The 230686-nt window shown below is 70.5% G+C and carries 195 protein-coding genes and 2 tRNA genes (2 of these 197 cut by a window edge); 72 read left to right on the top strand and 125 right to left on the bottom strand.

All coding sequences use genetic code 11. The features are described 5' to 3' along the window. Positions 1–1242 carry the 3' portion of an alpha-amylase family glycosyl hydrolase gene (locus ABC271_RS14575; RefSeq protein WP_412925553.1) on the top strand. Its footprint begins 48 nt before the window's first position, so 1242 of the gene's 1290 nt are visible here — the last part of the coding sequence; its start codon lies beyond the left edge, outside the window; it ends in the stop codon at positions 1240–1242. 155 nt (positions 1243–1397) lie between these two features. On the opposite strand, the gene ABC271_RS14580 is transcribed toward ABC271_RS14575, so the two are convergent. After that, on the bottom strand, positions 1398–2048 hold the full coding sequence (locus ABC271_RS14580) for a response regulator (RefSeq protein WP_412925554.1): 651 nt from the start codon (positions 2046–2048) through the stop codon (positions 1398–1400). Beyond that, on the bottom strand, positions 2045–3709 hold the full coding sequence (locus tag ABC271_RS14585; protein WP_412925555.1) for a sensor histidine kinase: 1665 nt from the start codon (positions 3707–3709) through the stop codon (positions 2045–2047). The genes ABC271_RS14580 and ABC271_RS14585 overlap by 4 nt, the downstream gene beginning before the upstream one ends. A gap of 157 nt (positions 3710–3866) precedes the next feature. Between ABC271_RS14585 and ABC271_RS14590 the strand changes: the two genes are divergently transcribed. Continuing rightward, entirely contained in the window at positions 3867–5393 is a 1527-nt protein-coding gene (locus ABC271_RS14590; RefSeq protein ID WP_412925556.1) for a CitMHS family transporter, read from the top strand. Between the two features lie 160 nt (positions 5394–5553). Here the strand turns inward: ABC271_RS14590 and ABC271_RS14595 are convergent, their stop codons facing one another. Then, a complete protein-coding gene (locus tag ABC271_RS14595; protein WP_412925557.1) occupies positions 5554–7305 on the bottom strand; it encodes an amylo-alpha-1,6-glucosidase in 1752 nt (583 codons plus the stop codon). A gap of 177 nt (positions 7306–7482) precedes the next feature. Between ABC271_RS14595 and ABC271_RS14600 the strand changes: the two genes are divergently transcribed. The 5 genes from ABC271_RS14600 to ABC271_RS14620 all read left to right on the top strand — a co-directional run bounded on the left by ABC271_RS14600 (position 7483) and on the right by ABC271_RS14620 (position 13613). Next, positions 7483–8505, top strand: a complete 1023-nt coding sequence (locus tag ABC271_RS14600; RefSeq protein WP_412925558.1) for a LacI family DNA-binding transcriptional regulator — start codon at positions 7483–7485, stop codon at positions 8503–8505. A gap of 46 nt (positions 8506–8551) precedes the next feature. Next, positions 8552–9814, top strand: coding sequence for a sugar ABC transporter substrate-binding protein (locus tag ABC271_RS14605; RefSeq protein WP_412925559.1), 1263 nt, complete (start codon positions 8552–8554; stop codon positions 9812–9814). 65 nt (positions 9815–9879) lie between these two features. Further along, on the top strand, positions 9880–10851 hold the full coding sequence (locus tag ABC271_RS14610) for a carbohydrate ABC transporter permease (RefSeq protein WP_412925560.1): 972 nt from the start codon (positions 9880–9882) through the stop codon (positions 10849–10851). After that, positions 10848–11666 carry a carbohydrate ABC transporter permease gene (locus ABC271_RS14615; RefSeq protein ID WP_412925561.1) on the top strand — a complete coding sequence of 273 codons (819 nt, stop codon included), beginning with the start codon at positions 10848–10850 and terminating at the stop codon, positions 11664–11666. Before ABC271_RS14610 ends, ABC271_RS14615 begins: the two co-directional genes overlap by 4 nt. A gap of 3 nt (positions 11667–11669) precedes the next feature. Further along, a complete protein-coding gene (locus ABC271_RS14620; protein ID WP_412925562.1) occupies positions 11670–13613 on the top strand; it encodes a glycoside hydrolase family 127 protein in 1944 nt (647 codons plus the stop codon). Positions 13614–13873: 260 nt separating this feature from the next. On the opposite strand, the gene ABC271_RS14625 is transcribed toward ABC271_RS14620, so the two are convergent. From ABC271_RS14625 to ABC271_RS14655, 7 genes are all read right to left on the bottom strand, one after another. Continuing rightward, the gene (locus ABC271_RS14625; protein WP_412925563.1) at positions 13874–18415 is read right to left on the bottom strand and encodes a family 43 glycosylhydrolase; all 4542 of its coding nucleotides are present in this window, start codon (positions 18413–18415) and stop codon (positions 13874–13876) included. 336 nt (positions 18416–18751) lie between these two features. Next, the gene (locus ABC271_RS14630) at positions 18752–19765 is read right to left on the bottom strand and encodes a LacI family DNA-binding transcriptional regulator (RefSeq protein WP_412925564.1); all 1014 of its coding nucleotides are present in this window, start codon (positions 19763–19765) and stop codon (positions 18752–18754) included. After that, the gene (locus ABC271_RS14635; RefSeq protein WP_412925565.1) at positions 19758–21293 is read right to left on the bottom strand and encodes a sugar ABC transporter ATP-binding protein; all 1536 of its coding nucleotides are present in this window, start codon (positions 21291–21293) and stop codon (positions 19758–19760) included. Before ABC271_RS14635 ends, ABC271_RS14630 begins: the two co-directional genes overlap by 8 nt. Before the next feature lie 54 nt (positions 21294–21347). After that, entirely contained in the window at positions 21348–22358 is a 1011-nt protein-coding gene (locus ABC271_RS14640; RefSeq protein WP_412925566.1) for an ABC transporter permease subunit, read from the bottom strand. Then, a complete protein-coding gene (locus tag ABC271_RS14645) occupies positions 22358–23401 on the bottom strand; it encodes an ABC transporter permease (protein WP_412925567.1) in 1044 nt (347 codons plus the stop codon). The genes ABC271_RS14640 and ABC271_RS14645 overlap by 1 nt, the downstream gene beginning before the upstream one ends. Then, positions 23398–24948, bottom strand: coding sequence for a sugar ABC transporter ATP-binding protein (locus ABC271_RS14650; RefSeq protein ID WP_412925568.1), 1551 nt, complete (start codon positions 24946–24948; stop codon positions 23398–23400). The genes ABC271_RS14645 and ABC271_RS14650 overlap by 4 nt, the downstream gene beginning before the upstream one ends. A gap of 98 nt (positions 24949–25046) precedes the next feature. After that, positions 25047–26024, bottom strand: coding sequence for an ABC transporter substrate-binding protein (locus tag ABC271_RS14655; protein WP_412925569.1), 978 nt, complete (start codon positions 26022–26024; stop codon positions 25047–25049). Between the two features lie 240 nt (positions 26025–26264). On the opposite strand from ABC271_RS14655, the gene ABC271_RS14660 reads away from it, so the two are divergent. Then, positions 26265–26825 (top strand): flavin reductase family protein, encoded by a 561-nt coding sequence (locus tag ABC271_RS14660; RefSeq protein ID WP_412925570.1) that lies wholly within the window; start codon positions 26265–26267, stop codon positions 26823–26825. Positions 26826–26840: 15 nt separating this feature from the next. Here the strand turns inward: ABC271_RS14660 and ABC271_RS14665 are convergent, their stop codons facing one another. Beyond that, entirely contained in the window at positions 26841–27737 is an 897-nt protein-coding gene (locus ABC271_RS14665; RefSeq protein WP_412925571.1) for a DUF808 domain-containing protein, read from the bottom strand. Positions 27738–27908: 171 nt separating this feature from the next. Between ABC271_RS14665 and ABC271_RS14670 the strand changes: the two genes are divergently transcribed. The 4 genes from ABC271_RS14670 to ABC271_RS14685 all read left to right on the top strand — a co-directional run bounded on the left by ABC271_RS14670 (position 27909) and on the right by ABC271_RS14685 (position 30560). Beyond that, a complete protein-coding gene (locus ABC271_RS14670) occupies positions 27909–28892 on the top strand; it encodes a MauE/DoxX family redox-associated membrane protein (RefSeq protein WP_412925572.1) in 984 nt (327 codons plus the stop codon). A gap of 80 nt (positions 28893–28972) precedes the next feature. Beyond that, the gene (locus tag ABC271_RS14675) at positions 28973–29563 is read left to right on the top strand and encodes a molybdopterin-dependent oxidoreductase (protein WP_412925573.1); all 591 of its coding nucleotides are present in this window, start codon (positions 28973–28975) and stop codon (positions 29561–29563) included. Beyond that, a complete protein-coding gene (locus ABC271_RS14680; protein WP_412925574.1) occupies positions 29560–30300 on the top strand; it encodes an FAD-binding oxidoreductase in 741 nt (246 codons plus the stop codon). The genes ABC271_RS14675 and ABC271_RS14680 overlap by 4 nt, the downstream gene beginning before the upstream one ends. After that, positions 30300–30560 (top strand): DUF6510 family protein, encoded by a 261-nt coding sequence (locus ABC271_RS14685; RefSeq protein WP_412925575.1) that lies wholly within the window; start codon positions 30300–30302, stop codon positions 30558–30560. The genes ABC271_RS14680 and ABC271_RS14685 overlap by 1 nt, the downstream gene beginning before the upstream one ends. A 62-nt stretch (positions 30561–30622) precedes the next feature. Here ABC271_RS14685 and ABC271_RS14690 read toward each other — a convergent pair whose 3' ends face one another. From ABC271_RS14690 to ABC271_RS14730, 9 genes are all read right to left on the bottom strand, one after another. Next, positions 30623–32458 (bottom strand): choice-of-anchor Q domain-containing protein, encoded by a 1836-nt coding sequence (locus tag ABC271_RS14690; protein ID WP_412925576.1) that lies wholly within the window; start codon positions 32456–32458, stop codon positions 30623–30625. A 34-nt stretch (positions 32459–32492) separates the two neighbouring features. After that, positions 32493–33365 carry a ribokinase gene (locus ABC271_RS14695; RefSeq protein ID WP_412925577.1) on the bottom strand — a complete coding sequence of 291 codons (873 nt, stop codon included), beginning with the start codon at positions 33363–33365 and terminating at the stop codon, positions 32493–32495. Further along, positions 33362–34204, bottom strand: a complete 843-nt coding sequence (locus tag ABC271_RS14700; RefSeq protein WP_412925578.1) for a carbohydrate ABC transporter permease — start codon at positions 34202–34204, stop codon at positions 33362–33364. Before ABC271_RS14700 ends, ABC271_RS14695 begins: the two co-directional genes overlap by 4 nt. After that, positions 34201–35163: a carbohydrate ABC transporter permease gene (locus tag ABC271_RS14705; protein ID WP_412925579.1), complete on the bottom strand. Its 963-nt coding sequence runs from the start codon at positions 35161–35163 to the stop codon at positions 34201–34203. Before ABC271_RS14705 ends, ABC271_RS14700 begins: the two co-directional genes overlap by 4 nt. A gap of 53 nt (positions 35164–35216) precedes the next feature. After that, entirely contained in the window at positions 35217–36566 is a 1350-nt protein-coding gene (locus ABC271_RS14710; protein ID WP_412925580.1) for an extracellular solute-binding protein, read from the bottom strand. A 6-nt stretch (positions 36567–36572) separates the two neighbouring features. After that, on the bottom strand, positions 36573–37601 hold the full coding sequence (locus ABC271_RS14715) for a nucleoside hydrolase (RefSeq protein ID WP_412925581.1): 1029 nt from the start codon (positions 37599–37601) through the stop codon (positions 36573–36575). Next, complete coding sequence (locus ABC271_RS14720; protein WP_412925582.1) at positions 37601–38923, bottom strand: ADP-ribosylglycohydrolase family protein; 1323 nt, start codon at positions 38921–38923, stop codon at positions 37601–37603. The genes ABC271_RS14715 and ABC271_RS14720 overlap by 1 nt, the downstream gene beginning before the upstream one ends. A gap of 52 nt (positions 38924–38975) precedes the next feature. Next, on the bottom strand, positions 38976–40025 hold the full coding sequence (locus ABC271_RS14725; protein ID WP_412925583.1) for a LacI family DNA-binding transcriptional regulator: 1050 nt from the start codon (positions 40023–40025) through the stop codon (positions 38976–38978). Between the two features lie 337 nt (positions 40026–40362). Then, a complete protein-coding gene (locus ABC271_RS14730) occupies positions 40363–41199 on the bottom strand; it encodes an alpha/beta fold hydrolase (protein WP_412925584.1) in 837 nt (278 codons plus the stop codon). A gap of 315 nt (positions 41200–41514) precedes the next feature. On the opposite strand from ABC271_RS14730, the gene ABC271_RS14735 reads away from it, so the two are divergent. Beyond that, the gene (locus ABC271_RS14735; RefSeq protein ID WP_412925585.1) at positions 41515–42051 is read left to right on the top strand and encodes a DsbA family protein; all 537 of its coding nucleotides are present in this window, start codon (positions 41515–41517) and stop codon (positions 42049–42051) included. 3 nt (positions 42052–42054) lie between these two features. Next, positions 42055–43290, top strand: coding sequence for an MFS transporter (locus tag ABC271_RS14740; RefSeq protein ID WP_412925586.1), 1236 nt, complete (start codon positions 42055–42057; stop codon positions 43288–43290). Between the two features lie 83 nt (positions 43291–43373). Here the strand turns inward: ABC271_RS14740 and ABC271_RS14745 are convergent, their stop codons facing one another. The 3 genes from ABC271_RS14745 to ABC271_RS14755 form a co-directional block, all read right to left on the bottom strand. Further along, a complete protein-coding gene (locus ABC271_RS14745; RefSeq protein WP_412925587.1) occupies positions 43374–43940 on the bottom strand; it encodes a YbhB/YbcL family Raf kinase inhibitor-like protein in 567 nt (188 codons plus the stop codon). Positions 43941–44013: 73 nt separating this feature from the next. Next, on the bottom strand, positions 44014–45342 hold the full coding sequence (locus tag ABC271_RS14750; protein WP_412925588.1) for an MFS transporter: 1329 nt from the start codon (positions 45340–45342) through the stop codon (positions 44014–44016). Positions 45343–45466: 124 nt separating this feature from the next. After that, entirely contained in the window at positions 45467–45979 is a 513-nt protein-coding gene (locus ABC271_RS14755; protein WP_412925589.1) for an MmyB family transcriptional regulator, read from the bottom strand. Positions 45980–46107: 128 nt separating this feature from the next. On the opposite strand from ABC271_RS14755, the gene ABC271_RS14760 reads away from it, so the two are divergent. Then, complete coding sequence (locus ABC271_RS14760; protein ID WP_412925590.1) at positions 46108–47112, top strand: helix-turn-helix transcriptional regulator; 1005 nt, start codon at positions 46108–46110, stop codon at positions 47110–47112. Here the strand turns inward: ABC271_RS14760 and ABC271_RS14765 are convergent. From ABC271_RS14765 to ABC271_RS14805, 9 genes are all read right to left on the bottom strand, one after another. Further along, positions 47016–47555, bottom strand: coding sequence for an MmyB family transcriptional regulator (locus tag ABC271_RS14765; protein WP_412925591.1), 540 nt, complete (start codon positions 47553–47555; stop codon positions 47016–47018). The two genes, ABC271_RS14760 and ABC271_RS14765, sit on opposite strands and share 97 nt — an antisense overlap. 96 nt (positions 47556–47651) lie before the next feature. After that, complete coding sequence (locus tag ABC271_RS14770; protein WP_412925592.1) at positions 47652–48338, bottom strand: YoaK family protein; 687 nt, start codon at positions 48336–48338, stop codon at positions 47652–47654. Next, a complete protein-coding gene (locus ABC271_RS14775; protein ID WP_412925593.1) occupies positions 48335–49606 on the bottom strand; it encodes a threonine/serine exporter family protein in 1272 nt (423 codons plus the stop codon). Before ABC271_RS14775 ends, ABC271_RS14770 begins: the two co-directional genes overlap by 4 nt. Beyond that, positions 49606–51078 carry a class II fumarate hydratase gene (gene fumC, locus ABC271_RS14780; RefSeq protein ID WP_412925595.1) on the bottom strand — a complete coding sequence of 491 codons (1473 nt, stop codon included), beginning with the start codon at positions 51076–51078 and terminating at the stop codon, positions 49606–49608. Before fumC ends, ABC271_RS14775 begins: the two co-directional genes overlap by 1 nt. Continuing rightward, complete coding sequence (locus ABC271_RS14785; protein ID WP_412925596.1) at positions 51075–51842, bottom strand: YoaK family protein; 768 nt, start codon at positions 51840–51842, stop codon at positions 51075–51077. The genes fumC and ABC271_RS14785 overlap by 4 nt, the downstream gene beginning before the upstream one ends. A gap of 51 nt (positions 51843–51893) precedes the next feature. Further along, positions 51894–52949: a cupin domain-containing protein gene (locus ABC271_RS14790; protein WP_412925597.1), complete on the bottom strand. Its 1056-nt coding sequence runs from the start codon at positions 52947–52949 to the stop codon at positions 51894–51896. Between the two features lie 35 nt (positions 52950–52984). Next, entirely contained in the window at positions 52985–53431 is a 447-nt protein-coding gene (locus tag ABC271_RS14795; RefSeq protein WP_412925598.1) for a lipocalin-like domain-containing protein, read from the bottom strand. Then, positions 53412–55094, bottom strand: coding sequence for an MFS transporter (locus ABC271_RS14800; protein ID WP_412925599.1), 1683 nt, complete (start codon positions 55092–55094; stop codon positions 53412–53414). The genes ABC271_RS14795 and ABC271_RS14800 overlap by 20 nt, the downstream gene beginning before the upstream one ends. A gap of 10 nt (positions 55095–55104) precedes the next feature. Beyond that, positions 55105–56103: an NAD(P)H-quinone oxidoreductase gene (locus ABC271_RS14805; RefSeq protein WP_412925600.1), complete on the bottom strand. Its 999-nt coding sequence runs from the start codon at positions 56101–56103 to the stop codon at positions 55105–55107. 47 nt (positions 56104–56150) lie between these two features. On the opposite strand from ABC271_RS14805, the gene ABC271_RS14810 reads away from it, so the two are divergent. Further along, positions 56151–56357, top strand: coding sequence for a hypothetical protein (locus tag ABC271_RS14810; protein WP_412925601.1), 207 nt, complete (start codon positions 56151–56153; stop codon positions 56355–56357). Between the two features lie 14 nt (positions 56358–56371). Here the strand turns inward: ABC271_RS14810 and ABC271_RS14815 are convergent, their stop codons facing one another. Next, the gene (locus tag ABC271_RS14815) at positions 56372–56941 is read right to left on the bottom strand and encodes a hypothetical protein (RefSeq protein ID WP_412925602.1); all 570 of its coding nucleotides are present in this window, start codon (positions 56939–56941) and stop codon (positions 56372–56374) included. 204 nt (positions 56942–57145) lie between these two features. Here ABC271_RS14815 and ABC271_RS14820 point away from each other — a divergent pair, with 204 nt between their 5' ends. Both ABC271_RS14820 and ABC271_RS14825 read left to right on the top strand, forming a co-directional pair. Then, positions 57146–59989, top strand: coding sequence for a helix-turn-helix transcriptional regulator (locus tag ABC271_RS14820; protein ID WP_412925603.1), 2844 nt, complete (start codon positions 57146–57148; stop codon positions 59987–59989). Between the two features lie 18 nt (positions 59990–60007). Beyond that, positions 60008–62311, top strand: coding sequence for a helix-turn-helix domain-containing protein (locus ABC271_RS14825; protein WP_412925604.1), 2304 nt, complete (start codon positions 60008–60010; stop codon positions 62309–62311). A gap of 15 nt (positions 62312–62326) precedes the next feature. Here ABC271_RS14825 and ABC271_RS14830 read toward each other — a convergent pair whose 3' ends face one another. Together ABC271_RS14830 and ABC271_RS14835 are read right to left on the bottom strand one after the other, a co-directional pair. After that, the gene (locus ABC271_RS14830; RefSeq protein ID WP_412925605.1) at positions 62327–63454 is read right to left on the bottom strand and encodes an FAD binding domain-containing protein; all 1128 of its coding nucleotides are present in this window, start codon (positions 63452–63454) and stop codon (positions 62327–62329) included. Positions 63455–63544: 90 nt separating this feature from the next. Then, positions 63545–64603 carry a helix-turn-helix domain-containing protein gene (locus ABC271_RS14835; RefSeq protein WP_412925606.1) on the bottom strand — a complete coding sequence of 353 codons (1059 nt, stop codon included), beginning with the start codon at positions 64601–64603 and terminating at the stop codon, positions 63545–63547. Positions 64604–64866: 263 nt separating this feature from the next. Here ABC271_RS14835 and ABC271_RS14840 point away from each other — a divergent pair, with 263 nt between their 5' ends. The 8 genes from ABC271_RS14840 (at position 64867) to ABC271_RS14875 (ending at position 72972) form a co-directional block, all read left to right on the top strand. After that, positions 64867–65592: an alpha/beta fold hydrolase gene (locus ABC271_RS14840; protein ID WP_412925607.1), complete on the top strand. Its 726-nt coding sequence runs from the start codon at positions 64867–64869 to the stop codon at positions 65590–65592. Then, a complete protein-coding gene (locus ABC271_RS14845; protein ID WP_412925608.1) occupies positions 65585–67246 on the top strand; it encodes an MFS transporter in 1662 nt (553 codons plus the stop codon). The genes ABC271_RS14840 and ABC271_RS14845 overlap by 8 nt, the downstream gene beginning before the upstream one ends. A 108-nt stretch (positions 67247–67354) precedes the next feature. Further along, complete coding sequence (locus ABC271_RS14850) at positions 67355–68116, top strand: aquaporin (protein WP_412925609.1); 762 nt, start codon at positions 67355–67357, stop codon at positions 68114–68116. Positions 68117–68137: 21 nt separating this feature from the next. After that, positions 68138–68521 (top strand): nuclear transport factor 2 family protein, encoded by a 384-nt coding sequence (locus ABC271_RS14855; RefSeq protein ID WP_412925610.1) that lies wholly within the window; start codon positions 68138–68140, stop codon positions 68519–68521. 117 nt (positions 68522–68638) lie between these two features. Further along, complete coding sequence (locus ABC271_RS14860) at positions 68639–69856, top strand: cupin domain-containing protein (RefSeq protein ID WP_412925611.1); 1218 nt, start codon at positions 68639–68641, stop codon at positions 69854–69856. Positions 69857–69954: 98 nt separating this feature from the next. After that, complete coding sequence (locus tag ABC271_RS14865) at positions 69955–70848, top strand: helix-turn-helix domain-containing protein (RefSeq protein ID WP_412925612.1); 894 nt, start codon at positions 69955–69957, stop codon at positions 70846–70848. A 9-nt stretch (positions 70849–70857) separates the two neighbouring features. Continuing rightward, on the top strand, positions 70858–71892 hold the full coding sequence (locus tag ABC271_RS14870) for a Dyp-type peroxidase (RefSeq protein ID WP_412925613.1): 1035 nt from the start codon (positions 70858–70860) through the stop codon (positions 71890–71892). Between the two features lie 168 nt (positions 71893–72060). Beyond that, positions 72061–72972: a helix-turn-helix domain-containing protein gene (locus tag ABC271_RS14875; protein ID WP_412925614.1), complete on the top strand. Its 912-nt coding sequence runs from the start codon at positions 72061–72063 to the stop codon at positions 72970–72972. On the opposite strand, the gene ABC271_RS14880 is transcribed toward ABC271_RS14875, so the two are convergent. From ABC271_RS14880 to ABC271_RS14960, 17 genes are all read right to left on the bottom strand, one after another. Then, positions 72870–73406 (bottom strand): MmyB family transcriptional regulator, encoded by a 537-nt coding sequence (locus tag ABC271_RS14880; protein WP_412925615.1) that lies wholly within the window; start codon positions 73404–73406, stop codon positions 72870–72872. The genes ABC271_RS14875 and ABC271_RS14880 overlap by 103 nt on opposite strands. 72 nt (positions 73407–73478) lie before the next feature. Then, positions 73479–74462, bottom strand: coding sequence for a GlxA family transcriptional regulator (locus ABC271_RS14885; RefSeq protein WP_412925616.1), 984 nt, complete (start codon positions 74460–74462; stop codon positions 73479–73481). 94 nt (positions 74463–74556) lie between these two features. Continuing rightward, on the bottom strand, positions 74557–74757 hold the full coding sequence (locus ABC271_RS14890; RefSeq protein ID WP_412925617.1) for a hypothetical protein: 201 nt from the start codon (positions 74755–74757) through the stop codon (positions 74557–74559). 148 nt (positions 74758–74905) lie between these two features. After that, positions 74906–77161, bottom strand: coding sequence for a family 78 glycoside hydrolase catalytic domain (locus tag ABC271_RS14895; RefSeq protein ID WP_412925618.1), 2256 nt, complete (start codon positions 77159–77161; stop codon positions 74906–74908). Next, positions 77158–78237, bottom strand: coding sequence for a LacI family DNA-binding transcriptional regulator (locus ABC271_RS14900; protein WP_412925619.1), 1080 nt, complete (start codon positions 78235–78237; stop codon positions 77158–77160). Before ABC271_RS14900 ends, ABC271_RS14895 begins: the two co-directional genes overlap by 4 nt. A gap of 242 nt (positions 78238–78479) precedes the next feature. Continuing rightward, on the bottom strand, positions 78480–79364 hold the full coding sequence (locus tag ABC271_RS14905; protein WP_412925620.1) for an SMP-30/gluconolactonase/LRE family protein: 885 nt from the start codon (positions 79362–79364) through the stop codon (positions 78480–78482). Continuing rightward, positions 79351–80103, bottom strand: coding sequence for an SDR family NAD(P)-dependent oxidoreductase (locus tag ABC271_RS14910; protein ID WP_412925621.1), 753 nt, complete (start codon positions 80101–80103; stop codon positions 79351–79353). The genes ABC271_RS14905 and ABC271_RS14910 overlap by 14 nt, the downstream gene beginning before the upstream one ends. Beyond that, a complete protein-coding gene (locus tag ABC271_RS14915; protein ID WP_412925622.1) occupies positions 80100–81224 on the bottom strand; it encodes a zinc-binding dehydrogenase in 1125 nt (374 codons plus the stop codon). The genes ABC271_RS14910 and ABC271_RS14915 overlap by 4 nt, the downstream gene beginning before the upstream one ends. A 16-nt stretch (positions 81225–81240) precedes the next feature. Continuing rightward, positions 81241–82974, bottom strand: a complete 1734-nt coding sequence (locus ABC271_RS14920) for an IlvD/Edd family dehydratase (RefSeq protein WP_412925623.1) — start codon at positions 82972–82974, stop codon at positions 81241–81243. Beyond that, positions 82971–84452 (bottom strand): aldehyde dehydrogenase family protein, encoded by a 1482-nt coding sequence (locus ABC271_RS14925; RefSeq protein WP_412925624.1) that lies wholly within the window; start codon positions 84450–84452, stop codon positions 82971–82973. Before ABC271_RS14925 ends, ABC271_RS14920 begins: the two co-directional genes overlap by 4 nt. Further along, positions 84442–85713, bottom strand: coding sequence for an endo-1,4-beta-xylanase (locus tag ABC271_RS14930; RefSeq protein WP_412925625.1), 1272 nt, complete (start codon positions 85711–85713; stop codon positions 84442–84444). The genes ABC271_RS14925 and ABC271_RS14930 overlap by 11 nt, the downstream gene beginning before the upstream one ends. Then, positions 85706–86086, bottom strand: a complete 381-nt coding sequence (locus tag ABC271_RS14935; RefSeq protein WP_128216211.1) for a tautomerase family protein — start codon at positions 86084–86086, stop codon at positions 85706–85708. Before ABC271_RS14935 ends, ABC271_RS14930 begins: the two co-directional genes overlap by 8 nt. Continuing rightward, positions 86086–87159, bottom strand: coding sequence for a Gfo/Idh/MocA family protein (locus ABC271_RS14940; RefSeq protein ID WP_412925626.1), 1074 nt, complete (start codon positions 87157–87159; stop codon positions 86086–86088). The genes ABC271_RS14935 and ABC271_RS14940 overlap by 1 nt, the downstream gene beginning before the upstream one ends. A 51-nt stretch (positions 87160–87210) precedes the next feature. Further along, a complete protein-coding gene (locus ABC271_RS14945) occupies positions 87211–87960 on the bottom strand; it encodes an SDR family NAD(P)-dependent oxidoreductase (protein WP_412925627.1) in 750 nt (249 codons plus the stop codon). Then, on the bottom strand, positions 87957–88745 hold the full coding sequence (locus tag ABC271_RS14950) for a carbohydrate ABC transporter permease (RefSeq protein WP_412925628.1): 789 nt from the start codon (positions 88743–88745) through the stop codon (positions 87957–87959). The genes ABC271_RS14945 and ABC271_RS14950 overlap by 4 nt, the downstream gene beginning before the upstream one ends. 3 nt (positions 88746–88748) lie before the next feature. Beyond that, positions 88749–89696: a carbohydrate ABC transporter permease gene (locus ABC271_RS14955; RefSeq protein ID WP_412925629.1), complete on the bottom strand. Its 948-nt coding sequence runs from the start codon at positions 89694–89696 to the stop codon at positions 88749–88751. A gap of 69 nt (positions 89697–89765) precedes the next feature. After that, on the bottom strand, positions 89766–91133 hold the full coding sequence (locus ABC271_RS14960; RefSeq protein ID WP_412925630.1) for an ABC transporter substrate-binding protein: 1368 nt from the start codon (positions 91131–91133) through the stop codon (positions 89766–89768). A gap of 184 nt (positions 91134–91317) precedes the next feature. Between ABC271_RS14960 and ABC271_RS14965 the strand changes: the two genes are divergently transcribed. Then, positions 91318–92325 carry a LacI family DNA-binding transcriptional regulator gene (locus ABC271_RS14965; RefSeq protein ID WP_412925631.1) on the top strand — a complete coding sequence of 336 codons (1008 nt, stop codon included), beginning with the start codon at positions 91318–91320 and terminating at the stop codon, positions 92323–92325. Here the strand turns inward: ABC271_RS14965 and ABC271_RS14970 are convergent. After that, positions 92322–92906, bottom strand: a complete 585-nt coding sequence (locus ABC271_RS14970) for a TetR/AcrR family transcriptional regulator (protein WP_412925632.1) — start codon at positions 92904–92906, stop codon at positions 92322–92324. The genes ABC271_RS14965 and ABC271_RS14970 overlap by 4 nt on opposite strands. Before the next feature lie 56 nt (positions 92907–92962). Between ABC271_RS14970 and ABC271_RS14975 the strand changes: the two genes are divergently transcribed. After that, positions 92963–93718, top strand: a complete 756-nt coding sequence (locus ABC271_RS14975) for an SDR family NAD(P)-dependent oxidoreductase (protein ID WP_412925633.1) — start codon at positions 92963–92965, stop codon at positions 93716–93718. 47 nt (positions 93719–93765) lie between these two features. On the opposite strand, the gene ABC271_RS14980 is transcribed toward ABC271_RS14975, so the two are convergent. The 5 genes from ABC271_RS14980 to ABC271_RS15000 are packed head-to-tail and all read right to left on the bottom strand — an operon-like array spanning position 93766 to position 99263. Continuing rightward, complete coding sequence (locus ABC271_RS14980) at positions 93766–96039, bottom strand: ATP-binding protein (protein WP_412925634.1); 2274 nt, start codon at positions 96037–96039, stop codon at positions 93766–93768. Beyond that, positions 96036–97721: a ThiF family adenylyltransferase gene (locus tag ABC271_RS14985; RefSeq protein ID WP_412925635.1), complete on the bottom strand. Its 1686-nt coding sequence runs from the start codon at positions 97719–97721 to the stop codon at positions 96036–96038. The genes ABC271_RS14980 and ABC271_RS14985 overlap by 4 nt, the downstream gene beginning before the upstream one ends. After that, positions 97718–98551 carry a hypothetical protein gene (locus ABC271_RS14990; protein ID WP_412925636.1) on the bottom strand — a complete coding sequence of 278 codons (834 nt, stop codon included), beginning with the start codon at positions 98549–98551 and terminating at the stop codon, positions 97718–97720. The genes ABC271_RS14985 and ABC271_RS14990 overlap by 4 nt, the downstream gene beginning before the upstream one ends. A gap of 32 nt (positions 98552–98583) precedes the next feature. Beyond that, entirely contained in the window at positions 98584–98778 is a 195-nt protein-coding gene (locus tag ABC271_RS14995; RefSeq protein WP_412925637.1) for a hypothetical protein, read from the bottom strand. A 2-nt stretch (positions 98779–98780) separates the two neighbouring features. Then, complete coding sequence (locus tag ABC271_RS15000; RefSeq protein ID WP_412925638.1) at positions 98781–99263, bottom strand: hypothetical protein; 483 nt, start codon at positions 99261–99263, stop codon at positions 98781–98783. A 256-nt stretch (positions 99264–99519) separates the two neighbouring features. Between ABC271_RS15000 and ABC271_RS15005 the strand changes: the two genes are divergently transcribed. Then, the gene (locus ABC271_RS15005) at positions 99520–100770 is read left to right on the top strand and encodes a sigma factor (protein ID WP_412925639.1); all 1251 of its coding nucleotides are present in this window, start codon (positions 99520–99522) and stop codon (positions 100768–100770) included. A gap of 28 nt (positions 100771–100798) precedes the next feature. Here the strand turns inward: ABC271_RS15005 and ABC271_RS15010 are convergent, their stop codons facing one another. Further along, positions 100799–103228, bottom strand: a complete 2430-nt coding sequence (locus ABC271_RS15010) for a hypothetical protein (protein ID WP_412925640.1) — start codon at positions 103226–103228, stop codon at positions 100799–100801. 299 nt (positions 103229–103527) lie between these two features. On the opposite strand from ABC271_RS15010, the gene ABC271_RS15015 reads away from it, so the two are divergent. Next, positions 103528–103962 carry a hypothetical protein gene (locus ABC271_RS15015; RefSeq protein ID WP_412925641.1) on the top strand — a complete coding sequence of 145 codons (435 nt, stop codon included), beginning with the start codon at positions 103528–103530 and terminating at the stop codon, positions 103960–103962. A 227-nt stretch (positions 103963–104189) separates the two neighbouring features. On the opposite strand, the gene ABC271_RS15020 is transcribed toward ABC271_RS15015, so the two are convergent. The 5 genes from ABC271_RS15020 to ABC271_RS15040 all read right to left on the bottom strand — a co-directional run bounded on the left by ABC271_RS15020 (position 104190) and on the right by ABC271_RS15040 (position 108211). Continuing rightward, positions 104190–104456 carry a hypothetical protein gene (locus tag ABC271_RS15020; RefSeq protein WP_412925642.1) on the bottom strand — a complete coding sequence of 89 codons (267 nt, stop codon included), beginning with the start codon at positions 104454–104456 and terminating at the stop codon, positions 104190–104192. A gap of 104 nt (positions 104457–104560) precedes the next feature. Then, the gene (locus tag ABC271_RS15025; protein WP_412925643.1) at positions 104561–105088 is read right to left on the bottom strand and encodes a hypothetical protein; all 528 of its coding nucleotides are present in this window, start codon (positions 105086–105088) and stop codon (positions 104561–104563) included. A 362-nt stretch (positions 105089–105450) separates the two neighbouring features. Continuing rightward, positions 105451–105542, bottom strand: a tRNA-Ser gene (locus ABC271_RS15030). Positions 105543–105636: 94 nt separating this feature from the next. Next, entirely contained in the window at positions 105637–106899 is a 1263-nt protein-coding gene (locus tag ABC271_RS15035; RefSeq protein WP_412925644.1) for an LCP family protein, read from the bottom strand. 220 nt (positions 106900–107119) lie between these two features. After that, positions 107120–108211 carry an oxygenase MpaB family protein gene (locus tag ABC271_RS15040; RefSeq protein ID WP_412925645.1) on the bottom strand — a complete coding sequence of 364 codons (1092 nt, stop codon included), beginning with the start codon at positions 108209–108211 and terminating at the stop codon, positions 107120–107122. 113 nt (positions 108212–108324) lie between these two features. On the opposite strand from ABC271_RS15040, the gene ABC271_RS15045 reads away from it, so the two are divergent. Continuing rightward, positions 108325–108969, top strand: coding sequence for a TetR/AcrR family transcriptional regulator (locus ABC271_RS15045; RefSeq protein WP_412925646.1), 645 nt, complete (start codon positions 108325–108327; stop codon positions 108967–108969). A gap of 20 nt (positions 108970–108989) precedes the next feature. Here the strand turns inward: ABC271_RS15045 and ABC271_RS15050 are convergent, their stop codons facing one another. The 5 genes from ABC271_RS15050 to ABC271_RS15070 form a co-directional block, all read right to left on the bottom strand. Next, on the bottom strand, positions 108990–109397 hold the full coding sequence (locus ABC271_RS15050; protein ID WP_412925647.1) for an ATP-binding protein: 408 nt from the start codon (positions 109395–109397) through the stop codon (positions 108990–108992). Then, a complete protein-coding gene (locus ABC271_RS15055) occupies positions 109390–109722 on the bottom strand; it encodes an STAS domain-containing protein (protein WP_412925648.1) in 333 nt (110 codons plus the stop codon). Before ABC271_RS15055 ends, ABC271_RS15050 begins: the two co-directional genes overlap by 8 nt. Beyond that, positions 109719–110909, bottom strand: a complete 1191-nt coding sequence (locus tag ABC271_RS15060) for a PP2C family protein-serine/threonine phosphatase (RefSeq protein WP_412925649.1) — start codon at positions 110907–110909, stop codon at positions 109719–109721. The genes ABC271_RS15055 and ABC271_RS15060 overlap by 4 nt, the downstream gene beginning before the upstream one ends. Then, a complete protein-coding gene (locus ABC271_RS15065; RefSeq protein WP_412926177.1) occupies positions 110906–112888 on the bottom strand; it encodes a glycosyltransferase in 1983 nt (660 codons plus the stop codon). The genes ABC271_RS15060 and ABC271_RS15065 overlap by 4 nt, the downstream gene beginning before the upstream one ends. A gap of 65 nt (positions 112889–112953) precedes the next feature. Then, complete coding sequence (locus ABC271_RS15070; protein ID WP_412925650.1) at positions 112954–115386, bottom strand: OpgC family protein; 2433 nt, start codon at positions 115384–115386, stop codon at positions 112954–112956. A 275-nt stretch (positions 115387–115661) separates the two neighbouring features. Between ABC271_RS15070 and ABC271_RS15075 the strand changes: the two genes are divergently transcribed. Beyond that, entirely contained in the window at positions 115662–116042 is a 381-nt protein-coding gene (locus tag ABC271_RS15075; protein WP_412925651.1) for a VOC family protein, read from the top strand. 48 nt (positions 116043–116090) lie between these two features. Here ABC271_RS15075 and ABC271_RS15080 read toward each other — a convergent pair. Further along, positions 116091–116175: transfer RNA gene (locus ABC271_RS15080), tRNA-Ser, on the bottom strand. A 301-nt stretch (positions 116176–116476) separates the two neighbouring features. Here ABC271_RS15080 and ABC271_RS15085 point away from each other — a divergent pair. Beyond that, the gene (locus ABC271_RS15085) at positions 116477–118465 is read left to right on the top strand and encodes a DUF4012 domain-containing protein (protein WP_412925652.1); all 1989 of its coding nucleotides are present in this window, start codon (positions 116477–116479) and stop codon (positions 118463–118465) included. A gap of 56 nt (positions 118466–118521) precedes the next feature. Beyond that, positions 118522–119772, top strand: a complete 1251-nt coding sequence (locus ABC271_RS15090; RefSeq protein WP_412925653.1) for a DUF2254 domain-containing protein — start codon at positions 118522–118524, stop codon at positions 119770–119772. Here ABC271_RS15090 and ABC271_RS15095 read toward each other — a convergent pair. Together ABC271_RS15095 and serS are read right to left on the bottom strand one after the other, a co-directional pair. After that, positions 119769–120668: an HAD family hydrolase gene (locus tag ABC271_RS15095; protein ID WP_412925654.1), complete on the bottom strand. Its 900-nt coding sequence runs from the start codon at positions 120666–120668 to the stop codon at positions 119769–119771. The two genes, ABC271_RS15090 and ABC271_RS15095, sit on opposite strands and share 4 nt — an antisense overlap. Then, a complete protein-coding gene (gene serS / locus ABC271_RS15100; RefSeq protein WP_412925655.1) occupies positions 120665–121933 on the bottom strand; it encodes a serine--tRNA ligase in 1269 nt (422 codons plus the stop codon). The genes ABC271_RS15095 and serS overlap by 4 nt, the downstream gene beginning before the upstream one ends. A 117-nt stretch (positions 121934–122050) precedes the next feature. On the opposite strand from serS, the gene ABC271_RS15105 reads away from it, so the two are divergent. Continuing rightward, the gene (locus ABC271_RS15105; protein WP_412925656.1) at positions 122051–123331 is read left to right on the top strand and encodes a diacylglycerol/lipid kinase family protein; all 1281 of its coding nucleotides are present in this window, start codon (positions 122051–122053) and stop codon (positions 123329–123331) included. A 202-nt stretch (positions 123332–123533) separates the two neighbouring features. Beyond that, a complete protein-coding gene (locus ABC271_RS15110) occupies positions 123534–124904 on the top strand; it encodes a cryptochrome/photolyase family protein (protein ID WP_412925657.1) in 1371 nt (456 codons plus the stop codon). A 57-nt stretch (positions 124905–124961) separates the two neighbouring features. Here the strand turns inward: ABC271_RS15110 and ABC271_RS15115 are convergent, their stop codons facing one another. After that, a complete protein-coding gene (locus ABC271_RS15115) occupies positions 124962–125387 on the bottom strand; it encodes an Asp23/Gls24 family envelope stress response protein (protein ID WP_412925658.1) in 426 nt (141 codons plus the stop codon). Between the two features lie 122 nt (positions 125388–125509). Then, the gene (locus ABC271_RS15120; RefSeq protein WP_412925659.1) at positions 125510–125788 is read right to left on the bottom strand and encodes a hypothetical protein; all 279 of its coding nucleotides are present in this window, start codon (positions 125786–125788) and stop codon (positions 125510–125512) included. 96 nt (positions 125789–125884) lie between these two features. Here ABC271_RS15120 and ABC271_RS15125 point away from each other — a divergent pair, with 96 nt between their 5' ends. Continuing rightward, positions 125885–126943, top strand: a complete 1059-nt coding sequence (locus tag ABC271_RS15125; RefSeq protein ID WP_412925660.1) for an LLM class flavin-dependent oxidoreductase — start codon at positions 125885–125887, stop codon at positions 126941–126943. A gap of 256 nt (positions 126944–127199) precedes the next feature. On the opposite strand, the gene pheA is transcribed toward ABC271_RS15125, so the two are convergent. Then, entirely contained in the window at positions 127200–128162 is a 963-nt protein-coding gene (pheA, locus tag ABC271_RS15130; RefSeq protein ID WP_412925661.1) for a prephenate dehydratase, read from the bottom strand. Positions 128163–128485: 323 nt separating this feature from the next. Between pheA and ABC271_RS15135 the strand changes: the two genes are divergently transcribed. Continuing rightward, on the top strand, positions 128486–130555 hold the full coding sequence (locus ABC271_RS15135) for a glycosyltransferase family 2 protein (RefSeq protein ID WP_412925662.1): 2070 nt from the start codon (positions 128486–128488) through the stop codon (positions 130553–130555). Continuing rightward, positions 130552–132108: a chitinase gene (locus ABC271_RS15140; RefSeq protein ID WP_412925663.1), complete on the top strand. Its 1557-nt coding sequence runs from the start codon at positions 130552–130554 to the stop codon at positions 132106–132108. Before ABC271_RS15135 ends, ABC271_RS15140 begins: the two co-directional genes overlap by 4 nt. Here the strand turns inward: ABC271_RS15140 and ABC271_RS15145 are convergent. The 3 genes from ABC271_RS15145 to ABC271_RS15155 are packed head-to-tail and all read right to left on the bottom strand — an operon-like array spanning position 132045 to position 135783. Further along, positions 132045–134222, bottom strand: a complete 2178-nt coding sequence (locus tag ABC271_RS15145) for a sensor histidine kinase (RefSeq protein ID WP_412925664.1) — start codon at positions 134220–134222, stop codon at positions 132045–132047. The two genes, ABC271_RS15140 and ABC271_RS15145, sit on opposite strands and share 64 nt — an antisense overlap. Next, a complete protein-coding gene (locus ABC271_RS15150) occupies positions 134215–134853 on the bottom strand; it encodes a LuxR C-terminal-related transcriptional regulator (RefSeq protein ID WP_412925665.1) in 639 nt (212 codons plus the stop codon). The genes ABC271_RS15145 and ABC271_RS15150 overlap by 8 nt, the downstream gene beginning before the upstream one ends. Before the next feature lie 15 nt (positions 134854–134868). Next, on the bottom strand, positions 134869–135783 hold the full coding sequence (locus ABC271_RS15155; RefSeq protein WP_412925666.1) for an EamA family transporter: 915 nt from the start codon (positions 135781–135783) through the stop codon (positions 134869–134871). 72 nt (positions 135784–135855) lie between these two features. Here ABC271_RS15155 and ABC271_RS15160 point away from each other — a divergent pair, with 72 nt between their 5' ends. Continuing rightward, positions 135856–136773 (top strand): LysR family transcriptional regulator, encoded by a 918-nt coding sequence (locus ABC271_RS15160; protein WP_412925667.1) that lies wholly within the window; start codon positions 135856–135858, stop codon positions 136771–136773. Positions 136774–136880: 107 nt separating this feature from the next. Beyond that, a complete protein-coding gene (gene pgm, locus ABC271_RS15165) occupies positions 136881–138527 on the top strand; it encodes a phosphoglucomutase (alpha-D-glucose-1,6-bisphosphate-dependent) (protein ID WP_412925668.1) in 1647 nt (548 codons plus the stop codon). Positions 138528–138726: 199 nt separating this feature from the next. Here the strand turns inward: pgm and ABC271_RS15170 are convergent, their stop codons facing one another. From ABC271_RS15170 to ABC271_RS15180, 3 genes are all read right to left on the bottom strand, one after another. Beyond that, positions 138727–139767 (bottom strand): NAD(P)-dependent alcohol dehydrogenase, encoded by a 1041-nt coding sequence (locus tag ABC271_RS15170; RefSeq protein ID WP_412925669.1) that lies wholly within the window; start codon positions 139765–139767, stop codon positions 138727–138729. A gap of 176 nt (positions 139768–139943) precedes the next feature. After that, positions 139944–143789, bottom strand: a complete 3846-nt coding sequence (locus ABC271_RS15175) for a glycoside hydrolase (RefSeq protein WP_412925670.1) — start codon at positions 143787–143789, stop codon at positions 139944–139946. A 271-nt stretch (positions 143790–144060) separates the two neighbouring features. Continuing rightward, on the bottom strand, positions 144061–145044 hold the full coding sequence (locus ABC271_RS15180; RefSeq protein WP_412926178.1) for a LacI family DNA-binding transcriptional regulator: 984 nt from the start codon (positions 145042–145044) through the stop codon (positions 144061–144063). A gap of 173 nt (positions 145045–145217) precedes the next feature. Here ABC271_RS15180 and ABC271_RS15185 point away from each other — a divergent pair, with 173 nt between their 5' ends. The 5 genes from ABC271_RS15185 (at position 145218) to ABC271_RS15205 (ending at position 151827) form a co-directional block, all read left to right on the top strand. Further along, entirely contained in the window at positions 145218–146141 is a 924-nt protein-coding gene (locus ABC271_RS15185; protein WP_412925671.1) for a carbohydrate ABC transporter permease, read from the top strand. Positions 146142–146263: 122 nt separating this feature from the next. Then, on the top strand, positions 146264–147073 hold the full coding sequence (locus tag ABC271_RS15190; RefSeq protein ID WP_412926179.1) for a carbohydrate ABC transporter permease: 810 nt from the start codon (positions 146264–146266) through the stop codon (positions 147071–147073). Positions 147074–147164: 91 nt separating this feature from the next. After that, positions 147165–148508, top strand: a complete 1344-nt coding sequence (locus ABC271_RS15195; RefSeq protein ID WP_412926180.1) for an ABC transporter substrate-binding protein — start codon at positions 147165–147167, stop codon at positions 148506–148508. 72 nt (positions 148509–148580) lie between these two features. Next, positions 148581–150098: an arabinosylfuranosidase ArfA gene (arfA, locus tag ABC271_RS15200; RefSeq protein ID WP_412925672.1), complete on the top strand. Its 1518-nt coding sequence runs from the start codon at positions 148581–148583 to the stop codon at positions 150096–150098. A gap of 13 nt (positions 150099–150111) precedes the next feature. After that, positions 150112–151827 carry a glycoside hydrolase family 35 protein gene (locus tag ABC271_RS15205; RefSeq protein ID WP_412925673.1) on the top strand — a complete coding sequence of 572 codons (1716 nt, stop codon included), beginning with the start codon at positions 150112–150114 and terminating at the stop codon, positions 151825–151827. 101 nt (positions 151828–151928) lie between these two features. On the opposite strand, the gene ABC271_RS15210 is transcribed toward ABC271_RS15205, so the two are convergent. Continuing rightward, positions 151929–153212 (bottom strand): MFS transporter, encoded by a 1284-nt coding sequence (locus tag ABC271_RS15210; protein ID WP_412925674.1) that lies wholly within the window; start codon positions 153210–153212, stop codon positions 151929–151931. Positions 153213–153280: 68 nt separating this feature from the next. Between ABC271_RS15210 and ABC271_RS15215 the strand changes: the two genes are divergently transcribed. Next, positions 153281–153865, top strand: a complete 585-nt coding sequence (locus tag ABC271_RS15215; RefSeq protein ID WP_412925675.1) for a TetR/AcrR family transcriptional regulator — start codon at positions 153281–153283, stop codon at positions 153863–153865. A 64-nt stretch (positions 153866–153929) separates the two neighbouring features. Further along, on the top strand, positions 153930–154496 hold the full coding sequence (locus ABC271_RS15220; protein WP_412925676.1) for a pyridoxamine 5'-phosphate oxidase family protein: 567 nt from the start codon (positions 153930–153932) through the stop codon (positions 154494–154496). A 16-nt stretch (positions 154497–154512) separates the two neighbouring features. Here the strand turns inward: ABC271_RS15220 and ABC271_RS15225 are convergent, their stop codons facing one another. Then, complete coding sequence (locus ABC271_RS15225) at positions 154513–155472, bottom strand: LacI family DNA-binding transcriptional regulator (RefSeq protein WP_412925677.1); 960 nt, start codon at positions 155470–155472, stop codon at positions 154513–154515. Positions 155473–155522: 50 nt separating this feature from the next. Here ABC271_RS15225 and galT point away from each other — a divergent pair, with 50 nt between their 5' ends. The 4 genes from galT to ABC271_RS15245 all read left to right on the top strand — a co-directional run bounded on the left by galT (position 155523) and on the right by ABC271_RS15245 (position 160468). Then, complete coding sequence (gene galT, locus ABC271_RS15230) at positions 155523–156698, top strand: galactose-1-phosphate uridylyltransferase (RefSeq protein ID WP_412925678.1); 1176 nt, start codon at positions 155523–155525, stop codon at positions 156696–156698. Continuing rightward, positions 156695–157858, top strand: coding sequence for a galactokinase (gene galK / locus ABC271_RS15235; protein WP_412925679.1), 1164 nt, complete (start codon positions 156695–156697; stop codon positions 157856–157858). Before galT ends, galK begins: the two co-directional genes overlap by 4 nt. A 146-nt stretch (positions 157859–158004) precedes the next feature. Beyond that, the gene (locus tag ABC271_RS15240; protein WP_412925680.1) at positions 158005–158952 is read left to right on the top strand and encodes a squalene cyclase; all 948 of its coding nucleotides are present in this window, start codon (positions 158005–158007) and stop codon (positions 158950–158952) included. A gap of 58 nt (positions 158953–159010) precedes the next feature. Further along, positions 159011–160468, top strand: a complete 1458-nt coding sequence (locus ABC271_RS15245) for a carboxylesterase/lipase family protein (RefSeq protein WP_412925681.1) — start codon at positions 159011–159013, stop codon at positions 160466–160468. Between the two features lie 90 nt (positions 160469–160558). Here the strand turns inward: ABC271_RS15245 and ABC271_RS15250 are convergent, their stop codons facing one another. From ABC271_RS15250 to ABC271_RS15275, 6 genes are all read right to left on the bottom strand, one after another. Beyond that, a complete protein-coding gene (locus ABC271_RS15250; protein WP_412925682.1) occupies positions 160559–161545 on the bottom strand; it encodes an LLM class F420-dependent oxidoreductase in 987 nt (328 codons plus the stop codon). 188 nt (positions 161546–161733) lie between these two features. Next, a complete protein-coding gene (locus tag ABC271_RS15255) occupies positions 161734–162954 on the bottom strand; it encodes a hypothetical protein (RefSeq protein WP_412925683.1) in 1221 nt (406 codons plus the stop codon). Next, positions 162951–164123 (bottom strand): hypothetical protein, encoded by a 1173-nt coding sequence (locus ABC271_RS15260; RefSeq protein WP_412925684.1) that lies wholly within the window; start codon positions 164121–164123, stop codon positions 162951–162953. The genes ABC271_RS15255 and ABC271_RS15260 overlap by 4 nt, the downstream gene beginning before the upstream one ends. After that, positions 164120–164926, bottom strand: a complete 807-nt coding sequence (locus ABC271_RS15265; RefSeq protein ID WP_412925685.1) for a heme ABC transporter ATP-binding protein — start codon at positions 164924–164926, stop codon at positions 164120–164122. Before ABC271_RS15265 ends, ABC271_RS15260 begins: the two co-directional genes overlap by 4 nt. Next, on the bottom strand, positions 164923–166050 hold the full coding sequence (locus ABC271_RS15270) for a FecCD family ABC transporter permease (RefSeq protein ID WP_412925686.1): 1128 nt from the start codon (positions 166048–166050) through the stop codon (positions 164923–164925). Before ABC271_RS15270 ends, ABC271_RS15265 begins: the two co-directional genes overlap by 4 nt. Then, entirely contained in the window at positions 166047–167144 is a 1098-nt protein-coding gene (locus tag ABC271_RS15275) for a heme/hemin ABC transporter substrate-binding protein (protein WP_412925687.1), read from the bottom strand. The genes ABC271_RS15270 and ABC271_RS15275 overlap by 4 nt, the downstream gene beginning before the upstream one ends. Before the next feature lie 153 nt (positions 167145–167297). Between ABC271_RS15275 and ABC271_RS15280 the strand changes: the two genes are divergently transcribed. Together ABC271_RS15280 and ABC271_RS15285 are read left to right on the top strand one after the other, a co-directional pair. Then, positions 167298–169112 (top strand): hypothetical protein, encoded by a 1815-nt coding sequence (locus tag ABC271_RS15280; RefSeq protein WP_412925688.1) that lies wholly within the window; start codon positions 167298–167300, stop codon positions 169110–169112. Between the two features lie 61 nt (positions 169113–169173). Beyond that, positions 169174–170193, top strand: coding sequence for a WxL protein peptidoglycan domain-containing protein (locus tag ABC271_RS15285; RefSeq protein WP_412925689.1), 1020 nt, complete (start codon positions 169174–169176; stop codon positions 170191–170193). Here the strand turns inward: ABC271_RS15285 and ABC271_RS15290 are convergent. The 5 genes from ABC271_RS15290 to ABC271_RS15310 all read right to left on the bottom strand — a co-directional run bounded on the left by ABC271_RS15290 (position 170181) and on the right by ABC271_RS15310 (position 174267). Then, the gene (locus ABC271_RS15290) at positions 170181–170834 is read right to left on the bottom strand and encodes a biliverdin-producing heme oxygenase (RefSeq protein WP_412925690.1); all 654 of its coding nucleotides are present in this window, start codon (positions 170832–170834) and stop codon (positions 170181–170183) included. The two genes, ABC271_RS15285 and ABC271_RS15290, sit on opposite strands and share 13 nt — an antisense overlap. A 48-nt stretch (positions 170835–170882) precedes the next feature. Beyond that, complete coding sequence (locus ABC271_RS15295; RefSeq protein ID WP_412925691.1) at positions 170883–171182, bottom strand: DUF2470 domain-containing protein; 300 nt, start codon at positions 171180–171182, stop codon at positions 170883–170885. A 165-nt stretch (positions 171183–171347) separates the two neighbouring features. Next, positions 171348–172316: a DNA-methyltransferase gene (locus ABC271_RS15300; protein ID WP_412925692.1), complete on the bottom strand. Its 969-nt coding sequence runs from the start codon at positions 172314–172316 to the stop codon at positions 171348–171350. After that, a complete protein-coding gene (gene lplAB, locus ABC271_RS15305; protein WP_412925693.1) occupies positions 172313–173362 on the bottom strand; it encodes a lipoate-protein ligase LplAB in 1050 nt (349 codons plus the stop codon). Before lplAB ends, ABC271_RS15300 begins: the two co-directional genes overlap by 4 nt. A 56-nt stretch (positions 173363–173418) precedes the next feature. Next, positions 173419–174267, bottom strand: a complete 849-nt coding sequence (locus ABC271_RS15310) for an alpha/beta fold hydrolase (RefSeq protein ID WP_412925694.1) — start codon at positions 174265–174267, stop codon at positions 173419–173421. A gap of 84 nt (positions 174268–174351) precedes the next feature. On the opposite strand from ABC271_RS15310, the gene ABC271_RS15315 reads away from it, so the two are divergent. Beyond that, positions 174352–174813, top strand: coding sequence for a MarR family winged helix-turn-helix transcriptional regulator (locus ABC271_RS15315; protein WP_412925695.1), 462 nt, complete (start codon positions 174352–174354; stop codon positions 174811–174813). After that, positions 174810–176195, top strand: a complete 1386-nt coding sequence (locus ABC271_RS15320) for an MFS transporter (RefSeq protein ID WP_412925696.1) — start codon at positions 174810–174812, stop codon at positions 176193–176195. The genes ABC271_RS15315 and ABC271_RS15320 overlap by 4 nt, the downstream gene beginning before the upstream one ends. A 51-nt stretch (positions 176196–176246) precedes the next feature. Here the strand turns inward: ABC271_RS15320 and ABC271_RS15325 are convergent, their stop codons facing one another. Next, positions 176247–177680, bottom strand: a complete 1434-nt coding sequence (locus ABC271_RS15325; protein ID WP_412925697.1) for a helix-turn-helix transcriptional regulator — start codon at positions 177678–177680, stop codon at positions 176247–176249. 110 nt (positions 177681–177790) lie between these two features. Here ABC271_RS15325 and ABC271_RS15330 point away from each other — a divergent pair, with 110 nt between their 5' ends. Further along, a complete protein-coding gene (locus ABC271_RS15330; RefSeq protein WP_412925698.1) occupies positions 177791–179404 on the top strand; it encodes a DHA2 family efflux MFS transporter permease subunit in 1614 nt (537 codons plus the stop codon). Between the two features lie 259 nt (positions 179405–179663). On the opposite strand, the gene ABC271_RS15335 is transcribed toward ABC271_RS15330, so the two are convergent. The 4 genes from ABC271_RS15335 to rhaI form a co-directional block, all read right to left on the bottom strand. Continuing rightward, on the bottom strand, positions 179664–180917 hold the full coding sequence (locus tag ABC271_RS15335; protein WP_412925699.1) for an alpha-hydroxy acid oxidase: 1254 nt from the start codon (positions 180915–180917) through the stop codon (positions 179664–179666). A 56-nt stretch (positions 180918–180973) separates the two neighbouring features. Continuing rightward, positions 180974–182374: a rhamnulokinase gene (locus ABC271_RS15340; RefSeq protein ID WP_412925700.1), complete on the bottom strand. Its 1401-nt coding sequence runs from the start codon at positions 182372–182374 to the stop codon at positions 180974–180976. Beyond that, the gene (locus ABC271_RS15345; protein WP_412925701.1) at positions 182371–184407 is read right to left on the bottom strand and encodes a bifunctional aldolase/short-chain dehydrogenase; all 2037 of its coding nucleotides are present in this window, start codon (positions 184405–184407) and stop codon (positions 182371–182373) included. The genes ABC271_RS15340 and ABC271_RS15345 overlap by 4 nt, the downstream gene beginning before the upstream one ends. A 148-nt stretch (positions 184408–184555) precedes the next feature. Next, positions 184556–185722 (bottom strand): L-rhamnose isomerase, encoded by a 1167-nt coding sequence (rhaI, locus tag ABC271_RS15350; protein ID WP_412925702.1) that lies wholly within the window; start codon positions 185720–185722, stop codon positions 184556–184558. A 115-nt stretch (positions 185723–185837) separates the two neighbouring features. Here rhaI and ABC271_RS15355 point away from each other — a divergent pair, with 115 nt between their 5' ends. After that, positions 185838–186833 carry a LacI family DNA-binding transcriptional regulator gene (locus ABC271_RS15355; RefSeq protein WP_412925703.1) on the top strand — a complete coding sequence of 332 codons (996 nt, stop codon included), beginning with the start codon at positions 185838–185840 and terminating at the stop codon, positions 186831–186833. A gap of 9 nt (positions 186834–186842) precedes the next feature. On the opposite strand, the gene ABC271_RS15360 is transcribed toward ABC271_RS15355, so the two are convergent. After that, on the bottom strand, positions 186843–188309 hold the full coding sequence (locus tag ABC271_RS15360) for an MDR family MFS transporter (RefSeq protein WP_412925704.1): 1467 nt from the start codon (positions 188307–188309) through the stop codon (positions 186843–186845). Between the two features lie 72 nt (positions 188310–188381). Between ABC271_RS15360 and ABC271_RS15365 the strand changes: the two genes are divergently transcribed. After that, positions 188382–188993, top strand: a complete 612-nt coding sequence (locus ABC271_RS15365; protein WP_412925705.1) for a TetR/AcrR family transcriptional regulator — start codon at positions 188382–188384, stop codon at positions 188991–188993. A gap of 3 nt (positions 188994–188996) precedes the next feature. Here ABC271_RS15365 and ABC271_RS15370 read toward each other — a convergent pair whose 3' ends face one another. Genes ABC271_RS15370 through ABC271_RS15380 form a run of 3 tightly spaced genes read right to left on the bottom strand, consistent with a single transcriptional unit; the run spans position 188997 to position 192492 of the window. Further along, positions 188997–189842 (bottom strand): transglutaminase family protein, encoded by an 846-nt coding sequence (locus ABC271_RS15370; RefSeq protein ID WP_412925706.1) that lies wholly within the window; start codon positions 189840–189842, stop codon positions 188997–188999. Next, entirely contained in the window at positions 189839–190771 is a 933-nt protein-coding gene (locus tag ABC271_RS15375) for an alpha-E domain-containing protein (protein WP_412925707.1), read from the bottom strand. The genes ABC271_RS15370 and ABC271_RS15375 overlap by 4 nt, the downstream gene beginning before the upstream one ends. Next, complete coding sequence (locus ABC271_RS15380) at positions 190765–192492, bottom strand: circularly permuted type 2 ATP-grasp protein (protein ID WP_412925708.1); 1728 nt, start codon at positions 192490–192492, stop codon at positions 190765–190767. Before ABC271_RS15380 ends, ABC271_RS15375 begins: the two co-directional genes overlap by 7 nt. A gap of 104 nt (positions 192493–192596) precedes the next feature. On the opposite strand from ABC271_RS15380, the gene ABC271_RS15385 reads away from it, so the two are divergent. Next, positions 192597–193820 carry an ATP-grasp domain-containing protein gene (locus ABC271_RS15385; RefSeq protein ID WP_412925709.1) on the top strand — a complete coding sequence of 408 codons (1224 nt, stop codon included), beginning with the start codon at positions 192597–192599 and terminating at the stop codon, positions 193818–193820. A gap of 71 nt (positions 193821–193891) precedes the next feature. Here the strand turns inward: ABC271_RS15385 and ABC271_RS15390 are convergent, their stop codons facing one another. The 6 genes from ABC271_RS15390 to ABC271_RS15415 all read right to left on the bottom strand — a co-directional run bounded on the left by ABC271_RS15390 (position 193892) and on the right by ABC271_RS15415 (position 200513). Further along, positions 193892–195067 carry a zinc-dependent alcohol dehydrogenase gene (locus tag ABC271_RS15390; RefSeq protein WP_412925710.1) on the bottom strand — a complete coding sequence of 392 codons (1176 nt, stop codon included), beginning with the start codon at positions 195065–195067 and terminating at the stop codon, positions 193892–193894. A gap of 97 nt (positions 195068–195164) precedes the next feature. Beyond that, positions 195165–195887, bottom strand: coding sequence for a glycosyltransferase family 2 protein (locus ABC271_RS15395; protein WP_412925711.1), 723 nt, complete (start codon positions 195885–195887; stop codon positions 195165–195167). After that, the gene (locus ABC271_RS15400) at positions 195884–197284 is read right to left on the bottom strand and encodes a PIG-L family deacetylase (RefSeq protein WP_412925712.1); all 1401 of its coding nucleotides are present in this window, start codon (positions 197282–197284) and stop codon (positions 195884–195886) included. Before ABC271_RS15400 ends, ABC271_RS15395 begins: the two co-directional genes overlap by 4 nt. Next, entirely contained in the window at positions 197278–198324 is a 1047-nt protein-coding gene (locus ABC271_RS15405) for an acyl-CoA dehydrogenase family protein (RefSeq protein ID WP_412925713.1), read from the bottom strand. Before ABC271_RS15405 ends, ABC271_RS15400 begins: the two co-directional genes overlap by 7 nt. A gap of 88 nt (positions 198325–198412) precedes the next feature. Next, the gene (locus tag ABC271_RS15410) at positions 198413–199579 is read right to left on the bottom strand and encodes an alpha/beta fold hydrolase (RefSeq protein ID WP_412925714.1); all 1167 of its coding nucleotides are present in this window, start codon (positions 199577–199579) and stop codon (positions 198413–198415) included. A gap of 91 nt (positions 199580–199670) precedes the next feature. After that, entirely contained in the window at positions 199671–200513 is an 843-nt protein-coding gene (locus ABC271_RS15415; protein WP_412925715.1) for a helix-turn-helix transcriptional regulator, read from the bottom strand. Between the two features lie 154 nt (positions 200514–200667). Here ABC271_RS15415 and ABC271_RS15420 point away from each other — a divergent pair, with 154 nt between their 5' ends. Both ABC271_RS15420 and ABC271_RS15425 read left to right on the top strand, forming a co-directional pair. Then, a complete protein-coding gene (locus ABC271_RS15420) occupies positions 200668–201603 on the top strand; it encodes an SDR family oxidoreductase (RefSeq protein ID WP_412925716.1) in 936 nt (311 codons plus the stop codon). Positions 201604–201714: 111 nt separating this feature from the next. Then, positions 201715–203241 (top strand): molybdopterin-dependent oxidoreductase, encoded by a 1527-nt coding sequence (locus ABC271_RS15425; RefSeq protein WP_412925717.1) that lies wholly within the window; start codon positions 201715–201717, stop codon positions 203239–203241. A 62-nt stretch (positions 203242–203303) separates the two neighbouring features. Here ABC271_RS15425 and rocD read toward each other — a convergent pair whose 3' ends face one another. Together rocD and ddaH are read right to left on the bottom strand one after the other, a co-directional pair. Further along, the gene (gene rocD / locus ABC271_RS15430; protein ID WP_412925718.1) at positions 203304–204518 is read right to left on the bottom strand and encodes an ornithine--oxo-acid transaminase; all 1215 of its coding nucleotides are present in this window, start codon (positions 204516–204518) and stop codon (positions 203304–203306) included. Continuing rightward, the gene (gene ddaH / locus ABC271_RS15435; RefSeq protein WP_412925719.1) at positions 204515–205399 is read right to left on the bottom strand and encodes a dimethylargininase; all 885 of its coding nucleotides are present in this window, start codon (positions 205397–205399) and stop codon (positions 204515–204517) included. The genes rocD and ddaH overlap by 4 nt, the downstream gene beginning before the upstream one ends. Before the next feature lie 314 nt (positions 205400–205713). Between ddaH and ABC271_RS15440 the strand changes: the two genes are divergently transcribed. The 3 genes from ABC271_RS15440 to mtnB are packed head-to-tail and all read left to right on the top strand — an operon-like array spanning position 205714 to position 208216. Next, positions 205714–206889 (top strand): translation initiation factor eIF-2B alpha/beta/delta subunit family protein, encoded by a 1176-nt coding sequence (locus ABC271_RS15440; protein WP_412925720.1) that lies wholly within the window; start codon positions 205714–205716, stop codon positions 206887–206889. Continuing rightward, entirely contained in the window at positions 206886–207587 is a 702-nt protein-coding gene (gene mtnC, locus ABC271_RS15445) for an acireductone synthase (protein ID WP_412925721.1), read from the top strand. Before ABC271_RS15440 ends, mtnC begins: the two co-directional genes overlap by 4 nt. Beyond that, on the top strand, positions 207584–208216 hold the full coding sequence (mtnB, locus tag ABC271_RS15450; protein ID WP_412925722.1) for a methylthioribulose 1-phosphate dehydratase: 633 nt from the start codon (positions 207584–207586) through the stop codon (positions 208214–208216). Before mtnC ends, mtnB begins: the two co-directional genes overlap by 4 nt. Positions 208217–208360: 144 nt before the next feature. Here mtnB and ABC271_RS15455 read toward each other — a convergent pair whose 3' ends face one another. Next, positions 208361–209746 (bottom strand): FAD-dependent oxidoreductase, encoded by a 1386-nt coding sequence (locus tag ABC271_RS15455; RefSeq protein WP_412925723.1) that lies wholly within the window; start codon positions 209744–209746, stop codon positions 208361–208363. Positions 209747–209755: 9 nt separating this feature from the next. After that, positions 209756–210514, bottom strand: coding sequence for an aquaporin (locus ABC271_RS15460; protein ID WP_412925724.1), 759 nt, complete (start codon positions 210512–210514; stop codon positions 209756–209758). A 46-nt stretch (positions 210515–210560) separates the two neighbouring features. On the opposite strand from ABC271_RS15460, the gene ABC271_RS15465 reads away from it, so the two are divergent. After that, positions 210561–211235: an arsenate reductase/protein-tyrosine-phosphatase family protein gene (locus tag ABC271_RS15465; protein ID WP_412925725.1), complete on the top strand. Its 675-nt coding sequence runs from the start codon at positions 210561–210563 to the stop codon at positions 211233–211235. A 17-nt stretch (positions 211236–211252) separates the two neighbouring features. Continuing rightward, a complete protein-coding gene (locus ABC271_RS15470) occupies positions 211253–211654 on the top strand; it encodes an arsenate-mycothiol transferase ArsC (protein WP_412925726.1) in 402 nt (133 codons plus the stop codon). Between the two features lie 102 nt (positions 211655–211756). On the opposite strand, the gene mtnK is transcribed toward ABC271_RS15470, so the two are convergent. The 4 genes from mtnK to ABC271_RS15490 are packed head-to-tail and all read right to left on the bottom strand — an operon-like array spanning position 211757 to position 216643. Next, positions 211757–212953, bottom strand: a complete 1197-nt coding sequence (mtnK, locus tag ABC271_RS15475; protein WP_412925727.1) for an S-methyl-5-thioribose kinase — start codon at positions 212951–212953, stop codon at positions 211757–211759. Continuing rightward, positions 212950–213996 (bottom strand): ABC transporter permease, encoded by a 1047-nt coding sequence (locus tag ABC271_RS15480; RefSeq protein WP_412925728.1) that lies wholly within the window; start codon positions 213994–213996, stop codon positions 212950–212952. The genes mtnK and ABC271_RS15480 overlap by 4 nt, the downstream gene beginning before the upstream one ends. After that, positions 213993–215552 (bottom strand): sugar ABC transporter ATP-binding protein, encoded by a 1560-nt coding sequence (locus tag ABC271_RS15485; RefSeq protein WP_412925729.1) that lies wholly within the window; start codon positions 215550–215552, stop codon positions 213993–213995. Before ABC271_RS15485 ends, ABC271_RS15480 begins: the two co-directional genes overlap by 4 nt. Next, on the bottom strand, positions 215549–216643 hold the full coding sequence (locus tag ABC271_RS15490) for a substrate-binding domain-containing protein (RefSeq protein ID WP_412925730.1): 1095 nt from the start codon (positions 216641–216643) through the stop codon (positions 215549–215551). Before ABC271_RS15490 ends, ABC271_RS15485 begins: the two co-directional genes overlap by 4 nt. 206 nt (positions 216644–216849) lie before the next feature. Between ABC271_RS15490 and ABC271_RS15495 the strand changes: the two genes are divergently transcribed. After that, positions 216850–217431 (top strand): 1,2-dihydroxy-3-keto-5-methylthiopentene dioxygenase, encoded by a 582-nt coding sequence (locus ABC271_RS15495; protein ID WP_412925731.1) that lies wholly within the window; start codon positions 216850–216852, stop codon positions 217429–217431. An 87-nt stretch (positions 217432–217518) separates the two neighbouring features. On the opposite strand, the gene arfA (ABC271_RS15500) is transcribed toward ABC271_RS15495, so the two are convergent. Further along, on the bottom strand, positions 217519–219036 hold the full coding sequence (gene arfA / locus ABC271_RS15500) for an arabinosylfuranosidase ArfA (protein ID WP_412925732.1): 1518 nt from the start codon (positions 219034–219036) through the stop codon (positions 217519–217521). A 236-nt stretch (positions 219037–219272) separates the two neighbouring features. Continuing rightward, complete coding sequence (locus ABC271_RS15505; RefSeq protein WP_412925733.1) at positions 219273–222902, bottom strand: aldehyde dehydrogenase family protein; 3630 nt, start codon at positions 222900–222902, stop codon at positions 219273–219275. 172 nt (positions 222903–223074) lie between these two features. Here ABC271_RS15505 and ABC271_RS15510 point away from each other — a divergent pair, with 172 nt between their 5' ends. Further along, complete coding sequence (locus ABC271_RS15510) at positions 223075–224058, top strand: acetylxylan esterase (protein ID WP_412925734.1); 984 nt, start codon at positions 223075–223077, stop codon at positions 224056–224058. An 84-nt stretch (positions 224059–224142) separates the two neighbouring features. Here ABC271_RS15510 and ABC271_RS15515 read toward each other — a convergent pair whose 3' ends face one another. After that, positions 224143–224703: an acyl-CoA thioesterase gene (locus ABC271_RS15515; RefSeq protein ID WP_412925735.1), complete on the bottom strand. Its 561-nt coding sequence runs from the start codon at positions 224701–224703 to the stop codon at positions 224143–224145. 23 nt (positions 224704–224726) lie between these two features. After that, positions 224727–225626, bottom strand: a complete 900-nt coding sequence (locus tag ABC271_RS15520; RefSeq protein ID WP_412925736.1) for a DUF817 domain-containing protein — start codon at positions 225624–225626, stop codon at positions 224727–224729. Between the two features lie 107 nt (positions 225627–225733). Here ABC271_RS15520 and ABC271_RS15525 point away from each other — a divergent pair, with 107 nt between their 5' ends. Together ABC271_RS15525 and cofE are read left to right on the top strand one after the other, a co-directional pair. Continuing rightward, positions 225734–226240 carry a GNAT family N-acetyltransferase gene (locus ABC271_RS15525; RefSeq protein WP_412925737.1) on the top strand — a complete coding sequence of 169 codons (507 nt, stop codon included), beginning with the start codon at positions 225734–225736 and terminating at the stop codon, positions 226238–226240. A 1-nt stretch (position 226241) separates the two neighbouring features. Continuing rightward, entirely contained in the window at positions 226242–227012 is a 771-nt protein-coding gene (gene cofE, locus ABC271_RS15530) for a coenzyme F420-0:L-glutamate ligase (protein ID WP_412925738.1), read from the top strand. Between the two features lie 337 nt (positions 227013–227349). On the opposite strand, the gene ABC271_RS15535 is transcribed toward cofE, so the two are convergent. Genes ABC271_RS15535 through ABC271_RS15545 form a run of 3 tightly spaced genes read right to left on the bottom strand, consistent with a single transcriptional unit; the run spans position 227350 to position 229228 of the window. Further along, the gene (locus ABC271_RS15535; RefSeq protein WP_412925739.1) at positions 227350–227946 is read right to left on the bottom strand and encodes a CbiQ family ECF transporter T component; all 597 of its coding nucleotides are present in this window, start codon (positions 227944–227946) and stop codon (positions 227350–227352) included. Then, positions 227940–228623, bottom strand: a complete 684-nt coding sequence (locus tag ABC271_RS15540; RefSeq protein ID WP_412925740.1) for an energy-coupling factor ABC transporter ATP-binding protein — start codon at positions 228621–228623, stop codon at positions 227940–227942. The genes ABC271_RS15535 and ABC271_RS15540 overlap by 7 nt, the downstream gene beginning before the upstream one ends. Continuing rightward, positions 228620–229228 carry a biotin transporter BioY gene (locus tag ABC271_RS15545; protein ID WP_412925741.1) on the bottom strand — a complete coding sequence of 203 codons (609 nt, stop codon included), beginning with the start codon at positions 229226–229228 and terminating at the stop codon, positions 228620–228622. Before ABC271_RS15545 ends, ABC271_RS15540 begins: the two co-directional genes overlap by 4 nt. Before the next feature lie 55 nt (positions 229229–229283). Between ABC271_RS15545 and ABC271_RS15550 the strand changes: the two genes are divergently transcribed. After that, positions 229284–229862, top strand: coding sequence for a TetR/AcrR family transcriptional regulator C-terminal domain-containing protein (locus ABC271_RS15550; RefSeq protein WP_412925742.1), 579 nt, complete (start codon positions 229284–229286; stop codon positions 229860–229862). Between the two features lie 245 nt (positions 229863–230107). Here ABC271_RS15550 and ABC271_RS15555 read toward each other — a convergent pair whose 3' ends face one another. Next, positions 230108–230686, bottom strand: partial view of a cytochrome b/b6 domain-containing protein gene (locus tag ABC271_RS15555; RefSeq protein WP_412925743.1) — the 3' portion only. It continues 387 nt past the right edge of the window; only the last 579 of its 966 coding nucleotides appear in the window; the start codon falls outside the window, past its right edge; its stop codon occupies positions 230108–230110.

Below are 230686 nucleotides of genomic sequence, written 5' to 3' on the forward strand. Positions count from 1 at the left end.
GGGTTCGTCGGCGCGCCGATCCGCGAGGGCGTCGACCGGGATGCCGAGCCGACGCACCGTCTCGAGCGCCTGGAGCCGTGGCTCGACCACGTCATCGAGCTCGGCCTCAACGGTCTACTGCTGGGGCCGATCTTTGCGTCCGAGACCCACGGGTACGACACCGTCGACCACTTCCGCGTCGATCCGCGTCTCGGCGACGACCGCGACCTCGACCGCCTGCTCGCCGCGGCGCGGGAGCGTGGCATCCGGGTGCTTCTCGACGGCGTGTTCAATCACGCGGGTCGCGGGCATCCCGCGTTCCAGGCGGTGCTCGACGGCGGCGACGCGGCGCTGTTCCGCGGCGCGTGGGTCGATGGGCGGTTCGAACCCGAGGTCTTTGAGGGGCACGGGGCGCTCGTGGCGCTCGACCACTCCTCGGATGCCACCGTCGAGCTCGTGGTCGACGTGATGTGCCACTGGCTCGATCGCGGGATCGACGGTTGGAGACTGGATGCCGCCTACGCGGTGCCGGCGGAGTTCTGGGCCCGCGTCCTCCCCCGTGTGCGCGAGCGTTTCCCCGGGGCATGGTTCCTCGGCGAGGTGATCCACGGCGATGGGCCGGCGATCGTCCAGGCATCGACGATGGACGCACTGACGCAGTACGAGCTGTGGCAGGGGATCTGGCACGGGATCGCCGACGGCAACTTCTTTGAGCTGAGCCACGCGATCGAACGCCACGACGAGCTGCTGGCGACGTACGTCCCGCAGACGTTCGTCGGCAACCACGACGTGACGCGGATCGCCTCGGCGGTGGGCGGGGACCTCGTGCCGCACGCCCTCGCCGTCCTGTTCACGGTGGGCGGCACGCCGTCGGTGTACGCCGGCGACGAGTTCGGCTGGACCGGTGTGAAAGAGGAGCGCGAGGGCGGCGACGACGCGGTGCGGCCGGAGTTCCCCGCAAGCCCGGGCGACGTGACCGACGTCGACGACCGCATCCTCGACGCGCATCGCGCGCTCATCGCGCTGCGCCGACGGCATCCGTGGCTCTGGCGTGCCCGCACCGACGTGGTCGAGGTGACGAACACGACGCTCGTGCTGCGCACCGCGGTCGACGACGAGGCGGTGATCGTCGCCCTGAACATCGGCGACTCCCCCGCGTCGCTTCCGACCGCCGACGCCGCGACGGTGGTCGCCGGCGACGGCGTCCTGCGCGATTCCCGCGCCGCTCTGGCCCCGCACGGCTGGGTCGTGCTGGAGCGCTGAAGAACCTCGTCCCACTTCTGGCGGTGCATGTCCCACTTCTGGCCACCCACCGCCCCTCCCACCAGCAATAAGTGGGACGAGGGGATGCCGGCGCCCACCGCCTCAGCCCTCCCACCGGCAATAAGTGGGACGAGGGGATGCCGGCGCCCGCCGCCTCAGCCGCCGGCGCGGAAGCGGTGCTCGGGGCGGCCCGTCGAGCCGTAGCGGAGTCCCACGGTCACCACGCCCCGCTCGGCCAGGGCGGTGAGGTGGCGCTGCGCGGTCGCGCGGGAGATGCCGATGCGCTCGGCGACCTCGGACGCCGACGCCTCGTCATCGCCGAGCGCCGCGAGCACGCTCTGCTCGGTCGCGGACCGCGCGAGGGACGCGCCGTCGCGCTCGCCCCGCATGACCGCGGCGGCGCGGTCGACGTCGTCCTGGGTCAGCGGCCGCGACGTCGCGAGGAGGTTGCGGTACCGCGCATAACGGTCGAGCCGCTCGGCGAGCACGCGCGTGTCGAACGGCTTCACGAGGAACGCCAGGGCTCCGGCCGCGAACGCGCGCCGCACCGTCGCGGCATCCGTCGCCGCCGACAGCACGAAGGCGTCGAGGCCGGTCGACCGGACGAGCTCGATCCCGTCGCCGTCGGGGAGGTACACGTCGGCGAGCACCAGGTCGGGGGCGTACGCGGCGATCGCCGTCCGCGCCTCGCCGATCGTGCGCGCGGGTTCCAGCGCCGCGAACCCCGGGCGCGCGTCGACGGTGTCGCGGTGGAGCCCGGCCACCCGGAAGTCGTCGTCGACGACGAGCACACGAATATCGGTCATCTCTCCCCCTCGGTCGCGGGCCGCGGTGCACCCGGCGGTCGCGCAGCCCCTTCGGGGCGCGAGCGCAGCACGCCCGGCAGTCGCGCCGCGACGACGGCGCCGCGGCCGTGCCCACCGGCATCCACGATCCAGACGTCTCCCCCGTGCCGCCGGGCGAACTCCCGCGACAGCGGAAGGCCGACGCCGAGGCCGTGGACCGCGGCGGGGTCGTCCGTACGCTCGCGGGGGGCGAAGGCCGCGTCGACGTCGGCGATGCCGCCGCCGGTGTCGGCCACCGTGAGCACGACGTCGGCTCCGTCTCCGAGCACGGCGACCTCGACCTCGCGGGGCTCGCCCCCGGATGCCGCGGCGCTCACGGCGTTGTCGACGAGGTTGCCGAGCACGGCGACGACGTCCTCCACGTCGTCGACGGTCGACGACAGCCAGGTGTCCTCCGAGACCCGCAGGGTCACCGCGCGCTCGCGCGCGGACAGGCCCTTCGCCCCGAGGAACGACCGCAGCATCGCGTCGCCGACGAGATCGAGACCCGGCACGGCCCAGTCGACCGACCCCCGGTCGACGAGGTCGGCGAGGAACGCCCGGGCCTCGGTGACACGGCCCGCGTCGAGCAGCCCGACCGCGGCGTGGACCCGGTTCGCGTTCTCGTGGCGCTGCACCCGCAGCGCGTCGCCGAGCGCCCGCACGCTGTCGAGGCGGTCGGACAGCGCCAAGACATCGGTGCGGTCGCGCAGCACCGCGACGCGGCCGAGGGCGCGCGGGCCACGCCGGACGGGCCGGACGTCGACGAAGACGACGCGTTCGCCGATCGGCATCCCGTTCGGGGCACCCGATCCGGCGAGCGCGACGACGACGGCGTCGGGAAGCCCCAACTCGTCGAGCGGTCGCCCGACCGCCCCCGTCACCCCGAGAAGAGTCTCCGCCGTCGCCGTGCACACCCGCACGACGCCCCTGTCGTCGATCGCGACGACGCCTTCGTCGGCGCTCTCCAGGACGGCGGTCTGCGTCTGCACGAGAGCGACGAGCTCTTCCGGCTGCACCCCGAGGGTCAGCCGCTCGAGGCGACGACGCATGAGCAGCGCCACGGCGACCCCGAGGCCCACCGCGACGGCGACGGCGATGCCGATGCCGATCAGGAGCGCGGGCAGGTCGTCGAACACGCTCGCGCGCTCGAATCCGACGCTCACCTCGCCCACGGGGTCGCCTCCCCCCGGCGGATACACCGGCACCTTGGCGCGCGCGGATTCGCCGAGCGTCCCGGTCTCCCACGTGACGACCTCGCGTCCGGCCAGCGCGTCGGCGAAGCTCGTGCTCACCACCTGTCCCAGACGGTCGGGGTCAGGATGGGCGAGCCGGATGCCGTGGTCGTCGGTGATCACGACGAACAGTCCCTCGGTCCGCGCGGTGACGTCGGAGGCGTAGCGCTCGAGCGTCCCGCCGCGCAGAGCAGCGGCATCCGGGGTTCCGGGGTCCGCGGAGTAGGCGGCGACGAGTTCGCGGACCTCGGGTGCCTCGGCGACCGAGCGGGCGATGTTGAGGGCGGACGAGTCCGCTTCGGCGCGGAGTTGTTGGATGCCGAGCCACGCGAACACCGCGGTGCACACGGCCACGACGGCCACCATCGTGCCGATCTGCACCAGCAGCATCCGGGTGGCGAATCGCATGACACCTCCGGACGCCGTCGTGCGCGAAATGCGCAGAACACACGCTACGCGCACAACGTCGCTCAATGCGAGCAAGCGCGCGCTGCGGCACCCGGATCCGTAGCCTCGCCCCATCCCCGGCGCGGAGCGTGCCGGCATCCACGACGAAGGAGTCGCGATGACCCCCCACATCCTCCTGGCCGAAGCGGCCGACTACGCCGTGGCGTACACGCCCGCCGACGGCGTGCTCGTGGCCCTCGGCTTCCTCATGGTGCTGTCGTTCATGGCGCTGATCATGACGCGGCGCCTGACCCCGATGGTCGCGCTCATCGTCGTCCCGACGATCTTCGGCCTCATCGCCGGCGCCGGGTTCGGCATCGGCGACATGGTCATCGACGCGATCGGCAAGCTGGCCCCGACGGCGGCGCTGCTGATGTTCGCGATCATGTACTTCGGCATCATGATCGACGTCGGGCTGTTCGACCCCCTCATCCGCGTCATCACGCGCGTGCTCGGCGACGACCCGGCCAAGATCGTGCTGGGCACGGCGATCCTCGCCGGCGCGGTGTCGCTGGACGGCGACGGCTCGACGACCTTCATCATCACGACCTCGGCGATGCTGCCCCTGTACCTGCGGCTGGGGATGAGTCCCGTCGTCCTCACGTGCGTCGCGGGCCTCATGAACGGCACGCTGAACATCGTGCCGTGGGGCGGGCCGACCGTCCGAGCCGCCGCGGCCCTCGGCCTGCAGCCCACCGACGTCTTCGTCCCGATGGTGCCGTCGCTTCTCGCGGGCCTCGTCGTCGCCCTCGCCTTCGCGTGGTTCCTCGGCCTGTCCGAGCGCAAGCGCCTCGCGGGATCCGTCGACACCTCGCGGTTCGACGCCCCCGGCGGATTCGGCCGCCTCGGTGCGCCGAAGCTGTTCCGCGGCGCCGAATCGAAGCCCGGCGCCGTCGCCTCCCTGCGCACGGGGAACATCGTCACCGTCCGCGGCGGGCGCGGTGCCGTCGCCGCCCCCGAGCTCGTCGACGCCGCGGACACCGCGATGGCCGACACGATGCTCGACCCGAACCGCGCGACCCTGCGCCCGAAGCTCATCTGGATCAACCTCGCCCTGACCGTCGCCGTGATGGTGCTGCTGGTGATGGACGTGGTGCCCCTGGCCTTCGTGTTCATGGTCGGAGCCGCGCTCGCGCTCATCGTGAACTTCCCGAAGCTCCGCTCGCAGGCCGACGAGATCGTCGCCCACGCGCCGAGTATCGTCGGCGTCGTCTCGATGGTCCTCGCCGCCGGCGTCCTGGTCGGAGTGCTCAACGGCACCGGAATGGTCACCGCGATGGCCGACTGGATCACGCAGATCATCCCGTCGTCGCTGGGACCGTTCCTCGCCGTCATCACCGGCGTGCTGTCGATCCCGTTCACGTTCTTCATGTCGAACGACGCGTTCTATTTCGGCATCCTCCCGGTGCTCGCCGAGAGCGCCGCGAACTACGGGATCACGCCGGTCGAGATGGCACGTGCGTCGATCACCGGCCAACCGGTCCACCTGCAGAGCCCGCTGGTCCCCGCGATCCTGCTGCTCGTCTCGCTCGCGGGCGTCAACCTCGGCGACCACCACAAGAAGGTCCTGTGGCGCGCGACGATCGTCTCTCTCGTGATGCTGGCGGTCGGCGTGCTGGTGGGGGCGGTGCCGCTGCTGGGTTGAGGCCGCACGGCAACGGGGCTGAGGCCGCACGGCAGCCTCGATAAACGCCCACTGCACTGAGAAACGCGGTCTCCCAGCGTTTCTCGGTGCAGCGGGCGTTTATCGGTGGCCCGGGGCGGGAGGGGCGGGCCGGAGTCGGGATCCGGCCCGCCTCTCGCTCTCAGGCCTTCAGGTCGCCGCGTCGCGCCGCGTCGCGCACGAGGATGAGGTAGACGGCGGCGGTCCAGGTGTACGCGCGATCGCGAAGCCCCTCACCCGTCTGCGCATCGAAGTTCTCGGCAAAGCCGCCCCGCTCGCACAGACGGCGGAACCGCGCGCTGATGTCGTCGGCCAGCGCCGCCTGACCCGAGCGTCGCAGACCGTCTTCGAGAAGCATCGTCGACGGAGCCCAGATGGGGCCTCGCCAGTAGCCGTCATCCTCGTAGTACGGGCTGTCGGGGCGCTCGGTGGCGGGCCCCCATTCCGTCAAGAACACGTCGACGGCGCGGGCGAGCGCCTCCGTCGCTGCGAGGGGGAGACGATCTCCCGCGACAATGACGAGCAGCGGAAGCAGGCTGCTACGTCCGACGTCGAGTCCGTCCACGACGGCCCGCGCGACATAGCCGTCCCCACGCCACAGCTCTTCCAGGGCCGCACCGATGCGCGCGCGCTCCGCGCGCCAGGGCTGAGGGTCGTCGTCGATCTCATCGGCGAGCGTAGCGAGCTCGTCGAGCTGGATCATCAAGACCGCCGCCAACTCGGGCGACTCGATCAGCCGCGTCCGATCGAACACCGTCGCGTTGTCCCAGCCGCTGTCGTTGCCGTGCTGGTAGTGAGCGAGCGCCCGTCCGTGCACCCGCCGCTCCTGCAGCCAGAAACGAGTCCAGCGAGCGAGCTTGTCGTAAACATCCCGCTTCTCGGTGTCCGAGAGGATCATGCCCTCGTCTTTCAGACGGCCCAGAGCCCACCCGTGGATCGGCGGTTTGACGAAGTTGTACAGCCGTTCCGAGTGCGCCACGGAGTCGGGGAGCGCGCCCGTGGGGTCCTGATTGTCGAAGGGCACCAGGAACTGGTCGAGGGCGAGATCCCGTTCTCCGGGTGCCAGGGCGATCGCGGTGAAGCAGTGGTCCCAGCTCCATACTTTGTCCATCCAGTGCTTGGACATCAGGACGGCTTCTCGTCGGAAGAAGCCCGCGGGCGAGACGGTCGCCGACCAGAGGACGTACGCAGCCAGCAACGAGGCCTCCCGGGTCGCAGACGGCAGGCCGGCGTCCGTGCTCCACGGCGCCACTCGTGCGGCGAAACTTCGGAACTCGTCGGCGACCGCCGCGACGCAGTCGTCGAACGAGAGGGATGTCGCGAACGGAGGGCGCGAGCTCTCGAACTCCTCGATGGCGATCTCCCACCCGCTCTCGCCCGCTCGTCCCGTCACCGTGACCGACCTCTCGGCGACACCGAGGACCTCGGCCCCCTCGATGCGTAGATCACCGCGCAAGACGGAGATGCGGTAACGGCATCCGGTCTCGTACGACGTGAACACCGCCGCACCGTCGCGGGGATCGACGTAGAGGTAGATGCCGGTGAAGGGGGTCAGCTGTGCAGCGACCTCGGTGAGTCGGAGAGCCGAACCGGCATCGCCGCGCAGCCGAACGGTGTCATTGCCGGCGAACACCGCCTCCACGCCGGCGAGGTCGCAGGTCCAGCGAAGGACCGAGGCATCCGCCGTTGTCGCCCATGCGCCACCCCCGCGACGCACGTCGGACCGGAGCTGGGGCTCCAGGGCGAGCACGGCGTGCATCCCGGTCCGATGCGAGACCAGGTGCACGTCGTCGACCGTCCGATGCGCCGCGACGACCGGGGACAGATCGAGCCACGAACCGCGTCGGCTGAACGGAACGTGCCGCAGGTCGAAGGAAGGGATGGCGCTCGTCATCGAGGACTCCGAATCGATTGTGGTTTCTTCTTGCGCAGGAGATGACCTCATTGTACTGTCGAACCGGTTCGAATCGAACCAGTTCGACACGGCGAAGACGACGGCGAGCGGGGACACTCGGTGGTACCACCGAAAATCCCGCCGGACACCGAAGCCCGGCAGAGAAAGGACAGCGACATGGTCAACATCGGCGACGTGGCGCGGGCTGCCGGCGTCTCTCGCAGCACGGCCTCCTATGCACTCTCAGGGAAGCGCACGATCTCGCCCGCCGTGCGGGAGAACGTGGAACGCGCGGTACGCGAACTCGGCTACACCCCCAATGCCGGTGCACGTGCGCTGGCGACGTCGCGCACGAACGTGCTCGCTCTGCTCGGACAGTTCTTCGACGACGAGTTCGCCCCCGCCATGCTGCAGTACATCCTCGGCATCACCAACCGAGCCCGGGAGCTCGGGTTCGACACCCTCCTCGTCACGGAGAGCGACGGAGTGGGGGCGCTCTCCCGCATCGCCGCTTCACGCATGGTCGACGGGTTCGTCCTGCTCAACGTCGCCGAGTTCGACGAGCGCCTCGACGCACTGCGCTCGGTCGCCCAGCCCGGCGCTCTGGTCGGATTGCCCGGAGACCCCAGCGGAGTGGATGCGTTCGATCTCGACTTCGACGCGGCCGGACGTCTGATGGTCGACCGCCTGCACGAGATGGGTCACCGCGAGCTCACCCTGGTATCCCAGCCCGAACACGTCGTGGAGCGCGGGGGTGCCTACGTCTGGCGTCTCGCCGACGCGGCCCGGGCGCGGGCGGAGCGACACGGGATCCGGCTCCACCACATCTTCGGGTCGTCGCACCAGCCCGACATCGGTCGGGACCTCCACGCCGTTCTGGACGCGCACCCCGACGCGACCGGCCTTCTGCTCAACAACGAAGCCGCCGCTGCCGCCCTGCCCTCGGTGCTCGCTTCCCGCGGTCTGAGTTCTCCGACCGATCTCTCCGTGATCGGGCGCTACTCCGACGAATTCGCCCGCACGTTCTCGTTGCCCTACAGCGCCATCGACAGCGCAGCCGATCTTCTGGGTCGCCGCGCCGTCGAACACCTCGTTTCCCGTGTGCACTCCCCCACGCCCACGGACACCCACGTCGTCGACCTGATCGCGCCCGTCATCGATGACCGCGGCAGCATTGCCGCACCCCCACCCCGCCGCTGAGGCGAACCCACACAGCGCTCACCCGAGCATGTTCGAGGAGGAACACATGAACACCAAGGTCCTGCGCATCGCCGCGGCCCTGGCTACGGCGACCGTCGCCGTCGGCGCCCTGGCCGGATGCTCCGGCGGCACCGCCGGAGGCGATTCCACCGGTGACGCGGCAAGCGGCACGTACACCTGGTGGGACCCGTACCCGCAGCACGCGGAGGATTCCGACTGGGCCAAGCGCGTCCAGGATTGCGGCACCGAGGCCGGTGTGACGATCCAGCGCACCGCCTACGACACCACCGCTCTGACCAACCAGGCGTTGCTGTCCGCTCAGGACGGCACCTCGCCCGACGTCATCCTCATCGACAACCCCGCCGTTTCCACCCTCGCCGACACCGGCATGCTCTCGACCACGGAGGAACTGGGGCTGGACACGTCGAAGATCGACGAGAACCTCCTCGCCGCGGGCGTCCTGGACGGCAAGACCTACGGGATCCCGATCGGTGCGAACACACTCGCGCTCTACTACAACGCCGACGTGCTCTCCGCGGCCGGAGTCGACCCCTCCTCGGTCACGGACTGGGCGTCCCTCGACGCCGCCCTGGCCAAGGTCGCCGCCGCGGGCAAGAAGGGCATCACCTTCTCGGGCATCAACACCGAAGAGGGATCCTTCCAGTTCCTCCCCTGGTTCTGGGGTGCCGGCGCTGACCTGACCGACCTCTCCTCGCCGGAGGCCGTCGAGGCCGTGACCTTGTGGAAGAACTGGCTCGACAAGGGGTACGCGCCCAACTCGGTCATCACGAACTCGCAGAACACCGTGTGGGAGGAGTTCCTCACCGGCGACTTCGGCTTCGCCGAAAACGGCACGTGGCAGGTCAACAGCGCCGCCAAGGCTCCGTTCAAGACCGGCGTGATCGAGCTCCCCGCCAAGGACGGCGGGGCCGCCCCTGCTCCCACCGGCGGCGAGTTCATCGTCGCACCGGTACAGAAGGACACCGCGCGCTACGAGACCACGCGCAAGATCATCGAATGCATGACGACGCCCGAGGGCTTCGTCGACACGGCCAACACCTTCGCCTACTACATCCCGCCGACCGAGGAGGGTCAGAAGCAGCTTCTGACCGAACACCCGGATCTGAAGACGTGGGTGTCCGCTGTGCAGGCGGCGAAGGGTCGCACCAGCGACAACCTCGGGACGAAGTACCCGCTGATCTCCGAGCAGCTGTGGACCGCCGTTCAGAACGTCCTCTCCGGCGCGCAGTCGCCCGAGCAGGCCCTCGACGCCGCGCAGACGGCGGCCAAGTCGGCGACCAGCAAGTAGAGGCACCCGTCGGCATCCGGGGGAGCGGCGACGTTCCCCCGGATGCCCCATCGAAAGAAGTCCCCATGTCCTTCTCGGCCCTTCGTGAGCGCCCCCGCGCGGCCGACGACACCGTCGCCGTGACCGTCCCCCCTGCGCGTCGCCGCCGCGCGCATCGCGACGGGTCGCCCTGGGTGGCGGCCGCATTCGCCGCTCCCCTCGTGATCTACCTCGTCGTGTTCTACCTGTGGCCGCTCGTGCGCAGCATCGACCTGAGCATCCACGACTACACGGTCCGGGCTTTCGTGCAGGGCGACGCCGCCTTCGTCGGCCTGGACAACTACCTTGCGGTCATCTCGTCGCCCACCTTCGGGCCGGCCCTGGCCAACACCGCGGTCTTCGTCGTGGTCTCGCTCCTCTTCCAATATGCGATCGGTCTCGGTCTGGCCGTCTTCTTCCGTTCGCACTTCCCTCTCAGCGGGATCCTCCGCGGACTCTTCCTCGTCCCGTGGCTGCTCCCCCTGATCGTGTCGGGATCGACCTGGTCGTGGATGCTGAACAGCGACAACGGCCTCGTCAACTCTTTCCTCGAGGCCTTCGGCATCGGGCAGATCAACTGGCTGACCTCCCCGGACACGGCGATGACTGCCGTGGTCATCGCCAACATCTGGCTCGGCATCCCCTTCAACCTCGTGATCCTGTACTCCGGTCTGCAGAACATCCCGACCGAGCTCTACGAAGCGGCCTCCCTCGACGGGGCCGGACCCTGGCGGCAGTTCCGCAGCATCACCTTCCCCTTGTTGCGCCCCGTTTCGGCGATCACGCTCCTCCTCGGACTCGTCTACACCCTCAAAGTCGTCGACATCATCTGGATCATGACGCGGGGCGGTCCCGCGGACGCGACCACGACGCTCGCCATCTGGTCGTACCGCGAGGCGTTCGGCACCGGCCAGCCCGATCTGTCGCCCGCAGCCGCTGTCGGCAACATCCTCATCGTCATTGCCCTCGTCTTCGGGTTCGTCTACCTGAGGGCCCAGCGTCGCCAGGAGAACTCATGACCACCCACCGCGCGTGGTGGAAGACGGGCCTCGGCCTGCTCTTCACCGCTCTCATGCTCTTCCCTATCTATTGGATGCTCAACGTGTCGTTCACCAAGACGAGCGACTTGCGCGACAGCCCGCCCCACGTCTTCCCCTTCGATCCGACCGTCGAGGGCTACACCGCCGTGCTCAGCCAGCAGCTGCCCAATCTCGGCACGAGTCTGATCATCGGCCTCGGCTGCGTGCTGGTCACGATCGTGCTCGCCGCCCCAGCTGCCTACGCGATCGCCCTGCTCAATCTGCGGGGCGGACGCACGCTGAACTTCGTGCTCCTGGTGGCGCAGATGATCCCCGCTGTCGTGATGGCGATGGGCTTCTACGCCATCTACGCGCGCGCGGGTCTGCTCAACAGCGTGCCGGGGCTCATCCTCGCTGATTCCACCGTGGCCGTGCCGTTCGGAGTGCTGCTGTTCACCGCGTTCATGGGTGGTCTCCCGCGAGAGCTTCTCCAGGCGGCACGCATCGACGGCGCCGGCTCCTGGCGCACGTTCATGTCGGTCGTCCTACCGCTGAGCCGCAATTCCGTGCTGACAGTCGCCCTGTTCTCGTTCTTGTGGGCGTGGTCGGACTTCATCTTCGCCTCGACCCTGGCCCGCAACTCCGCGCTGAAGCCCATCACCCTGGGCATCTACGCCTACATCGGCAACAACACCACGCAGTGGAACGCCATCATGGCCACCGCCGCCGTGGCATCCATCCCCGCGGCGATCCTTCTCGTCGTCGCCCAGCGCTATGTAGCCGCCGGCGTGACCGCTGGCGCCGTGAAGGACTGATCCGTGGTTCTCGAACGCCCCCTGATCCCCACCGGACGGGACAGTCGGGCGGTCCCCGTCGTCCCCGCGAGCGCGCGTGTCCGAGGCGCCGGCGTCCGAACCGTCCGCCTCGACCCCGAGGGATTCTGGGGGCGGAGGCAGGTGGTCAATGCCGAAGCGACCCTCGCACACTGTCTCGACTGGATGGAACGGTTGGGGTGGCTCGCAAACTTCGACCGCATCGCCCGGGGCGAAGAGCTTGCGGGCCGTAGCGGATGGGTCTTCTCGGACTCTGAGATCTACAAGCTCCTGGAAGCGATGGCCTGGGAACTGGAACGCAAGCCGAACAACGCCCTCGAAGCGATCTTCGCCTCGCTGGTCGAGCGGATCGCGCGCGCACAGGATGAGGACGGCTACCTCGGCACCGCCTTCGGACACACCGGCCAGCCGACACGGTACAGCGACCTGTCCATGGGACACGAGCTGTACAACATGGGTCATCTGTTGCAGGCCGCCGTCGCGCGCGCCCGCACCGGTCACCCCGACGATCCGATCGTCACCGTGGCGCGCCGCGCCGCGGACCACATTTGTCGGGAATTCGGCGACGGCGCACGCGACGGCGTGTGCGGCCATCCCGAGATCGAGGTGGCGCTCGCCGAAGCGGGGCGCGCGTTCGGCGAGCGTCGCTACCTGGATCAGGCGCGCCTTTTCGTGCAACGACGGGGGCAGGGAACTCTGGCCGTGCCCCCGCTGCAGTCCCCGGAGTATTTTCAGGATGACGTTCCCGTGCGCGACGCGGATGTCCTGCGCGGCCACGCGGTCCGCGCCCTCTACCTGTCCGCGGGTGCCGTCGATGTCGCGGTCGACACCGGCGACGCCGTCCTTCTCTCGGCACTCGAGCGGCAATGGGAGAACACCGTCGCGCGGCGGACCTTCCTGACCGGGGGGATGGGTTCGCGCCACCAGGACGAGGGGTTTGGCGATGACTGGGAGCTGCCCGCGGATCGCGCCTACTGCGAGACCTGCGCGGGAGTGGCCTCCATCATGTTCGCGTGGCGCCTGTTCCTGCAGACCGGGGATGTGCGTTACCCCGACCTCATCGAACGGACCCTTTACAACGTGGTCGCCACCTCGCCCAGCGCTGACGGGCGGGCCTTCTTCTACGCCAACCCGCTCCACCAGCGCATCGCGGGATCGCCGGCGGAGGACGGTGTCAACACTCGCGCGGAAGGCGGCGTGCGAGCGCCCTGGTTCGAGGTCTCGTGCTGCCCCACGAATGTCGCCCGTACCCTGGCCTCACTCGCGGCGTACACCGCCGCGTGGGATGACGACGGCATTCTCCTCCTGCAATACGCGGCGGGCATTCTGGAGAGCGGTGGGTGGCGTCTGATCGTGGACACCCGGTTCCCCGACGACGCGCGCGTGACGATCACCGTCGAGGAGGCTCCCGCCGACGCGGCTCGTCTCAGATTGCGGATCCCGGAATGGGCTCTCGGGGCCTCGGTCACTGTCTCCGGGGACGCGGCCCGCCCGGCCGCACCGGGATGGTTCGACGTGACCGTGGTCGAGCCGGGCACGGTCGTGACGATGACGTTTCCTTCACAGCCCCGGCTGGTGTTCCCGGACGAGCGGATCGACAGCGTGCGGGGGGCGGTGGCGATCGAGCGGGGCCCGCTCGTGCTGTGTCTCGAGTCGATCGACCTTCCCGAGGGAGTGGCGATCGAGGACATCCGGTTGCTCCCCCGCATTCCGGAAGCGCACGAGGACGGCGCACGGGCGTCGGCGATCGCTGTCGAGCTCGGCATTCCCACCGGGCTCCTCCCCTACGCCGCCCAACCCGTCGCTCACCGGGCGGGGCGGCCGCTGGAGGTGACCTTCATCCCCTACCACCGTTGGGCGGAGAGGGGCCCCTCTCAGATGCGGGTGTTCATTCCCCTCGCGCCCCCGGAGACGTCGACCGCGCGCTGAGAGGCCCCTCGATGGGCCCGGCCGCCGGCTGAGCGGGCCGCCGGGCCGATCTCGGGTGGTCACGCGACGGACTCCCCCCAGCTGCGCGGGCGACGGGGCGGACGCAGCACCAGGCGTGAACCGCCCGGGGGAAGCCGCGCTGCGACGCGAAGCGCCGTTCCGAACGTCCCGGAGCGGTACGGCGCCACGGACGCCGGGAGCACGGAGAGGACCCCGGATGCCAGGCATCCGGGGTCCTTTCCGGTCGGACAGACCTCCGATCAGGCCTCCGTGCGGCGCGGACGACGCATCGTCCACACCACCCCTCCCGCGACGAGGAGGAACCCTGCCAGCAGGGCCCCGCCGAGCGGCGCCTGCAAACCGGTCGCGGCGAGCTGCCCGGCCGCGACCACCGTGATCGGCACCGTGCGGATCACCGAGCCGTCGGCACCGTAGACGACGATCGAGTGCGCACCCGCGGCGAGGTTGCCCGGGATCTGCACCTCGAACGTGACGCGGCCGTTCGCGTCGGCGGCGGGGATGCCGGCGATGCGGATCGGGTCGCTGCGAAGCTCCGCCGTCACCTGCTCACCGGCGCCGAGGCCCGTGACCGTCACGCGCACGATGCCCCCGCGCTCGACCGTGGTGGCCGACACCGATACCGACGGGGCGGCATCCGGGCTCGTCGTGGGCGAGGCCGTCGGCGTCGGGGTGGCCGTGGGCTCGCCCGTCGGCTCCGGCGTCGCGGTCGGCTCCGGCGTCACGGTCGGCGTGGGCGTCACGGTCGGCGTGGGCGTCACGGTCGGCGTGGGCGTCGCGGTCGGCGTGGGCGACACCGTCGGCGTCGACGTGGGGGTCGGCGTCGGCGTCGGTTCAGTGGTGTCCGGGACCTCTCGCGGAGCGACGCTCGAGAGCGTCGGCTTCACGGTCTGGAACAGCCCGTCCTCCCCCACCTCGAGGCGGTCGATCGTCGTCTCGCGGTTGGTTCCGCCACCGCCCGGGATCGCGAATCGGTGGTACGCGATGTACCACTCGTCCGTGCCCGGCACGTTGATGATCGAGCTGTGCCCCGTGCCGAGGATGCCCTGCGAGGCATCCTTCGACAGGATCACACCGCGGTACGTCCACGGACCGTCGATGCTCGTCGATGTGGCGTAGCCGACGCGGTAGTCGGCCGAACCGGTGTCGTCGATCGAGTACGTCAGGTGGTACAGACCGTCGCGGTAGTTGACGAACGAGCCCTCGCGGAAGTCGTTCAGACCCGAGATCGGCCTGATCGTGCCCGCCTTGATGCTCTTCATGTCATCGGAGAGCTCGCCGTAGACCGGGTTGCCGTTGCCCCAGAACAGGTAGTACTTCCCCGTCTTCGGGTCGTGGAACGCCGCCGGGTCGATTGCCTGCCCGCTGTGGACGCTCTCCGCGTTGGTGATCATCGGCTGCGCCTCCGCGGTGAACGGCCCCTCGGGGCTGTCGGCAACGGCGACGCCGATCTCCTTGCGGTCGTCCTTCGGGTTGTGGCCGCTGAAGTAGAAGTAGTACTTTCCGCCCTTCTCGATGATCGTCGGAGCCCACGCGTTGCCGGTGGCCCACGGGACGTTGCCGTCGGCGCCGTTCAGGGTCAGGAAGGGCGTGTCCGAACGCGTCCAGTCGACGAGGTTCTTCGACGTCCAGACGTAGAACGTGTTGCCTCCCCATCCGGGTACGCCGTCGGTCGTGGCGTAGATGTAGTACGTGTCGCCGAACACCGCGATGTTCGGGTCGGCGTACAGGCCCGGGAGCACCGGGCTCTTCATCTCGACGGCCTTGAGCGTCCAGATCACGTCGGACTGGCCCTCCGTCTTCAGCGTGACCGTGACCGGCGTGCTGAGGTTGCGCACCGTTCCCGACGCGGGGGTGGCCGTCGTCCCGGGCGCCGTCGCGAACGTCGGACGCGGGGTCGTCAGATCGGTCCCCGGCACGACGGGGAAGACCACCGTCCGGTTCTCGGCGTCGACGATCGGAGCGACCTTGAGCGCGGCGGCATCCTGCAGGCTCACGTTCGTGAGGATGCCGGGATTCTGGGCGGCGACCTCGTCGGGGCTCAACGCGCGGTTGTAGAGCGCGAACTCGCGCATCTGACCACGGAAGAGGTTGTCGTCGTTGTACACCGACTTGCCGAGGTAGTTCGCCAGGGTCTTGCCCCCGCCGATGTCCCCGGGACGGACCGTCACGTTGGTGTTCTCGGCGACCTTCTGGCCGTCGAGGTACACCCGGGCGGTGTTGCCGCTCAGCGTGTAGGTCAGGTGCACCCAGCGGTCGCGCGGCAGCGCGCTGCCGGTGGCGGCGTTCTGCTCGCCGGTCCAGTTGCCCGTGGTGAGCGCGCCGCGGTACTGGCCGTCACCGGTCGAGAAGAGGTAGCCGTTGCCCTTGCCGTCACCACCCGTGTTGCCGAAGGCGTACAGGAAGTACGGGTTCTTCTGCGCCGGATCGATGCGCAGTTCGGTGTCGACCGTGAAGTCGGTGACCCCGGCCAGCATGTCGTCCGGCAGGTCGACGTAGTCGTTGCTGCCGTCGAAGGTCAGCGCGTCGTCGGAGAACGTCGCCCCGCCCTGGATCCGCGCGTCGCGGCCCGCACCGGAGCGGTCGTGCAGCGTCGCGCGCGACCCGTCGGTGAAGTCGTACCGCAGCACCTCGCCCTTCGCGTTGGCCGTGACCGGGGTCACGGTCGGCTCGGTCGGGATGTTCTTGCGGAGCGCCGCGAGCTCCTCGGCGGTCACGGGCATGACGGTTCCGTGGCGAGGGCTGCTCGGCAGCGTGTAGCTCGCGGGGACCTGCCAGTTCGGGTCGGCGATGTCGGTGGTGGCCAGCGGGATGTACCCGCGCCCGCCGTACTCGTCGACGAACAGGTAGTACTTGTCGCCGTTGACGTCACCCGGGTTGGACTTAAAGATGCTCGGGCCTTCGACCGCACCCGTGCCGGCGTTCTTGCCGATGCACGACGTGACCTGCGTCCAGTCCTTGAGCGGGGCGGTCAAGACCGGCGAACTCTCCTGGATGATGTCGCTGCACCCGGTGGTCCCGGCGCCCTCGTCCTTCGTGAAGCGCTGGTAGACGCCGTTCGCCTTGATGACGGTCGAGTCGATGCGGGAGATCCCGCCCTGCCAGACCTGGGGCTGGCTGAAGGTGACGAAGTCGCGCGTCGTGGCGTACATCATGCTGTTCGGCACGTTCGCGGTGTGGCCGGGGTCGTCCTCGGGGTAGATCTTCGACGCCCAGAACACCACGTACTCCCCGAGGCCCTCGTCGTAGTACGCCTCCGGTGCCCAGGTGTTGCCCGCGGTGTCGGGCGAGACCCGCACGTGACGCTGATCGCTCCAGTTCACGAGGTCGTGGGACTCCCAGACCTCGATGTACTTCGACCCCACCGTCTGCGAATCACCCCAAGAGGTGCCGCCGCCGATCGAGAGGTCGGTCGCGATGAGGTAGAACGTGTCGCCCTCGGGAGAGCGGATGATGAACGGGTCGCGCAGACCCTTCTCCCCGTAGCTCGAGGTGAGGACGGGCTTCCCGCCGTTCAGCTCGGTCCACGACAGCGCGTTGTTGCCGTTGCTCGCGGCGAAGTAGATGTTCTCGCCCTCGATGGTGTTGCCCGTGAAGTAGGCGAACGTGTAGCCCTCGAAGGCCCCGAGGTGCACGGCCTTGCGCACGTTCACGGCGATGTCGCGCGTCTTCGTGACCGAGCCCCTCGTCACGGATGCCGTGAGGGTGACGGTCGTGTCCGCCTCCTGGCGCGAGACGACGCCCGTCGTGGACACCACGGCGGGGTTCGAGCTCGCCCACGTGACGGCCAGACCGTCCGAGGTCGTCGGCAGCGTCAGGTTGCCACGGGCGTCAGCGGCATTGACCACCGTGATCCCGTCGAGCGCCTTCTGCGCCGCGCCGGCGTCGTCGGGGATGGCGAGGACCGTCGCGGTGACGGCGGCCGTCGTCGTGGCGGATCCGCGCGTCAGGGTGGCCGTCAACGTGACCTCGGCATCCGGCTGTCCGGCCGCGGGACGCGTGACGGCGCCCGTGTCCGACACGACTGCGGAGTCCGAGGACGCCCACGCGATGGCGGAGCCGTTCACTCCCGCGGTCGGCAGGGAGATGTTCGTGGTCACGGCGCTGAGGTCACCGAGGTCGAGAGCCGCCTTGTCGCGGGCGACACGCTGCTCGTCCGTGGCGACGAGCGTCGCCACCTCGTCGGCGGACAGGGCGCGGTCGTACAGGCGGAAGTCGCGGAGGCTTCCGGCGAGGCGCTTGTCGGGGGTGTAGTTCGAGCGGCCGAGGTAATTGGCCGTGGTCTTCCCGCCGCCGATCGCCCCGGGGGTGATCGTCGTGTTGGTGTTCTCGGCGACCTGGACGCCGTCGAGGTACAGACGCGAGATCTTCTTGTCCGCGTCGAGGGTGTAGGTGAGGGTCTTCCAGACCCCGCGATCGAGGTTCGCCGACCCGCGCGTCTCCTGCTCGGTGGTCCAGTTGCCGCTGGCGATGCCGGTGCGCGCCGGGTTGCCCGTGGCGAAGAGGTAGCCGTTGCCGTACCAGTCCGTGGTGTTGCCCAATCCCCAGATGAAGTAGTTGCCCGACTGTTCCGGGCGCACCAGCACGTCGGTGCTCACGGTCACCGAGGTGAGTCCTTGAAGGATGTCGTTGGGAACGCTCACATAGTCATCGGCACCATCGAGGCGGACGCCGTTGGCGCCGGTGAGCGAGGGGCTGCCGGCGTAGGCGGCGTCGCGGCCGTTGCCGGAGTCGTCGTGGGCAACGGTGCCCGAGGTCTCGTCGAGCGGGTACGAAACGATCAATCCGCTCGTACTCGTTGCCGCATCTGCGGCAAAAGGGACAGCAATCGGCGCCGCGACCAGCGCGGCGGCGACCGGGACGGCGAGCGTCCAGGACGGGAAGCGGCGGGGGAGCGCCGTTCGATGGAGTGTAGGCACGGGGGTGCGGGTCCTCTCGTGAATGCGACATTGCATAGGCCGTCGACGACGACGACACCCCAAATGTTAGCGCTCACACCACGATCGACACCAGTCTGACGTGCGAATCCGCTGGAGTCAGCGGCTACGCCGGAGACCCCGACCCCCGCCCTCGGCACCGGTCATGATCACGGGGCACGGACGTCGCGGAACGCCCGGTCGTCAGGAGCGCTGCGGGGCCGAGTCGCGCACGACGAGCCGCGTCGGGAGGGGGGTGCTCTCGCTCACGGTGTCGGGCTCTTCGACCATGAGCAGAACCTTCTGCATGAGGATCTCTCCGAGGGCGGCGAAGTCCTGACGGACGGTCGTGAGGGAGGGGAAGAGGAACGGCGCCTCGGGAACGTCGTCGAAACCGACCACGCCGATGTCCTCCGGCACCCGCAACCCGCGCTCGCGGAGCGCCGACAGCACGCCGATGGCCATGTGGTCGTTCGCGACGAAGATGCCTTCACCGGGGGCGAGATCGGTCTCCGTCGCGATGCGGTATCCGCTCGCGGCCGACCAGTCGCCGTGGACGGGCGGGGTCGACTGCGCGCGGGCGGAGGCGATCTCCTCGCGCCAGCCGCGCAGGCGCTCCACCGCATCGGGGTTGCGCGCGGGACCGGCGATGTGACGGACGGTGCTGTACCCGGATTCGAGGAGGTGGCGCACGGCGGCACGGGCGCCGCGGTACTGGTCGATCGCCACCAGCCGCGGATGCGGCCTGCTGGTCGTCGCCGCGGCGACGATGGGCACGTCGATCTCGATCGCCTGCACCGCGGCGAGCACCTCGACGTCGACGACGATGAGCACGATGGCATCCACGCGCTGTTTGAGCAGCCCGTCGATCGCCGCGCGGACGGCCGCGACGTCGTTCTGCGGGGAGCTGATCGCGTCGACGTTGTACCGGGCGGCGCGCGCCGCGAAGTTGAAGTTGGTCGCGATCGACGAAGGCCCGTAGTCGACGGTGCCCGGCGTGACGAGGCCGATCGTGCGCGTGCGGCGCGTCACGAGGGCCCGGGCTGCGGGTGACGGGCTGTACCGCAGTTGTGCGATGGCCTGCTCGACGCGCGCCCGGGTGGCGGGGCGGACGTTGGGCATGTTGTTCAGGACACGCGACACCGTCTGGTGCGAGACGCCGGCGAGCCGGGCCACGTCGAAGATGTTGGCGGTGCGCGAGGCCTTGTCGTCAGCCATCGGAGACCTCCTCCTCCCCCGCGGCGGGCTTGGCCACGAGGGCGAGCAGGGCGTCGGAGGTGAGCTCGGCGGCCGGGACGATCTGCGCGAGCACGCCGTCGCGCATGACCGCGACCAGGTGCGCCACGCGGAGCACCTCGTCGAGTTCGGCGGAGATGTAGACGATGGCCAGACCGTTGTCGGACAGTTCCCCCACGAGGCGCTGGATCTCGGCCTTCGCGCCGACGTCGATGCCGCGCGTCGGTTCGTCCAGCACGATGACGCGGGGCGAGAGCGCGAGGAGCCGGGCCAGCAGCACCTTCTGCTGGTTGCCGCCCGAGAGGGTGGCGACGGGGCGGTCGATGTCGGCGGGGCGGATGTGCAGCGCCTCCACCCAGCTCGTCGCCAGCTCGCGACGCCGCGCCGTGCTCAGACGGTGGAAGATTCCCCGCTGCGCCTGGAGGGCCAGGGTGATGTTGTCGAGGACGCTGAGATCGCCGATGATCCCCTCGGTGCGCCGGTTCTCCGACGAGTAGGCCACGCGCCGACGGATCGCCTCGCGCGGCGATCCGAGCCGCACGGGTTCACCGTCGATGCGCACCTCGCCGCTGTCCGGGTGGTCGACACCGGTCAGCGCGCGCGCCAGTTCGCTGCGGCCCGATCCCAGCAGACCTGCGACCCCGATGACCTCGCCCTCCGCGATGTCGACGTCGGCGTCGCGCAGACGAGCTCCGGATGCCAGCCCCCGCGCGCTCACGATCGACGGGCCCTCCGCAGGCCCGGGCGAACGCGTCCCGAGCGGGGCGAGGGCGTCGGCCGCGGCGCCGAGCATCTTCTCCACGAGGTCGATGCGCAGCAGCTCGCGCGTGCCGTACTCCCCCACGAGTCGCCCGCCCCGCAGGACGGTCACGCGGTCGCAGATCTCGTAGACCTGGTCGAGGAAGTGCGAGACGAAGACGATCGCGATGCCCTGCGTCTTGAGATCGCGGATGACGCGGAAGAGCTCGGCGACCTCGTCGGCATCCAGGCTCGAGGTCGGTTCGTCCAGGACGAGCACCTTCACGTCGACCGAGACCGCGCGGGCGATGGCGACGAGTTGCTGGATCGCGAGCGGGTGCGTGGACAGCACCGACGACGGGTCGACGTCGACGCCGAGCGAGGCCAGGGCCTCGGTCGCGCGGTCGCGCATCGCGCGGTGATCGATCATCCCGAAGCGGCGCGGTTCTCGTCCGAGCGAGATGTTCTCGGCGACCGTCAGGTTGGGAAGGAGGTCGATCTCTTGATAGACGGTCGAGATCCCCACCGCCTGGGCGTCCGCGGGGGTCGCGAACTGCATCGGCCGACCCTCGAGGAGGATCTCCCCCTGGTCCAGGCGCAGGGCCCCGGTGATCGCCTTGATCAGGGTCGATTTGCCGGCGCCGTTCTCCCCCATGAGCGAGTGCACCTCGCCGGGACGCAGCCGGAAATCGACGTCGGCGAGGGCCGATTCGACACCGAAACGCACCGTCGCCCCACGCACCTCGAGGAGGGGTGGGGCGACGGTCGACATGGGGTCAATCATGCCCGCGCGACGGTCGCCGCGCGCGCATCCTCTGCGGGCGCGTCATTTGGAAAGCGCGGACCGCGAGACGATGATCCGCTGCACCACGACGAACACGAGCAGCAGGGCACCGACGGTGATCCGCGTCCAGGACTGCTCGGCGCCCGAGAACGAGATGATCGTGCGGATCAGGCCGTAGACGAAGACGCCGATCATCGAGCCCAGCACGAACCCGCTGCCGCCGGTGAGCAGCGTCCCGCCGATGACCACCGCGGCGATCGTGTCCAGCTCCGTCCCGACACCGTTCAGCGGATAGCCCGCGCCGGAGTAGGCCGTCAGGACGATGCCCGCGAGACCCGCGCACACGCCACTGATGACGTAGACCGAGAGCTTGGCTCGCACGACGGGCAGACCCATGAGACGCGCCGACTGCTCGTTGCCGCCGACCGCGTACACGGTGCGTCCGAATCGGGTGAAGCGGAGCACGAAGGCGGCGAGCGCGACGGTCAGCAGCGCGATGATGCCTGTCGGGGTGATGTACCACCCGGCGAAGGAGAAGCGGGTGGACTGCAGCCAGAGGAGCCCCTCGTTGTCCACCTTGATCGACTGCAGGCTCACCACGAACGCCAGACCCCGGGCGAGGAACATGCCGATCAGCGAGGCGATGAAGGGCTGGACGTCGAAGAACTGCACCAGCACCCCGATGAGCAGTCCGATCGCCGCGCCGATGAGGATCATCGCCGGCACCGCGACCGCCACCGGCACGCCCTGCGAGAGGAGGCTCGCGCACAGGATGCCGGTGAAGGCCATGACCGCGCCGACAGAGAGGTCGATGCCGCCGGTGAGGATGACGAACGTCATGCCCACCGCAAGCACCAAGAGATACGCGTTGTCGAGCAGGATCGAGGAGAGGATCCGGGGAAGCTGGAAGTTCGGGAAGTAGGCCATCGACCCCGCGATCATGATCACGAGGATCGCGATCGCGGCGAAAACCGGGATCCACGAGACGTGGCGGCTGAGGAATCGGCGATACGTGGTCGCGGCGGGGCCGCGCTCGGCGGTGAGAGTGACCATCAGGACAGCACCTTTGCGTCGGGACGTCGGGAGAGGGGACGCAGGGCCGAACGGCCCGCGGTCTGGAAGAACGCGCGGAACCGGCGCGACTGCAGCAGCACGACGATCAGCACGGCCGCGGCCATGAAGACGGGGCTGACCGCCGGCGGCACGCCCAGGAAGGTGATCGTGCTCTTGAGCGTCTGGATCGTGAACACTCCGACGACCGTGCCGGCGAGGCTGAACTTTCCCCCGGCCAGCGACGTGCCGCCGAGGACCACCGCGAGGATGGCATCCAATTCGATGTAGAGGCCGGCGGCGTTGGCGTCGGCGGCCATGATGTTCGAGCTGTAGAGGATGCCGGCCATGCCCGCGAGCGTGCCGCTGGCGATGTAGGCACCCCAGATGATGCCGCGCGAACGCACGCCGGCAAGCCGGCTCGCCTCGGGGTTGATGCCGACGGCTTCGGTGAGCATGCCCAGCGCCGTTCGCCGCTCGACGATGCCGACGACGATCACCGCGGCGATCGAAACGTAGAAGGCGAACGGCAATCCCAGGACGTATCCCTGCGCCATGAACTGGTACGGGTCGCTGTTGATGGTCGTGATGAAGCCCTTGGTGATGAGCAGGGCGACACCGCGGCCGGCGAGCATGAGCACGAGCGTGGCGATGATGGGCTGGATGCCGAGCACCGAGACCAGAAAGCCGTTCCAGACGCCCAGCAGCAGCGCACTGCCCACGGCCGCCGCGATCGCGATCATGACGACACCGAGGTCTCCGGGATCGGGTGAGGCCTCGATGATCGTCAGCGCGACGGCACCCGAGACCGCCATGATCGCGCCGACCGAGAGGTCGATGCCGCGCGTGGCGATGACGAGCGTCATGCCGAGCGCGACGAGCATGAGCGGCGCACTGTTGCGCAGGATGTCGATCAGCGACCCATAGAGCTGGCCGTTCTGCACCGTGATGCTGAGGAACGACGGCCGCGAGATCGTGTTGACGGCGATGAGCGCCACGAGCGCGGCGATCGGCCACACGAGGCGGTGCGAAAGGAACTTCTTCATGCGATCTTCTCCCGATCGGACGACGTTGTCTCGGGCTGCCCCTCGGCGATGTAGGTCACGAGGCCGTCGAGGTCGACGTCCCGGGTGGCCAGCTCGCCGATCTTACGACGGTCGCGCAGCACGGCTACGCGCTGAGCGATACGGAGGACCTCTTCCAGTTCGGAGGAGATGAACACCACCGCCAGACCCTTTTCCGCGAGCTCGGCGACCTTGCGCTGGATGTCGGCCTTCGCGCCGACGTCGATCCCTCGCGTGGGCTCGTCGAGAATGAGCAGTTCCGGCGCGGTGGCGAGCCACCGGGCGAGCAGGACCTTCTGCTGGTTGCCGCCGGAGAGGTTGCGGATGAGCGCGTTCGGGTTCGCGGGACGCACACCGAGTGCGGTGATGTACTCGTCCACGATGGCCTGCACCTCGGCCGAGCCGAGCTTGCGGAGCGCGCCGCGGCGCGCTTGCACACCGAGGATGATGTTCTCGGCCACGGTGAGGTCGCCGACGATGCCTTCGGCGCGACGGTCCTCCGAGGAGAAGGCGATACCGCGATCGAGGGCGTGGCGCGGTGAACCGAGGCGCGACGGGACTCCGCCGACCTCGACCTGGCCCTGGTCGGCGCGGTCGGCACCGGCGATGAGGCGGGCCAGCTCGGTCCGTCCCGAGCCCAGGAGTCCGGCGAGGCCGACGATCTCCCCGGGGAAGACATCGAGGTCGACCGGCTCCAGGGCGTTCTTGCGCGCGAGCGAAACGGCCTTCAGCACCGGCGTACCCGCGCGATCGATCGGGCGCTCGGCGCTGGCCGAGATGGCATCCAGTTCTCCGAGCTCGCGGCCGATCATCTTCGCCACGAGCTGTTCGCGCCCGAGCTCGGCGATCGGGTATTCCCCCACGAGGGTGCCGTTGCGCAGCACGGTCAGGCGGTCGGAGATCTCGTAGATCTGGTCGAGGAAGTGCGAGACGAACAGGATGGCGACGCCGCGGTCGCGGAGACTCCGGATGACGGCGAAGAGCTGCTCGACCTCGCCGCGGTCCAGGCTCGAGGTCGGTTCGTCGAGGACGAGCACCGTCGTGTCGACGACCATCGCGCGGCTGATCGCGACCAGCTGCTGCACGGCGATGGAGTGGCTGGCGAGGACCGAGCGGGTGTCGATGTGCACCCCGAGCTCGGCGAGCGCCGTCGCTGCGGCGGCGTGGGTCGCGCGCCAGTCGACGATCCCCGCGCGACGGATCTCGTTGCCGAGCATCACGTTCTCGCCGACGGAGAGGTTCTGGCAGAGATTGACCTCTTGGTAGACGGTGGCGATGCCGGCGGATTGGGCGTCGGCGGTGGAGCGGAAGAGCCGCTCCTCGCCCTGAACGCGGATGGTGCCCGAGTCGATCCCGTAGACACCGGTGAGCGCCTTGATGAGAGTGGACTTGCCGGCGCCGTTCTCGCCCATGAGCGAGTGGACCTCACCGGGGTAGAGGGTGAAGTCCACGCCGTCGAGCGCTTTCACTCCGGGGAAGGAGATGCTGATGCCGCGCATCGCGACGACGGCAGCACGTTCGGATGTCATGCTCGATCGCTTTCTCAGAGGGTGAGCGGAGGGTGTGCGGGGCCAGGTCGGCCCCGCACACCCGTGGGGTACGGACGCGGGCGGCGTCCGCGGGTGGATCAGTACTTGCGGTCGGGCAGAGCGGCCTTGGCCTGCTCCTGGTCGAACGCCTGGTCCTCGACGATGTACTGCTTGTCGACCGACTCGCCGGCGACGACCTTCTTCACGACCTCGGCGACCTTCTCACCGAGCAGCGGGTTGCACTCGACGATGTAGTTGAACTCGCCGTCGGCCAGGGCCGTCATGCCGTCCTTGACCGCGTCGATCGTCACGATCTTGATGTCCGTGCCGGGCGTGAGACCCGCGGCCTTGATCGCGTCGAGCGCGCCCAGGCCCATGTCATCGTTGTGGGCGAACAGCAGGTTGATCTGCGAGCCGTACTTCTGGAGGAAGCCCTCCATGACCGTCTTGCCCTCGGCGCGCGTGAAGTTGCCTGTCTGCGAGTCGAGCACCTTGATGTCGGTGCCCTTGATCGCGTCGTTGAAGCCGGTGGCGCGGTCGGTCGCGGCCGACGATCCCGTGGTGCCCTCCAGCACGACGAGGTTGGTCGGGGTCGTGCCGAAGTTGTCCGCCACCCACTTACCGGCGGTCTCGCCTTCCTTCTTGAAGTCGAGGCCGACCCAGCTGGCGTACAGGTCTTCGGAGGCCGACACCGTGCGGTCTTCGAGGATCACCGGGATGTTGGCATCCTTGGCTTCCTTGAGGACGTCGTCCCAGCCGTCGGTCACGATCGGGGCGAGGACGATGGCATCCACGCCCTGGTTGATGAAGCTGCGGACCGCGGCGATCTGCGCCTCGGGCTTGTTGTCGGCCGCGTTGAAGATCAGGTTGAACCCGTTCTCCGACGAGAACGCCGTCTTCATCGACTCGGTGTTGGCACTGCGCCAGCCGCTCTCCGACCCGGTCTGCGCGAAGCCGACGGTGATCACGTCGTCTCCACCGCCGCCGGCCGTGGTACCGCCGCCGGCACAGCCGGACGCGGTGAGAGCGATCGCGCCCACGAGCGCGAGTCCGGCGAGGGTCTTCTTCGCCTTCATGTTGAAACCTCCTCGTTTCGCCGGCTGCGTCGCCGGTTTCATGTGATGCAGCCCCCTCGGGCGGGCTGACTCCTGAATGTTAGCGCTCACACTGGCCGTGGTGTCAAGACGGAATTGCAACGAGAACGTCACGGAAGGGCGGATGTGAAGCCTCACAAAGACGCGGCCGTCACTCCGATGATGTGTCGCCGCGTTTCGCGTACCGGCGCCGTACCCCCTGCCGGGCGTTACCGTCGAGGTATGACTTCCCTCCCGCAGGAGCGATCCGAGAGCACGCCGACCATCGGTACGTCCGTCACGGCGGACGACTTCAAGCGTGCGTTCCGCGGCCACCCCGGCGGCATCGCCGTGATCACCGCGTACGGCGAGCACGGTCCCGTCGCGCTCACCGCCTCGTCGGTGTCGTCGGTTTCGGCCGATCCGCCGCTGCTGATCTTCTCGGTGTCGAGCCTGTCGTCGGCGACCCCCACGATCGTGGCCGCGTCCACGATCGTGGTGCACCTGCTCGACGCGGAAGACATCGGCCTCGCCCGCGCCGGCGCCACGAGCGGCCTCGACCGCTTCGCCGACACGTCAGCCTGGTCGCGCCTGCCCACGGGCGAGCCGATCTACCACGGCGTGCGGGCGTGGCTGCGCTGCGCCGTCGTCAGCCGCATGGATGCCGGCGGCTCGACGGTCATCGCCGCCCAGGCCCTCCAGGTCAACGTCGAGCGCGACCTGGAGCCCGGCGAGCCGGGCGCCGCGCTGGTCTACCACAACCGCACGTGGCACCGCCTCGGCGAGCACTCTCGCCTGGACTGAGAAGACCGGCCCGCGTCAGTGCGCGGCGTCCGCCTTCTCACCACGGCGGAACACCCGGCCGAGACCGGTCACGACGCCGACGATGATCAGGCCCAGGACGAGACCGAAGACCGCCGAGATCGCGGTGTCGACGATCCACACGACCACGGGGCCGGTCGCCTCGATCGCGTGTTCGACGGCGTGGAGCAGATCGGACGGACCCGCCCACAGCGTCTCGCCGAGGTTCTGCACCACCAGGTGGCCGCCGACCCACAGCATGGCGACCGTGCCGACGACGCTGATCACTCGGAACACGGCGGGCATGGATGCCACCACCCGTGCTCCGAAGCGCCGGACGCCACGCGCCGGGCTCTTCATGAAGCGCAGTCCGATGTCGTCGATCTTCACGAGGAGCGCGACGGCGCCGTAGACGACGACCGTCATGGCCAGCCCGATGATGAGCAGCGCGCCGAGCGTCATCCAGATGCCGAAATCGGGGTCGAGGCTGGACAACGCGATCAGCATGATCTCGGTGCTGAGGATCAGGTCGGTGCGCACGGCACCGAGGACCAGCTTGCGCTCGTCGCGCGGGCCGTCCTCGTCCTCGTGTCCGTGCGCGACACCGAACCACTCGAGCACCTTTTCGGCGCCCTCGAAGCACAGGAATCCCCCGCCGATGATGAGCAGGAACGGCAGCACCCACGGCGCGAAGGCCGTCAGCAGCAGCGCGATCGGGATGATGATGACGTACTTGTTGACGATGCTGCCGAGCGCGATCTTCCAGACGACCGGCAGCTCGCGCGCCGGGGTGATCCCCTGCACGTATTGCGGCGTCACGGCCGCGTCGTCGATGACGACACCCGCCGTCTTGGCGCTGGCCTTGAGGGCGGCGCTGAGGATGTCGTCGACGACAGCGAGCAGACCGACAGACATGAGCGATTCTCCCTGTGTGGACGGCTGCCGCGGAAGACGCGCGCAGTGACGGAGTCGTCACAGCGACCCTAGCGGCCCCGGCGTCGACGGGCGCACGGGGCGGCTTCACCCCGGCACGACGGGACGTGCGCGCCCCCGCCCGTCCGGGTGGTCCGCGGGACCCTGGGGGGTATGCTCGCCGCCTCCCTCCTTCCCGCCCTGATCGTCGCCGCCGTCCTGCTCCTCAGCGGTATCGGGAAGCTCCTCGATCTCGACGCGGCCCCGTCGACCTTGCGGGCGCTGCGGCTCACGGGGCTGCCTCCGCGTGCCGTCGTGGGCACCGTGGCGTCGGCCGAGATCGTCGTGGCGGCAGGGGTGCTGCTGGGCGCCGGGCTCGTCGCCGTCGTCGCGGCGACCGCGTCGGTCACGCTGGCGCTCCTCTTCCTCTCCGTCGGAGTGCGCGCGCAGGCGCACGCCTCGACCGACGAGTGCGGGTGCTTCGGGCCGCTGGCATCCACTCGCGTGGGTCCCGCCATGACGGCACGGAACGCGGCGATCACCGTTCTCGCCGTGCTGGGGCTCATCGGCGCCGTCGGCGACCTGCGTGCGCCCGCACTCGCCGTCCGTCTCCTGCTGTCGCCCGGCCCCGCGGTCGTGGTGGCCATCGCCGCCGCCGCCCTCGCCGTCATCGGCGCGACGCTGCGCACCCCGGGGCCCACAATCGAGACTCCCGCGAGCGACGTGCGCGATGCCGCACTCATCACGCCGGACGGCGCGGTCGTCGTCCCCCGTCAACGCGCGTTGCGGGGTCGGGCGCAGCTGCTGCTGTTCGTCCGGCGCGGGTGCAGCTCGTGCGAGAACATCATCGACCGAGTGCGGTGGGACCGGGAGTTGCTCGAGACCCTGGTCGACGTGCGGCTCATCGTGGCCGTGGGCGACGACTCCGCCGTGAGCACGGCGGGCGAGGGGCTGCACGCGGATCCGTCCGGAGAGTTCGCCGTCGCTCTCGGCATCCCCGCCGACCGTCCGGCGGGTGTGCTGCTGACCACGGCGGGCGAGCTGCTGCGGCCGATCGCGCTCGGGGGCGAGGACACCGCCTCCCTCGTCGACACGGTGCTCGCGGCGGCGGCCGACGCCCGCGGGCCCCGTACCGACGGCGCCGCGTCGTCGAATTGATCCGACAATCGTCCCTGTCGCGTCCCCGGCGACCTGGCTAGGGTGAAACTCGTCCACTCCCGGGAGGAAAAGAGGCATCCATGTCGTTCATCACTCGAGGGTTCTCCGGGCGCCGCGCCGAGCGCGATCCACGCCTTCCTCCGGGCCAGACCCTGGTGGGCGACTGGCCGGTCCTGTCGGCCGGACCCACTCCCGAGATCGACGCGGACGACTGGGAGTTCGTCGTCCGCACCGAGAACGGCGAGCACCGGTGGAACACCGCCCAGCTGCAGGCGCTCGGGATGGAGGACATCACCGTCGACATCCACTGCGTCACGCACTGGACCAAGCTCGACATGCCGTGGCGCGGCGTCTCGCTCGACCGCATCTTCGACGAGGTCGAGACGGCGCACGACTTCGTCATGGCGCACTCGTACGGCGGTTACACCACCAACGTGCCGCTCGAGGACCTCCTGGACGGGAAGAGCTGGATCGCGTTCGAGGCCGACGGCGAACCGCTCACGCCCGAGCACGGCGGACCCGCGCGGCTCCTCGTTCCGCACCTGTACTTCTGGAAGAGCGCGAAGTGGGTGCGCGGCCTCGTCACGATGCCCGACGACGACCCCGGCTTCTGGGAGCAGAACGGCTACCACCTGCACGGAGACCCGTGGCAGGAGGAGCGGTACTGGTGACACACCGCCCGACCGCCTGGCACACCGCGACGGTCGCCGTGATCCGGGCCGAGACGCCCAGCGCGCAGCGGATCGAGCTCGACATCCCGACCTGGCCGGGCAACGACGCCGGCGCGCACCTCGACCTGCGACTCACGGCTCCCGACGGCTACCAGGCCTCGCGGTCGTATTCGATCGCGTCGTCGGGCGACGGCACGCGCGTCGTGCTCGCGGTCGACGAGGTCCCGGACGGCGAGGTCTCGCCGTTCCTCGTGCACGACCTGAGAGTCGGCGACGAGATCGAGGTGCACGGTCCCCTCGGGGCGTTCTTCATCTGGACGCCGCCCACCGAATCGTCGCCGCGTCCCGTGCAGCTGATCGCGGGCGGCTCGGGCGTGGTCCCGTTGTACGCCATGGCGCAGGCGCACGGCAGCGCCGCGGATACGAGCGAGTTCCGTCTTCTGTACTCGGTGCGCACCCCCGCTGACGTGTTCTTCGCCGACGAGATCGCCGCGCTGGCAGCGTCGGGCGCCGTCGACGTCGACCTCGTGTACACGCGCACCGCCCCGCCCGAGGCATCCGTTCCCCCCGGCCGACTCACGGCCGAGCGGCTGCGCGACGCGGTCGTGCCGGCCGAGCGCGCTCCGCGGGTCTACGTGTGCGGCCCGACGCCGTTCGTCGAGGCGGTCTCGCAGTGGCTCCTGGAAGCCGGGCACCGGCCCGGCGACATCCGCACCGAGCGATTCGGAGGCTCGTGATGGACGTTCTCGACGGCAACGCGCTGGCCGGCCGGCTGGCCGACCTCCTGGGGTGGGATGCCACGGACTCCCTGATCCGTTGTCGATCGTGCGGGACCGACGCCGCCCTCGCCGTGGCCGCGGCGTACATCAGCCCCATGGGTGTGGTCGCCCGATGCCGATCGTGCGACGCGGTCCTCCTGACGATCGTGGATGCCGTCGGCGGACGCTCCTGGTTCGGGATGCCGGGCATCGACGCCCTCGAGGTGCGGCGGGCGTAGAACGTCGAGGTCGGGCCGCCGGCGAAGATACTCACGGCAGCGACCCGACCGGACGTGCGCGGCTACAGCTGCTGCAGCCAGACGTCGTCGATCTGTTCCCAGGTCCCGCCGCCCGCGCCGTACAGGCCCGCGTGGAGTCGGATCGACGTCTGTGACCCGGTCGTGAAGCTGACGACGTATCGGGTGTAGTCCGCGGCCCGGCCGTGCCGGATCTCTCCGATGACGGCATCCGTCGTGGTCTTGGCGCCGATCCACGCGTTGTTCACGCCCGTCGAGCTGCGCACCCACACGGTGAGCCGGTAGGTGGTGTTCGGCGTGACGGGCACCGTCTGTCGAAGCGCTCCCCAGGCAGTCCCCGACGTCGCGATCCAACCGTTGTCGAGCCCGGAGTGTGCCTTACCGGCGTTGACGTCGACGCCGTAGGTGAGGCCGCCGCCGTCGCTCCACCAGGGCGTCGTGGTCGCGGAGATCGCCGTCTGCGTCTCGAACCCGCCGTCGCTGACGAGGTTGGTTCCCAGGCCGGATGGCGACGTCTGCAGTTCATGGGCCCCGATGTCGGTGCCGAGACCGACATTCCTCGGATTCCCGGCCAGATCCGTCGTCGACGACGCGGCCGTTCCGTTGTCGACCGCCGGGCTCGTCTGCACCGGCCGGTAGTCGCGGGCAGAGGCGTTCACGTATGCCGGAGCGGCGATGATGTCCCCGGCGCCGAGGGCGTAGCTGAGCTTCACGGACGGCGCGAACAGGTTGTGGTCGTGCGGGAAGTTGAAGAAGCTGAACTTTCCGGACGTCTGGAAGATGTTGTTCCGGATCGTGGCCCAGCCCGCGCTCGGCGACGGCCCGGTGACGCGGTAGTAGTACTGGTCGAACAACGTCGCGCTGTCGGAGGACCGGATGACCGTGTTGTTCTCCACGACGTAGCCGCTCGGCGTGGTGGTGGTGTCCCACGCGATGAACTGCTGGTAGTCGTCGCTGACGTTCTCGCTGACGGTCACGTTCGCCGTGGACGTCTCGGTCACCTCGAGGAAGCCCTGCGACCCGCGCGAGTAGTTGTGGTGGATCGTGACGTCGTCCTTCGTGTACAGGAAGCCCTCGATTTCGACCGCGCCCCCGTCGGCACCGTAGGGGCTGTCCGTGGAACGGCAGTTCAGGAAGTCGTTGTACGCCAGCTCCACTCCGCTGTTGTTGACCGAGACCCCTATCGCGCCGTAGGAGGTTTGAATACCCGAGTCCGGACCGCGGTAGGCGATCCGAAGATTCTGGAACGTGTTGTGCAGCACCTTCGAGTCGGCGCCGTAGGTCTTCACCCCGACGCCGACGTCGGTGAAGGTGCTGTCCTGCACGAGCACCCCCGTGCCGTTGCCGGTGACGGCGACCGCGCCGCTCCGCTCGTACTTGGGGCCCGTGATGCCCGCCCCGTCAGCGTTGTCGAATACGGCGCCGTTGGAGAACGCGATGTCCTTCACGGCGACATAGGGGGCGTCGACGAGCAGCATGTTCCAGCCGCCCGGATTGGTCAGGACGGGCTGTGCGCCAGTGCCGTATGCGGTGACGGTCACGGGATTCGTGCTCGTCCCCCCACCGGAGATCGTCGCCGACCCGGTGAACGTATCTCCGCGTTCGAACGCCACGACGTCACCCGGCGAGAAGACGTGGGAGGTGACCTTGGCGAGAGTCCGCCACGCGGAGGCGGGCGACGTGCCCGCACTGCCGTCATTGCCTGACGTGGCGTCGAGGTAGTAGACGGTTCCGCCGGCCCCGGCGGCGGGGTTCCCGGAGTTGGACGGGCGGGCCCCGGTCGCGGGCGAGAGCGGATCAGCGTTCGCCGGTGACGCGACGCCTGCCACCAGCAGGGCGAGGGTGGCCGCGCCGACGGCGACAGCTCGGATGACTTTCATGTCTGCTCCTTTGCAGAGGGAGGGCCGGCAGTGTTCAGCGCTCGGATCGCGCCAGCTGAACGGTCCGAGAAGCGGCATCCACCGCCCGCGCGGTGGCCTGGTGGAGCGAGTCCCCGAGAGCGAGTCGTCCGGCGAGCACGCCGGCGAACGCGTCCCCGGCACCCGTCGTATCGACGGCGGTGACGGCCGGGGCCGGGAGGAGATCGACGGCGTCGTCGATGGCCACGAAAGCCCCCCGCGGTCCGTCCGTGACCACGACCGAGCGGGAGCCGACGGAGAGGGCACGGGCGAGGTCCGGTGCGCTCCTCTCGCGAAGGCCGGTGAGGAGCTCCGCTTCGTGTCGGTTGACGATCAGCGGGTGCGCGAGCGCGAGCACCCGTCGATCGAAATCACCCATCGGACTGGGGTTGAGAAGGAAACGCGCGTCTCGGGACTCGCACCACTCAGCCGCCCGATGCACCGCCTCCGGCGGAACCTCGAGCTGGCAGAGGACGACGGCCGGGCGCAGGAGGTCGAGCGCGGCGAAGACGTGATCGCCCGTCAGATCCGCGTTGGCCAAGGGAACGACGATGATGCTGTTCTCACCGTCCGGCGTGAGGGTGATGAAGGCATGTCCCGTCGGGTGCGACGACGTGCTCACGGCATCCAGGGACACTCCCGCACGGGTGAGCGTCGCACGCGCCGCGGTTCCCGCGGCATCCGTTCCCACCGAAGCGACCAGCGCCGTGTCGACCTCCCGCGCCGCCGCGAGGGCTTGGTTGGCGCCCTTTCCCCCGACGGCCTCGACCACGTCGCGACCCGCGACGGTCTCGCCCGCGCCCGCACGCCTGTCAGCGGTCACCACGACGTCGAGGTTCACCGATCCGACGACCGCGACGCGTGCGGCTCGGCCGGAAGCGGCGCTCACTCCTTGCTCCCGGTGCTCGACACGGAGGTGACGAAGAAGCGCTGCAGGCCGAGCAGGATCGCTGCGGGGATCACCGCGAGGATCGCCGTCTCGGCGAACACCCGACCGTAGTCGCTCGAGAACGCACCGAACGATTTCGCGATCGCGACGGGCGCCAGATCCATGGCCTGCGTCGAGGTGATCAGGATCGGCCAGAGGTAGGCCTGCCACTGGAACAGGAAGAGGATCAGCCCAGCACCGATGAGAGCGGGCCTGGTGAGCGGGAGGTAGATCGACCAGTAGATGCGGAACCACCCGGCTCCATCGAGGTGAGCGGCCTCGGACAGGGAGAGCGGGATGCCGAGGAAGAACTGCCGCAACGTGAACACGGCGAGACCGTTGCCCAGGCCCGGGAGGATCAGCGCGACGAGCGTGTTCGCGAGCCCCCAGTCCGAGATGATGCGCGAGAGCGGGATGGCGATGGCCTCGAAAGGGATCAGGAAGCTGAGGACGACCACCGTGAAGACCGCGCCCCGGCCGCGGAACGGGATCACCGCGAGGGCGAAAGCCGCGGCGGAACTGACGACGAGCCCCACGACGACGGTTGCCGCGGCGACGGCCAGGCTGTTGCCCAGCGCGGAGAGGAAACCGCTGTCGATCGCGGAACGGAGGTTGTCCAGCGTCCAGTCCTGCGGCCACAGGACGTGCCAGCTCAGCGGTGAGCTCGAGGCGAACGTCTCCGTCGCCGACCGGAAGGTGCTCGCGAGCAGCCAGAGCACCGGCGCGAGGAAGGCGAGCGAGATGACGACGGCGAGGGCCGTGAGGATGGCGCGCGACAGGAGGCGGGGGCGGGCGTTCATTCTTCGTTCGCTCCGTTTCCGAGCAGGCGGAACTGGATCGCCACGATGACGATCATCAGGACGAGGAGGACGACGAGCTGCGCGGAAGCCTGGTACGGGTCGCTGAGTTCGAAGCTGCGGTGGAAGATGTCGTACATCAGGAAGTTGCTCCGGCCTTCCGGACCCCCTCCGGTGAGGATCTGCACCGGTGCGAACAGCACGAAGTTCGAGACCGTGTCGGCGACGAGGACGAACAGCAGCGGACGCCGGAGCATCGGCAGAGTGACCGAGAAGAAGGTCCGCAGGGGGCCGGCACCGTCGAGGCGCGCCGCCTCGTAGTACACCGGCGGGATGTCGTTGAGGCCGGCGATCAGGAACATCATCCAGTAGCCGATACCGATCCAACTGGCCAGCACGATGATGGAGATCATCACCTGATCCGGGCTGGTGAACCACGGCTGCGCGGGCACCCCGAACAGCTGCAGGAAGCCATTGACCGGCCCGTCCGGGCGCAGTGCGATGCCCCAGACGATGGTGCTTCCCGCGAGCGGCACCGCCGCTGGCAGGAAGATGAGCGTGCGCCACAGACCTCGGCCGGGGAGGTTCTGGGTCAGAAGGACCGCGAGGAGCAGGGCGAGGACGATCTGCAGAGGATTGACGATGACGTTGAAGACCAGCGTCTGCAGGACGCTGTTCCAGAACGCGGGGCTGGCGAACATCTTCGCGAAGAGGTCCAGCCCGACGAACTGCGGCTCGACGAGACTGCCCGGCAGACCGCTGCGCGTTGCATTGACCACCGCGAGCACCGTCGGCCAGATGCGCAGCAGAACGATGAGGACGATGGTCGGGATGAGAAACGCCGCCGCGGCGAGGACGTCACGGCGCGCGCTTCCTCGACGTCTGCCGCGCGCGCGGGCGGGCGCGGGCGCGGAGACCGTGACCGGATCCGCGCGATCGAGCCGGTGTGTTGTCGAAGTCATGGTGTCTCCCTGAGCGCCGGTACCGGGGCGAACCCCGGTACCGGCGGGTGGTCTTACTGGCGGTACTTCGACCAGGCGTCGTCGAGTTGCGTCGACGCCGATGCGAGGGCCGTCTTGGCATCCGTGCCGTTGATGATGTCGTCGAAGGTCTTCGTCATGACGTCTTCGAACTCGACGTACCCCACGGTCTGGAGTCGGAGCGTGGCGGTGTCGGCCAACTCGCTCTTCATGAGGTCGATCACCCCCGCGAACCGCGGGTCCGTGAAGGCCTCGGAGTCGTAGAACTTCGCCGAACCGACGAGGTTCGACGGAGGGACCGCCAGTGCCGACAGGTATTGCGCGTAGCCCCCGTCGTCGATCCCCATGAACTTCATGAAGATCGCGCTCGCGTTGGCCTTGTCCGGGGTCGTCTGCGGGTTCATCCCCAGCGCCCAGCCACCGGTCGGCGTCGCCGCGTCGCCGCCTTCGAACGCAGGGAACGGTGCGATGCCGAAATCGAGGCCCTGCTCGGCGACGAACTGCGTTCCCCACCACGGACCGCCGACGTAGTAGGCGACCTTGCCCGCGGCGAAGAGACTGGGCGTGTCGGCGACCGAGACCCCTCGAGGAGACAGCCCGTCCGCGAAGAGGGACCCGTACCAGCTGAACGCCTTCTCCCAGCCGTCGTTCGTCACATCCGGCGTCAGATTGCCGTCGCCCGTTCCTCCGGGGCCTCCCCCGGCGCTCTCGGCGAGAGGCTGAAGCTGGTAATACCGGTCGATCTGGTCGAACAGCAGCCCGTACTGCGCACCGGCGCCCTGCGCCTTCTTCGCATCCGCCGTGATCTGCTCCCACGTCTCACGGTCGGCCGGAGCCGCTCCGGGGGCGGCGATGCCCGCGGCCGAGAGAAGGGACTTGTTGTAGTACATGATGTTCGTCGACGTCTGATAGGGCATCGTCACGAGCTTCCCGTCCACCGTCGCCGCCTGCAGACTGCCGGGATCCACCGCGGAGGCGAGGTCGGGGAAGGTGCCCGTCATGTCGGTCAGCCACCCGCGCGCCGCATAGGCGGCGGTGCGCGGCATGTCCACGTCGAACACGTCGATGGCATCCGACGACGATGTCAGCCGTGCCGCCAGGACGCTGTTGAAGTCGTCGAAGGGAACTGCCTCGTAAGTGACGGTGATGTTCGGGTGCTGCTCGTGGAACGCGTCGAGGACGGGCTGGATCTGCTTGGCGTCGTAGGCGGCGCCAGCATAGGTGATGGTGATGGGCTGGGTCGGGTCGGTGAGGTCCGTCGGCGCGACACCGTCGATGGTTCCGGAACCGCCGGAGCCGCCGCTGCACGCCGTGAGGGCGGCCAGAGCCAGCGCGGTTCCGGTGCCGGCCGCAAGCCAGCGGGTCACGCCATTGTGAGATCGCATGTCGGGTTACTCCTTCTGCTGTGGGTGTTCGGTGCCCGGTTCGGGCGCGGGGGTGAGGTCGATGCGGGAGAGGAAGAGTCGGCGGAAGGCGTCGACGTCGGTGTCGATCGCCACGGTCGCATTCGGGATGCCGGGCACGGTCAGTGACAGTCCTCGATCCGCGACCACGAGCCCACGGGCGAGCTCGCTGACCAGTTCCACCTGGACATGAGCGCTGTCCCAGTCGCAGATGCGAGGGTCGAGATGGGCGGCGATCACGAGGGGATCGTGGAGGAAGCAGCCGACGGCGTGCTCGGGCCGCTTCGGGAACGCGAGCGCCAAGTAGTCGATCCAGGCGTTCGTGCACTCGCCGACCCACCGTGAGAACGGATCGGGGGATGCCAGCATCCGTTCGGCGTCCGCGCGGGTGAGCAGGACCTTGGAGGTCTGGTCCAGACCGACCATCGTGATGCGTCCGCCGCTGCGGAGGACGGCGTCCAGGGCTTCGGGGTCGACGTACGCGTTGAAGTCGCCGACCACGGTGATGTTCTGGGCGTAGGTCGTCGCGCTGCCGGCCATCAGGACGAATTCCCGGACGTTCGACGCGAATGCCGGCGACCTCTCGATGGCAAGGGCGAGATTGGTCATGGGGCCGATCGCGAGGATCGTGATCTCACCGGGGAATCGCTCGACCTGCTCGATCATCCAGTCCGCCGCGTCGATGTCGACGTTCGGCCCGCGCAGCTGCCCCGTGGTCGCGGCGAGAGCGTGTCCGGGTACGGCGTCGAAAAGAGCGCGCACGGAAGCCATGTCCCGCGTCAACGGGGCATCAGCACCCGCCACGACGGGGAGCTCGGGGACGCCAAGACGATCGACCAGGTTCCTCGCCACGTGCACCCCCGTCGCGAGGGTCACGTTGCCGTTGACGATGGTCAAGCCGAGGACGTCCAGGTCGGGGTCGCGCAGGGCGAAAGCGATCGCGAGGCCGTCGTCGATGTCGCTGCCGGGTTCGCCGAGCCCGGGGTCCGTGTCGATGATGACCTTGCGCCGCGTCATCACCGCACCACCTTCGACGGGGCTGCGACGGCGATCCGCGCGACGGCCACGGTGCGCGCGGCGAGTTCGTCGATCGTGATGCGGTCGAAGTCCCGGATGCTGCTGCGCACGCGATGGTGCGTGGAGCCGACGAGCTCGGCGGGGACCGCGTCGTCGCCGTGCAGGGCACCGTAGACGCTCCCCGTCGTCGCGGCGGAGGAGTCCGTGTCGCGTCCGGCCGCGATGGTCAGGGCGACGGACTCGGTGAACCCGTCTCCCCACAGGAGTCCGGCGGCGATCCCGGCGGCGTTGTGGATGGTGTGCACCCAGTTGTAGTGACCGAGTTCGCGGTCGATCCAGTCGAGCGCATCGACGGCGCTCGCGCCTCCGCGGTGGACTTCGAGGATGCCATCGAGCGCCGCGGCGAGGCGGGAGCGGTCCGGGACGAAGCGCCGGGCGATGGTGAGCGCCTCCTCGGCACTCTCCGTCGAGAACGCCGCGGCCACGAGGGCGGCGGCCCAGGTCTCGCCGTAGATGCCGTTCTTCACGTGGGTGAGCCGCGCGTCGGTGAGGGCCATGCGCGCGGCGGAAGCGGGATCGCCGGGGTGGGCGTATCCGAAGATGTCGGCGCGGATCAGCGCTCCGATCCATTCGCGATACGGATTGTCGACGACGGCGGTCTCCGGAGCGTGGAGGCCGTGGACGAGGTTGCGGTAGGCCGCGCGCTCAGCCGTGAACGTCTGGGTGAACGGGATACGGTCCAGCCATTCGGTGGCGATGTCCGCCGTGGTCAGGTCGCGACCGTACCGCTCGAGCAGGTGCAGTCCGAGGATCGTCCAGTCGATGTCGTCGTCCCGGGGGACATCGGTGAACCGCCCTGCCGCGGAATCGGGAGCGGATTCGTGAAGGTGGGACACCCCGGCGGGGAGCGGATCGAGGAGCGCGACGTAGCCGGTCTGCGGCCACTGCCCCGCGGCGCGCAGGTAGGCCTCCACCTCGGCGCGGGAGAGCCCCTCGATGGGCTTTCCCAGCGTGTTGCCGACCGTCCGCCCGAGCCACGCGCCGCGCACCCGTCGCGGCAGGTCGTCCGGGTCGACCGGGCGGGGCTCGACCCCCTCGCCCAGCAGGGCGAGCGTCGCCGTGTCGCTGGGCTCGACGTAGGGCCAGTCGGCGCGCAGCGGGGCGGCGGCGAGGCGTCCGCGGATGCGAGCGAGCTCGTCTTCATCGGATGCCGCGGCGGCGACGCGCGCTCGGGACTCGAGGTCGCCGATCAGGTATCCGGAGTGAGCGAGCTGCTCCGCCTCGTCGGGAACGAGGTCGCGAGGGTCGAGCGCAGAGTGCACGGAGGCTTCTTCCTTGATGAGGGGGCGGGGACGTCGGTCGGCGAGGAGGCCGTCACGCCGATTCGCGGGTCTGGAGCGTGTGCTGGACCAGCACGTGCCGGTGGGTCGTCGTCATGCCCTCCGCGATGCGGTGGAGGAGGAGCTCCCCCGCCGCGCGGCCGATCTCTTCGGCCGGAATCCGGACCGTCGTCAGCGCGGGGCGCACCAGGGCGGCGGCCTCGATGTCGTCGACGCCGATGATCGCGACGTCTTCCGGAACGGCCAATCCCTGCCGCTGAGCGGCATCCAGCGCGCCGATCGCCATCATGTCGTTCCCGCAGAACACCGCGGTCGGCCGATCAGGTCGACTCATGAGCCGCGTCATCGCGTCGAATCCGCTCTCGCGTGTCCATTCCCCGTGCTCGACCATGTCCGCAGCCACGGGCAGGTCGAGGTCGTGCATCGCTCGCCGGTACCCGAGGTGCCGAGGCTTGCCGGGGGTGTGGCCCAGTGGTCCCGTGATGGTCGCGATGCGACGGTGGCCCAGGAGGTGCAGGTGCATCACGGCATCCGCCGCGATCCGCTCGTCGTCCGCCGTCACCCAGTCGATCGGGAGCGTGGACGCGCCGGCGCCGACGGCGACCACCGGGATACCGGCCTCACGCAGACGAGCGATGTCGTCGTCGACATCGCTCACGGCGATGACGACGCCGTCCGCCCGCCGCTGAATCGCGTCGGTGACGAAGGCCTGGGTGAGTGCGCCCTCCCCCGCGCCGGCGTCGAAGAGCATCACCACCTGGTTCTGGCTGGACACCGCGGACTGCAGACCCCGCGCCAGCGACGGGTAGAACGGGTTGGTGATGTCCTGGGCGATCAGCGCGATGGTGTTGCTCCGGTTGCGATTGAGAGCCTGGGCGAAGAAGTTCGGGCTGAAGCCGAGTTCGTCCATGACCTTCTCGACGCGGCGGCGGGTCTCCGCGGAGACCGGCCGGTTTCCGGAGAGCACGTGCGAAACGGTCGTCTTGCTGACACCCGCCGCAGCGGCGACCGCCTGGATCGTCACCGCCGGAGTCGACTCCGGTCGAGCATCGACACCACCCAAACCGGTTTTACGATCACTCATCGATACGCTCCGTCGCGAAGAGATTTGGTATGACACTGCAGCGCAAACTGTTTGCAAACTAGTTTGCGTACTGGCACACTAGCGCGAAGCTCGGCGAGCGTCAACGCCGCGTCGCCCGTCGCCTCCCCCGCATCGGTCTGTGCGCGCGAAGAACCGGCGAACCGCTCATGTGGCGACGCCGCCGACGTCGTTCTACATCCACTACGGCAGCTAGCGCCCGGACGGCGAGGGGGCCGCACGCGGTGCCGAACGATCGGGCGTCCTCCGTCGAAGAGACACAGAAAACGGCGCACCCCGGGGTCACCGGGATGCGCCGTTTCTTCGCGCCGAAGGGGTTTCAGGCGCGGATGAACTCGAGGATGTCGGGGTTGATGACATCCGCGTGCGTCGTCAGCATGCCGTGCGGGTAGCCCTCGTAGATCTTGAGGGTGGAGTCGCTGAGGAGCTCGTGCTGCTTGAGGGAGGCGTCCTTGTAGGGCACCACCTGGTCGTCATCGCCCTGCAGAACCAGGACGGGGACGGAGATGGCCTTGAGGTCCTCCGTCTGGTCGGTCTCGGAGAACGCCGCGATGCCGAGGTAGTGCGCCTGCGCGCTGCCGGTCATGCCCTGACGCCACCAGTTGGCGATGACCGGCTCGGAGACCTTCGCGCCTTCCCGGTTGAAGCCGTAGAACGGGCCGGCGGCGACGACCTGGTAGAACTCGGCACGGTTGGCCGCGAGCGCGCTGCGGAAGCCGTCGAACACCGAGATGGGCGTGCCCTCCGGGTTGTCGTCGGTCTGAACCATGAGCGGCGGGACCGACGAGACGAGAACGGCCTTGGCGACGCGACCCTGAGGCTCCCCGTACTGGGCGACGTACCGCGCGACCTGGCCGCCACCGGTCGAGTGTCCGATGTGGACGGCGTTCCACAGGTCGAGGTGCTCGACCACGGCGTTCGCGTCGCTGGCGTAGTGGTCCATGTCGTGCCCGGTGCTGATCTGCGACGAGCGTCCGTGACCGCGGCGGTCGCTGGCGATGACACGGAAGCCGTTGTTCAGGAAGAACAGCATCTGGGCGTCCCAGTCGTCCGAGGACAGCGGCCAGCCGTGGTGGAACATGATGGGCTGGGCATCGCGCGGGCCCCAGTCCTTGTAGTAGATTTCCGCGCCATCTTCCGTCGTCACAAAGGGCATGGTCGACCTCCAGGGTTATGTGATCCCGAGTTCTTCTCGGGACGGCTATCGGGCGTTCCCTGCTGCGGATCGAGCGGGAGCGGTCTCACGGTAACCGCCGCCCTCGACCACACCGCTCCTACTTTTGTTCAGACTCTTCCCCAGCGTCTCGGGACGCCGAGCCGGGTGCGGCCGCGCGTTCCCTCGGCGCTTCCGACATCTGTCCTGTGGCCGGCCGCGCGGCGACGGCTAGCGTCTGGGCCAGCAGACGAGCTACGCACGCCCTCGACGCCCTGCAATCGCCGCCCGCCCCCGCCCCGTGAGATCGGACCCGTCATGTCGCACCTTCGCATCCCCGTCTCCGATCAGGACCACAGCGTCGGTCCGACCGACGCGCCCCTGGCCCTCGTCGAGTACGGCGACTACCAGTGCCCCTACTGCGGCGAGGCTTTCCCCGTCGTCAAGGATCTCCTGCAGCAGTACGACGGCACGATCCGCTTCGTGTTCCGCAACTTCCCCCTCCCGGAGATCCACGCCGAGGCCGTGGACGCCGCCTTCGTCGCCGAATTCGCGGCGGAGCACGGCCAGTTCTGGCAGGCGCACGACCTGCTCTACGAAAACCAGACGCGCCTCGGCCCCCAGCTGTACAAGAGCATCTGCGAGTCACTGGGCCTGAGCGTCGCGGACCTCGAGAAGGCCGCCGCCGCGGACACGTACACCGCTCGGATCCGGGCCGATGAAGACGGCGGCATCCGCAGCGGGGTGAACGGCACGCCGACGTTCTTCCTCAACGGCGCCATCGTCCAGGCCGGGACCGCCGGACTCGCGGACGCGATCCGATCCGCGCTCGCGCACGGGAAGCCCGGGTCCTGACGCATGGCGCGGGAAACACCTCTCGGGCTGCCGCAGACGTCCCACGGGGCCGGGTTCTGGGTCGTCGCGATCGCGTTCCTGGTCGTGATGGCCTACGCGACCGTCCCGACACCGCTCTATCCGCTGTACCAAGAGCTCGACGGCTTCCCGGTCGCCGTCATCACACTGATCTTCGCCGCCTTCGCGGTCGGAGTCGTGGTCAGCCTGTTTCTCCTCGGTCACGTCAGCGACTGGATGGGGAGGCGGCGGATGCTGACCGTCGCGATCCTGGTCGCGGCTCTCTCCGCCGTCCTCTTCCTCGTCTGGACGAGCGTGCCGGGACTCCTCGTTGCGCGGTTGGTGAACGGCGCGAGCGTCGGGATCCTCACCGCGACGGCCACCGCTCACCTCGGCGAGCTGCGCGCGCACGCTCGGCCGACGGAGAGCACGATCGTCGCCGCCTCCGTGGCCGGCGCCGCCAACCTCGGCGGTCTCGCCCTCGGTCCGCTGATCGGAGGGCTCTTCGCCGAGTTCCTTCCCGATCCCCTCGTCCTGCCCCACGCGGTCTTCCTCGTCGTGCTCCTGGCCGCCGCCATCGCCGTCACCCGCGTCCCGGAGACCGTTGCGTCCCCCGACGAGCCCCGCGCCTACCGCCCGCAGCGCATCGCGACTCCCCCGCGCTCGAAGACGGCGTTCGTCGCCGCGGGCTTCGGGGCCTTCGCCGGCTTCGCCCTGTTCGGGCTGTTCACCTCGCTCGCACCGACGATCCTCATCGGCACGTTCGGCGAACACGACCATCTCCTCGCCGGGGCCACCGCGTTCTCCGTCTTCGCCGCCGCAGCTGCCAGTCAGGTCGCGCTCGCGCGGGTGCCGCTGCGCGTCCGCCTGACCGTCGCCGCCGCGTGCTGCGGCGTGGGACTCGCCGCGGTCGCCGTGGGCGCTTCCACCCCCTCCCTGGTCGTGTTCCTCGCCGGCGGGGTCGTGTCCGGTGCGGGAGTGGGTGTCCTGTTCGGCGCGGCGGTGGCGACCGCCTCCGGGCTGGCAGAGCCCGGTCTCCGCGGGGAGACGCTGGCGCTGATCTTCCTCATCGCCTACTGCGGACTCGCCCTGCCCGTCATCGCGATCGGCGTGGTGCTCACCTTCGCTTCACAGACCGTCGTGGTCCTCGTGTTCGCGTCCCTCGTGCTCGTGGTGACCGTCGCCGCGGCCCTCGTCATGCGCCGCGCGGCATCCGTCCCCTCCGTCGACGGCCGGGCCTGAGACGATCGCGCGGACGCACGCTCGCCCCGCCGGCGCGACGCGACCGGGCGGGGCGAGCATGCTGTCCGGATGAGCTGTGGACCTCAGGGTCTCGAGAGCGGCGACGCGATCAGCTCAGGGGCTCCGTCCTCGCCGGTCTGCGCAAGGCCGATCAACTGGGCGCGGGCGATGATGTGCGGACGGAGGCGGAGCCCGACGATTGCGGGGGTCGCGTCCTCGGCGACCACGAGGGCGGGAACGTCGAGAGCGCTCACCGTGTAGGTGTACCGGTGCGGACCGGTACCGGGAGGTGGGGCGGCCCCGATGAAGACGTCGGTGCCGTACTCATTCCGGCGGCGGGCTGCGCCGAGCGGGAGGAGCGCGTCATCGGTGCCGGCGCCGGCGGGGAGCGAGGTGACGTCGCTCGGGATGTCGATGAGCGTCCAGTGCCAGAAGCCGGAGCCACTCGGGGCGTCGGGGTCGAAGACGGTCAGGACGTAGCTCTTGGTGCCCTCCGGAGCGCCTTCCCAGTCGAGTTGCGGCGAGCGGTCCTTCCCGCCGGCGGCGGAGCCGCGCACCCAGACCGGCAGCGGGCCGCCGTCGTCGAAGTCGGGGCTCGTGAGCGTGAAGGTCGGGACGATCGGGAGCTTCCAGTTCGGGTCGTTGGTCATGTCAGTGGCCTTTCTCGGGCGAGGGATCGGGAGGGAACCGGCAGGGCGGCGGTGCGGGTGCGGAACGTCGTCGTCACGGCGCGGGTCTCTTCTCCGAGACGGCGACGGATGCGGACGGAGCGTGTTGCGGAGCGCGAAGGGGACCCGCGCTCGTTACCGCCTGGACGGCAACGCCGACGACGGCGACAGCGACAACGGCTGCCGCGTAGACGATGACGGCGGCGGCGAGGCCGAGAGGGGCGATCAGCAGACCGGCACCGATCGCCGGCACCCCGAAGGCGACGTAGTTCACGACGTAGATCGCCGAGAACAGCTCGCCCCGCTCGTGGACGCGGGCATGGGGGATGACGAGGCCCACCGCCCCGGCGAAGGCCATCCCGAATCCTGCGCCGCTGACCACGGTCCCGACCACGAGAATCGCGACGGAGCCGAGGGCGATCGCGAGGATGTCGCCGAGTAGGCCGAGCGCGATGAGGAGCGCCCCGACCGTGGCCCCCGTGCGGGCGCGGAGTCGCTGACTGAGGACGACGGTGACGGCGCCGGTCGCCGAGAGCCCCGCGATGAGAAGGCTCGTGGCGACCTCATCTCCCACGAGGAGGAGGTCGCGCGCCGTCTCCCCGACGACGGACAGGGAGAACCCTCCTGCCATCCACACGGCCGCCGCGATCGGAATGGCCTTCATGAACGGTCGTCGAGCCGCTCGTGGCACGGCCACTCGAGGGATCAGGCTCCTCGCTGCGCCGGGCCGCTTCGACGATGATTCGCGCAGCGCGGAGACCGCGCCCACGCTGACCGCGAACAGGACGGCGAAGACGCCGAAGACGACCGCCTTGGGGTCGGGGTGGAACTCCGCGACGGCCCCCGCGAAGACGGCCCCCGCAGCGAGACCGGCCAGCGGCCCGACGCTGCCGAGGGTGGCCGTCAGCCGCGCGCGGTGTTCTCCCGCGAAGTCGGCGATGGCCGCAGAGATCGCGCCGGTCGCGGCGCCCGTGGCGAATCCTTGCAGGGTGCGAGCCACGACGAAGATCCCGATGTCCTGGGAGACGAGGAACAGAATCATCGACGCCAGCTCCAGCACGGTCGCCGCCAGCATGACCGGACGTCGACCGACGTGGTCGGAGAGCCGGCCCACGACCAGCAGCGTGACGAGGATCGCGAGGGCGTAGACGGCGAAAGCGAAGGTGAGGAGCCAGGGCTCGAAATCCCACGCCCGCAAGAGCAGCGGGAGCAGGGGCGACGGAGCCGCCGCTGCGGCGAAGAAGAGGAAGAGGACGATGGTCGCCGCGGTCAGGCCGTACGTGTCGGCGCGGCGGGACCGGCGGCGCGGGCGCGAGGCCTCCGATGCGGGTCGCGGTGTCATTCCCGCGCGGGCATCCTCGGCGGGATCAGTCAGGTGGGTCATGCGCGGACGGCGTCTCCTCGAGCGGCGGGGCTACGACCAGAACGGATCACCGCCGGGTCACTGCGACGCTAGATTCCGGGTCCTCGAGCGCACATCCCCTGCATGAGAGCGCGACCTCACCTGGTCACCCGTCTGCGAGACGGTTCAGCGCCGCGCGAGAGGCGTCGTCCGTGCAGCGCAGGACCGTCAGAGACAAATCGGACCGCCCCGGCATGGTCATCGCGTGAGCGGCGAGAGAGATCGAACCGACGCGCTGATGGAGCACGCGGAACGGCACGGGCTCGACCGTCTCGGAGGCACCGGCCCACGCCGCTCGGAAGTGCGGACTCATGGATGACATTTCACCGACCAAGAGTTCGAAATCTTCGTCCCCTTCGTATCGGAGCAGGGATTCCCGCAACGTATCGGCGATCTGTTGGCGGTCGACCCTCAGATCCTCGGGGAGCTCCTCTGTGGAGAACAGGGCGCGTACGAGATTGACCCCCTCGCGGAAGACGGGTGAGAGTGCTGTGGCGAGAGCATTCGAGGCGACGACGGTCAGATAGCGATCCCGGATGAATGCGGGAACGGCGACCCATCCGTCGATCATCAGCCGCGCCTCGGATGTGGCGACGTTCGGCAGCTCACCGTCCCCCATGGTCGCAGGCTAGTAATTGCCGTGATTGTCGAGGTGGCCCCAAGGGGACCACCTTCACGGCGTCGTCGGCCCGGAAAACTGCGGTTTTCGCCTCCGGCGGGCCCGAGCTGTGAGCAACAATGAATGTCGTGGTCGTGTTGTCCGGAGGTCGCATGCGCCCAGCCCGACCCGAGAAGACGTTGGGCGAATTCCTGCGCGCCCGTCGCGAGCGGGTGCAGCCGGAAGAGGTCGGCATCATGAGGGCGCCGGGCCGACGTGTTCCGGGACTTCGACGAGAAGAGGTTGCCGACCTGGCCGGCGTCAGCCTCGATTACTACCTTCGCCTCGAGCAGGGCAAGGCCAGCAGGCCCTCGGATCAGGTCGTGGCCGGCCTGGCCCGAGCCCTTCGCCTGGACCCCGACGGCCGCCGGTACCTGATGAAACTCGCGCAGCCCCGACCCTTCATGCGAATCGCTCAGGAACAGCACACGGATGACATCGTCGAGCTGTTGTCCCAGTGGTCACATATGCCCGCGTACATCAGCGACGCCAACCAGAACATCGTGGCCGTCAATGCCCTCGCGACGGCCCTCGTCCCCCAATTGCTCGTTCCCGGGATCAACCACGTCGTCGCCGCGTACGACCAATACGCGGCGTTCATGTCACGCGCGTCCGAACACGGCGACCGGTCCGCCGAGGAGGCCGCGTGGGAAGACACCCTGCGAACGATCACCGCCGCACTCCGCTTCAATGGAAATCCGGCCGACCCGGCGTTCCAGGAGATCGTCGGACTGCTGACATCCCGTCATCCCGCATTCCGGCGCATCTGGGCGCTTCACGAAGCGAGGCCGCAGCTCAACGGCCGGGTCTCCGTCCACACCGAGGATTTCGGCTGGATCGATCTCAGCTGGCAGAACCTGGATGCCCCGGGCGCGGCCGATCTTTACGTCACGCTGCTGTTCGCCGCGGACGGATCGCGCGCGGCTCATGCGCTTGCTCAGCTGTCGACGAAACAGGGGGAAGCGCCGATGAACGGCGAGGGAGGCGAGGAGAGTGCTCAGCCGGAGACGGATGAACTCGACTCCAGGCGCGCGATCGCCGCGCGCCCGGACTCGTCGGCGGGCACGAAGACGAGCAGAGCGCACTCGTCCTGACCCGACATCCCGAGGATGTTGTACGTGCAGGCGACGGTTCCTACGGCGGTGCCCTCGAAGACGATGGGCCCTGTCATCCGGGTCCGGGTCTCAGGATCCGCCCACATCTCAGAGAAGTCGCGGGACGCGGTGGCGAGTTCGCCGAGGAGGCGCCGCGATGCGCGATCCTCGTCGTGCTCGTCGACGAACCCGCGGAGGAGGGCGACCGTGGCGGATGCCGCACTTCGCCACCGGGGATGCTCGAACTGGCGCTTCGGTGACAGGAAAGCGAAGCGGGCCAGGTTCTCGCCGACGCTGAAGGCCTCGGAGAGCCGCGGCGCGACATCCGTGGCGGCGAGCACATCGAGATGACGATCGAAAAGCACGGCGGGCAACGGTCGCCACGCGTCGAGGAGGCGCTCCCATTCCGCCGTCTCGCTGCGATCGTGACTTCTCTCGCCCATCCCTCCACGCTACGGTTTCGGCGAGCCTGCTGACTGGCACTCCCGGTCCCCCTCGGGGACCCTCGAGGCGGGTCGTCGACATCGAGCGGGAGCGTGTCAGCGGGTACGTGCCCGGGCGGTGCCGCGGAGCGCGAGCAGCAGGAGGGCGACGGCAAGGGCTGCGGGGATGACCGCGGCGTGGTCGCTGAAGAGGGTTGCGCCGCCCGCTCCGATGAGGCATCCGCCGACGAATCCGGCCAGAAGAGGCCAACTCGCCGTCCACTTCGCCCGAGCGTCGGGAGCGTCGCCGCGAGTACGCACGATGTCGGTGGCAGCCACGACCGCGGCAACCAGGTTGCCCGTCATCACGGCGGTGGAGAGGGCACGGGGCGGCACGATGTGGAGGTAGGCGTTCTGGAACGCCATCGCGCAGACCGCGCAGATTCCGATCACGATCGCCACTCCGCTCTTCGGATGGGCCGAGGCGTGAGTGGTGAAGGAGAGTGCGCCGGCGGCGACGAGGAAGAGGGCTTGCGCCCCGAACAAGACGATGGTGACGCGCGCGGAGTCCGACCCGATCCGGCGTGCGGCGACGGTCGCGATCGCCGTGGTGGAGATGAACACCGGGATGGCCAGGAGCGCGACGGCATCGGGAGGCGTGCCGGTCACCACGTCGGCGGCGACCACGACGACGTTTCCCGTGACGTGCGCGGAGAAGAATCCGCCGAGCAGCAACCAGCTCGTCACGTCGGTGACACCGGCGATCACGCTGAGCGCGGTCGGGATCAGGATCGCCCTGTTCACGCCCTCGCCGCCCGACTGAACCGGCCGTACACATGCATGGGTACCGCGAGCCCGACGGCCATCGCGATGACGATCAGCGCCGCCGTGGTGGCATCCGAGATGCCTCCGAGCAACTGCGGGTCGGCACCCCCGAACGGCAAGCTGTCGAGGGCGTCGATGGCTCGAAAGACGAACACCCCGGGGACGAGGGACACGACGGCGGCGAAGCCGATGCCGGCGAAGGGGATGTGCAGTCGATGCGAGACCGGGGCGAGGACGAGGCCGACCAGAAGGCACGCCAGGAATGCGCCGACCACGATGTTCATCCCCTCGACGGTCATCGCCCACCACCGGAGCCCGTGCGCGACGGCTCCGACGATCACCGGCCAGACGAGGAACCGGTAGGGCATCGAGAAGTACACCGGGTAGGACGCCGCGGCGACCGCGGCGGCGACGACGTCGAGCCAGAACGGCACGGAGCGGCCGGCCGGGTCCGTCGGCAGGTTCGTACCGAAGACGGCCAGCGCGAGCCCGAGCCCCGTGCCGATCGACAGCAGCAGGACGGCCGCGTAGCCGAGGCGGGCGAAGCCGAGCGGGATGCGCAGTGCCAGCACGTCGAGGGCGCCGTTCAGGATGTGCGGGCCGGGGACGAGGATCATCGCCGGGCACACCGCGATCAGCCGCAGCGACGAACTGAGGTCGGCCTGCACCGCCAGCCCCCCGATGATGCCCGCGACCATTGCGGCGGCGAACACCTGACCGATCGGCCCGACGCGCGCGCGACCGAGCAGACGACGGATTGCGCCGCCGACGGCGGCACTCCCCGCCGCGAGGAGTACCGCCGTGGCATCCTGGGCGCCGAAGATGATCGCCAGCGACCCCGCCCCCGACGCGCAGGCGAGGAGGAAGATCCAGAGGTTCGCCGGGCGCGCATCGCGGGCGCGAGCGAGCGTGGCGACCAGGTCGCTCCTTCCCGCCGCCCCCTCGCCGAGCCGGTCGATGGTCCGCATCAGCAGCGCGACGGCACGCAGGGAGATCCCGGTGGGCGCCGCCGGCACGATCCTCGCGGGTGCCGCGTCCCGCGGGGAGGGGTCCGCAACGGTCACCGCGGTCCATCCCGGGATCAGCTCGAACCCCGTCCCCAGGCCCCGATTCATCCGCTCCACGGCGGCGAGGGTCACCGAGGTGGATTCACCGCCGGACTGCAGAACGGCGGCGGCCGCCGCGACGAGATCCTGATCGGATCGGTGCGCCGCCGCCGCCGCAGCCCGCACGGCCTTCGTCGTCATCAGGCTCCGCCGACGCCGTGCCCGACGAGCGTTGCGGGGACGACGATCTCGTCGAACTGTTCCGCGGTGACAAGCCCTGATGCCAGCGCCGCCTCGCGAAGGGTCTGGTCGCCGGCCAGAGCGCTCTCGGCGATGTGGGCGGCGTTCTGATACCCGATCACGGGGCTGAGTGCGGTGACCAGCATCAGGCTCTCCCCCACGAAGGAAGCGATCCTCTTCTCGTTCAGCTCGGTGCCCTTGACGGAGTACGTGAGGAACTTCTCGACGCCGTCGCCGAGGATGCGGGCCGAGTGCAGGAAGTTGTTGATGATGATGGGGCGCATCGCGTTGAGCTCGAAGTTGCCCTGCGACCCCGCGAACGCGACCGCGGAGTCGTCGCCGAGGACCTGGATGGCGATCATCACGATCGCCTCGCACTGAGTCGGGTTGACCTTCCCCGGCATGATGGAGGACCCCGGCTCGTTCGAGGGCAGCACCAGCTCGGCGAACCCCGTGCGGGGGCCGGATGCCAGCCAGCGCATGTCGTTGGCGATCTTCATCAGCGACACCGCGGCGCCGCGCAGGGCGGCGTGGGCGCGGACGATGGCGTCCAGCGATCCCTGCGCCTCGAACTTGTTCGGCGCGGTGACGTACTTCTTGCCGGTGAGCTCCGCGATCTTCTCCGCGACCTTCTTGGAGAAGCCGGCCGGAGCGTTGAGACCCGTGCCGACAGCCGTCCCGCCGAGGGCGAGACGCAGCAAGCCGTCGCGGGAGCGCTCGATCTCCCGGATGACACCGTGCAGCATCGCGGCATATCCCGACCACTCCTGGCCGACGGTGAGCGGCACGGCGTCCTCGAGGTGCGTTCGGCCGATCTTCACGACCCCCATCCACTTTTCGGCTTTCGCGTCGATCTCGGCGTGCAGCTCTCGCAGGCGCGGGAGGAGACGGTCGTCGATCTCGGTGAGAGCGGCGATGTGCATGGCGGTCGGAAAGGAGTCGTTGCTGGACTGCGCCATGTTCACGTCGTCGTTGGGGCCGACCGGGTGCTGGGAGCCGAGGGTGCCGCCGAGCAGTTGGATGGCGCGGTTGGACAGAACCTCGTTGACGTTCATGTTGCTCTGCGTGCCCGATCCGGTCTGCCACACGTAGAGCGGGAACTCCCGGTCGAGTTTGCCGGCGATGGTCTCGTCAGCGGCCTGGACGATGGCCTTCGCCTTCCACCCCGGGAGTCGACCCGCCTCTTCATTGACCAGGGCCGCGGCCTTCTTCACGATGCCGTAGGCGCGGTACACCTCGATGGGCATGCGATCGTTGCCGATCGAGAAGTGCTGGAGGGAGCGCTGGGTCTGCGCTCCCCAGTACCGGTCGGCCGGTACGGCCACGGTGCCCATGCTGTCGAACTCCCGGCGTTCCCCGGTGGCGTCGATCCCGACGGGCACGTCGGTGTACACGGGGATGGTCGAGGTGCTCCGGTCGATGGTGCTGCTCATGGTGAAACCTCCTGTGTGTGGTGGTGGTGGCGTACGGCATCCGCGCTCTCCCCGCCCGGTCGCCGTCGGTGAGAGGGGGTCACCCTCGGGATGGGTGCGGGGAGACGACCCGGTCCGTGGCTCGTCAGCCGCCGGGGCGTGATCGTCGTCGCCGTGAGAGCCGCGGCGACAACAGCCGGAAGAAGAGGGAGCGCCGCTCCGTACAGGGGATCGGCGTGGATGGCGACCGCCCCGCCGAGGGCCCCGACGACGAGAGCGGCGATGACGGCGAGGCGGATGCCCGCCGGCTGAGGCTTGCGGTCGGCGGCGTCGGCCATGAGGCTGGTGATGGTGCCGGTGACGTAGGTCGTCGTGACGCCGGAGGCCCCGTCGATGCGCTTGGCGATAGCGGTCTGGCAGGCCATCGCCATCGCGGACAGGCCGGTGAGAACGACGACGGCGACCGGGGAGGCGCCGCCCGCACCGACGGCCCACATCCCGAGGATCGCCGCCTGCGCGACAGCGGCGACGACGAGCAGGATGACGGTCCTCCCCGTCGGGGTATCGCCGGGCATGAACCGCAGCGCGAGGAACAGCGTGCCGGCGAAGACGACGATCGCGGTGGTGATTCCCGCAATCGTGGAGCCGTAGCCGGGACGGTCGACGAGGCCGCCGAGGACGAGATTGCCCGTCATGTTCGCGGTGAAGACGCCGCTGAGCTGGAGGAACGCGAAGGCATCCGTCGCCCCCGCCGCGAAGGCGAGCACCACGGCGACCAGAGCCATCCGGCTCGATCGTCGTGCCGGCGCCCCCGCGGCGGGAGAGATGTCCATGGGTCAGGCGATCGGATCGCGCGGATTGGCGCGTGCCACGATGAGCGGATCGATGGGGGTGAAGGGGAACGAGGGCAACTCCTTCTCCGGAACCTGGAACGTCGCGGCGAGCACCTCCCGGGAGAAGGCCGTCGCTGTCGCCCGATAGCCGACGTCGCCCGGAACGAACTGATCGAAGAAGATCAGGAACTCGATCCCCTCCTCGCTGAGCGCCTCGATGTGGTGCGGGTAGGCGCGCGGCACGAAGTAGGCCTGGCCGGGGGCGAGCTCGTACGTGTCGACGGTGCCGTCGGGGTCGAGGACCGTCATTCGAGCGTGGCCGCTCCGGACGTACCCGAGCTCAGCGGTGATCGGATGCCAATGCGGTTCCCGCATCCCGCCTCCCCCGATGTTCAGCGAGTACATGGACAGGTCCTCCAGCGCCGCCCAGAACTGCTTGCGGGCGAGCTTGGCGGAACCGTAGGGGTAGGCCAGCGGCGCGATCTGTCCTTCCGCGTCGAACAAGTGAGCGTTGGGCAGTCCCGCGTTCTCCGGGACGGTCGCGCTCCCCGTCCGGCGGATGATCTGCGGCGCCTCCCCCCGGGGGAAACCCTCGAACGCGGAGGCCGGGAGGTCGTACGTGTTTCCCAGGACGGCGTTACTCATCACGTTCACGCTGTTCTGGAAAGAGAAGTGCTGCGGGTCGGCGGTGCGGAGCGCGGCGATGATCTCCGCTGCCCCCTCCCCGACGTTCTCGATGTGGTAGACCGCACCGGATGCGACGTGGTACATCTGCCCGGTCTTCACGAGGAAGGTCGCGAACTCGTCGCCGGTGGCGAGCATCGACACCAGGACGGTGCCCCGAGTGACGTAGGCGATCTGGTTGGAATTGACGTTCCACTGCGGCTCGCGGATCGCCCCCGGCTCGAGCACGATCCGCTTGAGGCTCATCCCATCGAGGATCGAGAAGTTGCTCGCGCTCAGTTCGGCGACCGACCCGAGGTCGCTCTCGAAGACGGGAGCGACGTCGACGAGGGATGCGACGTGGCGGGACGGGGTGCTCATGATCGGGTTTCCCATGGCATTCCTTTCGGTAGGGGTGTCTGCGGTCGACGTCACGCGAGGACTCGGCTCCAGGTCAGCTCGACGTGGAGGCTGCGCCCGTCGGGCGAAACCGCCTGCAGCGTTCGGCCGCGAAGGATGTCGTCGTGGACCGTGAAGGTCCGCACCTGCTCACCGCCCTGCCATCCGGGGAAGAGAGCGATGTCGATGTGATGGGTGACGGTGTCCGTCTCGGGGTCGAGGGTGAAGGGGCCGCCGTACGCGATGAAGTCTCGGGCCATGGCGACGACTTCCGCATCGGTCGCGCTCTCCGGACCGGCTCCACCACTGGCAGGACGGGTGGTGCTGCCGAGCACGGCCGTGACGATGCCGTTGGCGCTGTAGCTGAGATAGCCGTCGGCGTTCGGACCGAATTGGGCTCGGCGCTCGCCGTCGGCGAAGACTTCCTCGGCGCTGACGAAGCGCCACGCTCCGACGAGGTCAGTGATGGTGGTGGTCATGACGGTTCTCCTTCTGGGGATGACGCCGAGGAATCTCCGTCGGGGTGACGGGGACGGCGATACGGGTGCGACCGACCTGGATGAGGTGATGGACGTCGACACGAGTGGCGAGGGCGCTGGCGGAGCGGATGGTCTCGTCGTCGTACTGGGTCGGGCGACTGGTGTGCTGCTGGAGGTGCTCCTGCCAGCTCCCGACGCCGAAGACCTCGACGAGGTGGCTGGGGCTCTCGCGGTCTTGGTAGAGCGTCCAGGTGCGCGCACCGGTACGTCGCCTGCTGTGCTCCACGAGCCGCATCTGCTCGACGAAGACCGTGCGATCTTCCTCGGGGATCTCGTACCGGACGAGCACGAGGGTCTGCCCCAGGGGATCGACGTCGGCGCCCCCATCGGGACCAAGAGGAAACGGGACGGTGAGACGCCGCTTCTCCGCGGTCGGAAGCAGCGGCCACCGCAGTTGTGACGCGGCGACGAGGATCACGAGGGCGCCGGCCGCAGCGATCGTCGCGGGCGCGCCGGTCCAGCTCGCGATGCCGCCGCCGACGACGGCCCCCAGAGCCAGAGCACCGAAGAAGACCATCTGGTAGATCGACAGCCCCCGGGCACGCACCCAGACGGGGAGGAAGGATTCGACGACGCCGTTCACGGTCGCCACGACACCGATCCACGCAGCGCCCACCACGGCGAGCACGGGCAGGGTCACCGCGATGCTCGACGACAGAGCTACCGTCAGGGTGCCGGCGCCGAAGACGGCCGACGAGAGGAGGACGGTGACGTTCTCTCCGATCCTGTCGCGCAGCATCGGGGCGACGAACGCCGCCGCGACGGACCCCGCACCGAGCCCGGCAAGGAGGACCCCGTAGCCGGCGGAGTCGACGCCGAGGCGGTCCGTGGCCACGAGCGGGAGCAACGCGTACAGCACACTCCCCGGCACGACGAAGAGACCGAGCCGCACGAAGAGTCGACGGATGACACCGGAGTGGGAGACGTAGCGCATCCCCGCGCGGGTCGCGTCGACGAACCGCTCGGGCTCGTGTCCGCCCGGGCGGTAGCTGCGCCAGCCGATCAGGACGACCAGGAAGACCCCGAACGACGCGAGGTTGAGACCGAAGACGAACGCCACCCCGAGGCTCGACAGGAGGAGCCCTGCGACGGCCGGCCCGATCGCACGAGCGAGGTTCACGGAGATCGCGCTCAGTGACGCCGCGTTCGGGATCATCGGAGCGGGGACGATCTCGGCCGAGATCGCCTCGTAAGCGGGAAGTTGCACCGCCGATGCCGCGCCGAGCAGCAGTGTGAGCACCAGCAGCAGGTACGACGTCATCTCTCCCGCCGCCGTGAGGGAGACGAGCCCGGCACTGATCACCACCTGCGCGCCCTGCACCCAGATCAGCAGGCGGCGCCGGTTCAGGAGCTCGCCCAGTACCCCGGCCGGGATGCCGAGCAGGAGGACGGGTGCTGACGACGCGGTCTGCACGAGGGCGATGAGCAGCGGCGAGCTCTGCTCCTCGATCAGGAACCATTGCGCCCCCACCGTCTGCATCCAGCTGCCGATGTTGCTGACGAGAGCGGCGATCCAGAGGGCACGGAAGATCGGCACGGTGAACGGCGCGAGCACGCGCACGCGGTCCGCACCGCTCTCGTCATTCGTCGCGATATCGGTCACGGCTCTGGTCCTACCGGCGCGGCCGGTGCCGAGGGGTCTCGAGGACGACCTTGCCGACCGTTCGCCCGGACTCGAGCAGTTCGTGAGCGAGCGCGGCTTCGGCGAGCGGGAAAACGGTGTCGACGACCGCTCTGATGCGGCCCGCCGCGACGAGCGGTATCACGTCGCGAATGACGCCGGCGACGATGGCTGCCTTCTGATGTGCGGGTCGGCTGCGGAGGATCGTCGCGGAGATGCTCGCGCGGCGGGCCAGGAGTTCGCCGAGGTCGAACGTGACCGGCCCGACGGCACCCCCGATGATGACGAGGTGTCCGTCGTCGGCGAGGCACTCCATGTTGCGGCGAAGGTAGGTGGTGCCGACGATGTCCAGGATCGCGTCGACGCCTCGGCCGTCCGTGGCGTCGAGGGTCGCCGCGACGAAGTCGGCGAGGCGGTAATTGACCGCCTCGGTCGCTCCCAGCTCGACTGCGGCGCGCGTCTTCGCTTCACTGCCCGCGGTGGTGATGACTCGCGCGCCGATCGCCGTCGCCCATTGGATGGCGAAGGAGCCGATTCCGCCACCGGCGCCATGGATGAGCACCGCCTGTCCGGCACGGAGACCGGCGATCATGGCGAGGTTCGAGTAGACGGTGCACGCGACCTCCGGCAATGCGGCCGCCTCGATCATGCTGAGGCCGGCGGGGACGGGAATCAGCTGCGCGGCGGGCGCAATGGCCTCTTCGGCGTAACCGCCTCCGGCGACGAGGGCGCAGACCTCGTCACCGAGGCGCCAACCGGTGACCTCGCTGCCGAGCGCGGTGATGATGCCCGCCACCTCGAGGCCGAGCCCCGGTGGTGCGTTCGGAGGCACCGGGTAGTGCCCTCGCCGCTCGAGCAGGTCGGCGTTGTTCACGCCGGCAGCGGCGACTTCGATACGCACGTCGCGCGGACCGGGCTCCGGCCGTTCCACCCGTACGAGGCGGAGGACGTCAGGAGGACCCGGGTGGGTGAAGCGGATCGCGGAGGACATCGAGGTCGTTCTTCCCTTCGGGGTGCGCGCGTGATCGAAGGGGGCTCGTGGCCCCCTCCGATCACGCCGACGGCGGGGTACTGGCCGTCTCAGTGCTCGTCGTAGTGGTCCCCGTGACGGGCATGACGGTGCGAGTCGTGGATGTAGTCGACGTGGTCGCCGTGGTCGACGGTCTCGTGACCGCATCCTTCGCCGTGTTCGTGCGCTTCGATGTCGTGATGCTCGACGTGCTCGTCGTTCGCGGTCATCGCTGATCCTCCGATGCGGCTCAGGCCGTGACGGCGGCGGCTTCGGCCGCGCGTGCCTTCGCGAATGCGGCGATGCTCTGCGCGTAGTGCGGGGTCTCGACCTCGCAGTGGGCGCCGGAGGCGTGCTGGCGGGCGGCCGCGGCGTCTTCGAAGGTCTGGCCGCTGGCGATGATGAACTTCAGGAAGTCCTCGGTCGGGTGGGACGTGACGGTGTTCACGTACCGCAGCTGGTCGCCCTCGAGCTGCTCGATACCGAGCTCCCAGATCACCTGGGTCGTCGTCCACCCGGCCGCCGAATAGACGTCGGAGATCGACACCATCTTGCAGTAGTGCGGGCTCGCGACCTCGTACCGGTACTGCTGGATGACCAGGCCGGCGCCGATCATCTCGACGTTGATCGACATCGGGGTGCCGTCGTCGTCCACGGTGTAGCCGGCGGCCTTGTGGTCGCCGGGGGCGCAGCGCTGGTACTCGTGCGTCGGCAGGGTCTTCAGCCACTGCTCGATGTCGACGTACGCGAAGGGCGCGGTCACGTCGGCGGTGACGACGGCGTGCGAGAGCACGAGGTCGTCGCGAACCATAACGCTCATGGGATGTTCCTTCCAGTTGTGCCGGGTTCCCGGCGGGGATGCGTGACCAGGTGGGCCACTTCGTCGGGTCTGAACCCGCAATCGGAACGTTAGGTTCGGGGTTCACGCGCCCACATCCCCCCGAGGGGTTCCCGATATCGCATGGTGCGAAGGGGGGTGCGAGAGGGTCATGGCCGACCCCCGACCGCCGGTTACGGTGGACGAGTGCTTGCTGATGGCCGACAAGCGCGCCGAATCGGCCTCGACGCGCTCTCAGGGATGGGTGCCGGCCGGTACCACGCGCCCGTTCGCGGCCGGCGGAAGGAGATTCACCAGGTCGAACATGGCCTGGATGCCGCCGCCACGGGCGATCAGGCGGTCACCCTCGTGTTCGGCGACGCCGGCATCGGGAAGACCCGACTGTTGCAGCATGCGCTGGAGCGCGCCACGGAACGCGGCTGGAAGACGATGGTCGTGGCACCCGACGTCGATTCCACGCTGTCCCCCCTCGGCGCACTGATCGGCGCGGCGACGCGCACCGATCCGCCACTCGTCATCAAGGACGACCTGGGCGTGCTGCTGCAGTCTTCGGCCCCGAAGTATTGGCTGACCAGAACCATCGCTGAGGGCCTGGAGACCATGGCGGGTGCGGCCGGAGCGTTGGTCATCGTCGACGACCTGCAATGGCTGGACGCGGGATCGCTCGGCGCCCTGACGGCGCTCATCCACGATCTTCACGGCGTTCCCGTCGTCTGGCTCTTGGCGACCCGGACCGGCGTCTACAGCGAAGCCCATCAGCGCTTTCTCGACGGGGTGAAAGGCTTCGCCGCCATCCTCGACCTCGCCCCGCTCGACAAGACAGCGGTGGACGAGATCGCGCGGGACGCCCTCGGCGGCGAGCCCGGTCCCCGCGTCGAGCACGCCCTCACGCGCACCGCCGGATACCCCCTCCTCGTCCTCGAGCTCCTCCGCGGACTCGAAGAGGAGGGGCTCCTCCGGTCAGCTCGCGGAGTCGTCGACCTCGACGACGAGACGCTCCCCGCACGTTTCGGCGCATCAGCCCGCGACAGGCTTCGCCAGCTCAGCCGGGACGCGCAGAGGATTGCGCAGATCGGAAGCCTCTACGGCAGGGAGTTCCCCCTCAACGGGGTTCTCGACATCCTGGGGCAGACGGCCTCCGCGGCCGCGCCCGCTCTGCAGGAACTCCTCGACCTCGGATTCATCGTCGACACGAGCACGTCCCTCGCCTTTCGGCACGACACCGTGCAAGCGGCCGCCCTTCAGAGCCTCTCGCCCTCGCTTCGACGGGCAATGACGCGCGAAGTGATCCGCCGACGCCTCCAGGCGGGGGAGGGTGTCGGCGCACTCGCCTCGTCGATCCTGTCCGTCGCGGAAGCCGGCGACGACGAGTCGATCGAGCTCTTGTTCCATGCCGCCCAGCGGCTCTCCTCCACGGACGTGCAGGGGGCGGCCGAGTTGGTGATCACCGGCGCGCATCTCACCGCGGGGAGTCCAGCCCACGCCGATCGCGTCGCCGCCATGCTCCCCATCGTCCTCTTGGGAGGACGGGTCGAGGAGGCGATGGAGATCAGTCGCTCCCTCAGGCCACTGCTCACCCCGGATGCGCGCGCGAACATGAGCCTCGCCATCGCGCGTCAGCTCACCGAATCGGACTTCGACGGGGCGATCCGCGAGACCGCGGCCGGGCTCGCGATCCCGGGCGTATCCGACGAGGCACGCGTCGGATTGCTCTCCGTACGCGCCCTGAACTTTGCCAATAAGGCCGACGAGAGGGGCCTCCGCGAGAGCCTGAAGCAGGCGCGTGAGACCTCAGATCCCGACCGGGACGGACGGGCCCTGGCCACCCTCGACGCCACGGAGTCGGTGCTGGTGTTCAACCAAGGCGACTTCGACGAAGCCGAACGGCTGCAGCGCCGGGCGCTCGAGAGCATCTCGCGCCTCGGCATCCCCACCGGTCTCTGGATGCCGGAGGGTCTGTGGCTGGCCTTCATGCGCAACAGCACGGGGCACTGCGCAGAAGCCCTGCGACTGACCGATGAGGGCCTGGCCGAGGCACGCGCCGCGAAGAACGTCATCGCCGAGGCCTACTGGATGATGGTCCGCTCCCGCGTGCTCTACGACGTCGGCCGACTGGACGACGCCCGCGCGCAAGCCGAGACCGTTCTCGAGCTCGGCGAGCAGCTGGGCCTCGGCGACTTCATGAACGCCACGGCCGGAATCGTCCTGCACCGGATCTCGCTCCACACCGGGGACATTCCGCTGCGGGAGCGGGTTCGGCCGCTCGTCCAAAGCCTCGCCGACGGCGTCGGGCTCCGGCGCACCGGTCAGTGGAGCCTTGCGGTGGAGGCACGGGAACGGATGCGCCCGACCGAAGCGTACGAACACTCTCAGCTGGCCATCGCGACTCTGCGCGAGGCGACTCCCTCGATGACGACCCCCGCGGATTTCTCAGACGACTTCGTGCTCGCCGCCATCTGTCGAGAAGCCGGCGACCTCGACGCGGTCGACGTCGTCGTCGAGGTCGCGCAGCACCGGGCCGCCCAGAATCCCGACAACGTCTTCGTCGCGGCGCTCGCACGCGCGGCGCGCGGCATCCGCGACGGTTCGGCCGACGATCTTCTCGCCGCGGCCGAGCTGCTCAGACACGAATGCCGCCCCTTGGTGACGGGCACCCTCTTCGAGGCCGTCGGAGACTTCTCGGAGAATCGGGAACAGGCGACGAAGGCTCTCACCCAGGCGATGCAGTCTTACGCGACGTGCGGTGCGACCCGCGATGTCACTCGCGTGCTCAAGAGCCTGAGGAGCAGGGGGGTCCATCAACGACCTGCCGGCACCGCCGAGACCAGTGGGGGAAACGGCCTGTCCCTCCGCGAGCAACAGGTCGCGGCTTTCATCTTCTCGGGGCTCACCACGCAACAGATCGCCGACGAGCTCCTGGTGTCCCCGCACACCGTCGTCACCTACATCCGCCACATCTACGCCAAGTGGGGCGTCAATACAAGACGTGAAGTGGCGCAGCAGTATGCCCGGTTCCGCGGCCGTGGCTGACGCCGGCGGAGAGACGTCATGACCGATCCCTCACCGTTCGGGCTGTTGCTCCGGTCGCTCCGGGTCGAACGGAATCTCACCCTGGAAGCCCTGTCGGCGGCCTCGGGCGTCAGCGTTCGCACCATCGGCGACCTCGAGCGGGGCGTCAGCACGTCGCCCCAACGCCGCACCGTCGATGCCCTGGCCGAGGGCCTGGGCCTGGACGTCGCCGCTCGCCACGCGTTCCTCCGCGCCGCCCGGGCGCGCGTCCGCGTCGTCGACTCCCCCGAGGCGCCCGGCGCCATCCCGCCCCATCGCGTGTTCGACTTCTCGGGTCGGGAGCGCGAGATCCGGGACGCGCTCGACGTCCTCGAGGGCGAACCGCCCTCCGGTCGTCCCCGCCCCGCGCTCGTCATCAGTGGCGCCCCCGGCATCGGCAAGACCACCGGCGCCGTCGAGATCCTCGCTCGCGGACGCACCGCGGACCTCCCCACGGTCTTCGTCGGCCTGGACGGCTTCAACCCGTCCCCGTTGACGCCCCTGCAGATCATCACGGCGATGCTCCGCCAGTTGCCCGGGTCGGAGCAGAAGCCGCCGACCGACCTCGACGGGGCAGCAAAGCAATGGCGTGCCGCCGTCGACGCCTCCCCCGTTCGCGTTCTGCTCGACAACGCGGCCAACGAGGCACAGGTCCGACCGATCCTCTCGATCTGCAGCGGCGACGTCGTCGTGGTGACGTCGCGTCGGAGCCTGGCCGGACTCGAGGGCGTGCGACGACTGCGCTTCGACCCCCTGCAGCGCGACGCCAGCATCGCCCTGCTCCGCCACCTCATCCCGCAGGCCGGTGCCGACCTCGACGCTCTGGACGAGATCGCGGGCCTCTGCGACGACATCCCCCTCGCCCTCCGCGTGGTCGGCAGCCGAATCGCGAGCCGGCCGTCGTGGAACGTCGAGGACCTCCTGTTCAGGCTGCGGACGGCCGAGGACAGGCTGCGGCTCCTCGTCGCCGGAGATCTCGCGGTCGAATCGGCCATCTCGCTCTCGTACGAGGAACTCGACCCCCGCACGGCCGCCCTCTTCCGGTGGATCTCCCTCATCGGCGGGAAGACCTTCGGCGCGCACCTGGCGGCGGCGGCGGTCCGCTCGACCGACGTCGCGGAGGTCGAGGTGCGCCTCGACGACCTCACGGATCTCGGCCTGCTCGAAGCGCGCGGCGGTGATCGCTACCGACTGCACGACCTCATGCGCCTGTTCGGCGTGAACAAGCTGCGGTCCACCGTCGGGCCGGACGAGATTGAGAGACGCCGTGCGCACATCCGCACCTGGCTCCTCGGAACCCTGGAGCGGGCCGGAGCCTGGTACGAGCCGAACAGGGAACCCCAGGTCGGCGGCAGCACCGGGCGGGTGTTCGTCGACGCCGACGACGCGGCGACGTGGATCCGGGCAGAGGCGGAGCACTGGTGGCCCGCGTACTCCGAGGCCGCCGAACTCGGCGAGGATGCCACGGTCGTCGATGTCGCCGATGCATTGCACTGGTACTCCGACGTCTGGCTCGCCTGGGGGAATTGGCATCCGTTCTTCTCGCTCGCCGTGGCCGCCGCCCGGAATCTCGGTGACGCCGCGATGGAGGCGACGCACCTCGGATACCTCGCGTGGGCCGAGATCGTGGAGACGGGGGATCGTGAGCGCGCGGTGTTCACCGGACGCGCGGCGCTCGAGGCGGCGCAACGCGCCGGCGACGCCACTCAGGAGGGGTGGGCAAACTACTACGTGGGATGGGCGAGCTGGCTCCTCAATCGGGCCGCCGACGCCGCGATCGCCGCCGATCGGGCGGTCGACGCGTTCTCACGCTCGGACGACAGGGCCGGCGTGGAGAATGCGCAGCTGCTCGCAACGATGATCCATAACACGCGAGGGGAGCATTTCGCCGCGATCGAGCGGATGGAGGCCACTCTCGCGCGCATCCAAGCCGACCCCGAGGCCGACAGCTTCCTCAATCTCATCACCCAGTACGCCGCCTACCTGGACCTCGTGGATGCCTATATCGCGGTCGGCCGCCATGACGACGGCATCCGCGCGGGGGCGATCGGCATCCGGATCGCCCGTGCGCTGAAGGACGACATGAGGGTCGCCCTGATGATGCGTCGTCACATCCGGGCGCTCATCGCCGCCGGCGAATCGGCGGCGGCGATGGCGGAGGTGGACGAGGCGCTCCGTCTCCTGGGCCCGGGCAGCAGCGAGGCCTTCGTCTTCGCGCGGTTCCGGGCGGAGATCGCCCAACTCCTCGAGGGCCGGGAGCTCCGCCCGAACCCGGACCCGCGCGGTTCTCGCGAGGCGCCGTAGCTTCTGCCGTCGGCGTCAAAGGGGAAGCGAGTCGCCGAGCTGCTGACCGTAGCGGGCGATGGATCGGCCCACGGGGAGCCTGTCGCGGTTGTACACGGCGAGCGCGTCGCGAACGGACAGCTCGCTGCTCAGCAGGTCCACCAGCGCCATGGCGTCACCGGCGGCTTTGGCCGCCCCCATCGCCGTGTGCGGCCGGACGACCACCGCGGCGTCGCCGACGAGGGCGACGCGGTCCGCGGACATCCGCGGCGTGACGTAGTCGTAGATGGCCTGCAGGAACGGGCGCGGCTCGGCGGCGACGGCCTGCGCGAAAGCCTCGGGCAGTTCGGATGCCGCGGCCGCGACGAGCGCGTCGCGGAGACCGGCCGGAAGGTCGCCGGGGGCGAGGGAGCTGCTCGTCGCGGCGTGCCCGCACGCGACCATGAGGGTCTTCAGACCGTCGAGCGGGAGGGACCGGTACCAGACCCAGTTGTATCGGCGCAGGCCGCGACCGGTCTCACCGTCAGGTCCCGGGACGAGGTAGCCCAGCATGTGGGAGCGTGACGCGGTGAAGAAGGCGAACCGTTCCAGGAGCGTCTCGGCCGAGGGGTCCGGAAGCGCGGCCTCGGGCACGAGGCCCCGCCACGTGACGTAGCCGACGTAACGGTTGGCGGACTGCCCGTCCGCCACGGCCTCGCGGACGACGGAGTTGAGACCGTCAGCCCCGACGACCAGGTCGAAGGAGAGATTCCTGCCGTCGTCGAGCTGGACCACCGCGCGCGCGTCCTCTGACCGCACGGACGCGACCGCGCTTCCTTGCAGATGGCTTCCGTCGGGGAGGACTCCGCGGAGCCCCTCGTAGAGGTAGTCCCACGACAGCTGGGTCTGGGGTGTCGGGTCGCGGGAGAGGACGTCGCCGCGCCGGTCGAGCGTGATGCGTTCGCGGGCCTCGACGCCCGATCGTGTGACGGCGGTCAGCCCCAGGCGGGTGAGGATGTCGAAGAGGTCCTGCTGCCCGACGAGTCCCGCGCCGCGACGCGCCAGTCCGGTGCGCGACCGTTCGAGGACCGTCACGTGGTGGCCGACCCGGTGCAGCAGCGCCGCGGTGAACAGGCCGCCGAGGGAACCCCCGACCACCCCCACGTGCAAAAGTTTCGTCGTCATCCTCTGCCTCCTGAACGCTGCGTGGGGCGACGGTAGCCCCGCGCGATCGCGCTCCGCTTCGACGTTCGACGGAAGTTGGCGCACTCCGTCTCAGGCGCGGCCCGTCGCTTCCCAGAGCCGGATGAGCTTCAGCGCGACGTGGAGCGTGCTGCGCTTGACGCCGTCGGCGAGAGCCTCGCGAACCACGTCCGGCATCCGTTCGAGGCGGTAGTACAGCGTGGTGCGGTGGACGAAGAGGATCTCGCAGGCCGCCACGACATTCGCGCCCACGTCGAGATACGTCTCGATGGTGTGCCGCTGACTGTCATCGGTCTGCCGGTAAAGGGCGTACGCGGCGGGTGAGATGACGTGGAGGTGCGCGGGGTTCGCGGACGCGGATGCCAGGAGCAGCCACCCGCCCAGCTCGCTGGCGTCGGCGACGGGGTGGAACTGGGGCAGGGTCGCCGCGAGCGAGGCCGCGATGGCCGCCTCCTCGGCGGCGCCCCGCACGTCGTCCGCCTCCCGTGCCGGTGAGGCCGTGCCGATCCCGAGAACACGGATGCCGTGCTTCGCGGCCTCGTGGAGGACGACGTCGTCGACGTCTCGGCCGACGGGCGGGCCGGCCAGCATCACCATGCCCGCGCGCAGGGCGAGGAAGTGGAGGGCGAGCGGTCGCAGGTGCGTGACGTGTCGCGCGAAGGCGATCCTCTGGACGTCGGTGACCGCCGCGTCGACGAGCAGCGCCCGAACGACGGAGCCCTGGTCGCGGTTCAGCCATCGCTGCTGAAGCGCGCGGGTGTAGGCCGCGCGCCGCACGTTCTCGTCGTCGTCCAGCAGATCGCGCAGCACCGAATCGCGGTCCGGACCCCGGTCCTCGCTCAGCAGTTCCCGCACGAGGACGGATGCCGCGTCGAGGGCTTCGAAGTCGAGTGGGGAGAGCGCGCGTTCCGCGTCGGTCCGGACGGAGATGTGCGCGAGGGTCACGCCTCGGTCTTCCACGGGCACGACGACCCGCGACTCGGGCGAGCGGCCCCCGGCCCCGCTCTCGAGGGCGGAGGGATGCGGCGCGCCTTCACGGACCGCGACCGGACGCCCCAGGGACGCGGTGAGCTGATCGGCGATGTTCTGCAGGCTGACGGGTGCAGTCGTGGCGTTCGGGGTGGCGCGCACGGGGGCTCCTCTCCGGGCGGGTTCATCATGCGGCGTCCGCGTCGACAACCGCCGACGCGGGCCGCACCGAGATCGAGTCACCCCATCCGACCGCCTCGCGCGCGGAAGAACCAGGAAGAAAGCAGGCAGAACTGCGCCGTCGAAGAGGCCCGCGCGTGAGGAGCACATCCACCGCGACACGTCTCCGACTCCTGTCGGAAGGCCGGGGCGGTTCTCGTTCCTAGATTCGTCTGAGCACGAGGAGGACGACCACGAGGGATCTCATGACAACAGGCACCACGGTCGTCCTCGTGCACGGCGCGTTCACGGACGCCTCCAGCTGGTGGCCCGTGGTCCTCCGTCTCCTCGGGGCCGGGCACCGGGTGCTCGCGCCGCCCGTCTTCGGCCGCAGCTTCGACGGCGATTGCCTCTACATCCGCGCCTTCGTCGAGCGCATCGACGGAGAGGTCCTCCTCGTCGGCCACGGCTACGGAGCCGCCGTCATCACCGTGGCGGGAGACGCCTCGAACGTGACCGGGCTGCTCTTCGTCGCGGGGTACGCCCTGGAACGGGGAGAGTCCGTCGGCGAGATGGCCGGCGCGTTCGCCGCCGCCGACGTCGACGAGCACCTGGTGCCCGCGATGTTCCGGGACGAGAGCGGCTGGCCCGGCACCGAGGTCACGGTCGCCGTCCCCTCCTTCCCCGCCATGCTGGCCGAAGGACTTCCCGCCGATGAGGCGTCGGTGCTCGCCGTTTCGCAACGCCCGATCGCCGTATCCGTGCTCGATGAACGCGCCCCGGCCGCCGCCTGGCACGCCAAGCCCAGCTGGGGAGTCGTCTCCACCGAGGATCGGACGGTCCCTCCCGACGTGCAGCTCTTCGGCTACCGGCGGGCCGGATGCCGCGAAGTCGCCGCCTTCGACGCGCCCCACCTCGTCACACAGACCCACGCCGCTGAGATCGTCCGGTTCATCGAGACCATCCTCGACGAGATCGCCGCCGATGGCTGACCCGCAGGCCGTTCCTCCCGCCGCCGAGAAACCCGCGGGCTGGACCTCGGGGTTCGCGCCCCTGGCCGTTCCGATCTTCCGGCTCGTCTGGCTGGCATCCATCGTCAGCAACATCGGGAGCTGGATGCAGACCGTCGGCGCGCAGTGGCTGCTCGTCGAGTCGAACGGTTCCGCGCTCGTCGTCGCCCTCGTTCAGACGGCGTCGGCGGCGCCCGTTCTGATGTTCGCGATCCCCTCCGGCGTGATCGGCGAGTTCCTCAACCGGCGCCTCGTCCTCCTGTACTCGCAGGTGATCCAGTTCGTCATCGTGCTCGCCCTGGCCTACCTGACCTGGATCGGCGAGACCACCCCGGTGATCCTGCTGGCATCCACCTTCGTCCTCGGCACGATCTCCGCCATTCAGCTTCCCGCGTTCCAGGCGCTCGTGCCCGACATCGTCCCGCGCAACCTCCTCGTCGACGCCGCCAGCCTGTCGTCGATCGGGGTGAACATCGCGCGCGCCGTCGGCCCGGCCATCGCGGGTCTGGTCGTCGCGCAGTCGGGGGTCGTCGCGGTCTTCCTGCTGAACGCCGCCTCCTTCGTCGTCTTCCTCGGCGTCCTCTTCTTCTGGAAGACCTACCGCCCACCCGTCGGACGCCACGAACCCTTCATCGACGCGACGCGGGCGGGCATCCGGTACGTGCTGCACTCGCGGATCGTGCGGCTCATCCTCCTCCGGCTCGCGATCTTCCTGGTGCCCGCGAACGCGCTGTGGGCACTCCTCCCGACCATCGCGAAAGAATCCCTGCACCTCGACGCGGACGGATACGGACTCCTCCTGGCCGCGCTCGGCGCGGGGTCCATCATCGGCGCGTTCGTCCTGCCCTGGGCCCGGCGCGTCGCCGCGTTCAACGGGGTCATCCTCGCTTCCTCCGCCGTGTTCGGCGCCGGGCTCGTCATCCTCGTCCTCTCACCGTCGCTCTGGATCACGTTCCCCGTACTCGTGGCGACGGGGCTGGCATGGATCGGCGTGATCGCGACGATCAACGGCACCGTGCAAGCCTTCCTCCCGGTGTGGGTGCGGACGCGCGGACTGTCGTTCTACCAGCTCGTCCTGTTCGGCGGCACCGCAATGGGCTCGACACTGGCGGGCATCGCCGCCGCCGTGTGGGGATCCGGGATCGTCGTCGTCATCTCCGGCATCCTGTGTCTCCTGGGGGCCCTGTCGCTCCTTGCCTGGCCCCTCCCGAAGACCGCCGGGATCGGCCGCGACATCGTCGAGGTCCCCGGCGTCCACGACGAGCCCCGGGACGACGGCCGCGACGATGCCGCCGTGCTCGTCCTCATCCGCTACGCCGTCCCGCCCGACGCTCGCACAGAGTTCGTCGCCCTGATGGCCCAGGTCAAGCAGACCCGCCTGCGCACGGGCGGCCGCGCCTGGCGGCTGTACACGGACGTCGAGGACGCGGACGTCATGGTCGAGGCGTACACCGTCGGATCGTGGCGGGAGCACGTGAGCCAGCACGAGGGCCGGACGACCGAGTTCGACGGGGAGCTGATCGCCCGCGCCTGGGCGATGAGCACCACGGCACCGGTCGCGACGCACTTGCTTGAGGTCTCGCGGGCACCGGATCATCCTCACCATCGCCGCGACGACGCCGGAAACGGGGCGTGACCGGCGTCCCCCGGCCGACAGGACGGATGTCGACAACGTCACGACGGAAGTCGAAGAACCGTCGTCGACACCGTCGCTACATTCGCCTCACCGTCCTGAGGAGCAGCCGTGATCCCGATCGAAGCCCCGAGCCCGCCCACCGTCCCCCTTCGCCTCGCCGCCGAGTTCGCCGGCACGTTTCTTCTGGTGCTCGGAGTCATCGGTGCCGCCGTCTTCAGCGCGTCCGTGCCCACGAGCGACGGCAACCCCGGCATCGGCTTCCTCGGCGTCGCCCTCGCCCTCGGGTTGACCGTCGTCGGCGGGGCCTACGCGTGGGGCCCCGTGTCCGGCGGCCACTTCAACCCCGCGGTCACGCTCGGCGTCGCCGTGGCGGGGCGATTCGACTGGCGGCTCGTCGGCGGCTACGTCGTCGCACAGATCCTCGGCGGCGTCGCGGCATCGTCGGTCGTCGTCGCGGTCGCCTCCGGCGGTCCCGGCTCCTTCCTCTCCACCGCCCTCGGTCACGGGTTCGCGTCGACGGGCTGGGGCGACCTGTCACCGGGCGGCTTCTCGCTGGGGTCCGCATTCCTCGTCGAGGTCGCGACGACAGCGGTGTTCGTCGGAGTCATCCTCGGCGTCACCGGCCGCCGAGGGGACCACGTCACCGCGCCGCTGGCCATCGGCCTGTCACTGACGCTCATGGCCCTCATCGCCATCCCCGTCTCGAACGGGTCCTTCAACCCGGCCCGCTCCATCGCCACCGCGATCTACGGCGGACCGGTCGCCCTCGAGCAGCTGTGGATGTCACTGGTGGCTCCCACGTCCGGCGCCGTCATCGCCGGGCTCGTCGCCCTCGCCCTGTCCCGAGCGTCGGGCGAGCGCGCGACCTGATCACCGGGGAGGGAAGCAGCGATGGACGAATTCACACGCGCCACCTACACCGCCATCGAGCGGCTCGAGTTCGAGCTGATCGTTCGCGACTTCATCACGGTCCTCAACGAAGGATCGACACGGGAACTGCACGCGTTCCTCGCCGACGACGTCCACTACCGCCCCTCCGCTCAGCTCACCGTCTACGGCAGATCGGACGTCGTCGCGATGATCGAGGCCATCAAGCGCACCTTCCAGGAGTGGCGCGTCTTCCTGGTGAGCGTGGCCGTCACCGGCGACGTCGTCCTCGCCGAGCAGTCCATGAGCCTGCGACTCCCCGGCTGCGAACCGCACCTCGTGATGGGCTTCGCGAGCTTCCGCCTGCAGAACTCCCGCATCTCCGCGTGGCATCAGATCCACGCCTGAGCCCCCTCAGCCGCGGCGGAAATCTCCGTCATCTGTCTGAGGAGGCGGCGACCCCCGGAGAGTGGGCTGGACGGGCCGGGACCTCACGGCGTCCCGAGCCCGAAAGGAGCCTCCTCCGTGGAAGAGAACGACACCCGTCCCCCGCACCACCAGTCCCCCTCGCTGGGAAACCCCGACCTTCCGCCGGAGGGTGAGTCGAACACGGTCGACGACCCGGCGAGCCTGACGATGACCGGTCCCCAGAACCCGGTCATCGCGAGCCAGTTCCCCAACCAGATCGACGCCCCCGGAACCGACGTCTCCACGCAGGCGTTCTTCTGGTCGTCGTTCAACATCTCGCCGCGGCGGGTGCAACGCGGCGGCTGGGCGCGCGAGCTCACCAAGCAGGACTTCGCGATCTCCGACGAGATCGCCGGAGTCAACATGTACCTGGAGCCGGGCGGGATCCGCGAGCTGCACTGGCATCAGACCGCCGAATGGGCGGTCATGACCCGGGGCCGCTGCCGCGTCACCACCATCAGCCGCTCCGGGCTTCCCAGCGTCGAAGACGTGGAGGAGGGGGACCTCTGGTTCTTCCCCGGCGGAACTCCGCACTCGCTGCAGGGCCTCGGGCCCGACGGCGCCGAGTTCGTCCTCGCCTTCGACGACGGGGAGCAGTCGGAGTCGAACACCCTGCTCCTCACCGACTGGTTCGCCCACACTCCCCCCGACGTCCTGGCGAAGAACTTCGGGGTCGCGCAGGAGGTGTTCGCCGACATCCCGCTCCACAACCTCTGGATCTTCCCCGGCGACGAACCCGGCGACCTCGCCAAGGACCAAGCCGACGCCGGCGTCGAGTGGGGCGCATCGGAGCCCATCATCTTCCGCCTCTCCCGGTCCCAGCCGCTGCACAAGAACTCGGGCGGCAGCATCCAGATCGCCGACAGCACCAACTTCCCCTTGTCGCAGACGGTGGCCGCCGCGCTGGTGACCATCGAGCCCGGATCGATGCGCGAGCTCCACTGGCATCCCCACGCCGATGAGTGGCAGTACTACCTCCGCGGCTCCGCCCGGATGACGGTGTTCAACACCGGCCCGCACGCGAACACCACCGACTTCCGCGCAGGCGACGTCGGCGTGGTGCGGAAGAACTTCGGCCACTACGTCGAGAACACCGGGGACGACGTCCTCCAGTTCCTCGAGGTGTTCAAGGCACCGAAATACGAGGAGATCTCGCTGGCGAACTGGCTCAGCCACGTGCCACCCTCCCTCCTCGCCGCTCACCTCAACATCGACGAGGCGACCCTCGCGACGTTCCCGCGGGGCACCCAGGGCATCACTCCCCTGCGCGCCTGAGCGTCGCGCGCGGGGGGAAGGTAGTCCTCACAGGGCCACCACACCGCGTGTCTCCGCTCGTATCTTGGGCACAAGGACAGCGACGAGCGGAGGCACCGGTGAACGCCAGACGAAGCACATTCGGCACTGACCAGCCTCGTACCGACGACGTCGACGGCAGGGCGTCCCTCGTCGCCCAGCTCGTGGACACCGATCCCGAGCGCCGCCGGGAGTCCCTGCGTGCCGCCCGCAGCCGTCGATGGATCGACGTGTACGGCGACGTCGTCGTCCGCGCGGTCGTCGTCGACGGAGCCCCGGCATCGCGGGAGGAGCTCGTCCATACGCTGTCGGTGTCGGGGCGTGGCCACTCGCTCGTTCTCGAGGACGGTGACGCGATCCTCGTCGTCACCTCGCCCGGGCGAAGCGACCTCGACGTGGACGGGTGGATCCGGGACGCCGCCGCGCGCGCCGGCACGCGCGTCATCGGAGCCATCGGTTCGGCCGGGCTGCGCACCGACGAGCAGGATCTGCAGCGGGCGGCGGACGATGCACGCGCCACGACCGAGCTTCTCGTGCTCGTGGGCGGGGATGCCATCGGAACCACGCGTGCCGAAGATCTCGGGGTGTGGCGACTGCTGCACACCATGAGCGGCTCGCCCGACCTCGTGGCCGCCGCCTCGCCCGCGGCGGACGAATTGTGGCGCGCCCCCGACCCGATGCGCAGGACCACGGTCGAGGCGTACCTCGACTCGGGATGCAACGTCGCCGTCGCGTGCCGGGCTCTCTTCATCCACCGGACGACGCTGTACTACCGGCTGGAGAGCATGCCCGAGACCGTGCGGGACGCGCTCGCCGACGGCCTGCAGCGGAGCACTCTCCACCTCGGGCTGAAGCTCCTGCGCCTCTGGGAGGGGAAGAACCGCCCCGACGCCGTCCCGCCGTCGCCCGGTGCCACGATCACGCCGATACGGCCTCGACAAGCGTCGAAACGCGCCTCGCACCCCGTGCTCTAGGTTCGGACCGTGAGCACCTCCTCCTCTCGACGCGTCCCCATCGAAGCGCAGAAAGTCGACGCGCCGCTGACATCCAGCGCGACCTTCCTGGTCGTCGAGGTCGCGGCGGGCACGGACGCCGCGGACACCGTGCGCGACACCATCAGCGGAATCGACGACCTCATCAAGAACGTCGGTTTCCGCGATCTCGACGCGCAACTGTCGTGCACCGTGGGGATCGGAGCGCGCGTCTGGCCGCGGCTCACCTCGAAGCCCCTTCCGGTCGGGCTGCACCCGTTCACCGAGGTCGCCGGGCCGAAGCACACGGCCCCCAGCACCCCGGGAGACCTGCTGTTCCACATCCGGGCCAACCGGCAGGACCTCACGTTCGAGCTCGAACGCCAACTCCTCGGCGCCCTCGGAGGCGCGGTGACCGTGGTGGATGAGACGACCGGCTTCCGGTACTTCGACGTGCGCGACCTGCTCGGCTTCGTCGACGGGACCGCGAACCCGGTCGGGAACGCCGTCGCGGAATCGACGCTCGTCGGCGACGAGGATCCGGGCAACGCGGGCGGCAGCTACGTCGTCATCCAGAAGTACCTGCACAACCTCGACAGCTGGCATGCCCTGACGACCGAGCAGCAGGAAACCATCATCGGCCGGAAGAAGGCCGACAACGTCGAGCTCGACGATGCGACGACCGGTCAGAAGTCGCACAAGACGCTGTCCACCATCGTGGTCGACGGGGTGGAGCACGACATCCTCCGCGACAACATGCCCTTCGGCAGTCCCGGGGCGTCCGCCTTCGGCACGTACTTCATCGGCTACTCGCGGTACCTGTGGGTCACCGAGAAAATGCTCCAGCGGATGTTCATCGGCGACCCGCCCGGAATGTACGACCGGATCCTCGACTTCTCCGAAGCGGTCATGGGCTGCACGTTCTTCGCGCCCTCCGCGGACTTCCTCGGCGGTCTCGCGGACGATCCCGGACCGGCATCCCCGTCGGGGCCGATGTCCGTGGACGAGTATCTCGGACTGGACGACACGTCGTCCCCGACCCCGTAGTCGCCCGTGCATCGCGCGGCCCCGTGGGTACCGCGAGGGCCCGCGGCGGGCGGCGCAGCGGCATGTCCAGATTCGGACCAGATATGGCCGAACCCTTCCTCACCGCGGAGGCGACGGCGATTCCATAATGACTGCATCGTGGTCTGGTGACGAGCAGGGGGTGACGCGGTGGCGGGTAACGGACCGCTCGCGGAGTTCCTCACCTCACGACGCGAACAGCTCCAACCCGAGGATGTCGGCATCCCGCGAGAGCGCGGACGACGGGTGGCGGGCCTTCGCCGCTCCGAGGTCGCGGGACTCGCCGGTATCAGCGTCGACTACTACCTGCGGCTCGAGCAGGGACGCGATCGGCAACCGTCCGCCCAGGTGCTCGGCGCGCTGAGCCGTGCGCTCCTCCTCGACCGTGTCGCGGACACCTACATGTACCGCATCGTGCAGTCCACGGGCGGTCGGCAGCGCTCCCCCCACCCGGCGGACCCCTCGGATGCCGCCGAGATCCTGCGCGCGTGGGGGGATGCGCCCGCCTACATCACGGACGCCCATCACGACATCATCGCCGTGAACAGCGGGGCCACCGCCGTCGCCCCCGACTACCTGCGTGTGGGACGGAACCTCCTGCTCGACGTGTTCGCCGTGTCGGAGAGCGCCTACGACGACGAGAGTTGGAACGACACCGCTCGGCGGCTCATCGCCGCGCTCCGTTTCCAGGCCGACGCCTCCAGCCCGCGGCTGCGGGAGATCCTCGGCATCCTCTCGGTCGAGCATCGCAAGTTCCGCCAGCTCTGGTCGCTGGGCGAGGCGTTTCCGCAGACCACCGGCGTCACCCTGAGCCACATCGATGCGCACGGGTGGGTCGACCTGCGGTGGCTGACCCTCGACGTCCCCGGGGAGGTCGGCCACTTCGTCACGACCTTCTACGCGGATGCCGGGACCCCGGGCGCGGACGCGCTCGCCGACATCGCCGCGCGGGCGCGGGATCACTCGGCGATGCGACCGTTGGCCACGATGGATGCCAGCCTGGCGAGCCGGGCCTCCGACTCCGCGTCGACACCCGCCAGCATCATGAGAGCGTCCGCCTGAGTGTCGTCGATCCACTCTTCCCGGTAGGCCAGGGTCACGTCGCCGACGGGCGTTCCGAGGAATCTGGCCACGCCCTGTCGTGCCGGCGCTTTCTCGTCCGCCCACGCCGCGGAGAAGGTCGCGCTCGTCGCCGACAGCTCCCCGACCAGGTGACGGAACGGGGCGTCCTCGTGGTGGTGGTCGAGGGACTCGCGCAACATCGCCGCGACCTGGCCCGCCAGGACGTCCCAGCAGGCGGCGCCGGCGTACCCGGCGGAGTCGACGAACGTGTACCGGGCGAGATTCGTCCCCTCCACGAAGCCCGGTGAGAGGGCGCGGGCCAGCGCGTTGGATGCCACGACGGTGAGGTGTCGATCCCGGACGAGGACGGGGACCCCCTCGACGGACTCGACCAGCGCGCGCGCCGTCTCCGGACGGTGATCGTCACGACTCATGCGGCCAAGCTACTTTCCTCGCTGGGGCGGTGCGTGGTCCCCCGGGGGCCACCCTCACCGGCCTCCCGGGGGTCAGATCGGCGGCCGTTCGGCGACACCATCCCCGGTGGTCTGGAACCTCTTCTGGTAGTCCGACGGCGTCGTGCCGTAGCGGGCGACGAAGGCGCGACGGAAGGCGACCGCGCTCGGATACCCGGCAGCGAGAGCCGTCTCCGAGACCGCGCGCCCCTCTTCCAGGAGACCGAGCGCGAAGTCCAGGCGCATCGACCCCGCGAACTCGGTCGGCGTCATCCCCATCTCGTCTCGGATGACGCGAGTGAGATGACGGATGCTGATGTTGGCGTGGCCGGCGAGATCGCGCAACGACGTCGGACGTGTCGGATCGCTCGCGACGTACTCGGCCACCGCGCGGGCCACGCTCGTCCGCGGGGGGCTCAGGCGCGCGGAGGCGGAGAACTGGGACTGCCCTCCCGATCGGCGCATGTAGACCAGGAGCAGTTGGGCGACGGATCGAGCGACATCGGCGCCGAAGTCCTCCTCCACGATCGCCAGCGCGAGATCGATGCCGGCGGCGACGCCGGCCGACGAGTAGACGTCACCGTCTTTCACGAAGATCGAGTCGGGGCGCACGTTCACGGCGGGGTACATGCTCGCCAGGGCGCCGGTGAACTTCCAGTGCGTCGTCGCCGCCTTCCCGTCCAGCAGGCCCACGGCGGCGAGCGCGAACGCCCCGCTGCAGATCGAGGCGACCTTGGCCGCGCGCTCGGCGAGGGCGAGCACCGCCTGACGGACCTCGGGAGCGTCATAGACGCCGGGGGCGATCTCGCTGCCCGGGAGGATGACGAGGTCCAGCGGCTCGTCGCCCCGGGCGGGACCGTCGACGCCCACCCGCAGCCCCATCGACGTGGTCACGTCACCGCCGTCCGGGGAGAAGAACAGCACCTCGTAGCCGTCCACCCGCTGGTTGGCTTCGGTGAACACCTCGGCCGGCCCGATGAAGTCGAGTGCTTTGACCCCCTCGAACAGCAGGATGCCGACCCGCTTGCGCCTCTTCATCGGCGTGGCCGGATGCCGGGTCGTCGAGCGCGCGTCCTCATGACGTCATCATCTCCCAGGGGGACCACGGGAGAAGCCCGAGGATCGCGAGCGGTCAGTAGTCTGTGCGCTTCTCGACCTCGATGTCGACCTCGGTCGCATCCGTGGCCCAGGACGCCAGCGTCGACCGCAGCTGGCGGAGCACCCATTCCGGGGGCAGCTGCTCGGAACCCGCCTCGAGCGATGCGAGCTGAGCGATGCGCTCGTCGACCGTCCCGCTCAGGTCGGCGGGGACGGGCTGGTTCGTCTCGGACATGGGGCTCCTCGATCCGGTCGTCACGTCATCACCGCGGGCACTCCGCGGCGCGACGTGCAGTCACCCTATGGGACGAGGTCGAGGTGTGTCTTCGGCGAATGTCGAACATCGCCGAGACCTCGACGTCTCGTCGATTGGTTGACCGGGATCAGTGCTGGTGGGCGGATCCGACGGCGCCGATCACCGAGTGATGACCGGCGCCGACGAGGATGGCGCCCCTCCCGGGGACATCGATGACGGCGGTGCAGTCGCGCGGGACGTCGGCCTCGAGGCGCACCGTGTCGCCGTCGAGCTCCCAGCGCACGCGAATCGTCCCGTGCGGTGATTCGAGCGAGGACTCGGCCCACGTCAGACCGCCGCCGATGAGCGGGGCGATGGAGATCTCGCGGTAGCCCGGGGCCAGTGGCGCGATGCCGGCGATGCGGCGATGCAGGAAGTCGGCGACGGCTCCGAGGGCGTAGTGGTTGAAGCTCGTCATCTCGCCCGGGTTGACCGTTCCGTCGGGAAGCAGCGAGTCCCAGCGCTCCCAGATCGTCGTGGCGCCGAGTGTCACCGGACGCAGCCACGACGGGCTCTCCGTCTGCATCAGGAGAGCGAAGGCGACGTCCGAGTGCCCCGAATCGGCCAGCGCGTCCAGCACGTAGGGGGTGCCCGCGAATCCCGTCGAGATGCGGTGATCCGACGCCGCGACGAGGTCCGCCAGGCGGTTCCCCGCACGCTCGCGATCCTCCTCGGCGAGGAGATCGAAGACGAGCGCGAGAGCGTAGACGGTCTCGCAGTCGCTGCGGACGATTCCGTCGGTCACGTAGTGCGCACGGAAGGCGTCGCGGACCCGAGAGGCGAGAGCGGCGAACCGTGCGGCATCCGCGGTCTCGCCGATGACCTCGGCGGTGCGCGCGACGGTCGAGAGCGTCCGATACGCGCACGCCGTCGCGACCACGCCGGGATCCGCGCGGGCGTCGGCGGGCCTGTCGGGCGGGGCGGACGGATCGAGCCAGTCGCCGAACTGGAACCCGGTGTCCCACAGCCCGGTCGGCGAGAGGAGCGCGGCGATGCGGTCGGCGTGCGCCGTCATAGAGGCGTACTGCCGATCGAGGACCCCGCGGTCGCCGTACGCACGCCACACCGCCCACGGAACCCACACCGCGGCATCCCCCCAGATCGCCGTGTCGGTCGCGGGAAGACCGCCGTACGCGGGGTCGTACTTGAGGATGTCCGGCGCCACGTGCGGCACACGTCCGCCGGCGAGCTCCTGTTCGACGGCCACGTCGCGCAGCCAGTCGGACAGGAAATCGTTCGTGTCGAACAGGAAGCAGGCCGTCTCGGCGAACACCGCGATGTCGCCCGTCCATCCCAGACGCTCGTCGCGCTGGGGGCAGTCGGTGGGCACGTCGACGAAGTTGCCGCGCATGCTCCACACCACGTTCTCGTGCAGGCGGGACAGCAGAGGGTCGGAGCACGAGAACTCCCCGATGCGGTGCATGTCCGACCCGATCACGACGGCCTCGAGGCTCTCCTCGATCGGCGGGGCGGATGCCGGCCAGCCGCTGATCCCGGCATACCGGAAGCCGTGGAAGGTCAGGGTCGGCTCGAAGACGTCGTCGCCGCCGCTGAGGAAGAAGCGGTCGGTCGCCCGCGCGCTGCGCAGCGGCCGGACGGCGAGCTCCTCGTGCTCGAGGACCTCCGCGTGACGGACCACGACGACCGCGCCGCGGGGCCCGCACACGCGCATGCGGACGAATCCGACGAGGTTCTGCCCGAAGTCCACGAGGGTCTCCCCCGACGGCGACGTCCAGGTGCGCTGCGGAGCGATGGTGGCCACGCGGCGCACCGGAGGGGCGAGGTAGGGCTCGAGCTCTGCGCGGGGCGCCGACGAGACGACGACGGGCCGTCCTGCCGCGCCACCCTCGGCGCGGAGCCAATCGTCCGCGAGACCGGCGTCGATCGACTGCCCGTCGTAGAGGTCGGCGCTGCGGACGGGGCCCTCGCTCCACTCCCATGTCGCGTCGGTCTCGACCGTCTGCACGTGACCATCGGTGTACACGATCCGAAGCGACGCGTACACCGCCCCGCGATCGCCGTAGATCCGCGCCTGCCCGCTCCAGCCCAGACGCCCGAGATACCACCCGTCGGCGAGCTGCATCCCGAGCACGAAGCGTTCGGAGACGAGTGCCGCCACGTCGGCCTCGGCGTAGCGGAGCCGGCGCTCGTAGGCGGTCCAGCCGGGGACGAGGAGCATGTCGCTCGCGGGTGTCTCGCCGATCCAGGCGTCCGCGACGCCCTCGGCGCTCCAGCGCAGAACGGCGCTCACGATCTCGCTCCGCGGGCGGTCGAGCTCGACGACGCGGCGGAAGCGGGGCGGGGCGTGCGTCTCTTCCGACGCCGCGATGAAGACCGCGGTCACGACACGCTCGTCGTTGAACGGCCGACAGCGCCGGAGGCGGAGGGCGGAGCGACCGGTGCGGCGTCGCCGACGGTCGACGGTCGCACCACGAGCGTAGGTTCGACGATGCGTTGCCGTGTGGGGAACTCCCGCACGGGAACCCCGAGCTCGGCCAGGAGCAGGTCGACGGCGGTCTCGCCGACCGCATCACCCGAGGTGCTGATCGTCGAGAGCGGGATGGCGGCGACGGCCGCGATGTCGTCGCCGTCGAAGCCGATCACCGCCACGTCGCGCGGAACCTCGACCCCGCACGAGGCGAGTCCCCGCACCACGCCGAGCCCGACGAGGTCGTTCACCGCGAACACCCCGTCGGGCATCGTGGAGCCCCGAGTGGCGAGCTCGACCCCCGCGGCGAACCCGGCATCCATGCTCCGTTCGTCGATACGCACAGCCGTCAGCGTCGCCCCCGCCGTCTCCTCGACGGCGCGGCTGGCGCCGTCGAAACGCTCGCTCACCTGTCTCACGCTGAACGGGCCCCCGACGAAGGCGATGCGGCGTCGACCGATGTCGAGGAGGTGCTGGGCGGCGGCGTACCCGCCGGCCGCATCGTCCACGGACACCGACGCAATGAGGGCGGATGACGAACCTCGGCCCGTGATGACGGCCGGCGTCCCCCGGCGGCGCATCTCCTCGAGGCGAGGTTCGACATCGTCCAAGGTGGCGATGATGATCCCGGAGACTCGCTTGCGCTCGAACAAGTCGAGGTACTCCTCCTGCCGTCGCGTCGACCCGGCGGAGTTGCCGATCATCACGGTACGCCCGGCCTCGGAGGCACGACGCTCGATCGCGTCGGCGATGACACCCGAAAACGGATTCGCGAACTCGAACGCGATGTAACCGATCGTGCCCGTGTCTGTCGAGCTGATCGTGCGGGCTGCATCGCTGGGGACGAAGCGCAGGTCGGCGATGGCTCGCGCGATGCGTTCCCGAGTCGGCGGGGAGAGGAGGTGGGGGTGATTCAGGTAGTTGGACACGGTGGAACGGGACACGCCTGCCGCCGCTGCGACGTCCGTGATCGCCGCGCGTTTGGTGTGCATTCCTCGTCGCTCCTCTGTGTCACGAATGGTCGCATCGGTGATGGTCACTTCTTGGAGTGCTCCAATAGGAGAAGTGAGAGCGCAGCCCGCACTTCATGCGCATTTTTCCAGAGGCGCAGCGCCCGATGCAGTGCATTCGACCTCGATGATCGCACCAAAATTGGACCGATTCAACCGGGTCGATCGAGCGCCGGAGATCGCGGCCCCCTGCACGATCCGACGCGCCGTCGAGGCGTGACGGGTCAGCCGGCGAAGGCGAACACCGGGGCTCCGCGCACGGATGAGGGGACGGCCGCGACGCGACCCGCGAGAGGCTCCGCCCCCGCCGCGACCCCCTGACGCGAGGTCGTGACGTACAGGACCGGGTGATCGCCGTCGCCGAACGCGCACGACGTCGGGTTCGTCACGGGGAGCGGCAGCACCTGATCGAGTCGCCCGTCGGAGTCGTAGCGGTGAACGGCGGCCCCACCCCACATCGCGACCCACAGGCCACCCTCGGCGTCGAGGGCCATCCCGTCGGGAGACCCCGGAGCGTCGTCCTCCATCCGCACGAACACCCGCGAGGCGCCGAACGTGCCGCGATCGGGGTCGTAGTCGTAGGCCCTGATCTCGCGGGACAGCGTGTCGGCGTGGAGCGCCGTGGTCCCGGCATCCGTCCACACCAGTCCGTTCGGGATCGACACCCCCTCCAGGGCGACGTGGACGCTCAGATCGGGGTCGAGGCGGTACACCCGCCCACCGCCCGGGCGCATGTCGTACGCCATCGAACCGCAGAACAAGCGCCCCGCCGCGTCGCACGCGCCCTCGTTCATGCGCACCGCGGGGTCGTCGAACACGGGGATCCTCCGCACGACGGCGAGGTCGTCGTCGAACAGCGCGAAGCCGCGCTCGACCGCGGCGACGAACCCGCCGTCACGACGACGCCGGATCACGCTCAAGACGTCCGCGATGTGCGTGCGATCGACGGATGCCACCTCGCCGGCGACGGTGATGAGGTCACCGGCGAGCATGTCGACGTGTCGCAGCGTGCGCGTCGCGGCATCCCAGAAGGCGCCCTCGCCGTGGTCGACCGCGGGGTCGCCGATCCAGCGGACCCCGGTCGGACGAGTCAGGTCAGAGCCACCCACCGTCGACCACCCATTTCTGTGCCGTGCACATGGCCGAGTCGTCCGCGGCGAGCCACAGCACCATGCGCGCGACGTCGGCCGGGTACACCTTGTCCTCCAGGCTCTGGCTGCGCCGGATGTGCTCCTCGGCCTCGGGCGTCACCCAGTCGCGCACCTGTCGCGCCGTCATGACCCACCCCGGGATGACACAGTTCACGCGGATGCGATCGGGGCCGAACTCGCGGGCGAGCGTGCGCGTGAGTCCCTCGATGCCCGCCTTCGCCGTGATGTAGCCGACCAGATCTTGCAGATCGATGTGCGCGCTGATCGACCCCATGTTGATGATCGAGCCGCCCCCGGCCGCCCGCATGAGCGGGGCCACGGCTCGCGCGGCGAAGAAGTGGTGACGGAGGTTCACCGCCTGGCGGTCGTCCCAGTACGCCACGTCGAGCTCGTCGATCGTGTGGCGCAGGTCGTGCGCGGCGTTGTTGACGAGGATCTGCACGGGGCCGAGCTCGTCGGCGAAACGTGAGATGGCGCCTTCGAGCGCGGGGATGTCACGCACGTCGCACGTGAGGAACCGTGCGGCCCCGCCGAGCTCGGCGGCGAGCGCCTCCGCCGCGGGAACGTCGATGTCGACGAACCCGACGCGGGCGCCCTGCGCGACGAGCTGGCGGACGATCTCCTCGCCGAGGCCGGTCGCTCCCCCGCTCACGACGGCGACGCGTCCGGCGAGGCTCGGGTAGCTCGCGTACGTCATGCCGGAACACCGCCCGGAAGGATGACCGCGCGCCCGACCGCGCCGGCGGCGAGGGCGCCGAACGCCTCGTTCACCCCGTCGAGCGGGTAGCGGATGCCGATGAGCTCGTCCAGCGGGAGGAGCCCCGCTCGGTACAGCTCGAAGATCGCGGGGAGGTCGAGCGCCGGGACCGAGGAGCCGTACAGCGAGCCGACGATCTTCTTCTGCCGCTGCACCAGCTCGTTGATCGGAACGTCGAACGTCTGCCCGACGGCGCCGAGCCCGACCGCGATCGCGGTGCCGAGCGGCCGGAGCATCCGGACCGCGGTGGTGAGGGTCTGCGGGCGACCCACCGCCTCGATGGCCCACGCCACCCCGCCCGGCGCGATCGCGAGCACGTCATCGACCGGGTCGCCCTCCCCCGCGAGCACGGTGTGCGTCGCCCCGAGGCGACGGGCGAGCGCCAGCTTGTCCTCGTCGACGTCGACGGCGATGAGCGGGTACGCGCCCGAGAGCTTCGCCCCCATGATGGCCGCCAGCCCCACACCGCCCGCACCGATCACGACGACCGGGTCGCCCAGGCACCGCCCGATGACGTTGCGCGCGACCCCGACACCGGTGATCACGGCGCACCCCGCGATCGCGGCGATCTCCGCGGGGATGTCGTCCGGCACGGGCACGACGCTGCGCTCATGCACCACGACCCGCTCGGCGAAGCTCGACGCCCCGAGCAGGTGGTGCACGGGGCCGTCGGTGTCGCTCATGCGCGTCGTGCCGTCGAGGAGGCCGCCGGACTGGGCCTGGACGGCTCCCATCTCACACATGATGGGGGCGCCGACCATGCACTGGCGACAGCGCCCGCAGTTCGGACGCCACAGCAGGGCGACCCGGTCGCCGACGCGGATCGCGCCGCTGGTGCGCTCGCCGACCGCCCGCACGCGGCCGGCGCCCTCGTGTCCCGGCACGACGGGGAGCGGGCACCGCAGCTCTCCCCGGAGGTAGTGGAGGTCGGAGTGGCAGACGCCCGCGGCCTCGATCTCGACGAGGATCTCCTCCGGACCGGGGTCGGCGAGCTCGATCTGCTCGATCCGCGGGGGTTCGCCGACCTCTCGCAGGACGGCCGCGTGGATCAGGGACGGCATCGGGGCTCCTTCATGGTCAGTGGGATTCGCGCAGGACCGCGGGTCCGGTCGCCCCGACGAGGAAATCGAGGTCGGCGCCGGTGTCGGCCTGCTGGACGTGCTCGACGTAGAGCTGCTCCCACCCGCGGCGCGGTGCGGCGTATGCGGCGGTCGCCGCCGACGCCGGTTCGCGGGCTGCCAGCTCCTCGTCGGAGACCAGCATCCGAAGGCTCCGGCCGGCCACGTCCAGCTCGATCAGGTCACCGTCGCGCACCAACGCGAGGGGACCCCCGGCCGCAGCTTCGGGCGCGACGTGCAGCACGACGGTGCCGTACGCGGTCCCGCTCATGCGCCCGTCGCAGATGCGGACCATGTCGCGCACCCCGCGCTCGAGGAGCTTCCGCGGAAGGGGCATGTTCGCCACCTCGGGCATGCCGGGGTAGCCGCGCGGCCCGCAGCCGCGCAGCACGAGCACGGAGTCCTCATCGACGACGAGGTCGGGGTCGTCGATGCGGGCCCGCATGTCTTCGACGGAGTCGAACACGACGGCCGGGCCGCGGTGACGAAGCAGCGCCGGAGTGGCCGCGGCGGGCTTGATGATCGCTCCCGACGGAGCGAGGTTGCCGCGCAGCACCACAATCCCGGCATCCGGCAGCAGGGGTTCGTCCGCCGTGCGGATCACCGCACGATCCCAGACCTCGTGCGCGTCGAGCTCATCGACGAACGGGCGGCCGGCGACGGTGATCGCTGTGGGGTCGAGCCGATCCCGCACCTCGCGCAGGACCGCGAGGTAGCCGCCGGCGCGGAAGAGGTCCTCCATGAGGTACGTGCCCGCGGGTTGGAGGTTGACCAGGAGGGGCACGCCCTCGCCGATCGCGTCGAAGTCGTCGAGCGTGAGGTCGACGCCCACACGCCCCGCGATCGCGAGCAGGTGAACGACGGCGTTGGTCGACCCGCCGATGGCGGCGAGCGCGACGATCGCGTTGTGGAACGACGCCTTCGTCATGACATCCGCGGGGGTCCGTCCCTCACGGGCGAGTTCCACGATGCGTCGACCGGTCGCGTGCGAGTACTCCAGCAGACGGCTGTCGGGGGCCGGGATGCCGGCGATTCCGGGGAGCGTCATGCCCAGCGCCTCGGCCATGAAGGCCATCGTCGAGGCGGTGCCCATCGTGTTGCAGTGCCCGCGGCTGCGGATCATCGACGACTCCGTCGAGCGGAAGACGTCACTGGTCAGACCTCCGGCGCGCACCTCTTCGCTGAGCTTCCACACGTCGGTCCCGCACCCGAGGGGCTTCCCGCGGAACGTGCCGTTGAGCATCGGCCCGCCGGGCACGACGATGGCCGGGATGCCGACCGAGGCGGCGGCCATGAGGAGGGCGGGGATGGTCTTGTCGCATCCGCCGAGGAGCACCACGGCATCCACCGGGTTCGCGCGGAGGAGTTCTTCCGCCGCCATCGCCGCCATGTTGCGCCACAGCATCGCGGTGGTCCGGACGGTCGTCTCGCCGATCGACACCATGGGCAGGTTGTAGGGGATGCCGCCGGCCTCGTACACGCCGTTCTTCACGCTCTGCGCGACCTCGTCGAGGTGCGTATTGCACGGCGTGAGCTCCGACGCGGTGTTGGCGATCGCGATGTTCGGACGCCCGTCGAAGGCGTGATCCGGCACGCCGCGGCGCATCCACGCGCGATGGAGGTACGCGTTGCGGTCGTCGCCGCCGTAGAACTCGGCGCTGCGCCGGCCGCCCTCGGGTGCGTCGTCGGTCATGGGGTCGTTCCTCTGTTCGGGGACGGCAGCACGAGCTCGCCGTCGCGGCGGTGCGGGATGCCCGCCAGGGCCTCGTCGCGCAGATCGAGGGGAAGCGCCGCGGCGGGTGCCTGCTGGTAGGCGACCGGGCGCAGGAACCGGCGAATCGAAGTGGCCCCCACCGAGGTGTAGGTGTTCGTCGTCGCGGGCCACGGACCCCCGTGGTGCTGGCTCCACGTCACGGCGACGCCCGTGGGCCAGCCGTCGAACACGACACGTCCGACGCGCTCTTCCAGGGCCGCGACGAGGGCGTCGACCGGCTCACCCGGCTGCGCGTGGAGCGTGCCCGTGAGCGAACCGCCGACCAGGGCGAGAGCGGCGACGACCTCGTCGATCATGTCGTACTCCACGAGCACCGTGACAGGGCCGAAGCACTCCTCCAGGAGCGCGTCGGACCGCTCGCGGAACGTGCCGATGTCGCTCGCTACGACGACCGCGCGCACGGGGCCGGACGCCTCCGAGGTCTCGCCCGCGACGACGCGCGCCGCCCCCTCCTCACGCAGACGATCCACCCCGGGGGCGAACGCCTCCGCGATGCGATCGGTGAGCAGCGTGAACGCGGGACGCTCGGCGACGCGCGCGCGCAGGCGCGGGTCGTCCGCGGTCCCGCGCGGCACGAAGACCAGTCCCGGCTTCGTGCAGAACTGTCCCCCGCCGAGGGTGAACGAGGCGACGAGCCCGTCGAGGATCGCGTCGCCCCGGGCTACGATCGCGCCCGGGGTGACCACGACCGGGTTCGTGCTGCCAAGCTCGCCGAAGAACGGGATCGGATCGGGTCGGCGAGCGATCTCATCCATCAGCCCCCGCGCCCCCGCGAGGGAGCCGGTGAAGGCCGCGGCACGGACGGCCGGCGCCCGCACGAGATCGAGCCCCGCCTGGCGGCCCTCGACGAGCCCGAAGGCCCCCGCCGGCGCGCCGGCGGCGGCGAGCGCATCGGCCACGATCCGCGCGGTCGCCCGCGACAGCTCCGGGTGGCCGGAGTGGCCCTTCACGACGACGGGGCATCCCGCCGCCAGGGCCGCGGCGGTGTCTCCCCCGGCGACCGAGAAGGCGAAGGGGAAGTTCGACGCCGAGAAGACGGCGACCGTCCCCAGCGGCCTCAACAAGCGACGTAGCTCAGGGCGCGGCGGCACCGCGGCGAGGTCGGCGCCGTCGACGATGGCTTCGAGGTACGAGCCCTCCTCGATCACCCCGGCGAACAGGCGCAACTGTCCTGTGGTGCGGGCCACCTCCCCGCGGAGACGCTCGACGCCCAGGTGGGTCTCGCGGTCGGCGATCTCGACGAGCGCATCGGCTTCGGCATCCACGGCGTCCGCGATGCCCCGCAGCCACCCGGCCCGCGACCGGCGACCGGCGCCACGGACGAGGGGCGCCGCGTCGGCCGCCGCGGCGACGACCGCGTCCACGTCGGTCGTGGCAGTGGCGGTCTCACCGGTCATCGGGGTCCACCACGATCTCGACCGGAGTGGCATCCGTCAGCTCGACGACCACGGATGCCGCGCCGCTGTCGACGCGATAGCGGCCCGCGAACCCGTCGATCGCGACGATGCCGTGGGCGTCGGCGACGAGGTCGGTCGGCGCCACCCACCATTCGTCGCGGATGAGCGCGTGCAGCGCGTCGTACGCGGGCTTGCGGGAGCCGTCGGCACGGATGATCCCCGCGGGCGCGCCGAGCCAGGCGCCGTGATCGGTGATGCCCCAGTAGGTGAGCGATTCGACCGCCGGGTTGGCGAGCACCGTGCGATAGTGGCGCACGATCTCGTCGGCCTGCCGCGCCTCCCCCTCGGGGGTGCTCGGCCAGGCGTCGACGATGTAGTCGTTGAGGTCGACGATCTCCGGCGGCATGATCTCGCCCGAGAGCAGCGTGGTCTCGGTCATCTGCAGCGGCAGACCGAACGCCGCGAAGCGCTCCAGGATCTGCGCGATCTGCTCCTCGCCGCGGAACCCCTGGTGCATGTGGGTCTGCACCCCGAGCGCGTCGATCTGGATGCCGGCATCCAGGCAGTCCGCGATGAGGCGCTCGTAGTCGGCCGACAGATCGAAGTCGTTGAGGACGAGACGGGCGTCGGGGTTCGCCTCGCGGGCGGACTCGAACGCCAGCTTCACCATCTCGACGCGTCCCTTGGACTGCGCCAACCGCGTGACGGCGTTTTCTTCCGCGGTGAACACCGGGAGGATCACGGCCTCGTTGATGGCATCCCACAGATCGATCACCCCGGCGAAGTCCGCCACGATGGTGCGGACGCGGTCGCGCAGGACGTCCTCGACCTCGGTGTCGCTCAGATCGAGCAGCCAGGACGGCGTGAGCGTGTGCCACACGAGCGGGTGGCCCTTGATCTGCACGTCGCGCGCGGCGAACCACTCGGCGGTCCGCTTCAGCCGAGCCTCGTCGGTCCGGCCCCGTTGCGGCTCGTAGCCGCGCCAGTAGAACGGCAGGGTGACCGCGTTGAAGAGGGCGAGGTAGTCGGCCGCGAGGCGTTCCGGGTCGAGGGCGAGCGCTCCGCCGAAGTGCTCGAGCTCCCGCGCGCCCTCGATGTCGGGTGCGCCCGCGATCCACTCGATGAAGTCGAAACCGATGTTGCCGAACCCGAAAGCGTGCGCGGTCTGCTCGACCCGCGCCCGGGCGCCCGCGAGGGGACGCCCGGACGGGTCGACGAGGCGCACGCGTCCACCGACGCGGCGCTGCGAGAGATCAGGCATCGGGCGTGGACTCCCCGCGGGCGCCCGGGTACCAATCGGGAATCGTGTTCTCGGTCACCGCGATGAAGACGTCGTCGGGCCGCACACCCTCCGCCTCCAAGCGGCGCGCGACAGCGCGGAACGCCCGAGCCTTGGTCTCGTCGTCGTACATGCTGACCATGAGGATGCGGACGTAGAGCACGTCGCGACGCTCGCCGCCGAGGTAGTGGGGGTCGGCGATGATGTGATCCGCGGGCAGCGGGTGGATCACCTGGAAACGGTCCTCGATGTCCATGCCCAGGCCTTCGGCGAGACCCTGGTGCACGGCCTCGGCGTACGCCAGGCGCGTTTCGACGGGGACGGTCTCGGAGACTTCGATCGTGATGAGGGGCATCAGGCCCACACCTCCTTGGTGACGCGCACGTCGGCGCGGTTGCGAGCGGACTCTTCGATGGCGAGCCCGAGAAGATGGTCCTGGCAGGCGTCCGCCAGGGAGTAGGGGCCCTCGGCTTCACCGTGGGCCCAACGCCCGGTGAGCTCGAGGAACGACGCGACGGCGATGTCGTCCTCCGACAGGCGCGTGCCGACCCAGGGGTTGCGATAGACGATGCGCCCCTCGAAGGCCGCGGACACGACCTCGTTCCCCTCGAGGTTCATGTCGACGCCCGTGCGGCGGTACGTGATCGGCGAAGTCAGCACACCCTCGCTCGACAGGCGGGTGACGGCGTCGTCGACGATCTCACCGAGCGATCCGCGGACGACGAGCCGCCGGGCAAGCAGGGGGTTCCACCACTGGTTGTCGACGAAGTCGTACAGCCCCATCCGGCCGTCGCCGAAGTCGATCGTTCCGATCGTCGTCGTGCGCGGCTGCGGCTGCGGGTTCTCGACCCACCCGTCGAACGTGAGGGGGTCTGCCAGCGGAGCGGTAAACGTGCGCGCCGAGACGACGGCATCCGTCATTCCCGCACCGAGGTACGCCCGCATGATCGACGTCGCGTGGTACAGGTGCGTGGAGGCGACCTCGACCGCGGTCGGCTGACCGATGGCCCCGGAGCGCACGACCTCGAGTCGTGCCGCGTGCCCCGGCATGAGCATGTACTGCTCGGCGACCTGGACGCGTCCCGACGCTCCCACCGCCACCCACAGGTCGCGCAGACCGTCCGCCGTCGGAGCCGGCGGGGTCTCGGCCAGGACGTGGGCCCCACGCTCGACGAGCTCCGTCACGACACCGGGCATCGACGGCCACGAGACGGAGGCGATCACGAAGTCGGGCTCGAGCGCCAGGATCTCGTCGATCGTGCGGACGACGGGGATGCCCCACCGCCGGGTCATGCGCTCGGCCGCTTCATCGCTCCGGGCCAGCACACCGACGGCCTCCAGGCGATCCGGAGAGGTGGCGGCCATGCGGATGTGGAAATCGGAGCGCCAGCCGGTGCCGACGACGGCGAATTTCAGGGGAGTGCTCAAGACGGGTCCTTCTACTTGGGGGATGAACGGGGGAACGAGGAGGGGGAGGTGTCAGACCTGGCTCATGCCGCCGTCGACGACGAGGTCGACACCGGCCACGAAGCTGGACTCGGCGCTGGCGAGGAACGCCACGGCGGCCGCGACCTCTTCCGGCCGACCGATCCGGCGCAGCGGGACCATCTGGGCGACGGCGGCCGCCACGGCCTCGGAGCCGCCGGTGAACTGATCGAAGCCCGCGGTCGCGGTCGGACCGGGGCTCACGGCGTTGGCCCGGATGCCGCGCTCCCCCAGCTCCGCCGTCAGCGTGCGGGCGAGCGAACGGACCGCCGCCTTGGTCGCGTTGTACACCGCGTGGCCGGGCCCGCCGTTGGCCCCTGCGATCGAGGACACCAGCACGATGCGTGCGTGGTCGTTCAGCAGCGGCGCGAACCGCTGCGCCGTGAAGAACGTTCCGCGGAAGTTGAGGTCGCTTACGTAGTCGAACGCCGCGGCATCCGTGTCGGCGATCGGGGTCGACGAGATGTCGCGCCCGGCATTGGCGACCAGCGCATCGACTCCGCGGCCCATCGTGCGCACCTCGGCGGCGAGTTCGTCGAGCCCGTCGAGGCTGCTGGCGTCGGCCTGCAACACGCGGGCCCGGGTCCCCCACGCCTCGCGTGCCTCGGCGATGCGTGCCGCGGTGAGGCCGGTCGTGACGACGTCGGCGCCCTCGGCGAGGAAGCGTTCGACGATCGCCCGGCCGATCCCGGACGTGCCCGCCGTGACCACGGCGACCTGGCCCGTGAGCAACCCGCGGGTCACTTCAGCGCTCCCGCCGCGAGGCCCCGCTCGAACGAGCGCTGCAGCAGGAGGTAGGCCGCGATCACCGGCACGGCCGTGATGACGGCCGCCGCGAGCACGCCGGTCTGATCGTTGGTGTATTGGCTCATGAAGAAGGTCGGCAGGAGCGTCACCACCTGCTTGCTCGGGTCGTTCAGCATCAGCAGGGGCAGCAGGTAGGCGTTCCAGCTGTTGATGAGGGTCAGCACGACCACGGCACCGGCGATCGGCCGGGTGAGGGGCAGCACGATGTGCCAGAACACCCGGACGATGTTCGCGCCGTCGATCCGCCCCGCCTCCATCAGCTCGGTCGGGATGCCGTTGAAGAAGCTGCGCGCGAGGAGCACCGTGAAGGGCACCTGCAGGGCCGCGAGCGGCAGGATCACGGCGATGAGTTCGTTGTACATGTCGAACCTCGACGCGGTGACGAACAGCGGTGTCAGCAGCACGGCCTCGGGCATCGTCAGCGCGACGAGCAGGAGCCAGAACCAGATCTCCTTGCCGGCGATCCGCAGTTTCGCGAAACCGAACGCGGCCAGCATCGTGCACACGTACACGAGGGCGATCGTCGAGGCCGCGATGATGATGCTGTTCAGGAAGTAGACGTGGACGATGCCGGTGGCGAACACTTTGCCGTAGTTGCCGAGACCCTGGCCGGCGAGCGACCCCTGCACCATCGCGATCAGGGGGAACAGGTAGGGCAGCACGATCAGTGTGGCCAGGAGCTGCAGGCCCCACCGCGAGGACCGGGAGCGGATGTCGAACATGGATCAGGCTCCTTCGGACGAACGGTTGATCCGGTTCATCAGCAGACCTCCGCCGATCGCCAGCACGAGCAGGGCGATGGAGATCGCAGCGGCGTACCCGAAGTGCTTCTCCTGAACCATGGTCTGGAAGATGTAGGTGCCGAGGAACTCGGTCGCGTGGTTGGGTCCTGCCTTGGTCACGAGGTACGGCACGTCGAAGGTCTTCAGCGCGCCGATCACACCGAGCACCGCGAGGGCGACCGCGGTGCCGCGGCACATCGGCCAGACGATCGACCAGAGCGTGCGGATGTTGCCGGCGCCGTCGACGCGCGCCGCCTCCAGGATCTCCGGCTCGATCTGACTCATCGCCGCGTAGAAGAGGATGAACGTCAGACCGGTCCACTGCCAGATCGTGACGAGCATGACGACCGCCATGGCCGTGACGTTGCCGGCCAGCCACGGCTGGGTGAGCGAGCCGAGGCCGATCGCCGAGAGGATGCCGTTGAACGAACCGTTGGCGTCGAAGATCAGGCGGAAGACGGGGGCCATCGTCGCGGGCGCGAGGACGGTGGGGACGAAGATGATGACCTTGTACAGCGGCGCGAGATGGATGCGCGAGTGCATGATCGCCGCGAACACGAAGCCGATCACGGTCTGCGCGGTGAAGGTCACGACGAAGAAGATCGCGGTGTGCCCGATCGCGCCCCAGAACACCGGGTCGCCGAACATCTCGACGTAGTTGTCGGCGCCGACGGACTCCGACGGGCTGAGGATGAAGCCGTTCCAGTCGAGCGTCGAGACGTAACCGGTGTAGCCGATCGAGAAGTAGATCATCCCGACCACCAGGGCGAGGGCCGGAAGGATCCAGGGGAGGCCGCCCGGGGAGGGGGACTTGCGTCCGGTGCGCGGGGCCTGCCGCGCGCTGCGACGCGACCGCCCCGCGGTCACGAGTGTTTCGGTGAGGGTGCTCATGTGCTCTTCCTTGAGTCGGCCCCTTCGCGGGCGGGAGACGTCCCGCCCGCGAAGGGGTGGCAGCACGTACTACTTCTGCGAGTCCACGACGGTCTGCAGACCGGCGAGGGCGTCGTCGATGGTCACGTCGCCCGTGGCGACACCGATGAGGGCGTCACGGAAGGCCGAGTTCAGGTCGGCCGACACCGTGGCGAACCGCGGCTGCGACGACGAGGCCGCGACATCCGTGTACTGCTTCAGCGCGTCGAGCTGGACCTCGGGGTTGACGAGGTCGATCTCGTCCCACTGGGGCTGGATGCCGAGCAGCGACGGGATGTCATTGAGGGTGTTGGCCACGGTCTGCTGTCCGGCCTCGGTCGTCGTCAGCCACGTGACGAAGGTCTTGGCCGCCGCTTGCTGGTCGGACTGCGCACTGATCGCGAGACCGTAGTCGGCGTCGCCGAACATGTTGCCGGTGTTCCCGGTGTTGGCGACGTCCGGGAACTGGATCGGGATCATCGTGAACGGTTCGGGGTTGGACACGCCCGCCGCCTCCATGGCGCCGACCATCGTGTCGCGCACGGTGTACTGCGTGTACCAGGTGCCCATCATGACCATGGCGTACTGACCCGACATGAAGGCGTTGCTGGCGTCGGGGTACTGCTGGAGACCGACGGCGCCGTCCTGCATGATGCCGTCGTCGAACAGCGACTTCCAGATCTCCATGCCCTCGACGAACGCGGGGTCGGTGTACGGGCGCTCCCCCGTCGAGGCCTCGATGTAGGCACCGGGCTCGACGTTCTCCATGATCGCCTCGAAGGTGTCCATGTCGAACGCCCATTGCCCTGCGCCCTGGACGAAGCAGCCCTGGCCCGCGGCCTGGAAGGTCGCGCAGACCTTCTTCCACTCGTCCAGCGTCGTCGGCGGCGTCAGCCCCTGCGCGTCGAACATGTCCTTGTTGATCCACAGACTGCCCGAGTAGACCGATCCGGCCGAGAGCCCGACGACCTTGTCGTCGACGACGAGCCCTTCGACCCCGGATGCCGAGAGCTTGTCGCGCCAATCGGCACCGAGCGCCGCCTCGACGACGGGGGCCAGGTCGATCGCTCCGGCCTGGAAGGTCTCGACTCCGCCGTTGGCCGAGCCGGGGGCGACGTTGAAGATGTCGGGGCCGTCTGCCGAGGTGATGGCCGGTCCCATGACCGAGTCGTAGTTGTCGATCGGCTTCGAGACGAACTCGACCTTGATGTCGGGGTACTCCTCGTTGAACGCGGCGATCAGCTGGTCGGCGACGGGCTTGTCCGGCGTCCACCCCCACCAGACCAGGTCTCCCTCGGTCGCCGATCCCGAGTCGCTGCCGCCCGACGCGCCACCCGAGCAGGCGGCGAGGGACAGCAGCGCGATTCCTGCGACGGCCGTCGCGCCGACGCGACGCCACGGCGATGTCTTCCTTGACATGGATTTTCTCCTCTAGTGCTGCAGGTCTGGTGCGCCTGGCATCCGTTGCTTGGCGCACGTGTGCTCGCAAGTTTTACCGACACTGGAAAGTAACTTGTTGCGCAACTTGCGTAATGGTTATAGTAGATCCACCGCCGCATCGGGGTCAAGAGCCCGCGGGTCGCCGGACGGGAAGAGGGAGCACATGTCGCAGCGCACCGCCACACTGGCCGAGATCGCTCATGTCGCCGGGGTCTCCGTGCCGACCGTCTCCCGCGTGCTCAACGGACGACCGGGCATCTCGGCTCCCAAGCGCGAGGAGATCGAGAAGCTGCTGGAGGAGCGCGGCTACGAACGTCGCAAGACCCGCCGCGAAACTTCCCTGCTCGATTTCGTCATCGTGAGCCTCGAGACCCAGTGGGCCACGGAGCTCCTCCGCGGAGCACAAGCCGAAGCCGCGCGCGCCGGAGCCGATCTTGTCGTGACCGCGACAGAAGGATCACCGGCCGGCTCCCCCGAGTGGCTGCAGCGCGTCGCCGGGCGCGGAACAGACGGCATCGTCATCGTCGTGTCCGAGATCGATCCCGTCGGCCGCGACGAGCTCGCGAGGTTGAACGTGCCGGTGGTTCTCGTCGACCCGGTGGGCACCGATACCGAGTCCTTCGTCACGGTGTCGGCGGCGGACTGGTCGGGGGCACGGGATGCCACCGACCACCTCCTCGACCTCGGTCACACCCGCATCGGTTTCGTGACCGGCCCCCTCAACCTCGAGTGCCATCAGGACCGGCTCGACGGCTACATGTCGGCGCTCGGACGCCGCGGGATCACGCCTGATCCGTCGCTGGTGCGGATTGGTGATTCGCTCACCTCGGGCGGCATCCGGTTCGGCGGCGAGCTGCTGGACTCCCCCGACCGCCCCACCGCGATCATCAGCGGCTCCGACGAGCAGGCGTACGGGATCTACCTGGCGGCCCGCGAGCGCGGACTGAGCGTGCCCGACGATCTCTCGGTCGTCGGCTTCGACGACGTCGACCTGTGCCGCTGGGTCAACCCCCAACTCACCACCGTCCATCAGCCTCTCGCCGGCATGGCGTCCGAGGCGGCCCGCCTGGCTCTGGCCATGTCGCGCGGTGAGACGATCGCCAACCGCCGCGTGCAGCTGTCCGCCGAACTCGTCGTTCGCGAGTCGACGGCGCCGCCGCGAGCGGTCTAGGGCGCGTTGCCGGAACGGGAGTCCATCGCTCGCGCGGTGAGCGTCAGAATGTCGCGGGCGAGCGCCTCGTCGTCACGCCCGGCTCGCAAGCCGGCGGGCACCTGATCGTCGAGGAGGAGCCCGGCGAGTCCGTGCACGAACGACCACGAACTGATGAGCGCGTCACCCGGTGTGTCGTCACCGAAGGCGCCGCGCATCACCGTGGCGGCTGACGCGACGCTCGCGACGGACTCGTCGCTCTCACCGCCCGTCGCGCCGGAGAACATGAGGCGGAACAGGGCCCGGTGCTCGAGCGCGAAGCGCACGTAGGCGAGCCCGCTCTCCACGAGAGCGTCGCTCGGGTCCGAGATGTCGGCGCGGGTTGCGGCGAGCTTGTCGAACCCGGAGGCGGCAAGAGCCGCGAGCAACTCGTCCTTGCTCGCGAAGTGGCGATAGGGCGCGTTGTGCGACACGTCCGCGCGCCGGGCCACCTCGCGCAAGCTCAGGGCACCGACGCCGCCCTCCTCGAGAAGCTCCTCGGCGACGTCGAGCAGCCGGGTCCTGAGATCGCCATGGTGATACGGGCGCGCCGAAGTTGACATTGACAACATTCCTTCCTACGATGTGGGCATTGCCAACATCTTAGAGGAGAATCATCATGAACACGCCCGATCGCGACGTCTGGATCATCGGAGGGTCACGAGGCCTCGGCCACGAGATCGCGCGCCAGTACGCGAATGCCGGTCGGCCGGTCGTCGGCTTCGCACGATCCGTGATCGCCGACGCCGCCCCCTTCCGTCACGTCTCGACGCTCGATGTCAGCGACGATGTCGCGGTCGACGCGACCATCGATCACACGATCCGCGAGCGCGGCACGCCTGCTCTCGTGGTCTACCTGGCGTCGCAGCTGTACCAGGGCAGCATCCTCACGCGAGTGGATGCCGACCTCGTCCGCGAGGTCGACGTCAACTACCTCGGGTTCGTCCGAGTGGCGCGCGCACTGGCCCGCCATAAGGATGCCGCCCACGCCACCCGTCTCGTCGCCACGGCATCGACGCTCGGATACATCGGCACCCCGTCACTGGACAACTTCAGTGCCGCGAAAGCCGCTCTCGTCTCGTTCGCACGGTCGGCACGCTTCGAGCTCGGCGGTCGGGGCATCGAGATCGCGATCGTCTCCCCGCCGCACATGGAAAACGGTGCGGATCTCATCGGTCCCCAGCGCTACCCCATGTCGTGGGCGGCGCCGCGGTTCGCGCGCGAAGCGGCGGGCCGACGCTCCGAGTACCTTCTCGGGTCATCGAACCGCAGCATGCAAGCCATGGCGCGGTACGTGCCCGGCCTGGCGCGGTCAATCATGCAGGGCATCGGCGCCGACGCTCTCCAGCGGGGCGCGTCGAGCACTCACGCCTAGCTGCGCGGTGTGGAGGGTCGCCTGAGCCGACCGGTGCGGTGTCCGCCTCAGAAGGAATCGGACGCCGGGCCGCCCATGATCTCCTCGTCGAGGTCTGCCAGCTCGGCCGCGCGGCGTCGATCGAGCACACGGTCGGCTCGGCGCGGCGAGCTGTCCTCGCTCGGGTGGAGAGCCCGCACGACCTCCTGATCGGTGGGTGCCGGGGCGGACGACATCTCGCGCAGGAGCTGCGCGTTGCGCGCGTCCGCCGCCTCGACCCGGTCGTGGGAGCCTTGACCTCGCCCTCCCGACCGGGCCACTCGGAGGAGGAACGGGTCCTGTTGCACCCCGGCCCGGCTGAGCGACGTCGCCGTGCTCCGGTCCGGCAGCCGGACGAGCTCGTCGACCGGCCATCCCGCCAGACGAATCGACGACCGTGGCGCCGCGTGGAGCCCCAGCCGGAAAGAGAAGGTCGAACCGACGTTCGCCTCCACCGCGACCTGCATGGCCGGGGTGAGCGAGTCGAAACTCTGGGTCGCGACGATGACGCCCACACCGAACTTGCGCGCCTCGGCGAGCAGGGTCGGCAGCGCCCCGAAGGTGTAGAGGTGGGCCTCGTCGATGAGAAGGATGTGCGGCCGCCGATCGCGGCGTCGCCCGAGTGCGACCAGGTGCTTCAGCAGCCAGAGCGCGCCCAGGGTGCGCGCCGAGGCGGTACCCAGGGTGGGCCCGGCGAGGTCGACGAGCAGGGGGACCGCATCGTCCATGACCTGGACGACATCGACACAGTCCTCGGCGCGTCCGACGATCTCACGCATCGCCCGTTGGCCGACCAACGGCTGGAGTTTCGACAGGGCCCACGACGTCACGTTGACGGCCTCCTCGCCCCGAAGCATGCCGATCTCCGATCGGAGGCGGTGGGACAGTTCGGGCTCGGTCGAAGCCAGACGCGCGGCGAGCGCGTTCACACGCGACAGGTCGGAGGCGACCGCCAGGACGTGCAGGAGAGTCGCGCGGGGGCCGAACCACGCGCACACCCCGTCGACGAGCAGGCCGAACCAGCGTCGCCACCGGGGACCGACGATCCCCTCGCCCCGTGGGTCGAACATCGACTGCACGAGTTCGACGAACTCCGACACGGCCTGCTCCCGCGCGTCGGGATCGGGTTCGGCCAGCAGGTTGAGAGGGGCAGGAACGAGGAGGTCACCGTGGCGGACCACGCGCACGCGTCCCGACTGCTCGTCCGGAAGAGCACGCAAGACCTCGTCGACGCCGGAGCCGTGGTGCTCCAGCAGCGTGAATCCCACGCCCTGAGCGGCGAGCTCCACGGCCATCCGGCTGAGCAGCGTCGTCTTCCCCGCACCGCTGCGACCCTCGACGAAGGCGTGCCGCAGCAGGTCGTCCACGGCGACCCGCACACGGGTCGTGCCGGCACCGGCCACGCGTGCGGTTCCCAGATCGATGGATGCCACCGAGCGGCGCGGCACGCCGGCCACGTCGATGGGCCGGTCGGGCACGGGGCGAGGGCTCGTCGGCATCGCGAGGATCGGCGCCCGGCCGGACGCGGGAAGCCGGAGCAACGCGAGACCCCATCCCTCGGGGCGCACGGCACCCCGCACGTTGACCGAGGCGGCCTCGTCGAAGCGGGGACCTTCGCCATCGGCATCCGCGAGGCGAAGGCCGATGCCCCAGCTGCGCACGGCTGCGCGCAGGGGCGCGAAGCCGGCCCCGACGCCCCGGGCGCAGCCTGCGATCCCGATGAACGCGCGCGCGAGGACCGGCGTGCCTCGATACGCCTCGATCGCGGCGATCTCCGCGGGGGTGCCGCCGGGGCCGAACAAGTCGTCGTCGAGCATCGAACGTTCGAGGGGGCCGGCGGCAGCGACCAGCATCCGCACGAATCCCCCGTCGATCTCCCTCAGGGCCTCCAGCAACGGGGCGGCACCCTCCCGTTCCCCGCGCGGCCAGGAAGGCGCGGTGACGGAGCCCTCCGGCGCGGCGCGGACGTCTGCCCGGTCCCGGACGAGTTCCGCGACGATCGACGGTTCGAGCGGTCGTCGCGGGCGTGCCGTCGCGGCGACAGTGCCGATGCCACCCAGTGCCAGGGCGACGTCGGCCTGCCATTCGGCGGGAACGTCACCCAGGGCGACGACATCCACCTCCACGCGGGAGCCCGTCGTCGATCGAGCCACGACGTCGATCCCGGCTCCCGCGGGCCACTCCCCGATGGTCCGCAGAAGGGCGCGTTCGGCCGTGGCGGCGCGCACCTCGGGGAGATCGTCGCGCCACAGGGTGCGGACGATGATCCGGTTCCTTCGGTCGACGGCGTTGCCGCCGCTCACGGGGCGGTCGCCCCATCACCGACGGCCAGGGCTTCTTCGAGCCCTTCCCAGAACCCCGGGCTGGCCGGTGCCACACGGGCTGCCAGATCGCCGCAGACCACGCACGCCGGGTCGCGTTCGACCTTCACCCAGACGCTCTGCGGGGCGACCTGGGTGGGACCGCCGACGACGTCGGGGAAGAAGTCCCACGCGGGGTGGGTCGCGAGCATCCCGAGCGTGCGCCCACGTCCGACGGATTCCGCCACGAGCGGTGCCAGTGCACCCTCCGGTCCGGCGAGGATGCCGAGGGCCACGAGACTCGCCGCCGACGCGACCAGTTGGATCGACGCACCGAGTCCGGGCTCGGCGACCAGCCGTCCGCCGAGTCCGTAGTCCTTCGCGGGCCGGTGCATGTCGGTGGTCGACCCGTTGCCGAGGGCGCAGGACACGCACGCGGAATCCGCCGACGGAAGGGCGATCACGATCTCGCCGGCGCGCGCCCCGGCGTACATCGCGCAGCAGACCATCGGGACGCCGGCGGCGTAGGCGTGGTGGGCGAGCAGGAACTGCTCGCGCATGTCATCCGTGGCACCGATGACGAGCGTGGCGTCCCGGACGAGCGCACCGAGGTCGGTCTCCCCCAGGGTCTGCGGCACCTGCCGCACCACGGCATCCGGGGCGACCTCCTCGAGGCGACGCGCGAGAGCCGCCGACTTGGCGAGCCCCACGTCGCGCGCCACGTAGACGCTGCGCGAGAGATTGGCGGCCTCGACCTCCTCGGGGTCGATGAGCGTCAGGCGTCCGACGCCGGCGCGGACGAGGTCCTCGGCGATCCGACTGCCCACCGAGCCCAGCCCCGCGACCACGACATGCTGCTGCGCGAGGTCGCCCACGAGCGGGAGCGCACGGTGCAGCCGCTCGCCGCGGTCGATCGACGACACTCCGCCCGCCAGCGCCCGCAGTTGGGGCGCCGGCGGCGTGGCCGGGTCCCAGGGCGACGGGAGGATGCGAGGACCCTGAGCCCCCGCCTCGACCCGGACGGGACCGGCCAGCGGGTACGCCGCAGGCACCACCAGCACCCGCTCGGGCCCGGCCTGCAGGAAGACGCTCTCTCGACCCCGGTACCGTCCGGTGCGCGGGTACGGCGCGTCGCGCTCGAGCCCGTCTCCCGCGGACACTCCACTGTCGACGCGGATGCCGACGTCGGCGAGCGGCGCCACCAGGTCGACGACCGACCCGGTGATGCGCACGACGACGGGGCGGCCGCCCTCGAGGTGCACGCGATGCAGCGACATCCGGTGGTCGACACCGATCGAAAGCTGGCCTGCGCCGGGCTCGCCCCGAGTGATGATGGCCACGATGAGGGAGCCGATGTGGGGGTTGAGGCGCAGCGTCTCCGCCGTCGAGGCGATGTCGGTCCCCGAGGGGTCGACGACGCCACGGGGGTGACTGTGCACGGTGCCCAGGAACTGACCCGCGCCCGCGCGCTCCAGTCGCTGGACGGTCTCATTGATCTCCGGGCTGATGTCCCAGTGGGCGGGGCCGTAGTCACCGAAACCGTCGTGGACGGCGAGGGTCACCAGGTCGGCCATGCCCAGGAGCACGGCGCCGCGTTCGGGCGGAACGGACGCGATGTGCGTGACGAGCTCGGCGATGACGCCGTCGCTGAAGCGCACCGGCGCGGCGAGCGTCCGGGCGCTCACAGCGAGAATCCCGGGTTGTGGCCCGCCATCCGGGCGGACGTGTAGTACATCCATTTCGCGGCGACACCGCGGACCTCGGTGAGGGTACGACTCGGCTGGCCCGCGGGGCCGCAGAGGATCGGCATCTCGCGCCCGCCGACGCGGGTGCGGATGACGTGGTCGGCGTGGCCGAACCGGGAGTCCACGTTCGGCGCGATGGACGCGATGTCCCACAGGTTGCCGCGCGAGGGGTTGCGGAAGGCGAGAAACGTGAAGCGCTCGCCCGGAAAGGGCGGCTGCATGTCGAACAGCCAGCCGCTGAACTCGCCGTTCGACGAGCGCACCGGACGCCAGTTCTCCACGTTGTCGGGGTCGAGGCGCGACACCTCCCACACGTCATCGCTCGTGACGGCGCCCGGCTGAGCGGCCATGCGCACCGAGGGCACGACGCTCACCGGCTCGGAGGTGCTCCCCTCGTGCTTGGTGATCGCGCCACCCGGTCGCACCCCGAGGTCGGGACCGTTTCCCGATTCGAGGTCGCGCACCTGGTCGAAGACCTCCTGCCATCCGGATGCCGCCATCCGCTGGCGCGGCACCGTCGACACCGGGGTGGGGTCGGCCTCGTCGGCGACCGCCGTGATGACGCCCGAGGGACGCACGACGAGGTCGGCGCCGGGGCGCGCGACGGGGAGGTGGGCGTCGGCGCGGACGGCGACGACACCGCGGCCGGTGGGCGGGGCGCCGACGAGCGCCGCGTCGACCGGGGGCATGGGTTCGGGCGCGGGCGCCCAGCGGACGGGTTTGCCGTCGCGCACTTCGATCAGCGTCAGGACGCCGTCGTCGTCGGTCATGAGGGACTCCTTCTTCGCGGTGGGGTGGGTGGTCAGTAGTGCCCGTGGACGAGGTGGAACGCCGCCACGAGGGGCGGGCCCTGAACATCGAGTTCGATCGCGCCCATCACGAGAGGATCCGATCCCGGGGCCGCCTCCACGGCGGAGCGCACGATCTCGGCGCCCGAGTCCTTCTTGGTCTCCGACGGGACCGCGGCGATCGCCCCGGGCTTCGATTGCTCTTTCATGTTCACCCTTCGGCGATGTCCAGGGCGATGGCGACGATGGCGGTGATGACGAGCGCCGCCGCCGCCACGACGGCGGCGATGATGACCACCGCGGGAAGGACGGCGACCATCCCCGCGATCGCGACGGCGACCAGCGTGCGTGACTGCACGACATCCGCCCGGGCGAAACCTCCGGTCCTCGCCGCGAGCACGACCAGGGCGAGGGCGGATGCCGAGAGCACCGCCGGCTGGAGGGCGGGCACGGGCCACAGGAGAATCGCGGCCGGCACAGCGCCCAGACCCTCCGCGGTGGCCGCGGTACTCAGCAGCGTCGGGAGGGTGACGAACTCCGCGATCGCCGCAGCCGCCGCGACGACGAGCACGACCCAGAAGAAGATGCGCGTCCGACGGGTGAGAGCGGCCGCCGCGCGCGAGCGCGCCTGTGCGACGTCGGCGAGCATCGGGCGCCGCGCGGGCTGATCGCGGAACTGGTCGAGAATGCTCACGCTTCGCTCTACCGATCCCCGTCGATGACCCACGCAAGACGTGCGCCGCCGGGGATCGGTACACGGAATGCGGCCGAAGCCGACCGGGCTCCGGCCGCTCCGGACGCGGCCCCCGCCGACGGGATTTCTGACATCTGGAGGCCCGGGGAACCCTCCGAAATGGAGAATGCCCGCCCCCTCAGCAGCGCCGTTTTTCCTGCTCCACGCTGACATCCACCCCGACGACGGCTCGGGAAATCAGCGAAGGAGCATCACCGTGTCAGAGTTCCTCCCCTTCTCCCCCGAACGCCTCGAGAACCCGCCCACGAGCCGGGCGGAGGCCCTGGCTCACGCCATCCGTGACACCGACCCCGCGACGACCTCGCTCGCCCTGAGGTGCATGAAGTCGCTCTACGCCGGCCTGATGCCGCGCGCCAGCAGCAGCAAGCCGATCCCCGCAACCCCGGCCTCGATCCGCATCGCCGAGATCGCCGGCGTCGAGATCGACACCCTGGCCGCGGCGAACACGATCGCGCTCAACCAGGCGATCGACCCGGCGCTCGGCGCACAGATCACTCGTGTCGGCGAGGTCCTCGCCCGTGCGGTCGAGGCGGTCCTCTCGGCCTCCTCCACCGTTCGTTCCGAAGTGATCGCCGCGCAGGAGCGGCTCGTGGGGCGCACCACCAGCTCCGAGGAACGGGCGAACTTCCGCACCCGGATCACCTCGCGCCTCGGCGACGAGGCCGCCGACGCCCTGCGGAACGACCCCGTGCTCGTCCTGGACGCCCTCGGCCTGGAGCGGTCGATCCTCGCCGCCGCGCGAGCGGGCATCGCCACTCCCTCGAATCCGCGGTGGGCCGGCGACTGGACGGTCGAACGCCGCCGCGCGAACGGCCAACTGCGTCCGATCACCGTCGTCGAGTCCGAGGCCCGGGCCCGATGGGAGGCCCACGCGGCAGCCGCGCGTCCGCGTCTGCTCGCGGTCGCGCTCCGCTACGCGAAGCACGATCTGGCGCGTGCGGAAGACCTCGTCCAGGAGGCGCTGGTGAAGATGCTGCAGTGCGCCGGCGCGGACGACCTGGACACCTTCGTCCGTTACGGCCTCACGCAGCTCAAGCAGGTGAACGCCGACGGCTACGTCAAGGCGGACCGCGCGATCAGCGTCGACTGGGAGCACCGCGAGGAGGGCGAAGACAGTCTGACTCCGGAAGACCGCGCCTTCGGTCACCTCGCCCGAACATGGGCGAGCGACAGCGAGCGTCAGGATGGACGCCTCGATGGAATGGCCGCGCTCCGGCGCCTGTCGACGGTGGCGGACGCCACGCCGGAGGGTGTGGTGCGCCGCGAGATCGGCCGCATCGCGGAAGCCCTTCGGGCCGGATCGATGGATGCCGAGCTCCTCACCGATCGGCCCGCGCTGATCGCCCACCTCGTCCAGGTCGCGCGGACGGAGAACGCCCTCAGCGCCGCGTCCGCGAAGAGGATGGTGATCGCAACGCTCGAGAAGATCGCGGGCGAGGAGCGCTAGCGCGGAGCGGGGCGAGCCCCGCCGAGGGCTAGCCCCGCTCCGTCTCTCGGGCGACGATCATCGTCGAGTCGCAGATCGGGCAATGGGCTCCGCGCACCTTGCTCGTCGGCCCCGCCCAGTTGCAGTTCTGGCACGTGATGTCGGTGTCCTCGGCGCCCGATTGGATGAGGCCGAGGATCTCGATGTACGAGCGCCAGCGGGAGAATTCGCCATGACTTCGCTGATCGAGAAGGTCGGCGATCTTGGTACCCGGGGTGACTTTGCCGACGACGCCGTAGTTCCAGTCCTCATCGAAGATCCGAAGCGTGGCGACCATGCGATTGCGGCCGTCGAGATGAACCGAGTGCCGCCGCGTCCGCCGATGGTCGATGTCGGCAGTCAGGAAATCGAAGTCCTGCAGCGCGGGGGCGATTCTCGGCGGGAACGGCAACATTCCCCCGGTGAGAAAGGAATGGAACAGAACGCCCTGGAGGACCGAGGCAACGTTGCCCCTGGTGATTTGGGTCGTGGTGATCATCTGCTCGTACGCCACGTCGAGATCGAGGACGGTCGGCAAGGCCTTGGCGCGGAGAAGAAAGGCCGTGGAGACGGCGAAAGCGGCGCACAACGCACGGTGGCGCATGACGCGGGTGGTGACTCTCCAATTCAGGCTGGAGAGGTATCCCATCTCATACCGCTCTTTGGCGAGATACTCCTTCGTCTCGAGGATCTCCAAGATCTTCACGGTGCGCGCCGACCAGTGCAGCGCTCCCGCGATCTCGCGGGAGACGATCTCCGGGCGCTTCTCGATCTGAGTCCTGGCATCCGAACTCATGAACGCTTCGAGCACCCTGACGGCGCCGCCGGCGAGAGCCAGACTCATCTGATGCTCGGTCTCGAGCGACGAGCGTTCATCGACACGGACATCGCTGAATTCGTCATCCAGCATTCTTCGCGTCCGGTAGACCTCGGTCACCCCGCGGATGCCCTCGTCGATCGTCCGCGCCAATCCCTCTCGCGTACCCTCCTTCGTCGCCAGAACTGCTCTGTCTCGACGATTGAACGCGGCGTACTCGAGCCCGGCCACTCGCGATTGCTTCAACAGCTCGCCGAGGAGCTTCTGGAGTGCCGCATCTCGGATGTTGACGCAATCGAGGCTCACGGACTGATCGGCGAGCAGAACGGTGCGCTTGCTCGCGGGGAGCATCGCATCGAACCGCAGATCTTCGTCTCGCCGCAGTGTGAGGTACTCCCGGATGACGGCCCGCGTGGGCTGGCTACGGACGTGAAGAGCCAGGGCGAAGATCTCGCGCGCCTTGGCATTGGCAGCACGGACGAAGACGGGGAGGGAGGGGTCGAGGGTTGCCTCTCCGCGCGCGGCGTCGTCACGTTTTTCCGTGACATGCAACGGCCTCGATAGCAGCCGCTCCTCGAACTGCGTGAATGCATCGGAGAGCTGATCGAGCCCGAGGAACAGCCGCCGAGCCGAACTCCGCCGGTCGAGAACCGCATCCACGGTCTTCTGATTCCATTCGTGGATCACCGAGTAGAACTCCATGCGGGCGATGCTGGCCTGCGATCGCAGGATCTGCTGACGCTCGTCGCTGCTGTCCTCGATGGTGACACCGAATTCTTCCGCCCCGCCCATGTCGAGCAGATCGTTCGTGAACCACACCCGGGCCATCGAGTGCCGCAGATGAAAGAAGTGTCGCTGGGTATCGACCCGCGCCCCGAGGTAAGCGGCATGACGGTCAACGGCGAGGCGGCGCAGAACCATGAGCAGCTGAGCTCTGCGCGCTTTGTCGCCTTCGCCCGGTCCCACCACCCGGGGGTCATTGTTCAGAGCGTCACGGAGACGGGAGACGAGCCAGTCCCCCTCGCTTCCCGGCAAATCGGGCTCGGGGGGCCAGGAGAGGGATCTGCGGTTCTCAAAACTCCACCGCGGGTGCGCGGTCGCTTTCCTGGCGCTCCACTCGGCGTCCACGGTCGCCCAGTCGAGATCGAGCGGCTCGGCGGCCGCGGCGATGGCGTTCGGGTGACCAGCCACGGCGGCCTGCCATCGCGATCGATCCGAGTATTCGAGCAGCGGGGCGGCGGCGGCCTCCTTCGCGGGGGCACTCAGGTCCCCGCGATCGATGAACGGGTTGCCATCGACGGCATCGGAGGGGAATCCGTCGATCCCCCAGCGGCGCGCGATCACCTTCGCCGTGTGGGCGATGTCCTGACGCGACCGCGCCGGCGGCGGCGCCGTGCGGTAGGCCTCGACGACCCTTCGCAGCACCAATCGCGCGGCGGTCAATCCGTCGGGACGCCACACGCCGTCGTCATCTCGGACGAGCTGCTTGAGCGGGCCCAACTGCGCGGCCGTCCAGCTCGTCGACATCCCCTCGGAGCCCCGGATGACGTGCCGGAACCCCGTGGCCAGGGCCACAATGTTCTTTGCCGTCGGCAGAACGGTCGGCGTCTGTTCGTCCCCCATTGCGCCCTCCCCGTGCGTTTTCGGATCATATCGATGTCCCGCGGAGGCCGGTGTCCCGATTCCGGGGACCGGCGGGGGGATCGGATCGCGCTCGTGGACGGTATTGGTCCTTGCGCCGACGCGGCACGGTCCACCATCATCGAGCTGATCGCCGCTATGGGGGTGGCGGAGTCCGGGGGGACGAAAATGGCGTGTGCGTGCGTGAACGCGGGAAAGCCGACCTGCACGATGTGCAAGGAAGCGAAGACGAACGGGCTGCCGGTCGGCATCCACGCCTGCCAGTGGGGAACCTGCTCCTGATGCCCGCAATCGATGTCGAGGCGGTCCGCGCGAAGATCGCCGAGCGCGACGAGACCCGCGCGCGTTGCGCGCAGTGGTGCGCCCAGGCGCTGCAGGAGTTCCCGGATGCCGTCCGCGCGATTCGGACCCCGACGCGTGGTAATCCTGACTTCTTGAAGCATGTATTCGGCCGCGACGCGAGCACCGGGGTGTGGCCCATCCTTCGCGTGGACAACACCGACAACTTCCTGATCGAGATCGGCCACGGAGCCGCATTCACCGGGTCGGGCAAAGTCTGGGCCGACGGGAAACAGGAGAGCGTCGACACGGTCGCCTGGTGGATCGCCGCCCGGTGCGGTTACTCGATGAGCGTGGCCTCGACCGTTTTCGAGAAAGCCCTCATGGGTGAGTCATGGTCGGTGCGGGACGCACTGAGGGCGGCCGGCACCGTCTGAGCCCGACGCCGGTGGGGCAGCCGCCGCGGTCAGTCGCCGAAGGGGATCCTGACGGTGCGGTTCTTCCGCGCCAGGGAGTCGACGAGGTTGCCGCCGGCATCCGTGTGGGCACGAACTCGGGGAGGTCGGTGGACGCGCCCTCGGTCCGAGCCCGCACACGAGCAAGACCCGCGTCGGATCGGGAACGACGTCCTCGATCCGACGCGGGTCGGTGTCCGCGAGCCGGCTCAGCGCAAGCGGGCTTCGAGCCCGCGGATCTCGTTGAGCACCCGCTCCGCCGAGCGCGTGTTCGAGTCGGCATCGCGCTCGGCATCCGCCGCCTTCTGGTCGCACTCCCGCTGGTGCTCGTACGCCCGCGACGGGTTCGAGGGGCGGTCGCGCTGGGCGCGGAAGCGCTGCGCGTTCGCGCGCTGCGCGCTGGCCTGCGCCAGGTGCTCCTTGCGGATCGCTTCCAGGTCAGCGATCTGGTGCTTGATCAGTCCGGTGTCACTCATGTCGGGCTTCCTTTCGGGGCGTTGTCGTCGCGACCCGATTGCTCTACCGATCCCCGGCGGACGGCGCGAACCATCGCACCCATGGGCCGGGGAGTCGGCGCCGATCAGGCGGCGAGGGCGAGCGCTTCGCCCGCCCCGAGGCGCAGCTTCGCGTGCGTGTGGCAGGCACGCCAAAGCTCGGCGGAGGAGCGGCCGCGTCCGAGGATCTGCCGCGTCGCCAGTCCCGCCGCGCCCGCGGCGTGGGCGAGCCCGGCGAAAGCGTGGTCACCGGATGCCACGATCAGGGTGCCGAAGCGACGAGCGACGAAGTCCAGGTCGGCGAAATCCAGCAGTGCGAGATCCGCGCCGTCACGACCATTGCGGACCCGCCACTGCACCGGCTCGCCGACGAGAGCGAGCGCCGCGGACTTCGCGGTGACACCGCTCGCCGCGATCACCAGCTGGTCGCCCGGCCGGGCCGCGACGGCGAAATGGCGGTAGACGTGCCACACCCGCCGGTATTCTTCCGCGGCCAACCCGGGGCCACCGGCGAGGTTCTCGATGTCGATGAGATGAAGGCGGCGAGCGCGTGTCTCGCAGCGCTCACGGGTGACACGGCGTGCGATGCGGTGTTCGGCACGGATACTGCTCATGATCGCTCCCTCCGTGGACCGCCGCCGTCGCCCTCGCGACGGTTCACGGCGGATCCGACACGCCTGCTACCGATCCCGCCGTCATGACACCTCGTCCCCGGGATCGGTTGATGATTCGATGACCTCGACGATGGAGAGGAGGGCGACCATGCAGAACACCACCAAGGAAGCGCGCAAGTGCGGCTACTGCAACACGAGCAACAACGTCAACAACACGCAGTGCATCCAGTGCGGCCGCGAGCTGTGACCGTGGCGGAGGGGTGGGCGTCGGCCCGCCCCTCCCGTGCGCGTGGGGCCGCCCCGCCGCCCAGCGGGGTCGCGGCCCGCCAACGACGAAAGCCCCGGCGAACCGGGGCTTTTCGTGGCGGAGACGGAGGGATTTGAACCCTCGGTCCCCTTACGGGGACTCCACCTTAGCAGGGTGGTGCACTAGGCCTGACTATGCGACGTCTCCAGGTGATCGACGCCGGAGCGCGAGCACACCGGACCATACTAACCGGTCGGGGCGTGGCATCCGAATCCAACGAAGGGATGCCACGCCCCGCCGCTCAGCGGACGTTGCCGTTCGAGCAGGTGGCCTGCGCCGCGGTCTGACCGGCGATCTCGGACGGGAGCGTGATGACGCTCGACGACGGATCGGGCGTCGGGGTTGCACCGTCCGTCGGCACCGGGGTGTCCGACGGTGCGGGTGTGGCGCTCTCGTCGGCGATGACGCCGTCGCCACCGCTGAGGTCGCCCGACAGCTGGATCGGCTGGTTCGCGGCGAGTGCCGACCACAGAGCGTCCGCGGCGTCGTAGTCGGGCACCACGCGGTTCGGGTCGGCCGGGTCGGCGAAGGTGGGGTACTGCACGAACACGATCTCGTTGAACGGCACGTCCTTGACGGCCATCGCGATCTGCACGAGCGTCAGCGGGTTGGTCAGCGACGTCGACGGGTCGACGTTGCGCAGAGCGGTCGAAGCGAGCTTGTACAGCGTCGCCGGGTTCGAGAGGACTTCCTCGCTGCGCAGCTTCGTCGTCAGGCGCGACATGTACTGCTGCTGGTTCGAGATGCGCCCCAGGTCTCCGCCGTCGCCGACACCGTGGCGGGTGCGGAGGAACTGCAGGGCATCGAGGCCCTGGATCGTGCGCATGCCCGCGGGCCAGTCGATGCCGGTGTTGGAGTCCTTGATGCCGTTGGCGATACAGACGTCGACACCGCCGATGGCATCCGTGATGTTGATGACGCCGCCGAAGCTGACCTTCGCCGCGAAGGGAATCTGCAGCCCGCTCAGCTCGGACACGGTCTGCACGACGCACGCCAGGCCGCCGTACATGTAGGCGCTGTTGATCTGTTGCTTCGACATGGCCGAGCTGACGTTGCCGTCCGCGTCGGTGCACGACGGGATCGGCGCCATGAGGTCGCGCGGGAACGAGATCACGGTGACGCGTCGCGGGGCGTCGGAGATGTGCACGAGCATGTTGACGTCGTTGAGGTTGTCGCCCGCGTCCGGCCCTGTGCAGCGGTCGCCGAAGTACTGCGCGAAGTCGGGTTCGCACTCGTCCGTGCCGACGAGGAGGAGATTGACTCCACCCTTCAGTTCACCCAGGTCCGGCGGAACGGCCGGCTGGTCCGGCAGGTCGACGGCGTCGGCGGTGAAGCTCGACGACAGGTCGTACACGGCGTACGCGGCCACGCCGGCACCGGCGACGAGAACGACGGCCATCGCCACGGCGAGCGCGCGGAAGAACTGGGCGAGCGGTCCCACCGACCGCAGGCGTCCGTGACGCGCGATCGTCGCTCGTCCGCGCGGGGTCGTGGTCTTACTCACTCGGGTCCTTTCGGGAGGACGGATGCCAGAGGGCGGCACCTCAGGACCTCGACGAAGCGCAGGTCGGCGACAGTTTAGGTACGTGAGCCTGTGAACTGCGTGAAGAAGTGGACAGCAATTGTTCACGTCGCGTCCACTCGCTCACGGGGCTTCGTACGGAGGGACGTGTCCACCCCTCCGTACGGATGCCACCCGCGAGCGAGCTCGGCTCTCCGGGCGCTTAGGCCGCGCGCGTGCGTGCTTCTTCGTGCAGACGCCGTGCTTTGCGGATGAGTTCGACGCCGTCCGGCCCCCAGAGAAGACGCATGACACGCGCCTCGTTCTCCGGGTTCTGGAACTCACGGACGTCCGCCTCGCGGGCCCGGATGATGTCGCCCGCCGCGGCGATGGTCTCCGGGGAGCGCCCGGCGGAGGCTTGCAGGTTCGCCGGGAGGATGGCATCCATCAGCTCGGTCCACCGCTGATAGACGTCCTCGAGCGCCTCGACCGCGAGCGCGTGACTGGGGTGCCAGTTCTGCTTGCCGACCTGGTGATACTGCTCCAGCATGTCGACGCCGGTCTCGAGGTCGCGGAACACGCTGTCGGAGTGCCCGAAGAGGGGCCAGTACTTCTCGTAGAGCGCCTGGAGCTCCGCCCAGGTGGTAGGGATCTCCGACTCCTCCGCCCCGACGAGCCGCAGGTACGACCCCATCTCGAGGACGTACTGGTCGCGCTGGGCGGCGGTGAGCGGCCGCGGCGGCTCGTCGCCGTGCCACGCCAGGTTCTCGTAGACGCTCAGGATGCACTGCATCTCGGTGATAGCCGCCCACATGGCATCCCGCGGTTCGGCGGCAGCGTATCCGCCGAGAGACGGGTCGTCGGGGTCGATCACAGGCCCCTGCACGTGGCCATGGATGCGGTGCAGGTGCGTGGCCATGTTCTGTGCGGTGGTGGTGTCGCCGAGCCACATCGGCGCGTGCATGCCGGAGTTGCGCTGCAGACGCTCGAAGAAATCGAACATCGTGAACCGGCCGGCGCGCGCCTTCCGGCTGATGGGGTCGGCATCGCGGATGCCCGCCACGACCGGCTTGTACAGGAACTGGATGGACCCCTGCGCGGCGGTCTCGAACACGATCGTGGCGGGGTGCAGGAGAAGCTCCCACGTCACGGACCCGGGACCGAAGAGCCCGTAGTCGGGCGTGCCGTCCGGTCGGGTCGAACCGCCGGTCGGAACGACCTCGCCGAAGCGTCGCCAGCGGGGGGCATCGCCGTCGATCAGTTCTTGCGTGATCACGGGGATCTTGCGGTCACCGGAGATGGTCGGTGTGGACATCGCGACTCCTTCGTCTTTTTCGTACGGTATGCGTACGAAAATAACGTTAGAACCGTCGGGCGCGGGACGCAAGAGCCGATCGGTATCGTGGATGCCGGGAAGGCGGTGCGGTCGTGACCGACACGGATACTCGCCCCAAGGGTCGGCCTCGCGATCCTCAGATCCGGGCCAAGGTGCTCCTGGCGGCGCAGCGGGTCTACCTCGCCGGGGGGCTGCCGGGATTCACCTTCGAGGCCGTCGCGCGTGAGTCCGGCGTCGGCAAGCCGGCGCTCTACCGCCGGTGGGAGTCCACGGACGAGCTCCTCGACGACGTCCTCCGCTCGCACGCTCTCGTCCCCACGGAGACATCCACGGGCGACATCCGCGCGCAGCTGATCGACATCGCCCTGGCGACCCTACGCTTGGCGCACTCGGAGGAGGGGTCGTTCGTCCTCCGCGTGAGTTCAGAGCGCGGCTCCGGCGGGGGGATGTTCGAGAGGTACTTCGAGCGGTTCCGCAGCTTCATCCACTCGCAGAACCGTGCGCTCGTGGCCGCGGCCATCGACCGGGGCGAGCTGAGCCGCGACCGTGACCCGGACATCATCGTGCTGTCGATCACGGGCGCCATGCTCGCGGGGACGTTGCTCTCGCTCGCACCCTCGCCGGTCGCGGATCCTGTTGCCGCCGAAGACTACTGCCGCCGCGTCGTGGACGAGGTCCTCGGGGCGGATGCGCGCCCGACGGCGGATGAGGGTCGGTCATCCCGCACCACTCGCTGAAACGGTGCTCGGCCGATGGATCAGGCCGCCGGTCGGCGCACCAGCCGCCACACGTTCCCCCCGCGACGCTCGACCGAGAGCTCGTCGCAGACGGCCGCCGCGATGGCGAGTCCGCGACCGGATTCGGCGAGTGCGTCGACCATCGTCTGCGCCCTTGGGTCGAAGGTCACCGGGGCCGCGCTGTCGCGCAGCGTCGCGCGCAGCTCCTCGCCCGCCGAGAGCTCGACGGAGAGGGAAACGTCCTCGTCGCCGCGCGGACCGTGCACGGCGATGTTCGTCGCGATCTCGATGACCGCGAGAGAGAACAAGCTCAGGTCGAGCTCGGAGATGTGCGCTGCCTGCGCGCCGAGCTCCTCCAGCGCCTCGTGGAGCCCCTCGACGAAGTCGAGTGTCGCGAGGCCCTCTCGCGACACGGTGACCTCAGACACCGTCGAACGCGCTTTCGGCGTCGGGGTAGACGTGGAGGACGCGGTCGAGGTTCGTCAGGCGAAGCACCTGCCGCACCTGTTCGCCCGCGGCCGCGATGCGAAGGTCGCCGCCGGCCACCCGCGTGGCCTTCAGCGCCCCGATGAGCGCACCGAGACCGGACGAGTCGATGAAATCCACCTTCGTGAGATCGACCGCGACCCGCGGTCGGCCGTCGTCGACGAGGTCGGCCACCGCGGTGCGGACCTGCGGAGCGACGGCGGCCGTGAGCCTGCCGTCGAGCGCGAGCACCACGAAGTCGCCGAGGTCGCGGCGTTCGATGTTCATTCCGTTCCTTCCTGGGGCGCGTCGTCGGTGCGCGCCACCACCATCACGGTCACGTCGTCGGTGGCCGTGGCACCGCGCGCGAGGCGGGCGGCCTCGTCGAGGGCGCCCTGGACGCCACGCTCCCGCAGCACGCGCCGGACATGCCCGAGAGGATCCGCCATGTCGAGCACGTCCAGCAGACCGTCGCTGCACACCATGAAGATGTCGCCGGGACGGATCTCGGTGTGTGCGGCGGTCCGCACGTCGGCGAAGCCCATGCCCAGCGGCATCCCCGTCGACACGAGGTGCTCCCACGTGTCGTCGGCGCGGAGGATGTAGCCCAGGCTGTGCCCGGCGTCGACGAAACGGAGCCGACCGGTACTGGCATCCAATTCGGCATGAAAAGCCGTGGCGAACGTTCCGAGGTCGGAGACGTCGGCGTCGAGGAGACGGTCCGCTTCGCGCACGGCCTCGAGCAGATCACGGTCGGGAAGCGTGCGGAGCGACGCGCGGAGCCCGGCGGCCAGGAGCGCCGCCCCGAGGCCCTTGCCCATGACGTCCGCGAGGGTGAACCGCACGCCGCCATCCACGGGGTACCAGTCGTACAGGTCGCCCGAGATCTGCCCGGCGGCGACGGTGACGGCGGCGACCTCGTACCCGGGGAGCTCTGGTGCGCTCCGCGGGCGCAGCGTGCCCTGCAAGGCGACGGCGTCATCCAGCTCGTTCTGGCGCAGGATCTCGGACTGCACCCACCCGGCGAGCTCGCGGAGCAGGTCTTCCTCGCGCTCGTCGAGCACGCGAGGCTGCGTGTCGAGCAGGCACAGCGTGCCGATGCGTTCCCCGCCCCCGGCTTCGAGGGGATGTCCGGCGTAGAAACGCAGATGCGGATCGCCCTCGACGAAGGGGTTGCCCGCCCAACGCTCGTCCTCGCTCGCGTCAGGGATGACGACGGTGCGCCCCTCGCGGACCGTGAAGTCGCAGAAGGCGTCCTCACGCGGTGCCTCCCGGCCGCCCAGACCGATCTCGGACTTACGCCACTGGCGGTCGCGGTCCAGAAGGGTGACGCTCACCATCGGGACGCCGAACATCTCCTGGGCGATGCGCGTGACACGGTCGATGCGCTCATCACGCGGCGAATCGAGAATGCCGAGGCTCTCGATCGCGCGCTGCCGGGCGGCGTCATCGAACGGGGGGACGACGGTGGTCATCTCATCTCCTTCCGGGTCACCCGGCGGGCGTGCTCCGCCAGGCGTTCGGCCTCGGCGACCGGGTCGTATCCCTTGAACGTGGCCGCCTGGAACAGCACACTCAGCACGACCAGGTCATAGATCGCCCAGGCGATGTTGACCGCGGTGCCGATCGGCTCAGCACCGTTGACGAACAGTCGCACGCATCCGGCGATGATGGCCAGGACCAGCAGCACCATCACGACCAGCTGCGTCCTGATCAGGTGCCACTGGGGGCCGTTGTTGCTGGGGCGGGTCTTCGGCGTGACGGCGAAACCCAGGGGAATGCGCAGGACAACGTTGTTGAACGCCGTCGTGCACGCTTTGATCCACACCGGGAACAGGGCGAGGCTGTACTGCTGGCCGCGCCAGGTGGGCGCCCCGCGGGCCGCGATCACGAACAGCAACTGGTTCACGATCATGAACGGGATGAACCGAGCGAAGAACTCGACCGCGTAGGCGTGGACGGGGAGGATGCCGAGCACCAGGAAGATGATCGGCGCGGCGAAGTACACGACGGCGGCGTAGCCCGACAAATAGCTCCACATCGTCGCGAAGTACATCAGGCGCTGCGGCAACGACATCCCCCACTGCACGAGAGGGTTCTCACGCAGGAGCACTTGCATGGTGCCCTGCGCCCAGCGCAGGCGCTGGGTGAGCATGGTGCCGAGATCCTCGGGCGCGAGGCCGTCGGCGAGCAGTTCGTGGTGGTAGACGCTCTTCCACCCCATCCCGTGCATGCGCATCGAGGTCGCCATGTCCTCGGTCACCGAGATGGTCGCCAGCGGCATGACCGGCTGCGCCTCGCCGGCGCGGTCGACGCCGATCGTGCGGAGCACGGCCTGCACCGCCTCGAGGGCGTTCAACGGGGAGAGTTCGCGCGTCGCGAGCGCGGCGACCGCCTGTTCCACGTCGAACGCCTGCTCCTCGGGAGTCGCCCCCGCCCCGGACGGTCCGGCAAGGGCGGCGAGCTCGCGCAGATCGGCTTCGATGCCCGCGACATCGGATGCCACGATCGACTGGGTCGCGGCATCCACCCGGCGATGCAGGCGGTAGGTGACCTCGCCCAGCGGCGCATGCGCGCGGAGCTGTTCGCGCGCCTCCTTCACCGCCGCGGTCACGTCGTCGAGCGCGGCGGCGACGGCCGGGTCGGACGCGGCCGGGTTCGAGCGCGCCTTGTCGATGACGCGGGCGGCGGCGCGCAGAGCGCCCGCGATCGACCGGTCGAGTTCGCGCACGTAGCCGACGATCCCGAGCTGCATGAGCGCTTCGCGGCGCAGGATCGCGTTCGAGCCGCAGAAGAAGGCCGCGTTCCAGCCGTCCTTGCCCCGCTGGATCGGCCCGTAGAACAGCGGCGCTTGGCTACCGAGGGGGTCACCCGTGGCGACGTTGCTGAAGACCTGCGGCGTCTGGACGAGCGCGACGAGCGGATCGTCGAAGTACCCGAGCGTGTGGTGCAGAATCTCGGGCCGCGGGATCATGTCGGCATCCAGGATGAGGATGAACTCACCGTCCGTGGCCTGCAGCGCGTTGTTGATATTGCCGGCCTTCGCGTGGCGCGGGCGGTCGTCCCACTCCGCTCCGCGCGAGATGTACCCGATGCCCGCGGCCTCGGCACGCTCCCGCATCTCGGAGCGACTGCCATCGTCGAGAATCCACGTGGAATGCGGGTAGCGGATGCGCTGCGCCGCCAACGCGGTCGTCATGACGAGGTCGACGGGTTCGTTGTACGTGGCGATGAAGACGTCGACCGTGAGACCCGCAGCGGGGGCCGGCGGCGCCTCGCGACCCCGCGCCTTCCACATCATCATCCCGAACAGGCACACGTCGATCAGGCTGTACGTTTCGGCCACGATCAGCGGAACCGCGATCCACCAGGCATCCCAGTTCAGCGAGAACAACCACCGCCACGCGACGTAGTTCACACCCAGGAGGAGGGTGAGGACGACGACGACGCGCATCAGGAGCAGGCGCCCCTCGCTGATCCGGGTGTCGTCGGTCACGTCATCGATCCTCTCCGCCGAACTCATCGCGGCACCACCCCGAAAAGGAAACGCGTCCGCACCATGACCCACAGCGCCGCCAGCACGAGGATGTTCGCCAGCGTGCCGAGCAGCAGGTTCCCCTGGTTCAGCGCCGGGATGCTCGCGACGATCAGCGCGAAGAACACATGCATCACGAAGACGTACAGAGTGGACTGCCCGAGCGGGACCAGGAAGGCGCCGGTCGCGGCCGCGATGGGCCTCCAGTACGCCGACACCAGCGCGTACAGCGCGACGACGAGGACGAGGACGTTCAGCAGACGCCCGGGAGCGAGGTGCGTGCGCTCGAACAATGCGGCGTAGATACCCCGGAACGTGTTGTCGGAGAGGAGACCGAGGCGGGGGTCGCCCGGCGCCGGCGCGTACGGGTTGTTCCACGAGAACAACATCAACGCCACCGCCACGGCGATGATCGCGACAAGCACCACGCGGCCGAGCCGCGTCGAGAACCACGCGATGATCTCGCGGCGGTAGAAACCTCCGACCATGCCGAGGACGAACAGCAGCTGCCAGATCAGCAACGGGAACGAGTCCTCGAACTGCGAGGGCAGCAGACGGAAGCGCGTCGTGTACCCGATGACGTAGAGGGCGACGCTCGCGCCCACGACCCACGGCCACCAACGGCGCCCGAGCGCCCACAGGATGAGCGGCGAGATGAGCAGCAGCACCACGTACAGGCCCATGACGTTGAACTGCCACGGCCCCATCCTCAGGAGGAGGAAGTCGAGCACCACGCCCGGGTCGACCGGGTACTGCAGGATGCGATCCGCCCCCGCGTACAGGTCGTACACGCGCCCTGTGGCCCCCGGCCCGGCGGCTCCCGTGCCCTGATCGGTGAACGTCGTCACGGACTGACCGTTCAGGAACGGCAGAAGAGCCAAGAAGTACACGAGGACCACGACGACGAGCGCTGTGCGGTACAGCTTCCACGACCGACCGGCAGTGCGGATCACGACCTCGCCGATGCCGCCCGAAACGAGCTTCGGCCGGTAGACCAGGCCGAGGACGACACCGGAGAGAAGCACGAAGAGCTCGGCGCCCGAGACCACGCCGATGAACTCCTGCGTCCCGATCTGCAGGTAGCTCACCAGACCGAGGTGATTCACGACCACGAAGACGATGGCAAGACCCCGGAGCAGGTCGATCCTCGCGTCCCGCGACGGCGGTCCGCTGTAGACCAGGCGGCGGACGGATGCCGAGGAGCGCGCCGCGAACAGCACGAGCAGCGCGGCCACGGCGAAGACGGCGGCGACGACGATCCATCCCCAGATTCCGTCCGCGCGGGTCGTGTCCGCCGCCGAGCCGGTGGCATCGCGAACCGGACCGAGAACGAGGTCAGATGCACGCAGGTCGTTCACGAAGGCCGAGCGCACGGTATCCGACGTCAACGTCACCGACCAGTCGATGACGGTCTCGCCCACGACTCCGCGGGTCGTCGCGGTCTCCTGCCAGATGACCGCGCCGAGGTACGGGACCTGCTGCGCGTCGACGGCGGCCTCGATCTGGCGCCACCACGCCGATTTGACCTCGAGCTCGCTCGGGCCGGGAGCACTTCCGCTGTAGAACGCGGCGGTTTGGATCACGAGCGGACGCTGCGCCGACGGGTATATCGCGGCGAAGTCCGGCGCTCCCGACCCGTCGGTGCCGCGCAGACGCGAGACGAAGTCGTCGGACCCCGGCACGACGTTGCGCGCCTCCACACCGCCCGTCTCGTCGAAGTACAGCGACAGTCCGACGGCATCCACCGCTCCATCGCCCGGGTAATAGGGCGCGTACGGGTCGTCCGCTCGCGTCAGCATTCCGTCGCCGTCGGTGTCGGCTCCCGACTGCGCGGACGTCAGCGGCGCCGGGGCCGCGTAGGGGTAATCCCCGCCCCAGAACGGTGACCAGAGCATCGCAGCCGCAGGTAGCTCGGCGTGCACGACGTCAGCGAAGGTCTGGAACGCCGCGCGGTAGGCATCCGGTCGCTGCCCCCAGGGCCGCCACGTCGTGTTCATATCGGGGGCGAAGCTCACGTAGAGCGGCGCACCCGCGGGCCGCGCGATCTCCTTCAGCGCGGCCACGAAGTCCTCCGCCTGCGCGCGCCCGATGTCCTCGAGCCGCACCGTCGGATTCACCACCACGACCGCGATCGACCCGGCCGCCGCGGTCTGCTGGAAGAACCCCGCGAGGTAGCCCTTCTCATCACCCGTCAGCGGGTAGGGCACCTCGCGCTGGTAGAGGGCGCTCGGCGCCCCCAGCCGATCGGCCTGGTCGGCGACGCTGTCGCTGCCCCACTGCAGGATGGATCCGAAATACGCGCCGGTCGAAGGCACGACGTCGTCGCGACTGTCGTGGGGGGATGCCAGCGCGGGCGTCGCGTTCAGCGCGATCGCGAATAGTCCGATGACGACGGCGAGGACCGAGCGAACCGCCATGGACGATCGGCGGCGTGGTGCTCCCGCATCGAGTTGTCCATCCTGCACGTCTAACCAGCCCCCGTTCTCACCGGTCTTCAGGACCCTACCGAAGGGTCCCGACACGACCGGGGAATCTGTACAGGCAACGAAGCGACGTGGCATGTCCCCGCAATAGACGCCCGCCTCCCCTTCACGAAAGGTGCAGCAGGGCGATCAGATCGGCGAGCAAGCGAAGCGGAGACCGAACCGGTCGGCGCCGGGCCATATGCATGCTCGTTACCTAGCCTGAGCACATGCGCATGCGCCTCGAACTCATCCCCCTCGTCGTCGCGGACGTCGACCGCAGCATCGCCTTCTATCGCGACGTCGTCGGCTTCGACCTGGACCACGACGTCTCCCCCGGCAACGGCATGCGCGTGGTGCAGCTCACCCCGCCGGGATCGGCCTGCTCTATCGCGTTCGGCACCGGAATGGGAGGTTCCGCGCCGGTGAGCAACATCCACCTCGTGGTCGACGACCTGGAACTCACCCGAGCGACCCTCGTCTCGCGGGGACTCGACGTCTCCGGCATCCACGACATGGGTGGCGGTGTGCGCTACGCGTTCTTCGCGGACCCGGATGCCAACTCCTGGGCGCTGCAGGAGATCCGCCCGGGGGCGTCGCTCCCGACGTGACCCCGCCCGGGCCGGCATCCGGGCGGGGTTCGAATAACGCACATTCAGCGGAGGGTGTGGGATTCGAACCCACGGGACATCTCTGCCCACTGGTTTTCAAGACCAGGTCCATCGGCCGCTCGGACAACCCTCCCGATCGTGCGAGTCTACCCAGCCGCGCGGCCGCGCACCGCGAAAGCACACGTCCCGGCCGAGCGCACACGATGCGGTCGACCCGATCGTGAGCGCTCGACCCGATGGTGTGCGCTCGCCGCCCGCCGCACCCCCGAGCCGCCCCACCGAAGCCGCACCCGCGCCGGAGCACCCGCGCCAGAACCCCGGCGGCGGAGCACCCGCGCCAGAACCCCGGCCGCACCCCCGGCCCCCGCGGTCACCATCTCGCCCGTTCACGGTGCCGTGAGGAACGAGTCACCTCGCGCAGTTACGATCTGGGCGTGACCGTGGGGACAGTGCCGGGCTCTCGCGCCGACAGCCGCGCGCGGCGACGCGCGTCGACCGCGCACCGCGCGACCGATCTGACGGTGCGGCGCCCGGTCGCGCGCCACGCCGCACCGGACGCCGCGGCGCAGAAGTGGCGCCGGAACACCGGCCTCGCCCTGGCGGCCGTGGGCGGACCGCTCACGGTGATCGTGTTCGCCGCGCTCATCGCCGCCGGAGCCTTCGCCTGGCAGGTGATCCAGGTACAGGACGACCTCGAGGGCGCGATGGACCAGTCGAAGGTGCTGATCCAGGCGGCCGCGAGCGGGGATGCCGCCGGCATCCAACGGTCCGGCGAAGACATCGTCGCTCGCGCGCAGCGGGCGTACGATACCGCCCAAGGCCCCCTGTGGGATTTCGCGGCGGACATCCCGGCGGCCCGGACGAACGTGCTGGCCGTCCGCGGTGTCACCGAGATCGCTCAGACGGTCACCTCCCAGGTGCTCCCCCCGCTCATCACGACGATGTCCGCGGCGAGCGACGGTTCCGGCGGCGGGTCGGGGATCAACCTCGCACCGTTCCTGCACGCCGGGACGGTGATCCCGACGGTGCTGACGTCGTTCGACGAGGCATCCCGGATCGCGACGAGCATGGATCGCACCGGTGTGCTCCCGCAGATCTCCGCCCCCGTCGATCAGCTCGTGCGCGCCATCGATCAAGCCACCCCCGTCCTGCTGACGGTCAACGCGCACCTGCCCGAGCTCCTGCGCGCGGCGGGCGCCGAGCGCCCCATGCTGTATCAGCTCATGATCCAGACACCCGCCGAGATCCGGGCGACCGGCGGCGGCGTCGCCCAATGGCTGGTGCTGAAGGTCGACGACGGCAACGTCGACATGCTCAGCCTCGACACGGGCACCGACCTGATGTATTCGCTGCTCCCCTCCGTCGGCTTCGACACCGAGAACGGTTCGCTCATCCCCCTGCCCTGGCAGACGAGGGCTCTGTACCCGCCGGAGCTGACGAACTGGTCGTCGAACTTCACCATGACGCCGAACTTCCCGACCGCGGTCGAGCTCTTCCAGGCCACGCGGGCGTGGACGGACAAGCCGAAGTTCGACGGGGCGTTCTCCATCGATCCCGTCGTGCTCGCGCATCTTCTCGAAGCGACCGGTCCGATCACGCTCGCCTCCGGCGAGACCGTCGACTCCCAGAACGCGGGAGCGAAGCTCATGAGCGAGCCGTACGAGCGTTTTGGCATCGACAACGCGGCCATGGACCGGTACTTCAGCGAGATCAGCGCGAGCATGTTCAGCAAGCTCACCGGGCGCCAGTGGGACATCGGCACGATGTGGACGCAGATCGTCCGCAGCGCCGACGAGGGCCGCATCTTCGCGTGGTTCGACGACGCGGGCCTTCAGAACCTGTCCCATGAGTACGGCCTGGACGGCACGCTCCCGACGGACAACCAGGATGCCACCCAGCTCGGCATCTACTTCAACGACTACTCCATCGGGAAGCTGGAGTATCACCTCACGTACTCCCAGCACGCGAGCTGCAGCGCCGACGATCGGACGATCACCGTCTCGATGGAGCTGCACAACAGCATCACGGATGCCATCACGAGCGGCTACACCCTGGGCCTGCGCAACATCGAACGTGAGATCCCGCTCCGAACGATGATGCTCGACGTGTTGTTCTTCGCCCCGCCCGGCGCGGAGATCGTGTCCGTCGACCCCGAAGAGGGCGACCGGTGGGACTCGACGTTCCACGATCGCTCGGGGGTGGACCACGGGAATTCCGCCGAGAGCAGGACTCTGCTCCTCGCCGAGGGGCAGACACGAACGGTCTCGTACACGGTGCAGCTCCCCGAGGGCGACCTCGGTCCCCTGGAGCTGCGTCACACCCCGGGCGCGAACGACACCGCCGTCACGATCGACGCGAACTGCGCCCCGCTCTTCCGCAGTCCCGAGGGGTCGAACAACATCCTGCTCTCCGCGATCGGCTGAGAACCGGGCGGGGCAACCCCGTCACCTCCGCTGCGGGCGGTGGCTAACGTCAGGGGATGACGACGAACCGCGGGTCGCTGGCATCCTTCTTCCTCCGCCTCGGGAGGCAGGTGTGGGTGCGAGCCGCGCTCTTCACGTTCATCGGCATCGCGATCGCCCTCATCGCCGGTTTCCTCGGCCCGCTCCTCCCGTTCGACGTCACGATCGATCTCGGGCAGAACGCCGTTGGGTCTCTGCTGCAGATCATCGCGACGGCGATGCTGACCGTCAGCACGTTCTCGGTCACGGCGATGGTCACCGCGTTCTCATCGGCGACGACGACGGCGACCCCACGTTCCACTCCCCTGCTCATCGCCGATCCGACCTCGCAGAACGCGGTGTCGACGTTCGTCGGCGCCTTCACCTATTCGCTCGTCGGCATCGTCGCGCTCTCCACCGGGTACTACACCGAGCAGGGGCGGACGATCCTGTTCATCGGCACGCTCATCGTGATCGGCATCGTCGTCTTCACCCTCCTGCGGTGGATCTCGCACCTGTCGACGTTCGGGCGCATGGCAGACGTCATCGACCGCCTCGAGAAGGCAGCGACCGACGCTCTCACCGCCTACGGCGCGGCCCCGCTCCTCGGCGCACGCCGGCTGACGTCCATTCCGCCCGGGGCTCGACCGATCCACAGCGACGGTGTCGGATACGTCACGCATCTCAACGTGTCCGCGCTGAACCGGATCGCGGACGCCCACGACCTCCGGGTCTACGTGGTGGCCGCGCCCGGCCGCGTCGCCGACGCCCGGACGCCGCTCGTCCGGATCGAGGGCGCCGTGGACGATCGCGTGATCTCGCAGGTACGCGGCGCCTTCCGAGTCGAGTCCCATCGGTCGTTCGAACAGGATCCGCGGTTCGGGGTCATCGCGCTCACGGAGATCGGGAGTCGGGCACTCTCCCCCGCCACGAACGACCCGGGGACGGCCATCGAAGTGATGGCCGCGCTGCAGCGGGTCTTCACCCCCGCACTGACGGCAGACCCCGACGACGAGGTCCACTACTCGCGCGTGTTCGTCACCCCCACGACCCTGGGCGAACTGATCGACGATGCGTTCCGCCCGATCGCCCGCGACGGCGCCGGCAACATCGAGGTGCACGTGCGCCTCCAGAAATGCCTCGCCTCGCTGGCGGCAGCCGCGCCCCGCCACGCCCACGAGTTCCGCGAGGCCGCCCGCGCGGCGTCCGCGCGCGGTCGTCGCGGGCTCGATCCCACCGACGCGAGAACGCTGAGGACGACGGTGCGCGAAGCGTGGAGCGGGGTCTAGAGGTCGCGGAGCACCGCCGCGACGCCGCCCTCGGACACCGACAGGCCCACCTCACCGGCCGCCTCGTGCACCTCGGGTGGCCCCTGTCGCATCGCGATCGCGCGGCCTCCGTGCGACACGGCCCACTGCATCATCTCGATGTCGTTGCGGCCGTCGCCCATGACGAGGACGTTCTCGGGCGGGATGCCGAGCCAGTCACGCACCAGTTCGAGGGCGGTGGACTTGTTCACGCCCTGCGGCGCGATGTCGAGCCACGCCGTCCAGCCGATCGCGTACGACACCTGGCTGAGACCGATGCGCTTCACCAGCTCGAGGAAGTCCTTGTCGGTCTTCTCGGGGGCGACGACGACGACGCGGCAGACGGGCTGATGCGACAGTTCCGCGAAGCTCACGCGGTTCGCGCCCTGCAGGTTCCAGTCGTCGAGATAGTCCGTGAAGAGGCGCTGCCCGTCGGGCAGCTCGACGAGGAAGTGGGCGTCGCCGAGGTGCTCGCCGAGCAGCGTCAGAACCTCGGTCGGGTCGAACGTCTCGACGTGCGCGCGCTCGTATCCGGTGGCATCCGGCCCGCCGATCCGGCGCATCACGATGGCCCCGTTCGAGCACACCGCGTATTCGGGGTGGATGCCGAGGCGCCCCATGACCGTGTGGGTGCTGTCCCAGCTGCGACCGGTGGCGAGCATGACCTCGTGTCCCTGGTCTTGCGCGTGGCGCACGGCATCCACGACTCCGGGGCTGAGCGACTCGTCCTCGAGGAGGACGGTGCCGTCGATGTCGAGCGCGATAAGCATGCGTCCAACTGGGGCCGTACGGGCGATGTCGTCGACGACCGCGGCCGCCTCGTGCTGCGTCTCCGCGTCGACGTCACCGACGCGGGGCAGGGCGGCCTCGTCGGTCACGCGATGGGCTCCATCACTTCGAGGCCGCCGAGGTAGGGGCGCAGTACTTCCGGCACCGTCACCGATCCGTCGGCGCGCTGGTGCGTCTCGAGCAGCGCGACGATCCAGCGGGTGGTCGCGAGCGTGCCGTTGAGGGTGGCGACCGGCTGCGTCTTGCCGCCGTCGGCGGGGCGGAACCGCGTGTCGAGGCGCCGCGCCTGGTAGGTGGTGCAGTTCGAGGTGCTCGTGAGCTCGCGGTAGGCGTCCTGCGTGGGAACCCAGGCCTCGATGTCGAACTTGCGCGCGGCACTCGACCCGAGGTCTCCGGCGGCGACGTCGATCACGCGGTACGCGAGCCCGAGGTCCTGCAGCATGCCCTCCTGCATCGCGACGAGGCGGTCGTGCTCGGCCTCGGCATCCGCCGGGTCGGTGTAGACGAACATCTCGAGCTTGTTGAACTGGTGCACGCGGATGATGCCGCGAGTGTCTTTGCCGTACGACCCGGCCTCGCTGCGGTAGCACGTGGACCATCCGGCGTAGCGCTTGGCGCCGCGCTCGAGGTCGAGGATCTCGTCCATGTGATACCCGGCGAGGGGCACTTCGCTGGTGCCGACGAGATACAGGTCTTCCTTGTCGAGGTGGTACACCTCGTCCGCGTGCTGGCCGAGGAAGCCGGTGCCGCGCATGACCTCGGGGCGCACGAGCGTCGGCGGGATCATGGGCGTGAACCCGGCCTGCAGCGCCCGGTCGAGCGCCAGGGTCATGAGCGCGAGCTCGAGCCGCGCGCCAATGCCGGTGAGGAAGTAGAACCGGCTGCCCGAAACCTTGGTGCCGCGCTCCATGTCGATGGCACCGAGCTTCTCGCCGATGGCGAGGTGGTCGAGCGGCTCGAAGTCGAACGTCGGGACCTCGCCGTGCGTGCGGAGGGTCACGAAGTCCTCTTCGCCGCCCGCGGGCACGCCCTCGAGGACGATGTTCTCGATCCGCGACAGGGCTTCCTCGGCGGCCTCCTCGGCGACGGTCACCGCGTGCTGAGCGGACTTGACCAGCTCGCTGAGCTCCTTGGCCTCGGCCACGAGCGCGGGCTTCTCGTCCTTCGGCGCCTGCGCGACCCTCTTGCCGTGCGCGTTCTGCGCGGCCCGCAGTTCTTCGAACGTCGTGATCGCGGCGCGGCGATCGCGGTCGGCGGCGATCGCCGCGTCGACGGAGTCGGGCGACTCCCCGCGCGCGATCTGGGACCGCTTCACCAGTTCGGGATCTTCACGCAGCAGAGTCAGGTCGATCACGCGTCCATCCTACGGTCGGCCTCGGGGCGACATCCGCGCCATGGCGCTCGGGACGGCGCCGGTCAACCCCGCGGATCGACGGAGATCGGCGACGTTCCGGGTCCTAGGGTGGATGCCATGGCCGACCCCCAAGAACCGCGCGACGACGCGGACGCCCCCGTCTCCCCCGAGGCCGAGCAGGACCGGGCGGCGTCGGAAGGCTCGCCCGAGGATTTCCACGAGGCGACCCTGCGGCAGGAGGACGAGCCCGACACCGTCGCGGTCGACGAGCCCGACCCCAAGGATGCAGCCGAGCCCGACGATGTCATCCACGAGCCGGGCGACGTCGACTCCGACACCTCCGACGGCACGTCCGGCGAGGCGGTGCGTGTCTCGCCCGACGGCGACGACGCCCCGATGGATGCCGAGCCCACCGACAAGAAGCGTGCGGCGCTCGTCTACAACCCGACGAAGGTCGACCCCGAGGTGCTGCGTCCGCGCGTGAGCGAGCTGTCCGCCGAGGCGGGATGGGCCGAGCCTCTGTTCTACGAGACCACCGTCGACGACCTCGGCGACCTCGCGACCCGCGCCGCCATTGAAGAAGAGGTGGATGCCGTGCTCGTCGCCGGCGGCGACGGCACCGTCCGCGCCGTGGCCGAGGCGCTGACCTCCACCGGCATCCCGCTGACGATCGTCCCCAGCGGCACCGGCAACCTCCTCGCCCGCAACCTCAACCTGCCGCTCGACGACGCCGACGCGATGATCCGCGCGACCTTCGACGGCAAGGTGCACCCCACCGACACCGGCATCGCCCGGATCCGCCGCGCCGACGGGACCGTCGAAGAGCACGGCTTCGTCGTCATGGCGGGGATGGGCCTGGATGCCGCGATGATCCAGAACACCCGTCCCCAGCTGAAGAAGTCGGTGGGATGGGTGGCGTACGTCGACGGTGCCGCCCGGTCGCTCGTGAACGCCAAGCCGTTCCGCGTCATGTACCAGCTCGACGGACACGGACACCGCCTGCACTCCGCAAAGGTGCAGAGCGTGCTGTTCGCCAACTGCGGCGCACTGCCCGGCGGGGTGGCACTGATCCCGGATGCCTCGATCGCCGACGGCGTGCTCGACGTCGCCGTCATCCAGCCCAGCGGCGTGTTCGGCTGGCTCGGCGTGTGGCGCAAGATCTGGTGGGACAACTCCGTGCTGCGCCGCTTCCGCGCCGGCCGCCGCGTGCTCGAACGGCGTCGCGACTCCTCGGTGCGGTACCTGCGGGGAAGCGGCATCGAGCTGGCGACCGCACCGGCGCAGCCGATCGAGCTCGACGGCGACGAGTTCGGCGAGGCGACCCGCATCTACACGCGGGTCATCGAGGGCGGCCTGCAGGTCAACCTCCCCGCCGGCCACGACACGTCCGGGCTGTAACCGCGTCAGCCCGCCCGTGGTTCGGACGTCGAAAGCACACGATCCGGTCGAACGCACACGATCGGGGCGTCCCGAACGTGGGCGCTCGGCCCGAACGTGGGATTTCGGCGACCCCGCGGCGGCGGGCGACGCGACGGCGGGCGACGCGGCGCAGGGCTGTCAAGCCCGGCGCCGCAGAAACCCGGCTGGATAGCGTCGCTGCATGGCTTCTCCGTCTCTCGTGTGGTTCCGCGACGACCTGCGGCTGACCGACCATCCGGCTCTGCGCGCGGCGCTCGACCGCGACGAACCGGTCATCGGGCTGTACGTACTCGACGTGGAATCCGACGGCGTCCGCGAGATCGGCGGGGCGGCGCGCTGGTGGTTGCACCACTCGTTGGCATCCCTCGCCGAGCGCCTCGAGGAACGCGGCTCGACGCTGGTGCTGCGGCGAGGACGCGCCGCCGACGTCGTGCCCGCGGTGGTCGAGGAGACCGGTGCCGGCGCGGTGTTCTGGAACCGGCGGTACGGCGGCCCGGAGCGCGACATCGACGCGGGCATCAAACAACGGCTGCGGGACGACGACGTGACGGTGGCGTCGTTCGCGGCGAACCTGCTCTTCGAGCCGTGGACCGTGCGCACCGGCTCGGACACTCCGTACGGCGTCTACACGCCGTTCCGCCGCGCAGTGGAGAAGATGCCCGCACCGCGGGCGCCCCTCCCCGAGGCTCGCATGATCGCGGGGCCGTCGCAGGCACCCGAATCCGACGACCTCGACGCGTGGGGGCTGCTCCCGACGAAGCCCGACTGGGCCGGGGGCCTGCGCGAAACGTGGGAACCGGGCGAGCCGGCGGCTCTCGCACGGCTGCGGGAGTTCCTCGACGACGACCTCGGCGACTACGCCTTCTCGCGGGATGCCTTCGCGGGCGGCGCGACCTCGAACCTGTCGCCGCGCCTGCGCTGGGGTGAAATCAGCCCCTACCAGGTGTGGCACGCGACGCTGGAGCATCGCGGATCCGGCAAGCACGCCGAGTCGGCGACAGGGTTCCTGTCCGAGATCATCTGGCGCGAGTTCGCGTGGCACGTGTTGTTCCACTCCCCCGACCTCGCGACGAAGAACTGGCGCGAGCAATACGACGCGTTCCCGTGGCCGAGACTGAACCGCGGACACCTCGAGACGTGGCAGCGCGGCGAGACGGGGATCGCGGTCGTGGATGCCGGGATGAAGCAGCTCTGGCACACCGGGGTCATGCACAACCGCGTGCGCATGGTCACGGCATCCTTCCTCACCAAGAACCTGCTCATCGACTGGCGTCACGGTGAACAGTGGTTCTGGGACTGCCTGGTCGACGCGGATGCCGCGAGCAACCCGTTCAATTGGCAGTGGGTCGCGGGATCGGGGGCGGATGCCGCGCCGTACTTCCGCGTGTTCAACCCCGAGACGCAGCGGGAGAAGTTCGACCCGCACGACGAGTACGTCCGCCGGTGGGCACCGGAACACCTCGACCGGGGCGCACCCGAGCCGATGGTCGACCTGAAGGAAACGCGTCAGCGGGCGCTCGACGCGTACGACCGCGTGCGTCACGGCGGGTGAGGCCGCGAACGCGAGAAGGGCGCCACCCGGAGGTGGCGCCCTTCGTCACGAGGAACGTCAGCCGACGCGGGTCTCGACGACCTCGTCCTCGTCGTCGTCGCCCGGGATGAAGACGTCGACGACCGTGACGTTGATCTCGGCGACCTTCATGCCGACGAGTTCGGTGATGGCCTGGTGCACCGCGGCGCGGACGTTGGAGGCCACACGCTGCAGCTGCTCGGGGTAGTCGACCTGGATGGCGATGTCCGCGGCGACCTCGGTCTCGCCGACCTCGACGCTCACGCCCTGCGCGTAGTCCTTGGCGCCCACGGCCTGGCGGAGGTTGCCGATGACGCGGGCGGCGCCGCCCCCGAGAGCGTGCACGCCGGGGACCTCGGCCGCGGCGATGCCGGCGACCTTGGCCACGACGGCATCCACGATGACGGTCGAGCCGCCGTCCTTCGTGATCGAGGCGGGGGTGGTGGTGGCGGTGTTCTCAGCCATTGCGCTTCCTTCCGTGATCTGCGGAACCCTGTGTTCCGCGAAGTCATAGGGAAGACGCTGCGGGTGACCCGTTCGTCACGCGTTTGCTGCTGAGAGAACCCTGAGCGTCCCCACTCGCCGCGTCATTCGTCGAAGAAGCCTCCGAACGGGACACCGGGATCGCCGCCGTCCCGTTCATCGAACTCGACGGTTTCGGTCGAGAACGCCACGGACGTCTGGGGCGAGAACAGCACGCTCACCTCGCGATTGCCCACGACGACGAAGGATTCGAACCGGCCGCCACGCTCCACGGCGCTCTCGATCCTCCTCTTCAACGCCTCGATGTCCTGCCCCTGCGCCAACGCGAAGACGGCGTCGTTGACCGCCATCTGCGTCCGAACCATGGTGTGGCCCCCATCCATGCGAGCGACGGTAGGTCGAACCGCCGCCGTCGCTGAGGGGGTTGCGATCCCCACCGGATGCGGAATACTGCCGCCGCCCGACGGGTTGCGGTTGACGTGAACGATGCGATCCCCTCCCTCTCCGTTCTCGACCTCGTCCCCGTGCGCACCGGGCAGAGCAGTGCGCAGGCGGTCGCCGCCTCCCTCGACCTCGTCGAACGCGCCGACCGGCTCGGCTACCGCCGCTACTGGTTCGCCGAGCACCACAACATGCCCGCCGTCGCCTCCACGGCGCCGCCGGTTCTCATCGCCGCCGCCGCCGCGCGCACCGCGCGCATCCGCGTCGGTTCGGGCGGAGTCATGCTGCCGAACCACTCGCCGCTCATCGTCGCCGAGCAGTTCGCGGCGCTCGAGGCCCTCGCCCCGGGCCGCATCGATCTCGGCATCGGGCGAGCCCCGGGGAGCGACCCCGTCATCACGCAGCTCCTGCACCGATCCGGCACGACGAGCGACGTGTCGCGCTTCCCCGACCACGTGACGGACATCCTCGCGCTCACCTCCGCCGACGGCGCGACGGTGCGGTTCACCTCGGGCACCGAGTACCAGGTGAAGGCGACACCCCTGGCATCCGGGATGCCTCAGGTGTGGCTGTTGGGCTCGAGCGACTACTCCGCGCAGCTCGCCGCCAGTTTCGGACTCCCGTACGTCTTCGCCAACCACTTCGCCGGCGAGGGTCTCGAACACGCGCTGCGCCTGTACCGCGATCAGTTCCAGCCGAACGAGTCGGGCGACGGGCCCCGCACGTTCGTGACGGCCAACGTCGTCGCCGCTCCCACCGCCGAAGAGGCCGAGGATCGCGCACTGCCGCAGCTGCGGATGATGGCGCGACTGCGGACGAACCGTCCGCTCGTGCCCCTCGAGACGGTCGAGCAGGCCAAGGCCGACCCGTTCGACGCGATGGCCGAGTCGATCATGGCATCCAGCCGTCAGAAGTGGTTCGTCGGCACCGGAGACGACGTGCGCGCCCAGCTCGCGGCGTTCGCGGCTCAGTACGACGTGGACGAGATCATGCTCTCTCCGGTCGCCGGAGCCTACGACGGCGAGCCGCTGGACTCCGCCGGCGGTCGCGCGCAGACGCTCGAGCTCGTCGCGGCTCCGGCCGCCGTCGCGGCCTGACCCTCCGGTCCTCGGCGCCCGCGTTCCCGCGCGCCCGCGTTCTCGCGCGCCCGCGTTCTCGCGCGCCCGCGTTTCTCGCCGAGACTTCATCGCGCCGACATCTGCGCTGCAGCCTGCAAGGGAGATGTCAGCACGATGAAGTCTCGCGGGATGGGGGGGCACCAGGCGGGCGGGGCACCGGGCGGGCGGGGCACCCGGGCGGGCGGGGCACCCGGCGGGCGGGAGCCTGAGGGGCGGGCGGCAGTGCGGTCCGGGGTCAGGACTCGGGTTCGCCGCTGAGCAGGCCGCGCAGCCAGTCGCGCGCCTCGACGAAGACGTCGTCGGAGTAGCGCTGCGGGTAGCGCACGATCGCGCGATCCGCGCGGGCGTACGAGCCCAGGAAGATCACCTTCGGGCTGAACCGCCGCAACCCCAGAAGAGCGTCGGCCATCCGCTCGTCGTGCACGTGCCCGTCGGCGTCGATCACGAACCGGTAGCGACCGAGCGCATCGCCGATGGGCCGGGATGCCAGCAGACTCAGGTTGATGCCCCGGGTGGCGAACTGCTCGAGCAACTCGAGCAGAGCACCCGGGTGATCCTCGGGGAGTTCGACGATGAGCGACGTCTTGTCGGCGCCGGTCGGCGGGGCGGGCGCCACCGTGCGACTGACGAGCACGAAACGCGTGACGGCGTTGGGGTTGTCGCCGATCTCGTCCGCCAGCACCTCGAGATCGTGGTGCCCGACGATGCCCGGCGCGGCGATGGCGGCATCCGCCCCGCTCGTTCCGTCGAGGACTCCGAGGGCGCTGGCGACGTTGCTGGCCGCGGGGAGGTGAGCGTGCGCGGGGACGTGGTCGCGCAGCCACCGGAGGCACTGACCGTACGCGACGGGGTGAGCCGCGACGAGGGACACGTTCTCCAGGGTCATGCCGGGGCGCCCGACGAGCACGAAATTCACCGGGACGAGGTATTCGCCGACGATCCGCAGGCCCGGCACCGTGGCCAGAGCGTCCTGCGCCGTCGAGACGCCCCCGTCGACGGAATTCTCGATCGCGATCATCGCGGCATCCGACCGTCCCTCCACGACGTCGGCGAGCGCTTCGCCGACGTTGCGCACGGGTCGCCAGATCTGGTCGCGTGCCTCGGGGACCTGGGCGAGGGCGGCCTCGGTGAAGGTTCCTGCCGGGCCCAGATAGCTGTAGGTACGGCGAGGGGGCGCGGTGGCGGTGTCGGGCAGCACCGGCTCAGCCTAGTCCTCCCCCCGAATCGGACCACTCGTCGCGTCGCAGGGGACCACCTCGCGGGTGAAGAGAACCACCGGAATAGGGGGTCGATGCAGCGGCATGGATCGCTGCAGTGTTGGCACGATGAGCTGTGCCCGCCGACCCGAGGCGGGCACACCCACCGCCGCGCGCTTCAGCACCGCGCGAGCAAGGAACCCGATCGACGATGGAACGCGCCCGCCCGAAGACCGCACACCGCCCCCGTCCACGACGCCGCCTGGACCCGACACCCGGCGTCCTGCACCCGCGCCCGTCGCCCGCGAGCATCGTGCGCTCACGAGTGGCACTGGTCAGCACCATCGCCCTGTGGCTGCTGTACATGACCACGGTCGTGGTGACCCTCTCGCGCGGCGGCGCGCTCGTCGACGCGTGGCACCTGCTGGGGACCGTGGTGTTCCTCGTGTCGGTGGCGGCCCTCACTTTCTCGTCGAGCATGTACCTGTTGGCCCGTGCCGGCGCGCTGCCGCGGCTGGCGGCGCATCGCCGCGCGCGTCGCGCGGACATCGACGACCGGTTCGACCGTGACGACCTGCGCGTCCTCGCCCTCCTGCCGTCCTACGGGGAGGACCCCGCCTACGTCCGGATGGCGCTGTGGTCCGTCGCCCTGCAGGAGGTCCCCCGCCTCCGAGTGGTGCTGCTGCTCGACGATCCGCCGAGCGACGATCCCGAGATCCTCGACCGCCTCGCCCGTACGCGCGCGATCATCGACGAGATCCGCCTGGAGATGTCCGGACCGCTGGAGCTCGCGCGCGAGGCCCTCGAGCGCACCGAGACGGACTCGGTCGCCGACGCCAGAAGCGCCGTCGCCGCCGCGTACCACATGGCGTCGTGGTGGATACGGGATCGGGCGGAGATCGAGCCCCGCACGGATCATGTCGAGGCCTTCTTCGCCGAGAACGTCTTGGAGGCGCTCGCCGACGAGCTCGCCGCGGTCGCCATGGCCTTGGACGAGGCGAGCGACGACGGAGACCACGCGTTGTCCGCGTCCCGTGTCCGCTCGCTCGCGCGTCGACTCACGCGGATCTTCAGCGCCGAGGTCGACGTGTTCGAACGGAAACGGTTCCGAGAACCGTCCCACGAAGCGACGAAGGCCGAGAACCTCAACGCCTACCTGGCGCTCGTCGGCGGCACGCACCGTCTGCACGACCTCGACGGAGTCGAGCACGTCATCGAGGTCCCGGCCTGCGACGCCGTCATCACGCTCGATGCCGATTCGATGCTCCTCCCCGAATACGCCGCGCGGTTGGTCTACGCCCTGGAACAGCCGGGCAACGAGAGGATCGGCGTCATACAGACGCCCTACTCCGCCTACCGCGGCCGACGCAGCGACCTCGAGCGTCTGGCGGGTGCGACGACCGACATCCAGCACCTCGTCCACCAGGGGCTGACGGCCTTCGACGCCACGTTCTGGGTCGGGGCGAACGCCGTGATCCGCTGGGGTCTGCTCGCGGATCTCCGCACCGTCGAGACGGCGGACGGACACGACGTCGTCCGCTTCATCCGGGGACGCACGGTCATCGAGGACACCGAGTCGAGCATCGACGTCGTCGCGCACGATTGGCGCCTGGTCAACTACCCCGAACGATTGAGCTACAGCTCGACGCCGCCCGATTTCGGCACGCTCGCGGTCCAACGCCGCCGGTGGGCGAACGGCGGGCTGCTCGTCCTCTCGTCGCTCTGGCGCACCGCCGCGTCCCGTCGCCGGGCGGGCCACCCCATGCGGGCGTCCGAGATCCTGTTGCGCGCGAACTACCTCGGCTCGATCGCGTGGGTGACCGCCGCCCTCATCGTCCTGTTGACGGTCGTGCCCCTCAACGGGGAGCTGGTGAGCATCGTGCTCATCGTCATCGCGCTGCCCTACTTCGTCGAGATGGGGCACGACCTGCGCATCCTCGGCTATCGCCGGCGCGACATCCTGGGCGTGTACGGCCTGAACCTTCTGCTGGTGGCCGTCAATCTCGCGGGCACGGCCGGGTCGATCGCGCAGGCCTTCACGGGGCACCGCGTCGCCTTCGCCCGAACTCCCAAGCAGGGGGAACGCACGCCGGCGGGCGCTCTGCTCATCGCGGTGCCGCTGATCATCGCCGGAGGATCGGTGGTCGTGGCCGTGCGGTCGGCGCAGGAAGGGTCCTGGATCGCCGCGGCCTTCGCCGTGTTCACGGCGATCTGCGTCACCGACGCGCTGATCCGCCTGATCGGTGTCCGAGAAGCGATCGCCGACCTGTGGAACGGCTGGCTCGAGTGGATCTGGGTCCCGGTCGACCGACGCGGCCCGGCCCCCGCCGCCGCAACCGTCCCCGCCTGGCGCCGCGTCCTCGACGACGGCCTCGTCGAACCGGTAAACGCATGAATCGTCGCGAACGGCGTCGCTTCCGCGGACGGCGCGTGTCGTGGGTTCGGGTTCTGGCGAGCGTGCTGGGGAGCCTGGCTGTGATCGGGGCGGCGGTCGCCGCCGTCACACCCCCGCTCTCGTGGCCGGTGGCGGGGACACCCGTCGACCATCGATGGTTCGCCGGGTATTACGACGTCACTCTCGACCAGGGCGCGGAACTCGCCGACAACGCCCTGGTGTCCTCGCCCGGCGGGGCGGTTCTCGCTTTCGTCGTTGCCGCCGGCGACAGCGACTGCACCCCGACCTGGGGCAAGGCCTACACCCTCGACGACGCGGCGACCCGTTTCGACCTCGATCGACGGGTCGAGCGGATGCATCGGGAGGGACGCACCGTCACCGTGTCGTTCGGCGGTGTCATCAACACCGAGCTCGCCGCCGCCTGCACGAGTTCCTCGGCCCTGTCGAAGGCGTACGACACGGTGATCCAGCGGTACGCGGTCCACACCGTCGACTTCGACATCGAGGGCGACATGCTCACCGACCGTTCGTCCTGGGATCGGCGCGCCCACGCCGTCGCCCGCCTGCAGGACCGTCGTCCCGCCGACGACCCGCTCGAGGTGTGGCTCACCCTTCCGGTGAGTCCGGACGGGTTGACCACCGACGGCGTCGACCTCGTCGCGGGCATGCTGGATGCCGGGGTCCGACTCGCGGGGGTGAACGCGATGACGATGAACTACGGCATCGAGAAGCCGGGGAATCTCGCCCAGGTCTCCGAGCGGGCTCTGGATGCCACGGCCTCGCAGCTGGCCGGGATCTGGGATCGCGCGGGGGTCGACCTTCCTCCCGGCGGCGCGTCGGCGCTCCTCGGCGCCACGCCGATGATCGGGCGCAACGATGTCCCCTCGGAGGTCTTCACGCTCGACGATGCGCGCGAGCTCGCGTCCTACGCGAACGAGCGGGGGCTCGCCCGGCTCTCGATGTGGTCGCTCAATCGCGATCACACGTGCGGGCCGAACTACCCGTTCACCGGGACGGTCTCCACCCGATGCAGCGGTGTCGAGCAGGGGGCCGAGTCGTTCGCGGGCGTCCTGTCGAACGGCTATCTGGGCGAGGCCCCAACCCTCACTCCCGCGGCCGACCAGACCGTCGTCGAGGACGATCCGGCGACCAGCCCGTACCCGATCTGGAGCTCGACGTCGTTCTACTCCCGCGGGATCAAGGTCGTCTGGCACGGCTCGGTCTACGTCGCGAAGTGGTGGAACGAAGGCGGAACGCCGCCCGACGACCCGGCTCTCGACACCTCGACCTCGGCCTGGAGCTATATCGGTCCGGTGCTGGCGACGGACTACCCCTTCCGGCTGCCGGTGCTGCCGGCGGGCACGTACCCGGAATGGGATGCCGCGGTGCTCTACAACCAGGGGGATCGCGTCATGCTCGACGGCACCGGCTACGAGGCACGGTGGTGGTCGCGCGGGCAGAATCCGGCTCGCGCGATCCTCGATCGGGACTATTCGCCGTGGACCCCGATCGGCGTCGACCCCGCCGACCCCGCGGCGACACCCACCGGGTAAACGGTCAGCCGTCCGTCGGCGACGATGTGCGCGAGCGCGGTTCGGCCGGGAGGGAGGACGCGGACGACGACACGGTGCTCGGCCGACGACAGACGTTCGCGCACGAGTTCGGCGAGCCGCGGCACCCAGGACTCGGCGGGGTCGGGTGCGCCGCCGTCGTCGAGGAGCACGACGTCGACTCCGCGCAGTCGCGCCTGCATCGCGGCATCCGCGATGCCGTGACCGTGCAGCCGACCGGCGCGATACCCGTCGCGCAAGCGCCCCTCGACCGCCCGCGCCTGACGGCGGTGGTCGTCCGTGATCGCCCCCGCGTGGACGACCTGCTCCAGGAGCGGGCGGGCGTACTCGTCGACCTCGGTGAGGTGCGCGACGAGCTCGGCGTGCGCCGCGGCATCCCACGCCGCGCGCGAGGCCGACTGCACGCGCCGCTCGGCCTGGACCGCGCCGGACCGGCGCAGCCGACGGAGAACCGCGACGAACACGACGCTCAGACCCACCATCGTCGCCACGCGTGTTCCGATCCCCAGCATCTGCGAGAGGTCTGCGCTCCGGCCGACCGCATCCGCAGCCAGCAGCGCGAGCAGGATGCCGCCTCCGACGAGGGCCACCCCGCCGCGGTCGCGCAGAGCGAGCGCCACCGCGACGAACGCCGCGGCCGTCACGAACCACGCAGAGCCGTAACTGATCGGCGCCGGGATGCTGGACATCGCGAGCGCGACGCAGCCGCTCAGGAACAGGACGACGGCGAAGGCGCGGATGCGGGAGACTCCGCCCCTCGCCCGCCCGACGATGGCGGTGAGGATGAGAAGGATCGCGAGCATCGCGAGCGAGACCATCCCGGTCCCCCCGATCCCGGCCTGCACCGCGGCGGTGAGACCGACGGCCGTCTGCGTGACCACGAAGATGGACCCCACGACGCGCTCGCGCGTCCGCACGGTCCATCCGTTCGGCACGGACGGGGAGGCCGGTTCGTCGACCGCCCATTGCAGCCGAACACGCGTACCGGCGCCGGGAGCGCTGTCGACCTCCGCCCGCATCCCCGGGATCTCGGCCGGCACGCCCAGGACCGTCATGGCGAGTCCCAGGCGGTTGGTCCGCACGTTCTCGGGCGCGAATCCCGGCCCGTCGTCGGCGATCTCGATGCGGCCGCCGGTGGCGTCCACCTCGATGCGCACGCGCACGTCGGCTCCCGCGGCGTGACGCCGCGCGTTGTCGAGTGCCTGCGCGGTGGCGGCGACGAGAGCGTCCGTCACTTCCGGGGAGCAGGTCACCGCGCCGGGGACGCGATCCGCGTCGAGCGTCGCGTCGGCCTCGGCGGCGAGCGCGGTGACACGCGCGACGAGGTCGGAGGACGGGGGATGCGCGCGCACCGACGCCGTGGCTCGTGCGGCCTGGGCTCGCACGGCATCCTCCGTTCCGGGTGTGGCATCGGCGACGCCGTGCAGTGCCGCGAGCACTTCGTCGTGGACAAAGGCGGCGGCACGGGATCGGGCCGTGAGGCGCGCACGTTCGCCCGCCTCCGCCGCTGCGGCGGCCGCCGCACGCGCCGCCGCGCGATCCACGTGAACGGCCGTCCGCAGGGCGACGTCGGCGACCGCGCACGTGGTCACCGCGGAGAGGAGCGCCTGGGTGTCGTTGGCGAGACCCGTCAACGAGTAGCCGCCGAGAACGGTGCGCGAGAGCACGATCACGAACGTCCAGAGCGAGAGGAACGCCACTGTCCACCGCCAGCCGCCCACGACGAGGACCGCCAGCGACGGCGCGGACACGGCGGTGAGCAGCCATGGCACGGTGCCGGGGCGCCCGGCATCCATCACGGCAACGCCGGCGAACGGGTAGACGAGCACGGCCGCGGCGAAAGCGATGGCCGCGACCCTGGCGACTCGTCGACCGGCGGCAGCGCCGAGAATCGCACCGGTACCCCCCGCGAAGGTGAGCGCGCCGAAGGCGCCGACCATCCACGCCGACCACCACCCGGGGGCGGTGGCCTCGTTCACGGTCGAGACGACGAGGACGGCGACCGCGGCGGAAGCGAGGATCGACACGGCGACGCCGAGCAGCAGCGCCCGTCGGGTCGCTTCCAGGGCCGCGTCCGCGGCGACGGACTCAGTCACGCCGCGGAACCGGAAGGAACCCGTCCTCGATGCCGCGACGGTACAGGTCCACCTTGCTCGGGGCGGGACGACCGAGGCGTTGGTAGACGCCCTTGATCCTCCGCAGGTGATCGTTCACGGTGTTCTCACTCACCCACAGCGCGGTCGCGACCTCGCGAGCCCCCATTCCCGACGCGTACAGCGACAGCACCTCGCGCTCACGCTCGGTCAAGGGTGCGGCGGTGAGACCCGGGTCGGAGTCGAGAGCGGACGCCCACTCCGTCGTGGGAACGTGCTGCCCTTCGGCCGCGTCGCGGATCGCGGCGAGCAGATCGTCGCTCGGGAGCGACTTGCGGGCGATCCCGAGGGCCGAGGTCCGCGACGCCTCCCGCACCAGGTAGGGGTTCTCCGCCGACGTGAGGACGAGCACGTGCGCTCCCCACCGCCGCAACGCCTCGACGTTCTCCTGGGGAGTGCTGCCGTCGCGCAGGCTCAGGTCGAGCAGGACCAGATCGGCGTCGCGCGCGACGTGTGTCATCTCGGGCACCGTCTGCTCGTGCCGCGCGAAAGCGAGGTGCTCGGAAGAATCGATCAGGTTGCGAAGCGCAAGGCCCACCAGATCGTGATCGTCGACGAGTGCGATACGTCTCACCGGCTTCCTCTCCGATCAGAGAGTATCGACCGCCGACCCCCGGCGCGACGCCGCCCGACGCGAACGGACATCGACTGTCGTGGCGAAGACGCCCACCACCAGGAGCACGCCCCCGATCACCTCCGCCGGCGCCGGGATCTGCCCGAGCAGCACGGCGGCCGAGAGCATCGCGACGACGGGGGCGAGCAGCACCCAGGGAACGACCGCGGCCGAGGGGTTGCGCGCGAGCAGGCCGTTGAAGATCGCGTACCCGGCCAGGGTGCACAGGCCCGCGGTGTAGAGCGTCGAGAGCGCCGCCGACCATCCGAAGGCGGCGAGACCGGCGGCGATCGCGGAAGGGCCCTCCACGGCGAAAGCGAGGGCGAGGGCCGGAGCGGGCACCACCAGTGCCGACCATACGGTGAGCGAGAGGGCACCCAACCGCCCGCGCCCGGCGACCACGCCCGCGCGCCGTGAGATGACGTTGCCGACGGCCCATGACAGCGCCGCGCCGAGCGCCAGCACCACGGCGAGCGCGGGGGCGTCTCCGCCGCGGCCCAGGGCCACGGCCGCGAGACCGACGACGCCGATCGTGACGCCCACGCCCTGTCCGAGGGTCGGCCGCTCCCGCAGCACACCCGCCGCGATCGCGACGGTGAACACCGCCTGCGCCTGCAGGAGTAGGGCGGCGAGGCCCGGCTGGAGCCCGAGCGCGAGCGAGGTGTACAGAAGACCGAACTGCCCGAGGCTCATGAAGAGTCCGACGCCGACGATGGTGGCCCAGGATGCCGCCGGACGCGGCACGATCACGGCGAACACCGCCACCACGGCGAATCGGATCGCGACGAATAGGAGCGGCGGGATGCCGGGCATGCCCCAATCGATGACCAGGAAGTTGAAGCCCCACGCGGAGGCGACCGCGGCGGCCAGGATCATGTCTCTTCGACTCACGACCCCAGCTCAGCGCCTCCGTGGTTGAAGCACCAGCGAATGTTTCTTCACGAGACGCGGTAGATTCGCTTCATGATCGATCTGGACGCCGTCCGGTCCCTCCGCACCGTGGCCCGCGAGGGAAGCGTCTCCGCGGCGGCCGCGACCCTGGGGTTCACGCCCTCCGCCGTTTCGCAGCAGATCAAGCGGCTCGAGCGCGAGACCGGCGTGGCCCTGCTCGAGCGGGTCGGACGCGGCGTCGCTCTCACCGACGCGGGCACTCACCTCGTGGTCGGATCCACCCCGATCCTCGCCGAGCTCGAGAGGCTGCGCGCCGACCTGCAGGCGAAAGCACCGGACGGGGGCACCGTGAGCGGCGAGGTACGCATCGCCGCATTCTCGACCGTGGTCCGCGGGATGCTCGCGCCCCTCTTCGTCGACCTCGCTCGAACGCACCCCCACCTGCGCCTGCTCGTCCGCGAGAGCGAGCCCTGGGAGACGGTCGCCCTCATCGCCTCGGGTCAGCGCGACCTCGGCATCGCCCACCAGTGGGGCGGCGTGGCGCTGGCGATCCCCGAGAACATCGTCGTCACGCCGCTGTTCACCGATGTCGCCGACGTCATCCTGCACCGGGATCATCCCCTGGCCGAGCGCGACGTCCTCCACCCGCACGAGCTGGCCGACGAGTCGTGGGTCGCGACGTTCGAGACGACGATCTGCCGCCAGTGGCTGCGGCGCCTCTTCGACGGGGTGGGCAACGCTCCCCGCGTGGTCTACGAGTCGATGGAGTTCGAGAACCATCTCGAACTCGCCCGCACCGGAGCCGTCGTCGCGCTCGTCCCGCGTCTCGGGCGCGCACCGCTCGGGCCCGACCTCGTGGCCGTGCCCACGATCGACCCGGCCTCCACCCGCGACGTCGTGGCCGTGCACCGGCGTTCGCAGAGCGATTCCCCCGCCCTCCGCGCCACCCTGTCGGCCCTCCGCGAGAGGGGCGCCGCGCTGCGATCCTGAGCCGCGCCCACCGGCGCGCGTGGATCAAAGGACATTCCCGGGATGTTCTGCGCCCCGAATGGGCCGGTGCGCATGCGAGAGGGCCGTACACCGGGCAGACTGTGGGAATGAGCAGTCGCGCAGGACAGCCCGCCGAGGCATCCGATCTCATCGACATCGACGAACTGATCAACGCCTATTACGACCGCAAACCGGATGCCACCGTGCCCGAGCAGCGCGTCGCCTTCGGCACCAGCGGCCACCGGGGATCGTCGTTGAGCACGAGCTTCAACGAGGACCACATCCTCGCCACCACGCAGGCGATCGTCGACTACCGCGCGGAGCAGGGCATCACCGGCCCGCTGTTCCTCGGGCGCGACACCCACGGCCTGTCGCTACCCGCGGAGCGGAGCGCGATCGAGGTGCTCGTCGCGAACGGCGTCGACGTGCGCGTGGACTCGCGGGACTCGTGGGTGCCGACCCCCGCGCTCAGCCACGCGATCCTCACCTACAACCGCGGCCGGGCGACCGACGACCCGGGCCGTGCCGACGGCATCGTCGTGACCCCGTCGCACAACCCGCCCCGCGACGGCGGCTTCAAGTACAACCCGCCGCACGGCGGCCCCGCCGACGCCGACGCGACCGGCTGGATCGCCGACCGCGCCAACGCCCTGATCGCTGCGGGCCTCGCGGGCGTGCAGCGCACCCCGCACGCCGACATCGACCTCGACACCCTGGGCCAGTACGACTTCCGTGACGCGTACGTGCGGGATCTGGCATCCATCATCGACGTCGAGGCGATCAAGAACGCCGGTGTCCGCATCGGCGCCGACCCGCTCGGCGGTGCGTCGGTGGAGTACTGGGCACTCATCGCCGAGGTGTACGACCTCGACCTCACCGTCGTGAATCCCGAGGTCGACCCGACGTGGAAGTTCATGACGCTGGACTGGGACGAGAAGATCCGCATGGATCCGTCGTCGCCGTCGGCCATGGCCTCCCTTGTCGCCGCCCGCGCCGACTACGACATCCTCACGGGCAACGACGCCGACGCCGACCGGCACGGCATCGTCACCCCCGACGCGGGGCTGATGAACCCCAACCACTACCTCGCCGTCGCGATCGACTACCTCTTCTCGCACCGCGAGGGATGGCCGACGGATGCCGCGGTGGGCAAGACGCTCGTCTCGTCGATGATCATCGACAGGGTGGCATCCGCCCTCGGCAAGACGCTGCTCGAGGTTCCGGTCGGTTTCAAGTGGTTCGTGCCCGGCCTGCTCGACGGATCGGTCGCGTTCGGCGGCGAGGAGTCGGCCGGCGCGTCGTTCCTGCGCAAGGACGGCACCGTCTGGACCACCGACAAGGACGGCATCCTGCTGTGCCTTCTCGCCGCCGAGATCCTCGCGGTCACCGGCAAGACGCCCTCGCAGCGGTACGCCGAGCTCGAGGCCGAATTCGGCGCGTCGGCCTACCAGCGCGTCGACGCTCCGGCGACGCCCGCGCAGAAGTCGGCGCTGTCGAAGCTGTCGCCGGATGCCGTGACCGCCACCGAGCTCGCGGGCGAGCCCATCATCGCGAAGCTGTCGCACGCGCCGGGCAACGGCGCCGCGATCGGCGGCCTCAAGGTGCAGACGGAGTCGGCGTGGTTCGCCGCCCGCCCCTCGGGCACCGAGGACGTCTACAAGCTGTACGCCGAGTCGCTCCGCGGCGAGGAGCACCTGCGCGAAGTCCAGGAAGAGGCGCGCGCGGTGGTTTCGGCCGCGCTCGGTCAGGCCTGACGCATCCGCGTGAGCGGCGTCGTCCTCCGGGACGGCGCCGCTTTCGTGTGCGGGGCGTGAGGCTGCGATAAACGCTCGCTGCACCGGGAAACGCCTGCGGCGAGCGTTCCTCAGTGCAGCGAGCGTTTATCGCGCGGAGGGGGCGCGGGGATGCCGAGGCCCCGGCGCTCCGAAGAACGTCGGGGCCGTGGCATCCGGGTCAGGCGAGGGTCGCGGCGTCGATCACGAAGCGGTAGCGCACGTCGCTCTTCAGGACGCGCTCGTAGGCCTCGTTGATCTGCTCGGCCGAGATGACCTCGACCTCGGGCGCGATGCCCTTCTCGGCGCAGAAGTCGAGCATCTCCTGGGTCTCGCGGATGCCGCCGATGGACGATCCCGCGAACGAACGGCGGTTCGAGAACAGCGTGAAGACCTGGATCGGCAGCGGCTCGGGCGGGGCACCGACGTTGACCATGGTGCCGTCCAGCGTCAACGTGCCGAGGTACTGCTTGAGGTCGAGCGGCGCGCTGACGGTGTTGACGATGAGGTCGAACGTGTTCTTCAGCTCGTCGAAGGTCTCGGGGTCGCTCGTGGCGTAGTAGTGGTCGGCGCCCATCGCGAGGCCGTCGTCCTTCTTGCTGAGCGTCTGCGACAGCACCGTGACCTCGGCACCCATGGCGTGCGCGATCTTGACCGCCATGTGACCGAGACCGCCGAGCCCGACGATCGCGACCTTCTTGCCGGGGCCGGCGTTCCAGTGGTTCAGCGGCGAGTAGGTGGTGATGCCGGCGCACAGCAGAGGCGCCGCCGCCTCGTACGGAATCGACTCGGGCACGCGCAGCACGAAGTCCTGGTCGACCACGATCTTCTGCGAGTATCCGCCCTGGGTCACGGTGCCGTCGCGATCGACGGCGCCGTACGTCCCCACGTTGCCGTTGAGGCAGTACTGCTCCTCGCCGGCGAGGCAGTTCTCGCACTCGCGGCACGAGTTGACCATGCATCCGACGCCGACGCGGTCGCCGACGGAGTACTTCGTGACGTCGGCACCGACCTCGGCGACCGTGCCGACGATCTCGTGGCCGACGGTCAGCGGGTAGGGCACCTCGCCCCACTCGCCGCGGATGGTGTGGATGTCGGAGTGGCAGATGCCGGCGTAGGCGATGTCGATCAGGACGTCGGCCGGGCCGACCTCACGCCGCTCGATCGTGGTGGGCTCGAGAGGCGAGGTCGCGGATGACGCGGCGTAGGCGTTGACGTGCATGAAGCTCCTCGGGGAGGGGAATGAACGGTTCCATCCTTCCGCGCCGCGGTGCCGGGGAGGGCGGGGTTGCACGGATGTGCGGAACGGCTACGCGGATGCCGGGGGCGAGCGCGTGGATGCGACGAGGCCGTGCCGGTCGTCGGACGACCACCGGCACGGCCTCGGTTGTCACGCGATCAGACGTCGCTCCGACGGCGCCGGACGAGGAGCGCACCGACCCCGAGGACCAGCAGACCGAAGGCGCCCCACGCCATGGCGATGGCACCGTCGGCGTCCCGCCCCGTCCGGGCCAGATCGCGGCCGGACGCGCTCGACGACTCGCCGGCACCGGAACCGGATGCCGAAGACCCGCCACCGGTCACCGGGTTCCCCGCGCCACCGTCCGGCGTCGGGCCTCCCGAGCCGTCGCCACCGTCGCCGCCGCCGCCCGGCCCCGGCTCAACCGGCGGCGCCGCGGGCACGATCGACGCGGAGCGGGCTGAACCGGCGGTGAAGCCGTCGGCCGCGGCCGTGGCCTCGACCGTGATCGAGCGACCCGCATCGACAGCGGTCAGCGCGTAGGCGTCACCCGTGGCATCCGGGATCGGCGCCCCGTCCCGCATCCAGACCCAGGTCACGGTCGCGTCCGCGGGATCGGTCACGGCGCTCGCGCGCACGGTCGCTCCCACGCGGGGCTCGCCCGCGATCGTCGGCGCCGCAACGCCCACGGCGCGTGCGACCGTCACGGTGTAGGTGCGCACCGTCCCGTCAGGGGCGGTGACCGTCACGGAGCCGACGCCGTCCGCGTCGCCGGGCTGCGTCACCACGACGCTCGCACCGGTGTCGACGGCCAGGGCGTGGAGCGCCGGCCAAGCCGCACCCGTCGAGGCGACGGTGTACGCGAGCTGGTCGGGGGCGAATCCGTCGACGACCTGGTCCCCTACCGTGAGGCGGGCGAGATCCGCGATCCCCGCCGGAGCGGGAGCGGCGGCGAAGATCTCGACCTCCGACACGATCATGTGCGTCTGCGACCGCGCGTTCATCACGACCCGCACCTCGTCGGCCGAGCCGGTCACGGGCACGTCGACCCGCGGGGCCCCGCTGGACGGCGTCGGCACGGTCAGCGTCTCGCCCAGCGTCCACTCCCCGCCGCGCATGCGGTGGTCCACCCGCATGGTCGCGGGCCAGCTGAACGAGCTGCCGTCGCGATAGAACTGCACCGCGACGTGAGTGAGCGTCTCGCGCTGCGCGAGGGAGTAGCTCAGGGTGTCCTGCTCGTTCTTGGTGCCGCCCTTCCAATTGGACCAGCCCTTGTCGGTGGCGCTGCCGTTGATCGTGTTGCTCACGGGGTAGCCCGACTCTGTGAACGTCGCCGAGGGCGAGCTCTGCGGGGCGACGTTGCGCTCGGATGCCGCGGTGACGATCACCGTCAGCGTCGCGTCGAGACGCTCGCCGCTCGGACCGGTGGCCACACCCGGCACCGTGACCGTTCCCGTCTCGGCGAACGCGGCGTCGGTCAGGCCGTCCCACGTCCACTCGACGGGGACCCAGTAGCCGGCGCCCGAGGGACGGACCTCGGCCTGCACGTCGCCGCCGGCCAGTCCCTTCACCGTCTCGAGGGCGCTGCCCGCGGGAACGGTCGCCGACGCGGGCCGGGTCGCGCTGAACGCACCGACCTCCACGGATGCCGTCGCCTCGAATGTCGCACCGAAGATGTCGGTGCCCGTCCCGCGCACCTGCACGGTGCCGGGTCGCGACCAGTCCTGGCCGTCGAGCTGCCACTCCACCGCGGCCGAACGCAGCTCACGACCGGCGTATCGGACCGTCGCCTGGCCGGGGAGCTCGGGTTCGACTCCCACCGCCGTCGCGACCGACACCGGTTCGGTCCCGACGATGCGGGTGCTCCCGATGCGCCACAGCTGGTTGTATCCGCCGTTCGAGGTGTAGAGGCCCACCGATGCGCCGGGCGTGGTGCTCTGGCCGTTGACGTCCAGCACTCGTTCGCTCGCGACGTTCAGCACCGAGTAGTACGTGCCGTCCGTCGTGGATGCCATCCACTGGAGGGCCGGGTCGGCGGCTGCCGCCGTCGGGTCGGAGTCCAAGAGGGCCGTTCCGCCGTCGCGGGAGGCGAGGAATCTCCCGTCGCCGTTCTGCAGCGTGAAGCGGTGCAGGTTCGTGCCCGCGCCCGAGACGGTCCGCACGGTCCACGTCTGCGGGCGGATGGCGTCGGTGGTGGCCGCGGTCCGCTGGAGCACGGGGCTCGCGCCCGAACCGTCGAGAGCGAGACCGCTCTGCAGACCCGTGAGCTGCACGGTGTCACCGTCGCGGAAGGCGGCCGCGTCCTCGGAGACCCCCGAGACGCCGTCGATGACGAATGTGGTGACAGACTTGGCCGGCACCGTGAGGGTGGCAGTCCGCGAGACCGGGTTCACGGCGACCTTCGTCCCCTCTTTCAGGGCGTTGACCGACGGCTGGTCCGCGGTGGACTGCGTCGTCACGATCGGCGTGACCGTCGCGCCCGGGGCGATGGCGCCGAAGTCGCGCAGGTCGATCTCGACGGTCCGCTCGGTCGCCTCGGAGTTGACGTGCACGATCGTGGCGCCGTCACCGTCGGCATCGACCGCCGCGGTGGACTGGGCGTTGTCGGTCGACATCAGTCGGTCGCCGGGGTGGATGTAGTGCGTGAAGTTGCGCACCGTGTTGAACTTCTCGTTCGTGAGCACCTGGCACGAGGGGTCGGCATCGCCGTCGGCGATGCGTCGGAGGGACTTCCCCTCGGCGTTGCAGTCGAAGTCGATGAAGACGCTGCCCCAGTTGAGCTTCTCGACCTTCTCCATGTTGTAGAGGTCTTCGACCGGCTGCCAGAACACCCACGCGGTCGGCTCGAGCTCACGCAGGTCGCCCACGATGTGCTGGGCCATGCCGAGGCCGTTCTCGATGTCGTTCGTGACGAAACCGCGGCTCTGATCGGTCCAGTTGCCCTCGACCTCGCTCATCCACAGCGGCTTGTCGGCGGCCTTGGCGATGTCACGGACGACCTGGCGCCCGCTCGTTCCGTAGGTGTGGACGTTGAGCTGATCGACGAGGCCCTTCGACGGGGCCGACCACGCGTTCCAGTTGGTCGCGAAGATGCCCGGGTTGGTCTCGTCCATCGCCGAGATCACGGCATCCGTCGTCGTCGTCGGCTGCGCCAGGCGTGCGGCGAGGGCCTTGACCATCGCGTCCTGCGCCTGAGGGCCGATGTGGGCGCCCTCCTGCCGGCCACCGGTCGGCCACTGAGCACCGTTGGGGATCTGCGTCTGCCAGTAGTTCGTGTTCGGCTCGTTGAACGGGTCGATCGTGCCGAACCGGATGCCGTGCTCCTTCTCGAGCTCGTCGACGACGGTCACGAGGTACCCGGCGAACTTGTCCATGTCGGCGGGGGCGAGCTGCTCGCTCGTCGCGTTGTTGATCCCGCCCGAGACGTAGCCGCTCTGCGTGAGGAAGTAGGGCGGGGAGTTGCTGAACGCCTCCCAGTGGGTGACCTTGTCCTTCAGCGCGTCGAGCCACCACCGCTGGGCGGAGTCGGCGTCGAAGTCGTAGTGCGTCGGGTCGTCGGGGTTCCACGCGGCCTTGTACCGTGCACGGTCGGCGAAGTCCGACGTGATCTCGCCCTGCGCGTCGGTGGCCGGGAGGTCGGGGTTCCAGAACCCGGGGACCGCGCCGCCGGGCCGCAGGTAGGACGGCACGTCGGACGCGTTGCCGCCGCCGACGTTGTACCGAGCGATGTTGAGGTTCAGACCGTCGTCACCGAAAACGGCATCGAACAGCTTCTGCCGCACGTCGTCGGGGTAGTTCCCGGTGGCATTGGCGAACCACACCAGGCTGGTCCCCCAGCCTTCGAAGGGCTCCGCCGCCGAGGCGGGGTTGGGGGTGATGTGCACGGCATCCGGTCCCGCCGCGAGCGCGGGCGCGGCGGTGGCGGCCGCCGAAGCGGTGATGCCACCGGCGGCCAGGGCGACAGCGCAGGCCATCGACAACAGTCGAGCTGACTTCATCGTCATTCCGATCCGGCCGCTTCGCTGCGGCCTCGTGAGGGGAAATGTTGACGTCAACATGTTGACGTCAACATCGAACCTAGCGGAGTCGGGCTCTGTGACACAACGCCGGCGCCTCCCTCCCCCACCCGCGCTCGACCACCGATCCCCAGGCGAGCACGACCGCGGGTGCCCGGTCAGCGGAGGAGAAACCGCGGAGGGAGGACGGATGCCGGGGCCCCGGTCCTCCGCTCGCCCGATCCCCTCCGCTCGCCCGACGTCTCGGACCGCGGGCAGCTCAGCCGCGCGGGCCGGAGCTCTCGCGCACCACCAGCGAGGTCGGCACGAGGGTGCGCGCGTGCTCTCCCCCGGTGCCCTCGATGTCGGCGATCAGCGCGCTCATCGCCTCTTCGCCGACGCGCTCGAAGCGCTGGCTCACGGTGGTGAGCGGAGGCCAGAAGTTCGCCGACTCGGGCATGTCGTCGAATCCGACGACGCTCACATCGCCCGGAACCGCGCGCCCCGCTTCGTGGAGGGCGCGAATGACCCCGAGCGCCATCTGGTCATTGGCCGCGAACACCGCCGTCACGGCCGGGTCCTGCGCGAGCACGTGCCCGATGCGATGCCCGGATTCCGCGGTCCAGTCGCCGATCTGCACCGGCGGGACTCGGCATCCGCGTTCCTCCAGAGCCGCACGCCAGGCGTCGCGGCGTCGCTCGGCGGCGAAGGACTCCGGCGGACCCGACACGTGCCACACCGTCTCGTGGCCGAGCTCCAGCAGGTGCTCGGTCGCCAGGCGCGCACCCTGCGCCTGATCGTTGTCGACGACGGCGTAGGGGTAGTCGGCGCTGGAATCGACGACCACGACGGGAAGGCCGGACGGGATCGACAGCTCGTTCTCGCCCAGACGGTGCTTCTCGATGAGGATCACGATGCCGTCCACGGCGTGCTCGCGCAGGCGCAGGAACGCTCCGGACACATCGGTCTGGGTGGCCGTCTGCACGGTGATGAGCGTGAGGGAGTACCCGGATGCCGCCGCGACCGACGCGAGCGCGTCGAGGGTGCGGGTGTTGCCGTACGAACTCAGCGAGAACATGATCACGCCGATGCTGCGGAAGCGGCCCGAGCGCAGCGCCCGCGCCGCACTGTTGGGCCGATACCCGAGGGACGCCATGGCGTCGAGCACGCGCTGACGCGTCTCGGGATCGACGTTCGATCGGTCGTTCGCCACGCGCGAGACGGTCTGCCCCGAAACCCCCGCCGCCGCGGCGACGTCCGCCATCGAGACTTCCCGGCGCCGTCCGCGCCCACCCGTCGCGGTCGACACCGTCGTCGTCTCGCTCACGTCTGCCCCCTCGGATGTTGACGTTGACATGCTAGCGGTCGCTGGGTATGTTTACGTCAACATCGCGGCGACTCGACCGAGATGCGCACCAAAGAAGAGGCAACCGGACGATGACGACCACCGCGGCACCCCCGCCCGCCCTGCGCACCCCGCGCCGTCGGCGGCGCGCTCGAATCGACGACCGCGGCTGGCTGTTCGTCGCACCGTTCGCCATCGTCTTCGCGCTGGTCTTCCTCGCGCCGCTGGCGTACTCGGTGTACCTCAGCCTCTTCCGCGACCAGCTGATCGGCGGCAACGCCTTCGTCGGCTTCGCCAACTACATCGCCGCCTTCAGCGACCCGAAGTTCTGGGACGGCTTCGGCCGCGTCTCGCTCTTCCTCGTCGTGCAGGTGCCGATCATGCTGCTGCTCGCCCTGGCCGCAGCCCTCGCGATCGACAGCGCGCGCCTGCACGCCGCGGGCTTCTACCGCATGGTGATCTTCCTGCCCTACGCGGTCCCCGCCGTCGTCGCGGTGCTGATGTGGGGCTACATCTACGGCGACCAGTTCGGCCTGACCCGCAACCTCAACGACCTGCTGGGCGGCTCCGTGATCCAGCCGTTCGTCCCCGAGTGGATGCTGGTTTCGATCGGCAACATCGTCACGTGGCAGTTCGTGGGCTACAACATGCTCATCTTCTACTCCTCGCTGAAGACGATCCCCGGCGAGCTCTACGAAGCGGCATCCATCGACGGGGCGGGAGCCTGGCGCACGATCTTCTCGATCAAGATCCCCGCCGTGCGCGGCGCGGTCGTCATCGCGACGATCTTCTCGATCATCGGCAGCTTCCAGCTCTTCAACGAGCCCAACATCCTCAAGCCCCTGGCGCCGAACACCATCACGACGTTCTTCACGCCGAACATGTACGCGTACAACCTGTCGTTCGCGGGTCAGCAGTACAACTACGCGGCCACGGTCGCCATCATCATGGGCGTCATCACCGCCATCATCGCCTACGTCGTGCAGCTGCGCGGCTCTCGTCAGGAGGCGCGATGACCACCGCGACCGCACCCCGTACCGACACCGTGGCCGTGACCACCTCGCGTGCCCGCTCCCGTCGCGGCTTCGCCCGCACCTCACCCACGCAGGGCAAGAAGTCGCTGGTCCTCAGCATCGTCATGGGCCTGTACCTGCTGTACACGCTCGTGCCGCTGTTCTGGCTCCTCATCAACGCGACGAAGACGCAGCCCGACCTGTTCACGACGTTCGGCCTGGGCCCGGGCAACAGCTTCGCCCTGTTCGACAACATCGCCCAGACCCTGACCTACCGCGACGGCATCTTCTTGCGGTGGCTCGGCAACACGCTGCTGTACGTCGTCGTCGGCGCCGGGGGCGCGACGCTGCTCGCGACCCTCGCCGGTTACGGCCTGGCCAAGTACAACTTCCGCGGACGCAAGGCCGTCTTCGCCGTCGTGCTCGGCGCGATCGCCGTCCCCGGTACGGCACTGGCCGTTCCCACGTTCCTGCTGTTCAGCCAGCTGGGTATCACGAACACCCCGTGGGCGATCATCATCCCGTCCCTCATCAGCCCCTTCGGCCTCTACCTCATCTGGGTGTACGCGACGGATGCCATCCCGACCGAGCTGCTCGAGGCGGCACGGATGGACGGGGCCGGCGAGTTCCGCACGTTCTTCACGATCTCGATCCGGTTGCTGACCCCGGGCATCGTCACGGTGCTGCTGTTCGCCGTGGTCGCGACCTGGAACAACTACTTCCTGCCCCTCATCATGCTCAGCGACCCCGCCTGGTACCCGCTGACGGTGGGTCTGAACCAGTGGAACGCCCAGGCGACCGGCGTCGCCGCGCAGCCGATCTACAACCTCGTGATCACCGGCGCCCTGCTGTCGATCATCCCGATCGTCGCCGCGTTTCTTGTGCTGCAGCGCTTCTGGCAGTCCGGCCTCAGCGCCGGAAGCGTCAAGCAGTGACGAAAGCTCCCTCCCGAAACCCGGAGCGTCCTGCCCCGGAATCCCGCAACACAATCCACAACAACGAAGTGAAGGAATCCCGATGACATTCATGCGCAAGGGCACTGCCGCCCGGCGGGCCGTGTTCGCTCTGGCAGCCACCGCGCTCTCGGTGGGTGCGCTCACCGCGTGCTCCGGCGGCAGCACGGGCGGCGGCAGCAACGGTGGCAGCCCCGACGACATCGAGAAGGCACTCCAGGAGGGCGGCGAGCTCACGTACTGGTCGTGGACGCCGTCGGCCGAGGCCCAGGTCGCCGCCTTCCAGAAGAAGTACCCGAACGTGAAGGTCAACTACGTCAACGCGGGTACGAACACCGAGGAGTACACCAAGCTCCAGAACGCGATCAAGGCCGGCTCCGGCGCCCCCGACGTCGTGCAGATTGAGTACTACGCGTTCCCGCAGTTCGCGCTGTCGGACTCGCTCCTCGACCTCGCACCCTACGGCTTCGGCGACCTCTCGGGCGACTACAGCCCCGGCACCTGGGGCTCGGTCGACTTCGACGGCAAGATCTACGGCCTCCCCCAGGACTCGGGCCCCATGGCCCTGTTCTACAACAAGGAGGTCTTCGACCAGTTCGGCATCGCCGTCCCCACGACGTGGGACGAGTACGTCGCCGCGGCAGAGAAGCTGCACGCGGCCGACCCCACCAAGTACATCACCGCCGACACCGGCGACTCCGGCTTCACCACCAGCATGATCTGGCAGGCCGGCGGCACCCCGTTCCAGACCTCGGGCACCGACGTCACCATCGACCTCCAGGACTCGGGCTCGAAGAAGTTCGCCGACAACTGGAACCGCCTCATCGAGGGCGGCCTGCTCTCGGACACCCCGAGCTGGAGCGACGAGTGGTTCAAGGGCCTCGGTGACGGCTCGATCGCCTCGCTGGTGATCGGCGCCTGGATGCCGGGCGTCCTGGAGTCGTCGGTTCCCGACGGCGCGGGCAAGTGGGCCGTGGCCCCCATCCCCACCTACGACGGCAAGGCCGTGACGGCGGAGAACGGCGGCGGCGGCCAGGCCGTGACCAAGCAGAGCAAGAACCCGGCCCTGGCCGCGGGCTTCCTGAAGTGGCTCAACAACGACGAGGAGAGCCTGAAGATCTTCGCCGAGTCGGGCGGATTCCCCTCCACCACCGCACAGCTGAGCGACCCCTCTTTCGTCGAGCAGACGTCGGACTACTTCGGCGGCCAGAAGATCAACGAGGTGCTCACGCAGGCCTCGAGCGAGGTCCGCGAGGGCTGGAGCTACCTGCCCTTCCAGGTCTACGCCAACAGCATCTACGGCGACACCGTGGGCCAGGCGTACGCGACGAAGGGCGACCTGAACGCCGGGCTGAGCGCGTGGCAGGACCAGCTCGTCCAGTACGGCAACGACCAGGGCTTCACCGTCAACAAGTAGGCCGATGATCGGGGGCGGGTCGCAGCGTGAGCGAGCGACCCGCCCCTTCCCTTACCGCTGCAGGAGAGCCGCATGACCTCCCCCACCCGCATCTCGCTCGACCCGCGCCGTCCCGGACCGGAAGTGCCCCGCCGGCTGTTCGGCACGTTCGTCGAGCACATGGGACGTTGCGTGTACGACGGCATCCATTCGCCCGGCCACGCGACCGCCGATTCCACGGGCTTCCGCGCCGACGTGCTCGATCTCGTCCGCGAGCTCGGCGCGACGGTGGTGCGCTACCCCGGCGGCAACTTCGTCTCGGGCTACCGGTGGGAAGACGGCGTCGGCCCGCGCGACGAGCGGCCGGTCCGCCTGGATGCCGCCTGGCACAGCACCGAGACCAATCAGGTGGGCCTGCACGAGTTCGCCGACTGGGCGGATGCCGCCGGCCTCGAGGTCATGGAAGCGGTCAACCTCGGCACCCGCGGCGTCGCCGAGGCGGCTGACCTGCTCGAGTACGCCAACCACCCCGGCGGCACCGCGCTCAGCGACCGCCGCCGCGCGAACGGACGTGACGAGCCCTTCGGCATCCGACTGTGGTGCCTGGGCAACGAGATGGACGGGCCCTGGCAGATCGGGCACAAGACCGCCGAAGAGTACGGACGCCTCGCCGCCGAGACCGCGCGCATGATGCGGTTCATCGACCCGACGGTCGAGTTGGTCGCCGCCGGCAGCTCCAACCACGAGATGCCCACGTTCGGCGAGTGGGAGCGCACGGTGCTCCGGCATACTGCGGGCTTGGTCGACCACATCTCGGTGCACGCGTACTACGAAGAGGACCCCACCGACCCGCAGAGCTTCCTCGCCAGCGGCGCCGCCCTCGACCGCTACATCGGCGAGGTCGTCGACATCATCGACGAGGTCGACGCCCGCACGCCCGGCGGCGCGCCCGTCGGAATCAGCGTCGACGAGTGGAACGTCTGGAACCAGACACGCTGGAACGAGGTCGACAAGCCGCGCGTCTTCACCGGCGACTGGCCGATTGCGCCGCGCCTCATCGAGGACGACTACACCGTCACCGACGCCGTCGTCGTCGGGTCACTGCTCATCACCCTGCTGCGCCGCGCCGACCGCGTCTCGATGGCGAACCTCGCGCAGCTCGTCAACGTCATCGCCCCGATCCGCACCGAGCCCGGCGGTGGACCCGCCTGGCGGCAGACGACGTTCCACCCCTTCCGACTCACCGCCGAGGCCGCGACCGGACGGGTCGTGCCCGTCGAAGTCGACGGCGCGGGGATCACCACCGCCCGACATGGCGACGTCGATGCGGTGGATGCGATCGCCACCGTCGACGGCGATGTCGCCCACGTCTTCCTCGCCCATCGCTCGCTCGATGCCCCGACCGAGGTCGAGCTGGACCTCGGACCCGTGGCATCCGCCGATGCCGTCGTGATCACCGTCCCCGAGGGCGGCGACCGCCACACCACCAACTCGGCCGACGCCGAGCCGGTGGCCCCCGCCGCCCTGGCGGTCGAGGTCGTCGACGGCGTCCTGCACTTCACCCTCCCCCCGCTCGCGTGGGCGCGCGTGCGCGTCCAGCTGGCCTCCTGACCCGAGAGAGAACGTGACCACCTTCACCATCGGCGAGACCGACTTCCTCCTGGACGGCGAACCCTTCCAGGTCATCTCCGGAACTCTGCACTACTTCCGCATCCACCCCGAGCACTGGGCCGATCGCATCCGCACCGCCAAAGCCATGGGCCTCAACACCATCGAGACCTACGTCGCGTGGAACGCGCACGAGCCCGTGCGCGGAGAGTGGGATGCCACCGGGTGGAACGACCTCGGACGCTTCCTCGACCTGGTGGCCGCCGAGGGGCTGCATGCGATCGTGCGCCCGGGCCCGTACATCTGCGCCGAGTGGCACAACGGCGGGCTCCCCGTGTGGCTGACGTCGAACCCGGGGATCGGCCTGCGCCGTTCGGAGCCGCAGTACCTCGCCGCCGTCACCGAGTACCTCGAGCGTGTGTACGAGATCGTCGTCCCGCGGCAGATCGACCGCGGCGGCAACGTCGTCCTCGTGCAGATCGAGAACGAGTACGGCGCCTATGGCTCCGACAAGGACTACCTGCGCGAGCTCGTGCGCGTGACCCGCGACGCCGGCATCACCGTGCCCTTGACGACCGTCGATCAGCCGATGCCCTGGATGCTCGAGAACGGCAGCCTCCCCGAACTCCACCTCACCGGTTCGTTCGGCTCGCGGTCGGCCGAGCGCCTCGAGACCCTGCGCGAGTTCCAGCCCACCGGTCCGCTCATGTGCTCGGAGTTCTGGGACGGCTGGTTCGACTGGTGGGGCAGCATCCACCACACCACCGACCCCGCGGCATCCGCCCACGACCTCGATGTGCTGCTCGCGGCAGGTGCGTCGGTGAACATCTACATGGTGCACGGCGGCACGAACTTCGGCACCACGAACGGCGCGAACGACAAGGGACGCTTCGACCCCATCGTCACGTCGTACGACTACGACGCCCCGATCGACGAGGCCGGGCACCCGACGGCGAAGTTCCACGCCTTCCGCGACGTGATCGCGAAGTACGCGCCCGTGCCCGACCTCGAGCCGTCGGCACGGCCCGACGCGCCGGTGTTCGAGGTGGCGCTCTCCGGCGAGGGCGACTGGATGCCGGCATCCACGGGTTCCGGCTCGGATGCGCCCGCGACCTTCGAGGACCTCGGCCATCTCGGCCCGCTCGTGCGGTACGACGTCGACCTGCCCGCGGACGGTCCGGCCGTGCTCGCGTTCGGCGAGGTGCGCGACCTCGCGTGGGTCCACGTCGACGGCGTGTTCGTCGGGCGTCTGTCGCGCACGCTGCACGAGCGGGCGCTCGCGATCCCGGCGGGTGCGCGGCTCACGGTGCTCGTCGAGGATCAGGGCCGCGTCAACTACGGCCACCGCCTCGGCGAGGAGAAGGGGCTCATCGGGCGCGCGACGCTCGACGGCCGGCCGCTGACCGGCTGGACGGCGACGCCCATCGACCTCGCGGCGGCCGCGGGCACCGGCGCCGGCACGCTCGGCCGCGCGCTCCTGCGCGCCGCGTTCGACATCGACACGCCGACCGACCTGTTCCTCGACACCACGGCGTGGGGCAAAGGCTTCGCGTTCGTGAACGGCTTCTTCCTCGGCCGGTACTGGCAGAACGTTCCGCAGCGAACGCTGTACGTGCCGTCGCCGGTGCTGCGCGCGGGCGCGAACGAGATCGTGGTGCTCGAGCTCGAGCAGGTCGTCGAGACCGTGGCGCGCTTCGTGGCGCAGCCGAAGTTGGGGCAGCTCGAGGAGTAAGCGCCGGAGGAGACGCCGAGTTCGGCGCGGAATACCTCGTTCGGGGCGCTTATTCTGCGCCCCGAACGACGGCTCGCGCCCCAACCCCGGCGGTGGCAGCCTCACCGGATGCCGGGCTCCGATGCGGGTGCGAGGGAGTCGGCATCCGTGGCCTTCGGGCGCAGGGAGGGACTCGCGAACCGGGCACGGCCGATGACCACCGCGGCCGCCACCATGAGCGCGACGCCCAGCGCGTAGGGCGCGGCGTGCGCGACGTGGGCGTAGAGCAGTCCTGCAACGAAGGGCGCCACGGCACCGATCGCGGCGTTGAGCGACTGCGCGGCGCCCGCGAGCCATCCCTGCTCGTCGTCGCCGACGGTGGTGGAAAGGACCCCGTCCATCGTGGCGGTCGCCGCCCCCTGACCCGCCGCGAGCGTCAGCGCTCCCACGACGAACAGCCACGGCTGGGCCAGCAGCGACGCGACGACCGCGAGGGCGGCGAGCCCCACCGCCTGAGTCAGGATGCCGCCGACGATCACGCCCCGCTCACCGATACGGGGCAGCAGGATGCCGAGCAACACTCCCTGGATCGCGATGTCGATGATGCCGACGCACGCGGTGAGGAGGCCGATGGATGTGGGCGTCCAGTGGATGGCATCCAGGGCGAGCACGCTGAAGTTGTTGACGAAGAACCCGAACGGCAGCCCGACGAGGATGAGGCCGATCATCAGCCCGCGCAGCTCCGGTCGACGGAACACCCCGCGGAAGACGGCGAGCGGATGCACACCGCGGAGGTCGAGGGTGGGGATCCGCTTCTCCGTCGCGAGGCTCTCGGGGAGCAGGAACAGGCTGAGCACGGCGACGGTGAGGGCGAGCCCCGCGGTCACGAAGACGGGGAGGTCGACGTCGATCGCGGCGAGGAGGCCGCCCAGCGCGGGTCCCACCATCGTGCCGATGCCCGACAGCGCGCCCAGCACCCCGAAACGGCGCGCGCGCTTCTCGGGCGGGGTGATGTCGGCGAGGTATGCGAAGAGCGCGGGCAGGTCCCCCGCCGTGACGCCCTGCACGATCCGACCGAGCAGCAGCACCCACAAGGCGCCGCCGATACCGAACAGCAGGTAGCCGACAGTCGCGCCGAAGCCGGCGATAACGATGATCGGGCGCCGGCCGAAGCGGTCGGAGAGGCGCCCGAGGAAGGGAGCGACCAGGAACGCGCACAGCGCGTTGACGGTTTCGAGCACGCCGACCCAAACGGCGAGATCGCCAGGGTTCGCGACGTAGCGCAGCACGACGAAGGGCAGCACAGGGAGCACGACGGTCATTCCGGCCGTCGTGAGCATCGTGATGACGATGAGCATGATCCAGGCGCGGCGGTCGTCGCGCGGAGAGAGAGATGGTGAAGTCACGCCATAACTGTATCGATACCAGTTTTGGTGTCAATACAGTTATGGAGTGGGTCCGGTAGAGTAGGGGCGTGACCGATCAGCCGGGGCGCCGCGAGCGCAAGAAGGCCGCCACCCGCAAGGCGATCTCCGACGCCGCCACGTCCCTCTTCCTCGAGCGCGGCTTCGACGCCGTGAGCATCCGCGAGGTGGCCGAGGCCGCCGACGTCTCCCCCACGACCGTGTTCGCCCACTTCCCCCAGAAGGAGGCGCTCGTCTTCGACGAGGATGATGAGCAGCGCGAGCTCCTGGTCGGCGCGGTCCGCGATCGCGCACCCGGAACGTCCGTGTCCGAGGCTCTCCGCGACCTCTACCGGCGCGAACTCCTCGACGTCGCCGACGACCCCGACGGCACGAATCGCCGCCGGTTCATGGATCTCATCTCCTCGACTCCCGCGCTCCGCGCGTACGTTGACCGCATGTGGCTGCGCCACGAGGGCGCCCTCGCCGACGCGATCGCGCACAGCCTCGGGCGCGACGAGCCCGACGCCGGGATCCGCGTCTACGCGCGAATGGTGCTGCAGCTGGAGATCCTCGCGTTCGAGCACGACGACGCGACCGCGATGATCGAGGCCGGCTTCCGCATTCTCGAGCAGGGGTGGCACGAGCCGCACTGACCAGCGGACGTCACGCCCGATCGCGCCGATCACGCTCGCAACGGACGGCGCGCAGAATGAGGGCATGACGTTCGCCGCGTGGCTCCGGTCCCTCCCCTCGCTCACCGGAGCCGCTTCCGAGCCCGACACCGCCCCGCTCCCGGCCTCACCCGAGGAGCTGTTCGAACGGTGGATCCGCCATGCCGTGGATGCCGGAGTCATTGAGGCCCACGCGGCGACCCTCGCGACGGTGGACGCCGAGGGCGTCCCCGACGCCCGCACCCTGATCCTCAAAGACGTCGGTCCGGCGGGCTGGGCCTTCGCGAGCACGCGCACCTCGGCCAAGGGCGCTCAACTGGCGGACCGGCCCGCGGCGGCACTGAACTTTTGGTGGCCGCCCGTTCTCCGAGCCGTCCGGGTGCGCGGGCGCGTCGTCGAGGCCACGCCAGAGGACAGCGCCGCCGATCTGGCCGCGCGGTCTGCGACGGCGCGCGCGAGAGTTGCGCCTGGCGACTGGGTGCTGTGGCGCCTTCGTCCCGACCATGTCGAGTTCTGGGAGGGCGCCGCCGACCGACGCCACACCCGGCTGCGGTACGACCGGGTGGGCGGGGAATGGACGCACCACCAACCGACGCGCCCGGCCACGACCTGACCGGGCGCCCGGAAGGTCAGCGGGCGCTCTCCCGCACGACGAGGGTCGCCGGAACCGTCTCGCCGACCGGCGTGCCCCCCTCGATCGCCGAAACAAGCGCCGCGACGGCTCGCGCGCCGAGGGCATCGAAGTCCTGCCGCACCGTCGTGAGCGGGGGGCGATACTCGGCGGCATCCACGATGTCGTCGAACCCCACGACCGCGACGTCGTCGGGCACACGCCGGCCGGCGTCCGCGAACGCCCGCAGAGCGCCGAGCGCCATCTGGTCGTTGGCGACGAACACCGCGGTGGCGGCGCCGAGTTCCGCGGCCGCGCGGTGACCGGATGCCGAGGTCCAGTCGCCGCGGACGGGATCAGGGGCGCGACGCCCGGCGTCGGCGAGCGCGGCACGCCATCCCCGCTCGCGTTCGGTGGCGGCGAAGGAGCGCGCGGGACCGGCGATGTGGTGCACGGTGTCGTGGCCGAGTGCGAGGAGGTGCTCGACGGCGATCCGAGCGCCGCCTGCGTGATCGGTCTGCACGATCGAGAAGCGGTCGTCGGGCGGCGAGTCGACGACGACGAGGTGGAGGTCGCCCGGCGGATCGACGTCGCGAGCCAGCTCGGTCGCCTCGTTCAGCACCACGGCCCCGTCGACGCCCTGTGAACGCAGGCGGGCGAAGGCATCCTGGATGCCACGCTCCCCCACCGTCACGACGGCGAGGGCGTAGTCGCGCGCGGCGGCCGCCTCGGAGATGGCCTGCAGCATGCGGGAGTTGCCGACGGATGCCAGCGTCGACACCACCAGGCCGATCGTCGAAGTCTGCCCGGTGCGCAGGGCGCGGGCGGCGCGGTGCATGCGATAGCCGAGGTCGCTCATCGCCCGCTCGACGCGAGCCCGGGTGGCCGGATCGACCCGGGGGCTGCCGTTGGCGACGCGCGAGACGGTCTGAGCGGAAACCCCCGCCGCCGCGGCCACGTCGGCCATTGATACGCGCATGCCACCCCCTTCGTGTTGACGATATCACGCCTGATCTGTAGCGTGTTATCGTGAACACGGACAGCCCCACCGCGGTGGCCCTCGGCGCCGGAGTCGTCAAGCGCCCCACGCGCCTCGCCGACGGCCGCGAACTGATCTACTTCGACGACGCCGACACGACCCTCGGCCCCGAGCGCGCGATCGACACCCGCACCCTCGACCCGCGCCCGAGCACCGCGATCATGCGGCAGGACGTCCTCACCGGCGACTGGATCACCGTGGCATCCAATCGCCAGAACCGGGCGTTCCTCCCGCCCGCGCACCTCGACCCCCTGGCACCGCAGACGCCGACCAACCCGTCCGAGATCCCCGCGCGATACGACGTCGCGGTGTTCGAGAACAAGTCGCCGTCGTTCGGTCCGGCGCTCGACGTCGCCACCGGTGACGCCCCGGCCGCGATCGATCCCCCGCGCGGCGACGACGACCTCGAACACCTCGGACTCGGACGCACGCGCACCTCCGTCGGACGCTGCGAGGTCGTGTGCTTCAGCCCCGAGCACGAAGGCTCTTTCGGCACGCTCTCGCGCACCCGCGCGCGCACCGTGATCGAGGCGTGGGCAGACCGCACGGCCGCGCTGTCAGCGCTCCCGGGCATCCGGCAGGTGTTCCCGTTCGAGAACCGCGGGCAGGAGATCGGCGTCACCCTCCCCCATCCGCACGGCCAGATCTACGCGTACCCGTACGTCACCCCTCGCACCCAGCGCCTTCTCGACACCGTCGCGCGCACGTCGCCCGACCTGTTCCAGCGCATCCTCGAGTTCGAGGCATCCGGCCCCCGCGTCGTCCTGCGCGGCGAGCACTGGACCGCGTTCGTGCCGTTCGCGGCACGCTGGCCCGTCGAGGTGCACGTGCTGCCGCACCGCCACGTCGCCGACCTGGCCGAGACGACGGATGCCGAGCGCGACGAGCTCGCGCCGTTCTACCTGCGACTCCTTCGCGGCATCGACGCGCTGTACGACACCCCCACGCCCTACATCGCCGCGTGGCACCAGGCGCCGGTGAGACGCGCCCGCGACAGCGTGCGGCTGAATCTCCAGATCACGTCGCCGCGCCGCGCCGCCGACAAGCTCAAGTACCTCGCCGGGTCTGAGGCCGCCATGGGCGCGTGGATCGGCGACATCACCCCCGAATCGCAGGCCGAGCGCGTGCGTGCCGCCCTCGACACCGTTCCGGAGGTGACGGCATGACCGCCGTCGACGATGCCCGCGCCCTGCTCGCCACTCTGACCGACGCGCCCGCCGTGGGCGTGTGGTCGGCGCCGGGGCGTGCCAACCTCATCGGCGAGCACACCGACTACAACGAGGGTTTCGTTCTGCCGTTCGCGATCGCGCAGCGCACCGCGGCGGCGGTCGCGCTCCGCGACGACGACATCATCCGCGTGCGCTCGACGTTCGCCGAGACGGGCGTCGAGGTGTCGCTCGCCGAGCTCGACGCCCGCATCGCCGCGGGCGGCCTCGACTGGGCCGGGTATCCCCTGGGGGTGGCCTGGGCGTTGCGCACGGCGGCCCCGGATGCCACGCCTCGCGGCGTCGACATCGCCCTGGCGTCGGGAGTGCCGGTGGGTGCCGGCCTCTCCTCGTCCGCCGCGATCGAGGGGGCCGTGGCATCCGCCCTCAACGACGTGTGGGCCGCGGGCCTCGATCCCGTCGCGCTCGCCCGCGTGGGCCGGACGGCCGAGAACGACGCGGTCGGCGCGCCGACCGGGATCATGGATCAGATGGCGTCGATGCTCGGCGTCGCCGACGCGGCGACGTTCCTCGACTGCCGCTCGCTCGAGACGCGCCCGGTCGCGCTCGGGTTCGCCGAGGCGGGCCTGGAGATCCTCGTCGTCGACACCCTCGTCGAGCACGCGCACTCCTCCGGCGGGTACCGCGAGCGCCGCGCCTCGTGCGAGAAGGGCGCGGCCGCGTTCGGCGTCCCCGCACTCCGCGACCTCACGGTCGACGACCTGCCCCGTGCCGAGGAAATCCTCGACGACGTGACCTTCCGCCGCGTGCGCCACATCGTGACCGAGAACCAGCGCGTGCTCGACACCGTCGCGGCGCTCGACGCCGAGGGCCCGACCGCGATCGGCGACCTGCTCACCGCGTCGCATGCCTCGATGCGCGACGACTTTGAGATCTCGGTGCCCGAGCTCGACCTCGCGGTCGAAACGGCCCTGGCCTCGGGCGCCCTGGGCGCGCGCATGACCGGCGGCGGCTTCGGCGGGGCGGCGATCGCGCTCATCCCCGCCGAGCTGGTGCCGACGGCGACCGAGGCCGTGCACGCCGCGTTCGCGGCATCCGGATTCCGCGCCCCGAACGTCTTCACCGTGACGCCGTCGCAGGGCGCCCGCCGCGACGCCTGACGCGGGGGTGCGCCGCTGCGCCTGCGCCGGGGGTGCGCCTGGGCGGGGTGCGCCGCGCCTCCGGCGATCAACAGGACGACCGCACGACGCGCACCGACACGCCCGAACTATGTACGGCAGGGCGACCGGCGCGTAGCGTCCCGGGCATGACCGACGACGTGCTCACGTGGCTGCACGACAGTGACCCCGCGCTGCGGTGGAAGGTCGAGCGCGACCTGCTCGACGCACCCGCGGAGCAGTGGCAGCAGACCCGCGCGCTGGTGGCCCGCGAGGGTTTCGGCGCACAGCTGCTCGCCCACCAGGACGAGGACGGCCGGTTCGCCGGGGGCGCGCACTTCCCCGCCGACTTCGGCGGCGACGAGCCCGGGCAGCCCTGGACCGCCACGTCGTGGTCGCTGATGAGCCTGCGCGAATGGGGCGTGGATGCCACGGCCCTTCGCCCCGACACCGCGGGGCTGCTGGAGCGGCACGCCCGCTGGGAGTACGAGGACCTGCCGTTCTGGGACGGCGAGGTGGATGCCTGCATCAACGCGTTCACCCTCGCGAACGGTGCGTGGCTCGGGGCCGACGTCCGCGGCATCCGGGACTGGTTCGTCGAGCACCGCCTGCCCGACGGCGGGTGGAACTGCGAGTGGGTGGAGGGTTCGACGCGGTCGTCGTTCCACTCCACGCTGAACTCCGTCATCGGCATCCTCGACGACGAATGGCGTACCGGTGGGACCCCGGAATCGCACGACGCGCGCCGAGGCGCCGAGGAGTACCTGCTCGAGCGCCGACTGCTGTATCGGCTGTCGACCGGCGAGAAGCATCGCTGGGCGGACCACCTGGGGTATCCGTTCCGGCACCGCTACAGCGCGCTTCGCGCCCTCGATCACTTCCGCGCCGCCGCACAGTACGACGGGACCGCCCCCGACCCGCGGCTGGCCGAGGCGATCGACACGGTCCGCGCGGCGCGCGCCACCGACGGAACGTGGCATCAGCAGCACCCGCCCGTGGGCCGCGAGTGGTTCCCGGTCGACGCCCCCGCGGGCGAGCCGTCCCGGTGGCTCACCTTCTTCGCGCTGCGCGTGCTGCGCTGGTGGGACGGGGCGTGATCGGCCGAGCCGGGTCCGCGCGCGACGCCGTGACACACCCCTGCGCCAGGATGGGGACATGGATGCCACGCCTGTCGCCACCACCTCGCACGGAGCCGTCCGGGGGTTCCGCCGCGGTGAGACCGCGGTGTTCCTCGGCATCCCGTTCGCCCAAGCCCCGGTCGGGCCCCTGCGGTTCGCCGCCCCGAAGCCGGTCGACCCGTGGGACGGCGTGCTCGACGCGACAGAGTACGGCCCGACCGCCCAGCGCGGAGACACCGGCATCACGCTGATCCCCGAACCGAGCGTCCCCGGCGATGCGACGCTGAACGTCAATGTCTTCGCGCCGTCGGACGCGACACCGGATGCCGTGCTCCCGGTGCTCGTGTGGATCCACGGCGGTGGTTTCACGACGGGGTCGCCCGCCAGCCGGTGGTACGACGGCGACGCTTTCGCCCGCGACGGGGTCGTGACGGTCGTCGTCTCGTACCGGCTCGGCTTCGACGGGTTCGGAACCATCGACGGCGCCCCGTCCAACCGCGGGCTGCGCGACCAGATCGCGGCGCTGGAGTGGGTGCGCGACGAGATCCGGGCCTTCGGTGGAGACCCCGCGCGGGTGACGATCGTCGGGCAGTCTGCCGGGGGAGGGTCGGTGCTCGCGCTGCTGGCCTCGCCCGCGGCATCCGGACTGTTCCACGGCGCGATGGCCCTCTCCCCCGCGCTCGGGGCCGTGACGATGCCCGCCGCTCGCCGCTTCGCCGACCGCGTGGCCGCCCTCGCCGGGGTCCGCGCCGACCGCGAGGGGTTCTCGAGCCTCCCCGAGGAGAACCTCCTCGAGCTGCAGCGACAGGCGCAGAAACCCGAGGGACGACGTCGCCTCGCCGGCATCACCGCTCTCCTCGACGACGGGCTGCCGATCGGTCCCGTCGTCGACGGCGACCTGCTCCCGCAGCCACCGCTCGAGGCCATCGCCGCTGGCGCCTCCTCGAGCATCCCGCTGGTCATCGGGTCGACCGACGACGAGTTCACGATGCTCACCGCCCGCGCGAAGCACCTGCTGAGCCTCATCCCGGTGCCGCTGACCCTCGCGACCCTCGGCCTGGGTCGCTCCCGACGGCGCGCGTACCTCGCCCGGTCGCGACGGCGCGGCGCGGCCGCGCGGCTCGGCGGCTACGTCTCGGACCGCGTCATCCGCTCGGTCGTGCTGCGCACCGCGCGCGCCCGCCCCGACGCCGCGACGTGGGTGTACCGCTTCGCCTGGCCGTCACCCTCGATCGGGTACGCCTGCCACTGCCTCGACGTGCCGTTCTGGTTCGACCACCTCGACGCCGACGGGGTGGCCGCGATCGCGGGCGACACGCCGCCCGTCGGGGTGGCGGACGCGATGCACGCCGCCGCCGTCCGGTTCGCGCGCACGGGCGACCCCGGGTGGGCCGCCTGGGATGCCGGGACCCGCCGCGCGCGCCTCTTCGGCGCCCCGGCATCCACCCCGTCCGTCGAGTCCGACGCGTACTCGGACGTCGCCCCACTGGTCTGACGCGCCCCGGCGCGTGAGGGGTCGATATCTGTCGCTTGCGCCCCGCCCAAGCGACGATTCTTGACTCCCCACGCGCGGGGGCGGGAGGGGTCAGGCGAGAGCGGGAACCACCTCGCGCTCGAACAGCGTGATGCCCGAGGTGTCGTACGCGGCCTCGGGGAAGTAGTGGATGGCGTAGCCGAGGCCGTGCTCGGCGCGGGCGCGCAGTCGCTCGACGATCTGCTCGGGCGTGCCGAACGCGTCGGAGGAGCGGTAGTCGGCCTCGATGGCATCCGCCCGCTCGTCGCCCACGTGGGGCCGGAGGCGCGCCACGACGGCGGCCAGCCGCTCGTCGGCCTCGGCCTCGGTGTCCGCCACGATCGTGTTGAAGTTCGTCGACCGTGTGATGGCGCCGAAGTCACGGCCCAGCGCCTCGCAGTGGCCGCGCAGCACCTCCGACTTGTGGTCGAACTCTTCCAGCGACCCGCCGAAGTTCGTGTACGAGGCGTACTTCGCGGCGACCTTGAGCGTCACCTTCTCACCGCCGCCGGCGATCCAGAGCGGGATGCCGCCGTCCTGCAGCGGCTGCGGCTGGACGATCGCGCCGTCGACCTCGTAGTACTTGCCGGAGAGAGTGGCGGACCCGGTCGTCCAGGCCTGGTGCATGATCTCGACGCCCTCGCGAAGACGCCCGAGTCGCTCGGCGATCGGCGGGAACCCGTAGCCATACGCGCGCCACTCGTGCTCGTACCAGCCGCCGCCGATGCCCATCTCGGCGCGACCGCCCGAGATGAGGTCGACCGTCGCGGCGACCTTCGCGAGATACGCCGGGTTGCGATAGCCCATGCAGGTGCACATCTGGCCGAGCCGCACGCGGTCGGTGACGGCGGCGAACGCGGCCATCAGCGTCCACGCCTCGTGCGTGGCCTCGGCGCTGGGCACGGGAGTGGTGTGGAAGTGGTCGTAGACCCAGATCGACGACCAGGGCCCTTCGTCGGCGCTCTGCGCGAGCGAACTCATGGCCCGCCACTGGTCTGCGGGGTCGATGCCCACCAGATCGAAGCGCCAACCCTGCGGGACGAAGATGCCGAATTCCATGGGCTTCACCTTAGGGCCGTACCCCGACATCCGCGCGCGGTTGCGGTCGTTCCGCGCAGCCCCCGGCCGCGAGACTGCATCCAGCCGACATCTCCCTTGCAGGCTGCAAGGGAGATGTCAGCGCGATGAAGTCTCGCGGGAAATGGGGTGCGGGGGGGGGCGGCGGGGGCGGCGGCCGGAGCCACGGCCTAGCGCACGAGGCGGCGCTGCCACGGGAGCGCGCGCATCATGCTCAGCACCGCCACGATCCCGACGCCGAGCGCCGCGGCCGAGCCCAGCAGCGGCGCGACGACCGCGGGGATGCCGCCGCGAGCGGAGGGCACGAGCGCGGCGCCCTGGGGCTGCGTCGTGAGCGGGGCGTTGGCGGCGAAGAACGCGCGCGCGGGGACCGAAGGATCCGCCGCAGCCGGGGCGAGCCGCAGCGGGTTGTTCGGCACACCGGCCGCCGTCGCCCCACCTGCCCCCGCGGGCGGGGGTGCCCCGACCGGTGTCGCCGCGTCGTAGCTCACCGTGATCGGGGTGGCGGGCTTCGCGGCATCACGGATGCCACCGGTCGTGAGCCAGTACCCCTGCTGACCCGTGAGTCGGTGGAAGTCCACGAACGACTGCGGGAACGATCCCCAGAACGCCTCGTTCGCGGCGGAGCGGGCGACCTGGCCGGCGCCCGTCGTCGCGACGCCGCGGTACTCGGGCGTGACGGTGAACCCGCGGTCGGCGCTGGACCCGGCCGAGCGGATCTCGGCGAGGACCACTTCGCGCGGGGCGACCGGGGTCCACGCCGACAGGTCGTCCATCGACGTGCCGTACCCGCTGGCCTCGCCGACGAGTCGGCCGTTGCCCGACGCGTCGAGGGTCAGCTGCGGATCGGTCACGCTCCAATACGTCATTCCGCCGTAGTACGCCACCGTGAACGACCCCGCCCAGCGGATCTCGAGCGCTCCGTCGCGACGCTCCCCCACGCCCCCGTCGATCACGACCTGGTTGCCGGTCGTGCTCGACGTGGATGCCACCGACACCGCGGATCCGCTCGGGTCGAGGCACTTCGATTCCCACGCGGCCGCCGTCCACCCGCCCGAGGCGGTGGGCTTCTCGATCCGCACGCGGCCGTCCTGGGCGCGGTAGAGGCCGTCGTTCTGCCCCCACACCCGGGAGCCGCCGGCATCGCCCGCGCGGCCGGCGCTGAGGAAGTTGCATCCGCCCGCGAACGCTCCCCCGCCGGATTCCGCGTTCAGCCCCCACCGCAGCTGCGCGTTCGTGATCGCGCCGTCTCCGCCCGCGGAGCCCCCCGATCCGGGAACGGTGACGATGACGTCGTCCGGTCCCGCGGCGGTGGCCGGGACCGCGCCGCCGACCGTCACGAGGGCCAGAGCGAGGGCGAGCCCCGCTCGCACGATCGCCGCCGCCCTCATCGGCTGGTCCCCATCGCGACGGTCTCGGCTTGGGCCCCGGGCCCCGCCCCGGCACCGACCGCGGACGCACCGACCCCCGACGGCCGTTGCTCCGTCGCGATGCCGGATCGTGCCGCCCGGCGCGCACGCCGAGCCTCCCGCGCCCGGAGGATCGCGGCGACGATGCTCGCGATCACGAGCACCAACGACAGGGCGATGCACGCCAGCAACAGCACGATCGCCCAGGTCGGGATCGCGGGAGTGGCGTCGACGGCCGCCTCGGCGGTACCTCCGGTGACGCTCACCTCGGCCTCGGCGACGCCGCCGGACCCCGCGCCGCGCAGCGTGAGGAGGTGAGTGCCGTCGCGGATGTCGCGCGGCACCGGCAGCGCCGCCGCGACCTCGCCCTGGGCCCCGGCGGTGAGCGGACCGACCGCTGTCAGGCCTCCGTCGAGCGCCGCGACAACCTGCTCCCCCGGGGTGAAGCCCTGACCGGTGAACACGATCGACGATCCGGCCGAGACGGTGCCCGATTCGACCCCGACGCGCACCGCGCCGACGGGCGCCTCGGCGGGCGCGGCATCCTGCTCCCCCGCCGGCGCTGCCGCGGCCGCGAACGACACGGGCGTGAACGTCTCGTTGTTGGCGTTCTTCACCCCGTGGGCGCCGATCGTGATGATGCCGCACGTGACGGTGCGGCAGTCGACCGACGTCACGCGACCGTCGCGGTCCTGGCTCTCGAACACGGCACCGGGGATGACCATCCCCACCGACCACGAACCGTCGGTGCCGAGGGTGCCGTTCGCGGAGCTCTCGGTCTGACCGCCAGGGAACGCGAGGAACCGCTGGTAGCCGTTGTTGTCGGCCGATTCACTGTCGGGCACGTACCGATAGTCCTCGCCGACCAATCCCCCGACGCTGGGGCGCCATGTTCCCCCCGCCGCGTCGTCGACCCAGCCGAACAGCACATAGATGCCGCCGAACCCCTTCGGGATCGACTGGAACCCCGAGCCCGACACCGTGATCGAGGTCGCGTGGTCTTCGGCGAGCGCCGTCGTGCCGTCGGGACCGGCGATCGACACCGTCCCGGCGGCCCACGCGGGCGGGGCGACCACGGCGCCCGACACCGCGACGATCGCGGCGGTCGCTGCGGTCGCTGCGGCGAGAAGAAGGCGGGGCGAAGAGGTCATGCGAGCTGTTCTCCGGGGTCGACGGACGGGAGGGGTGCGGTGTCGGCGAGGACGAGCAGCGTCCCGCGGGGTCCGTCGACGACGTCGATCGGATGCCGGTAGACCCGCGTGAGCAGTCCGGGTTCGAGCACGTCGCGCGGCGGGCCGACCGCGGCGACGCGGCCGCCGTCGAGCAGGGCGATGCGGTCGGCGTACGCGGCGGCGAGCCCCAGGTCGTGCAACACGACGATCGCGGCTCCCCCGGCGTTCACCCGCTCGCGGGTACGCGCGAGGACACGATGCTGATGCCGGATGTCGAGACTCGCCGTCGGCTCGTCGAGCAGCGCGATCGCGCACTCCTGGGCGAACGAGCGGGCGAAGGCTGCCCGCGCACGCTCTCCGCCCGAGAGCCCCGTGACGGGGCGCTCGGCGAACGCGGCGACCTCGCCGGCCGTCATGGCCTCGGCAACCGCGTCGTCGTCTCGCGCGGCCGCCGGATGCCGCCGCCACGGCGCCCGTCCCATGCGGACGACGTCGCGCACGACGAAGGGGAACGACACGTCGTTGCTCTGCGTGAGCACCGACCTCCGGCGCGCACGCTCCAGGACCGGCCACGATTCCAGCACGGCGCCGTCGAGCTCGAGCGATCCGGCGGCCGGAGTGCGGTCCCCCGCCAGCACCGACAGCAGCGTCGACTTCCCGGCGCCGTTGGGCCCGACGAGGACGAGCATCTCCCCGGACCTCAAGTCGAGGTCGATGCCCCGCAGCACGCGACGCCCGCCCACATCGACCGAGAGCCCCCGCGCGCGCAGCACCGCCGTCATCCCCATCCCCCCGACCGACGGCGCGTGCGCCGCAGCAACCAGAAGAAGAACGGACCGCCGATGAGCGCCGTCAGCATCCCGATCGGCAGCTCCGATCCCGGCACCGCGGTGCGCGCGACGAGATCGCCCGCCACCAGGAGCACCGCGCCGCCGAGCGCGCTGGCGGGGAGCAGCAGACGATGCCCGGGGCCGAGCAGCATCCGCATCAGGTGGGGCACGACGAGACCGACGAAGCCGATGATCCCGCAGAACGCGACCGCGGCACACGTCAGCGCCGCGATCACGACGATCGCGATCACCCGCAGCCGTTCGACACGGACGCCGAGGTGCTCTGCCTGCCGCTCGCCGAGCGAGAGCAGATCGAGGGGTCCGGCGAGGAAGAGGCATACGGCGATCCCGACGACCGCGAGCGGCGCGACGATCGCGAGGTCGTCCCATCGCGTGCCGTTCAGCGAGCCCAGCTGCCAGAACACGATCTGCTCGCGCTGCTGCGTCGACCCGAGGTAGGTGAAGAGCGCGATCGCCGCGCCCCCGACGGCGTTGACGGCGATGCCGGTCAGCACGAGGGTCACGACCTCGGTGCGTCCGTCGGTGCGCGCCGACGCGTACACGATCACGGTCGCCACGAGCCCGCCCGCGAAGGCGAGCACGGGGAGGGTCAGCGGCCCGAGGAAACCCAGCCCGAAGACGATGGATGCCGATGCGCCCACCGCCGCACCCGAGGAGATGCCGATCACGCCGGGCTCGGCAAGGGGGTTCCGGAAGACGCCCTGCATGACGACACCGGCGGTCGCCAGGGTCGCCCCGACGAGCACGGCCATGAGCAGGCGCGGCATCCGGATGAGCCAGAGCGTGGCCTCGCCGTTGACGTGCTCCATCGCCGCTCCCGGAGGAACCGAGAGGATGCCGAGGCCGATCGCGCGGACGCCGGTGTTCCACGCGCGGGCGAACACCCCCACGACCTGGTCTGGGGGGATCGAGAGCTGACCGCTCCCCGCGGAGACGACGACGAGCCCCACCAGCGCCACCGCGAGGACGACGAACACCGCGGGCGCACGGAACCGGTCACGCGCAGCCGGCGCCGGAAGCCTCGTCGGATGCCGCTCGGCGAGGGCCGCACTCACTCCGTCGCCCCCGGCGCGTAGACCGCGACGGCGAGGGCGTCGAGCACCTCGGCCGACGCGGGACCGAAGCTCAGCACGGTGGTGTCAGCCATGTCCACGATTCGGCGGTGGCGACCCGCGTCGGTCTGCGCGACGGCGGGCAGGTGCTCGACGAGCCCGTCCACGCCGCCGACCGACTCGAGCCCCTTCGTCATCATGATCAACAGGTCCGGGTCGGCCTGGACGAGCGCTTCATCGGTGATCGGCCGCATCCCGGTCCAGCCGATCTCGCCGGCGACGTCGATGCCCCCCAGCGCCTCGATCAAGCTGTCGGCGCCGGACTCCTCGCCGAAGAGGTAGTAGACGCCCGATTGTCCGCGCACGTACAGGAACATCATGCGCAGCTTCTTCGCGGGGTCCGCAGGCGCGATCGCGGCGATCTGCGCGATCTTGGCATCCACCGCGGCGGTGCTCCGCGCGGCGAGCGCGGCGGCGCGCTGCGGGACACCGAGCGCGTCCCCGACCTGCTGGATCAGCGACCCGACCGAGTCGAGCGAACGGTGGGAGTCGACGACGACGACGGGGATGCCGGCATCCCGCATCTGCAGAATCGTGTCCCACGGGCCGAGGCTCGTGTCGGTGAGGATGACGGTGGGGGCGGCGTCGAGGATCGCCTCGGCGTTGAGATCGTGTCCGTTCTCGGTGACGACCGGCAGGTGCTCCGCCTCGGGGAAGGCACTCGAGACGTCACGGGCGACGACGGAGTCGCCGAGGCCGAGCTCGAAGACGATGCGCGAGAGCGAACCGTAGATGTCGAGCGCGAGGATGCGCGAGGTGTCGGAGACGGTGACGACCGACCCCTGTGCGTCGGTGACGGTCGCCGGGAGCGCCGGAGCACCGTCGGTCACGGGGTCGATCGGGGCGGATGCCGCGATCGCGGTGGACGGCCCCTCCCACGCCAGCGGGTCTGTCTCGGGGGTGACCGAGGAGAGCGGCGGCGTGGCCGGGCCGCCGGCGCCGTGGGCCGAACCGGAGGCCGTGCACGAGGTGAGAGCCAGCGCCGCCGCGAGCGTCAGGGCGAGTGCGGCGAGACCGCGAACCGGTCGACGTGTCATGTGTGAACCTCCGAGTTAGGCAAGCCTATCCTTAACATTGCCAGAGATTCACGAACGTGCTTAGGTAAGCCTAACCTGCACTCCTGCGCCCGCCATCGGGCGCAGCCGACGCGCGCCGTCGGGAATCGCCGAGGGCGGGAGAAGGGAAATCACGTGGACTCCTCACCCAGACGCCGGTCTCGGCCGGCGATGTTCGCCGCCGCGACCCTCACGGCGGCGCTGACGCTCGGCGGCGCTCTCGTCGCTGCTCCGGCCCACGCGGCCGCGTCGACCGTCGACGGAGCCGTGTTCCGATGGGGCATCAACGCCGAGGCGAACGCCGCGGCCTTCGCCCCGGGAACCGTCAACCTGCTCTCGGCCGGGATCGTCACCGCGACGTCGTCGTCCGACCGCGTCACCTCGACGAACTGGAAGCAGAGCGACGGCAACGTCGAGATCCTCAAGCTCCAGGCCGACGGCAGCTACGCCGACGCGACGTTCGCCGGACTGCGCACCGACGCGGCCGGCACGACGATCACGACCGGCAACGGCCTGAACTCCGGCCACATCGTCGAGATCTCCGGCGGAACCGGAACGGTCGACGTGGATGCCAACACCGCCGTCATCCAGTGGACGGGCTCGTTCACGTCGGCGTTCTACTCCGGCATGACCCGGTCGTGGATCACCGATCCGAAGCTCACCGTCGCGTCGGACGGCACGGGCACCGTGACGGCGACGCTCGGCGGCTACGGCACCTCGATGGACGACCCCGACAAGTTCGAGAGCCTCACGCCCGAGACCGACGTCGTCGTGGCGACCCTGACGGGCGTCGACGTGACGGCCACCGGGTTCACCGTCACTCCCGACTACCTCGGGCGGACCGTCACCGTGCCCGCCGGGTCGGTGGCGCAGGTCACCGGCGGGGCTTCGTCGGGTGCGTTCCCCCAGCCGTTCATCGACTTCCAGATCAAGACCGGCCAGGGCTCCTACTGGTACTCGTCGGGCGGATCGGCCGACGTGCGCAAGCCCGCGACCCCGCTCTCGATCGCGTACACGGTGGCGCCGACGGCCGGCCCCACCGTGACCGTCTCCAAGACCAGCGGCCTCGCGCAGGGCGAGACCGTCACGGTCAGCGGCAGCGGCTTCCTGCCGTCCGCGACCGCCACCAACGGCACCCGCCCGCCGCTGGCCGGACAGTTCAGCGGCGCCTACGTCGTGTTCGGCAAGTTCGCCGACGTGTGGAAGCCGTCGGCCGGCGCCCCCTCCTCGGCACGTTCGGTCATCGCTCAGAAGTGGGCCGTGCCCGCCGCGAGCATGTCGACGATCGGCGGCACGAACAGCGGCGCGATCGAGCTGAAGGCCGACGGCACCTTCTCGGTCGACCTCGCCCTCAGCACGACCGAGGCGCAGAACCTCGCCGCCGGCACGTTCGGCATCTTCACGTACGCCGGCAGCGGCGCGGTCTACGCACCGTTCGAGACGTTCACCCCGATCACCTTCGCCGCCGCATCCGACGTGATCGTCGACGTCCCCGCGTGGGTCGACAACCCCACCGGCTCGTTCGGGTGGGCGTTCGAGGGGACTTCGCCCGCGAACCTCGGCACCGCGGTCCAGGACGGCGCGAACTTCGTGGCATCCGGCTCGCTCACCAACATCGTCGTGACCGACACCCGAGCCGGCGGCACCTCGCCGTACACGTGGAGCATCTCGGGTCAGGTCGGCGCCTTCACGTCGTCGACGGGTGAATCGTTCTCGGGAGACCTGCTCGGGTGGAAGCCGAAGCTCGTCTCGGCGGGCTCGACCGTGACCGGAGGCACCGAGGTCGCCTCGACGCGGCTGGGCGGCACCGGCCTCGGCTCGTCACGCGTCCTGGCCTCGTCGACGTCGGCCGCCAGCGCCACCGTGGGAGCCGACCTCACGCTCGTCATCCCGGGGACCACCCCCGCCGGGGACTACGCGAGCAAGCTGACCATCACCGCCCTGCAGTAAACCCCCTCGGGGCCCCGGCGTCGGCCGGGGCCCCGTCGTTTCCCGACCCGAAAGCCCTCCCGTGACCGCGCTCCCGTCCCTCCGTCTCGTCGCCCTCACCTCCGCGCTCGCCCTCGGCCTCGCCCTGGGTGCGGCGGCGTCGCCGCCTGCCGCTTTCGCCGACGGCGGCGGGATCGCGTGGAGCGTGCAGACGGCCGACAACACCCACGGCAGCGGGCGGGCGAACTTCGCGTACACGGCCGACCCCGGCGCGGTGATCTCCGACACGATGATCGTCGTCAACACCGGCACGGAGCCGCTGCCGCTCACGGTGTACGCGGCCGACGCGTTCACCGCCGCGAGCGGTGAGATCGACGTCCTCGCCGACGGAACGCCGTCCGCGGATGCCGGCACCTGGGTCTCGGTGGGACAGACGTCGGTGGAGCTGGCGCCGGGCCAGTCCGCCGACGTCCCGTTCACCATCACCGTGCCCGCCGACGCCCGCCCGGGCGACCACTCGGCCGGGATCGTGACGTCGCTGACGAGTCGAGAGGCCTCGAGTTCGCTGTCCGTCGAGCGACGTCTGGGCACGCGCATCAACCTCCGCGTGGCGGGCGACCTCGTCCCCGCAGCGGCCGTGACCGGCGTGACCGCGCGGTACGAGGGATCGTGGAATCCGTTCGAGTCCGGTCGTGTCGTCGTGGAGTACTCGCTCGAGAACACCGGCAACACCCGCCTGACCGGTGTCGACACGCTCACCGTCGACGGTCTCGTCCCCGCCTCGACGACACCGACCCAGCTTCCCGAGATCGTCACCGGATCGGCCGTGCACGTCACCCGCGAGTTCTCCGCGTTCTCGATCGGATGGCTCGCCGGCCGCGTCGAAGTCAGACCCGAAGGCGTCGGTCTCGGGGCGGACGCCGTCGCGCCGCTCGTCGTCGATTTCGGGATCGCGGCCCCGCCGTGGAGCCTGTACGCCCTCGTCCTCGTCGTGGTCGCGGCGGTCATCGCCGCGCTGTTGATCGTGCGCCGTCGTGCCGCGCGGCGCGGGCGCGGGAACGCCGCCGACGCGAGGCAGAAGGACGGGGTTCAGGCCGTCTGAGCCGCCTTCGCCCGCGCGAGGTCCTCGAACAGTTCCGTGTTGAAGCGATAGGCCACGAGCACCTCGTCGATGACGCGTTCCTTCTCGGCGTCGTCCCACGGGGCGGCATCGAGCTTCTCGCGGTAGACGTTCTTGAACTCCTCCGGGTCGGCGATGTCGCCGAAGAGGTAGAAGCCGATGCCGTTGGTGTCGAAGCCGAAACGCCGCTTCATGAGGCGTCCGATGAACTGGCCACCCGACAGGTCGCCGAGGTAGCGCGTGTAATGGTGGGCGACGAAGCCGCCGGGCCAGGTCGCCGCGACGCGGCGGATGCGCGAGACGTACGCCTGGGTGGTCGGGAGCGGCACGACGGTCTCGCGCCAATCCCGCCCGATGAGGAAGTCGAGGTCTGCTTCGATCGCGGGCAGACGCGTCAGCTTGTCACTGAGGAACACGGATGCCACGGGGTCGACCCGCATCCGCTCGGTCGCCTCCTCCAGAGCGGCGTAGATGAACCAGTGCTGGGCGACGAGGGCGACGTAGTCGTCGCGCGTTCCCGCCCCGCTCACCAGGTCGGCCATGAACCCGGCGTGCTCACTCGTGGAGTGGGCGCTCCGGGATCGCGCGCGGAGGGCGGCAGAGAAGGAGACGACGTCGCTCATGAGGCCATCATACGCAAACAGTTAGGCAAGCCTAACCTTCACTTTTCGTCAGTGCGGGCGAGGTGTCACGTTGAGGCGTCGGCACGCCTCGTCGTAGAGAGCCACGATCTCCCGGCGCACCTCGGCGCGCTCCGCGATCGGCCCGCCGAGCCACGGCACGCGCAAGGCCTCGGCCTCCGGACCGATGATCCACTCCCCGCCGTCGCCGTCGAAGCCGGTCATCTCGGCGGTCGAGATCGCGGCATCCGGACCGAAGGCCCTCGCGATCAGCACGTTGTCGTCGCGATGGTCGACGTTCATGTGCGCGAGGACGGCGCGGCGAACTTCCGGGTCGAAGACATGGGTCATTAGGCAACCCTAACTTCCGCGATCCCCTCGCGCCCGCCCCGGTTTCACCGAGACGGCATCCAGCCGACCTCTCCCTTGCAGGCTGCAAGAGAGATGTCGGCGCGATGAAGTCTCGGCGATGCAGGACGGGGCCGCACCGGGCGGGTGCACCGACGCGAGCGGGCGTCAGCGAGCGACGCGGGCTCCGGGCAGGCGCGCGCGCATCACGGCCACCGCGTCGGCGTTGTCGTCGATCAGCACGCTGTGGCGGCCGAGCGGAGCGGCGACGGCGCCGAGAGTGCCGCTGCCGGCGAACATGTCGAGCACACGGTCGCCGGGGCGACTGGATGCCTGGACCATGCGCCGCAGCACGCCCTCGGGCTTCTGCGTCGGGTAGCCCGTCTTCTCGCGGCCGGTCGTGGGCACGATGGTGTGCCACCAGACGTCGGTCGGGAGCTTGCCGCGCGCCGCCTTCTCGGGGGTCACGAGGCCGGGCGCCATGTACGGCTCGCGGTCGACGGCATCCGAGTCGAAGAAGTACGCGGAGGGGTTCTTCACGTACACGAGGATCGTCTCGTGCTTCGTGGGCCAGCGGCGCCGCGTCTTCGCACCGTAGTCGTATGCCCAGATGAGTTCGTTGAGGAACCGGTCGCGCCCGAACAGCGCGTCGCACATGACCTTGGCGTAGTGCACCTCGCGGTAGTCGAGGTGCAGGTACAGCGTGCCGTCGTCGGCGAGCAGGCGCCACGCTTCCTCGAGACGCGGCTCGAGGAACGCCCAGTAGTCGTCGAAGCGGTCGTCGTACGTGCGCAGATCACCTCGCAGCCGCGCGTAGTCGCGCCCGTGGAACCCGCGCTGCACGACCGGGGCCGGAGCGGGTTCGTCCTCGCCCGGGAAGACGAGCATCGCCGGGTCACGGGGCGGTTCGGATGCCACGACCACCGGCTCCTCGGCATCCGGCGTCTCGTCCGCGGGCGGAGTCCATCGCGCCGACTCCACGGCCTTCGACCGCGTGCGACCGGTGTTGAAGGGCGGGTCGAGGTAGACGAGGGTGAACGATCCGGCGGCGAGCGCGGGCGTCACGGCGAGGTTGTCGGCGTGGTGGATCTCGACGGTGCCGTGATCGAGAACGCCAGCCAGGGTCGAATCGCTCACGGAACGCGCTGCAGCCACGCGTCGGTAGCGAACTTCGATGCGACGAGCGCCTCGGCCTCGGCATATTCCTCTTCGGTGATATGCCCCTCGGTGGCTCCGTAGAGCGTCGTGAACGTGTCGATGAACCGCTGGATGACGGCATCCCGAGGGAGGCCCGTCTGGCTCCGCAGCGGGTCGACGCGCTTCGCCGCCGAGACCGTGCCCTTGTCGCTGAGCTTCTCACGGCCGATGCGCAGCACCTCGGTGAGCACCTGCCCGTCCATGTCGTAGCTGAGGGTCGCGTGATGGAGGACGCCGCCGTTGGCGAGGCGCTTCTGCGCGGCACCCCCGATCTTCCCGTGGGGTCCGGCGATGTCGTTCAGAGGCTGGTAGACGGCGTCGATGCCGAGCGACCGCAGCGCCTGTAGCACCCAGTCGTCGAGGAACGCATACGAGTCGGCGAACGTCATGCCCGCGACGAGCGACGCCGGAACGTACAGCGAGTAGGTGACGATCGAGTTGGCGGCCATGAGCATCGCCCCGCCACCCGAGATGCGGCGGACGACGTCGAAGCCGTGCTTCGCGGCACCCTCGGGGTCGACCTCGTTGCGCAGCGATTGGAACGACCCGATCACGACGGCGTTCTCGTTCCACTCCCACAGGCGCAGCGTGGGCTTGCGCAGACCTGCTCCCACGCGCGCGGTGAGCACCTCGTCGAGCGCGAGGTTCATCCGCGGCGAGACGGGGGCGTCGTGCACGACCTCCCACTCGAAGTCCGCCCAGCCCGGCGCCGTGACCAGCGCGCGGCGGATCGCCGTCGCGACCGATTCGGGCGTGAAGCCGAGCAGCTGCGCCCCCTCGGGCAGCGCGGCCCGGATCGCGGCGGCGATCGTGGGAACGTCCGACTCGATCGGCAGGCCGTTGACGGCCGCGTCGATGTCGTCGAGAGCGTCGTCGGGTTCGAGGAAGAAGTCGCCCGCGAGGTGGAAGCCGGAGATCCGGCCGTCCGTATCGTCGAGGTCGACGACGACCAGCTTCCCGCCGGGGACCTTGTACTCGCCGTGCATGCGTCCAGCCTACGGCGGGCCCGTGCGCGTCGAGCCCCGCGTCAGGAGAACGGGCGTCAGTCCCGCGCGGGGAACCGCGCGTCGAGCCAGGCGGCGAGGTCGGCGCGCACCTCGGCCTGCTGCGCCTCGGCGAAGATCTCGTGCCGCGCGCCGGGGTAGACGAGGGTCGTGACGTCGGTGAAGCCCGAGCGCTTCCGATAGGCATCCGCGAGGAGATGCACGCTGCGGGGACCGCCGACCGGGTCGTCGCGCCCGACCATGAGGAGCGTCGGGATGTCGTGACCGAGATCGCGGCGCGGACGACCGATGAGCTTCGCCGTCTCGACGGGGCCGAACAGCCGCAGCAGCGGTGTCGAGGTCGTCAGCGGATCGGAGAGGAAGTCCCGGCCGACCTGCTCGACGCTCGAGAGCCACTCCATACCCGTGCCCTTGAGGTGCTTCCACCGGGCGTTGAGGTCTCCGGAGTTCAGCGCACCCGGCCAGCGCAGCGCGGATCCGCTCAGGACGAGGGCGTCATAGGCATCCGGATGCCGATCCACCAGCATCTGCGCGAGGAATGAGCCCCACGAATGGCCGAGGAGGACGATCGGCAGGTCGGGGTGCGCTTCGCGGATGATCTGGGTCAGGGTCCACACGGCGTCGCGGGCGGCGCCGAGGCCGCCGGGGCCGAGGCGGCCGAGCTTCGCGTGATCGTCGCCCCACTGCCGCAGACCCGTGCGCCCGTGCCCGCGATGGTCGTCGGCGTACACCGTGTAGCCGTCGGCGACCAGCGCGTCGATGAGAGCGCCGTACCGACCCGCGTGTTCGCCGACACCGTGCAGCAGCTGCACGACGGCCCGCGGCGACTCTGCCTCGTAGACGTCGTAGATGATCGGAATGCCGTAGGCGTCGACGTACTCGGGCATGCGCCGAGTCTAGGGGCGGGGGTCCGGACGGAGAACGACGAATCAAACCATTAGCAAGACTAATGAGGTATGCTAATTAACAGCATGAACAAACGCGTCGACGAATCCCCCCGATCCGACTCGCGCGACGACCTCAGCACGGCCGCCTCCGAGCTGCGCATGGCCACGTTCCGTCTCGCCCGGCGCCTGCGGGCGCAACGCGCGGTCGACACCATGAGCGACGGGCAGTTCGCGGTGCTCGCCGCGCTCACCATGCACGGCGACCATACGCTCGGCCAGCTCGCCGACCGCGAGCGGGTGACGGCTCCCTCCATGAACCGGACCGTGTCGCTCCTCGAGGAGGCGGGCTACGTCTCGCGCACTCCCGATGACGACGACCGTCGCAAGGTCACGATCGCCCTGACGGATGCCGGTCGTCTCGTCGTCGACGAGACCGTGCGGCGCCGCGACGCCTGGCTCGAAGAAGCCCTCGCCGCACTGGACGACGACGAGCGGAAGACACTGGCGGCCGCGGCCGAGATCATGCGAAGGGTGGCGGAGAGATGAGTGCGATGTTCCGCTCGTTCTCGGTCTACAACTATCGCGTCTGGTTCATCGGCGCCCTCGTGTCGAACATCGGCGCGTGGATGCAGTCGACCGCGCAGAACTGGGTCGTCCTGACCGAGCTGACCCCGAACGACGCCGCCGCGATGGGCGTGACGATGGCGCTGCAGTTCGCTCCGCCCCTGCTGCTCGTCGGGGTCACGGGGTGGGTCGCCGACCGCTTCGACCGCCGCAAGCTCATCATGTGCACGCAGAGCGCGATGCTCGCGCTTGCCGTGGCCCTCGGCATCCTGCTGCTGACCGGGGTCATGACGCTGCCGCTCATGTTCGTCTTCGCCCTCGCGCTCGGCGTCATCACGGCCTTCGACAATCCGGCGCGTCAGGCGTTCGTCTCCGACCTGGTCGCGAAAGAGAACGCCTCCAACGCCGTCGCGCTGAACGCCGCCTCGTTCAACACGGCGCGCCTGATCGGCCCCGCCGTGGCGGGTCTCATGATCGTTGTCGTCGGCACGGGGTGGGTGTTCCTCGTCAACGCGTTCACCTTCATCGGCATGCTCGGCGCCCTCGCCCTGATGCGCCCGCACGAGCTGGTCAGTCATCACCGCGGCGGCGGCCCCGCCCGCCTGGCCGACGGATTCCGGTACGTCGCGAAGCGCCCCGATCTCGTCGTGACGTTCGCGATGGTCTTCCTGCTCGGCGCCTTCGGCATGAACTTCCCGATCTTCGCCTCCACGATGGCCCTCGAATTCGGGCGCGGCGCCGACGGCTTCGGGCTTCTGAGCTCGTTCGTCGCGATCGGCTCGCTCGCCGGAGCGCTCCTCGCCGCGCGGCGCGACCAGGCCCGCATGCGGGTCGTCATCCTCGGTGCCGGCGGCTTCGCCGTGGCATCCACCCTGTCCGTCCTCGCCCCCAGCTACGAGACGTACGCGGCGACGCTCGTGCTCACCGGCTTCTGCGTGGTGACGACGCTCACGACCGCCAACGGCTACGTGCAGACCACCACCGACCCGGCGCTGCGCGGTCGGGTCCTCGCGCTCTACATGGCGATCCTCCTCGGCGGCACCCCCGTGGGCGCCCCGATCGTCGGCTGGGTCGCGGGAGAGTTCGGCCCGCGCGTGGCGATCGGGCTGGCCGCCATCGTGGCGTTCATCGCGTGCGGCATCGGCGTCGGATGGACGCTCGGGAGCGGCCGCGTGCACAAGCACGAGACGAAGCGGTTCCGGATCACCCTGGACGAGACGCGCCCCATCACCACGATCGCCCCCGAACCGGAGGACTTCAGCGATGAGGTCGCCGGCACGACCCCGATCCCGCTGCCCACGGATCGCGCGACGGGACTGGCCGGGAACGCGCGACCCGCCCCGCGGACCCACCCCTCGACCTGACCACGGGGCGCGACCGGGACCGAACACCCCACCCCATCGTGACGGTCGCGGTCAGACGTAGAACCCGTGCGCCTCGAGCACGGCCACGGCGGCCTCGCGTCCCGACACCTGGAGCTTCGCGTAGATCGAGCGCAGCTGCGACTTGACGGTATTGGGAGAGACCTCGAGCTCTTCCGCGATCTGCGGCAGGCTCCGGGGGCCGCGGAGCGACAGCGCGAGTCGCTCCTCGCGCGGACTCAGCGCGGGCAGCCGTGGACGGTGGTCGTTCGTGGGGACCACCGCGAGCATCGCCGCCACGCGCTCGGCCGCTTCCGCGGAGTCCGGATGCCGTGCCGTCATCCGCTCGAGAAGAAGGAGAAGCTCCGTCCGCGGCAGCGTCAGGTACGGGGTGAGAGACCCGCCCATGTTCTCGGACAGGTGGAACCCCTCGTCGAACGCGGCGTCGGCGGCGTGATCGTTGCCGAGACGCACGTGGGCGACAGCGCGACGGAGCAGCAGGGGAGTGAGAGTACGGACGCAGTGGTGCGTCCCCATGCGGATGCACGGATCCGTCGACTCCAGCACCTCCCGCTCACGGCCCAGGGCGATGAGAGCCGCGGCGCGCTGCATGTCGAAGCACAGCGCGTGGCCGGGCGGCGACACCCGCCCCTCCAGGACCGCCAGTGCGCGTCGCGGCTCGCCACGGGCCAGGAGCAGGTCGGCGTACACACCCTGCGCGAAACCCCGCACCATCGCATGACCCGAGTGCGCATCGGTGCCACCCGCGAGGGCGGCCACGAGCACGATGCCCTCGGCGTAGTCGCGACGGATGAGCGCGCACATCGCCTCGGCGGCCCGGGCCGAGTACTGCCAGAACGGATCCGCTGGCGATCCCTCGCGCAGGTGCTCGGCGGTGCGTGAGAGCGTCTCGGCGTCGAGGGCAGCGGAGGCGATGAGGATGCGCGCGAGCAGCAGGTCGTAGTCGGGGTGCACGATCCCCCAGCCGGACGTCTCCGCCAGGTCGTCGCACACCTGCAGGCTCTCCTCCGCCAGGCGGTACTCGCCGTTGACGGCCGCCGCCAGACAGCGCACCGCTCGGGCGCGGTAGAGCGTCGCTGCGTCGGGGGCGTACGCGATGGCGGAGGCGGCATACTCACCGGCCCGGCGCGACCACCCCGCCGCCGCGTAGACCTCGGCCACCGCGGACAGCAGGGTCGATCGCGTCTCCGGCTCCATCCGGCCCGGAGCTCGGAGGCGTCCGTCGGCGAAGTGCGCGTCGACCAGGCGGATCGCGTCGTCCACACGGTCCAACCGGGCACGCGCGATCAGGAGCGCCTCGAGCGTCTGCGCGCTGGCATCCACCCAGATGCGCGGGGCGGGCCCGGCCTCGATATCGGCCAGGAAACGCAGGTCTGCGATGTCGGGCGCCGGCGACAGGGGCAGCGCGCCCGCGACGACCCGCTCTGCCACCACCCTGACGTTCGACAGGGGGGACGACTCGATCACGACCAGCTCCCCATCATCCGATGGTAGGTCACCCCCCTGCGCAATCCGGCCGATCGACGCGACGCGGTAGACAACTACCGTTGTTCAATTTCGCTAGATAAGCTAGCGATATGAACGCATCTCGGACGGGTCGCCGCTGGGCCGGGCTCGTCTTCATCAGCATCGCGGTCTCGCTGATCATCGTGGACTCCACGATCGTCAACGTCGCCGTCCCGTCGATCGTCGAGGATCTCGGCATCTCATCCACCGACGTCCAGTGGGTCCAAGAGGCGTACACCCTCGTCTTCGCGTCCCTGCTGCTCGTCTTCGGCAGCCTCGCCGACCGTTTCGGACGTCGACGGCTCATGCTCATCGGCGTCGTCGTCTTCGGCCTCGCGTCGATCGCCGCCGCGATCGCCCCCAGTGGCGGACTGCTCATCCTCGCCCGCCTGGTGCAGGGCGTCGGCGGGTCGATGATCCTGCCGACGACGCTGTCGCTCATCAACGCCACGTTCCGCGGACGCGAACGCGGGATCGCTTTCGCCGTGTGGGGATCCACCATCGGCGGCATGGCGGCGGTGGGCCCTCTGCTCGGCGGCTGGCTGACGACCTCGTTCTCGTGGCGATGGGCGTTCGGGATCAACATCCCGCTCGGCATCCTCATCATCGTCGGAGTCCTGTTCACGGTGGCGGAATCGCGGAGCGACCGCCGCGAGAGCATCGACGGCGTCGGCGCCCTGCTGTCGGTGCTGACGATGGCGCCGCTCGTCTTCGGGCTCATCGAGGGCCGCACGTACGGCTGGTGGACCGTGAACGAGACCCCTCGGATCGGCGACGCGCAGTGGCCGGTGTCGCTCTCGCCGGTGCCGATCGCGTTCGCGGTGGCGGCGGTCGCCCTCGTCGCGTTCATCGCCTGGGGGCTTCGACGGCAGCGAACCGGCCGTTCGACGCTGCTCGCCCTGGGCCTCTTCCGGATCGCGTCCTTCCGCAACGGCAACATCGCCGCCGCCGTCGTATCGCTCGGGGAGTTCGGCATCATCCTCGCGCTCCCCCTATGGCTGCAGTTCGTCGTGGGCTTCGACGCACTGCAGACCGGCCTTCTGCTGCTGTCGCTCGCGATCGGCTCCTTCGTCGCCAGCGGTATCGCCGGCGCTCTGAGCGGGCGCGTCGCCCCGGTCTGGATCGTCCGGGCGGGCCTGCTGGGCGAGATCATCGGTGTCGCCGGCGTCGCCTTCACGATCGGACCGGATGCCACCTGGGGCCCGCTCGTCCCGTTCCTGTTCGTCTACGGCGTCGGTGTGGGCCTGGCGACCGCACAGCTCACCGGCGTGGTGCTGGCCGAGGTGCCGCCCGGAGAGAGCGGCGCGGCGTCGGGGACGCAGTCGACCTCGCGGCAACTGGGTGCGGCGCTGGGTGTCGCGATCCTGGGCACGGTGCTGTTCTCCACCACCGGGAGCGTGCTGTCGTCGGCCCTCGACGACCGCGGCCTGCCCGCCGAACAGCGTGACCAGGTCGTCTCGCAGGTCGTCGACAGCGCCGGCGCGGCGATCGTCGGCCTCGAGCAATCGCCCCTGACGAAAGACGTTGCGTCCGATGCGCGCGCCGCCTTCAGCGACGGCACCCGCGCGGCCGCGTTCACCGCGGCGGGCTTCCTCGCGCTCGGCCTGCTGTCCACGCTCACGCTCGGCGCCGCCGCGAGGACGCGCGGCGGCCGCGACGAGGCTGCGGCGGCGGAGGGGTCGTGACCAGGGCGGCGCGACGCACGCTCAGCGATTCGCGCCGGAGCGTACGCCGCGGCCGCGCCGCACACGCTCAGCGATCCGCACCCAATCAGCGGCATCCGCCCGCATCGCACTGAGGTTGCGCGAATCGCCGACGCTGCGCGCGGTACGGCAGACGCCGCGGCCGCGCCGCACACGCTCAGCGATCCGCACCCAATCAGCGGCATCCGCCCGCATCGCACTGACGCAGCGCGAATCGCCGACGCCGCGCGCGGACCCGGGGTCAGACGCGCGCGTCGACCCCGTCGGCGACCGGCACCAACCGCGTCAGCTGCGTGACGTGGCGGGGTTCGAGCTCGTCGAGGCTCGAGACTCCGAGCAGCGCCATGGTGCGCTCGATCTCGCTGCGCAGGATCGCGATCGTGCGATCGACGCCCTGGCGGCCGCCGGCCATGAGGCCGTACAGGTAGGCGCGGCCGATGAGCGTGAACTTCGCGCCGAGGGCGATGGATGCCACGATGTCGGCGCCGTTCATGATGCCGGTGTCGACCATGACCGTGGCGTCCTTGCCGACCTCGCGCACCACGTGCGGGAGGAGGCGGAAGGGGATCGGCGCGCGGTCGAGCTGGCGTCCGCCGTGGTTGGACAGGACGATGCCGTCGACGCCGAGGTCGACCAGACGCGCGGCGTCGGCGACGTTCTGCACGCCCTTCACGACGAGCTTCCCCGGCCACATGCCCCGGATGATGTCGAGATCGTCGTAGCTGATCGTCGGATCCATCGCGGCATTGAGCAGCTCGCCGACCGTTCCGCCGGTGGTGCTGAGTGAGGCGAACTCGAGCTTCGGCGTGGTGAGGAAGTCGTACCACCACCACGGCCGCGGGATGGCGTTCACGATCGTCCCGAGCGTGAGCTGCGGCGGGATGGAGAAGCCGTTCCGCTTGTCGCGCAGGCGGGCACCGGCGATCGGGGTGTCGACGGTGAACTGCAGGGTGTCGAAGCCGGCCTTGGCGGCGCGCTCGACCAGACCGTAGGAGATGTCGCGCTGCTTCATCACGTACAGCTGGAACCAGTTGCGTCCCACGGGGTTCGCGGCCTTCACGTCCTCGATCGAGGTCGTGCCGAGCGTGGAGAGGGTGAACGGGATGCCGGCCGCCGCCGCCGCGGAGGCACCGGCGGTCTCGCCCTCGGTCTGCATCAGGCGCGTGAAGCCCGTGGGGGCGATACCGAACGGCAGCGCCGACGGACCGCCGAGGATCTCGCACGAGGTGTCGACGTTCGCCGCCGGCCGAAGGATGTCGGGGTGGAACTCGACGTCCTCGAACGCCCGGCGGGCACGGTCCAGCGAAAGCTCGCCCTCAGCGGCGCCGTCGGTGTAGTCGAACGCCGCCTTGGGCGTGCGGCGCTTCGCGATCGTTCGGAGGTCGTTGATCGTGAGCGCCGCGTCGAGGCGTCGCTTGCGCGCATCGAGCTCGGGCTTCTTGAACTGCATGAGCTCGAGGAGCTCGCCGACCTTGGGCAGCTGGCGCTGAACCATGGAGTCTCGCTTTCGTGTGGTCTGACCACAGACTACGCCCGATCCGGGCGTGATGGTCAGGAACGGGGGTCGTAGCGACGGGGAGGGAACGCGTGCGCGACGCGCGCACGCAGGTCTTCCAGGCTCGCGTCGGCGCCGAAGCAGCCGAGCGCGCGTGCCTGCACGAGCACATTGCCGAAGGCCGTGGCCTCGACTGGACCGGCGAGGACCGGGACGCCGACGCGATCGGCCGTCGCCTGGCACAGCAGAGCGTTTCGCGCCCCGCCCCCGACGAGGTGGACGACGTCGATCTCGCGCTCGGCGAGCGCGCCCGCGGTGCGCACCGCGTGAGCGAACGCCGCGGCGATGCTCTCGACGATGATGCGCACGAACATCGGACGCGACGCCCGGCCCGGCCGATCGGCGTCGAGGAGGGCGGCGATACGGCCCGGCATGTCACCCGGAGCCGCCAGCTCGGGTGCGTTGGCGTCGAACAGCCGCGCGGGCGGCGACACCGACGCCGCGGAGGCGAGGAGCAGCGGGAGATCGATCGCCGAACCGTCCTCCTCCTCCCACGCGCGCACGGTCTCACTGAGCAGCCACAGCCCGGTGACGTTGTGGAGGAAGCGCACGCGCCCGTCGACGCCGCCCTCGTTCGTGAAGTTCGCCGCGCGGGCGGCATCCGTCACGATCGGCTCCGGAAGCTCCAGGCCGACGAGTCCCCACGTCCCGCACGAGATGTACGCGGCGTTCGGGGTCGACAGCGGCACCGCGACGATCGCCGACGCGGTGTCGTGCGACCCCACGGCGACGACGGGCACCGCGCCCAAATCTGCGGGGGTCTCCCCGATCGTCTCGCCCGGGTCCACCAGCGGAGGCAGAACGGATGCCGGGATGCCGAGTGCGACGGCGAGAGCCGTGTCCCACTCCCCCGTGCGCACGTCGAGCAGACCGGTCGTCGAGGCGTTGGTCCGCTCGGCGACCGCGCGACCCGTGAGGCGCTGGGCGAACAGGTCGGGGATGAGCAGACTCGCCTCCGCTTCACCGATGCGGGGATCGGCCGCGTACTGGTAGAGCGTGTTGAACGGGAGGAACTGCAGACCATTGCGGCGGTACAGGTCCTCGAACGGAACCCGCGCGTGCACGGCGTCCACGCCGCGAGCGGTGCGGGCGTCGCGGTAGTGGAACGGCTCGGCGAGCAGCTCCTCACCGCGCACCAGCCCGTAGTCGACCGCCCACGAATCGATGCCCACGCTCTCGATGCCGGGCTCGCGTCGCAGCGCTTCCGCGAGCCCGGCGCGCACGTGGCCCCACAGCGCCTCGATGTCCCAGTGCCATCCGTCGGCACGCTCGACGGGACCGTTCGGGAAGCGGGCGACCTCCTCGAGCTCGATCGTGTCGCCCCCGACGCGCCCGATCATCACGCGTCCGCTGGTCGCGCCGAGGTCGACGGCCGCGACGACCCGCGCCGCCGTCATCGCAGGAACGCCGCGGCGACGCCCGAGTCCACGGGCACGTGCAGACCGGTGGTGCGCGAGAGCTCGGGGCCGGTGAGCACGTACACGGCGTCGGCGACGTTCTCGGGCACGACCTCGCGCTTGAGGATCGTGCGGTTGGCGTAGAACTGGCCGAGGTCCTCTTCCTTCACGCCGTAGGTGGCGGCGCGGTTCGCGCCCCAGCCTGCGGCGAAGATGCCCGAGCCGCGCACGACGCCGTCGGGGTTGATGCCGTTCACGCGCACGCCGTGCTCGCCGAGTTCGACCGCGAGAAGGCGCACCTGGTGCGCCTGGTCGGCCTTGGTCGCCGAGTACGCGATGTTGTTGGGCCCCGCGAAGACGCTGTTCTTCGACGAGATGTAGATGACGTCGCCGCCCATTCTCTGCGCGATGAGCGCCTTCGCCGCGGCCTTCGACACGAGGAACGAGCCCTTCGCCATGACGTCGTGCTGCAGGTCCCAGTCCTTCTCAGTGGTCTCCAGCAGCGGCTTCGACAGCGACAGGCCCGCGTTGTTCACGACGAGGTCGATGCCACCGAACGCCAGCAGCGTGGCATCGATCGCGGCCTGAACGGCCTCGGCATCCGCCACGTTCGCGGCAACCCCGATCGCAACGTCGACTCCCCCGAGCTCGGCTGCCGCGGCCTGCGCCTTCTCGAGGTCGAGGTCGGCGACGACGACGCACGCGCCCTCCGCGGCCAGGCGGGTGGCGATCGCCTTGCCGATCCCGGATGCCGCTCCCGTGACGAACGCGATGCGCCCCTGGTGTGTCTTGGGCTTCGGCATCCGCTGGAGCTTGGCCTCCTCCAGCGCCCAGTACTCGATGCGGAACTTCTCGGCATCCGAGATCGGGGCGTAGGTGGAGAGGGCCTCGGCGCCGCGCATGACGTTGATCGCGTTGACGTAGAACTCCCCCGCCACGCGCGCCGTCTGCTTGTTGGCCCCGTACGAGAACATCCCGACGCCGGGCACGAGCACGATGAGCGGGTCGGCCCCGCGGATGGCCGGGGAGTCGGTGACGGCGTGCGCGTCGTAGTACGCCTGGTAGTCGGCGCGGTACTGCTGGTGCAGTTCCTGCAGGCGCCCGATCGCGTCCTCGGTCGAGGCGTCGGCCGGCAGGTCGAGGATCAGCGGCTTGACCTTGGTGCGCAGGAAGTGGTCGGGGCAGCTCGTGCCGAGCGCGGCCAGGGCGGGCGCCTTCTCGGATGCCAGGAAGTCCAGCACGACGTCGGAGTCGGTGAAGTGGCCGACCATGGGCCTGTCGGTCGAGGCGAGGCCGCGGATGGTCGCGGCGAGGGCTGCGGCCTTCGCGCGGCGCTCGGCCTCGGGGAGGGCGGCGAAGCCAGGACGGACGCCGCCGAACGGCTCGGCCGCGCCGTGCTCGTCGATGTAGGCCTGCGCGGTGTCGATGATCCAGAGGGAGTTGCGCTCGGCCTCCTCGGACGTGTCGCCCCACGCGGTGATGCCGTGTCCGCCGAGGATCGTGCCGATCGCCTGCGGGTTCGCGGCCTTGATCGCGGCGATGTCGAGGCCGAGCTGGAAGCCGGGGCGACGCCACGGCACCCACACGACCTTGTCGCCGAAGATCTTCGTCGTGAGCTCCTCGCCGTCCGCGGCGGTCGCGATCGCGATGCCCGCGTCGGGGTGCAGGTGGTCGACGTGGGCGGCATCCACGAGTCCGTGCATGGCGGTGTCGATCGACGGGGCGGCTCCCCCCTTGCCGTGCAGGCAGTAGTCGAACGCGGCGACCATCTCGTCCTCGCGGTCGATGCCGGGGTAGACGTCGACGAGAGCGCGCATACGGTCCAGGCGCAGCACCGCGAGGCCCTTCTCGGTGAGCGTGCCGAGGTCGCCGCCGGAGCCCTTGACCCACAGCAGCTCGACCGGCTCGCCGGTGACGGGATCGATGTCGGTGCCCTTGGCGGACGTGTTGCCGCCGGCGTAGTTGGTGACCTTCGGGTCGGAGCCGAGGCGATTGCTGCGCGCGACGAGGTCGGCGGCGGTGGAGCTGGTCATGACGTTCCTCACGGGTGGAAGCGACGGGGAGGGAGAACCGGAGTGGCGGGATCGGAGCCTCCGCCCCGGCGGTGGAGGGGGCTGCCGGGCACGGCAGCGGGATGAACACCGGGACGGCGGATTCAGACGCCGCCCCGGTGGGTCTCGGTCAGGCGCCCCAGCCGGCCTGGGTGCCGCCGACGCGCTCTTCGGCGATGCGGGGCAGATAGCCGGATGCCGCGAACGCAGCCATGGGGTCGGCGGGAAGCCCGCGCGACTCGCGCCATTCGGCGAGGGCGGGACGGACGTCGGTGTAGAAGGCATCCATCAGGACCGCGTTGGCGGTGAGGACGTCGTTCGCGTGCTGCGCTGTGGTCAGCGCGTCACGATCGACGAGGAGGGCGCGAGCCGTCATCTCCTGCACGTTCAGCACCGAGCGGATCTGCCCCGGGATCTTGTCCTCGATGTTGTGGCACTGGTCGAGCATGAACGCGACGTCGGGGTTGTTGAGGCCTCCGCCGCGCACGACCTCGGTGAGGATGCGGAACAGCTGGAACGGATCGGCGGCGCCCACGATGAGGTCGTCGTCGGCGTAGAAGCGCGAGTTGAAGTCGAACGAGCCGAGCTTGCCGAGGCGCAGCAGCTGCATGACGATGAACTCGATGTTCGTGCCCGGCGCGTGATGGCCCGTGTCGAGGCACACGAGCGCCTTGTCGCCGAGCGCCGCCACCTGGGCGTAGGACGTCCCCCAGTCGGGAACGTCGGTGTGGTAGAACGACGGCTCGAAGAACTTGTACTCCAGCACGAGCCGCTGGTCGTCGCCGAGGCGCGCGTAGATCTGCTGCAGCGAGTCCTGCAGACGGTCCTGGCGTCCGCGCATGTCGTTCTGGCCGGGATAGTTCGAGCCCTCGGCGAGCCAGATCTTCAGGTCGCGCGAGCCCGTGGCATCCATCACGTCGATGCACTCCAGGTGGTGGTCGATGGCCTTGCGACGGATGCGCTCGTCGTGGTGGGTGAGGGCGCCGAACTTGTAGTCCTCGTCCTGGAAGGTGTTGGAGTTGATCGTGCCGAGCTTCACACCGAGGTCTTCGGCGTGACGGCGGAGGGCGCCGAAGTCGTCGACGAGGTCCCACGGGATGTGCAGCGCCACGGTCGGCGCGAGCGCGGTCAGGCGGTGGACCTGGGCGGCGTCGGCGATCTTCTCGAACGGATCGCGCGGGGTGCCCGCGGTCGGGAACACGCGGAAGCGCGTGCCGGAGTTGCCGAATGCCCACGACGGAAGTTCGATCGCCTGTCCTTCGAGGGTCGACAGGATCTCGGGGGTGAGGGTGCTCATGGGGCGGTCCTTCTCCACGACGGTGGGGTTCGGAGGAAAGATGTGAATCGTTTCATTACTGAATCGATTCAGACGATAGTGTGGTCACCTCGGTTCGTCAAGCGGAGGAGCGCCGGTGTCAGCGAGCATCAAGGACGTCGCGGCGGCGGCGGGCGTGTCCGTCGGCACCGTGTCGAACGTGCTCAACCGGCCCGACAGGGTCTCCCCCGCGATCGTCGAGCGCGTCCATGCGACGATCGACGAACTCGGATTCGTGCGCAACGACGCCGCGCGCCAGCTCCGCGCGGGACAGAGCCGATCGGTGGGTCTCATCGTGCTCGACAGCGCGAACCCCTTCTTCGCCGAAGTGGCGCGCGGCGCCGAGGAGCGCGCCGATGCCGAAGGGCTCTCCGTGCTCCTCGGCAACAGCGGCCCGGACGGCGCCCGAGAGAACGCCTACCTCGACCTGTTCCGTGAGCAGCGCGTTCGCGGCGTCCTGCTCACCCCGAGCGTTCCGGCCGCCCCGGGCATCACGCACGCCGGTATCCCCCTCGTCCTGATGGACGGTGAGTCGGCGGACGGGAGCGTGCCCTCCGTCGCCGTCGACGACGTCGAGGGCGGATACCTGGCCACCCGCCACCTGCTCGAGCGCGGCCGTCGACGCATCGCCTTCGTCGGCGGCCCGCTCGCCGTCCGCCAGGTCATCGACCGCCTAGCGGGAGCCCGCCGCGCCCTCGCCGACGTCCCGGGCGCACACCTCGAGATCGTGGAGAAGCCCGAACTGACCGTTCTCGCCGGACGCCAGGTCGGCGAGGAATTCGCCGCGAGGAAGCGGGAGGATCGTCCGGACGCCGTCTTCTGCGCGAACGACCTGCTGGCCGTCGGCGTCCTTCAGGGCGCGGCGATCCTCGGCTCCATCCGCGTTCCCGACGACCTGGCGATCATCGGCTACGACGACATCGCCTTCGCCCAGTCGACGGTGGTGCCGCTGTCGTCGGTGCGTCAGCCGGCCCGCGAGATCGGGGCGACCGCGATCGAGCTGCTCCTCGAGTCGCTCGCCGACCCCGCGGCGACCCCCCGGCGCGCACGGTTCCGCCCCGAGCTCGTCGTCCGGGCCTCGACCGGAGGCTGACGCCTGAGGTCAGTGCCCGACCGGCACCCCCGTGGCGTCGGCGGGCGTCGGCGTCCGCACGAACGCCGCGAGCACGATCACGGCGAGCGACAGGCACGCCGCGACGAAGAAGGCGGTGTGGATGCCACTGGCGGTGGCATCCACGATGTCGCTGCCCTCGGACGCAGCCGCAGCGGCACCCACGGTCATCAGCGTGACGAAGACCGCGGTGCCCGCGGCACCCGCCAACTGCTGCACGGTCGACACGATCGCCGACCCGTGCGGGTACAGCTCGCGCGGCAGCGAGCCGAGCGCCGAGGTCATCAGCGGGGTGAACATGAACGCCAGGCCCAGGCTCAGCACGCAGTGCACGGCGATGACGAAGCCGATCGGGCTCGCCGTCGACAGCATCGAGAAGCCCCACAGCGCGACGCTCGCCACGATGGCGCCGGGCAGGACGAGCGGGCGCGCGCCGAAGCGATCGAAGAGATTGCCCACGATCGGGGCCATGAGGCCCATCAACAGCCCGCCCGGCAGCAGCATCAGACCGGTGGGGAGCGTCCCCAGGCCCAACACGTTCTGCAGGTACAGCGGCAGCAGGATGAGCACGCCGAACAGCATCGTCATCGTCACGACGACGAGCACGACGGCTACCGTGAACGTCGAGTGACGGAACACGGCGAGATTCAACAGCACGCGGTCGGTCGAGCCCAGACGCAGCTGGCGCACGACGAACGCGGCGAGCGCGATGGCACCGACGACGAGCGGGACCCACACCGGCACGATCGCGTGTCCGCCGGCGGCTTCGCCGATGCTCGAGAGGCCGAAGATGATGCCGCCGAACGCAAGCGCAGAGAGCACGACCGAGAGGACGTCGAGGGTCACGCGGCGGGTGGCGGTGAGGTTCTGCACCCAGCGCGCACCGAGGGCGATCGCGACCAGGGCGATCGGCACCATGACGATGAACATCGCGCGCCACGGGAACACCGACAGGATGAGCCCCGACACCGTCGGACCCACGGCGGGTGCGACCGAGATGACGATCGAGATGAGCCCCATCATGCGTCCACGACGGTTCGCGGGCACGACGTTGAGCACGGTCGTGAACAGCAGCGGGATCATGATCGCCGTGCCGGAGGCCTGCACGATGCGACCGATCAACAGCACGCCGAAGCCGGGGGCGATCGCGGCGATGACGGTACCGAGAGTGAACAGCCCCATCGCGATGAAGAACAGCGTGCGCAGCGGGAACCGCTGGATGAGGAAGCCGGTCGTCGGGATGACGACGGCCATCGTCAGCAGGAACGCGGTGGTGAGCCACTGGGCGGTGGCGGCGGTGATGTCCAGCTCGCGCATGAGCTCGGGAAGAGCCACGCCCATGATCGTCTCGTTCAGGATGACGACGAAAGCGGCGACCACGAGAAGGGCGATGACGGCGCCCGGTCGGACGGGCTTCGCGGGCGGGGCGGCGGTGGGGATGGTTCCGGTGGCGACCATGGGTGACCAATCTGAGCAGAAGAAGACAAGTTGGCAGTTACTGCCAATAAGACATCGACTACTGTATCGGACATGAGCACCCCCTCCGCCCCCGGCCTGCGGGATCGTCGGCGACGGGAGACCGCGATGGAGATCTGCACCGCCGCCCTCGACCTTTTCGAGCAGAAGGGCGTCGCCGGCACGACGGTCGACGAGATCGCCGCCCGCGCCGGGGTATCACCCCGCACGTTCTTCCGCCTCGCCGGGACGAAGGAAGACGCGGTGTTCGTCGACGACGACAGGTTCGTCGAGGCGATCGCGGGAGTGGGCGAACCCGGTGACGACATCGCCACCCTGACCGCCGCGCTCCGCGGCGTCTTCGCCCGGGAGCTGGAGAGGCTGGATGCCGATCCCGAGGCGCGCGAGCGGTTCCTGCGGGTGCGCCGTCTCATCGGCCACGAACCGGCGCTCCTGGGCACCGCGATCCGGCGCGAGGTCACGTCATCCGACCGCTTCATCCCCGGGATCGCCGAGCGCACCGGGCGTCCCGACCTCGACGTCCGCACGGCCGCCGGCCTCACGGGTCTGGAGATGCGCACCACCCTCGACGAGTGGGCCCGCCGTCACGATCGCGGCGAGACCCACAGCCTCGTCGACCTGCACCGCGAGATCCACCGACTGCTGGGCCGCGCCGCCGACGCCTGAGGCTCAGGTCTCGCGGGTGATCGTCACCTTCACCTTGAGCTGACTCTTGCCGGGACCGGCGTAGACCCCGCGTAGCGGCGGAACGTCGTTGTAGTCACGCCCGCGCCCCACGAGCACGTGGCGGTCGCCGATCTCGATGTTGTTCGTCGGGTCGAAGCCCTGCCAGTCGCCGGCGAACCACTCGACCCACGCGTGCGACTCCCCCGTCACGGCCTCGCCGATCTCGGCGGACGGCTTAGGGTGCAGGTATCCCGACACGTAGCGGGCGGGGATGCCGACTTCGCGTAGGGCACCGAGGGTGATGTGCGCGATGTCCTGGCACACGCCCTTGCGGGCCTCCCACGCGTCGACCGCGGTGGAGTGCACGCCGGTGACGCCCTGCATGTACTCGATGGCGTCGCCCACGGCTTCGGCGATCGCGTGAGCCGCGGGTCCGGGTCGGTCGTGCTGCGCCGCGATCTCGCGCGCCAGCGCGACCACCTCGGGGTGGGGGGCCGTGCGCCGCGTCTGCACCAACTGCTCGACCGTCGTGATCGAGCGGGCCGCCTCGTCGCGCAGGGTGTCCCACGTGATGTCGGCGTGCTCGATGGGACGCGGCCGCACCTCGACGAGCGATCGCGCCGTGATCGTCAACGCCGCGTGCGGCGAGAGCACGTCGAATGCCGCCACCCGCGTGCCGAAGTAGTCGACGTACTGGTTCACCGAGGTCGACGGCTCGATGTCGAGCGACGAGCTCAGCACGAACTGGCTGTCGGTCGAGCCGGGCAGCATCCGCGCCTCGTTGTACGAGGCCACGACGTCGCCCGGGTAGGCGAACCCGGTCTGGTGTTCGATGCGCAGGCGCTTCACGAGATCTCTCCGATCCACGCGGGCTCGGCCTGCGTCGGGAAGAACCGCGACCGGATGGCCTCGGATGCCTCGCGGGTCACCGTTTGCACGCGCTGCATGTGCTCGGGGAGTTCGGCGAGGATGTCGCTGATGGGGCGGTACTCCAGATCGTTGCGGATCTGCCCCAGGGCCCGCAGCACCGTGTTGGAGTGGCCGACGCGGTCGGCGCGGGGGTCGATGGCGCTCATGCAGTCCTCGGCGCGCTGGATCGAGTAGATGATCGACCGCGGAAACAGTCGGTCCAGGAGAAGGAACTCCGCGGCGTTGCGGGCACTCGGCATCCCGCGGTAGGTGCGCAGGTAGGCCTCGTACGCACCGCAGGAACGGAGGATGGTCGTCCAGGACGGGCCCGACACCTCGGTGAGCGATCGCGTCGCCAGCAGGCGCGCCGTCATGTCCGCGCGCTCGATGCTGCGCCCGAGGGTGAAGAACTGCCACGCCTCGTCGCGGTTGGTGGACGAGTCGACGATGCCGATCGCCAGGGCCGCGCGCTCGCGCACCCACTGGAAGAACTCGTGCACCTTGTCGGTCTGCAGGCGTCGCGGCATCCGGGAGTTCGTCATGTTGAGGATCTCCCACAGCTCGGTGGAGACGATCTCCCGTGCACGGCGGGCGTTCTCACGCGCCGCCGTGATCGAGTACGCGATGCTCGACGGGTTCATGCGGTCGACGGCGAGACGAGCGAGCACGTCTTCTCGGCGGACGGTGTCGACGTTCTCGGGGAAGGGCGATCCCATGACGCTCAGGAGCGACCGGCAGGCGGTGTCCTCATCGATCCACGGGTCCTCCAGCAGAAGCTGCAGGTGCACGTCGAGGATGCGCGCGGTGCCGTCGGACCGCTCGATGTAGCGACCGATCCAGAACAACGACTCGGCGATACGGCTCAGCACGACGACACCTCCCCGGTCTGCTGCTGCTGTTGCTGCTGCTCGGCCTGCGGGCCGTGCTCGACACCGGCGTCGGCCTGCTGCTGCTGCTCCTGCTGGTCGCGGTCGGCGCGCAGGTCGCGCGGGGCCGTGGCCGGCGCGGGCTGGCCGTCGTAGACGATGGGGATCGCCTCGGTCACGGCCGCCTGGTCGGCGACGAGACCGGACACGCCGTTGCCCTGGCCGTACTCGACGTGCGAGGGCGCGGAACCGCCCACGATCCACGTGTCCTTCGAGCCGCCGCCCTGGCTGGAGTTCACGACGAGCTGACCCTCGGGGAGCGCCACGCGCGTCAGACCGCCGGGGAGCACCCAGATGTCGTCACCGTCGTTGACGGCGAACGGGCGCAGGTCGGCGTGGCGCGGACGCATGCCGTCCTCTACCAGCGTCGGGATGGTCGAGAGCATGACGACCGGCTGCGCGATCCACCCGCGGGGGTCGGCCAGCAGCCGCTTCCGCAGCTTCTCGAGCTCCGCCGGCGAGGCGTCGGGGCCGACGACAAGGCCCTTCCCGCCCGAACCGTCGACGGGCTTCACGACGAGTTCGGGAAGACGGTCGAGCACCTCTTCGAGGGCACCCGGATCCTCGAGACGCCATGTGTCGACGTTCTTCAGAATCGGTTCCTCGGAGAGGTAGTACCGGATGAGGTCGGGCACGTACGTGTACAGCAGCTTGTCGTCGGCGACGCCGTTGCCCACGGCGTTGGCGATGGTGACGTTGCCCAGGCGCGCCGCCAGCATGAGGCCCGGGGCACCGAGCATCGAGTCGGCGCGGAACTGCAGCGGGTCGAGGAAGTCGTCGTCGACGCGGCGGTAGATGACGTCGACGCGCTGCGGACCGCGCGTCGTGCGCATGAACACCTTGCCGCCGACGCACAGCAGATCGCGGCCCTCGACGAGCTCGACGCCCATGAGGCGCGCGAGCAGCGTGTGCTCGTAGTACGCCGAGTTGTAGACACCCGGCGTGAGCACGACGATGTTCGGGTCGTCGATGCCGGGCGGGGCCGACGCGCGCAGCGCCGCGAGCAGCTTGTTCGGGTAGTCGCCGACCGGTCGGACCCGCATGGAGACGAAGAGCTCCGGCAGGGTCTGCGCCATGACCCGGCGGTTCGAGATGACGTACGACACACCCGAGGGCACGCGCACGTTGTCTTCCAGCACCCGCATCTCGCCGTGCTCGTCGCGGATGAGGTCGATGCCCGACACCTGGATGCGCACGCCGTTGGCGCTGCGGATACCGGCGGCCTGGCGGTAGAAGTACTGCGACGACGCGATCAGGCCCGCCGGAAGAACGCCGTCCCGCACGCAGTGCTGGTTGCCGTAGGCGTCGTCGAGGAAGGCCTCCAGGGCTCGCACCCGCTGCTTCACACCGGCCTCGATGCGCGACCACTCGTCGTACGCGATGACCCGGGGCACGGCATCCAAGGGGAACGGACGCTCTTCGCCTGCGAAGTCGAACGTCACACCCTGGGCGAGGTAGGAGCTCGCGAGCGAGTCGGTGCGCCCGCGCAGTTCCTCCTGCGTCATCTGCGCCAGCGTCTGGTACAGCTCCCGATACGCCTCGCGCGAGGGCGCCGTGTCTCCCGGAGTGGCCGGGGCACCGAACATCTCGTCGTACGCCGGGATGCCGGATACGGTCTTGCGCGGCGCCAACGTGGAGCCGTAACCGTCGAACAGGTCACCCATGCCATGACTCTACTCAGCGTCGTGTTGCGGACAGGTTTCCCCCGCGCGGCTGTCGTCCTGGCTAGGCTGGCGCGACATCCGCCGCCTCGATCAAAGGTGCATCCATGCGCGTGCTCGTCACCAGTTCCCGGAACACGTTCGCCCTCGACCTCGTCCGCAAGCTCGGCAGCGTCGGTCACACGGTGTTCGCGAGCGACACCTACGACGGCGCCGTCGGCAACCACTCGCGATTCCTCGCGGGGCACCTGGTGACCCCGTCACCCCGGTTCGAGACGGATGCCTACATCGAGACGGTGAGCGCCTACGTGCGGGAGCACGACATCGACGTGATCCTCCCCACCTTCGAGGAGGTCTTCTATCTCGCCGCGCGCGTCGCGGACCTCCCCGAGGGCGTCGAGCTTTACGCGGGGAGCTTCTCCGACCTCGCCCGCCTGCACGACAAGGCGAGCTTCCAGCGCCTCGCCCAGGATGCCGATGTCCCCATCCCCGAGACGGTCGTGGTGACCTCGCCCGCGGAGCTGCGCACGGCGATCGACGGCTTCCCCCGGTACTTCGCGCGAGCGGCGTTCTCCCGCGGCGGGGTCGGGCTGCTGACGAACACCGGCCCCCTGGCCGGCAAGGTGCCGATCGAGGACTGCGTGCCCACGCCGGAGCAGCCGTGGCTCGTGCAGCCGTTCGTCGACGGACCGATGGTGTGCACCTACAGCGTCGTCGTCGACGGCCGCGTCACCGCGCACACGACCTACAAGGCCGCGGAGCAATGGGCCCACAGCACCGCGATCGCGTTCGTCGCCGTCGACAGCACGGACACGCTGCGGTACACGCAGCGGATCATCGATACCCTCGACCCGACGTTCACCGGGCAGATCTCGTTCGACTTCGTCGACCACGGCACCGACGGCGCTCCCGACTACAAGATCATCGAGTGCAATCCGCGGCCCACGAACGGCGTCATCCTGCTCGAGGCCGACGACGTCTCCCGCGCGATCGAGGGAGCCGTCGACCACACGGTCGTCGCCGTACCCGGCACCGAGCGGCAGATCACGCTCGCCGTCCTCGCCGACGCGTTCACCGAGCCGCTGAAGCACCTCCCCACGACGCTGCACGATCTGATCCACGTGCGCGACGTGGGCGCCGGATGGTGGGACGACGCCGCGATGCTGTGGAGTCCCGCGACGATCGTCCACGGCGCGAAGATCTCGCACGGCGACCGCAAGGAGGTGCTGGCCGCGCTCGGCGACGACATCGTCTGGAACGGCGAGCCGATCGCGGGCATGAGCGCGGCGGACGCCGCCGCTCTGGAGGCCGTGCACTCCGGCCGCGCCTGACCGCGTGAGGGGTCAGGAACTGTCGCCTGGCGATCCGCTCGGCGACGAATATCGACCCCTCACGCGACAAGTCAGGGGCGCAGGACCACCTTGATGCAGCCGTCTTCCTTCTTCTGGAAGGTCTCGTAGAGGCCGGGGGCGTCCTCGAGCGGAGCGTGGTGCGTCACGAGGTCCATGACGCCGAGCGGGTCGGCGGGATCCTCGACGAGCGGCAGCAGGTCGTCGGTCCACCGCTTCACGTTGCACTGGCCCATGCGCATGCTGATCTGCTTGTCGAACATCGTCTTCATGGGGAGGACGTCCGCATCGCCGGCGTACACGCCGCTGAGCGAGACCGTGCCGCCGCGGCGGACGACGTCGATCGCCGCGTGCATCGCCGCGAGCCGGTCCAGGCCCGCGGTGTCCATGAGCTTCTGGGCGATCGCGTCGGGCAGCAGTCCGATGGCGTTCTGGGCGAAGGTGACCCCGGGGTTACCGTGCGCCTCCATGCCCACCGCGTCGACGGCGCCGTCGACGCCGCGACCCTCGGTGAGGTCGCGCAGCTCGTCGACCACCGTGTCGGTGAGGTCGAAGGTCTGCACCCCGTGGCGCTCGGCCATCGCGCGCCGCTCTGCCACCGGCTCGATGGCGAGAACGCGGTACCCGAGGTGCACGCCGATGCGTGACACGAACTGCCCCACGGGGCCGAGGCCCATGACCGCGAGCGTGCCGCCGTCGGGCACGTTGGCGTACTGCACGCCCTGCCACGCCGTCGGCACGATGTCGCTGAGGAACAGGTACCGGTCGTCGGGCAGATCGTCGCCGACGCGGATGTGGTTGTAGTCGGCCAGCGGGACGCGGAGGTATTCCGCCTGGCCGCCGGGCACCTGGCCGTAGAGCTTGGTGAAACCGAACAGCGACGCGCCGCTGTTGTACTCGCGCACCTGCGTGGTCTCGCACTGCGACTGCAGTCCGCGCAGGCACATGAAGCAGTGTCCGCACGAGATGTTGAAGGGCACGACGACACGGTCGCCGACCGACAGGGTCGTCACGGCGGAGCCCACCTCGACGACGACGCCCATGGGCTCGTGCCCGAGCACATCGCCCCGGTCGAGGAACGGACCGAAGAGTTCGTACAGGTGCAGGTCGGAGCCGCAGATCGCCGTCGAGGTGATCTTCACGATCGCATCCGTCGGTTCGAGGATCTGCGGGTCGGGGACCTCCTCGACGCTCACGTTGCGCTTGCCTTGCCAGGTCAATGCCTTCATGGTGCGGCCTCTCTCGTTCCGGGGGAGGTCTCAGTGTGCGGTCGGGGCTGCGCGCAACCGAGGTGGTTGACGAATGGCCGCAATACCCCCAGGGGTCTCAGGCTCCGGGCGCCGGGAGCGGCGGCGGAGCGTCGATCCAGGCGTGCACCTGCCGCAGGAACGCGGCATAGCCGGCCGGGGTACGCCCCGTGAAGCGGCCCGACGTCTCGACCTCGTGGACGTCGCTCGCGAGCTCGCGGGCGCCGATCGCACGCGCGGCTCGCACGAGCGCGACGTCTTCGTGCTCGTCGAGATCCGGGATGCCGCCCGCCGCGAGGTAGACGCTCGCGCGCACGCCGAGGTTGGCCCCGTGCACGTTCCCGGCCGGCCGGCCACGGTGATGCGTCGCACGCCAGTAGGCGCTGTGACGCGCACTGAGGTCGGCGAAGTCGGGGCGGACCGTCCCGAGGACCAGGTCGGCACCGGCATCCGCCAGGTCGAGCTGATGCGTGATCCAGTCGAGCGGCACGACGGTGTCGGCATCCGTCATCGCGATCCAGGTGTCTTCGGGGCGGGCGTCGAGCGCGGACAGCGCGTGCGCGACGCCGATCCGGCGCGCGGTACCGACCCGGCGAGCCGAGATCTCGACCGTCGCGACCGGCCACCGCCGCGCCACTTCGGCGGTGGTGTCGCGGCACGCGTCGAGCACGACGACCACCGAGACGACGAGACCCGGCTCGCGCTCGCGCGCGTGCGCCACCGCGCGCGTCACGGAGGAGAGGCAGCGGCCGATGAGCGCCTCCTCGTCGTGCGCGGGGATCGCGACGGCGACGGCCCTCACGGAACGAGTCCCGCCTCGGCGGCGACCGACCGCGCCCCCGGCCGGCCGAAGACCTCGAGCACGAAGTCCTCCTCCTCGTGGCGGACGAGTCGCACGAGATCGGGCCGCGACGCGAGGGCGTCGTGGACGCTGTCGCCGCTGCGCGGGTACTCGGCCACCGGATGCCGCCAGTGGCACGCGACGAGGTGGCCGTCGGGGCTGAGCGAGCCGACGCTCGCCGCGAGCCCACGGTCGAGGTCGAGGTCGCCCCAGTAGTAGGCCACCTCCGACACGACGACCAGGTCGAACTCGCCGCCCGGCCACCCGTCGGGGAGCATCGCCCGGCGCAGTTCGACATTCTCGCGCCCCGCCAGCCGTCGGCGCGCCTGCGCGAGCGCCGCGGTCGCCAGGTCGACGGCGAGGACGCGGTCGCACCGGTCGGCGAGCGCCACGGTCACGGCACCCGTGGAGCACCCGGCCTCGAACGCCGAGCGGTAGCGGCGCCGTGGCAGTGCGGCGAGCAGGACGGCGCGCTTGCGCTCCTCGTACCAGCGCGAGTCGAACCCCCACGGGTCGTCGTGGCGGGCGTACATGTCGTCGAAGTAGTCGGGGGCGACGCTGTCGGCGGCTGCGGGCGCGGCGGCGACGGCATCCGGCTCTGCGCCGGCGGCGGGCTCCGGCGCGAAGAACACCTCCGCGTCGCGCTCGAAGTGCGCGCGCATGCGGGCGTGCAGCAGGACCTCGTCGCCGGGGGCGGCCGACAACGGCAGGAGCTGACTCGCGTGCGCGGCGAGGGCCCGCGCCTTCGCCTCTCGGGCGTCGGGGTCGAGCGCGAGACGCTCGGCGCGCTCCCACGGGACGTCGTCCGGACCGCCCCAATGCCAGAGCCAGATCGGGAACGCGCGCGAACGCACGCCGCGCACCGCGCACACGGCCTCCACGACCTCGCCGACGACGCGGTGATCATGGTGTCCGTCGCCGCGCCACGGCGAGAGCACGAGGACGCGGTCGTCGCCGGCCCGATCGAGCGCGTCCCGCAGAGCGGCGGCGACGGCATGCCGGTACTCCCCGGTGCCGCCGTCGGGGAGGCCGAGGAAGACGGGAGCGTCGCCCAGGCCGACGATCCGGGCCGCCTCGACCAGCTCCCGGCGCCGGAGCAGCGCGAGGGTGGCCGGGCTGTGCGTGGGCGAGTCGGGGTGCGATGCCTCACCGTCGGTCACGACGATGAGGTCGATCGCGACACCGCGCGCGGCCACGGTGGCCAGGAGCCCCGCCGCACCGAGACTCTCGTCATCCGGGTGCGCCGCCACGACGATCACGCGATCGACGTTGAGGTCGAGGGCGGGGAGAGCGGCCCCGAGGGCCGTGGTCCAGACGCGCTCGTCGGTGCCGGCGTCGCGGTGGTCGAAGCTCACCATGCGCCGTCCCCCGTCGCCACGTCGCCGCCGATCCTCGCGAGATCCCGCTCGGCGTGATGCTGCCGGAGATACAGCTGCAGGTCGGCCACGCGCCGGGCATGGGACTCATCGGCGACGAGGGGCGAGGGGCCGAGGGCGTGCGCGGCCTCGGCGAGCGACGTCTCGACGGCGTCGGCGACGACCGAACGCGCACGGGCGGCCCGGAGACTCTGGGATGCCGACCCGCCGGCGTCGAACACCGTCGCGGTCTCGACGAGCACGGCGCGTGCCGCCCACAGAGCGGTATCAGCCCGGCCGAGGTGGACGCGGGAGAGCTGGTCGGCGCGGTCGCCGCGCGCGGCCTCGGCGAGCGCCCGGCGCAGCGGCACCGCCCCGCCCCACCAGCACGCCGCGACTCCCACGCCCCCGTGCGCGAAGCCCGGTCGGCGCAGATACCATCCCGGATCGCCGACGGGGACTGCGGCCGCGCCGTCGACGTCGATCGGAGCGCTGACCACGCGCTCGAGACCGTGCGCGTACCAGGGACCGGACCGGGCGGTGACGGCCGGATCGCGCAGGTCGAGGGCGAAGAGCTGCCGGCGTCCGTCGTCGACCCAGGCGGTGACGAGCGCGTGCGAGAGGTCGGCGGCGAGAGAGCACCAGAGTTTCGTCCCGTGGAGCGTCCACGTTCCGGCATCCTGCCGCGCTTCCAGGCGAACGCCGGGCCCCTCGGCCGCGAACACGCCCCAGGTGCCGTCGCGATCGAGATCGAGGGGGATGCCGGCCGCGGCGGCCTCGTCCAGGATGCCGAGCGCGTCGAGGTGCGGTTCGAGCACGCGGGCCGCGGTGACGTCGCGCGCGGCGACCGACGCGAGCAGCTCCCACGTCGCCGCCACCGAGCGGGGTCGGGCGACGTCGACGGCCCAGGCGAGTGTGGCGGCGATGTCGGTGCCGAACCCGTCGACGGCATCCGCCGCCGCGAGGGCAGTGCGGACGTCGTCGAGATCGGGGGTGTCGTCGGGAAGGAGGAGGGGGAACGGGGGATGAACGGCGTCGCTCATGCGGTCAGTCTCGCCGCTCGGCACCGGATCGGAGAGGGCTTTGACAGCGGCGGCCGATCCCGACAGTGTCGCGGTCCGAGGGCGGGCGTCAGTGCCGCCGAACGCGGCGGTGCGTGAGGGCGTCGAGCCGGGCGAGAGGCCGGAGCAGGGCGGGGAACGACGCGGACAGCCCCGTCCGCGGCAGCCGGTCGAGGGCCGCCTCGTCGCCGGGCAGGAGGTGCTGCCGCCCGCGGACCAGACGCCGTGCCGCGTTGAGCAAGGCCATCGGGTGGGTGTCCAGCGCACTGTGCCCGTTGCGGATACGGACGAGCGTGGCATCCGGGGCCGTCCGGGCGACGCGTTCGGCGATCTCCGGGGGCGTGCGCAGGTCGCGGTCGCCCGTGAGCAGCACGAGAGGCCAGTCGAACCCGGATGCCGCGGCCGTCAGGTCGTACGGTTCTCCCGCGAACGCCGGGTAGCGGGAGGCCAGCGGGGCGTAGGTGAGAGCCGGGTCGAGCGGCAGCCCGTCGGCGGGCGCGCCGTAGTGCAGCTCGCGGAACGCGATGGTCCCCACGACATCGAACTCGTAGATGCCGGGGATTCGGGCGACCGAGCCGTCCCGCGAGGCGTAAGCGGCGAGCGCGCGCCACGCCAGTCCGTGGCGGTGCCGCACGAGGGGCGCGACGAGGTCGGGTCCGGCGAGTTCGTACGCCGCACGTACGACGTCGAGCACGACGCGCTCGTCGATGCCGTCGGCGACCAGGCGGCGCACTCCCTGGGCCAGGTCGTCGTCGGCATCCCAGAAAAGAGAACGCAGGCGGGCTCGTTCGAGGGCGAGGTCGTCGGTCGACTGCAGCGCGGAATCCAGCAGCATCCCCGCGACCCGTTCCGGATGCCGGACCCCGAAGCTCGACGCGAGATAACTGCCGTACGACGAGCCGACGATGAACGCCCGCTCCACTCCCTCCGCGTCGAGCACGGCGGCCAGGTCGTCGAGGACGGCGGTGATGCGCATCGCCTCGGGCGGGAGGACGTGCCCCGCGAGGTCGTGGCGGGAGCGCCCGATACCACGGTGCTCGACCATGAGGACGTCGAGCCCACCCCGCGCCGCGCGGCGGCGCAGGCCCCGGTACGGCAGGACCGACGCCAGCCCGGGACCGCCCGGGATGATCACGGTCGGGGTCGACGTGCGCGGTCCGGTGCGCACGTAGCTCAGGTCGAAGGGCGGCACCCCGTCGGTCGCCGGTCGCCGCACCGTCCTCACGTTCTCAGGCATGTCTGCACGCTATCCCCGGTCGTGGGGCGTGAGGGGTCAGAATCTGTCGCTTCCCGCTCCCCATAAGCGACACATTTTGACCTCTCACGCGTTACAGGGCGGGAATCGAGGGACCGAGGACCGCCAGCAGGCGCAGCTTCTCGGCGCTCTCACTGCCGGGCACCGCGGTGTAGACCAGCAGCGAGTGAGACGTCTCGGGGTCGACGAGCGACTGGCAGTGCAGGTCGAGCGGGCCCACCGCAGGGTGGACGAACCTCTTCATCTGGCGCGGCTGCAGTCCCACCTCGTGCGCGGCCCACAGGGTGCGGAACTCCGCACTCCGCTCGAGCAGGTCGTCGACGAAGACGGCCGCGCGCGACCCGGGGCCGCGGCGACCCGCCAGCTCGCGCAGGCCCGCGGCGAAGAGCCGACTGAGGAACTCGTGCTCCTCGGCCGCGTACCGTGCACGCGTGGCCGGATCGGTGAACCATCGGTATCCGAGGCTCCGCGCGCGGCCCGTCCGCAGTGACGCATCTCCGGTGAGAGCGACGCCGAGGGGCGACTGACGGAGCGTCTCGCCGAGTTCGGTGATGATCTCGGCGGGGGTGTCGTCGAGTCGGTCCAGGATCCGGAGCAGCCCCGGGCTGATGTGCTCGCCCACCGCGGATCGCTCGTCGGGCACGTGCCCGGCGAGACGGAACAGGTGGTCGCGTTCGGCTCGCGTGAGATGGAACCCCTGCGCGATGGCCGCGAGCATCTGCGGCGACGGCTGCGGCCCTCGCTCTCGCTCCAACCGGGCGTAGTAGTCGGTCGACATGTGCGCCAGTGCCGCAGCTTCTTCGCGGCGGAGCCCGGGAGTGCGGCGACGGATGCCTCGTGGCATCCCGACATCCTCGGGTTGCAGCGCCTCGCGCCGCGTGCGGAGGAAGTCCGCGAGGGCCGTCCGGTCGATCATGCTTCCTGTCTACCCGTCCGTGCACCGCGGAGCCAGGACGCGGCGATCCCCCTCTCGGACGGAGGAGCGTCCTGCTCAGCCGGGGATCGACGGGTCCTGGTTCGGGGGATGCGTTCGAGCGCACGCTGGGATCTCCATCGACCCAGGAGACACCGTGACCGACACCGACATCCCCCTTCCCTCCCTCGCCGGCCGCCGGGCCGTGCTCACCGGCGGTAGCGACGGCATGGGCCTCGTCATCGCCGAGCGCCTCGCCGCGGCCGGCGCCGAGGTCGTGCTGCCCGTCCGCAACCGGGCGAAAGGCGACAGGGCCGTCCAGACGATCCGCGAGCGCGTCCCCGGCGCCCGCCTCGAGCTCCAGGATCTCGACCTGTCCTCGCTCGCGAGCGTCGCGGCCCTCGCCGACACACTCCGCGCCGACGGGCGTCCCGTACACCTGCTCATCAACAACGCGGGTGTCATGACGCCGCCCGCACGGCAGACGACGGCCGACGGCCTCGAACTGCAGTTCGGCACGAACCACCTCGGACACGTCGCCCTCGTCGGCGGCATCCTTCCGCTGCTCACTGCCGGGCGAGCGCGGATCGTGACGCAGGTGAGCGTCGCCGCGCGCAGCGGGCGCATCGACTGGGACGACCTCCAGGCCGAACGCTCGTACAACGGGCAGCGCGTGTACTCGGCGTCGAAGATCGCCCTGGGCCTGTTCGCGCGGGAACTCGACCGACGCGGCCAGGAGGCCGGCTGGGGCGTGCGGAGCGTGCTGTCGCACCCGGGCGTCGCGCCGACGAATCTGCTCGCGGCACGGCCCGAGATCGGCCGCGCGACCGACACCTCGGGGGTGCGCGCCATCCGCTGGATGTCGCGTCACGGCATCCTGCTCGGGACCGTCCGATCCGCGGCACAGCCGGCACTCCTCGCCGCCACCACCCCCGAGCCGCGCAGTGACGTGCTGTACGGCCCGGGCGGCCCGATGAACCTCGGCGGTGCCCCGACGACCCACGCGATGTACCGCCCGCTGCGCGACATGGACCAGGCCGCACGCGTGTGGGAGGAGTCGGGGCGACTGGCCGGGGTCGCGCTGACCGTGTGAGGCCTGCGCCCGGCACCCCCGTGCCCCTCACGCGTCTCTGACGCGTGCCGGTTGGCTGTGAGTTCCGGATACCGCGGCACCCACGTCGGCGGCACTGCCTATGCTCCGAACGTGGCATCCCGCACACCCGACCTCCTCGCGGCGCTCGCCGCGGTCTCGGCCACCGTGCTCGGCGCAGGGCTCGGCGAACTCACCGCCGCCATCGTCGCACCCGCCGCGAGCCCGTTCGCGGTCATCGGCGGCGGGATGATCGACATCGCGCCGACGTGGGGGAAAGACCTCGCGATCAGCCTCTTCGGCACGAACGACAAGGCGGCGCTGCTCGTGGGCATCGCCGTGCTGCTCCTCGCGATCGCTGCCGTCGCCGGCATCATCGAGAGGCATCGAGCTCCGTGGGGCCGCGTGATCCTGGCCGCGCTCGGGGCGGCCGGGGCGATCGTGTCGATGACTCGAGCCGACGCCGACCTGCTGTCGCCCGTTCCCTCGATCGTCGCCGGGGCTGCGGCCTCGATCGGCGGCGCGATGCTGATTGCGCGCCTGCGTCGGCCCGCTGCCGGTCCCGCGGACGCGGGTCTCACCCGCCGGAACGTCTTGATCCTGTCCGGCGTCGCGGTGGTGGTGGGAGCCCTCGCCGCGGTGGGCTCCGCGGCGGCGAGTGGCGGGGCGCGCGCGATCACGGCCGTCCGGGCAGCGCTGCGTCTGCCGACCCCGTCCACGACGACCCCCGTTCCCCCCACCGCCGAACTCGGCGTCGAGGGCCTCTCCCCCGTCATCACCCCGTCGGCGGACTTCTACCGCATCGACACCGCGCTGGTGGTTCCGCAGGTCGACCCGACGACGTGGTCGCTTCGCATCCACGGTCTCGTCGAGGAAGAGGTCGTCCTGCGATGGGACGACCTCGTCGCCCTTCCTCAGCGCGAGATCGTCGCCACCCTCGTGTGTGTGTCGAACGAGGTCGGCGGCGATCTGATCGGCACGGCCCGCTGGCTGGGCGTCCCGATCCGCGACGTGCTCGCCCGGGCACGTCCGACGGCGGATGCCGACATGGTGCTGTCGCACTCGATCGACGGATTCACCGCCTCGACGCCGCTGGAGGCCCTGACCGATGAGCGCGACGCGCTCCTCGCGATCGGCATGAACGGCGAGCCGCTGCCCCTCGCGCACGGCTTCCCGGTGCGCATGGTCGTCCCGGGACTGTACGGCTACGTCTCGGCCACCAAGTGGGTCACCGAACTCGAGGTGACCCAGTACGCCGTGGCCGAGGGGTACTGGACCTCGCGCGGCTGGTCGGCCCGCGGCCCGGTGAAGCTGGCATCCCGGATCGACGTCCCGCGCGCGGGCGCCCGCGTGACCGCGGGGCCCACGACCATCGCGGGCGTCGCGTGGCAGACCCACGTCGGCGTCTCGGGCGTCGAGGTGCAGATCGACGACGGCGCGTGGCAACCCGCGAAGCTCGCGACGGCGATCTCGTCCGACACGTGGGTGCAGTGGAGCCTGCCGTGGGACGCCACCGCGGGCGACCACACCGTCCGGTGCCGCGCCACGTCCGCCGACGGCGAGACCCAGACGCCGAACCGCGCCGCCCCCGCCCCCGACGGCGCGACCGGCTGGGACGAGGTGCGCGTCACCATCGCGTGAGGGGTCATTTTCTGTCGCCTGGAGCGACCCGAAGCGACAGAAGTTGACCCCTCACGCCCGGGTTACGCCAGCACGTGCCGCAGCTGCTCGATCGCCCAGTCGATCTCGGTCCCCCGGATCGTCAGGGGCGGAGCGATGCGGATCGTCTGCCCGTGGGTGTCCTTCACCAGTACGCCTCGCGCCAGGAGCTTCTCGGCGATCTCGCGACCGCTCCCCGCGGCCGGGTCGATATCGACGCCGGCCCACAGCCCCGCCACGCGCACCGCGGTGACGCCGTGGCCGACGAGGGCCTCCAGACCCTGCGCGAGGTGCTCGCCGAGCGCTTTCGCGCGGGTCTGGAACTCTCCGGATGCCAGCATCTCCACGACCCGCAGACCCACCGCGGCGGCCAGCGGGTTACCACCGAAGGTCGAGCCGTGCTCGCCGGGACGGATGACGCCCAGCACGTCCTCGTTCGCGACGACCGCCGACAGGGGCAGGATGCCACCCCCGAGCGCCTTGCCGAGGAGGTACACGTCGGGCACGACGCCCTCGCGGTCGCACGCGAACGTCTCCCCCACGCGGCCGAGACCCGACTGGATCTCGTCGGCGATGAACAGCACATTGTTCGCCGTGCAGATCTCCCGCACGCGGCGGAGGAACCCCTCCGGCGGGATCACGACGCCGGCCTCGCCTTGGATCGGTTCGAGGAGCACCGCGGCGGTGTTCTCGTCGATCGCGGCGGCGATGGCATCCGCGTCTCCGTAGGGCACGTGGACGAAGCCGGGAGCGTACGGCCCGAAGTCGTCGTGGGCGACCGGGTCGTCGCTGAAGCCGACGATCGTCGTGGTGCGGCCGTGGAAGTTGCCGTTCGCGACGATGATCGTCGCGGCATCGGGGGCGATGCCCTTCGTGCGGTATCCCCACGCGCGGGCGACCTTGATGCCGGTCTCCACCGCCTCGGCGCCGGTGTTCATCGGCAGCACGAGATCCTTCCCACACAGCTGCGAGAGCGCGGTGGCGAAGGGTCCGAGCTTGTCGTTGTGGAACGCGCGGCTCGTGAGGGTCAGACGCTCCAGCTGTTCCCGGGCGGCGGCGAGGATCGCCGGGTGTCCGTGGCCGAAGTTCAGCGCGGAGTACGCCGACAGCAGGTCGAGGTAGCGCTTGCCCTCGACGTCGGTGACCCAGACGCCCTCGGCGCGCGCGGCGACGACCGGCAGCGGGTGGTAGTTGTGCGCGACGTGCGCGCTCTCGGACGCGATGAGCTGCGCGCCGAGGTCATCCACGGCGGTGCTCATCGGGTGCCCCCGCGCAGCTCGAGCGTGCAGCACTTGATGCCCCCACCGCCGAGCAGCAGCTCGGACAGGTCGACGAGGACGGGCGTGTAGCCGCGCTCGCGCAGCTGCGCCTCGAAGCCCTTGGCCCGCGGCGAGATGATGACGTTCTTGCCGTCGCTGGCGGAGTTGAGGCCGAACACGGCGCCATCGGCATCCGAGACACGGATGGCATCCGGGTAGCGCTCGCGCAGGATCGCCTGGCTGCGCTCGTCGAACGCGGTCGGCAGGTACGCGATGTTGGCCTTGTCGACGCCGCCGGGGCCCTCGACGGGGTCGAGCACGGCGATCGCGGTGTCGAGGTGGTAGAACCGCGGGTCGGTGAGCGTCAGCGACACGACCTCGCGCGAGAACACCTCGCCCACCTCGCGGTGACTGTCACCGGTGGAGCGGAACCCCGTGCCGGCGAGGATCGTGTTGCCGACGAGCAGGAAGTCGCCTTCGCCCTCGTTGACCTCGACGGGCTCGGCGACCTGGAAGCCGTTCGCGGCGAACCAGTCGATGAACGCGGGGGCCTCGTCGGCGCGCTCGCGGAAACGGAACTTCGGGCCGTACGCGACGCCGTCGATGACGAAACCGCCGTTGGCGGTGTAGACCATGTCGGGGAGGCCCTCGAGCGGATCGATGAGCTCGATCTCGTGCCCCAGCGACACGTAGGTGTCGTACAGCGACTGCCACTGGCGCAGCGCAAGGTCGGTGTCGGTGGGCCGCGACGGCTCCATCCACGGGTTGATGCTGTAGCTGACGGTGAAGTGCTCGGGCCGGCACATCAGGTACCGGCGGTGCTGCTGGACGCGCTCGATCGTCTCGGATTCGACGGCGGCGGCGGTGGGGTTCGCGGACATCTCTGCTCCTCGGAGAAGGTGCGGCGGACGCTGTCCTCTTGGCCCGGTGGCCCTTCGACCCGCCGGCACCGTGGCGCCGTGCGGGGAAAGGTCGGTCCGAGCACGCCGCGGCCATTGTCTCACGCGCGTGCGCGGGCGCGCGAGCGCCCGGGCGTGCGATGGGGCGCGGGGGGCGCGGCGCAACCTCTGCGATCCGCGCCGGGTCAGCGGCATCCACCCCGCCCGGGCTGAGAAAGCGCGAATCGCCGAGCCTGCGCCGTCGCGCGGCGTCATCGACGCGGGGCCGGGCGCAGCGCCGTGGGAGGATTGCGGCGATGTCTGCCACCCTCGAGAACTCCGTCGTCTTCGACGAGGCCGCCGGTGTCGTCCGCATCCTCGATCGCCGCGTGTTCCCGGCGCGGGTCGAGTGGGTGGATGCCACGACCCCCGACGAGGTCGCTTCGGCGATCCGCGACATGGTGACCCAGAGCTCCGGGCCGCTGTACGCCGCGACCGCCGGTATGGCCCTCGCCGCCCTGCAGGTGCGAGGGCTGCCGCTCGGCGAGGCACGCACGGCGCTCGGCCGCGCGGGCCGCGCTCTCGCCACGGCGCGTCCGACGAACGCCCACCCCCGCGACGCGGTCGCCCGCATGCTCGCCGCCGGCCGCGACGCCGACGACACCGACGCCCTCGTGGCCGCGACGATGGAGACCGCGACCACCGTCGACCGCGACTACCGCGAAGCGAGCCTGCGCCTGGGCCGGGCGACACTGTCGCTGCTGCCCGCGTCGCCGCGGATCCTCACGCACTGCTGGGCCGATGCCTACCTGTTCGGTCTCGTCGCCGCCGCCCGCGAAGCCGGACGCGAGATCGAGTGGATCGCGACCGAGACCCGCCCGTACCTGCAGGGCGCCCGGCTCACCGCCCACTCGCTGCGCGAACTCGACCAGAAGGTGACGCTCATCACCGACGGCATGGCCGCCGCCGCCCTCGCGTCGCCGCGGGGCGTCGGGTCGGGCCCGATCGACGCCGTCGTCACCGCCGCCGACCGGGTCGCCCTCGACGGCTCGGTGGTGAACAAGGTCGGCACGCTCGCGCACGCGGCCGCGGCCGCGGCCTTCGGCATCCCGTACTACGCGATGGTCGAGGCACCCGACCCCGGTGCGCCGACCGGTGCGGACATCGTCATCGAGGACCGCGACCCGCGCGAGGTGCTGGAGGTGCTCGGGCAGCGCACCGCGAGCCCGCTCCTGACCGACGCGTGGTACCCCGCGTTCGACGTGACCCCGCCGCGCCTCGTGACCCGCATCGCGACGAGCCGCGGAACCTTCGAGCCCGCGCGCGTCGGCGAGCACTTCACGGCCGATCCGGATGCCACGGCACCCGACGCCGCACCGGCGCTCCGCCGTCGCCGATCCCCCGCCGAGCCCGCCCCGATCGCCGCGACCGTGCAGCCCGACACCGTCGCCTTCCGCCCCGTGTCCCCTTCCCCCGACGAGGATCCCCAATGACCGCCATCTCCGCCGACGTCGTCGTTCTCGACATCGAGGGCACGACCAGCGCCGCAGGCTTCATCCTCGGCGACCTCTACGACTACGCCCGTCCGCGCCTGGACGAGGTGCTCGGGCGCGACGACGACACCGTGCGGGGCGCCCGCGCCGACGCGATCGCCGAGACCGGTCTGGATGCCGATGCCACCGACGCCGAGGTCGCCGACGCGCTCCGCGGGCTCATGGCCTCCGACGTCAAGTCGACGCCGCTGAAGACGCTGCAGGGGATCATCTGGGCCGAGGGCTTCGCCGCGGGCGAGATCCACTCGCAGTTCTTCGAGGACGTGCCGCCGCAGCTGCGCGCGTGGCACGAGGCCGGCATCCGGCTCGCCGTCTACTCGTCGGGGTCGGTCGCGTCGCAGGTGCCGTGGTTCCGTCACGCGCCGCAGGGCGACCTCACCCCGATCGTCGAGGACTTCTTCGACACGGTCAGCGCCGGGCCGAAGAAGGAATCCGGCTCGTACGACCGCATCGCGGCGGCCCTGGGGGTCGCGCCCGAGCGCGCGCTGTTCCTCACCGACCACCCCGACGAGGTCGCCGCGGCCCTCGCCGCCGGCTGGCGAGTCGTCGCGCTGGACCGCGCCGGGGAGCCGTGGCACGGCTCCGACTTCGCCGCGCCGGCGGTGGCATCCTTCGACGAGATCGAGCTCACGCGATGACGCTCCCCCTCACCGCCCGCGTGCAGGAGGCCGGTGCCGCCCTCGCCGCGGAAGCCTCGCGCTTCTCGGGCTACGGCTGGATGCGCGGCACCTCGGGCAACCTCTCGCTCGTGATCGATCGGGATCCGCTGGTGCTCGCGGTCACGGCATCCGGTCTGGACAAGTCCGAACTCACCGATCGCGATGTCGTGCTCATCGGTGCAGACGGCGAGGCCCTCGACCCCGACGACCCGCGGCCGCCCTCCGCCGAGGCGGGACTGCACGCGCACATCGCCGCGCGCACGGGCGCGGGCGCGGTGTTCCACGTGCACGCGTTCGACGCGGTCGTCGCGGGGCACCGGTGGCCGGGCGGGGTCGAGATCCGCGACATGGAGATGCTCAAGGGCATCGGCCACCGCGCACACGACGAGATCGTGACGATCCCGGTCATCGCGAACGACCAGGACATGACCGTCGAGGCCGCCCGCTTCGACGAGGTCTACCGCCCCGCAAACGCCGAGGTGCCCGAGGTGCCCGCGCTCATCGTCGCGAGCCACGGCATGTACGCGTGGGGCGTCGACGTCGCCGCCGCCCGCCGACACCTCGAGATCGCCGAGTGGCTGCTGCGCTTCGCCGTCGCGACGCGCTGAGCTGCGGCATCCGGGTCCTCTCCCCCGCGCGAGAAACGCTTCCTGCACTGAGACACGCTCGCTGAGCGCGTTTCTCGGTGCAGCAAGCGTTTATCGCCGGAGCGTCGGGGGCAGCCAGAGGGCGCGGCGGGGGCAGACCGCGGACTACCGCGCGGGCGCCAGCGCGCGGGCCTCGCGTTCCCAGGCCTGGGTCGCCACCTGCACGGCGTCCCACGGAGAGCCGAGCGGGGGCGTGTACGACAGGTCGAGGTCGCTCATCCCGGCGACCGTCATGCCGTGGTGGAGCGCCGCGGCATAGGTGTCGACGCGCTTGGAGATCTCGGCGCCGCGGGTGCCGACGAGCTGCGCGCCGAGCAGATGCCCGTCGCGGGTGTCGCCGGTGACCCGGATGCTGATCGGGGTGGCGCCCGGGTAGTAGCGCTTGTGGTCGTCGGCGATCGCGGTGTGGCTGTGCGGGGCGAAGTCCGCGGCGACGGCCTCGTGGTCGCGCAGACCGGTGCGCGCGGCGACGACGTCGAACACCTTCACGACCTGCGTGCCGAGGCTGCCCGCGAACCGGGCGTCGCCGCCGATCGCGTTCTCGCCGGCGACGCGGCCCTGCTTGTGAGACGTGGTCCCGAGCGGCAGGTACGTGACGCCGAGGAGACGGTGGTGGGTGACCACGCCGTCGCCGGCGGCCCAGACGTTCGGCAGACCCGTGCGCATCCGCTCGTCGACGACGACCGCACCGCCGGCGCCGGTGGAGGCGCCTGCCGCGGTGAGCAGGTCGGTGTTGGGGCGGACCCCGACCACGACCAGCACGAGGTCGGCGGTGTGGGCGACGGGATCGCCGTGGTGCGTGCCGGTGACGGTGAGACGACCGCCGTCGCGGGAGACCGAGGCCACGCGGGTGTCGGTGCGGACATCGACGCCGTGCCGGGTGAGCTCGTCGTGGACGAGGGACCCGAGCTCGGGGTCGAGGGTCGACAGCACCTCGGGTCCGCGCTGCAGCTGCGTGACGTGGAGCCCCCGCACGGTGAGGGCCTCCGCCATCTCGAGACCGACGTACCCGGCGCCGACGATGATGGCGCTCTGGGGCTGACGCTCGTCGAGGTATCGCTCCAGGGCGAAGGTGTCGCCCATCGAGTGCAGCAGGTGCACGCCGTCGTCGGGTCCGAGCTCGTCGAGCCCCGCGATGCCGGCGGTCGCGGGCGACGCGCCGGTGCCGACCATGAGGGCGTCGTAGGGAATCGTCGACTCGGTGCCGTCGGCGGCGCGCACGGCGAGCTTCTGGCCGGCGACGTCGATGCCGGTGGCGAGGGTGTCCAGGCGCAGCGTCAGGCCGGTGGCTTCGAGATCGGCGTGGGTGCGGTGCGCCAGCGACTGCCACGGCTGCACCTCCCGCGAGAAGAAGTACGGGATGCCACAGATGGAGAAGTTCGGGTAGGCGTCGGCGACCACGACCGTGACGTCGACGGAGGGGTCGAGCTCACGGGCGCGCAGCGCGGTGGAGATTCCGGCGTCACTTCCGCCGATGGCAACGAGGTGCATGAGGACCTTTCAGGATCGGGATTCGAGGTGCGCGGGGGTCACGACCTCGCCCGCGGTCCGGGCGGCGGTCGGGAAGAACAGGACGACGAGCGCGAGCCCGAGAGCGGCGCCGGCGAACTGCGCGAGGACGAAGGGCGGCACGGCCGCGGGTGCGATGCCAGCGAAGGTGTCGGTGAACATCCGCGCGATCGTCACGGCCGGGTTGGCGAACGAGGTGGAGCTGGTGAACCAATACGCCGCACCGATGTACGCCCCCACCGCGGCCGCGGTGGTCACGCCCGTGGAGGTGCGGGCGAGGGAGAAGATCAGCAGCACGAGTCCGGCCGTGGCCACCACTTCTCCCACCAGGTGGCCGCCGGTGGCGCGTTCGTTCGCGGAGAAGGCGGGCGCGACGTCGAACATGACGCCGGAGAGGAACGTTCCGGCGATGCCGCCCAGGATCTGCGCGGCGAGGTAGGGGCCGAGGTCGCGCAGCGGCAGGCCGGTCCGCAGGCGCCGCCCAAGCACCCAGTCGGCGACCGACACCACGGGGTTCAGGTGGGCCCCCGAGACGGGACCGAGCACGAGGATGATGACGGCCAGCCCGAGAGCGGTGGCCAGACTGTTCTCGAGGAGTTGCAGACCGACATCGTCCGGCGAGAGGCGCTGCGCGGCGATGCCGGATCCGACGACCACCGTGACCAGCAGACCCGTGCCGACGAACTCCGCCGTCGCACGGCGAGCGAGGTGGGGCCGACGGGGCACGGTGGCGGATTCGGTGGGGGTCACGGCATCATCTTGACCTGCGAGTGATAGATCAGTCAATATTGAGGCAATGAACGTTGAGAAACATTCGCCCCTCGAGGATCGCGCTGCGCGGCACGCCGCCCTGGGAGATCCGTCGCGCTTGCGGATCGTGGATCTGCTGACGCTCGGCGACCTGTCCCCCTCGGAAATCCGTGCCAGTCTCGGCCTGCCGTCGAATCTCGTCGCGCACCACCTCAACGTCCTCGAGTCGGTCGGAATGGTCGAGCGCTCCCGCTCGGAGGCCGACCGCCGTCGCAGTTACGTGCGCCTCACAGAAGCGGCGCTGGACGACCTGGCCCCCGGCAGGACGGAACGCGCGCACCGGGTGGTCTTCGTCTGCACCGCGAACTCGGCCCGGTCTCAGCTCGCGGCAGCCCTCTGGGCCACCCACAGCACGATCCCCGCGGCTTCGGCGGGCACCCATCCCGCCGACCGGGTCGCCCCCGGAGCAGTGGCGGCCGCCGAGCGCCACGCGCTCGCCCTCTCCACCGGATCGCCGCGAGAGCTGGGCTCCGTCCTCACCGACTCCGACTTCGTCATCACCGTCTGCGACATGGCGCACGAGGAGATCGGAGTGGCCGGCGACCTGCACTGGTCGATCCCCGACCCGGTGCGCACCGGAACCGACGAGGCGTTCGACTCCGCCTACGACGAGCTGGAGCGCCGAATCACCGAACTCGCCCCTCGACTCACCGCCCCCTGATCACCGAAGGAACGCCCGTGAGCACCGCCACCGCCCCCACCGTCCTGTTCATCTGCCAGCACAACGCCGGCCGCTCCCAACTCGGTGCGGCGCTTCTGGAGCACCTTGCCGGTGATCGCTTCGCCGCCACCTCCGCGGGCCTCGCCCCCGCCGAGGAGGTCAATCCCGCCGTCGCGGCCACCGTCGCCGAGCTGGGGATGGACATCACCGATCGCGTGCCCCGCCACGTCACCGAGCAAGACCTCGACACCGCCGACGTGGTCGTGCTGATGAAGCCGGGCCTCGCCCTCCCCTCGATCCCGCGCGGCGAGGTGCTGGAGTGGTCGTTCCCCAACCCTGAATCCTGGGACGCCGATGCGGTGCGCCCCCTTCGGGAAGCCGTCGCCGAGAAGATCCGGAGCACGCTGCTCGCGCGCTGACGCACCGGCATCCGCCCCTCCCCCTGCGCGCGAGGGATGCCACGGCCCCGACGCGCCGCCCGACCGATGCAGAACAGCACAGGGATGCCACGGCCCCAATGCTCAGCCGAGCAGCGCCACCGTCCGGACGGTGAGGGCGCGCGGGTCGGAGTCCTCCAGCCGTGCAGTGCCGAGCGTGCGCGCGGCGCGCAGCACGAAGCGGGCCGCGATGGCCCGCTCGGGCTCGGGCAGGGTTTGGATGTCGGCGACCTTCGAGAACCCGACGATGCGCCGCACGGCTTTCGCCGCGCCGTAGATCGCGGCATCCGAGCGGATCTGCGCGAGCGTGTGCTCGAGCACCTCGTCGTCGTACACGCGGGGGTCGACGCGATCGGGCCACCGGCGGCGGAACTCGGCCTCGAATGCGTCCACGAGCTCGACCGGCAGCGTCAGCAACCGCTCGGCGTCCTCACCACGCCCGAGCACCTGCGCCCGGGCGGCGGCGATGACGAGGTTCGCCCACACGGCTCCGAGGTCGAAGCCGGTGGGGCCGTACGTGCCGAACTCCGAGTCGAACGCGCGCACCGACTCGCCCTCGGCCCGCACGAACACCGACCCGGTGTGCAGGTCGCCGTGCAGCAGGCTCTGCGTGCTCTCCTGGAACCGCTGCTTGGCCAGCCCGATCTCGCGCACGAACGTGCGATCGGCGCGCAACTCCCGTACGTCGTCGTCGTTAGCCGACAGCCAACCGTTGTGCTCGTGGTCGACATAGGGCTCGGTGAAGACGAGGTCCTCGGTGATCTCGCTCAGCTCGGGATTGGTCGCCGCGGCGATCGCGCGCCGACGCTCCGGCCCCGGAGTGCCGAAGACGCTCGTCGCGAAACCGACGGCGCCCACGTAGGAACCCAACTGCGCCGCCGCGTACTCGTGCAGCCGGCCGGCGATGAGCTCGCCGCGCCAGACGGCGTGGTCGCTGAGGTCCTCGATCGACAGGGCGAGGGCCTCGGCGTCGAAGCCGTGGAACGCCGGCACGTGGGCCGGGTCGATCCGCTCGTGCACCCCGAGGACGACGGCCTCTCGGGCGGCCCGTTCGCGCGTCAGCGGCCACGAGGGGTCGACGCGCACGTGCGGCAGCGACTGCTTCACGACGACGCCGTTGCCCGCGGCATCCTTCACGATGAAGACGAGATTCAGGTTGCCGTCGCCGACCTCGACGACCGAGACGATGGATGCCGGATCGACCGGCCCAGACAGGTGAGGGCGGGCAGCCAGATACGCGGGGACCGTGGCGACGGTCAGCTGATCGGTGAGGAGAGTCATGATGCGGTGGTGCTCCCGGCGACGATGGTGGTCTTGCGACGGCGGAACGTGAAGCTGAACAGCAGGGCCACGAGCAGAACGAGGCCCTTCCCGAAGTCCTGGATGTAGTACGGCAGGCCCATCATCGAGAACCCGGTCACCATGACGGCGACGAGCACGGCCCCGAGGGCCGTCCCCCACGCGTTCGGACGCCCGATCCCGAGCACCGAGACGCCCACGAGTGCGACGGCCACGGCGTCCAGCAGCAGGCTGTTGCCCGCCGAGACATCGCCCTGACCGATCCGGGCGGCCAGCACGAGTCCGGCGATGGATGCGAGGATGCCGCAGCCGATGTACGCCGCTGCCCGGTACGCACGGACGCGGACCCCGGCGAGCCGGGCGGCCTCGGGGTTCGAGCCGACGGCGGCGAGAGCACGGCCCCAACGGGTGCGGTCCAGCACGAACCACAGCACGACCGTGAGTCCGAGGAAGAGGACGACCGGCACCGAGATCGGGCCGATGAAGCCGCGGTCGAACCACAGGAAGTCCGGGGTGAAGCGGCCCGGGGCGGTGGTGCCGTCGTCGAGGGTCATCTGCGACGAGATCGACTTGCCGTCGACGATGATGAGCTTGAGCCCCACGACGGTGAACATCGTCGCCAGGGTCGCCAGCAGGTCGGGGATGCGGGCGAACACGATCAGCGCCGCGTTGATCGCGCCGATCAGGGCACCGGACAACAGGACGACCCCGACCGCGATCCCGCCGACCTGGTTCGCGATGACCATGGTCCACGCGGCGATCGACACCGCGAAGCCGGCGTTCGCGCCGACCGAGAGGTCGAGTCCGCCGACGGTCATCGCGAGCGTGACGCCCAGACCGGCGATGCCGATCGGGGCGATGTACTTCAGCATCCCGACGAGGTTCTCCGGGGTCGCGAAGGCCGGCTGCGTGACGGCGAAGAACGCGATCAGCAGAACCGTGACGGCGACGAAGCCCCATTTCGCGATGGCATCCACGATCCGGGAGCCGGCGCTCGGACGCGCGGGCGCGGCGACGGAGGTCATGCGGTTTCCTTCCGATGGCCGGGGTCGTCCAGCAGCGCGGCGACGATGCGCGCCCGGTCGAGCACTCCGGCGGGGGTGTCCAAGACGATGCGCCCCGAGACGAGGACGACGATGCGGTCGGCGACGTCGAGGATCTCGTCGACGTCGCTGGAGAGCACGAGCACCGCGGCGCCCGCGGCGGCGCGGTCGCGGGCGGCGTCGCCGATGCGGCGGCGCGCGCCGATGTCGACACCGCGGAACGGCTCGTCGAGAACGGCGAGCCGCGGCCCAGTGCGCAGCCACCGGCCCACGACGACTTTCTGCTGGTTGCCGCCGGAGAGGTCGTCGACGCGCGTCTCCGCCGACGGGGCCACGACGCCGTAGGCGTCGATCACGTCCTCGGCGGCCGCGCGCTCGCGAGCGGGCGAGACGACGCCCCAGCGCGAGATCTGCCGGAGCACCGGGAGGCCCACGGTCCGGCCGATCGACCACCCGGGCTGGATGCCCTGCCGCTGGCGATCCTCCGGGACGAGCACGACACCGGCGTCCTTGGCCGCCGCGGGCGAGGACGGGCGGTAGGGCGCACCGTCCAGACTCAACCGCGCGGCACCGACGGGCCGGACCCCGGCGATGAGCTCGGCGAGCTCGGTCTTGCCCGCACCCAGCAGTCCCAGGATGCCGGTCACCTGCCCCGAGGCGACGGACAGGTTCAGCGGTTCGCTGCCGGGCAGGAGCACGGCCTCGTCTACCGCGAGCACCTCTCGCCCGGCGGGAAGCGGCTCGGTGACGTGCTGCTGCAGTTCGGTGGGGACGCCCAGCATGGCCTCCAGCGCCGCGTGCCAGTCGAAGGGGCGGCCGGCCTCGAGTTCGAGCCGTCCGTCGCGGAGCACCACGATGCGGTCCGCGAGGCGCTCGATCTCGCCGAACCGGTGGCTGACGAACAGGATCGACAGGCCCTCGTCGCGCAGGACCCGCAGCACGGCGAAGAGGCGATCCGCCTCGGAGGCGGTGAGGGCCGACGTCGGCTCGTCGAGGATCAGCAGGCGCGGGGTCGAGCGGAGGGCCCGGGCGAGCACGAGCAGCTGAGCGTCGGACGTGCCCAGGCGGGCGGCATCCGCTCGCAAGACCTCGTCGGACCACGACAGTCCCAGGCGCCCGAGCGCCGCGCGGGCGACGCGCTCGGACTCCGCGCGGCGGACGAGCCGGTGGCCCCCGGTCGCGAGATCGGTGAGGGCGAGGTTGTCGGCGACGCTGAGCCCCGGCGCGATGCCGTCGGCGATGCGCTGGTGCACGGTCTCGATGCCGGCGCGGCGGGCGCGTGCGGGGGAACCCAGACGCTGGGTCGAGCCCGCGACGGCGATCTCGCCGGTGTACGCGGCGTTGGCGCCGGAGATCGCCCCGATGAGCGTGGACTTGCCGGCGCCGTTGGTGCCGAGGAGCGCCGTGATGCTCCCCGGGAACAGATCGAGGGAGACGTCGCGGAGGACCTGATTGGTGCCGAACCGCACGCCGACGCCGCTCAGGCGGACGACGGGGGCGTCGTCGGCCTGAGCGGCGTGCCAGAGGGGTGACGTCATCCGGAGACGGCGGGCAGCCAGTCGGCGACCACCGTGTCGCTCAGCAGCAGCGACGGCTCGGCCTCGCGCAGCTGGGCGACGTTGGTGATGCCCTTCTCGATGAGGAAGTCACGGGTGATCGTGACGGCCGGGAACTGCACGGCGTCCTCGGTGAGCTCGCCGGTCAGCTTCAGCGCGAGCGCGCGCACGACGCCGGCGCCGACGGCCGACGGGTCCGTCGCGCTCGTGGCCACCCACGGGCTGCCCTCGGCGGTGATGACCTCGATGTCGGCGTTGGAGATGTCGATGCCGTAGACCTTGACCTTGTCCTGCAGGTTGTTCTGCAGCACGGCCTGGACGACGCCCTTGGTGATCTCGTCGTACGGGGCGAAGATCGCCTGCACGCCCGGGTTCGCCTTGAGCGCCGCGTCGACGAGCGGGATGTTGTCCGTCGCGGTCGACTCGGTCACCTTGCCGGTGAAGAAGAGCTGGTCGAGACCGTTCTTCGCGACGACCTCGTCCCACACCTTCTTGCGGCGGTCGAGCGGCGCGAAGCCCTCGGCGCTGACGAGTCCGACCTTCGCGCCCTCTCCGTTGTCCTCGACGAGCTGGTCGAGGACGCCCTGCGCCATCGAGGCATCCGACTGCGAGGTCACGACGACGCCGTCGGTGTTCTCCAGGGCCAGGTCGTACACGACGACCGGGATGCCGGCATCCACCGCTTCGCGGACGCGCGGCTCGATGGTGTCCGTCTGACCGTGGTCGACGATGATCGCGTCGGGCTTGGCGGCGATCGCCTGCTCGAGGTCGGAGGCCTGCTTGGCGTTGTCGTTGCGCGCGTCGTACACCGTGAGGTCGATGTTGATCGCGGCGGCCTGCGCCTTGGCGCCCGCGGTCCAGGCGGTGAAGAAGTCACCCGCGCCGGACTGCTGCACGAGGGCGACCTTCAGCGGTTCGCCGTCGAACGGGGCGGGGAGGTTCTCGACCTTTTGGACGGGGGCAGCGGATGCCGCGGGTGCAGCGGTGTTCTGCTGCGCGCAGCCGGTGAGGGCGAGGGCGGCGATGCCGGCGGTGGCGACGAGCGCCGCCCAGCGGTGGGAGCGAACGGACACGGGGTCCCCTTCGGAAGGAGTCGGGTGCGGAGGGCCGCGGCGGGTGCTGTGGTGCGGCGACCGTCGAGCAGTCAAGCAGTGGTGCCCCGCAGGAACCCTTCGAGGTTGCGCTTTGTTACGGGTCATCCACCTCGGAACACCCACGGAACCCGCGGCGGGCGAGACAATCGAGGCATCCCGACCGCATTCGTCCGAGAGGAGGAGCCGTGACGCTCCTGACCGTCTGGAAAGAGACCGACCCGACCAGCCCCGTCCTCGAGACGACCGACGAGGACGAGATCCGTGCCGCCCTCGCCGAGCTCGGCGCCCGCTTCTCCCGCTGGGACGTGCACGAGATCGCCTCGGACGCCGTCCTCGACGACGTCCTCGCGCTGTACGCCGAGCAGGTCGAGAAGGTCAAGCAGGACGAGGGATACACCCTGGTCGACATCGTGGGCCTGTCGCCCGAGCAGGAGAACTACGACGAGGTCAAGGTCGCCTCGCGCGAGCGCTTCCTGTCCGAGCACCGCCACGACGACGACGAGGACCGCTTTTTCGCCAAGGGTGCCGGGGTGTTCTACCTGCACGTGAACGGCAAGGTCCACGCGCTCTACTGCGAAGCGGGCGACCTCGTCTCGGTGCCGGCCAACACCACGCACTGGTTCGACATGGGTACGAATCCCGAGTTCGTCAGCATCCGCTTCTTCCACGACGACGACGGCTGGGTCGGCCACTTCACCGGCAACCCCATCGCCGAGACGTTCGCGACCTTCGACGAGCTGCACGCCCGCCGGGCTCAGCTGGCCTGACGCCGCGTTCGCTCCGTTCGGGGCGCGATTCGCCGTTCGGGGCGCGATTCCCCCGCCCCACGCGGAGGATCGCGCCCCGAACGCGTTTCAGCCGACCCGCCGCAGGGCCAGCGCGGCCCACGCGATGGGTGGAAGCGTCACGCGCAGGATGCCGCCCTCGACCCGCGCCCCCTCGAGCGGTCGGAGCCGCACCCGGTCGGGATGCTCGAGCGTGTTGCTGGCGTACGGGTCGTCGTCGTGGAGCAGGTGCGTCTCCACCAGCTCGACGTTCCCGAAGCCCGTGACGTCGATCGCGACGTCGACGGCCTCGTGCCGTCCGCGGTGCACCAGGAAGACCGCGGCGTCGCCCGTGTCGGCATCGTGGGTGGCGACGGCATCCACCGCCGGGACCGTGCCGTGCTTCGCCGTGTCGATCGTGCCCGCCTCGACCTGGACGCGGAGGGCCTCGCCCCGCGCGAGCCGCGACGTGATCGAGAACGGGTAGAACGTCGTCTGCCGCCACGCGGGTCCGCCGGGTTCGGTCATGATCGGTGCGATCACGTTGACGAGTTGGGCGAGAGAGGCGGATGCCACTCGGTCGGCGTGCGCGAGCAGCGAGATCATGAGGCTGCCGAAGACCACGGCATCCACCGCCGAGTACACGTCCTCGAGCAGGCGTGGAGCCACGGGCCAGTCGTCGATCGCCGTGGGCTTCTCGGACGCGACGCGGTCGATGTACCAGACGTTCCACTCGTCGAACGAGATGTCGATGCGCTTGTCGGAGCCCTTCACCGCCCCGACGTGATCGGCGGTCGCGACGACCGCCTCGATGAACCGGTCGGTGTCGACCGCGGATGCCAGGAACGAGTCGATGTCGCCGTCGTGCTCCTGGTAGTAGGCGTGGCACGAGATCATGTCGACGTCGTCGTACGTGTGGGTGAGCACGACGCGCTCCCACTCGCCGAACGTCGGCATCTGCGCGCCCGACGATCCGCACACGACGAGCTCGATCGAGGGGTCGAGCTGGCGCATGCCCTTCGCGGTCCGGGCGGCGAGCTTGCCGTAGTCGTCAGCCGAGCGGTGACCGAGCTGCCACGGCCCGTCCATCTCGTTGCCGAGGCACCACACGCGCACGTCGAACGGGACCTCGCGGCCGTTGTCGATGCGCCGCTGCGACAGCGTCGTGCCGCCGGGGAGGTTGCTGTACTCGAGCAGGTCGATGGCCTCGAGCGTGCCGCGCGTGCCGAGGTTCACGGCGAGCATGAGCTCGCTGCCGGCCTTGTCGAGCCAGTCGGCGAACTCGTGCAGGCCCACCTCGTTGGTCTCGGTGGAGTGCCAGGCGAGGTCGAGGCGGCGGGGGCGCTCGTCGCGCGGACCGACGCTGTCCTCCCAGCGGAAGCCCGAGACGAAGTTGCCGCCGGGGTACCGGATCATCGAGACGCCCAGCTCGCGCACGAGCTCGAGCACGTCGCGGCGGAACCCCTGCTCGTCGGCCTCGGGGTGGCCGGGTTCGTAGATGCCGTCGTAGACGTGGCGTCCGAGGTGCTCGACGAAGCCGCCGAACAGGCGACGTCGCACCGCCCCGATCGGGAATCGGGCGTCGACGGTCAGGCGTGCGGTGGTCATCATTGCTCCTCCGGTTCGCTCCGACGGTACCCGGTGCCACGCGCGGGCAAAAACGTTTTCGAAACCCGCGCCGCCCCGTGCCACGCCCGCGCCAGGCCCCGCACGCCGCCCGCGCCCCCAAAGCACACGATCCGGTCGAAAGCACCGGTTCGGAGCGCCCGGAACGTGCGCGCTCGCACGGATCGTGTGCTTTCGGCCGGGCGGGCACGCGGCCGGGCGGGGACACCGGCGCCGCGTCAGATGACCTCGGCGCTCCAGGGGTCGCGGAGGCCGAAGCGGAACGCCTCGATCGACACGGCCTGCTCTCGCAGGAACGGCAGCAGCTCGATGCGGCCGGCCGTGGTCACCTCGCCCGCGTAGACCGTCACGGCGGGGTCGCCGCCGATGGTCTCGGCCAGGGCCGCGCGGAGGGCGTCGACGGATGCCGGCGTACCGACGAGTCGCACGCGCGAGGGACGCGGTTCGGCCGGGGCGGCGTCGACCGCCGCGAGGTCGTCGGTCGGGTCGGCATCCGGGATGCCACCCGACATCCGCTGCAGCCACTCGACGTCCGTCTCGACCGACACGGGCACCGCGCTCTCGCCCAGGAGGCGCCGCACGTCGCCCGGCAGCCCCACGGGCGTGCTCAGACGGAAGCGTGAACCGGACCGCACGGCAGCGACGAGCACGCGCAGCACCGCCTGCCAGGGTGCGTCCGCCGTGGCCCGCACCGCGACGTCGGCGGGACGGTACCGGAAGAGATTGCGCTCGAGGCCCAGATGCGAGGCGTCCTTGACCCTCCCGAACTCGCGGTCCCACGCGACGGCGTCCGACAGCGCACCCCGACGCAGCCATTCGAACGCGGCGTAATCGAGCGTGGGCTGAGCGGCCTCGATCAGCGACGAGATGCGCGTGTCGAGACCGCGCAGGTGCAGCGTCGACGACGCGGGGCCGCCCGACGACGGCCGCCATGCCCCCAGCGCCACGAGCCGGTTGGGTCCCCCCGACATCGTTCCGGGGCCGACGGCCGCGGCACCCCAGCCGCCCAGCGGCTCGCGCTGCACCGCGGCGCCCGTCGTGGAACGGTTCACCCGCAGCACGGCCGCGTCGACGGTGTCGAGCCACAGCTCCAGATCGGCCGCGTCGCGCGTGTGCAGCCCGGCGACGAAGCCCGACCCCACGACGTTCTGGAGCTCGATCGCGCGGGCCAGAGTGGGGGCGTGCAGGATGCCGAGCACCGGCGCGGCGACGCCGCTCTGGGTCAGGGGCGACCCCGCGTTCACGCCCGTGCGCACGCCCGGGGTCCAGAAACGACCGGCTGTCTCGGGCCCGAGGTCGAGTTCTCGCGGCTCGACGAGCCACCGCTCGCCGTCGGCCAGAACGGTCAGTGCCCGGCGGACATCGCCCGCGGGTTCCTCGACGAGCGGCCCGACGTCGGACAGCGGGTCGTCGGCGGGTCCGACCCGCAGCGACCCGACGGCATCCTTGAGCTGAGCGAGGAACCGGGCCGACCGCGCCACCGCGCCGACGAGGATGACCAGCGAGGTCGCGGTCGCCGCCTGACCCGCCCGCGCGAACGCGCCCTCGACGATGTCCGCGACCGCGCGGTCGAGATCGGCCGAGGGCGCGACGATCACGGCGTTGCGGCCGGCCGTCAGTGCCTGCACCGGCAGGTCGGGGCGCCACTGGAGGAACCTCTCTGCGGTCGCGCGTGCTCCCGCGAGCAGGACGCGATCGACGCCGGGGTGCACGACGAGAGCCCGACCGGATGCCTCTTCGTTCAGGTCGACGTAGGCGAGCGCGTCGCGCGGGACACCCGCCGCCCACAGCGCCTCGGCGACGACGGCTCCCGCCCGTCGGGCCCGCGGCGACGGTGTCAGTACGACGCTCGACCCGGCGGCGAGCGCCGCGAGGGTCTCGGCGGCGCACAGCCCGACGGACGAGTTCCACCGCGGGGCGACGACGGTCACCCGGTCGGGCACGAACACCGCGCCGGCCACGCGGTCGAGTTCTTTCGCCGTCGCGGCATAGTAGGCGGCCGCGTCCACGGCGACGTCGACCTCGGCGTCGGCTTCGGCGAACAGCGCCCCACCCTCGGACACGAGGACTTCGACCAGCTCGGCGCGCCGTTCGGCGAGCGAACGGGAGGCCGCCTCGATCACGGCGGCGCGATCGGTCGCGGCCCGGCTCCCCCACTCGTCGGAGGCCTCCCGGACACGGGCGACCACCGCGTCGAGGCCCGCCGCGTCATCGACGCGACCGGCTGCCGCGGTCGCATCACCGGCGGTGGATCCGGGAACCGCGGCGAGGACGTCGTGGGCCCATGCCCGGTCCTCCGGGACGCTCGGGTCGGCTTCGGCGGCATTGCGGAAGCCCGGCGCCGCACCGGAGAGCTCCGCGGTCTCACGGACCGAGAACACCGCCGTGTCGACGAACGCCTGCCCGCCGAAGAGCATCTGCTGCACGTCGGGTCGGAGCGCGGAGGTGTCGCCGGGCGCGGCGTCGCGGGCGATGCCGAGGACCGCTTGCGTGAGGCCGGGCTCGGCGGCATCGTCGGCGGCGGGCTCGCGCAGGATCGGCGGTGTCGGGGCCACACCCCGGTGCGGCGGGCGCGGCGGGACGGGCGCCGCGTCGGGCACGGCGAGGGCGGCGGCGATGCGGGCCTCGACCTCGCCGTCGTCGGACGGGTTCCGATCGGCGACGCGCACGGCCAGGGTCGCCACGACGGCATCGGCGTCGTCGGGGTGGACCACCGGGGCGAGGACCGCATGGGGCCCGTCGATGCCCCACCCCGTGCCGAGCGGCAGCGCGAGGTCGATCGCGGCGTCCGCCGACTCCGCGAGCGTTCGGACGATCGCCGCGCGTACCGGGTCGACGGTCGCGAACTCGACCCGCAGCCCCTCCGTCGCACGACGGCCGAGCGCCTCCCGGACGGTCGCGACGGCGAGCGCGTCCCGGTCGGTGGTCGCGGTGACCGCGGGAGCGGGCCAGCCGTGCCGTGCCGCCCGCAGGGCGTCGTCGGTGGGGGGCACGGCGTCGTCGAGTCGCACCGCGAGCGGCGCTCCGCCTTCCGCCACTCGAACGCGTGCCCACGCGGCGAGCTCCCGGAGCGCGCCGAGCGACTCGGGGACGCTGACGGGCAGCGCGATCCCGGCGGGGGCGTCGTGCAGGCGCGGCTCCTCCCGCACGCGGATGAGGACGGCGACGGTGAGGTCGAGATCGTCGCGTCCCTCGACGACGAGCGTGACGCGCGTGCCCGAGCCGACGGCATCCAGGAAGAGCGGCAGGAGTCGCTCGGCGGCATGCTCGACGTCGGCCTCGAAGGCCCACCGCGACAGTCCGCTCACCACGTCGCGGATGGCGACGGAGATGCGGTCCACGTCCTCGCGGGCGACGAGGGCGCGGATGCCGTCGAAGCGGTGCCGGGCAGCCGTCTCGCCGCGCACGGCCGGGGCGACGAGCCGGAGGTCGGGGGTGACCTCGTCGGCGCGAAGGGAGGCGAGCCCGGGGCCGAGGCGGTCGCTGCGCGCGTCGAGGGAGAGGCGGGACACCGTGTCGGCGAGCGCTCGGCGGGCCAGCGGCACGGCCGGGGCGGGGAGAACGGGCGCGATCGCACCGCCGAGCTGGAGGGCGCTGCGCACCACCCACGGCAGCGCGGAGGGGACGTCGGCAGCGAGCCGGTGCAGGGCGGCGGCGGGGGCGGTCGTTCCCTCCGGACGCAGGATGCCGTCAGCGGCCCGCGCGAGGAAGCGTGCGGCGTCGGGCGACGCGAACGGCGAGGGAGTTGGGGAGACCGTCTCGGCGAACGTCGCGGCCAGCGCGACCGCGCGCTCGACCGCGTCGCCGGAGAGCAGGGAACCGTGCGCGTGCGGGTCGTTCTCGCTCATGCTCCACAGCCTAGGCACCGCGCTCGCGCGGCCGCGGCGGCCCCGCCGCACGGCACGGAATCGACACGCGGGCGAGGAGGCGCCGCCGACCGTGACACCGGATTCCGCATCGCGATACGCGGGGGTGCTTCCTTTCGCTACTGTCGACTCGCCCCGACCACTGGAGATCGCCATGGCTCAGACCTTCACCGACATGCCGCTGGACCTGCTGCACGAGTACCGCCCCGAGCTCCTCGAGCCGGAGGGACTGGATGCCTTCTGGACCGAGACCCTGGCCGAGGCGCGCGCCGCCGCTCGCCCCGCGACCCTCACTCCCGTGGCGGGTCCGGTGCGCGCGCTGTCGGTGCACGACCTGACCTTCACCGGATACGCCGGCGACGAGATCCGCGGATGGGTCGTTCGCCCGCACGGCGACGAACCGCTGCCGGCGGTCGTGGAGTTCATCGGCTACGGCGGTGGCCGGGGTCTGCCCGGCGACAAGATCGCCTGGGCGGCAGCCGGATACGTCCACGTCATCATGGACACGCGCGGTCAGGGTTCGACCTGGAGCATCGGCGACACCCCCGACCCGCACGGGTCCACCGCCGCCTACCCCGGCGTCATGACCCGCGGCATCCACGATCCCCGCGAGTACTACTACCGCCGCCTGTACACCGACGCCGCTCGCCTGGTCGACGTCGTGCGCGAGCTGCCGGGAGTGGATGCCACCCGCGTCGCGGTCACCGGCGGCAGCCAGGGCGGCGCGCTGTCGATCGCCGCGGCGGCACTGTCGGGCGACCGCGTGGCCGCGGTCATGCCGGACGTGCCGTTCCTGTGCGACATCCCGAACGCGATCGTGCGCACGCCCTCCGCGCCGTTCACCGAGGTCACGCGCTGGCTCTCGATCCACCGCGACGACACGGCGGCAGCCCTGCACACGCTGTCCCACATCGACGGGGCGATCCTCGCCCGACGCATTCAGGTTCCCGCGTTCTTCTCCGTCGCCCTGATGGATGACATCGTGCTGCCGTCCGGCGTCTTCGCGGCGTTCCACGCCCTGGCATCCGAGGATGCGGCGATCGAGGTGTACCCCTACAACGGCCACGAGGGCGGCGGAAGCCGGCACTGGGCGCGCCAGGTCGCGTGGCTCGACGCGCGCTTCGGGCTCTCGGGCTGACGCCCGAGCCGCGCGAGTCGCCACGATTTGTCGCCTGGCCGGGGTCCGAGGCGACAAATCGTGGCGACTCACGCAGCAGAAGGCTCAGCGCCAGTCGCTCGGCGCGGGCCGCTTCGTCGAGGGGAGGGCGGAGGCCGCCGCCCAGTCGTGCACCCACGGTTCGACGTCGGGCACGCCCTCGGGGCGTTCGATCGCGGCGAAGAGTTCCTCGTGGGGCACGGTGCCGCCCGAGCGGCGCAGGATGCGGGCCCGGATGATCGCGCGCGCGAAGATCTCGCCGTCGACCACGGCGCGGTGCTCGAGGTAGACGGCGCGGTCGTCGTGGCCGAGCATGCGCGTCTCGAGCTCGAACCGCTGCCACAGCTCCAGCGACCGGCGGAAGGTGATCGTCTCGGCCGCGACGACCGCGTACCACCCGTGCGCTTTCATCGCCCCGGCGATCCCGGTGCGCGTGAGCAGGTCCCACCGCCCCAGATCGAACAGCGACAGGTACCGCCCGTTGTTCAGGTGGCGCAGCAGGTCGATGTCGGTCGGGAGGACGCGCACGCGCATCCGTCCGATCGTGTTCGGGTCGATGGGCCCTTCGCGGCGCAGACGACGCCGCGCGCGGAGGAGGACGAGGAGGGTGCGCCAGAGGACGTTCACGAGCCGCGAGCGTAGTGATTCGCCTACGACTCGGCGATTCCTTTGTGCACAGCAGACAACGCGAGCGGCTCGGGCGGCCGTGGTGGGTACACCCAGGCCACCAGGACGACCGACACAATCATCAGCAGGAACCACGACGACAGCTTCGACGCGTCGACCGGATGCCATCCGCCCACCTGCGAGGGGTAGAGCCAGGCACCCGCGTAGGTCGCGATGTTCTCGGCGAGCCAGATGAACACCGCGACCCCGGCGAAGGCGAGGAGAAGCGGCATCCGGAACGTTCCGCGGAAGAAACGGAAGTGCATCGTCGTGCGCCACCAGAGCGCGACGACAGCGAGCATGAGCACCCACCGCAGGTCGACGATCCAGTGGTGGGTGAAGAAGTTGGCGTAGATCGCGGCGGCCGCGACCGCCGTGACCCACCGCCGCGGGTAGCGCGAGAACCGCAGGTCGAACAACCGGTAGACCCGCACCATGTAGCTGCCGACCGCGGCATACATGAAGCCGCTGTAGAGCGGGACGCCGCCGAGCCGCAGGACGCCGTCCGCCGCGTACATCCAGGACCCGACGTCGGTCTTGAACAGTTCCATCACCGTGCCGACCACGTGGAACAGCACGATGACGCGGAGCTCGCGCAGCGTCTCGAGGCGGCCGACGACCATCGCCACCTGGATCGCGACGGCGGCGATCGTGACCGCGTCGTTGCGGGCGAGCACCGCGTCGTCGGGGTACCAGAGCTTCGCCGCGAGAACGACCGCGAGGAAGGCCGCGCCGAACACGCACGCCCACGCCTGCTTGAGCACGAACACCGCGAACTCGACGAGGCGCGCCCGTGCTCCCGTCGCGGGAGCGGAGCGCAGCAGCCGGTTCGCGAACGCGTCGATGCGAGCCTCGACCGACGTCAGGGCGGGGCGCGCGATCATGCCCGGGATCGTGGCACGCGAGTCTGGCAGGATGCCCCGCCCTAGCGCATCGCGGGGTCGTCGACGTTCGATTTCCCGGTCGCGGAACGTCCGCGTAGAGTCGCGCCATGACTGCGGAACCCCGAACCGACATCGTCGTCCGTCCGGTGCGCGATGTGGATGCCGAGGCCCTCGGCCGCGTGCACGCGACGTGCTGGCACGAAACGTACGACCACCTCATTAGCACCGCCGCGCTCGAAGCGGTCTCCCCCAAGCGCATGGCCGAGCTGTGGACCCACTGGGCCTCTCAGGGCGAGGACTACCGGATGCGCGCGGCGCTCGTCGACGGCGAGATCGTCGGCTTCGTCGGCTCCGGCCCGGCCCGCGAGGACGACGCCCCCCGCGCGCGCGAGCTGTACTTCATCTACCTGCTCGACGCCTACCACGGGACGGGAATCGGCCAGCAGCTCTTCGACGCCGCCGTCGACGAGGGCGAAGAGCTCTACCTGTGGGTCGCCGAGGACAACCCCCGCGCCCACCGCTTCTACGCCCGCAACGGGTTCTCCCTCGACGGCGCGTCGCACGTGGAGCCGTTCCTCGGTGAGGAGCTCACCGAGGTGCGTTTCGTCCGCTGACGTGCTGCAGATCTGGGCCCTGGAGGGCATCGGCGAGATCGCGCCGGGCGCCGACCTCGTCACCGTGATCCGGGCGGCGATCGACGCCGACTCTCGCGACGGCTCCGATCTGCGTGACGGCGACATCGTCGTCATCACCAGCAAGATCGTGTCGAAGGCCGAGGGCCGCATCCTCCGTGCCGACGACCGCGAGGACGCGATCACCCGCGAGACCGTCCGGCTCGTGGCATCCCGCACTTCCCCGGCGGGACACGTGACGCGCATCGTCGAGAACCGTCTCGGGATCGTCTCGGCCGCCGCGGGCGTCGACGCCAGCAACACCCCCGAGGGAACCGTGCTGCTGCTGCCCGAAGACCCCGACGCGTCCGCGCGTCGCATCGCCGAGGGGCTCCGCGCGGCCGGCCCCCGTGTCGGCGTGCTCATCACCGACACCCTCGGCCGAGCCTGGCGCGAAGGTCAGACCGACCACGCGATCGGCGCCGCGGGCGTGCACGTGTTCGAGGACCTGCGCGGGACGGTGGATGCCGAGGGCCGCCCGCTCATGGTGACGCTGCCGTGCGTGGCCGACGAGATCGCCGGTGCCACCGACCTCGTGAAGGGGAAGGCCGCCCGCCTCCCCGTCGCCGTCGTGCGCGGGCGCGCCGACCTCGTCGGCGACCTCGACCTGCCCGGAGCGCGCTCGATCGTGCGCCCGGCCGAGCGCGACATGTTCGCCCTCGGCTCCGACGAGGCCTACGCCGCCGGCTTCGCGGCGGGCCGAGCCGCCGACTGACCCGCCACTGACCCGCGTCCGTCGGGGCGGCGTCGCTGCTGCACCCCCCTCGTCCCACTTCTGGCGGTGCGTGTCCCACTTATGGTCACTCCCACCGCCTCCAAGCAGCCATAAGTGGGACGAGGTTCAGCGGTGCGGGGGCTCCACACCCACCGCACGCCACCCCGCACCGCCCAGCACCACCCCTCGCCGCCCAGCACCGCCCCTCGCCGCCCCGCACCGCCCCTCGCAGCGGCAGTGCACCTCGTCCCACTTCTGGCGGTGCGTGTCCCACTTATGGTCACTCCCACCGCCTCCAAGCAGCCATAAGTGGGACGAGGTTCAGCGGGGCGGGGGGTCAGCGGACGCCGCGCGCGGCCAGGGCCTCGCCGAGCTGGTCGGCGTGTCGAAGCGACAGCACGACGAACGGCACCACGCCCGCGCGCAGCGACGGGCGGACGCCCCGCGCGCGCTGCGCCTCGCGCACCTCGGCGGCGAGCCGCGCGAGGACGGGGATCGTCGTGATCGTCACCGCGAGGAGCAGCGCTGCGCGCTCGGCATCCATCCCGATCCGGCGGAGCGGACCGAGGCCGCGCTCGAGGGCGTCGAGCATGTCGTCCACGCGCGTCGTGAGGGGCAGCAGCGCCGCGACGAGAAGAGCAGCCGTAACGCGCGCGGTGTTGGCCAGGGCGGGCTCGGGACCGAGGAAGAGCAGCTGGCCGATCGCGGTGACCGCGATGATCCAGCGAAGACCCCAGACCTGTCGACCGAGCTCACGCAGGCCGACTCCCGAGACCAGGTAGGCCGCGAGCACCGCGCCGGCGCACACCGCCGCCGCCCACGCGACCGTCGGCAGGGCGGCGAGCGCGACCGCCGCGACGGCGAGCAACAGCATCTTCGGCCCCGCGGGCAGGCGGTGCAGGATGCCGTCACCCGGACGGTAGAGGCTCAGCACGCCAGGGCCCGCTCGTAGGTGTCGACGACCTCGGATGCCACACCCGCCGCGGTCACGCGCCCGTCGGTGAAGAGCACGGCGGCGTCGCACCGCCGCGCCAGGCCGAGATCGTGGGTGACGAGGACGAGCGCGTGGCCGGTGTCGGCGAGAAGGTGGTCGGCGACGCGGCGAGCGTTGCGCCCGTCGAGGAAGGCCGTCGGCTCATCGGCCACCACGAGGTCGGGCTCTCGCACGAACGCACCGCACAGCGCGAGCAATTGCTTCTGTCCGCCGGAGAGGTCGTGCGCGGGCCGCTCGGCGAGATCGGTGAGCCCGAACCGGTCGAGGGCGCGGGCGACCCGCTCCGCGCGCTCCGCCCTGGGCAGGCGCTCGGGGCGGAGCGAGAAGGCGACGTCCTCCGACACCACCGGCATGACGATCTGCGCGTCGGGATTGCTCAGCACGAGGGCCACGCGGCGGCGGTGCTCGGAGGCATCCCGATCCGGATCGAGTCCGAGCACCCGCACGTCGCCGGTGTCGCGGCGGACGAGACCGGCGAGCACGCGAGCGAACGTCGACTTCCCCGAGCCGTTGTCGCCGATCACCGCGATCGTGCGGACCTCGAGATCGAGGGTCACGCCGCGCAGGACCTCGCGCCCGTCGAGGCGCACGCCCACATCACGACAGTGAAGGATCACGCGTGGACGGGCTCCTCGACCGGCGCCGCTCGCCACTGCCGACGGAATCCGCGCGGGTACGCACGCACGAGGAGCGTCACGACGATCGTCGCGATCGCGGCCTTCAGCAGATCGCCGGGCAGGAAGATGAGGCTCGCCAGGACGGTGTCTCCGAGCGGCAGGCGCGTCACGAGGCTCTGCACGGGGATGCCGAGCGCGTAGATCGCCACGACACCGCCGGCGACCATCGCGATCGCGGTGCGCCACCAGACCGGGCGTCGATTGCCCGCGTGGACGATGAGTCCGACCACGATCGCTCCCAAGATCCAGCCGAGCGCGTATCCCGCAGTCGGCCCGACGAACACCGCGAACCCGCCGCGGCCGCCCGCCAGCAGCGGAAGCCCGACGGCAACGAGCACGAGGAGGACCGTGACTGACAGCGCGCCGAGCCACGGCCCGAGGATCGCGCCGGCGAGCATGACGCCCAGGGTCTGCGCGGTGATGGGCACACCGCCGAACACCGGGAAGCTGCCCGGCAGACCCAGGACCGCGATGAAGGCGGCGAGCACGGCCACGCGGGCGAGATCGGTGGCATCCGGAGCGCGGAAGCGGGAGGGGGAGGTCATGTCGATCCTTACCTGAACGGTGTTCACCTGAACGGCGTTCACTATACTCATATCCGTGACGCCCCCCGCACGCCCTCGCGGCCACTCCGCCGACGACGTCGCTCGTGCGGCGTTGCGGATCCTCGACGACGACGGGCTCGCCGACCTCACGATGCGCCGTCTCGCGACGCGGCTCGACGTCCAGCCGAGCGCGTTGTACTGGCACTTCCCCAACAAGCAGTCGCTCCTCGCCGAACTGTCCGACCGGATCGTCGGGCAAGCGGCATCCCTCGTGCGCGGATCCGGCGTCGTCGCCGAAGCCCGCGCCCTGCGCGGCGCGTTGCTCGCCTACCGCGACGGAGCCGAGGTCGTCTCGAGCACGCTCGCGCTCGGCCTCGGCTCGACCACCGCCCTGGATCGCCTCGCCGCCGCCGTGACCGCTCAGGGCTTCTCCCCCGAGGTCGCGACCCGTGCCGCGACGACCCTGCTGCACTTCGTCCTCGGCCACGTCTGGCACGAGCAGCAACGCCTGCAGTACGACAGCGTCGGCGTCGTCGCCCCCGGCGCGGCGCACGTCCCCGATGCCGACTTCGCGTTCGGTGTCGAGCTCATCCACCGCGGCCTGCACGCCGCGGCCGCTGCACGGCCGGCGTAGCGCGCGCCCGGGTAGGCGCCGCGGGCCCGCGCGCCGGCGTGGGCGCCGCGGGCGCGCGCCGGCGTGGCCGCCACGGGGCGACGCGCGCTCAACGCCCACGATCCGGTCGAGAGCGCGCGATCGGGACGTCCGCATCGTGTGCGCTCGACCGGATCGTGGGCTCTCGCGGCCGGCGCCCACGCGCGCGGCCGGCGCCCACGCGCAGCGCCGGCGCCCACGCGCGCGGCCGGCGCCCAGGCGACGCGTCAGCGCTGCTTGACGTCGCCGAACAGGCGCGCGACGGGGATCAGCAACGACGGACGGGCCGCGATCCACGCGGCCGCCATCACCAGCAGGGATGCCGCGAACAACAGCAGGCCGGTGGGGTCGGCGGCGAAGGCGTCGGGGTCGACCGAGCCGCGCGCGGCGTACATGTGGTCGAGGTTGCGCAGCGCGCCGGTGGCGAGCACGAGGAACACGTGCACGGCGATGAAGACGACGAAGAACAGCATCACGGGGAAGTGGATGCGACGCGCCCACTCCGCGGGGAACAGACGGTTCAGGCGCTCGGCGCCCTTCGGCCACACGCCCGAGAGCCGCACACCCGTGACGATCGCCAGCGGCGCCGCGACGAAGGTGATCGCGAAGTACGACAGCTGCTGAAGGCTGTTGTAGTTCACCCAGCCGTTCTCCGTCGGCCAGTCGAGCGCGGCGTACTGCAGCGCGGCCGACACCGCGTTCGGGAAGACCTCCCACGACGTCGGGACGATCCGCATCCACTGCCCCGTCGCGAAGAGCAGCACGACGTACACGACGCCGTTGGCCATCCACAGGACGTCGATCGC

Source organism: Microbacterium canaveralium (assembly GCF_047238045.1).
GTDB lineage: Bacteria > Actinomycetota > Actinomycetes > Actinomycetales > Microbacteriaceae > Microbacterium.

What these genes read in the sequence shown, in the direction of transcription:
- ABC271_RS14580 (WP_412925554.1), bottom strand. Translation starts at nt 2,048, where the DNA reads ATGACCGATATTCGTGTGCTCGTCGTCGACGACGACTTCCGGGTGGCC.
- ABC271_RS14585 (WP_412925555.1), bottom strand. Translation starts at nt 3,709, where the DNA reads ATGCGATTCGCCACCCGGATGCTGCTGGTGCAGATCGGCACGATGGTG.
- ABC271_RS14590 (WP_412925556.1), top strand. Translation starts at nt 3,867, where the DNA reads ATGACCCCCCACATCCTCCTGGCCGAAGCGGCCGACTACGCCGTGGCG.
- ABC271_RS14595 (WP_412925557.1), bottom strand. Translation starts at nt 7,305, where the DNA reads ATGACGAGCGCCATCCCTTCCTTCGACCTGCGGCACGTTCCGTTCAGC.
- ABC271_RS14600 (WP_412925558.1), top strand. Translation starts at nt 7,483, where the DNA reads ATGGTCAACATCGGCGACGTGGCGCGGGCTGCCGGCGTCTCTCGCAGC.
- ABC271_RS14605 (WP_412925559.1), top strand. Translation starts at nt 8,552, where the DNA reads ATGAACACCAAGGTCCTGCGCATCGCCGCGGCCCTGGCTACGGCGACC.
- ABC271_RS14610 (WP_412925560.1), top strand. Translation starts at nt 9,880, where the DNA reads ATGTCCTTCTCGGCCCTTCGTGAGCGCCCCCGCGCGGCCGACGACACC.
- ABC271_RS14615 (WP_412925561.1), top strand. Translation starts at nt 10,848, where the DNA reads ATGACCACCCACCGCGCGTGGTGGAAGACGGGCCTCGGCCTGCTCTTC.
- ABC271_RS14630 (WP_412925564.1), bottom strand. Translation starts at nt 19,765, where the DNA reads ATGGCTGACGACAAGGCCTCGCGCACCGCCAACATCTTCGACGTGGCC.
- ABC271_RS14635 (WP_412925565.1), bottom strand. Translation starts at nt 21,293, where the DNA reads ATGTCGACCGTCGCCCCACCCCTCCTCGAGGTGCGTGGGGCGACGGTG.
- ABC271_RS14640 (WP_412925566.1), bottom strand. Translation starts at nt 22,358, where the DNA reads ATGGTCACTCTCACCGCCGAGCGCGGCCCCGCCGCGACCACGTATCGC.
- ABC271_RS14645 (WP_412925567.1), bottom strand. Translation starts at nt 23,401, where the DNA reads ATGAAGAAGTTCCTTTCGCACCGCCTCGTGTGGCCGATCGCCGCGCTC.
- ABC271_RS14650 (WP_412925568.1), bottom strand. Translation starts at nt 24,948, where the DNA reads ATGACATCCGAACGTGCTGCCGTCGTCGCGATGCGCGGCATCAGCATC.
- ABC271_RS14655 (WP_412925569.1), bottom strand. Translation starts at nt 26,024, where the DNA reads ATGAAGGCGAAGAAGACCCTCGCCGGACTCGCGCTCGTGGGCGCGATC.
- ABC271_RS14660 (WP_412925570.1), top strand. Translation starts at nt 26,265, where the DNA reads ATGACTTCCCTCCCGCAGGAGCGATCCGAGAGCACGCCGACCATCGGT.
- ABC271_RS14665 (WP_412925571.1), bottom strand. Translation starts at nt 27,737, where the DNA reads ATGTCTGTCGGTCTGCTCGCTGTCGTCGACGACATCCTCAGCGCCGCC.
- ABC271_RS14670 (WP_412925572.1), top strand. Translation starts at nt 27,909, where the DNA reads ATGCTCGCCGCCTCCCTCCTTCCCGCCCTGATCGTCGCCGCCGTCCTG.
- ABC271_RS14675 (WP_412925573.1), top strand. Translation starts at nt 28,973, where the DNA reads ATGTCGTTCATCACTCGAGGGTTCTCCGGGCGCCGCGCCGAGCGCGAT.
- ABC271_RS14685 (WP_412925575.1), top strand. Translation starts at nt 30,300, where the DNA reads ATGGACGTTCTCGACGGCAACGCGCTGGCCGGCCGGCTGGCCGACCTC.
- ABC271_RS14690 (WP_412925576.1), bottom strand. Translation starts at nt 32,458, where the DNA reads ATGAAAGTCATCCGAGCTGTCGCCGTCGGCGCGGCCACCCTCGCCCTG.
- ABC271_RS14700 (WP_412925578.1), bottom strand. Translation starts at nt 34,204, where the DNA reads ATGAACGCCCGCCCCCGCCTCCTGTCGCGCGCCATCCTCACGGCCCTC.
- ABC271_RS14705 (WP_412925579.1), bottom strand. Translation starts at nt 35,163, where the DNA reads ATGACTTCGACAACACACCGGCTCGATCGCGCGGATCCGGTCACGGTC.
- ABC271_RS14710 (WP_412925580.1), bottom strand. Translation starts at nt 36,566, where the DNA reads ATGCGATCTCACAATGGCGTGACCCGCTGGCTTGCGGCCGGCACCGGA.
- ABC271_RS14715 (WP_412925581.1), bottom strand. Translation starts at nt 37,601, where the DNA reads ATGACGCGGCGCAAGGTCATCATCGACACGGACCCCGGGCTCGGCGAA.
- ABC271_RS14725 (WP_412925583.1), bottom strand. Translation starts at nt 40,025, where the DNA reads ATGAGTGATCGTAAAACCGGTTTGGGTGGTGTCGATGCTCGACCGGAG.
- ABC271_RS14730 (WP_412925584.1), bottom strand. Translation starts at nt 41,199, where the DNA reads ATGCCCTTTGTGACGACGGAAGATGGCGCGGAAATCTACTACAAGGAC.
- ABC271_RS14735 (WP_412925585.1), top strand. Translation starts at nt 41,515, where the DNA reads ATGTCGCACCTTCGCATCCCCGTCTCCGATCAGGACCACAGCGTCGGT.
- ABC271_RS14740 (WP_412925586.1), top strand. Translation starts at nt 42,055, where the DNA reads ATGGCGCGGGAAACACCTCTCGGGCTGCCGCAGACGTCCCACGGGGCC.
- ABC271_RS14745 (WP_412925587.1), bottom strand. Translation starts at nt 43,940, where the DNA reads ATGACCAACGACCCGAACTGGAAGCTCCCGATCGTCCCGACCTTCACG.
- ABC271_RS14750 (WP_412925588.1), bottom strand. Translation starts at nt 45,342, where the DNA reads ATGACCCACCTGACTGATCCCGCCGAGGATGCCCGCGCGGGAATGACA.
- ABC271_RS14755 (WP_412925589.1), bottom strand. Translation starts at nt 45,979, where the DNA reads ATGGGGGACGGTGAGCTGCCGAACGTCGCCACATCCGAGGCGCGGCTG.
- ABC271_RS14765 (WP_412925591.1), bottom strand. Translation starts at nt 47,555, where the DNA reads ATGGGCGAGAGAAGTCACGATCGCAGCGAGACGGCGGAATGGGAGCGC.
- ABC271_RS14775 (WP_412925593.1), bottom strand. Translation starts at nt 49,606, where the DNA reads ATGACGACGAAGGCCGTGCGGGCTGCGGCGGCGGCGGCGCACCGATCC.
- fumC (WP_412925595.1), bottom strand. Translation starts at nt 51,078, where the DNA reads ATGAGCAGCACCATCGACCGGAGCACCTCGACCATCCCCGTGTACACC.
- ABC271_RS14785 (WP_412925596.1), bottom strand. Translation starts at nt 51,842, where the DNA reads ATGGCTCTGGTCGCCGTGGTGCTCGCCTTCGCGGCGGGGGCGACGGAT.
- ABC271_RS14790 (WP_412925597.1), bottom strand. Translation starts at nt 52,949, where the DNA reads ATGGGAAACCCGATCATGAGCACCCCGTCCCGCCACGTCGCATCCCTC.
- ABC271_RS14795 (WP_412925598.1), bottom strand. Translation starts at nt 53,431, where the DNA reads ATGACCACCACCATCACTGACCTCGTCGGAGCGTGGCGCTTCGTCAGC.
- ABC271_RS14805 (WP_412925600.1), bottom strand. Translation starts at nt 56,103, where the DNA reads ATGTCCTCCGCGATCCGCTTCACCCACCCGGGTCCTCCTGACGTCCTC.
- ABC271_RS14815 (WP_412925602.1), bottom strand. Translation starts at nt 56,941, where the DNA reads ATGAGCGTTATGGTTCGCGACGACCTCGTGCTCTCGCACGCCGTCGTC.
- ABC271_RS14825 (WP_412925604.1), top strand. Translation starts at nt 60,008, where the DNA reads ATGACCGATCCCTCACCGTTCGGGCTGTTGCTCCGGTCGCTCCGGGTC.
- ABC271_RS14830 (WP_412925605.1), bottom strand. Translation starts at nt 63,454, where the DNA reads ATGACGACGAAACTTTTGCACGTGGGGGTGGTCGGGGGTTCCCTCGGC.
- ABC271_RS14840 (WP_412925607.1), top strand. Translation starts at nt 64,867, where the DNA reads ATGACAACAGGCACCACGGTCGTCCTCGTGCACGGCGCGTTCACGGAC.
- ABC271_RS14845 (WP_412925608.1), top strand. Translation starts at nt 65,585, where the DNA reads ATGGCTGACCCGCAGGCCGTTCCTCCCGCCGCCGAGAAACCCGCGGGC.
- ABC271_RS14855 (WP_412925610.1), top strand. Translation starts at nt 68,138, where the DNA reads ATGGACGAATTCACACGCGCCACCTACACCGCCATCGAGCGGCTCGAG.
- ABC271_RS14880 (WP_412925615.1), bottom strand. Translation starts at nt 73,406, where the DNA reads ATGAGTCGTGACGATCACCGTCCGGAGACGGCGCGCGCGCTGGTCGAG.
- ABC271_RS14885 (WP_412925616.1), bottom strand. Translation starts at nt 74,462, where the DNA reads ATGAAGAGGCGCAAGCGGGTCGGCATCCTGCTGTTCGAGGGGGTCAAA.
- ABC271_RS14890 (WP_412925617.1), bottom strand. Translation starts at nt 74,757, where the DNA reads ATGTCCGAGACGAACCAGCCCGTCCCCGCCGACCTGAGCGGGACGGTC.
- ABC271_RS14900 (WP_412925619.1), bottom strand. Translation starts at nt 78,237, where the DNA reads ATGCACACCAAACGCGCGGCGATCACGGACGTCGCAGCGGCGGCAGGC.
- ABC271_RS14910 (WP_412925621.1), bottom strand. Translation starts at nt 80,103, where the DNA reads ATGACGTACGCGAGCTACCCGAGCCTCGCCGGACGCGTCGCCGTCGTG.
- ABC271_RS14915 (WP_412925622.1), bottom strand. Translation starts at nt 81,224, where the DNA reads ATGCCGTCCCTGATCCACGCGGCCGTCCTGCGAGAGGTCGGCGAACCC.
- ABC271_RS14920 (WP_412925623.1), bottom strand. Translation starts at nt 82,974, where the DNA reads ATGACCGACGACGCACCCGAGGGCGGCCGGCGCAGCGCCGAGTTCTAC.
- ABC271_RS14925 (WP_412925624.1), bottom strand. Translation starts at nt 84,452, where the DNA reads ATGACCGGTGAGACCGCCACTGCCACGACCGACGTGGACGCGGTCGTC.
- ABC271_RS14930 (WP_412925625.1), bottom strand. Translation starts at nt 85,713, where the DNA reads ATGCCTGATCTCTCGCAGCGCCGCGTCGGTGGACGCGTGCGCCTCGTC.
- ABC271_RS14935 (WP_128216211.1), bottom strand. Translation starts at nt 86,086, where the DNA reads ATGCCCCTCATCACGATCGAAGTCTCCGAGACCGTCCCCGTCGAAACG.
- ABC271_RS14950 (WP_412925628.1), bottom strand. Translation starts at nt 88,745, where the DNA reads ATGTTCGACATCCGCTCCCGGTCCTCGCGGTGGGGCCTGCAGCTCCTG.
- ABC271_RS14955 (WP_412925629.1), bottom strand. Translation starts at nt 89,696, where the DNA reads ATGAGCACCCTCACCGAAACACTCGTGACCGCGGGGCGGTCGCGTCGC.
- ABC271_RS14960 (WP_412925630.1), bottom strand. Translation starts at nt 91,133, where the DNA reads ATGTCAAGGAAGACATCGCCGTGGCGTCGCGTCGGCGCGACGGCCGTC.
- ABC271_RS14965 (WP_412925631.1), top strand. Translation starts at nt 91,318, where the DNA reads ATGTCGCAGCGCACCGCCACACTGGCCGAGATCGCTCATGTCGCCGGG.
- ABC271_RS14970 (WP_412925632.1), bottom strand. Translation starts at nt 92,906, where the DNA reads ATGTCAACTTCGGCGCGCCCGTATCACCATGGCGATCTCAGGACCCGG.
- ABC271_RS14975 (WP_412925633.1), top strand. Translation starts at nt 92,963, where the DNA reads ATGAACACGCCCGATCGCGACGTCTGGATCATCGGAGGGTCACGAGGC.
- ABC271_RS14990 (WP_412925636.1), bottom strand. Translation starts at nt 98,551, where the DNA reads ATGACCGACGACGACGGCGTCCTGACGCTGATCGAAGTGCGCGACGGC.
- ABC271_RS14995 (WP_412925637.1), bottom strand. Translation starts at nt 98,778, where the DNA reads ATGAAAGAGCAATCGAAGCCCGGGGCGATCGCCGCGGTCCCGTCGGAG.
- ABC271_RS15010 (WP_412925640.1), bottom strand. Translation starts at nt 103,228, where the DNA reads ATGGGGGACGAACAGACGCCGACCGTTCTGCCGACGGCAAAGAACATT.
- ABC271_RS15015 (WP_412925641.1), top strand. Translation starts at nt 103,528, where the DNA reads ATGCCCGCAATCGATGTCGAGGCGGTCCGCGCGAAGATCGCCGAGCGC.
- ABC271_RS15020 (WP_412925642.1), bottom strand. Translation starts at nt 104,456, where the DNA reads ATGAGTGACACCGGACTGATCAAGCACCAGATCGCTGACCTGGAAGCG.
- ABC271_RS15025 (WP_412925643.1), bottom strand. Translation starts at nt 105,088, where the DNA reads ATGAGCAGTATCCGTGCCGAACACCGCATCGCACGCCGTGTCACCCGT.
- ABC271_RS15040 (WP_412925645.1), bottom strand. Translation starts at nt 108,211, where the DNA reads ATGTCCACACCGACCATCTCCGGTGACCGCAAGATCCCCGTGATCACG.
- ABC271_RS15055 (WP_412925648.1), bottom strand. Translation starts at nt 109,722, where the DNA reads ATGAACATCGAACGCCGCGACCTCGGCGACTTCGTGGTGCTCGCGCTC.
- ABC271_RS15060 (WP_412925649.1), bottom strand. Translation starts at nt 110,909, where the DNA reads ATGACCACCGTCGTCCCCCCGTTCGATGACGCCGCCCGGCAGCGCGCG.
- ABC271_RS15065 (WP_412926177.1), bottom strand. Translation starts at nt 112,888, where the DNA reads ATGCGCGTCGTCGTCGTCCTCACCCTCCTCCTGGGTGTGAACTACGTC.
- ABC271_RS15070 (WP_412925650.1), bottom strand. Translation starts at nt 115,386, where the DNA reads ATGGCGGTTCGCTCGGTCCTCGCCGTCGTCATCGGACTATTCGCGATC.
- ABC271_RS15075 (WP_412925651.1), top strand. Translation starts at nt 115,662, where the DNA reads ATGCGCATGCGCCTCGAACTCATCCCCCTCGTCGTCGCGGACGTCGAC.
- ABC271_RS15090 (WP_412925653.1), top strand. Translation starts at nt 118,522, where the DNA reads ATGACGACGAACCGCGGGTCGCTGGCATCCTTCTTCCTCCGCCTCGGG.
- ABC271_RS15105 (WP_412925656.1), top strand. Translation starts at nt 122,051, where the DNA reads ATGGCCGACCCCCAAGAACCGCGCGACGACGCGGACGCCCCCGTCTCC.
- ABC271_RS15110 (WP_412925657.1), top strand. Translation starts at nt 123,534, where the DNA reads ATGGCTTCTCCGTCTCTCGTGTGGTTCCGCGACGACCTGCGGCTGACC.
- ABC271_RS15115 (WP_412925658.1), bottom strand. Translation starts at nt 125,387, where the DNA reads ATGGCTGAGAACACCGCCACCACCACCCCCGCCTCGATCACGAAGGAC.
- ABC271_RS15120 (WP_412925659.1), bottom strand. Translation starts at nt 125,788, where the DNA reads ATGGATGGGGGCCACACCATGGTTCGGACGCAGATGGCGGTCAACGAC.
- ABC271_RS15140 (WP_412925663.1), top strand. Translation starts at nt 130,552, where the DNA reads ATGAATCGTCGCGAACGGCGTCGCTTCCGCGGACGGCGCGTGTCGTGG.
- ABC271_RS15160 (WP_412925667.1), top strand. Translation starts at nt 135,856, where the DNA reads ATGATCGATCTGGACGCCGTCCGGTCCCTCCGCACCGTGGCCCGCGAG.
- pgm (WP_412925668.1), top strand. Translation starts at nt 136,881, where the DNA reads ATGAGCAGTCGCGCAGGACAGCCCGCCGAGGCATCCGATCTCATCGAC.
- ABC271_RS15170 (WP_412925669.1), bottom strand. Translation starts at nt 139,767, where the DNA reads ATGCACGTCAACGCCTACGCCGCGTCATCCGCGACCTCGCCTCTCGAG.
- ABC271_RS15175 (WP_412925670.1), bottom strand. Translation starts at nt 143,789, where the DNA reads ATGACGATGAAGTCAGCTCGACTGTTGTCGATGGCCTGCGCTGTCGCC.
- ABC271_RS15180 (WP_412926178.1), bottom strand. Translation starts at nt 145,044, where the DNA reads ATGGCGGACGTCGCCGCGGCGGCGGGGGTTTCGGGGCAGACCGTCTCG.
- ABC271_RS15185 (WP_412925671.1), top strand. Translation starts at nt 145,218, where the DNA reads ATGACGACCACCGCGGCACCCCCGCCCGCCCTGCGCACCCCGCGCCGT.
- ABC271_RS15190 (WP_412926179.1), top strand. Translation starts at nt 146,264, where the DNA reads ATGGGCCTGTACCTGCTGTACACGCTCGTGCCGCTGTTCTGGCTCCTC.
- ABC271_RS15195 (WP_412926180.1), top strand. Translation starts at nt 147,165, where the DNA reads ATGCGCAAGGGCACTGCCGCCCGGCGGGCCGTGTTCGCTCTGGCAGCC.
- arfA (WP_412925672.1), top strand. Translation starts at nt 148,581, where the DNA reads ATGACCTCCCCCACCCGCATCTCGCTCGACCCGCGCCGTCCCGGACCG.
- ABC271_RS15220 (WP_412925676.1), top strand. Translation starts at nt 153,930, where the DNA reads ATGACGTTCGCCGCGTGGCTCCGGTCCCTCCCCTCGCTCACCGGAGCC.
- ABC271_RS15225 (WP_412925677.1), bottom strand. Translation starts at nt 155,472, where the DNA reads ATGCGCGTATCAATGGCCGACGTGGCCGCGGCGGCGGGGGTTTCCGCT.
- galK (WP_412925679.1), top strand. Translation starts at nt 156,695, where the DNA reads ATGACCGCCGTCGACGATGCCCGCGCCCTGCTCGCCACTCTGACCGAC.
- ABC271_RS15240 (WP_412925680.1), top strand. Translation starts at nt 158,005, where the DNA reads ATGACCGACGACGTGCTCACGTGGCTGCACGACAGTGACCCCGCGCTG.
- ABC271_RS15245 (WP_412925681.1), top strand. Translation starts at nt 159,011, where the DNA reads ATGGATGCCACGCCTGTCGCCACCACCTCGCACGGAGCCGTCCGGGGG.
- ABC271_RS15250 (WP_412925682.1), bottom strand. Translation starts at nt 161,545, where the DNA reads ATGGAATTCGGCATCTTCGTCCCGCAGGGTTGGCGCTTCGATCTGGTG.
- ABC271_RS15255 (WP_412925683.1), bottom strand. Translation starts at nt 162,954, where the DNA reads ATGAGGGCGGCGGCGATCGTGCGAGCGGGGCTCGCCCTCGCTCTGGCC.
- ABC271_RS15260 (WP_412925684.1), bottom strand. Translation starts at nt 164,123, where the DNA reads ATGACCTCTTCGCCCCGCCTTCTTCTCGCCGCAGCGACCGCAGCGACC.
- ABC271_RS15265 (WP_412925685.1), bottom strand. Translation starts at nt 164,926, where the DNA reads ATGACGGCGGTGCTGCGCGCGCGGGGGCTCTCGGTCGATGTGGGCGGG.
- ABC271_RS15275 (WP_412925687.1), bottom strand. Translation starts at nt 167,144, where the DNA reads ATGACACGTCGACCGGTTCGCGGTCTCGCCGCACTCGCCCTGACGCTC.
- ABC271_RS15290 (WP_412925690.1), bottom strand. Translation starts at nt 170,834, where the DNA reads ATGAGCGACGTCGTCTCCTTCTCTGCCGCCCTCCGCGCGCGATCCCGG.
- ABC271_RS15295 (WP_412925691.1), bottom strand. Translation starts at nt 171,182, where the DNA reads ATGACCCATGTCTTCGACCCGGAAGTTCGCCGCGCCGTCCTCGCGCAC.
- lplAB (WP_412925693.1), bottom strand. Translation starts at nt 173,362, where the DNA reads ATGCACGGCGAGTACAAGGTCCCCGGCGGGAAGCTGGTCGTCGTCGAC.
- ABC271_RS15310 (WP_412925694.1), bottom strand. Translation starts at nt 174,267, where the DNA reads ATGCCCGAGTACGTCGACGCCTACGGCATTCCGATCATCTACGACGTC.
- ABC271_RS15315 (WP_412925695.1), top strand. Translation starts at nt 174,352, where the DNA reads ATGAACAAACGCGTCGACGAATCCCCCCGATCCGACTCGCGCGACGAC.
- ABC271_RS15320 (WP_412925696.1), top strand. Translation starts at nt 174,810, where the DNA reads ATGAGTGCGATGTTCCGCTCGTTCTCGGTCTACAACTATCGCGTCTGG.
- ABC271_RS15330 (WP_412925698.1), top strand. Translation starts at nt 177,791, where the DNA reads ATGAACGCATCTCGGACGGGTCGCCGCTGGGCCGGGCTCGTCTTCATC.
- ABC271_RS15335 (WP_412925699.1), bottom strand. Translation starts at nt 180,917, where the DNA reads ATGGTTCAGCGCCAGCTGCCCAAGGTCGGCGAGCTCCTCGAGCTCATG.
- ABC271_RS15340 (WP_412925700.1), bottom strand. Translation starts at nt 182,374, where the DNA reads ATGACGGCGGCGCGGGTCGTCGCGGCCGTCGACCTCGGCGCGACCAGC.
- ABC271_RS15345 (WP_412925701.1), bottom strand. Translation starts at nt 184,407, where the DNA reads ATGACCAGCTCCACCGCCGCCGACCTCGTCGCGCGCAGCAATCGCCTC.
- rhaI (WP_412925702.1), bottom strand. Translation starts at nt 185,722, where the DNA reads ATGAGCACCCTCACCCCCGAGATCCTGTCGACCCTCGAAGGACAGGCG.
- ABC271_RS15360 (WP_412925704.1), bottom strand. Translation starts at nt 188,309, where the DNA reads ATGGTCGCCACCGGAACCATCCCCACCGCCGCCCCGCCCGCGAAGCCC.
- ABC271_RS15365 (WP_412925705.1), top strand. Translation starts at nt 188,382, where the DNA reads ATGAGCACCCCCTCCGCCCCCGGCCTGCGGGATCGTCGGCGACGGGAG.
- ABC271_RS15380 (WP_412925708.1), bottom strand. Translation starts at nt 192,492, where the DNA reads ATGGGTGACCTGTTCGACGGTTACGGCTCCACGTTGGCGCCGCGCAAG.
- ABC271_RS15385 (WP_412925709.1), top strand. Translation starts at nt 192,597, where the DNA reads ATGCGCGTGCTCGTCACCAGTTCCCGGAACACGTTCGCCCTCGACCTC.
- ABC271_RS15390 (WP_412925710.1), bottom strand. Translation starts at nt 195,067, where the DNA reads ATGAAGGCATTGACCTGGCAAGGCAAGCGCAACGTGAGCGTCGAGGAG.
- ABC271_RS15400 (WP_412925712.1), bottom strand. Translation starts at nt 197,284, where the DNA reads ATGGTGAGCTTCGACCACCGCGACGCCGGCACCGACGAGCGCGTCTGG.
- ABC271_RS15405 (WP_412925713.1), bottom strand. Translation starts at nt 198,324, where the DNA reads ATGAGCGACGCCGTTCATCCCCCGTTCCCCCTCCTCCTTCCCGACGAC.
- ABC271_RS15410 (WP_412925714.1), bottom strand. Translation starts at nt 199,579, where the DNA reads ATGCCTGAGAACGTGAGGACGGTGCGGCGACCGGCGACCGACGGGGTG.
- ABC271_RS15415 (WP_412925715.1), bottom strand. Translation starts at nt 200,513, where the DNA reads ATGATCGACCGGACGGCCCTCGCGGACTTCCTCCGCACGCGGCGCGAG.
- rocD (WP_412925718.1), bottom strand. Translation starts at nt 204,518, where the DNA reads ATGAGCACCGCCGTGGATGACCTCGGCGCGCAGCTCATCGCGTCCGAG.
- ddaH (WP_412925719.1), bottom strand. Translation starts at nt 205,399, where the DNA reads ATGTCCGCGAACCCCACCGCCGCCGCCGTCGAATCCGAGACGATCGAG.
- ABC271_RS15440 (WP_412925720.1), top strand. Translation starts at nt 205,714, where the DNA reads ATGTCTGCCACCCTCGAGAACTCCGTCGTCTTCGACGAGGCCGCCGGT.
- mtnC (WP_412925721.1), top strand. Translation starts at nt 206,886, where the DNA reads ATGACCGCCATCTCCGCCGACGTCGTCGTTCTCGACATCGAGGGCACG.
- mtnB (WP_412925722.1), top strand. Translation starts at nt 207,584, where the DNA reads ATGACGCTCCCCCTCACCGCCCGCGTGCAGGAGGCCGGTGCCGCCCTC.
- ABC271_RS15455 (WP_412925723.1), bottom strand. Translation starts at nt 209,746, where the DNA reads ATGCACCTCGTTGCCATCGGCGGAAGTGACGCCGGAATCTCCACCGCG.
- ABC271_RS15465 (WP_412925725.1), top strand. Translation starts at nt 210,561, where the DNA reads ATGAACGTTGAGAAACATTCGCCCCTCGAGGATCGCGCTGCGCGGCAC.
- mtnK (WP_412925727.1), bottom strand. Translation starts at nt 212,953, where the DNA reads ATGACTCTCCTCACCGATCAGCTGACCGTCGCCACGGTCCCCGCGTAT.
- ABC271_RS15480 (WP_412925728.1), bottom strand. Translation starts at nt 213,996, where the DNA reads ATGACCTCCGTCGCCGCGCCCGCGCGTCCGAGCGCCGGCTCCCGGATC.
- ABC271_RS15485 (WP_412925729.1), bottom strand. Translation starts at nt 215,552, where the DNA reads ATGACGTCACCCCTCTGGCACGCCGCTCAGGCCGACGACGCCCCCGTC.
- arfA (WP_412925732.1), bottom strand. Translation starts at nt 219,036, where the DNA reads ATGACCACCGCACGCCTGACCGTCGACGCCCGATTCCCGATCGGGGCG.
- ABC271_RS15505 (WP_412925733.1), bottom strand. Translation starts at nt 222,902, where the DNA reads ATGAGCGAGAACGACCCGCACGCGCACGGTTCCCTGCTCTCCGGCGAC.
- ABC271_RS15510 (WP_412925734.1), top strand. Translation starts at nt 223,075, where the DNA reads ATGGCTCAGACCTTCACCGACATGCCGCTGGACCTGCTGCACGAGTAC.
- ABC271_RS15520 (WP_412925736.1), bottom strand. Translation starts at nt 225,626, where the DNA reads ATGATCGCGCGCCCCGCCCTGACGTCGGTCGAGGCTCGCATCGACGCG.
- ABC271_RS15525 (WP_412925737.1), top strand. Translation starts at nt 225,734, where the DNA reads ATGACTGCGGAACCCCGAACCGACATCGTCGTCCGTCCGGTGCGCGAT.
- ABC271_RS15545 (WP_412925741.1), bottom strand. Translation starts at nt 229,228, where the DNA reads ATGACCTCCCCCTCCCGCTTCCGCGCTCCGGATGCCACCGATCTCGCC.